Origin of the sequence: Corynebacterium glaucum (assembly GCF_030408855.1) — a bacterium.
Taxonomy (GTDB): domain Bacteria; phylum Actinomycetota; class Actinomycetes; order Mycobacteriales; family Mycobacteriaceae; genus Corynebacterium; species Corynebacterium glaucum.
In genome coordinates this window covers 284,093-508,777 of the sequence record NZ_CP047358.1, presented here as the reverse complement: position 1 = coordinate 508,777, position 224,685 = coordinate 284,093, and the positions used below count along the sequence as shown (strand labels likewise).

General features: G+C 62.6%; 228 protein-coding genes, 4 tRNA genes and 2 pseudogenes (2 of these 234 only partly in view). 65 read left to right on the top strand and 169 right to left on the bottom strand.

The genetic code is table 11. The features are described 5' to 3' along the window. Together CGLAUT_RS02530 and CGLAUT_RS02525 are read right to left on the bottom strand one after the other, a co-directional pair. Positions 1-687, bottom strand: the 5' portion of a protein-coding gene (locus CGLAUT_RS02530) for a polyphosphate polymerase domain-containing protein (protein WP_290186121.1). It extends 12 nt beyond the left edge of the window; 687 of the gene's 699 nt are visible here — the first part of the coding sequence; the start codon lies at positions 685-687; its stop codon lies beyond the left edge, outside the window. Further along, positions 688-1,260, bottom strand: coding sequence for a DUF4956 domain-containing protein (locus CGLAUT_RS02525; RefSeq protein ID WP_290186120.1), 573 nt, complete (start codon positions 1,258-1,260; stop codon positions 688-690). A 182-nt stretch (positions 1,261-1,442) separates the two neighbouring features. On the opposite strand from CGLAUT_RS02525, the gene CGLAUT_RS02520 reads away from it, so the two are divergent. From CGLAUT_RS02520 to CGLAUT_RS02500, 5 genes are read left to right on the top strand one after another with little or no spacing between them, the layout of a single operon-like run. After that, positions 1,443-2,405, top strand: coding sequence for a TRIC cation channel family protein (locus tag CGLAUT_RS02520; RefSeq protein WP_198304984.1), 963 nt, complete (start codon positions 1,443-1,445; stop codon positions 2,403-2,405). Continuing rightward, complete coding sequence (locus tag CGLAUT_RS02515) at positions 2,402-3,658, top strand: D-alanyl-D-alanine carboxypeptidase family protein (protein ID WP_425551719.1); 1,257 nt, start codon at positions 2,402-2,404, stop codon at positions 3,656-3,658. Before CGLAUT_RS02520 ends, CGLAUT_RS02515 begins: the two co-directional genes overlap by 4 nt. Before the next feature lie 22 nt (positions 3,659-3,680). Next, positions 3,681-4,631, top strand: a complete 951-nt coding sequence (locus CGLAUT_RS02510; RefSeq protein ID WP_290186118.1) for a DUF1963 domain-containing protein — start codon at positions 3,681-3,683, stop codon at positions 4,629-4,631. A 27-nt stretch (positions 4,632-4,658) separates the two neighbouring features. Then, positions 4,659-5,579, top strand: a complete 921-nt coding sequence (locus CGLAUT_RS02505; RefSeq protein ID WP_290186116.1) for a DUF1963 domain-containing protein — start codon at positions 4,659-4,661, stop codon at positions 5,577-5,579. A gap of 18 nt (positions 5,580-5,597) precedes the next feature. After that, entirely contained in the window at positions 5,598-6,566 is a 969-nt protein-coding gene (locus CGLAUT_RS02500; RefSeq protein WP_290186114.1) for a DUF1963 domain-containing protein, read from the top strand. A gap of 48 nt (positions 6,567-6,614) precedes the next feature. Here CGLAUT_RS02500 and CGLAUT_RS02495 read toward each other — a convergent pair whose 3' ends face one another. Further along, complete coding sequence (locus CGLAUT_RS02495; RefSeq protein ID WP_290186113.1) at positions 6,615-7,709, bottom strand: YhjD/YihY/BrkB family envelope integrity protein; 1,095 nt, start codon at positions 7,707-7,709, stop codon at positions 6,615-6,617. Between the two features lie 64 nt (positions 7,710-7,773). Then, on the bottom strand, positions 7,774-8,781 hold the full coding sequence (trpS, locus tag CGLAUT_RS02490) for a tryptophan--tRNA ligase (RefSeq protein WP_095660984.1): 1,008 nt from the start codon (positions 8,779-8,781) through the stop codon (positions 7,774-7,776). A gap of 824 nt (positions 8,782-9,605) precedes the next feature. On the opposite strand from trpS, the gene CGLAUT_RS02485 reads away from it, so the two are divergent. Genes CGLAUT_RS02485 through CGLAUT_RS02470 form a run of 4 tightly spaced genes read left to right on the top strand, consistent with a single transcriptional unit; the run spans position 9,606 to position 12,187 of the window. Beyond that, on the top strand, positions 9,606-9,959 hold the full coding sequence (locus tag CGLAUT_RS02485; protein WP_290186112.1) for a GntR family transcriptional regulator: 354 nt from the start codon (positions 9,606-9,608) through the stop codon (positions 9,957-9,959). Continuing rightward, complete coding sequence (locus CGLAUT_RS02480; protein WP_290186110.1) at positions 9,956-10,726, top strand: AAA family ATPase; 771 nt, start codon at positions 9,956-9,958, stop codon at positions 10,724-10,726. Before CGLAUT_RS02485 ends, CGLAUT_RS02480 begins: the two co-directional genes overlap by 4 nt. Next, complete coding sequence (locus CGLAUT_RS02475) at positions 10,723-11,469, top strand: hypothetical protein (RefSeq protein WP_290186108.1); 747 nt, start codon at positions 10,723-10,725, stop codon at positions 11,467-11,469. Before CGLAUT_RS02480 ends, CGLAUT_RS02475 begins: the two co-directional genes overlap by 4 nt. A 31-nt stretch (positions 11,470-11,500) precedes the next feature. After that, positions 11,501-12,187 carry a hypothetical protein gene (locus CGLAUT_RS02470; RefSeq protein ID WP_290186107.1) on the top strand — a complete coding sequence of 229 codons (687 nt, stop codon included), beginning with the start codon at positions 11,501-11,503 and terminating at the stop codon, positions 12,185-12,187. Between the two features lie 8 nt (positions 12,188-12,195). Here the strand turns inward: CGLAUT_RS02470 and bsaP are convergent, their stop codons facing one another. Next, entirely contained in the window at positions 12,196-12,399 is a 204-nt protein-coding gene (gene bsaP / locus CGLAUT_RS02465; RefSeq protein WP_095659326.1) for a biotin synthase auxiliary protein BsaP, read from the bottom strand. Then, a complete protein-coding gene (gene bioB / locus CGLAUT_RS02460) occupies positions 12,399-13,487 on the bottom strand; it encodes a biotin synthase BioB (protein WP_290186105.1) in 1,089 nt (362 codons plus the stop codon). Before bioB ends, bsaP begins: the two co-directional genes overlap by 1 nt. Before the next feature lie 220 nt (positions 13,488-13,707). On the opposite strand from bioB, the gene CGLAUT_RS02455 reads away from it, so the two are divergent. After that, a complete protein-coding gene (locus CGLAUT_RS02455) occupies positions 13,708-14,505 on the top strand; it encodes a CAP domain-containing protein (RefSeq protein ID WP_290186103.1) in 798 nt (265 codons plus the stop codon). A gap of 45 nt (positions 14,506-14,550) precedes the next feature. Here CGLAUT_RS02455 and CGLAUT_RS02450 read toward each other — a convergent pair whose 3' ends face one another. After that, positions 14,551-15,468, bottom strand: a complete 918-nt coding sequence (locus tag CGLAUT_RS02450) for an exodeoxyribonuclease III (RefSeq protein ID WP_290186101.1) — start codon at positions 15,466-15,468, stop codon at positions 14,551-14,553. Positions 15,469-15,546: 78 nt separating this feature from the next. On the opposite strand from CGLAUT_RS02450, the gene CGLAUT_RS02445 reads away from it, so the two are divergent. Further along, positions 15,547-17,733, top strand: a complete 2,187-nt coding sequence (locus tag CGLAUT_RS02445) for an NADP-dependent isocitrate dehydrogenase (RefSeq protein WP_290186100.1) — start codon at positions 15,547-15,549, stop codon at positions 17,731-17,733. Positions 17,734-17,899: 166 nt separating this feature from the next. Here CGLAUT_RS02445 and CGLAUT_RS02440 read toward each other — a convergent pair whose 3' ends face one another. Beyond that, positions 17,900-18,592, bottom strand: coding sequence for a TetR/AcrR family transcriptional regulator (locus CGLAUT_RS02440; protein WP_290186097.1), 693 nt, complete (start codon positions 18,590-18,592; stop codon positions 17,900-17,902). Positions 18,593-18,696: 104 nt separating this feature from the next. Between CGLAUT_RS02440 and CGLAUT_RS02435 the strand changes: the two genes are divergently transcribed. Both CGLAUT_RS02435 and metX read left to right on the top strand, forming a co-directional pair. Then, positions 18,697-19,617, top strand: coding sequence for an NAD-dependent epimerase/dehydratase family protein (locus tag CGLAUT_RS02435; RefSeq protein WP_290186095.1), 921 nt, complete (start codon positions 18,697-18,699; stop codon positions 19,615-19,617). Between the two features lie 55 nt (positions 19,618-19,672). Further along, positions 19,673-20,827 (top strand): homoserine O-acetyltransferase MetX, encoded by a 1,155-nt coding sequence (gene metX / locus CGLAUT_RS02430; protein WP_290186093.1) that lies wholly within the window; start codon positions 19,673-19,675, stop codon positions 20,825-20,827. Here the strand turns inward: metX and CGLAUT_RS02425 are convergent. The 6 genes from CGLAUT_RS02425 to CGLAUT_RS02400 form a co-directional block, all read right to left on the bottom strand. After that, positions 20,824-22,473 (bottom strand): ABC transporter permease, encoded by a 1,650-nt coding sequence (locus tag CGLAUT_RS02425; RefSeq protein ID WP_290186091.1) that lies wholly within the window; start codon positions 22,471-22,473, stop codon positions 20,824-20,826. The genes metX and CGLAUT_RS02425 overlap by 4 nt on opposite strands. A 21-nt stretch (positions 22,474-22,494) precedes the next feature. Beyond that, on the bottom strand, positions 22,495-23,568 hold the full coding sequence (locus tag CGLAUT_RS02420; RefSeq protein WP_290186090.1) for an ABC transporter substrate-binding protein: 1,074 nt from the start codon (positions 23,566-23,568) through the stop codon (positions 22,495-22,497). Positions 23,569-23,613: 45 nt separating this feature from the next. Next, positions 23,614-24,621, bottom strand: a complete 1,008-nt coding sequence (locus CGLAUT_RS02415; RefSeq protein WP_290186088.1) for an ABC transporter ATP-binding protein — start codon at positions 24,619-24,621, stop codon at positions 23,614-23,616. 102 nt (positions 24,622-24,723) lie between these two features. After that, the gene (locus tag CGLAUT_RS02410; protein WP_290186086.1) at positions 24,724-25,524 is read right to left on the bottom strand and encodes a DUF1266 domain-containing protein; all 801 of its coding nucleotides are present in this window, start codon (positions 25,522-25,524) and stop codon (positions 24,724-24,726) included. A gap of 54 nt (positions 25,525-25,578) precedes the next feature. Then, positions 25,579-25,980 carry a DUF3017 domain-containing protein gene (locus CGLAUT_RS02405; protein ID WP_343898702.1) on the bottom strand — a complete coding sequence of 134 codons (402 nt, stop codon included), beginning with the start codon at positions 25,978-25,980 and terminating at the stop codon, positions 25,579-25,581. 9 nt (positions 25,981-25,989) lie between these two features. Beyond that, positions 25,990-26,868 (bottom strand): bifunctional methylenetetrahydrofolate dehydrogenase/methenyltetrahydrofolate cyclohydrolase, encoded by an 879-nt coding sequence (locus CGLAUT_RS02400; RefSeq protein WP_290186084.1) that lies wholly within the window; start codon positions 26,866-26,868, stop codon positions 25,990-25,992. Positions 26,869-26,911: 43 nt separating this feature from the next. On the opposite strand from CGLAUT_RS02400, the gene CGLAUT_RS02395 reads away from it, so the two are divergent. Next, complete coding sequence (locus tag CGLAUT_RS02395; RefSeq protein ID WP_290186083.1) at positions 26,912-27,376, top strand: tRNA (cytidine(34)-2'-O)-methyltransferase; 465 nt, start codon at positions 26,912-26,914, stop codon at positions 27,374-27,376. Positions 27,377-27,394: 18 nt separating this feature from the next. On the opposite strand, the gene CGLAUT_RS02390 is transcribed toward CGLAUT_RS02395, so the two are convergent. Continuing rightward, complete coding sequence (locus tag CGLAUT_RS02390; protein ID WP_290186081.1) at positions 27,395-27,859, bottom strand: MarR family winged helix-turn-helix transcriptional regulator; 465 nt, start codon at positions 27,857-27,859, stop codon at positions 27,395-27,397. 151 nt (positions 27,860-28,010) lie between these two features. Between CGLAUT_RS02390 and CGLAUT_RS02385 the strand changes: the two genes are divergently transcribed. Then, positions 28,011-28,970 carry a quinone oxidoreductase family protein gene (locus tag CGLAUT_RS02385; RefSeq protein ID WP_290186080.1) on the top strand — a complete coding sequence of 320 codons (960 nt, stop codon included), beginning with the start codon at positions 28,011-28,013 and terminating at the stop codon, positions 28,968-28,970. Positions 28,971-28,974: 4 nt separating this feature from the next. Here the strand turns inward: CGLAUT_RS02385 and CGLAUT_RS02380 are convergent, their stop codons facing one another. The 3 genes from CGLAUT_RS02380 to CGLAUT_RS02370 form a co-directional block, all read right to left on the bottom strand. Then, positions 28,975-30,420, bottom strand: a complete 1,446-nt coding sequence (locus CGLAUT_RS02380; RefSeq protein WP_290186079.1) for a PH domain-containing protein — start codon at positions 30,418-30,420, stop codon at positions 28,975-28,977. Further along, on the bottom strand, positions 30,417-30,866 hold the full coding sequence (locus CGLAUT_RS02375) for a PH domain-containing protein (protein WP_425551721.1): 450 nt from the start codon (positions 30,864-30,866) through the stop codon (positions 30,417-30,419). The genes CGLAUT_RS02380 and CGLAUT_RS02375 overlap by 4 nt, the downstream gene beginning before the upstream one ends. Before the next feature lie 73 nt (positions 30,867-30,939). Then, entirely contained in the window at positions 30,940-34,158 is a 3,219-nt protein-coding gene (locus tag CGLAUT_RS02370; protein WP_290186075.1) for an error-prone DNA polymerase, read from the bottom strand. Positions 34,159-34,305: 147 nt separating this feature from the next. Between CGLAUT_RS02370 and CGLAUT_RS02365 the strand changes: the two genes are divergently transcribed. The 6 genes from CGLAUT_RS02365 to CGLAUT_RS02340 all read left to right on the top strand — a co-directional run bounded on the left by CGLAUT_RS02365 (position 34,306) and on the right by CGLAUT_RS02340 (position 39,916). Continuing rightward, complete coding sequence (locus tag CGLAUT_RS02365; RefSeq protein ID WP_290186074.1) at positions 34,306-35,202, top strand: MetQ/NlpA family ABC transporter substrate-binding protein; 897 nt, start codon at positions 34,306-34,308, stop codon at positions 35,200-35,202. 9 nt (positions 35,203-35,211) lie between these two features. Continuing rightward, positions 35,212-36,105: a MetQ/NlpA family ABC transporter substrate-binding protein gene (locus CGLAUT_RS02360; protein WP_095659310.1), complete on the top strand. Its 894-nt coding sequence runs from the start codon at positions 35,212-35,214 to the stop codon at positions 36,103-36,105. After that, entirely contained in the window at positions 36,106-37,137 is a 1,032-nt protein-coding gene (locus tag CGLAUT_RS02355) for a methionine ABC transporter ATP-binding protein (protein WP_095659309.1), read from the top strand. Further along, the gene (locus CGLAUT_RS02350) at positions 37,134-37,826 is read left to right on the top strand and encodes a methionine ABC transporter permease (protein ID WP_232507159.1); all 693 of its coding nucleotides are present in this window, start codon (positions 37,134-37,136) and stop codon (positions 37,824-37,826) included. The genes CGLAUT_RS02355 and CGLAUT_RS02350 overlap by 4 nt, the downstream gene beginning before the upstream one ends. 46 nt (positions 37,827-37,872) lie before the next feature. Beyond that, positions 37,873-38,691, top strand: coding sequence for an HAD family hydrolase (locus CGLAUT_RS02345; protein WP_157731238.1), 819 nt, complete (start codon positions 37,873-37,875; stop codon positions 38,689-38,691). A 133-nt stretch (positions 38,692-38,824) separates the two neighbouring features. Continuing rightward, positions 38,825-39,916 carry an HNH endonuclease signature motif containing protein gene (locus CGLAUT_RS02340; protein ID WP_290186072.1) on the top strand — a complete coding sequence of 364 codons (1,092 nt, stop codon included), beginning with the start codon at positions 38,825-38,827 and terminating at the stop codon, positions 39,914-39,916. Between the two features lie 83 nt (positions 39,917-39,999). On the opposite strand, the gene CGLAUT_RS02335 is transcribed toward CGLAUT_RS02340, so the two are convergent. Next, positions 40,000-40,914, bottom strand: coding sequence for a ferredoxin family protein (locus CGLAUT_RS02335; RefSeq protein WP_095659306.1), 915 nt, complete (start codon positions 40,912-40,914; stop codon positions 40,000-40,002). A gap of 128 nt (positions 40,915-41,042) precedes the next feature. On the opposite strand from CGLAUT_RS02335, the gene CGLAUT_RS02330 reads away from it, so the two are divergent. Continuing rightward, positions 41,043-41,705, top strand: coding sequence for an AMIN-like domain-containing (lipo)protein (locus tag CGLAUT_RS02330; RefSeq protein ID WP_095659305.1), 663 nt, complete (start codon positions 41,043-41,045; stop codon positions 41,703-41,705). 72 nt (positions 41,706-41,777) lie between these two features. On the opposite strand, the gene CGLAUT_RS02325 is transcribed toward CGLAUT_RS02330, so the two are convergent. Next, positions 41,778-43,454, bottom strand: coding sequence for a Y-family DNA polymerase (locus CGLAUT_RS02325; protein ID WP_290186070.1), 1,677 nt, complete (start codon positions 43,452-43,454; stop codon positions 41,778-41,780). A 4-nt stretch (positions 43,455-43,458) separates the two neighbouring features. Beyond that, entirely contained in the window at positions 43,459-44,205 is a 747-nt protein-coding gene (imuA', locus tag CGLAUT_RS02320) for a DnaE2-dependent mutagenesis accessory factor ImuA' (protein ID WP_290186069.1), read from the bottom strand. 61 nt (positions 44,206-44,266) lie between these two features. Here imuA' and CGLAUT_RS02315 point away from each other — a divergent pair, with 61 nt between their 5' ends. Next, complete coding sequence (locus tag CGLAUT_RS02315; RefSeq protein ID WP_232507157.1) at positions 44,267-44,692, top strand: hypothetical protein; 426 nt, start codon at positions 44,267-44,269, stop codon at positions 44,690-44,692. Positions 44,693-44,707: 15 nt separating this feature from the next. On the opposite strand, the gene CGLAUT_RS02310 is transcribed toward CGLAUT_RS02315, so the two are convergent. Both CGLAUT_RS02310 and CGLAUT_RS02305 read right to left on the bottom strand, forming a co-directional pair. Continuing rightward, a complete protein-coding gene (locus CGLAUT_RS02310; protein WP_095659301.1) occupies positions 44,708-45,361 on the bottom strand; it encodes a response regulator transcription factor in 654 nt (217 codons plus the stop codon). Continuing rightward, entirely contained in the window at positions 45,358-46,548 is a 1,191-nt protein-coding gene (locus CGLAUT_RS02305; RefSeq protein ID WP_095659300.1) for an ATP-binding protein, read from the bottom strand. The genes CGLAUT_RS02310 and CGLAUT_RS02305 overlap by 4 nt, the downstream gene beginning before the upstream one ends. Before the next feature lie 133 nt (positions 46,549-46,681). Between CGLAUT_RS02305 and CGLAUT_RS02300 the strand changes: the two genes are divergently transcribed. Next, on the top strand, positions 46,682-48,115 hold the full coding sequence (locus CGLAUT_RS02300; RefSeq protein ID WP_198304982.1) for a PspC domain-containing protein: 1,434 nt from the start codon (positions 46,682-46,684) through the stop codon (positions 48,113-48,115). Positions 48,116-48,215: 100 nt separating this feature from the next. Here the strand turns inward: CGLAUT_RS02300 and guaA are convergent, their stop codons facing one another. The 4 genes from guaA to guaB all read right to left on the bottom strand — a co-directional run bounded on the left by guaA (position 48,216) and on the right by guaB (position 53,914). Beyond that, positions 48,216-49,769, bottom strand: coding sequence for a glutamine-hydrolyzing GMP synthase (guaA, locus tag CGLAUT_RS02295; protein ID WP_290186067.1), 1,554 nt, complete (start codon positions 49,767-49,769; stop codon positions 48,216-48,218). Positions 49,770-49,824: 55 nt separating this feature from the next. Next, a complete protein-coding gene (locus tag CGLAUT_RS02290; protein ID WP_290186066.1) occupies positions 49,825-51,153 on the bottom strand; it encodes a PAS domain-containing protein in 1,329 nt (442 codons plus the stop codon). A gap of 63 nt (positions 51,154-51,216) precedes the next feature. After that, positions 51,217-52,380: a GuaB3 family IMP dehydrogenase-related protein gene (locus tag CGLAUT_RS02285; RefSeq protein ID WP_290186064.1), complete on the bottom strand. Its 1,164-nt coding sequence runs from the start codon at positions 52,378-52,380 to the stop codon at positions 51,217-51,219. Positions 52,381-52,384: 4 nt separating this feature from the next. Beyond that, the gene (gene guaB / locus CGLAUT_RS02280; RefSeq protein WP_290186063.1) at positions 52,385-53,914 is read right to left on the bottom strand and encodes an IMP dehydrogenase; all 1,530 of its coding nucleotides are present in this window, start codon (positions 53,912-53,914) and stop codon (positions 52,385-52,387) included. A 130-nt stretch (positions 53,915-54,044) separates the two neighbouring features. On the opposite strand from guaB, the gene CGLAUT_RS02275 reads away from it, so the two are divergent. Further along, complete coding sequence (locus CGLAUT_RS02275) at positions 54,045-54,401, top strand: DUF5319 domain-containing protein (RefSeq protein WP_095659294.1); 357 nt, start codon at positions 54,045-54,047, stop codon at positions 54,399-54,401. Here CGLAUT_RS02275 and CGLAUT_RS02270 read toward each other — a convergent pair. Both CGLAUT_RS02270 and CGLAUT_RS02265 read right to left on the bottom strand, forming a co-directional pair. Continuing rightward, positions 54,398-55,381, bottom strand: a complete 984-nt coding sequence (locus CGLAUT_RS02270; protein ID WP_290186061.1) for a hypothetical protein — start codon at positions 55,379-55,381, stop codon at positions 54,398-54,400. The two genes, CGLAUT_RS02275 and CGLAUT_RS02270, sit on opposite strands and share 4 nt — an antisense overlap. After that, entirely contained in the window at positions 55,378-55,953 is a 576-nt protein-coding gene (locus tag CGLAUT_RS02265) for a sigma-70 family RNA polymerase sigma factor (RefSeq protein WP_290186060.1), read from the bottom strand. The genes CGLAUT_RS02270 and CGLAUT_RS02265 overlap by 4 nt, the downstream gene beginning before the upstream one ends. Before the next feature lie 411 nt (positions 55,954-56,364). Here CGLAUT_RS02265 and CGLAUT_RS02260 point away from each other — a divergent pair, with 411 nt between their 5' ends. Next, positions 56,365-56,676, top strand: a complete 312-nt coding sequence (locus CGLAUT_RS02260) for a WhiB family transcriptional regulator (RefSeq protein WP_095659291.1) — start codon at positions 56,365-56,367, stop codon at positions 56,674-56,676. A 76-nt stretch (positions 56,677-56,752) separates the two neighbouring features. On the opposite strand, the gene groL is transcribed toward CGLAUT_RS02260, so the two are convergent. The 10 genes from groL to CGLAUT_RS02210 form a co-directional block, all read right to left on the bottom strand. Further along, a complete protein-coding gene (groL, locus tag CGLAUT_RS02255; RefSeq protein ID WP_290186058.1) occupies positions 56,753-58,363 on the bottom strand; it encodes a chaperonin GroEL in 1,611 nt (536 codons plus the stop codon). 34 nt (positions 58,364-58,397) lie between these two features. Further along, positions 58,398-58,697: a co-chaperone GroES gene (groES, locus tag CGLAUT_RS02250; RefSeq protein WP_095659289.1), complete on the bottom strand. Its 300-nt coding sequence runs from the start codon at positions 58,695-58,697 to the stop codon at positions 58,398-58,400. 164 nt (positions 58,698-58,861) lie between these two features. Beyond that, positions 58,862-59,311, bottom strand: a complete 450-nt coding sequence (locus CGLAUT_RS02245) for a hypothetical protein (protein ID WP_095659288.1) — start codon at positions 59,309-59,311, stop codon at positions 58,862-58,864. Positions 59,312-59,409: 98 nt separating this feature from the next. Further along, positions 59,410-60,453, bottom strand: coding sequence for a tRNA (adenosine(37)-N6)-threonylcarbamoyltransferase complex transferase subunit TsaD (gene tsaD, locus CGLAUT_RS02240; RefSeq protein ID WP_095659287.1), 1,044 nt, complete (start codon positions 60,451-60,453; stop codon positions 59,410-59,412). Next, positions 60,450-60,977, bottom strand: a complete 528-nt coding sequence (locus CGLAUT_RS02235) for a GNAT family N-acetyltransferase (protein WP_290186056.1) — start codon at positions 60,975-60,977, stop codon at positions 60,450-60,452. Before CGLAUT_RS02235 ends, tsaD begins: the two co-directional genes overlap by 4 nt. After that, entirely contained in the window at positions 60,967-61,653 is a 687-nt protein-coding gene (gene tsaB / locus CGLAUT_RS02230) for a tRNA (adenosine(37)-N6)-threonylcarbamoyltransferase complex dimerization subunit type 1 TsaB (protein WP_290186054.1), read from the bottom strand. Before tsaB ends, CGLAUT_RS02235 begins: the two co-directional genes overlap by 11 nt. 3 nt (positions 61,654-61,656) lie before the next feature. Continuing rightward, positions 61,657-62,157, bottom strand: coding sequence for a hypothetical protein (locus tag CGLAUT_RS02225; RefSeq protein ID WP_290186052.1), 501 nt, complete (start codon positions 62,155-62,157; stop codon positions 61,657-61,659). 10 nt (positions 62,158-62,167) lie between these two features. Beyond that, positions 62,168-62,710, bottom strand: coding sequence for a tRNA (adenosine(37)-N6)-threonylcarbamoyltransferase complex ATPase subunit type 1 TsaE (gene tsaE / locus CGLAUT_RS02220; protein WP_290186050.1), 543 nt, complete (start codon positions 62,708-62,710; stop codon positions 62,168-62,170). Continuing rightward, a complete protein-coding gene (alr, locus tag CGLAUT_RS02215; protein ID WP_290186048.1) occupies positions 62,707-63,804 on the bottom strand; it encodes an alanine racemase in 1,098 nt (365 codons plus the stop codon). The genes tsaE and alr overlap by 4 nt, the downstream gene beginning before the upstream one ends. 25 nt (positions 63,805-63,829) lie before the next feature. Further along, entirely contained in the window at positions 63,830-64,489 is a 660-nt protein-coding gene (locus CGLAUT_RS02210; protein ID WP_290186046.1) for a hypothetical protein, read from the bottom strand. 81 nt (positions 64,490-64,570) lie between these two features. Here CGLAUT_RS02210 and CGLAUT_RS02205 point away from each other — a divergent pair, with 81 nt between their 5' ends. Beyond that, positions 64,571-65,425 (top strand): poly(ethylene terephthalate) hydrolase family protein, encoded by an 855-nt coding sequence (locus CGLAUT_RS02205; RefSeq protein ID WP_290186045.1) that lies wholly within the window; start codon positions 64,571-64,573, stop codon positions 65,423-65,425. Between the two features lie 19 nt (positions 65,426-65,444). Here CGLAUT_RS02205 and CGLAUT_RS02200 read toward each other — a convergent pair whose 3' ends face one another. The 10 genes from CGLAUT_RS02200 to eccCb form a co-directional block, all read right to left on the bottom strand. After that, the gene (locus CGLAUT_RS02200) at positions 65,445-65,708 is read right to left on the bottom strand and encodes a hypothetical protein (protein ID WP_095659280.1); all 264 of its coding nucleotides are present in this window, start codon (positions 65,706-65,708) and stop codon (positions 65,445-65,447) included. Then, complete coding sequence (locus CGLAUT_RS02195; protein ID WP_290186044.1) at positions 65,708-67,450, bottom strand: hypothetical protein; 1,743 nt, start codon at positions 67,448-67,450, stop codon at positions 65,708-65,710. Before CGLAUT_RS02195 ends, CGLAUT_RS02200 begins: the two co-directional genes overlap by 1 nt. Further along, positions 67,447-67,761, bottom strand: coding sequence for a hypothetical protein (locus CGLAUT_RS02190; RefSeq protein ID WP_095659278.1), 315 nt, complete (start codon positions 67,759-67,761; stop codon positions 67,447-67,449). Before CGLAUT_RS02190 ends, CGLAUT_RS02195 begins: the two co-directional genes overlap by 4 nt. 130 nt (positions 67,762-67,891) lie before the next feature. Beyond that, positions 67,892-69,235, bottom strand: a complete 1,344-nt coding sequence (glmM, locus tag CGLAUT_RS02185; RefSeq protein WP_290186041.1) for a phosphoglucosamine mutase — start codon at positions 69,233-69,235, stop codon at positions 67,892-67,894. Between the two features lie 169 nt (positions 69,236-69,404). Then, the gene (rpsI, locus tag CGLAUT_RS02180; RefSeq protein WP_095659271.1) at positions 69,405-69,992 is read right to left on the bottom strand and encodes a 30S ribosomal protein S9; all 588 of its coding nucleotides are present in this window, start codon (positions 69,990-69,992) and stop codon (positions 69,405-69,407) included. Continuing rightward, positions 69,992-70,435 (bottom strand): 50S ribosomal protein L13, encoded by a 444-nt coding sequence (gene rplM, locus CGLAUT_RS02175; RefSeq protein WP_095659270.1) that lies wholly within the window; start codon positions 70,433-70,435, stop codon positions 69,992-69,994. The genes rpsI and rplM overlap by 1 nt, the downstream gene beginning before the upstream one ends. Before the next feature lie 322 nt (positions 70,436-70,757). Further along, positions 70,758-71,042 (bottom strand): WXG100 family type VII secretion target, encoded by a 285-nt coding sequence (locus CGLAUT_RS02170; RefSeq protein ID WP_332461818.1) that lies wholly within the window; start codon positions 71,040-71,042, stop codon positions 70,758-70,760. Between the two features lie 19 nt (positions 71,043-71,061). Next, positions 71,062-71,379: a WXG100 family type VII secretion target gene (locus tag CGLAUT_RS02165; RefSeq protein ID WP_095659268.1), complete on the bottom strand. Its 318-nt coding sequence runs from the start codon at positions 71,377-71,379 to the stop codon at positions 71,062-71,064. A 108-nt stretch (positions 71,380-71,487) separates the two neighbouring features. Continuing rightward, the gene (locus tag CGLAUT_RS02160; RefSeq protein WP_290186037.1) at positions 71,488-72,504 is read right to left on the bottom strand and encodes a type VII secretion-associated protein; all 1,017 of its coding nucleotides are present in this window, start codon (positions 72,502-72,504) and stop codon (positions 71,488-71,490) included. After that, complete coding sequence (gene eccCb / locus CGLAUT_RS02155) at positions 72,501-76,223, bottom strand: type VII secretion protein EccCb (protein ID WP_290186036.1); 3,723 nt, start codon at positions 76,221-76,223, stop codon at positions 72,501-72,503. Before eccCb ends, CGLAUT_RS02160 begins: the two co-directional genes overlap by 4 nt. 176 nt (positions 76,224-76,399) lie before the next feature. On the opposite strand from eccCb, the gene CGLAUT_RS02150 reads away from it, so the two are divergent. The 3 genes from CGLAUT_RS02150 (at position 76,400) to CGLAUT_RS02140 (ending at position 80,161) form a co-directional block, all read left to right on the top strand. Beyond that, positions 76,400-77,521: an Hsp70 family protein gene (locus CGLAUT_RS02150; RefSeq protein WP_290186034.1), complete on the top strand. Its 1,122-nt coding sequence runs from the start codon at positions 76,400-76,402 to the stop codon at positions 77,519-77,521. 94 nt (positions 77,522-77,615) lie between these two features. Beyond that, on the top strand, positions 77,616-78,935 hold the full coding sequence (gene eccD, locus CGLAUT_RS02145) for a type VII secretion integral membrane protein EccD (protein ID WP_290186032.1): 1,320 nt from the start codon (positions 77,616-77,618) through the stop codon (positions 78,933-78,935). A 2-nt stretch (positions 78,936-78,937) separates the two neighbouring features. Beyond that, positions 78,938-80,161 (top strand): S8 family serine peptidase, encoded by a 1,224-nt coding sequence (locus tag CGLAUT_RS02140; protein WP_290186030.1) that lies wholly within the window; start codon positions 78,938-78,940, stop codon positions 80,159-80,161. On the opposite strand, the gene eccB is transcribed toward CGLAUT_RS02140, so the two are convergent. From eccB to CGLAUT_RS02040, 20 genes and pseudogenes are all read right to left on the bottom strand, one after another. Beyond that, positions 80,127-81,371 (bottom strand): type VII secretion protein EccB, encoded by a 1,245-nt coding sequence (eccB, locus tag CGLAUT_RS02135; protein ID WP_290186028.1) that lies wholly within the window; start codon positions 81,369-81,371, stop codon positions 80,127-80,129. The genes CGLAUT_RS02140 and eccB overlap by 35 nt on opposite strands. A gap of 118 nt (positions 81,372-81,489) precedes the next feature. After that, positions 81,490-83,739: a DUF6541 family protein gene (locus CGLAUT_RS02130; RefSeq protein ID WP_290186027.1), complete on the bottom strand. Its 2,250-nt coding sequence runs from the start codon at positions 83,737-83,739 to the stop codon at positions 81,490-81,492. Positions 83,740-83,798: 59 nt separating this feature from the next. Beyond that, positions 83,799-84,662 carry a tRNA pseudouridine(38-40) synthase TruA gene (truA, locus tag CGLAUT_RS02125; protein WP_290186025.1) on the bottom strand — a complete coding sequence of 288 codons (864 nt, stop codon included), beginning with the start codon at positions 84,660-84,662 and terminating at the stop codon, positions 83,799-83,801. 82 nt (positions 84,663-84,744) lie between these two features. Further along, positions 84,745-85,332 (bottom strand): 50S ribosomal protein L17, encoded by a 588-nt coding sequence (gene rplQ / locus CGLAUT_RS02120; protein ID WP_290186023.1) that lies wholly within the window; start codon positions 85,330-85,332, stop codon positions 84,745-84,747. A 61-nt stretch (positions 85,333-85,393) separates the two neighbouring features. Then, positions 85,394-86,407 (bottom strand): DNA-directed RNA polymerase subunit alpha, encoded by a 1,014-nt coding sequence (locus CGLAUT_RS02115; protein WP_290186021.1) that lies wholly within the window; start codon positions 86,405-86,407, stop codon positions 85,394-85,396. Between the two features lie 87 nt (positions 86,408-86,494). Continuing rightward, positions 86,495-87,100 carry a 30S ribosomal protein S4 gene (gene rpsD, locus CGLAUT_RS02110; protein ID WP_095659259.1) on the bottom strand — a complete coding sequence of 202 codons (606 nt, stop codon included), beginning with the start codon at positions 87,098-87,100 and terminating at the stop codon, positions 86,495-86,497. Positions 87,101-87,127: 27 nt separating this feature from the next. Beyond that, positions 87,128-87,529, bottom strand: a complete 402-nt coding sequence (rpsK, locus tag CGLAUT_RS02105; RefSeq protein WP_290186018.1) for a 30S ribosomal protein S11 — start codon at positions 87,527-87,529, stop codon at positions 87,128-87,130. Between the two features lie 3 nt (positions 87,530-87,532). Then, complete coding sequence (gene rpsM / locus CGLAUT_RS02100) at positions 87,533-87,901, bottom strand: 30S ribosomal protein S13 (RefSeq protein ID WP_095659257.1); 369 nt, start codon at positions 87,899-87,901, stop codon at positions 87,533-87,535. Between the two features lie 183 nt (positions 87,902-88,084). Further along, a complete protein-coding gene (gene infA / locus CGLAUT_RS02095; protein ID WP_018017508.1) occupies positions 88,085-88,303 on the bottom strand; it encodes a translation initiation factor IF-1 in 219 nt (72 codons plus the stop codon). A gap of 192 nt (positions 88,304-88,495) precedes the next feature. Further along, on the bottom strand, positions 88,496-89,323 hold the full coding sequence (locus CGLAUT_RS02090; RefSeq protein WP_290186016.1) for a L,D-transpeptidase: 828 nt from the start codon (positions 89,321-89,323) through the stop codon (positions 88,496-88,498). A 49-nt stretch (positions 89,324-89,372) separates the two neighbouring features. Next, positions 89,373-90,170: a type I methionyl aminopeptidase gene (gene map, locus CGLAUT_RS02085; RefSeq protein WP_290186015.1), complete on the bottom strand. Its 798-nt coding sequence runs from the start codon at positions 90,168-90,170 to the stop codon at positions 89,373-89,375. A gap of 85 nt (positions 90,171-90,255) precedes the next feature. Then, entirely contained in the window at positions 90,256-90,801 is a 546-nt protein-coding gene (locus CGLAUT_RS02080; RefSeq protein ID WP_290186013.1) for an adenylate kinase, read from the bottom strand. Then, positions 90,801-92,129, bottom strand: a complete 1,329-nt coding sequence (gene secY / locus CGLAUT_RS02075) for a preprotein translocase subunit SecY (RefSeq protein WP_290186011.1) — start codon at positions 92,127-92,129, stop codon at positions 90,801-90,803. The genes CGLAUT_RS02080 and secY overlap by 1 nt, the downstream gene beginning before the upstream one ends. 474 nt (positions 92,130-92,603) lie before the next feature. Further along, a pseudogene (gene rplO / locus CGLAUT_RS02070) lies at positions 92,604-93,044 on the bottom strand (50S ribosomal protein L15); the annotation flags it as partial. Between the two features lie 7 nt (positions 93,045-93,051). After that, on the bottom strand, positions 93,052-93,237 hold the full coding sequence (rpmD, locus tag CGLAUT_RS02065) for a 50S ribosomal protein L30 (protein WP_095659251.1): 186 nt from the start codon (positions 93,235-93,237) through the stop codon (positions 93,052-93,054). 5 nt (positions 93,238-93,242) lie between these two features. Then, positions 93,243-93,926, bottom strand: coding sequence for a 30S ribosomal protein S5 (gene rpsE, locus CGLAUT_RS02060; protein WP_290186009.1), 684 nt, complete (start codon positions 93,924-93,926; stop codon positions 93,243-93,245). A gap of 40 nt (positions 93,927-93,966) precedes the next feature. Further along, positions 93,967-94,380, bottom strand: coding sequence for a 50S ribosomal protein L18 (gene rplR / locus CGLAUT_RS02055; RefSeq protein WP_290186007.1), 414 nt, complete (start codon positions 94,378-94,380; stop codon positions 93,967-93,969). Positions 94,381-94,382: 2 nt separating this feature from the next. After that, on the bottom strand, positions 94,383-94,919 hold the full coding sequence (gene rplF / locus CGLAUT_RS02050) for a 50S ribosomal protein L6 (RefSeq protein WP_290186005.1): 537 nt from the start codon (positions 94,917-94,919) through the stop codon (positions 94,383-94,385). Positions 94,920-94,938: 19 nt separating this feature from the next. Next, complete coding sequence (gene rpsH / locus CGLAUT_RS02045; protein ID WP_290186003.1) at positions 94,939-95,337, bottom strand: 30S ribosomal protein S8; 399 nt, start codon at positions 95,335-95,337, stop codon at positions 94,939-94,941. 280 nt (positions 95,338-95,617) lie between these two features. Further along, positions 95,618-96,364, bottom strand: a complete 747-nt coding sequence (locus CGLAUT_RS02040) for a DUF2786 domain-containing protein (RefSeq protein WP_290186001.1) — start codon at positions 96,362-96,364, stop codon at positions 95,618-95,620. Positions 96,365-96,525: 161 nt separating this feature from the next. On the opposite strand from CGLAUT_RS02040, the gene CGLAUT_RS02035 reads away from it, so the two are divergent. After that, positions 96,526-97,383, top strand: a complete 858-nt coding sequence (locus tag CGLAUT_RS02035) for a formate dehydrogenase accessory sulfurtransferase FdhD (protein ID WP_290185999.1) — start codon at positions 96,526-96,528, stop codon at positions 97,381-97,383. Between the two features lie 184 nt (positions 97,384-97,567). On the opposite strand, the gene CGLAUT_RS02030 is transcribed toward CGLAUT_RS02035, so the two are convergent. Beyond that, positions 97,568-98,851 carry an esterase-like activity of phytase family protein gene (locus CGLAUT_RS02030; RefSeq protein WP_290185997.1) on the bottom strand — a complete coding sequence of 428 codons (1,284 nt, stop codon included), beginning with the start codon at positions 98,849-98,851 and terminating at the stop codon, positions 97,568-97,570. 217 nt (positions 98,852-99,068) lie between these two features. Here CGLAUT_RS02030 and CGLAUT_RS02025 point away from each other — a divergent pair, with 217 nt between their 5' ends. Continuing rightward, the gene (locus CGLAUT_RS02025; protein WP_290185995.1) at positions 99,069-99,251 is read left to right on the top strand and encodes a hypothetical protein; all 183 of its coding nucleotides are present in this window, start codon (positions 99,069-99,071) and stop codon (positions 99,249-99,251) included. A gap of 166 nt (positions 99,252-99,417) precedes the next feature. Here CGLAUT_RS02025 and CGLAUT_RS02020 read toward each other — a convergent pair whose 3' ends face one another. The 5 genes from CGLAUT_RS02020 to rplN all read right to left on the bottom strand — a co-directional run bounded on the left by CGLAUT_RS02020 (position 99,418) and on the right by rplN (position 102,636). Beyond that, positions 99,418-100,518 (bottom strand): MFS transporter, encoded by a 1,101-nt coding sequence (locus tag CGLAUT_RS02020; RefSeq protein ID WP_290185993.1) that lies wholly within the window; start codon positions 100,516-100,518, stop codon positions 99,418-99,420. Positions 100,519-100,550: 32 nt separating this feature from the next. After that, entirely contained in the window at positions 100,551-100,811 is a 261-nt protein-coding gene (locus CGLAUT_RS02015; protein ID WP_290185992.1) for an ArsR/SmtB family transcription factor, read from the bottom strand. 542 nt (positions 100,812-101,353) lie between these two features. Continuing rightward, positions 101,354-101,947, bottom strand: coding sequence for a 50S ribosomal protein L5 (gene rplE, locus CGLAUT_RS02010; RefSeq protein ID WP_290185990.1), 594 nt, complete (start codon positions 101,945-101,947; stop codon positions 101,354-101,356). A gap of 2 nt (positions 101,948-101,949) precedes the next feature. Beyond that, a complete protein-coding gene (rplX, locus tag CGLAUT_RS02005) occupies positions 101,950-102,264 on the bottom strand; it encodes a 50S ribosomal protein L24 (protein ID WP_095659237.1) in 315 nt (104 codons plus the stop codon). Positions 102,265-102,267: 3 nt separating this feature from the next. Then, positions 102,268-102,636 carry a 50S ribosomal protein L14 gene (rplN, locus tag CGLAUT_RS02000; RefSeq protein WP_095659236.1) on the bottom strand — a complete coding sequence of 123 codons (369 nt, stop codon included), beginning with the start codon at positions 102,634-102,636 and terminating at the stop codon, positions 102,268-102,270. A gap of 320 nt (positions 102,637-102,956) precedes the next feature. On the opposite strand from rplN, the gene CGLAUT_RS01995 reads away from it, so the two are divergent. From CGLAUT_RS01995 to thiD, 4 genes and pseudogenes are all read left to right on the top strand, one after another. Beyond that, complete coding sequence (locus CGLAUT_RS01995; RefSeq protein ID WP_290185986.1) at positions 102,957-103,748, top strand: formate/nitrite transporter family protein; 792 nt, start codon at positions 102,957-102,959, stop codon at positions 103,746-103,748. A 12-nt stretch (positions 103,749-103,760) separates the two neighbouring features. Then, positions 103,761-105,656 carry a GTPase gene (locus tag CGLAUT_RS01990; RefSeq protein WP_425551720.1) on the top strand — a complete coding sequence of 632 codons (1,896 nt, stop codon included), beginning with the start codon at positions 103,761-103,763 and terminating at the stop codon, positions 105,654-105,656. Then, positions 105,656-107,254: a GTPase gene (locus tag CGLAUT_RS01985; protein ID WP_290185982.1), complete on the top strand. Its 1,599-nt coding sequence runs from the start codon at positions 105,656-105,658 to the stop codon at positions 107,252-107,254. The genes CGLAUT_RS01990 and CGLAUT_RS01985 overlap by 1 nt, the downstream gene beginning before the upstream one ends. A gap of 56 nt (positions 107,255-107,310) precedes the next feature. Then, positions 107,311-108,138, top strand: a pseudogene (thiD, locus tag CGLAUT_RS01980) (bifunctional hydroxymethylpyrimidine kinase/phosphomethylpyrimidine kinase); the annotation flags it as partial. A 341-nt stretch (positions 108,139-108,479) separates the two neighbouring features. Here the strand turns inward: thiD and CGLAUT_RS01975 are convergent. Both CGLAUT_RS01975 and CGLAUT_RS01970 read right to left on the bottom strand, forming a co-directional pair. Beyond that, positions 108,480-110,498, bottom strand: coding sequence for a sucrose-specific PTS transporter subunit IIBC (locus CGLAUT_RS01975; RefSeq protein ID WP_290185981.1), 2,019 nt, complete (start codon positions 110,496-110,498; stop codon positions 108,480-108,482). Positions 110,499-110,554: 56 nt separating this feature from the next. Continuing rightward, complete coding sequence (locus CGLAUT_RS01970) at positions 110,555-111,826, bottom strand: glycoside hydrolase family 32 protein (RefSeq protein ID WP_290185979.1); 1,272 nt, start codon at positions 111,824-111,826, stop codon at positions 110,555-110,557. Positions 111,827-111,849: 23 nt separating this feature from the next. Between CGLAUT_RS01970 and CGLAUT_RS01965 the strand changes: the two genes are divergently transcribed. Continuing rightward, the gene (locus tag CGLAUT_RS01965) at positions 111,850-112,737 is read left to right on the top strand and encodes a carbohydrate kinase family protein (protein WP_290185978.1); all 888 of its coding nucleotides are present in this window, start codon (positions 111,850-111,852) and stop codon (positions 112,735-112,737) included. Here the strand turns inward: CGLAUT_RS01965 and glmS are convergent. The 17 genes from glmS to rpsJ form a co-directional block, all read right to left on the bottom strand. After that, positions 112,724-114,580, bottom strand: a complete 1,857-nt coding sequence (glmS, locus tag CGLAUT_RS01960) for a glutamine--fructose-6-phosphate transaminase (isomerizing) (RefSeq protein ID WP_290185977.1) — start codon at positions 114,578-114,580, stop codon at positions 112,724-112,726. The two genes, CGLAUT_RS01965 and glmS, sit on opposite strands and share 14 nt — an antisense overlap. A gap of 26 nt (positions 114,581-114,606) precedes the next feature. Next, positions 114,607-115,815: an ABC transporter permease gene (locus CGLAUT_RS01955; protein WP_290185975.1), complete on the bottom strand. Its 1,209-nt coding sequence runs from the start codon at positions 115,813-115,815 to the stop codon at positions 114,607-114,609. 50 nt (positions 115,816-115,865) lie between these two features. Beyond that, positions 115,866-117,470: an efflux RND transporter periplasmic adaptor subunit gene (locus CGLAUT_RS01950; protein ID WP_290185973.1), complete on the bottom strand. Its 1,605-nt coding sequence runs from the start codon at positions 117,468-117,470 to the stop codon at positions 115,866-115,868. A 166-nt stretch (positions 117,471-117,636) separates the two neighbouring features. Continuing rightward, on the bottom strand, positions 117,637-119,751 hold the full coding sequence (locus tag CGLAUT_RS01945; RefSeq protein ID WP_290185971.1) for a PhoX family protein: 2,115 nt from the start codon (positions 119,749-119,751) through the stop codon (positions 117,637-117,639). Positions 119,752-119,885: 134 nt separating this feature from the next. Further along, positions 119,886-120,227 (bottom strand): nitrite reductase small subunit NirD, encoded by a 342-nt coding sequence (nirD, locus tag CGLAUT_RS01940; protein ID WP_095659225.1) that lies wholly within the window; start codon positions 120,225-120,227, stop codon positions 119,886-119,888. A 42-nt stretch (positions 120,228-120,269) separates the two neighbouring features. Then, positions 120,270-122,801 carry a nitrite reductase large subunit NirB gene (gene nirB / locus CGLAUT_RS01935; RefSeq protein ID WP_290185969.1) on the bottom strand — a complete coding sequence of 844 codons (2,532 nt, stop codon included), beginning with the start codon at positions 122,799-122,801 and terminating at the stop codon, positions 120,270-120,272. A 122-nt stretch (positions 122,802-122,923) separates the two neighbouring features. Then, positions 122,924-123,253, bottom strand: coding sequence for a 30S ribosomal protein S17 (gene rpsQ, locus CGLAUT_RS01930; RefSeq protein ID WP_232507150.1), 330 nt, complete (start codon positions 123,251-123,253; stop codon positions 122,924-122,926). Then, positions 123,253-123,492, bottom strand: coding sequence for a 50S ribosomal protein L29 (rpmC, locus tag CGLAUT_RS01925; protein ID WP_095659224.1), 240 nt, complete (start codon positions 123,490-123,492; stop codon positions 123,253-123,255). Before rpmC ends, rpsQ begins: the two co-directional genes overlap by 1 nt. Then, positions 123,492-123,908 (bottom strand): 50S ribosomal protein L16, encoded by a 417-nt coding sequence (rplP, locus tag CGLAUT_RS01920; protein WP_095659223.1) that lies wholly within the window; start codon positions 123,906-123,908, stop codon positions 123,492-123,494. Before rplP ends, rpmC begins: the two co-directional genes overlap by 1 nt. Positions 123,909-123,910: 2 nt before the next feature. Further along, entirely contained in the window at positions 123,911-124,660 is a 750-nt protein-coding gene (gene rpsC, locus CGLAUT_RS01915) for a 30S ribosomal protein S3 (RefSeq protein ID WP_095659222.1), read from the bottom strand. Continuing rightward, the gene (rplV, locus tag CGLAUT_RS01910) at positions 124,660-125,019 is read right to left on the bottom strand and encodes a 50S ribosomal protein L22 (protein ID WP_095659221.1); all 360 of its coding nucleotides are present in this window, start codon (positions 125,017-125,019) and stop codon (positions 124,660-124,662) included. The genes rpsC and rplV overlap by 1 nt, the downstream gene beginning before the upstream one ends. Before the next feature lie 3 nt (positions 125,020-125,022). After that, positions 125,023-125,298: a 30S ribosomal protein S19 gene (gene rpsS, locus CGLAUT_RS01905; protein ID WP_042408274.1), complete on the bottom strand. Its 276-nt coding sequence runs from the start codon at positions 125,296-125,298 to the stop codon at positions 125,023-125,025. A gap of 16 nt (positions 125,299-125,314) precedes the next feature. Continuing rightward, positions 125,315-126,148, bottom strand: a complete 834-nt coding sequence (rplB, locus tag CGLAUT_RS01900) for a 50S ribosomal protein L2 (RefSeq protein ID WP_095659220.1) — start codon at positions 126,146-126,148, stop codon at positions 125,315-125,317. Positions 126,149-126,188: 40 nt separating this feature from the next. Then, positions 126,189-126,494 carry a 50S ribosomal protein L23 gene (rplW, locus tag CGLAUT_RS01895; protein ID WP_095659219.1) on the bottom strand — a complete coding sequence of 102 codons (306 nt, stop codon included), beginning with the start codon at positions 126,492-126,494 and terminating at the stop codon, positions 126,189-126,191. Further along, complete coding sequence (gene rplD / locus CGLAUT_RS01890) at positions 126,495-127,163, bottom strand: 50S ribosomal protein L4 (RefSeq protein WP_290185966.1); 669 nt, start codon at positions 127,161-127,163, stop codon at positions 126,495-126,497. Then, positions 127,160-127,816, bottom strand: coding sequence for a 50S ribosomal protein L3 (rplC, locus tag CGLAUT_RS01885; protein ID WP_095659217.1), 657 nt, complete (start codon positions 127,814-127,816; stop codon positions 127,160-127,162). The genes rplD and rplC overlap by 4 nt, the downstream gene beginning before the upstream one ends. A gap of 38 nt (positions 127,817-127,854) precedes the next feature. After that, positions 127,855-128,160, bottom strand: a complete 306-nt coding sequence (rpsJ, locus tag CGLAUT_RS01880; RefSeq protein WP_003848085.1) for a 30S ribosomal protein S10 — start codon at positions 128,158-128,160, stop codon at positions 127,855-127,857. 504 nt (positions 128,161-128,664) lie between these two features. Between rpsJ and CGLAUT_RS01875 the strand changes: the two genes are divergently transcribed. The 6 genes from CGLAUT_RS01875 to CGLAUT_RS01850 are packed head-to-tail and all read left to right on the top strand — an operon-like array spanning position 128,665 to position 132,119. Continuing rightward, positions 128,665-129,285, top strand: coding sequence for an Asp23/Gls24 family envelope stress response protein (locus CGLAUT_RS01875; RefSeq protein WP_095659216.1), 621 nt, complete (start codon positions 128,665-128,667; stop codon positions 129,283-129,285). A gap of 2 nt (positions 129,286-129,287) precedes the next feature. Next, on the top strand, positions 129,288-129,602 hold the full coding sequence (locus CGLAUT_RS01870; protein ID WP_290185963.1) for a hypothetical protein: 315 nt from the start codon (positions 129,288-129,290) through the stop codon (positions 129,600-129,602). 22 nt (positions 129,603-129,624) lie between these two features. Continuing rightward, on the top strand, positions 129,625-129,825 hold the full coding sequence (locus CGLAUT_RS01865) for a hypothetical protein (RefSeq protein ID WP_095659214.1): 201 nt from the start codon (positions 129,625-129,627) through the stop codon (positions 129,823-129,825). Continuing rightward, positions 129,825-130,874: an Asp23/Gls24 family envelope stress response protein gene (locus CGLAUT_RS01860; protein ID WP_290185961.1), complete on the top strand. Its 1,050-nt coding sequence runs from the start codon at positions 129,825-129,827 to the stop codon at positions 130,872-130,874. The genes CGLAUT_RS01865 and CGLAUT_RS01860 overlap by 1 nt, the downstream gene beginning before the upstream one ends. Continuing rightward, a complete protein-coding gene (locus CGLAUT_RS01855) occupies positions 130,858-131,556 on the top strand; it encodes an Asp23/Gls24 family envelope stress response protein (protein ID WP_290185959.1) in 699 nt (232 codons plus the stop codon). The genes CGLAUT_RS01860 and CGLAUT_RS01855 overlap by 17 nt, the downstream gene beginning before the upstream one ends. Then, entirely contained in the window at positions 131,553-132,119 is a 567-nt protein-coding gene (locus CGLAUT_RS01850) for a hypothetical protein (RefSeq protein WP_290185958.1), read from the top strand. Before CGLAUT_RS01855 ends, CGLAUT_RS01850 begins: the two co-directional genes overlap by 4 nt. A 35-nt stretch (positions 132,120-132,154) precedes the next feature. Here the strand turns inward: CGLAUT_RS01850 and CGLAUT_RS01845 are convergent, their stop codons facing one another. The 15 genes from CGLAUT_RS01845 to CGLAUT_RS01775 form a co-directional block, all read right to left on the bottom strand. Next, entirely contained in the window at positions 132,155-132,847 is a 693-nt protein-coding gene (locus tag CGLAUT_RS01845; RefSeq protein WP_290185957.1) for a hypothetical protein, read from the bottom strand. A gap of 97 nt (positions 132,848-132,944) precedes the next feature. After that, positions 132,945-134,135 (bottom strand): elongation factor Tu, encoded by a 1,191-nt coding sequence (tuf, locus tag CGLAUT_RS01840; RefSeq protein WP_290185955.1) that lies wholly within the window; start codon positions 134,133-134,135, stop codon positions 132,945-132,947. Positions 134,136-134,503: 368 nt separating this feature from the next. Further along, on the bottom strand, positions 134,504-136,624 hold the full coding sequence (gene fusA / locus CGLAUT_RS01835; RefSeq protein ID WP_290185953.1) for an elongation factor G: 2,121 nt from the start codon (positions 136,622-136,624) through the stop codon (positions 134,504-134,506). 233 nt (positions 136,625-136,857) lie between these two features. Further along, positions 136,858-137,325 carry a 30S ribosomal protein S7 gene (gene rpsG, locus CGLAUT_RS01830; protein ID WP_095659208.1) on the bottom strand — a complete coding sequence of 156 codons (468 nt, stop codon included), beginning with the start codon at positions 137,323-137,325 and terminating at the stop codon, positions 136,858-136,860. A 6-nt stretch (positions 137,326-137,331) separates the two neighbouring features. Beyond that, positions 137,332-137,703, bottom strand: coding sequence for a 30S ribosomal protein S12 (gene rpsL, locus CGLAUT_RS01825; RefSeq protein ID WP_290185951.1), 372 nt, complete (start codon positions 137,701-137,703; stop codon positions 137,332-137,334). A gap of 204 nt (positions 137,704-137,907) precedes the next feature. Then, positions 137,908-138,306, bottom strand: coding sequence for a DUF1877 family protein (locus tag CGLAUT_RS01820; RefSeq protein ID WP_095659206.1), 399 nt, complete (start codon positions 138,304-138,306; stop codon positions 137,908-137,910). 4 nt (positions 138,307-138,310) lie between these two features. Then, positions 138,311-138,847 carry a hypothetical protein gene (locus tag CGLAUT_RS01815; protein ID WP_157731234.1) on the bottom strand — a complete coding sequence of 179 codons (537 nt, stop codon included), beginning with the start codon at positions 138,845-138,847 and terminating at the stop codon, positions 138,311-138,313. Positions 138,848-138,860: 13 nt separating this feature from the next. Continuing rightward, the gene (locus CGLAUT_RS01810) at positions 138,861-139,463 is read right to left on the bottom strand and encodes a hypothetical protein (RefSeq protein ID WP_095659204.1); all 603 of its coding nucleotides are present in this window, start codon (positions 139,461-139,463) and stop codon (positions 138,861-138,863) included. 1 nt (position 139,464) lies between these two features. Continuing rightward, positions 139,465-140,064, bottom strand: a complete 600-nt coding sequence (locus CGLAUT_RS01805) for a hypothetical protein (protein ID WP_290185949.1) — start codon at positions 140,062-140,064, stop codon at positions 139,465-139,467. A gap of 2 nt (positions 140,065-140,066) precedes the next feature. Beyond that, positions 140,067-140,342 carry a hypothetical protein gene (locus CGLAUT_RS01800; protein WP_290185947.1) on the bottom strand — a complete coding sequence of 92 codons (276 nt, stop codon included), beginning with the start codon at positions 140,340-140,342 and terminating at the stop codon, positions 140,067-140,069. Positions 140,343-140,369: 27 nt separating this feature from the next. Further along, complete coding sequence (locus CGLAUT_RS01795) at positions 140,370-140,963, bottom strand: hypothetical protein (RefSeq protein ID WP_095659201.1); 594 nt, start codon at positions 140,961-140,963, stop codon at positions 140,370-140,372. Beyond that, a complete protein-coding gene (locus CGLAUT_RS01790; protein ID WP_290185945.1) occupies positions 140,960-141,331 on the bottom strand; it encodes a DUF1877 family protein in 372 nt (123 codons plus the stop codon). The genes CGLAUT_RS01795 and CGLAUT_RS01790 overlap by 4 nt, the downstream gene beginning before the upstream one ends. 227 nt (positions 141,332-141,558) lie before the next feature. Continuing rightward, a complete protein-coding gene (locus tag CGLAUT_RS01785) occupies positions 141,559-141,810 on the bottom strand; it encodes a hypothetical protein (protein ID WP_290185943.1) in 252 nt (83 codons plus the stop codon). Between the two features lie 39 nt (positions 141,811-141,849). Beyond that, complete coding sequence (locus CGLAUT_RS01780; protein WP_095659198.1) at positions 141,850-142,347, bottom strand: hypothetical protein; 498 nt, start codon at positions 142,345-142,347, stop codon at positions 141,850-141,852. Positions 142,348-142,480: 133 nt separating this feature from the next. Beyond that, complete coding sequence (locus tag CGLAUT_RS01775; protein ID WP_290185941.1) at positions 142,481-143,470, bottom strand: hypothetical protein; 990 nt, start codon at positions 143,468-143,470, stop codon at positions 142,481-142,483. Positions 143,471-143,670: 200 nt separating this feature from the next. Here CGLAUT_RS01775 and CGLAUT_RS01770 point away from each other — a divergent pair, with 200 nt between their 5' ends. Continuing rightward, a complete protein-coding gene (locus CGLAUT_RS01770) occupies positions 143,671-144,330 on the top strand; it encodes a DUF1707 SHOCT-like domain-containing protein (RefSeq protein WP_095659195.1) in 660 nt (219 codons plus the stop codon). Between the two features lie 39 nt (positions 144,331-144,369). Continuing rightward, entirely contained in the window at positions 144,370-145,707 is a 1,338-nt protein-coding gene (locus CGLAUT_RS01765) for a hypothetical protein (RefSeq protein ID WP_290185938.1), read from the top strand. Here CGLAUT_RS01765 and CGLAUT_RS01760 read toward each other — a convergent pair. The 8 genes from CGLAUT_RS01760 to rplJ all read right to left on the bottom strand — a co-directional run bounded on the left by CGLAUT_RS01760 (position 145,635) and on the right by rplJ (position 157,613). Next, positions 145,635-146,297, bottom strand: a complete 663-nt coding sequence (locus CGLAUT_RS01760) for a hypothetical protein (RefSeq protein WP_290185936.1) — start codon at positions 146,295-146,297, stop codon at positions 145,635-145,637. The genes CGLAUT_RS01765 and CGLAUT_RS01760 overlap by 73 nt on opposite strands. Beyond that, positions 146,294-146,809, bottom strand: coding sequence for a hypothetical protein (locus CGLAUT_RS01755; RefSeq protein WP_290185935.1), 516 nt, complete (start codon positions 146,807-146,809; stop codon positions 146,294-146,296). The genes CGLAUT_RS01760 and CGLAUT_RS01755 overlap by 4 nt, the downstream gene beginning before the upstream one ends. Continuing rightward, a complete protein-coding gene (locus tag CGLAUT_RS01750) occupies positions 146,806-147,462 on the bottom strand; it encodes a hypothetical protein (protein WP_290185934.1) in 657 nt (218 codons plus the stop codon). Before CGLAUT_RS01750 ends, CGLAUT_RS01755 begins: the two co-directional genes overlap by 4 nt. A 111-nt stretch (positions 147,463-147,573) precedes the next feature. Next, on the bottom strand, positions 147,574-151,578 hold the full coding sequence (locus CGLAUT_RS01745) for a DNA-directed RNA polymerase subunit beta' (protein WP_095659191.1): 4,005 nt from the start codon (positions 151,576-151,578) through the stop codon (positions 147,574-147,576). A gap of 94 nt (positions 151,579-151,672) precedes the next feature. Next, positions 151,673-155,182 (bottom strand): DNA-directed RNA polymerase subunit beta, encoded by a 3,510-nt coding sequence (gene rpoB, locus CGLAUT_RS01740; protein ID WP_290185931.1) that lies wholly within the window; start codon positions 155,180-155,182, stop codon positions 151,673-151,675. Between the two features lie 390 nt (positions 155,183-155,572). Further along, the gene (gene pgfA, locus CGLAUT_RS01735; protein ID WP_290185930.1) at positions 155,573-156,502 is read right to left on the bottom strand and encodes a cell envelope lipid trafficking protein PgfA; all 930 of its coding nucleotides are present in this window, start codon (positions 156,500-156,502) and stop codon (positions 155,573-155,575) included. A 120-nt stretch (positions 156,503-156,622) separates the two neighbouring features. Then, positions 156,623-157,018, bottom strand: a complete 396-nt coding sequence (rplL, locus tag CGLAUT_RS01730) for a 50S ribosomal protein L7/L12 (RefSeq protein ID WP_290185929.1) — start codon at positions 157,016-157,018, stop codon at positions 156,623-156,625. A gap of 70 nt (positions 157,019-157,088) precedes the next feature. Continuing rightward, positions 157,089-157,613 (bottom strand): 50S ribosomal protein L10, encoded by a 525-nt coding sequence (gene rplJ / locus CGLAUT_RS01725; RefSeq protein WP_290185928.1) that lies wholly within the window; start codon positions 157,611-157,613, stop codon positions 157,089-157,091. Positions 157,614-158,009: 396 nt separating this feature from the next. On the opposite strand from rplJ, the gene CGLAUT_RS01720 reads away from it, so the two are divergent. Continuing rightward, positions 158,010-158,873: a glycosyltransferase family 2 protein gene (locus CGLAUT_RS01720; protein WP_290185927.1), complete on the top strand. Its 864-nt coding sequence runs from the start codon at positions 158,010-158,012 to the stop codon at positions 158,871-158,873. A gap of 9 nt (positions 158,874-158,882) precedes the next feature. Here CGLAUT_RS01720 and CGLAUT_RS01715 read toward each other — a convergent pair whose 3' ends face one another. The 4 genes from CGLAUT_RS01715 to rplK (CGLAUT_RS01700) all read right to left on the bottom strand — a co-directional run bounded on the left by CGLAUT_RS01715 (position 158,883) and on the right by rplK (CGLAUT_RS01700) (position 162,923). After that, on the bottom strand, positions 158,883-160,061 hold the full coding sequence (locus tag CGLAUT_RS01715; protein ID WP_290185926.1) for a choice-of-anchor M domain-containing protein: 1,179 nt from the start codon (positions 160,059-160,061) through the stop codon (positions 158,883-158,885). A gap of 122 nt (positions 160,062-160,183) precedes the next feature. Continuing rightward, a complete protein-coding gene (locus CGLAUT_RS01710; RefSeq protein ID WP_290185925.1) occupies positions 160,184-161,611 on the bottom strand; it encodes a phytoene desaturase family protein in 1,428 nt (475 codons plus the stop codon). A 73-nt stretch (positions 161,612-161,684) separates the two neighbouring features. Next, the gene (gene rplA / locus CGLAUT_RS01705) at positions 161,685-162,395 is read right to left on the bottom strand and encodes a 50S ribosomal protein L1 (RefSeq protein ID WP_290185924.1); all 711 of its coding nucleotides are present in this window, start codon (positions 162,393-162,395) and stop codon (positions 161,685-161,687) included. Between the two features lie 99 nt (positions 162,396-162,494). Further along, positions 162,495-162,923: a 50S ribosomal protein L11 gene (rplK, locus tag CGLAUT_RS01700; protein ID WP_095659183.1), complete on the bottom strand. Its 429-nt coding sequence runs from the start codon at positions 162,921-162,923 to the stop codon at positions 162,495-162,497. A gap of 110 nt (positions 162,924-163,033) precedes the next feature. On the opposite strand from rplK (CGLAUT_RS01700), the gene CGLAUT_RS01695 reads away from it, so the two are divergent. From CGLAUT_RS01695 to CGLAUT_RS01680, 4 genes are read left to right on the top strand one after another with little or no spacing between them, the layout of a single operon-like run. After that, entirely contained in the window at positions 163,034-163,180 is a 147-nt protein-coding gene (locus CGLAUT_RS01695) for a hypothetical protein (RefSeq protein WP_157731230.1), read from the top strand. A gap of 46 nt (positions 163,181-163,226) precedes the next feature. Next, a complete protein-coding gene (locus tag CGLAUT_RS01690) occupies positions 163,227-164,150 on the top strand; it encodes a metal ABC transporter substrate-binding protein (RefSeq protein ID WP_290185919.1) in 924 nt (307 codons plus the stop codon). Next, the gene (locus CGLAUT_RS01685) at positions 164,147-164,872 is read left to right on the top strand and encodes a metal ABC transporter ATP-binding protein (RefSeq protein ID WP_290185917.1); all 726 of its coding nucleotides are present in this window, start codon (positions 164,147-164,149) and stop codon (positions 164,870-164,872) included. Before CGLAUT_RS01690 ends, CGLAUT_RS01685 begins: the two co-directional genes overlap by 4 nt. Continuing rightward, positions 164,869-165,744 (top strand): metal ABC transporter permease, encoded by an 876-nt coding sequence (locus CGLAUT_RS01680; protein WP_290185915.1) that lies wholly within the window; start codon positions 164,869-164,871, stop codon positions 165,742-165,744. Before CGLAUT_RS01685 ends, CGLAUT_RS01680 begins: the two co-directional genes overlap by 4 nt. On the opposite strand, the gene CGLAUT_RS01675 is transcribed toward CGLAUT_RS01680, so the two are convergent. The 14 genes from CGLAUT_RS01675 to CGLAUT_RS01610 form a co-directional block, all read right to left on the bottom strand. After that, on the bottom strand, positions 165,693-166,370 hold the full coding sequence (locus tag CGLAUT_RS01675; RefSeq protein WP_290185913.1) for a metal-dependent transcriptional regulator: 678 nt from the start codon (positions 166,368-166,370) through the stop codon (positions 165,693-165,695). The genes CGLAUT_RS01680 and CGLAUT_RS01675 overlap by 52 nt on opposite strands. Positions 166,371-166,402: 32 nt before the next feature. Further along, positions 166,403-167,623, bottom strand: coding sequence for a glycosyltransferase family 4 protein (locus tag CGLAUT_RS01670; RefSeq protein WP_290185911.1), 1,221 nt, complete (start codon positions 167,621-167,623; stop codon positions 166,403-166,405). Positions 167,624-167,761: 138 nt separating this feature from the next. Further along, positions 167,762-168,469: a 50S ribosomal protein L1 gene (gene rplA / locus CGLAUT_RS01665; RefSeq protein ID WP_290185909.1), complete on the bottom strand. Its 708-nt coding sequence runs from the start codon at positions 168,467-168,469 to the stop codon at positions 167,762-167,764. Between the two features lie 60 nt (positions 168,470-168,529). Continuing rightward, positions 168,530-168,958: a 50S ribosomal protein L11 gene (gene rplK / locus CGLAUT_RS01660; RefSeq protein WP_290185907.1), complete on the bottom strand. Its 429-nt coding sequence runs from the start codon at positions 168,956-168,958 to the stop codon at positions 168,530-168,532. Between the two features lie 203 nt (positions 168,959-169,161). Continuing rightward, the gene (nusG, locus tag CGLAUT_RS01655; protein WP_290186972.1) at positions 169,162-169,992 is read right to left on the bottom strand and encodes a transcription termination/antitermination protein NusG; all 831 of its coding nucleotides are present in this window, start codon (positions 169,990-169,992) and stop codon (positions 169,162-169,164) included. Between the two features lie 186 nt (positions 169,993-170,178). Further along, complete coding sequence (locus CGLAUT_RS01650; RefSeq protein WP_290185905.1) at positions 170,179-170,340, bottom strand: hypothetical protein; 162 nt, start codon at positions 170,338-170,340, stop codon at positions 170,179-170,181. Between the two features lie 127 nt (positions 170,341-170,467). Continuing rightward, positions 170,468-170,791 carry a preprotein translocase subunit SecE gene (gene secE / locus CGLAUT_RS01645; protein ID WP_290185903.1) on the bottom strand — a complete coding sequence of 108 codons (324 nt, stop codon included), beginning with the start codon at positions 170,789-170,791 and terminating at the stop codon, positions 170,468-170,470. 24 nt (positions 170,792-170,815) lie between these two features. Further along, positions 170,816-170,891, bottom strand: a tRNA-Trp gene (locus tag CGLAUT_RS01640). An 88-nt stretch (positions 170,892-170,979) separates the two neighbouring features. Continuing rightward, positions 170,980-171,051: transfer RNA gene (locus CGLAUT_RS01635), tRNA-Met, on the bottom strand. A 25-nt stretch (positions 171,052-171,076) separates the two neighbouring features. Further along, positions 171,077-171,149 (bottom strand) — tRNA-Thr (locus tag CGLAUT_RS01630). A 154-nt stretch (positions 171,150-171,303) separates the two neighbouring features. Next, positions 171,304-171,798, bottom strand: coding sequence for a VOC family protein (locus CGLAUT_RS01625; RefSeq protein WP_290185901.1), 495 nt, complete (start codon positions 171,796-171,798; stop codon positions 171,304-171,306). An 11-nt stretch (positions 171,799-171,809) separates the two neighbouring features. Then, positions 171,810-172,004 (bottom strand): hypothetical protein, encoded by a 195-nt coding sequence (locus tag CGLAUT_RS01620; protein ID WP_290185899.1) that lies wholly within the window; start codon positions 172,002-172,004, stop codon positions 171,810-171,812. Between the two features lie 87 nt (positions 172,005-172,091). Beyond that, positions 172,092-172,173 (bottom strand) — tRNA-Tyr (locus CGLAUT_RS01615). A gap of 83 nt (positions 172,174-172,256) precedes the next feature. Continuing rightward, positions 172,257-173,273 (bottom strand): polyprenyl synthetase family protein, encoded by a 1,017-nt coding sequence (locus CGLAUT_RS01610; RefSeq protein ID WP_290185897.1) that lies wholly within the window; start codon positions 173,271-173,273, stop codon positions 172,257-172,259. Positions 173,274-173,403: 130 nt separating this feature from the next. Between CGLAUT_RS01610 and CGLAUT_RS01605 the strand changes: the two genes are divergently transcribed. Then, positions 173,404-174,666, top strand: coding sequence for a geranylgeranyl reductase family protein (locus tag CGLAUT_RS01605; protein ID WP_290185895.1), 1,263 nt, complete (start codon positions 173,404-173,406; stop codon positions 174,664-174,666). A gap of 22 nt (positions 174,667-174,688) precedes the next feature. Here CGLAUT_RS01605 and CGLAUT_RS01600 read toward each other — a convergent pair whose 3' ends face one another. The 8 genes from CGLAUT_RS01600 to CGLAUT_RS01565 all read right to left on the bottom strand — a co-directional run bounded on the left by CGLAUT_RS01600 (position 174,689) and on the right by CGLAUT_RS01565 (position 181,873). After that, positions 174,689-175,381, bottom strand: coding sequence for a demethylmenaquinone methyltransferase (locus CGLAUT_RS01600; RefSeq protein WP_290185893.1), 693 nt, complete (start codon positions 175,379-175,381; stop codon positions 174,689-174,691). A 24-nt stretch (positions 175,382-175,405) separates the two neighbouring features. After that, positions 175,406-175,663 carry a hypothetical protein gene (locus CGLAUT_RS01595; protein ID WP_290185891.1) on the bottom strand — a complete coding sequence of 86 codons (258 nt, stop codon included), beginning with the start codon at positions 175,661-175,663 and terminating at the stop codon, positions 175,406-175,408. Between the two features lie 63 nt (positions 175,664-175,726). Next, positions 175,727-177,691 carry a ferrous iron transport protein B gene (gene feoB / locus CGLAUT_RS01590; protein WP_290185888.1) on the bottom strand — a complete coding sequence of 655 codons (1,965 nt, stop codon included), beginning with the start codon at positions 177,689-177,691 and terminating at the stop codon, positions 175,727-175,729. Beyond that, positions 177,688-177,936, bottom strand: coding sequence for a FeoA family protein (locus tag CGLAUT_RS01585; protein WP_290185886.1), 249 nt, complete (start codon positions 177,934-177,936; stop codon positions 177,688-177,690). The genes feoB and CGLAUT_RS01585 overlap by 4 nt, the downstream gene beginning before the upstream one ends. Positions 177,937-178,043: 107 nt before the next feature. Next, complete coding sequence (locus tag CGLAUT_RS01580) at positions 178,044-179,246, bottom strand: glycosyltransferase family 4 protein (protein ID WP_290185884.1); 1,203 nt, start codon at positions 179,244-179,246, stop codon at positions 178,044-178,046. 52 nt (positions 179,247-179,298) lie between these two features. After that, positions 179,299-179,706 carry a DUF3592 domain-containing protein gene (locus tag CGLAUT_RS01575; protein ID WP_290185882.1) on the bottom strand — a complete coding sequence of 136 codons (408 nt, stop codon included), beginning with the start codon at positions 179,704-179,706 and terminating at the stop codon, positions 179,299-179,301. Next, entirely contained in the window at positions 179,706-181,334 is a 1,629-nt protein-coding gene (gene menD / locus CGLAUT_RS01570) for a 2-succinyl-5-enolpyruvyl-6-hydroxy-3-cyclohexene-1-carboxylic-acid synthase (RefSeq protein ID WP_290185880.1), read from the bottom strand. The genes CGLAUT_RS01575 and menD overlap by 1 nt, the downstream gene beginning before the upstream one ends. An 11-nt stretch (positions 181,335-181,345) precedes the next feature. Beyond that, positions 181,346-181,873, bottom strand: a complete 528-nt coding sequence (locus CGLAUT_RS01565) for a hypothetical protein (RefSeq protein ID WP_290185878.1) — start codon at positions 181,871-181,873, stop codon at positions 181,346-181,348. 190 nt (positions 181,874-182,063) lie between these two features. Here CGLAUT_RS01565 and CGLAUT_RS01560 point away from each other — a divergent pair, with 190 nt between their 5' ends. The 6 genes from CGLAUT_RS01560 to CGLAUT_RS01535 are packed head-to-tail and all read left to right on the top strand — an operon-like array spanning position 182,064 to position 187,590. Then, positions 182,064-182,687, top strand: coding sequence for an HAD-IA family hydrolase (locus tag CGLAUT_RS01560; RefSeq protein WP_290185876.1), 624 nt, complete (start codon positions 182,064-182,066; stop codon positions 182,685-182,687). Between the two features lie 17 nt (positions 182,688-182,704). Beyond that, entirely contained in the window at positions 182,705-183,784 is a 1,080-nt protein-coding gene (locus CGLAUT_RS01555; protein WP_290185874.1) for an ABC transporter ATP-binding protein, read from the top strand. Next, a complete protein-coding gene (locus CGLAUT_RS01550) occupies positions 183,784-184,749 on the top strand; it encodes a carbohydrate ABC transporter permease (protein WP_290185872.1) in 966 nt (321 codons plus the stop codon). The genes CGLAUT_RS01555 and CGLAUT_RS01550 overlap by 1 nt, the downstream gene beginning before the upstream one ends. 5 nt (positions 184,750-184,754) lie before the next feature. Then, a complete protein-coding gene (locus CGLAUT_RS01545; RefSeq protein WP_095659166.1) occupies positions 184,755-185,585 on the top strand; it encodes a carbohydrate ABC transporter permease in 831 nt (276 codons plus the stop codon). Then, positions 185,586-186,896, top strand: a complete 1,311-nt coding sequence (locus CGLAUT_RS01540) for an ABC transporter substrate-binding protein (protein ID WP_290185870.1) — start codon at positions 185,586-185,588, stop codon at positions 186,894-186,896. A 4-nt stretch (positions 186,897-186,900) separates the two neighbouring features. Continuing rightward, positions 186,901-187,590: a DUF1868 domain-containing protein gene (locus CGLAUT_RS01535; protein WP_290185868.1), complete on the top strand. Its 690-nt coding sequence runs from the start codon at positions 186,901-186,903 to the stop codon at positions 187,588-187,590. A 53-nt stretch (positions 187,591-187,643) separates the two neighbouring features. On the opposite strand, the gene CGLAUT_RS01530 is transcribed toward CGLAUT_RS01535, so the two are convergent. The 3 genes from CGLAUT_RS01530 to CGLAUT_RS01520 form a co-directional block, all read right to left on the bottom strand. Then, positions 187,644-188,654: a LacI family DNA-binding transcriptional regulator gene (locus CGLAUT_RS01530; RefSeq protein WP_095659163.1), complete on the bottom strand. Its 1,011-nt coding sequence runs from the start codon at positions 188,652-188,654 to the stop codon at positions 187,644-187,646. Between the two features lie 79 nt (positions 188,655-188,733). Further along, positions 188,734-190,314 (bottom strand): SLC13 family permease, encoded by a 1,581-nt coding sequence (locus CGLAUT_RS01525; protein WP_290185865.1) that lies wholly within the window; start codon positions 190,312-190,314, stop codon positions 188,734-188,736. 119 nt (positions 190,315-190,433) lie between these two features. Then, positions 190,434-191,435, bottom strand: a complete 1,002-nt coding sequence (locus tag CGLAUT_RS01520) for an o-succinylbenzoate synthase (RefSeq protein ID WP_290185863.1) — start codon at positions 191,433-191,435, stop codon at positions 190,434-190,436. 24 nt (positions 191,436-191,459) lie between these two features. On the opposite strand from CGLAUT_RS01520, the gene CGLAUT_RS01515 reads away from it, so the two are divergent. Both CGLAUT_RS01515 and CGLAUT_RS01510 read left to right on the top strand, forming a co-directional pair. Next, positions 191,460-191,891, top strand: coding sequence for a YidH family protein (locus tag CGLAUT_RS01515; protein WP_290185861.1), 432 nt, complete (start codon positions 191,460-191,462; stop codon positions 191,889-191,891). Between the two features lie 10 nt (positions 191,892-191,901). Next, a complete protein-coding gene (locus CGLAUT_RS01510) occupies positions 191,902-192,213 on the top strand; it encodes a DUF202 domain-containing protein (RefSeq protein ID WP_290185860.1) in 312 nt (103 codons plus the stop codon). On the opposite strand, the gene CGLAUT_RS01505 is transcribed toward CGLAUT_RS01510, so the two are convergent. Continuing rightward, positions 192,210-192,401, bottom strand: a complete 192-nt coding sequence (locus CGLAUT_RS01505; RefSeq protein WP_290185858.1) for a hypothetical protein — start codon at positions 192,399-192,401, stop codon at positions 192,210-192,212. The two genes, CGLAUT_RS01510 and CGLAUT_RS01505, sit on opposite strands and share 4 nt — an antisense overlap. Between CGLAUT_RS01505 and CGLAUT_RS01500 the strand changes: the two genes are divergently transcribed. Next, positions 192,400-193,365: a 1,4-dihydroxy-2-naphthoyl-CoA synthase gene (locus CGLAUT_RS01500; protein WP_290185856.1), complete on the top strand. Its 966-nt coding sequence runs from the start codon at positions 192,400-192,402 to the stop codon at positions 193,363-193,365. The two genes, CGLAUT_RS01505 and CGLAUT_RS01500, sit on opposite strands and share 2 nt — an antisense overlap. A gap of 10 nt (positions 193,366-193,375) precedes the next feature. On the opposite strand, the gene CGLAUT_RS01495 is transcribed toward CGLAUT_RS01500, so the two are convergent. The 7 genes from CGLAUT_RS01495 to CGLAUT_RS01465 all read right to left on the bottom strand — a co-directional run bounded on the left by CGLAUT_RS01495 (position 193,376) and on the right by CGLAUT_RS01465 (position 200,733). Continuing rightward, positions 193,376-194,281: a hypothetical protein gene (locus tag CGLAUT_RS01495; RefSeq protein ID WP_290185854.1), complete on the bottom strand. Its 906-nt coding sequence runs from the start codon at positions 194,279-194,281 to the stop codon at positions 193,376-193,378. A 100-nt stretch (positions 194,282-194,381) separates the two neighbouring features. Continuing rightward, on the bottom strand, positions 194,382-195,533 hold the full coding sequence (locus CGLAUT_RS01490) for an ATP-binding protein (RefSeq protein ID WP_290185852.1): 1,152 nt from the start codon (positions 195,531-195,533) through the stop codon (positions 194,382-194,384). Positions 195,534-195,586: 53 nt separating this feature from the next. Then, positions 195,587-197,032: an ABC-2 family transporter permease gene (locus CGLAUT_RS01485; RefSeq protein ID WP_290185851.1), complete on the bottom strand. Its 1,446-nt coding sequence runs from the start codon at positions 197,030-197,032 to the stop codon at positions 195,587-195,589. After that, complete coding sequence (locus CGLAUT_RS01480; RefSeq protein WP_290185849.1) at positions 197,029-197,781, bottom strand: ABC transporter ATP-binding protein; 753 nt, start codon at positions 197,779-197,781, stop codon at positions 197,029-197,031. Before CGLAUT_RS01480 ends, CGLAUT_RS01485 begins: the two co-directional genes overlap by 4 nt. Positions 197,782-197,846: 65 nt before the next feature. Then, positions 197,847-198,497 carry a response regulator transcription factor gene (locus CGLAUT_RS01475; protein WP_290185847.1) on the bottom strand — a complete coding sequence of 217 codons (651 nt, stop codon included), beginning with the start codon at positions 198,495-198,497 and terminating at the stop codon, positions 197,847-197,849. A gap of 1 nt (position 198,498) precedes the next feature. Beyond that, entirely contained in the window at positions 198,499-199,629 is a 1,131-nt protein-coding gene (locus CGLAUT_RS01470) for a sensor histidine kinase (RefSeq protein WP_290185845.1), read from the bottom strand. A 6-nt stretch (positions 199,630-199,635) separates the two neighbouring features. Further along, positions 199,636-200,733: an ATP-binding protein gene (locus CGLAUT_RS01465; protein WP_157731227.1), complete on the bottom strand. Its 1,098-nt coding sequence runs from the start codon at positions 200,731-200,733 to the stop codon at positions 199,636-199,638. A 77-nt stretch (positions 200,734-200,810) separates the two neighbouring features. On the opposite strand from CGLAUT_RS01465, the gene menE reads away from it, so the two are divergent. Next, positions 200,811-201,962 (top strand): o-succinylbenzoate--CoA ligase, encoded by a 1,152-nt coding sequence (gene menE, locus CGLAUT_RS01460; RefSeq protein WP_290185841.1) that lies wholly within the window; start codon positions 200,811-200,813, stop codon positions 201,960-201,962. 28 nt (positions 201,963-201,990) lie between these two features. Here menE and CGLAUT_RS01455 read toward each other — a convergent pair whose 3' ends face one another. Further along, a complete protein-coding gene (locus tag CGLAUT_RS01455; RefSeq protein ID WP_290185839.1) occupies positions 201,991-203,211 on the bottom strand; it encodes an ATP-binding protein in 1,221 nt (406 codons plus the stop codon). A gap of 153 nt (positions 203,212-203,364) precedes the next feature. On the opposite strand from CGLAUT_RS01455, the gene CGLAUT_RS01450 reads away from it, so the two are divergent. Continuing rightward, positions 203,365-203,526 carry a hypothetical protein gene (locus CGLAUT_RS01450; RefSeq protein WP_290185837.1) on the top strand — a complete coding sequence of 54 codons (162 nt, stop codon included), beginning with the start codon at positions 203,365-203,367 and terminating at the stop codon, positions 203,524-203,526. Positions 203,527-203,572: 46 nt separating this feature from the next. Next, on the top strand, positions 203,573-204,667 hold the full coding sequence (locus tag CGLAUT_RS01445) for a 1,4-dihydroxy-2-naphthoate polyprenyltransferase (RefSeq protein ID WP_290185835.1): 1,095 nt from the start codon (positions 203,573-203,575) through the stop codon (positions 204,665-204,667). A gap of 36 nt (positions 204,668-204,703) precedes the next feature. On the opposite strand, the gene CGLAUT_RS01440 is transcribed toward CGLAUT_RS01445, so the two are convergent. From CGLAUT_RS01440 to CGLAUT_RS01410, 7 genes are all read right to left on the bottom strand, one after another. Continuing rightward, a complete protein-coding gene (locus tag CGLAUT_RS01440; protein ID WP_290185833.1) occupies positions 204,704-207,352 on the bottom strand; it encodes a beta-ketoacyl synthase N-terminal-like domain-containing protein in 2,649 nt (882 codons plus the stop codon). Beyond that, the gene (locus CGLAUT_RS01435; protein WP_353959449.1) at positions 207,349-207,873 is read right to left on the bottom strand and encodes a 4'-phosphopantetheinyl transferase superfamily protein; all 525 of its coding nucleotides are present in this window, start codon (positions 207,871-207,873) and stop codon (positions 207,349-207,351) included. The genes CGLAUT_RS01440 and CGLAUT_RS01435 overlap by 4 nt, the downstream gene beginning before the upstream one ends. A 262-nt stretch (positions 207,874-208,135) precedes the next feature. After that, positions 208,136-210,412, bottom strand: coding sequence for an SDR family NAD(P)-dependent oxidoreductase (locus tag CGLAUT_RS01430; RefSeq protein WP_290185832.1), 2,277 nt, complete (start codon positions 210,410-210,412; stop codon positions 208,136-208,138). A gap of 82 nt (positions 210,413-210,494) precedes the next feature. Continuing rightward, entirely contained in the window at positions 210,495-211,844 is a 1,350-nt protein-coding gene (locus CGLAUT_RS01425; protein WP_290184376.1) for an IS256 family transposase, read from the bottom strand. A 16-nt stretch (positions 211,845-211,860) separates the two neighbouring features. Further along, positions 211,861-214,167 (bottom strand): acyltransferase domain-containing protein, encoded by a 2,307-nt coding sequence (locus CGLAUT_RS01420; RefSeq protein WP_290185830.1) that lies wholly within the window; start codon positions 214,165-214,167, stop codon positions 211,861-211,863. A 49-nt stretch (positions 214,168-214,216) separates the two neighbouring features. Next, the gene (locus tag CGLAUT_RS01415) at positions 214,217-215,470 is read right to left on the bottom strand and encodes an aminotransferase class I/II-fold pyridoxal phosphate-dependent enzyme (RefSeq protein ID WP_290185829.1); all 1,254 of its coding nucleotides are present in this window, start codon (positions 215,468-215,470) and stop codon (positions 214,217-214,219) included. Next, positions 215,422-217,515 (bottom strand): MMPL family transporter, encoded by a 2,094-nt coding sequence (locus CGLAUT_RS01410; RefSeq protein WP_290185827.1) that lies wholly within the window; start codon positions 217,513-217,515, stop codon positions 215,422-215,424. The genes CGLAUT_RS01415 and CGLAUT_RS01410 overlap by 49 nt, the downstream gene beginning before the upstream one ends. Before the next feature lie 208 nt (positions 217,516-217,723). Between CGLAUT_RS01410 and CGLAUT_RS01405 the strand changes: the two genes are divergently transcribed. Continuing rightward, complete coding sequence (locus CGLAUT_RS01405) at positions 217,724-218,638, top strand: AEC family transporter (RefSeq protein ID WP_290185824.1); 915 nt, start codon at positions 217,724-217,726, stop codon at positions 218,636-218,638. Between the two features lie 26 nt (positions 218,639-218,664). On the opposite strand, the gene CGLAUT_RS01400 is transcribed toward CGLAUT_RS01405, so the two are convergent. Next, complete coding sequence (locus CGLAUT_RS01400) at positions 218,665-218,991, bottom strand: DUF4229 domain-containing protein (protein ID WP_290185822.1); 327 nt, start codon at positions 218,989-218,991, stop codon at positions 218,665-218,667. Positions 218,992-219,031: 40 nt separating this feature from the next. Here CGLAUT_RS01400 and CGLAUT_RS01395 point away from each other — a divergent pair, with 40 nt between their 5' ends. Continuing rightward, the gene (locus CGLAUT_RS01395) at positions 219,032-219,292 is read left to right on the top strand and encodes a hypothetical protein (RefSeq protein WP_095659148.1); all 261 of its coding nucleotides are present in this window, start codon (positions 219,032-219,034) and stop codon (positions 219,290-219,292) included. Between the two features lie 3 nt (positions 219,293-219,295). On the opposite strand, the gene CGLAUT_RS01390 is transcribed toward CGLAUT_RS01395, so the two are convergent. The 6 genes in view from CGLAUT_RS01390 to CGLAUT_RS01365 are tightly spaced (at most 40 nt apart) and all read right to left on the bottom strand, a layout consistent with a single transcriptional unit that may run on beyond the window. Continuing rightward, a complete protein-coding gene (locus tag CGLAUT_RS01390; RefSeq protein ID WP_290185820.1) occupies positions 219,296-219,568 on the bottom strand; it encodes a helix-turn-helix domain-containing protein in 273 nt (90 codons plus the stop codon). Further along, a complete protein-coding gene (galE, locus tag CGLAUT_RS01385; RefSeq protein WP_290185818.1) occupies positions 219,565-220,590 on the bottom strand; it encodes a UDP-glucose 4-epimerase GalE in 1,026 nt (341 codons plus the stop codon). Before galE ends, CGLAUT_RS01390 begins: the two co-directional genes overlap by 4 nt. A gap of 13 nt (positions 220,591-220,603) precedes the next feature. Next, on the bottom strand, positions 220,604-221,668 hold the full coding sequence (gene ccsB / locus CGLAUT_RS01380; RefSeq protein ID WP_290185817.1) for a c-type cytochrome biogenesis protein CcsB: 1,065 nt from the start codon (positions 221,666-221,668) through the stop codon (positions 220,604-220,606). 40 nt (positions 221,669-221,708) lie between these two features. After that, complete coding sequence (locus CGLAUT_RS01375; RefSeq protein WP_290185815.1) at positions 221,709-223,376, bottom strand: cytochrome c biogenesis protein ResB; 1,668 nt, start codon at positions 223,374-223,376, stop codon at positions 221,709-221,711. Continuing rightward, positions 223,377-224,156 carry a cytochrome c biogenesis CcdA family protein gene (locus CGLAUT_RS01370; RefSeq protein WP_198304966.1) on the bottom strand — a complete coding sequence of 260 codons (780 nt, stop codon included), beginning with the start codon at positions 224,154-224,156 and terminating at the stop codon, positions 223,377-223,379. After that, positions 224,156-224,685: the 3' portion of a TlpA family protein disulfide reductase gene (locus CGLAUT_RS01365; RefSeq protein WP_290185814.1), read on the bottom strand. Its footprint extends 61 nt past the window's final position; 530 of the gene's 591 nt are visible here — the last part of the coding sequence; its start codon lies beyond the right edge, outside the window — the gene reads right to left on this strand; the stop codon is at positions 224,156-224,158. Before CGLAUT_RS01365 ends, CGLAUT_RS01370 begins: the two co-directional genes overlap by 1 nt.

The window sequence follows — 224,685 nt, the reverse complement described above, 5'->3', positions numbered from 1 at the left end:
GGGGGTCCTTTCGAAGTAATCGGTGAGTGTGCGGTGCCAGTTGTTGGCCGGGAGTTGCGGGTGCAGCGCCGCCATGCCGCAGCCAAATTTGGAGACGCGGCGGGGACGGTGGCCGTGGGCGAAGAGAAGCTGGTCGATGGAGGACGGCGTGCGGCCCGATTTCGTTTCGATGATGACGAGATCGAGGTCTGCGATGCGCCGGCCCGCGGATTCCCAGACCAAGTCGCGGTCCACGGTCGCGCGGCCGGGATCCGGCGGCGACAACGTGGTGCGCCGGTAAGTGTTTCGCATAACCGGGGCGAGATCGAGGGGACCGAGGGTGTCGGTGACGAAGTTCCACGCGCCGGGCCCGTCATAAGGGACGCGGTTTTTCACAGTCACTCCTCGCGGGCCTTTGGTTTTCACCTCGAGGAATTGCGCGCCGGTGTCCACGTACGTCCGGACGCGCACCTTGAAGCGGCCGCGGCACTTTCGGGCGGCGCCGTAGTAGCTCTGGAGATCGGCGGTGTCGAAGTAGGTGGTGTCGTAGCGCTGAGAGGTGGTCCCGGCGACGGTGAGGACTCGGGTGGCGTTTGGCAACGCGTCGAAAAGCTGCTGTGCCTCGGACTCGTGCAGGAGATACTTGCGGTCGACCCGCGTCATCATGGCGTCGGTACGAGTGAGTTCGTCGAGCGTGATCGTTTCCATCTAGACACCCACCGGAAGGTTGATGGGAGCCTCGCGGCGCAGCTGCGCGGCAACGAGGGTGGTGTCGTTGACGGTGTCGAGGCGGAGCACCTCGAGCCCCAGGACTGTCGCGCCGGTGAGCTCCTCCACGCGCGCTTGGAGCTCGTCCCGATCAGCGAGCGCGCGGTCGACGACAATCTCTTCCTGGTGGGTGGCCTTGGACATCCCGTCCGCTGCGGCGAGTACGCCGACGATGAGTGCGCTTGCGGCGGCAGCGGTGAGGGGCGAGTTTGAGATGCCGCAGATCAGGCCGATGGCGAGCACGGCGAAGTAGTACGCGACCTCGCGCTGCGAAATCTCGGAGGAACGCAGCCGAATGATGGACAGCACGCCGAACAGCCCCATGCCCAAGCCCGCTCCGACATCCGTGGTGGCGAGCACAGCTGAGACAGCGAGAACGCCGACGTTGACCCCGAGGAACGCGACAACCAGGTCGCTGCGGCGGTGGCGCGGGTAATAGACGGCGAAAACAAGGAACGCGACCGCCGCAAGATCGATGGCGGCGGTGGTGAAGGTAGTGAAGGTGTTGAACATGGAACTAAGTGTGCAACCAAACTATGTAGGTACCCACGTATATCGCTGCTGGGCCCTAAGGAGCTTTGCGCCACTTTCCTGAAAACTGTCTGTACGCTTCCTGTGGCCAGTTGGACGAATGTCCACAAAAGCAGATCGCCCCCAATGCGCGGGGGCGGGCGCCGCTCTTACAATGAGCACCTATGCCTGTGGAGCAAGTCGATCCCCTCATCACCACCATCTACCGGTGGTTTGATGTCTCGGGCGTGTTGATGATGAGCATCATTGGCGGCACCATCGCACGCCAGCGCGGCTACGACATCGTCGGGTTCTTCTTCATCGCCATGTTCTCCGCGCTCGGCGGCGGCATGCTGCGCGACGTGCTGATCAACCAAGGCACCGTCGCCGCAATGAGCGAGCCCGAGTACCTCATCCTTGCCCTAACTGGCACCCTCATCGCACGGTTCACGTACTTCAAAGGCCGCACGTGGGAGTTTGTGCAGTCGCACGGCGACGGCCTCATCGCCGCGCTCTGGGCCGCGACCGGCACGATGAAGGCGATTGTCTTTGACCTGCCGATGCTTCCGTCGATCCTCATGGGCGTGCTCACCGCAACCGGCGGCGGCATGATCCGCGACGTGGTCATGGCCCGCGAACCATCCGTGTTCGGCAACAACCAACCAGCAGTGGTGCCCGCGGTCGCCTGCGCGGGCGTGCTGCTCGCCGCAAACGCCACAGGGTTCACGGCTTGGGGCATGGTGCTGGGCCCAATTGTCAGCTACGCGCTCTTCCTCGTCGGCTATTACGGCAACTGGAAATTAGGCACGAACAGCGACTACGCGCCTGTGAACAAGACCGCGGCCCAAGTCGTTCGCGCGGCGAAGAAGGCGGAGCAGAGTTCCCGCGCGGTGGCGCGCGGTTTGGAGCCGCGCTCGCTGCGTGCCTGGCGCCACCGCCAAATGGAGAAGGCCTTGCAGCGCCGTATTGAGGCGGACGTGAAGAAGGGCAAGCGCCGCTCCAGCGCCATGAAAGAGGCGGAGCAGGTGCGGCGGGATATGCGTGCGGAAGAGGCGTCGTCAAGCGAAATGCTCGACCTTGTGCTGCGCGACGAGCAACTGACCGACGAGCTGATCGAGCGCCTCTACCAAGAAAGGAGGAAAGGGTGATTACCTCCTTCCTGCTTGCCCAGAGCATTTCGCTTACCGACGCCCCCGTGACCCCTCCCCCACCAACCACCGGGTACTACGACAACGGCGAGTGGATCCCACCGAGCCGCAACCGGGCACCCGACACCGACAACTGCGCGCACTCGCTCGTCCCACCCGAGCCGGTGAGCACCTCCGAGCGGCTTCTCGACGGCTCGACCCCGACGCCCCTGCCGGCGGTATACGGCGGGCCGTGCGGCGTGATCTCGCCGAACGGGTACCGGGTAGACCCGGAAGTTGTGGCCTCGTCGTGGTTGGTGGCGGACATTGATTCCGGCGAAGTAGTGGCGATGAAGGACCCGCACGGGCGCTACCGGCCGGCGTCGATTATCAAGGTGCTGCTGGCGCTGGTGGTGATCGACGAGCTGGACCTGGATGCGCCGGTTACGGTGAGCGAGGAGTCGGCGAACCAGGAGGGTTCCGCCGCCGGCATCGGCCCGGACGGCGAATACACGGTGCGCGACCTGCTGTACGGGCTAATTTTGTCCTCTGGCAATGACGCGGCGCACGCGTTGGCGCAGGCGCTCGGCGGCGACGAGGTGACGCTGCGCAAGGTGAACGCGCTGGCGAGTGAATTGGGGATGGCCGACACCCGCGCGGCGTCCTACTCCGGGTTGGATGCGCCGGGCATGTCGACCTCTGCGTGGGACATGGGGTTGGCGTACCGGGCGGCGTTTGCGAATCCGGTGTTCGCGCAGATCGCGGACACGGAGTCGTACGAGTTCCCGGGCTACGGCGAACTGCCGCCGTTCGACATGTGGAACGACAACAAGCTGTACTTGAACGACCCGGAAGGCATCGGCGGCAAGACCGGCTACACCGACGATGCGAACCACACGTTCGTGGGTGCGGTGAACCACGGTGGGCGGCGGTTGGTTGCGGTGGTGCTGGACACTACCGCGTGGGACGCACGCGCCTGGGAGCAGGCGCAGATGTTGCTGCACGCGGCGTATCCGATCGCGCCGGGGTCGGGCGTGGCGCAACTTGTGCCAGTCTCTGCTACAGCCGCGTCCGCGCCCGTGCCGCCCGCAGGGCTGACACCCGACCCGGCGAGTGCGGCGCAGTTCACGGGTGCACCGAACGCGTCTACGGGTGCAACGCGCTCCCCTTGGGGGCTCATCGCGATACTTACGGGCGTGCTTGCGCTTGTGGGCGTTATTCTCCGGCTCAGCGGGCACATTGGGCCCAGCACGGGTGGCCGCCACAGCCGGTAGCTGCATCGCTACAGTGGGCCGCATGTTTGAAAGCCGCGAACGGGCGCTTACACTCGCCGAGGAAATCCTGCCCGAGTCCATCCGCACGGATGTGCTGCGCCTGCTCACCCCCGCGATCGGACTGAAGCCGGCCCAGGAATGGGGCAAAACCACGTTGGGCCGCACCCGCATAGGCGGCACCCCCGATGGGCCCGAAGGGTTTGAGTGGCCGGGCACCAAACCCACCGCCGACGACCTCGCGCTCCTTCCCGACTGGGTGGAGGGTGAGCAGCTCGAATCCATCTCCAACGAGCACTCCCTGACGTTCATCGGGCAAATCGACTTGGAGGAAGCACACGCCCTCGGCGATACAGCTGGCGACCTCCCCGACACGGGCCGGCTGCTGTTCTTCTGGGATTTCGAAGTCGGGGTGCTTCTGAGCATTCCGGAAGCCACCCGGGTCATCTGGGACACCACCCCGAAAGACCAGATCACCACCGCTCCACTTGCCGACGATCTGCGCGCCGCCCACGAAGCATTCCAACGGGATTTCCAGGAACGGTTCTCAATGCAGTACGAGTCCAGCTCGTACTTCACGCCGGGCCGCGACGCGACGTTGTACGACAGCGTGATGCTGCCGCGATCTCACGCGAACCTCTTCGAGGTGAAGGACGCGATCGCCCGCATCGAAGAAAGCGAGCAGTTCGGTGAGTTCTACGAATTCTCCGACCACGACGATGAATTTGGAGACCCGTACTGGCACAAGTACCAGGTGCTTGGCCTCCCCCACTCGATCCAGACCGAGCCTCGCAAATATCTCAACGAGTTCGGCACGTTTGTCGGTAACCCCGCAGCTTGGCGCCTACTGTTCCAGGTGCCCTTCGGTGACTGGCAAAAAGAACACGGTGAAGGCGAAATCTACTTCCTCATCAGAGCTGACGCCCTCGCTCGCCGCGATTTCAGCGACGTACGAACCGTCTACCAACAGACCTAGCCACCCCGGGGCGGGTAGCGTGGGCGCATGTTTGAAAATCGCCGCCAAGCAATGGACCTGATCGCAGAACTTCTCCCCAGCGATATCCAAGATGAAATAGCTGGCCTGCTCACTCCGGCTATCGGCCTTATTCCTGCAAAGGAATGGGACACGGTCACATTCGGTCGCACCCGCATCGGTGGTACCCCCGATGCGCCCGAAGGGTTTGCGTGGCCGCAAATTGAGCCTTCGCTTGACGACGTCGCGCGCCTACCCGACTACTTACCCGAAGAATATCGCGCCGTTGCTGGCACCCGCCGTTCGTTGGTGTTCATCGGTCAGATCGACCTTGCACAGGCACACGAGCTCGGCGACGTCGCAAGTCCATTGCCGGAAACGGGACGGCTGTGGTTCTTCTGGGATGGCGGAGTCGGCCAATATTCCGCAGACGCTCTATACACCCGAGTTATTTGGGACACGACTCCGGTTGACGAGCTCGCTACCGCACCCTTAGCTGAGGATCTGCGCACCCAACACGAGGCTGACCAGTGGTATTGGGAGGAGCGGTATTCCACGTGGCACCACGCGACCAACTATTTCGCCCCGGGCCGTGATGTGGAGCTTTACGCCGGTGTGATGTTGCCGCCGCGTTACGCGGGGGTCGTCGAGGTGAGCGAAGTGTTCGAATCCCTTGAGCAGCGTGGCCTTGAAGAAGACTTTGAGGTGTTTTACGAAGCCAGCCTTGATGTCGGCGAATGGCAAGGCTATCAGCTGCTCGGTTTACCGGATCCTATCCAGGGTGACCCCCGCGACGATGTCGAACCCGCTGATTGGGGCCTGCTTTTCCAAGTTCCAATGAACGATTGGCAGCTCGGCGATGGTGGCGACGGTGCCGTTTACTTTCTCATCCAGTCTGAGGCGCTTGCCCGCCGGGACTTCAGCAACGTGCGCGCGGTGTATCAGGCGTGATTCGCGTAGCGTGGGCGCATGTTTGAATCACGCGAACAGGCCATCGAGCTAGCCCACGAGATGCTCCCCGAAGAGATCATCCCCCAGGTTGTTGACCTGTTCGTCCCATGCATCGGTCTCGAACCGACGGGTGAGGTGGGTGCCAACACGTTGGGCGGCACGCGCATCGGCGGTAACCCGGACGTGCCCGAGGGGTTCGAATGGCCGCAGCTTCAGTTTGAAGAATCCGACATCGGGGGTCGGCCCATCCCGGACCTTGATGTCGAAAACGCCTTGCGCAGCCCGTCGGTGCCATTCATCGCCCAGGTCAATCTCGCCGAGGCGCACGCGCTCGGCGCGGTCTCGGCTGACCTTCCGGCTGAGGGTCGTCTGCTGTTCTTCTGGGATTACCGCATCGCGCCGTGGCTGCCGGTTCGGAGTGCAGCACGCGTTATCCACGACACGACTCCTGTGGATCAGCTGCAAGAAGCAACGCTTCCCGACGACCTGCGCCGCGAGCACGAAGCTGAGCTGCAGGAGTACCTCAAGAACTTCGGAGAACCGGGTGACCTCAGCGCGTTCTTTGTGCCGGCTGTGGGAGCAAGGCTATACGAAGGCATCACACTGCCTCCTTCGATACACCAACCGGAGCTCGATCCCCCAGAGTTGAAAAACGGTTTCGCAAAGTTCAGAGAAGCGGGGTTCGCGGACGAAGTCAGTGACTATCTCTGGGAGGGCAATCCTCCGCTGGCGGATCCAGAGTGGAGAAAATATCAGTTACTTGGCGTGCCGAATCCGGTGCAAAGCGGCCCGCGCTACGAACTGAAAGAATTCGCCGACCTGTCGGAGGTAGAGGCCGATCCGACCAAATGGCGCCTCCTCTTCCAGTTCGCGTTTGAGGATTGGAACTACCGCATCGGCGACTGGGAGACGTACTTCCTGATTCGAAACGAAGCCTTAGCGCGCGGCGACTTCAGCGATGTGCGCACCGTGACACAGAACACCTAGCTCCCGCGGTGCCCACAACGCCCACAACGCCCGCAGCGCGCTTCGCGACTAGTTGCGCGTCAGCAGCGAGAGCACGCCGACGCCGATGGCGCCAAGCGCCGCGCCGACCCCCACGGCAGTGCCGGTGTTGTTCTGGCTCGACGGGTTCGTCGCGCCAGCGCGCACGTTAATCACCGCCGGCTCCGGCAGTTCTGCCGGCTGCGCGGCGAGGGACTCCTTCGTGGTGGCGGTCCAGGCCGCGACGTAGAGCACGACGCGCCACACCAGGTAGAGCACAACCATCAGGGCAATGATTGGGCCGAAGATCGCGCCCGCCGGGTTGTTCGTCGCAGAGCCAACGATGAGGGTGGCGAACTGCTTAATCAGCTCGAATGCCACCGCGCCCACGAGCGCGCCCTGCAGGCCAGACTTCCTCGGCACCTTCGTGCGGGGCATGAAGATCATCAGCCACACCATGACGATGTAGTTCGCTAGGATGCCAGCTGCCAGACCGGCCAGCCACACCAGGAAGCGCGAGCCGGGGAAGTCGCCGAGACCAAAGTGCTCCATCGCCTGCGTGGTCAGACCAGAGGTACCGACTGCGGTCACACCGAACGCCAGAATGAATAGCACGATCAGCACGATCAGGCCAACCAGATCCCACAGTTTCTTCACCACGAAGTTGCCGCCGCCCTCGTTGGCATCCAGGCCCCACATTGCTGAGATGCCGACGCGCAGGTTGTTCATCCACCCCAGGCCAGACCACAGCGTGGTCAGTAAACCGACACCTGCAACCGCGCCGCGCTGCTCAATCGCGGACTCGATGAGACCGTTGAGCATCTCCCCCAAGTCGCCGTCAACGCTAGCGGAGATCTGATCCTGGATCTCGGTCATCAGATCCGGGCGGCTGTTCAGGAAGAAGCCCAGCCCGGCAAACAGCAGCATGAGCAGCGGGAAGAGTGAGAGCACCGAGAAGTAGGTAATACCGGCCGACAGCTGATTTCCGCCCTCGGACGCGAAGCGATCCTGCATCCGCATCACATGGCCAACGGCGGGCGCCTTCTTCTCAAGCTCGTCTGCGCCCCCCTGCTTTTGCTGCTTGGTGGCGCGCTCAATGCCCCGATCGTCGGTGTACGCGTTGCGCGGTGATGTTGAAGTTGCCATCGACGGTCTCACTTCCTCTACTCGTCCATTTCCAGGACAACATCGTAGAGGAAGTTCCCGCTCTTTAGCGTCTGGGAGGGAGGAATCCGACGTTGGCGTAGACGTCGGCAAGCAATGGCTCTGCAACCTCGCGCGCGCGCTGCGCACCGCGGGCAAGGATCGACTCGAGCTCACCGCGGTCGGCCATGAGCTCGTCGTAACGTGCACGCAGCGGCGTCGTGAACGCCTCGAGCGCATCGGCCGTGTCCACCTTCAGCGCGCCGTAGCCCTGGCCGGAGTACCCCGCTACCAGCTCATCGACGGTTTTGCCCGTAAGCGCCGACTGAATCACGAGCAAGTTGGACACCCCTGGCTTGTTCTCCTTGTCGTAAGTAATCTCGCCGCCCGCATCAGTTACGGCGGAGCGAATGCGTTTCGACGACACCTTTGGCTCGTCCAGGAGATTGATCAGCCCCTTCGGATTGGTGCCGGATTTACTCATTTTCGCGGTGGGCTCCTGCAGGTCGTAGATCTTCGCAGCGCCTTCCGGAATGAAACCGTCGGGCACCACGAACGTCTGGCCGTACTTCGCGTTGAAGCGCTCCGCGAGGTTGCGGGTCAGCTCGAGGTGCTGACGCTGATCTTCACCCACCGGCACGAGCTGCGGGGAGTACAGCAGGATATCCGCGGCCATGAGCATCGGATAGGTGAACAGGCCAACCGAAGTGCGGTCTTGGCCCTGCTTGGCGGACTTGTCTTTGAACTGCGTCATGCGGCTCGCCTCGCCGAAGCCGGTGAGGCACTGCAGCACCCAGGTCAGCTCCGCGTGCGCCGGCACGTGCGACTGAACAAACAGTGTGGATTTTTCCGGGTCAATGCCGAGCGCGATGAGTTGCGCACACCCAGCAATGGTGCGTTGGCGTAGCTCTTCCGGGTCCTGTTCGACGGTGATCGCATGCAGGTCCGGGATGAAGTAAAACGCGTCGTAGCCGTCTTGCAGGTCGATCCACTGCTTGAGCGCACCGAGATAGTTCCCCAAGTGGTACGAGTCTGCGGTGGGCTGGATGCCTGAGAGGACGCGCTGCTTTGTCATGCGCATCAGTCTATCGATGGACGCCAGGCGCAACTTCACTAGGATTTCCGTTGATTAGTTGCGGACAGTTTTTGGAGTCGTAGATATGGGAAAGCCAGGCCAAACCGGGTGGAAGTCTCATCTTCCTTGGCTTATTACGGGCGTATCAGCGGCTACGTCAACGGTTTTCGCAACCCTTTTAGCTTTTGCCACTCCCGACGGGGTCAGGTTGACTCTCGATTTTCTTGGAAAGCTTCTCGGCCCAATTGGAGCGGCGCTGATCGCATGGGCAGGCGTAGACCACACAGTACGCAACACAAAGCGGTTAGATCAGTCGAAGGAGTGGTACACGAACCTGAGATGGGCCGCAGAGTTGTGCAGTTCAAGTGAAGAACGATCAGTGGAGATTGGAGTGGCGGCTTTGGATGCGTTGGATGACTTACCATTCCTGTCTGAGGAGCAGAACGCACTGATAGACAAATTGTTGCACAAAGCCACGTTGGATCACGATGACATAAATGGCGTTCCTTGAAATGGCGATTCGATCTAGGATGTTCAGCACAGAAGGAAGGGAGGAACAATGTCCACGCCAACACATTCAACTCGGGTGGATCACCAAAATATCGGTAAACGCCCGTCGCGAGGACAAATCGCCGCCGCGAAGCTGATAGTCAAGCGCGATCAAGAAGGAAAAGGTCGCGTAGTAATTACCCCAAGGATCCGTGAGCTCGCTGCCCACGAGCTCCCGTAGTTTCTTCGCTAAATATCCAGGTCTTCGTCGCCATCCGCGCGAAGGCCTGGTTTTTTCTTGACAATACGGCTCCTGTGCCTCTATGGTTACCCACATGAGTGGTAAACCCATATACCAAGAGATCGCGGACGAGCTCCGCGACATGATCTCCTCCGGTGCGCTCGCACCCGGAGACCGCGTCCCGTCCACCAACGAGCTCTCGGCTTACCACTCCGTTAACCCGACCACCTCAGCGAAAGCTCTCACCGAACTGTTCAACGAAGGCCTCGTCGAGAAACGTCGCGGGCTCGGCATGTTCGTTCTCGAGACCGCGCGCGAGCAGCTGCTCAGCTCCCGGCGCGCGGCGTTCCAGGAACAGTTCGTCCGACCCTTCGTCCACGAGGCCGACCAGCTCGGTCTCACCACCGCGGAACTGACCGCCATGATCGAAAAGGAGCGCACCCGGTGAATCAACCCAGCCCCCAGCGACCTCCCCACCCCGGCTTCTACGCGCTCGTCGGCCCAAACGCCGCCGGCAAGACCCATTTGCTTCGCTCGCTCATGGGCCCCGGCGCTGCGTTCGTGCCCGCCGGTGCCGATGCGAAGTTCGCCGGCGATACGGTCGCCAGCCACCTGCGCGCCGCCAACGCCGCAAAGCCGCTCACACCCATCGACTTTCCTGATGCCCGCATCAAGGATCTCTCCGTCGGCCAGCGCCGCCTCCTCACCATCACGGTCGCGCTCGCCGCCCAAGAACCACTATTGCTTCTCGACGAACCCTTCGACGGCATCGACACCACCACCCGCAAACAGGTGCGCCAGCAACTCATCGACTACGTCGCCGAAGACCCGGAGCGCACCATCATCATGGCTTCGCACCGCCCCGAGGACTTCATCGGCCTCGCCACCCACGTCATCCAGGTCTTTGACCGCGAGACTCACTCCTATGGGCTTTCGCTTGACGACGTCCGCTTGTCCTTCCCCACCATTACCGGACCCACCAATGAAGTCGGGGAGCTGGCCGCCCAGTACCCGGTCGTCGAAACAGCGACGCTTGGCCCCACTACCCGCGCGACGTTTGGCGCACCGATTCCGGAATCCGCCACTGCCCTGCCGGTGGGGTACCCCGACGACGCAGAACTCATCGCCTTGCTATCTCAATCCCCGGCGGACCTGCAACCCGATACGCAACCTGATACGCAGCCCGAAATGCCGCTCGGAAAGGAATTGCAATGAAACTTTTTCTCAGTACATTCTCGCGCGCCACGATTGCCACTGCGTACATCGGCGCACTCCTCGCCCTTCCGTTCGGTCGTTTCGCCCTTCCGTTCAGTCGTTTCTTTTTCGGCGACGGCTCCATCTGGACGGTTTTGGGAGGGGTCGTACTCGCAGCCTTGTTCGCTGCAGCTGCGAGTGATTGGCCCGCTTTGAATCAGCTCGGCACCAGCTTCAACCGCTGGATGAATTCCGGAGCTGTCACAGCGCTAGCGGCTTCGGTGGTGCCGGCCCTGGTCACCACCGCTTCATCAGTGGTCAATCAATATCGCTCCCCGTATTACAAGGCCTATGACCTGTTTCTGATTACCAACCGCGAAACGGTTCATCATGTGGATGCCGTTGGTGATGAATATCTTGTCGATTTCGCAGGCCAGGACGCACGCACTATCGCACTCACGTTTCTCGCAACCTTCCTGTTCTTCGTACTGGCTTGCATGACCGGCATTGCGCTCGGTCTCGCCGCGGCAGCACATCGCGTTTGGGTGCCAATTGTGGGAGCGGTCATTGCCTCGGTCGGCCACGCCGCCGCTTACAAGCTGGTTGCCGATGCAACCTATCTCCGTCTGGAAGATGGAGTACGGCTCCCCGATCCCCAAAGCACCGCGGCGACACCGGCAGCAGTCGCAACGCTGGTTTCCGGACTCATCATCGCGGGCTTCGTATGGTTCGTGTTCGCCCGCACGCAGCGCTTCGTCAAGTAGGCAACTCGACAACCCAAGGAGACCAAGAGCGATGAAACTTTTCCTGAATCCATTCGCACGAACCTCGTACCTCGCAGTGTTCGTCTTATTGCTCATTGCAATGCCCTTCGGTCGGTACTACACGGGAGACGGAGAGCTGTGGACTATCTGCGGCGGGATCGCACTCCTGGCTCTGTTCGCCTTCGGCGCTTCCAAATGGGCAGCACTCAATCAGTTGGGAACGAGTTTCAGCCACTGGGTGAAGTCGGCGTTGACAGTCGCACTGGCCGTCACGGGCATTCTCGCTGCCGCCACTTCTGCCTCGTCGATTGCGAACCAGTACCGCAACCCCCACTACCGGGCGTACGACATTTTTCTTGTCACCAATAATCAACCCGACGAGATCTTAGAAGTGCCACGTGCGGGTCAAGACGCCTCCACCATGCTTGCGACGTTGGCGGTGACGTTCGCCTTCCTGTTCCTGGCCGCGATTGTCGGAATCGCAGTCGGGGTGTCGGAGGATGCCGCTAACAGGTGGGTGCCGTTGATCGTCGGTATCGCGGTCGCTGGCCTGCTCCTCGGCTTCGCCTACGCGCAAGCATATTGGGGCTATGCAGAAACAGAAGGAATGGCGACCCCGTCGTCAAGCGTCGTTTGGATCATGCTCGGCAGCGGCGCACTCGTGATCGCTTGTACCGCGATAGCCGCGATTGCCCGCACCCCGCGCTTTGTGAAGTAGCGAGTACGTTAGCGCTCGAGCCACTCCGAGCGCAGGATCCCGTGGCGGGAGCAGGTAGCTTCCCACGCCACGGGGTTCATTTTCACCACCATGCGGCGCCCGCACAGCGGGCAGATGCGCGGTGCGTCGTAGGGACGGGCCGGGTCGAGCGGGAGCTGGATCTCGCCGCTCAGCACCGCATCAGCGAGCTCCGTTGAATCGGGAACGCGCATTAGAGGGACTTCAACGTGTCGTACAGCGCACCGTGGCCGGAGTTCTGCTTCTGGCCGACCGGGGTGATGGAAAGGTTGAGGTTGGAATCCATGACGCGGTCGACGGCGTCGCGGTCTTTCTCCATCGGACGGCCGAACGTCGTCAAGTAATTGCCCCCGATGATGGCGTTCGCGCCGCCGAGCAGGCCGGCCTCCGTACCGTCGTCGCCAAGCGCAAGCTCCGTTCCACCCGCAAAACGCAACTGGGTTGAGGGCATGGCTAGGCGGAACGCTGCGACCGCGCGCAACGCCTCACCCTGCGGGACCAGCGGGCGGTCGGCGAACGGTGTACCCGGGCGCGGATCGAGGAAGTTCATCGGAACCTCGTGCGGCTCGATCTCTGCGAGCTGGGCCGCGAACTCCGCGCGCTGCTCGATCGTCTCACCAAGGCCGATGATGCCGCCACAGCAGGTCTCCATACCCTCGGCCAGGACGTGCTCGAGGGTGTCCTTTCGCTCCTGCCAGGTGTGGGTGGTGACCACGTTGGGGAAGAACGACTTCGCCGTTTCGAAGTTGTGGTTGTAGCGCATGACACCCATCTGGGCGAGCCTGTGGGCCTGTTCGCGGGTGAGGATGCCGAGCGACGCGGAGATGGAGATGTCAACCTCGTCGTTGATGGCGGTGATCGCCTCAGCAACTTGGTCAAGCAGAGCGTCCGTCGGGCTCTTTACTGCGGCGACGATGCAGAACTCGCTTGCGCCCATCTTTTCCGACTGCTTCGCAGCCTCGACCAATTCAGCAATGTCGAGGGTGACGGCGCGTACGGGCGACTCGAAAAGACCGGATTGAGAGCAGAAGCTGCAGTCCTCCGGGCATCCGCCGGTCTTCAACGAGATAATGCCTTCCAGCGACACGTCCACACCGCAGTGCTTGATGCGCACCTGGTGGGCGAGGTCGAGCAGTTCCTGGAGACGGTCGTCCTCGATTTGCAGGATCTGCAGGATCTCTTCCTGATTGAGGCCTTCGCCGCGCTCAAGGCACTTCTCACGGGCAATGTCGAGAATGTCGGTGCTGGTGCCAGATTCGGTGTGGGCAGTAGTAGCAGTCATGGTGATCAACTCCGTTCTTTCGCGGCTGCGTGCGCGATTGCAATGGAGTGTAGCCGAGTCATTGAACAACGTTCAGCGTTATTCCGAAGTATTGGAGTTGCATAATAACTTCCTGTGTTACATTTCAGTAACGAAGCTGTTTGCGCTAAGGTCTCTCGTCGGACGTAAGCCATTAGCGGACCTGCATTAAACGTGAGTGACCTTGATTGAGAGGGCGAACATGCCACCCATCCCGCTTTCCAAACTCGTCTCCGGACTTGCAACGCTTCTCGCGATCTTGGCTTCCCTGACGACTGGGCACGGCACACACGTCCCCCCGGCCGAACCAGCCAAACCGGAAGGTGCAGTCGCGCACGAGACAGCTGCGCCCCCGTCTCTCGATCCATCGGCACCGGCACCGGCGCCGGGTCTGCCGCTTCCGAACAACGCAGCACCGAACGCGCAAGATGCAGCACCGGCGCCTGCTGCACCGCCGGCGGACGCCGCCCCGAATTTGCCTCTAGTTGACGCTGGGGCTCCTGTTCCACCGGCCGCGCCTGCTCCCGCACCCGCTTCAGCAGCTGCACCGATTCCCGGTGCACCTGCCGCCGCCGCTCCTGCCGCGGCTCCCGCGCCGGCGGCACCGGCGGCGCCGGCAACGGTCAAGGAGCCGACCATTCAGGAAGCGATCATCGACGCGACGAACCGTTTCCGCGCTGAAAACGGCCTCCCGCCACTCAAGCCGTTGCCCGAGCTCAACAAGGTCGCGCAGGATTGGTCCGATATCCAAATGAACCAAGACCGCATGTACCACAATCCCGACTTCGGTCAGCAGTACCCGAAGGGGTGGCGACGCGCCTTGGAGAACGTGCTGCAGAACTGGAACACCGCAGACGCGGAAGCCCTCGTCGCGCAGTGGGCAAACTCACCCGGGCACCGAGCGAACATGCTCAACCCGGACATCACCCACATCGGCGTCGGTGTCGCCGACACCGCCAAAGGAAAGCGCTACGCGACGCAAAACTTCGCCGCGTACTAGTTGCGTCGCCGCCGCGCGCGCATCAGCCTTTAGCAGCGTGGCTATTTAGCGGTACTCCACCAGAAGAGGCGCGTGGTCGGACCACCGCTCTTCCACCGTTGGCACTTTGTCCACCCACGCACGTTCAGCGCGCTCGAGCATGTTCGCTGTGGCGGCCTGGACATCGATGCGCCAGCCCGCGTTGTTGTTGAACGCCTGCCCGCGGAAAGTCCACCACGTGTAACCCGCGTCAGTCGGGTTCAAACGACGCGCGACATCAAACCACTGCGGGTCGTCGCAGGCGACGCGCGCTGGGTTTCGGGAGGCGTAATCCACCGCGCCAGCCCAGCCGGCGACAGACTTTGCGTCGATGTCTTGCGCTTCCTCATCCGGGAAGCACCCGAATACCGCATCCATAAACGCGCGCTCATGCGGCAAGAACCCGGACTTCTTCTGGTTGGTCTTCCAGTTCTTCAGGTCCTCGCGGCGGTGGCAGATGTTCCAGTCGCCGCCGATCACCATGTCCGGATGCTCATCGGCCCACTTCGCAAGCAGTGGCTCGAAGGCGTCCAAGAACCGATACTTTTCATCCTGTTTGGCGGTACCGGCAGAGCCTGAAGGAAGGTAGAGGGAGGCGACAACGGTGCCGTCGTCAAGCGATGCGCTGATGAAGCGACCTGCATCCTCGAAGCCTGCGATGCCCACCGCAATGTTGGAAAGTGGGGTGCGCGAGAGGATGCCGACGCCCGCGCGGCCCTTTGCTCCCGGCGCTTCAGCAGGCGCGACCGCCAAGTGCCAGCCCTGCTCCAATGCCGGTGCCAGCGCGGCGCGTGCCTCGGCTTCGGTGGCGCGGACCTCCTGCATGAGTACAACATCAGCGAGGGTGTCGATGAGCCAGGCGAGCATGCCTGGGTTGACCTCACTTCGCACCTTGGTGGCGGCGCGGATGCCGTTGACGTTGACGGATGCGATGGTGAGGCTCATGGATTCCGACCCTACCGGGCAACAGGAAACTGTAAGCTGTGGGGCTGAACACAAAGCAACCGTATTTAGAGGAGCACTATGTCTAAGATCATCTGGACCCGCACCGACGAAGCGCCGCTGCTCGCGACCTACTCGCTCAAGCCGATCGTGGAGGCATTCGCATCCCAGGCTGGCATCGACGTGGAAACCGCTGACATCTCACTGGCCGGCCGCATCCTGGCGCAGTTCCCGGATCGCCTGACCGATGAACAGCGGATGGACGATGCGCTCGCGCAGCTCGGTGAGCTGGCGAAGACGCCGGAGGCGAACATTATCAAGCTGCCGAACATCTCCGCGTCCCTGGTCCAGCTGAAGAACGCGATTAAGGAGCTGCAGGCCGCCGGCTTCGACATCCCGGAGTACGAGGATGCGCAGGAGAAATACGACGCGGTGAAGGGCTCCGCCGTGAACCCGGTGCTGCGCGAAGGCAACTCGGACCGCCGCGCGCCGGAGGCCGTGAAGAACTTCACCAAGAAGCACCCGCACTCCATGGGCGAGTGGTCGTCTGACTCGAAGACCAACGTGGCCACCATGGACGCAGGCGACTTCCGCCACAACGAGAAGTCCGTGATCATGCCGTCCGACGACACGCTGCAGATCAAGCTGGTCAAGGCCGACGGTTCCGAGGAAGTGCTCAAGGACGGCCTGCAGGTCATCGAGGGCGAGGTTGTCGACGGCACCTACATGTCCGCCAAGGCGCTGGATGCGTTCCTGCTCGACGCCGTGCAGCGCGCGAAGGACGAGGGCGTGCTCTTCTCCGCCCACCTGAAGGCCACCATGATGAAGGTCTCCGACCCGATCATCTTCGGCCACGTCGTGCGCGCGTACTTCAAGCCAGTCTTTGACAAGTACGGCGAGGAGCTGCTGGCGGCAGGCCTCGACGGCGAGAACGGCCTCGGCGCAATCTTGGACGGCCTTGGTTCGCTGGACAACGGCGAGGAGATCAAGGCTGCATTCGAGCAGCAGCTTCACGACGGCCCGGCGCTGGCGATGGTGAATTCGCACAAGGGCATCACGAACCTGCACGTGCCGTCCGACGTGATCATTGACGCGTCGATGCCGGCAATGATCCGCACCTCCGGCCACATGTGGAACGCGGACGACCAGGAGCAGGACACCCTGGCCACCATCCCGGATTCCTCCTACGCCGGTGTGTACCAGGTAGTGATCGACGACTGCCGCGCGAACGGCGCCTACGACCCGACCACCATGGGCACCGTGCCGAACGTTGGTCTAATGGCGAAGAAGGCCGAGGAGTACGGCTCCCACGACAAGACCTTCAAGATTCCGGCCGACGGCAAGGTGCAGGTCGTGAACTCCGCCGGCGACGTACTGATCGAGCACGACGTTGAGAAGGGCGACATCTGGCGTGCGTGCCAGACCAAGGACGCCCCGATCCAGGACTGGGTCAAGCTGGCCGTGGACCGCGCCCGCCTGTCCGGCATGAAGGCGATCTTCTGGCTAGATCCGGAGCGCGCGCACGACCGCAACATGATCACGCTCGTGGAGAAGTACCTGGGCGACCACGACACTGAGGGCTTAGACATCGAGATCATGTCCCCGGTCGAGGCCACCAAGGCATCCGTCGAGCGCATCCGCCGCGGCGAGGACACCATCTCCGTGACCGGCAACGTGCTGCGTGACTACAACACCGACCTCTTCCCCATCCTCGAGCTGGGTACCTCCGCGAAGATGCTCTCCGTGGTCCCGCTGATGGCTGGCGGCGGCTTGTTCGAGACCGGCGCTGGCGGTTCCGCACCGAAGCACGTGCAGCAGGTGCAGGAGGAAAACCACCTGCGCTGGGACTCGCTCGGCGAGTATCTTGCGCTGGCCGAGTCCTTCCGCCACGAGAAGAACTCGAACGGCAACGAGCGCGCTGGTGTCCTGGGCGACACCCTGGACCGTGCGACCGAGACCCTGCTCAACGAGGGCAAGTCCCCGTCGCGCAAGGTCGGCGAGATCGACGACCGCGGCTCCCACTTCTGGCTCTCCCTCTACTGGGCTGAGGAGCTGGCGAAGCAGACCGAGGACGCCGAGCTGGCAGAGAAGTTCGCGCCGGTGGCAGAGCAACTGCGCGCTAACGCCGAGCAGATCGACAAGGAGCTCATTGACGCGCAGGGCGGCGCGGCTAACCTCGGCGGCTACTACTGGCCGGACGAGGACAAGACCAACGCTGTGATGCGTCCGTCCGCGACCTTCAACCAGCTTATCGACGGCCTGAAGTAACGCTTCACCGCCAAGACAGCGGTCGGACCGGGACAACGTTTCCCGGCCCGACCGCTTTTCTGTGTATCTGCGTGCGCCCAGCGGACCTCGATCGAGGTTTCGCTGCGGTCGACGGCACCCCCTCGTAGACGATCTCCGCCTCGCCCGCTACTCGCCGCCTAGCTAGTTACTTGCCGAACAGCGCGCGCATCGAACGGTCGACTGAGCGCAGGAAGAACTCCTCCGGGTCGCGCAGCGTGGCCTCGCCAAAGTGCCCAAACACCTCGGCAGAAATCAAGCCGATGAGTTTCGCCCACAGCTCAAGGCCCAACTCCACCACATCCAGCTCCAACCCTGGAGTCTCATCCTGTCCGATCGCGTAGAGGTCCTCCATAAACACTTCGCTGCGCGCCCCCGCCACCGAGCTCGGCCGCGCATCCTGAAGGAGCTCACCGAGGAGCGCGATCACTCGAGTGCCGGCCGCACCAGTCGCTTCCGCCGGTGCATGAAAATTGGCTACAGGGCTGCCGTAGATTAGGGCCCACCTCTGCGGGTACGCCAGCGCCCACCGTCGCATCGCCGCCGCCAAAACCCGGCAACAATCAGCCGCCGCCGTATCCGCCGCTTGCGCGCCCAGTTCCGACTCCACCGCCTCCGCTAGCTGCGTGTACGACGCGGCAATGAGCGTGGTCAGCAGCCCTTCCCGGTCTGGAATGTAGCGATACAAAGCCGACGGGCTAATCCCAAGGTCGCGCGCAACTGCTCGCAGGTTCACAGCCTCCACTCCCCCCTCGTCAAGGTGGGCAAAGGCAAGTTGCTCGATCCGCTCCTCGGTTCGCAGCCGCGCCAGGGCTCGCGGGCCCAGCTTATCGACGGTCATACCGCCACCCTATCAAACGCGAACCCTGTTCTTGTTTCCTCCATCACCTTGGCTTACACTCCCAACGAGAACATCATTCACTTTTGAGAGCAGGAGTCTCGGACATGAGTTCAACATTGGTTATCGGTTTTGGAGCGGTTGGGCGAGCGGTCACGAAACGTCTCATTGCGCAAACATCGAGTGCGCAGAAAGCAGGCGTCACCGTGATGGCCCGATCGGACCGTCAGGTACCCGCAGGAGCGGACCTCTTCATCGGCGACGCCTCGTCCTCGACCGACCTACACCGGGCCCTCGATGCCAGCGGCGCAGACCGCATCATCTGCTGTACCCACGCCGCGTACACGGAAGCCGCCTGGCGTTCCCAGCTCATCCCGCTGGAACGGGCGGTACTCAACGCAGCAGCAGAAGTGAGCGCGGAAGTGGGCGCGCACGTCACCTTTCCCGAGTCTGTCTACGCTTTCGGCCCAGGCGTGCACACGGTGACGGCGGAGAGCCGGGTGGGCGCGACCGTCGGCAAGCCTGGCGTGCGTGCTGAACTGCTTGCCGCACGAGACGCTGCTGCCGCGCCTACCGCTTCGGTAGTCGCTTCCGACCTGTACGGGCCGGGATGCGGCGAATCGATGGTGGCCCACGCGCTGATCATTGACCGGGTGCGTGCCGGAAAGCGACCCCTCGCGCTGATCGACGCCGATGTGCCGCACGCTTTCACTTATATCGACGACTACGCCCGCGCGCTGGTGGACGCTTCCGCGGGGCGCGCAACCGGGATCGTCCTCACCCCCACCGCCGAACCGATTACGCAGCGCGACTTTGCAACGCTCGCGGCGGAGGCGTTCAACGCCGAACATCACCGCCCACTGACGCTGCGACCGTGGATGCTGCGCGTAGCCGGCATCGCCGACGAGAATGTTGGCGGGCTGCGCGAAATGACGTGGCTGTGGGACAGCCCGCGGGCGCTCGAATCCGACCTCGATTGGGCACCGACCCCTTATCGCGACGGTCTCGCGAGCCTAGCTAGAAGCTGAATAAAAACTAGACCGCTTAGTCCGCCTCACGGTGGGGCGGTCTACAGTTGGTCGCATGTCTGACACCAGCACGGCCGCGCCCCAGCTCCCGATAGAAGGAGAATTGTGCACCGTCGCCATCGGGAACTTCAGAACCGAGGCAGGCGCGAACATTGCTGAGACTGCCATCGCGTTCCAGCGCTGGGGCGATTTCAAGGGCGACCCCCACGGACAGAACAACGTCTTGCTTCTCGAGCACGCCCTGACCGGCGACGCGAACGCCGCCAACTGGTGGGACGCAGTCATCGGCCCAGGCAAAGCGCTGGACACCGACATGTGGTGCGTGATGTGCACCAACGCGCTCGGTTCCTGTTACGGCTCGACCGGCCCCGCGAGCACCCACCCCGACGGCAACGCGTGGGGCTCACGCTTCCCCGCCATCTCGATCCGCGACCAAGTGAACGCGGAGGCGGCCCTGCTCGAGACGATCGGAATCACACGGGTGCACGCGGTGCTCGGCGGTTCCATGGGTGGTGCGCGCACGCTGGAGTGGACGCTGCTGCACCCGGAGCGGGTCGGTTTCGCGCTGGTGCTTGCCGTTTCCGCGCGGGCGAGCGCCTGGCAGATCGGCATCCAGTCCGCCCAGATCAGCTCGATCACCCGCGACCCGGACTGGCACGGCGGCGATTACCACGGCACCGGACGCTCCCCCGATGCCGGTCTCGCCGCCGCACGCCGCATCGCGCATCTGACGTACCGCGGCGAGTTAGAGATCGACGAGCGCTTCGGCACCTCCGCCCAGTCCGGCGAGAACCCGCTCGGCCCGTTCCGCGCCGACGATCAGCGGTTCGCGGTCCAGAGCTACCTCGAGCACCAGGGAAAAAAGCTCACAGAGCGTTTCGACGCCTCGTGTTACGTCGCCCTGACCGAAGCACTGAACCGCCACGACGTCGGCCGCGATCGCGGCGGGTTGAACAAGGCGCTGCATTCCATCACGGTGCCGACCATGGTCGTCGGCGTTGACACCGACATTCTTTACCCCTACCACCAGCAAGAACACCTGTCGCGAAACCTCGGCAACCTGCTCGCAATGTCGAAGCTGTCCTCCCCCGTCGGCCACGACGCGTTCCTGGTGGAGGCGCGCCAAATGGACCGCATCCTGCGGCAGTTCATCACGCTGACGGAGCACTACGCCGCCGAGCAGGCCGATAGTCCGCGCAACGACTGCTAGCGCCGCGCACGCCCCTGCCACCAACGGATCAGCACCAGCACCGCCGTGGAAGTGCCCACGCCAATCAGGGTCATCGCCATCGCCTCAGCGCGGTGCCCCTGATCAAATTGGTTCATGATCCACGGCGCAAGCAGATTAATGCTGGTCGGGCGGATCAGCGAGGACATCACCAGCTCGCGGATGCCCACGAAGAACGCGAGCAGCCAGCCAGCAAAAATGCCCGGCGCGAGCATCGGCAGCGTCACCCGCCAAAACGCCTGTCCCCTGGTCGCGCCAGAAATCGCCGCCGCCTCGTGCAAGGTTGGCGACATGGACGCGGCGGAGGTCTTGATGTTTTGCACCGCCATCGGCATGAACAGCACGGTGAACGCCATCACAAGGATGAGCTGGCTACCGTACGGGGTCCACGGCAGGCTCGGGGAGTTCCACAGCAGGATAAAGCCGATCGCAAGCACGATGCCGGGCACAGTGTCGGGAGCCACAGCAAGGAAGTCGGAAATTCGGGCAGAGAATGCTTGTCGACGCATCGTCAGCAGCGTCACCGCCAAAGCCAACACCACCGATGTGGTGGCGCCAATTGCGCCAAGGGCGATGGAACGCGTGAGCGCTTCCTGCCCCGATGGCATCGATAGGACGATGCCGAAGTAATCGAAAGTGAGGTTGTTCAGAGTCGGCGGCTTGGAGCGCAGGATCGTCATCGATGCCAAGATGATGGAGATGTACGGGATCAGCACCGTCAGCACGAACACGATGGCCGTGTAGAGCCAGGCAAGTGCCATGCCTCCCTGTGAGATGTTCAGCGAGACCGGGCGCGAGACACGCCCACCACTCGCTAAGCCACCACGGCCTGCCCACTGCTGCATCGCCCACGCCATCACGCCCAAGAAAAAGAGCACGCTTGACGACGCCGCCGCTTTACTGAAGTTCAGCGGGTCGATGGTCACATCCTGGTAGATGGACGAAACCAGGACCGGGTAACCGATCGCGTTGCCCAGCGTCACCGGTGTACCGAACTCGCCGGCTGCCTTGATGAACACAATCAGTGCACCCAGCGAGAAAGGCCCGAGCACCATCGGCAAGATAACGCGGGAAAACTGCTGCCAGCGGCTCGCGCCGGCGACCTGGGCCATTTCAAGCTGCGACGCTGGGATGGAGGCCAGACTGTTCCGCAGGATCAGGTACAGGAATGGAAACAGCTCGGCGGCCATCACAAATCCCATGCCCCAGACGGAGTTGATGGCAGAGCGCACGGTGTCGCCAAGCATTGGCCCGAGAAGCATGTCCGCAACGCCGCGCACTCGCGTGAAGTCCATCCAAGCCATGGCGGCAGCGAACGGCGGTGTCATGAACGGGATCATGATCACGATCTCGACCCAGCCGGCGCGACGCATCGGCGTCCACGCGCGGAAGAACACGAGTGGAGCGGCAAACAACGTGGAGAAGAATACGACGAGGACGGAGAGCCAGACGGTGTTGAGAATGACTCGCACCATCTGCGGCTGCCACAGCGTATCCAGGGCAGGATCATCACCCCGGTATCCCGTCACCGCGGTCACCAGCACTGACGCTAGCGGCGCGGCGACCAGGATAAGCAGGATCAGCAGCACCGGGTAAATGCCCGCGTTGACTCCCCGTTTCGTCCTCATAGTTACAGCGATCGCTTGCGGTTACAGGTAGCGCTCCGCGAAGACCTCACGGATGTTCTTCGACTCGGAGGAGATGGCCTTCCAATCGTCGGAGATCTGCTTGATGTCGGACAGAGCCGGGCCGTTCTTCGGCTCAACGTTCTTGTTCGCCGGGATCATGTTCTTCGACGCGGAAATCTCCTGAGCCTCCTCAGAGAACATGAAGTCGACGAATGCCTTCGCCGCCTCCATGTTGTCGGTGGTCTTCATAATCATCACCGGGCGCGGGGTGACGGTGGTGCCGGAGGACGGGATCACGATCTCCAGCGGCTCACCCTTGTCGCGCGCGGAGTAGGCGGAGTAGTCGACGCCGCCGAAGACAATGCCCTTGGAACCGGAGGTGACCATGTCGAGCGCCGGGCCATTTGCGCCCTGGACGATCATGCCGTTGTCGAAGAGCTTGTCAAACAGCTCCCAAGTCTTGTCTTCGCCCCACTCAGCGACCATGGCGGCAAGCAGGTCAGCGGCGGTACCGGACTCGCGAGGATCCGGCATGATCACCAGGTCCTTGTACTTTTCGTCGGCGAGCTCCTCCCAGTCGGACGGGACATCGGAGACCACGTCGGTGTTGGCAACGATAGCCAGCGCGGAGCCGTCGCGGCCGTGGAAGGTTTCATCATCAGCGTTCCACTTCGGGTTCGCGTCTGCGATGTTCTCCGGAGCGTACGCCTCGAGCGCATCGCTTTCACCCTGCTTCGCCGCTGCGTTCCAGGACGCGAGGTAGACCACGTCGGCCTGCGGGTTCGCCTCCTCAGCGGTGATCTTCGCGGTGATCTCGCCGGTGGTGCCAGCGAAAACATTGACGGTCACGCCGGTGCGCTCCTGGAACGCCTCGACGAGCGCGTCGGTCAAGCCCTGCGGGTTAGCGGAGTAGTAGTCAATGGAACCGGACAACCCTTCCGGGGCCTCCCACTTGCCGGCAGTCTCGCCGGACGTGGCGGCAGTGGTGGCGTCGTTCGCACCGGTGGTGGCGGTGTCGTTGGATTCGACGGAGCCGCAGGCAGCCATCGAGAATGCAGCGGTGAGGCCAACGATGGCCGCGGCAAACTTTTTCATGTCGGGAAATCTCCTTGTAGGGAAACAATGGGGTGAGATAGGGGGTTAAGAACGCGCGTTGACGGTCAACAGGACTCGATCTCCGCGGTTGAGGCGGTGCCGGGTGTACGCCAGCCACGGTTCCGGAGCGCCGTCCACATTGCAGCGGATGTCGTAGCGCCCGCCTGTGTACTGACTTTCCAAAACCTCGCCGACGACGGAGTTCGCCGGGAGCGTGTCCGGTCGCTTTCCATCAATCGGTGCCACTTCGACGTTCTCCGGCCGGTTCGAGGGCAGCGTCTCGTGTGTATTCGTAACACCGACGAACCCGGCCACAAAATCGTCTGCTGGGTGATCGTAAAGCTCCACCGGATCATCGAATTGACGCACGTCGCCGGCATTCATCACGGCTACCCGATCAGACATGGCGAGCGCCTCGGCCTGGTCGTGCGTCACATAAATCACGGTGAGGTTGAGCTCGTAGGCGAGACGCGTGAGCTCGCTGCGAATCTGAGTGCGCAAGGCGGCATCGAGCGCGGACAACGGCTCGTCCATAAGCAAAAGCTCCGGATCCGAGACGAGCGCACGGGCGATTGCGACGCGCTGCTGCTGCCCTCCCGAAAGCTCGTTGGGGCGCTGCTCTGCCTTTTGCGAAATGCCGACCATCTCCATCGCGCGGGCGACACGCTCCTCGCGCTCGGACTTACTGACCTTCTGCGAGCCGGTGGTCAGCGGAAACTCGACGTTCTTTGCCACCGTCATATGCGGCCAGAGCGCCAGATCCTGGAACACCATCGAAAGGTTGCGACGGTTGACCGGCACGTTCGTGTTGGGCCCGAACACCTCCTTGCCAGCGAACTCAATGACGCCCGCGTCGGGCGTTTCAAGGCCTGCGATACAGCGCAGCATGGTTGATTTGCCGCAGCCGGAGGGGCCGAGAATGGAGACGAATTCGCCCTTCCCGATGGTCAGGGAGGTTTCGTGGAGACCAGTGCCGTCGGGGAATTCCCGACGCACGTTGTGCAACGCGACCTGGGGCGCGCCCAGGCTGGTTGCGGATACAGCTGAAGTCACCCGGGCGAAGCTACGCTACCCGGGTTAATAGATAGTCGGGAATGGGTGAACTTCTGGTGAATTGATTGAACAATTCGACGCGATTGCAAATCCTTAAGTGCCTTAAGAGTGGGCACTTGGGTGCAGCGGGAAGCGCGCCCACGGCATCTCCTGCGACTCGAGACAGAAGATCGCCTTGTCGCGGAACTCGATGGAGCTCTCGTCGATGGTTTCCGACCACTTGGCACGACCGTAGAGGAAGCCTTCGGCATGCTCGCGCCAGTTCGCGCAGTGCTCGCGGGTGACTGCGAGGCAATTCGGCAGCAGCTGGCCAAGATCTTGGTCGTTGATCAAACCGCTGCGGTACGCCAGGCGCAATACCCAGGCCGCACGAGTGGTATCCCAGCCGACGAGGTTGCGCGGAAGTTGCGACGGCAACGCCTCGACAGACCTCGGATCGAGCAAGATATGTGCCCAGGCGTCGAACTCTCCCACCAGCTCCTCGATCCCCGCTTCAGTGCTGATCTGTGCCGCGGTTTCGCGCAGCTGCTGGTACGCGGCGGGACGCTGCTCAACAGGGGCGGCGACGAGCTGTTCCAGGCCGGGGCGAAAGAGGTCGTAGACCGGATCGCCGGCGTTCTCAAGCAATGCCCGAACGACCTCAATCGCAGACTCGCGCGAGGTGACGCCGTAGGCCTGCTCGAGGAAGTTCAACCACTTCGAGCGGCTGGACATGAACCCGAAGATCCGCTTCGGTTTCGACTGCTCGCCAGGGCCGTCGACCGGGTGCTCGGTACCGAGCGAGTAGATTGCGTCGACGCTGCAGGCGACGGCGAACTCGGGAGAGGTGTTCTCGCTGCGCATCTGCACCCACTGCCGTGACAGGACTTCGGAATCAGTAAAAGCTTGTTCGTAGGTTTGCACCCGGACGATACTAATCTAAGAGCTAAGTAAGGCCCCAATGAGAGGGAGCTAAACTTACGAGCCGAGCGAGTCGACAGACCATGCCAGCCACATCATCACCGCGCCGACACCGGTGCAAAATATCGCGTCGAAACGCCTCGAACGCACCGCGATCAGCCCGATGAGCTTCGAATCGCACGTCATTCGCAACACCGCGACCCACACCATCACCGCTCCGAGGGTAAACGTCGCGCGGCGCCAGTGTTCCGTCGCCGCGAACACACCAGACGCGACGAACCCCACCGCGAACAGCGCCACCATCACCCACTGCACCCACACCGGCAACACTGAAGGGCGGTTGCCAATGTCGTGCGGGTTGTCCAGGTTCAGCCCCGACGGCGCGGCGTCTGCAGACGCGGGTGGCTCACGTGAAGCGTCCGCAGACGCGGGAGCGGGTGGCTCGGACACGGCAGGCATGAAATCCGCCTACTTCGCCTGCGCGGCCTGCGCCGCCTGCGCCGCCTGGCGCTCAGCACTTTCCACAATGTTGCGCACCAAGAACGTGCGCGTCATCGGGCCGACACCGCCCGGGTTCGGGGACACCCAGCCAGCCTTCTCCCAAACATCGGGGTGCAGGTCGCCGACGGTTTTGCCGTCAACGCGGGACACGCCGACGTCGACAAGCGCTGCCCCCTCTTTGATCATGTCCGCCGTAATCATGTGCGGCTTGCCGGCCGCCGCAATCACGGCATCGGCGCGACGCGTCTCAGCCGCAAGATCCTTGGTGCCGGTGTGGCACAGCACAGTGGTCGCGTTCACATCCCGCGTAGTCAGCATCAGCGAGATCGGCCGACCCACCGTCACGCCGCGGCCCACCACACACACGATCGCGCCGTTCAAATCCACCCCGAAGCGCTCCAGCAGCTTAATCGTGCCATTCGGCGTGCACGGCAGCGGCGCCGGCTCGTTCAGCACCAGCTTGCCCAGGTTGACCGGGTGCAGCCCGTCAGCGTCCTTCGCCGGGTCGATCAGCTCCAGAATGCGGTTCTCGTTGAGGTGCTTCGGCAACGGCAGCTGCACGATGTAGCCGGTCACGCTTTCGTCCCGATTCAGCTCGTCGATAAGCGATTCAAGCTCTTCCTGAGTGGTGTCAGCCGGCAACTCCTTCTGAATTGAAGCGATGCCGAGCTCTTCGCAATCCTTGTGCTTCATGCGTACGTAGTTCTGGCTCGCGGGATCCTCGCCGACCAGCACCGTGGCCAGGCCTGGAGTGATCCCCTGCTCCTTGAGCGCCGCCACGCGCGATTTCAGGTCCGCGAAAATCTCCTCGCGGTAGAGCTTTCCGTCCAGTTTGATCGCAGTCACGCGGCTATTTTACCCATGGAGCGGAGTCCTTAAACTTAGCCGCATGCTGCACATAATCTTCGACAACCCCGTCATTCCCGGCAACACCGGCAACGCGATCCGGCTCGCCGCGAACACGGGCGCGCGGCTGCACCTCGTCGAGCCCCTCGGCTTCAACTTCGACGACAAACACCTGCGCCGTGCGGGGCTGGACTACCACGACCTCGCGGAAGTCACCATTCACCCGGATTTGAGCAGTTGCTTATCGACGCTTCGTACCAGCCGCGTTTTCGCCTTCACCACGCAAGCCACGCGCTACTACCACGAGGTGGCGTACCAAGACGGCGACGCGTTGCTCTTCGGCACCGAGCCGACCGGCCTTCCGCACGAGCATGCGCACCACCCGCGCGTGACCGACCGGCTGCGCATCCCGATGGTGCCCGGGCGGCGCTCGATGAACTTGACGAACTCCGCGTCGGTGGCGGTGTTTGAGGCGTGGCGCCAGCTCGGTTTCATAGGCGGGGTGTAGCCGGACAATCCGACATGATCATCGCTGCTCAATATTGGCCAGATGTTCCTGCGCTCTTTCCAAGTAGGCAGTGAACTGCTCAAACTCAGACGGCGAGAACGCCTCTTTCAAATCCTGCTCAATTTTGGCAACCACCTGATCGGCTTTCCGGACCAGCTCCTCCCCCTCTTTCGTCAACGTGTTGAGCAACACTCGAGCATGAAGATCAGTGTGACTTCGCTCGATAAGCCCTTTTCGTTCCAGGTTTTTGAGAATCGTCGCCATGGTCTGGGTTGAGACCAGGACCGTCCGAGAGAGCTGTGCGGCCGTCTGTTCCGGTTCCAGCTTCAGCATCATGAGGGTCACATACTGCGGGAGCGTCAGATCTAAGGGACGCAGAGCACGACTTTTCACGCGCTCGATCTGAGACTCAACCCTCTTCACACCATTGCCGAGCCGGCCGGCCATCTCTGCGTGAATCGGGTTGTGGCTTGGAGCTGACATGTGCGTTGTCCCATCGGTTAGTTAACGTCCGAACCCGATTCTAACCAGGGCCGATGCCCCGCTTACGCCCAGTCCTCATGAATACACGTACTCTGTCACTTATACTAACTCTGTCATTAATCACAGGGCGTTGTACCGAAGGAGTGATGAAATGTTCGCGTACCAGATCGTGGACCACACCGGCCGTAATGGCTTACAAAAAACCGAGTTGCCAGACCCCGTTCCAGGTCCCGGTGAAGTCGCAATCGACGTGGAGATCGCGGGGTTGGGCCTCATTGATGCGCTTTGGGCATCAGGAACCATGCCATCCAATGTGGGCTTTGTTCCAGGTCTCGAAGTTGCTGGAAAAGTGCGCGCCATTGGTGATGAGGTCACTGGACTAGCACCCGGAGACGAGGTGGCCGCGATACTTCCGGGCGCGGGCGGACTGGCGCAGATCGCAAAGACACAGGCGGATTACGTTGCAAAGCTACCTACCGGTATGGATCTGGAGCTGGCATCAGTAGTTCCAGTGAACACAGTGACTGCCCACCTCGCACTCACCACGGTCGCGCAGTGCACCTCGGGCGAGTCCGTACTAGTGCATGCAGGAATGGGCGGCCTCGGAACCCAGTTCGGCCAGATCGCAAGACTTCTCGGAGCTAGCCGGGTAGACGCGGTTGTGGGGAACGAGGACAAGCGAAAGATGGCGAAAGAGCTCGGTTACGACAACGTGTATCTCCGTTCAGATCTCGGTTCAGTTCCGGAGAATGCGTATGACATTGTCGTAGACCCCGTTGGCGGCGAGGCTGCGAGAACCGCTTTCAGCTCGCTCCGCAGCGGCGGGCGGCACGTGCGAGTTGGAAACGCATCCCAGCAAGAAGATGTACCAGTCAGCTCGGTGGCTCACTGGCTGGAGAACAAGTCCACGGTCGGGTTCAACGTGGGGCTTTGGATCTCTGCTCACCCCGACCAAGGTGCCAAGTCGCTTGCGTGGTCGTTACATAACGTGTCCAACCAGAGTATCCGTGTGGACCTCACAGAAGTAGGGCCCATCGAACAGGTAACGGAGATGTTGGCCGCGCTGCAATCCGGTCGTACGGTGGGCAAGCTCGCGGTGAGGCTGTCATGATCTTCTACCCTCGTAGATGAGGCGATTCCGAGGGGTGCATCGGCGGCAAGCGGCGGGCGCGCAGCGCTTCAAGCAGCGCACGCGCGTCAGCGTCGTCGAGGTCGCGGGCGGTCATTTTCACCAGCCCGGGCACGAGGTCGAAGCGCACGCTCGCAAGGCCGAGTCTGCGCTCGAGCGGGCCCTGTTCGTACGAAAGCTCCTGGATGTGCGGCGCTTTCACCATTTGGTAGCGGCGGGTGAGCCTCCCGAATGAGGTCAGGGCGACTCCGTCGCGCACGGTCGCGGTTTGGCTCTTCCAGTCCAGCGGCGAGACCCAGCGCGCGCGCCGCGGTGAGGCGTAGTCGGCGCGGCTCAGGTCGGTCAACGCGTCAGCGCTCAACGGCCCGACGGCCCCCACGACGGCGACGGCTTCCTCGTAGGTACCCACCGGCAGGAGCTTCGCGGTCCCGGTCGCCGCGCTCGCCTCCGCGCCGAAGCCGGCCGAGGTGATCGACACCGTCCACCACCCGAAAGGTCGCCACAACAGCGGTTGCTTGAGTTGTACCGCATGGATTCGTTCATGGGGCACCGCTTGTCGACGCCTATTGGCCAACCCATACCTCAACTTGAACACCTCCCCGTCGAAGGACGCATTGAAGCGCCACGATTGATCGATGGTGCGCCAGATGAGCGGCACGAAACCGACGAGGATCGGCACGATGGCCGCGAGGGTCAAGTCGGTGAGCAGCGGCACCAACGACGCCGCCACGGTGGCAATCGTGGAGAACTGAAACACCGTCGCAACCATCGAGCGCCCGATCGGGATCGGCGGGACGAGGTAGTTCTTGCGCGGTGCACCTGCGGAGGCTGACACACGCGCTTCCGACCCTTCTGACGCCAGCCCGTCCAACGCGAGCTCCTCGGCCGCCTCTTCGGCCATCGGCGCGTTCGGGCCTTTCGTCGCAATGCGCGCGAGGATCTCACCGCGCAACTCCTCCGCTTCTTCACGCGGGAGGTAGGCGATATTAACCGCCGCGTTCACCCCGCCGGCGACCTCGATGCGCACAGCCGCAAGACCGAACAGACGAGGCGCGAGCGGCTCCACGATGTCGACGGCCTGGATCCGGTCGTAGCGCGCGGTTCGGACCTGGTTGTGAAGCACGCCGCGTTTATGCTCGATCTCTTCTGCACCGACGCGAAACCCGGTCTTCGACCACCACAGCTGCGACACCCCTACGACGACTACGAGCGCTACAACGACCGCGGCGATCGGCCACAGCAGCTGACGGGCGCTGTAGTTCTCATCACCCAGCCACCTCCACAGGGGCGCAGCGAAGTTGAAGACCAGAATCGCCAACAGCGCCAGCAACGTAGTCCACACCTGCAACACGGGGCTGAGCCGGTGGACGCGGCGGTACTGAGCAGTTTGCGCAGGCTGGTCAGGTTGCGCAGGCTCGGCAGGTGGGGTCACAGACCGCTCATCCTCTCCCGCGCCTTCGCGGCCAGGCGATCACGCAGCGCGTCGGCCTCAGCGGCGGGCAGCCCCGGCAGCGTGGAGTTCGACGTCGTCGATGCGGTGTGCACCTCCAGCTGCTTCAACCCCAGTGCACGCGCGATCGGCCCAGACTCCACGTCCACGAACTGGATGCGCCCATACGGAATCACGGTCATGGTGTGCCACATCTTGCCTTCGCTCAAAACCAACTCGTTCTCCGTCTCCAGATAACCCAGGTTTCGCACGCGCAGCGGGACAAGCACCATGTTCCATGCAAACACGACGGCCAAGATCACAAACGGGATCAGCAGCCACCGACCCCACCGCAGGTACGCCCACCACAGCGCGCCAAGCAGGATCGCAGCCCAGATCACGTTGCCCACCAGCCGCGGCACCATCAGCTTCGGCGAGACCCGGTGCATCGACTCCACCGATGTCGGCAGCGGCTCCGGGACGTGCGCTGACAAAGGGCCGTCGATAAGCATGTGCCCCAACCTAGCGAAAGTCGCGCGAGCCGCGAGACAGCCACTCCCCCATCTCCAGCGGCTCGAGCCGGTCCGCGACCAGGCTCGCCGCGCCCGACGCGTTCTGGATGATGCCGCGGACGATTAACGCCTTGGCGGTGCGCGCGAGCACCTTCTGCCGGCTCCACAGGCCGACGGGGATGACCACGTTGATCAGGCCCGTCTCGTCCTCCATGCCGATGAACATCACGCCACCGGCGGTTCTCGGTGCTTGGCGGTGCGTGATCACGCCGGCGCAGCGGATGCGGGTGCCGTCCTCTATATCTAGGAGCCGGTTCGCGGGCACGATGCCGACACGCTCGAACGCGCCGCGCAGCATCTCCACAGGCATCAGGCCGGGGGTCACACCGGTGGCGGCGACGTCGGCAGCCATGAGTTCGAAGGCGTTCATGCCGGGCAAGCTCGGCGCGCTGATGGCGGAAAGTCCAGGCAGCATCCCTTCGCGTTCGGTCGCAGCAATGCCCGCTTGCCACATCGCTTGTCGACGGTCCACGTCAAAGCAGTCCAGCGCCCCGGCGCGCGCCAGCGCCTCCACATGCTCGACGCTCAAATCGGCGCGGCGGGCCAGGTCCGGGATGCCGGTGAACGGCTGCGCTTCCTCGATCCGGTCTGCGGCCGCCTCGCCGAGCCCTTTGACCAGGTTGAGACCGACGCGCATCGTGCCGCCGTGCTCGTCGCCGTCGAGGCAGCGCGCCTCGCGGCCAGACTCGTTAACGCACACCGGCAGCACGGTCACGCCGTGGCGCCGCGCGTCCTGGATCAGCGACTGCGGCGAGTAGAACCCCATCGGCTGCGCGCGCAAGAGCCCCACGCAGAACTGCGCCGGGTAGTAGCGCTTGAACCACGCGGAGAAGTACACCAGCGAGGCGAACGACTGCGAGTGCGACTCCGGAAACCCGTAGGCGGCGAACGCGACGATCTTCTGCCACAGCCGCTCCGCCACGTCCTCGCCGATGCGGTTGGTCTCCCAGCAGCCGTCGAAGAACCGTTGGCGCAGCGCCGCCATCTTCGCTGGCGAACGCTTCGACCCCATCGCGCGGCGCACCGCGTCCGCCTCCCGGCCCGAGAACCCGGCCGCGTCCACGCAGATCTGCATGAGCTGTTCCTGGAACAGCGGCACGCCGAGCGTCTTGCCCAACGAGCGCTCGAGCACCGGGTGGTCGTACTCCACGGCATCCACGCCATCGCGCCGGCGCAGGTAAGGGTGCACCGACCCACCCTGGATCGGGCCCGGGCGGATCAGCGCCACCTCCACCACCAGGTCAAAAAAGCACCGCGGTTTCAGCCTCGGCAAGGTGCCCATCTGCGCACGCGACTCAACCTGGAACACGCCGACGGAATCGGCACGGCAGAGCATGGAATAAACGCCCTCGTCCTCAAGCGAAAGCTCCCAGAGGCGAACCGTGCGGCCGGTGGTGTCGCGCACGAGATCGATCATGTGGTGCAGCGCTTCGAGCATGCCGAGGCCGAGCAGGTCGAACTTGACCAAGCCCGCGGAGGCGCAGTCGTCTTTATCCCACTGCACGACGCTGCGGCCTTCCATGCGCGCCCATTCGACGGGGACGACGTCGGCGATCGGGCGGTCGCAGATCACCATGCCGCCGGAGTGAATGCCCAGGTGCCGGGGTTGGCCCCGGAGTTCGTCAGCAAGCTGGGCGACAAGCGCGGGCGGCTCGGCGACCTCCTTCGACCACGAATCCGCCGCCCCCTGCGCGTAGCCGAGCGCGCGCGCCGCATCACGGATCGCGCCCTTGCGCCGATACGTGATCACATTGGCCACCTGCGCCGCGTTGTCGCGCCCGTAGCGGGAGTAGACGTACTGAATCACTTCTTCGCGCCTGCCCGATTCAATGTCAATGTCAATGTCCGGCGGCCCGTCGCGGTCCGGCGACAGGAAACGCTCGAACAACAGCCCCGCCGAGATCGGCTCCACCGCGGTAATCCCGAGCGCGAAGCACACCGCCGAGTTCGCCGCACTGCCGCGACCCTGGCACAAAATGTCCTGCTCGCGGCAGAAATCCACGAGGTCGTGCACGATCAGGAAGTAGCCGGGAAAATTCAGCTCCTCGATCACCTCAAGCTCGTAGTCAATCTGGGCCATTGCTTGTCGACGCACCGTTTCAGGCCGCGACGCATACCTCACCTGGGCACTCGTCATGGTGAGCACCCGGAGGTAGCTCATCTCGTCGTGGCCTTCCGGCGTGGGGTAGGTCGGCAACTCCGGGGCGACGAGGTTGAGCGTGAACGCGCATTCGCGGGCGAGCTCGACGCTGTAGGCGAGCTTCTCCTCGCACCCGGGCAGCATCGTGCGCAGTTGGTCGCCCGAGCGCAGCCAGTTCGCGCCCATCGGGTGAAGGTTAGCGTGGGCGTCGCCGAGCGCTTCGCGTCTTGCGAGGGCGCGTTTCGCCGCGGCGAGGCGGGCCTGGTTCCGGGTCGCGGCGGCGGGGGCGGCGGTGACAATCGCCGGAATCTGGACGAAGCGGTCTAATGCCGCGTGCCGGTCGACGTCCTCGGGCAGCATCGCGACCTCATATTCGCGAACAATATTCAATTCACCGAAGCAGTCGATCAGGTGCTCGAATTCGTCCACCCACTGCCACCCGGCGAGCACCACACACGTGTCCCCGAGGCGCTCCGCGATCAGCTCCAGCGGCGGGTAGGCGACGGCGTCTTTCTCACGCGTTGCCATGTGCGCGTCGGCCATCAAGTGTGAGAGCCGCTTGTAGCCCTCCGGACCGCGTGCGAGGACGGGCAAAATGCGTTGCTGCGGGCCGTCGTCAAGCGAAAGCTCTGCCCCGAACACTGTGGCGAGCCCTGCGGCCCCGGCTGCTTCGGCGAACTTGACCGCGCCGTAGAAACCGTCGCGGTCGGTGAGTGCGAGTGCGGTCATGCCCAGCTCAGCGGCGCGCGCGACCATGGCTTCTGGCTCGCTCGCGCCACCGAGGAAGCTATACGACGACACGGCGTGCAGCTCGGCGAACGGCGTGGCGCTGCTCCGTGCGGGAGCACTGGCGGGGCTGGCGGGGTGCTGCGGCGACGCGCTTGATCCGGCACCCGCATCCCCCGGTGCGTAGACCAGCCCGGCGGGGGTACCGGTGTGCTCGACGGGCACGGGCGCAGGCCCCGGGCGGCCGGAGAGAATCCGCTCCAACCGGGACCACGACAGCGGCTCGCCCCCGTTGAATCTCATGCGCGAAACGCTAGCACTGTTCGAAAGTGTGTGCCAAAGAATTGGGGCGTGCGGGCAGATTCTATGCCGTCGCGAATAGACTAAGCGGTTCACTGAGTGATAGATTCAGCAACCGTCAGATTTCCCTACGATGAAGGAGACGCACCCATGCGCGCTTCCCGTTTCACCGCCGCCCTCGCGGCCGTCACCATCGCCGCAACCGGCCTGACCGCCTGCTCCAACGAGTCCGGCTCCGACACCAACGCCAACGGCGCAGACGGTGAAAACGTCACCGTGCGCATCGGCACCACCGACGCCGACCAGCAGGCCTGGTCCGTCTTCTCCGACCTCGCAGCGGAAGAGGGCATCACCCTCGACATCGTGCAGTTCTCCGACTACCCGCCGGTCAACGAGGCACTCGCACAGGGCGAGCTGGACCTGAACAAGTTCCAGCACATCCTGTACCTGGCGAAGTACAACGCCAGCTCCGGCAACGACCTCAAGGTCGTCGGCTCCACCGAGATCTACCCGCTGGCGCTGTTCTGGAAGGACCACGACTCCCTCGACGGCATCGACGGCGAAGAGGTCGCGATCCCGAACGACGACTCCAACCAGGGCCGCGCCATCAACGTGCTGGTCCAGGCCGGCCTGGTCACCCTGAAGGACGGCGCCGACGAGCTCGCCCCGGCCCCGGCCGACATTGACACCGATGCTTCCAAGGTCTCCGTCGTACCGGTGGACGCTTCCCAGACGCCGTCCGCGTACAAGGAGGGCCGCCCGGCCATCATCAACAACTCCTGGCTGGACCGTGCCGGCATCGAGCCGACCGAGGCGATCTTCCAGGACGACCCGGGTTCCGCACAGGGCGAGCCGTACATCAATGTCTTCGCGTCCCGCGCGGAGGACATTGACAACCCGACCTACGTCCGCCTCGCTGAGCTGTGGCACGACCCGAAGGTCACCGAGGCTGTCCAGCAGGACTCCCGCGGCACCGCTGTGAAGGTTGAGCGCCCGGCCAACGAGCTCAACGACATCCTCGAGCGCCTCGAGCAGAACGAGAAGTAGGAGTCCAACGTGCGTTCCAACCGCTTTCTCGCCGTCGGCGCGGCCCTGGCTATCGCCGCGGCTGGCCTGACTGGCTGCTCAAGCGACTCCTCCGATACGTCTTCGGCACCCGCCGACGGCGAGAAGGTCACCGTCAAGATCGGCACCACCGACGCCGACCAGCTGGCGTGGACCGCGTTCGCCGACAAGGCGAAGGAGGAGGGCATCGAGCTCGACATCGTGAAGTTCTCGGAGTACCCGCCGGTCAACCCGGCACTGGATGAGAACCAGATCGAGATCTCGAAGTTCCAGACGATCAACTACCAGGCCCAGTACAACGCAACCGCGGACAAGGACCTGCGCATCGTCGGCTCCGGCGAGATCAACCTGCTCGGCCTCTACTGGAAGGACCACACCTCCCTCGACGGCATCGAGGGCGAAGAGGTCGCCATCCCCAACGACCCGTCCAACCAGGGCCGCTCGATCAACGTGCTGGTCCAGGCCGGCCTAGTCACGCTCAACGCGGACGCGCCGAAGCTCACCCCGACCCCCGCGGACATCGACGCAGCGCAGTCGAAGGTCTCGGTCGTCCCGGTGGATGCCGCACAGACCACGTCCGCCTACAACGAGGGCCGCCCGGCGGTTATCAACAACAACTTCCTCGGCCGCGCGGGCATCGACCCGAAGACCTCGGTCGCGGCGGATGACCCGAACTCGGAGCTCGCGGAGCCGTACATCAACGTCTTCAGCGTGCGCGCCGACGACGTCGACAACGCCACCTACGAGAAGATCGTGGAGATCTGGCAGTCCGACGAGGTCACCAAGGCCCTCGAAGAAGACTCGAACGGCACCGCGGTGCAGGTCAAGCGCAGCAAGGAGGATCTGAACAAGATCCTGGACAACCTGACGGAGGAGTACAGGTAAATGGCTTCCACCGGCACCCGGATCGAATTCCGGGACGTGAGCAAGGTATTTCGCACGGGCGGCCACGAGGTCGTCGCGGTCGACGGTGTCACACTGACCGTCGAGCCGGGCGAAATCCTCGGTGTCATCGGATATTCGGGTGCCGGCAAGTCCACGCTTGTCCGCCTCATTAACGGTCTCGACCAGGCGACTTCAGGGCAATTGCTTATCGACGGCACCGACGTCGTCGGCATGCGCGAGCGCGATCTCCGCGGCCTCCGCCGCAACATCGGCATGATCTTCCAGCAGTTCAACCTGCTGACGTCGCGCACCGCTGCCGGCAACATCGAATACCCGCTGCAACTCGCCGGGATGAAAAAGGACGAGCGCGGGCCGCGCGTTGCGGAGCTGCTCGACTTCGTCGGCCTCTCCGACCGCGGCGACAACTACCCGGAGCAGCTTTCCGGTGGCCAGAAGCAGCGGGTGGGCATCGCCCGTGCGCTCGCCACCAATCCATCGCTTTTGCTTGCTGACGAAGCCACGTCCGCCCTCGACCCCGAGACCACCGAGGAAGTGCTGGCACTTTTGCGCCGCGTGAACGAGGAGCTCGGCATCACCATCGTGGTGATCACCCACGAGATGGATGTGATCCGTTCCATCGCGCACAAGGTTGCGGTGATGGAGGCAGGACGCGTCGTCGAATATGGCTCTGTATACGACGTGTTCTCGAACCCGCAGACGCACGTCGCACAGCGCTTTGTGTCGACGAGTCTGCGCAACACGCCGAACGAGATCGAGGCGCGCGAGCTGCTCAACGCTGCGCCGGGTCGCCTCTTCACCGTTGATTTGAAGGAAGACTCTGGGTTCTTCGGAGCGGCAGAGGCGGCGCGTCGACGCGGCGTGACCGTGCAGCCCGTGCATGCGGGCATCACGACGCTGCAGGAGCAGTCCTTCGGCAAAATGACCGTGCGGCTCAATGGCGACGACGCGGCAATCACCGAGTTCCTGACCACGCTGCAGCAAACGACCGACATTCAGGAGATCGTCCGATGACCAGCACCATCAATGAGTTCATTCTCGCTGAAGCGAACTGGGACCGGCTTCGTCCCACGTTCATCGAGGCGATTGGCGACACCATGTGGATGGTGGCCATCACCATGGTCGTCGGCGGATTCTTCGGCCTGATCCTGGGCGTTTTCCTCTACACCACGCGCCCCGGCGGCATCCTGCAAAACAGCGCCGTCTACTGGATTATCAACATCGCGGTGAACTTCTTCCGCCCGATCCCGTTCATCATCATGATCGCGATGCTGTATCCGATTACGTTGTCGGTGGTGGGCACCACCATCGGACGCGGAGCGGCGACGTTTGTCATGTGCTTCTCCGCGACGTTCACCGTGGCGCGCATCGTGGAGCAGAACCTCGTTGCCATTGATCCAGGCGTGATCGAGGCGGCGCGCTCCATGGGCGCGGGCCCATGGAGAATCATCCGATCAGTGATCCTGCCTGAGGCACTCGGCCCGCTGATTCTCGGCTACACGTTCATCTTCATCGCAGTGATCGACATGTCCGCCATGGCCGGCTACATCGGCGGCGGCGGTCTCGGTGACTTCGCGATTGTCTACGGCTACCGCCAATTCGAACCGGCCGTGACCTGGGCTGCAGTGATTGTCATCGTGGTCATCGTGCAGCTCGCCCAATTCCTGGGCAACTGGCTGTCGAAGCGGATCATGCGCCGCTAATCGCGCTTCTCCCCCACCCCGTGCCGCCGTCGCTAGTCTGGGGTGGGTGAAGATCGCAGCATTGGACTTCGACGGCACTCTTTACCACCGGCGCGAGGACGGCTCGCACAGCTTCAACCAGGCCGACCTCGAGGCGATTCGCGCGTGGCGAGACGCCGGGCACATGGCACTCATCGCCACCGGCCGCTCCCGGTCTGCCCTCGCTTTCGCCATGCCAGACACCGCCGCGCCAGACACCGCCACGAATGCCACGCAACCACCCCTCACCGTTGACTATCGCGTGCTCTCTAACGGCGGTTCTGCCGCGAGCGGCGACGGAGCGGAGCTCATCTACGCCTACCCAATTGATACCGCGATCCTTGAGGCCGCGATCGACAGGTTCGCAGATGTGGAGGGGGTCGCGGTCTTCGGGACCACAATCGGCCCCGTCGACGGCGTGTTCACCAACACCACCGACGCCAGCGACGAGTTCACCGCTCACTTCAAGGAAATGACCAAGGCGGACATCGACGAGCACACGTTCGCCGTCGTTCCAATCTGGGTACCCGACGACGACGCCCTCCGGGCGGAGGTAGTCACTTGGGCGGAGCAGTTCGGCAACGTCACGGTCGCGCAGAACCAGGACTATGTCGACATCATGGCTGCGGGCCGAAACAAAGGCACAGGCATCGCCGAGCTGCTCGCGCATATCGGCATAGACCGCAGCGATGTCGAGCTCTACACGTTCGGTGATTCGTGGAATGACCTCGAGATGCACCGCATCGCAGATCGCTCCCACGCGTTTCCCCATTCGCCAGACGAGGTGCAGGCGGCCGTCGACGAGGTCGTCGAAACGGTGGCTGAAATCCTTTCAGACTACGCATAGTCACGCGGTGTCCGCACCCACTTCGCACGCCAAAAGCCCAATCTGTGGACAACTTTTTCTTCCCCTCCAGACTTATCCACAGTTTCATTACCTGCACTTTTGCTTATCGCCGACATGATCTAGCGTGCGGTGCATGACACCCTTTCAGACCATGATCCGCGGCATGACCGTGGACACGTTGGATGGCTTCGACCGCGACGCGGCGATCGAAGCTGGCTTTGCGCCGACGAAAGCCCGTGCATGGGAAAAGCTGCACCGCACGTACTTCGGCCCCACCAAATTCACCAAGTTGCAGCGCATCGCCCGCGAGAAGGCTCGCGCCGGAAAGTTCTCGCTCGATCAGCTGGCGATGATTGAGGAACACCTCAAAAACATCGAGTCACCAAAGCGCCGCATGGTGGTGCGCCTATCGCTTCTCGACGCCCGCTTGACTTACGCCGCCCTCCAACGTCTCGCGTCGAAGCTCATTCCGAAGAAATCGCAGCCTCCGAAAAGGCAGATGACCTTTTCGAAGTCCCGCAACGGCACCCGCACGGTCAGCATCACTGCCGACGAACGCGACGCCGCAGATTTGGAGCACGCCGTCAGCCAGGACCTCGATCCCTCTCAGCCAGCTGCACCGCAAATGTTGGAAAATTTCCTCGCGCTAATGCGAGGCAACGGTGAGCATGCAGGTGCTGGAGTTCCTTACGCAGATCCGCGTCCGATCGTGGTGGTACCTGTTGAAGAGCACTGCAAGATTCTGGGCGGTCATGGCGACGACACATTACTTGGGCTTACCGACGGCACCACGATGACCGGCGCGGAGTACCTGCAGACACGGGCTGGACAATACGGCCTCGGTCTTGAGGTGGGACTGTTTCACCCACAGGAAGGTGCCGTGAACCTGTACCGGGAGGAACGGTTCGCAAACCAGAAACAGCGGGATCTTGCCAGGTTGACAACGCCGGTATGTCCGGTGCCGGATTGTCGCCACGGGGCGGACAGCTGCCAGATCCACCACATCACAGCATGGAAGCACGGCGGGGAGACAAACCTTGCGAACCTCGCTCCCCTATGCCGCTACCACAACGGAGTCAACGACGATGACCCGAAGCGAAAGAAGCGCGGCCGGATCGAGAACGTCGGCGGCATCCCAACGTGGGTATCGCCTCGCGGTTTCCATGTACCCAACTCGCATCACCCCTTTGGTGCGATGCAGCTGTTGTTCAGCGATCGCCTCTGACAACCAGTTCAGGTAACCAGTGCAGGTAACCAGTAGTGTTGAGCGTCACGGTCAACGCTTGTGTTGTGTCGCTACCGCAATCGCTACTGATCGGTTGGCGTGATCGCTTCGACATACCAGGCGGCGCCCGTCTTCGGCGCGTCACCACAGGACGAGACAACTCCCTCGATCGCGCGCTGCTTCAGCTGCACTTGGTACACAGTGCCGGCATTGAGGTCTTCCACTTGAACGCGCGCAGCAGTCTCTGACTCCTCCGCGTTTAGCACCCGCAACTGGTCAATGCGCACCTCGACTCCATCGGTCACAAGCTGCTTCGCAACTGCGATCTCTGCTGCCTGCGCCGGCGCGGACAGCGTGCCGCGCCCGCGATTGCCGGGCACGAAGTACCGCCCGTCCATCGCGCTATCGATTAGCGCGTTCGCCGCATCAACGTTCATCCGCCCGTAGCTAAACGCCCACGGCATCAGCAGCGTCGTCGCCGCGAACCGGTGTCCCTTGATGTGCGAGGTTTCCCACACCACGTCGTTTCCCACGTGGGCCGGGTAGCGCTGCGCGAGCTCGCGCACCAACGGTCGGCCTTTCACCGCGCAGCAACGGTCGCGCTTCGCGTGGGTGCACACCAACAGCATGGGCTTAGTACGTACCGACGCGTCGTTTCGCCCCGGCCCCGAAAGATCCAAATCCAGCAGCGCCTCAGGCCCGTCGATGTGCTTGACTTCGATGATGCCCTCGTCCGCGAAGACGAGATAGCAATGATGGGTGTCAATCTCTCGGCCTTCCCGCGTCGGGTGGCGGATCAGCAGCAAAGTGGCGTCGAAAAGCGACATGCGTTCGTTGAGCCGCGCGGAAAGCTCGGGGCTGAACGTCCCACCGTCGAGAATGTCCTTGCTCCACGCTCCGGGCCACTCGAAGAGCACGTAGCGCGACCCAGTTTTCGCGGTTCCGGGCAGCGGTTCAGTTTGCACGTCCGAGCAGAGAGTTTGAGCAAGGTGAGTCATACCTAACACTGTAACCAAGTCAGGGAAATGGCAGCGTAGAGCGGGGAATATCTAACGTTTCGGTAACCATTTCGCATTTTGCCGTTTTCGGTTTTGATGCGGCCCTGCCAGTGGATACGGTGAGCTGCGTGTCATTTTTTCTCACGCCGCTCTCAGGAGCGGCACGCCGTGCTGTAGCGGCGGGCCTCCTTGTCTCCGCGCTCGCCGCAACCGCGTGCGGCGGCGACGCGAGCGACGGTAGCGGCAATGGGTACGGCAGTGCGCACAAGGTGGGTGCGCAGCGAAATTCCTCCGGGGTGGGCGATCCACAACTCGCAGCAATCACGAGTTCGCAGACCACCGTGCTGCAGCCACTTGGCACTGCCGATTCTTCGCCGAAGACGCAGCGCCCCTCTGAGCCTGCGCTACTCGCGGTCTCAAGCGTGCGGGTGGGTAACCATGAAGGCTTCGACCGGGTGGTTATCGACCTTGTCGGCTCGGGTGATCCAGGGTGGTTCGTCGATTACACCCTGACACCGATGCATTCCACCACCGGTCGTGCTTTGCCGCTCAGTGGAAGCGCGTTTCTGAACATCAATATCGACGGAACGGTGTACCCGGGAGAGCTTGGCATTGACGACGAAGTCACCGTCGAGATGGCAGGACCAACCAGCAATGTCGTGGACGTGGTGAACGGGGGAACATATGAAGGACGCAGCCAAATTGTCGTGGGCTTGCGCTCCGAAGCCCCGTATTCGGTGGAGGTACTAGAGGATCCGAAGCGGATGGTCATCGACATCGTGCAGAGCTAGTCGCGCCTAGGCCTACGCGCTCGCTCACGTTTACACGCGGATGAATACACGCGCGCGCCCTGATGCACTGCCCTAATACACTGCTTCGACACGCCAGCGCCGTCGCGTCCACACGAGCAACCACGCAGTGGGTTCTCCGTCCTCGCCACCGAGGCAGCCAACCACCTGCAATCGCGCGACCTTGCTGAGGTTGGTGTCTGAGCCCCACCACCCCTCGTCTACTGGCCATGGGCCAGCCCACCCTGTCACGAGGTAGCGCTTCTCGCCCCAAGCAAGTGCGTACGGATCCGATGACAGGAGGGCCTCGGCGGTGACGGTGATGGGGTTTGCGGAGGCGTCGATAAGCGTGATGCTCGAGGCTGGGTGATCGATGCCACCCCCGAGCCGTGCGGGCAACGGCCCCGGGATCGCGCCCGGCCAAGCAAGCGCTTGTACCTTGGTTTCTGGCCGAGCTTTTACGGGTGCAGACGCGGACGCGCGTGTATGTGGCCGCGTTGAAGCAGTTGAAGCAGTTGAAGCAGTTGATGCACGGGCACGTGCGGGTGTGAGCGCACTGGCGGTTGACGGCGGGGCTTCGCCGAAGGCGACGAGCCGGACGCGTTCTGCGACCCCGCGGCCGCCGACGAGCCGGGGCTGCACCACAGCGTCGATGCCGAGCTGGGACTGCACACGCTCAATCACGCGGCGCGCGCCGTCGGTGGACGCGCCCTGCGACCACAGCTCCCCCACAGCGACAGGTTCAGCGAGCTCGAGCGGTTCAAGCACCAGCGAGGTGATCGCCCCTGCTCCGCCCGAGGTGAGCCAGCCGTCAAGCTGCCACCGCACACGGTCCGCCGTGCCGGATTCAGTCAGCGCCTCGCGGGTGCGCCAGACACGTTCAACCCGCTCACCGCCGTCGAGTTCGGCGGTGATCTTCAGGCGCAGGCAGTTGCGGCCGGTGGCTTTCAACCGCTCATGCAGGCTCGCGGCGAGCGCGCGGGCGGCAAACGCAGCGGCGTCAACGCGCTCGATAGGGTCCTCCGGTGTGATCGCCACCGCGAGATCAGCGGTGGGAAGTTCCGGTGCGACGCGGCGATCAGGCGCGGCCGAGGCAATGCGGTGGATATGCATGCCATGCGCGCCGAAACGGGTGGTCATGGCCGAAGGCGGGATGGCGGCGATATCGCCGAGAGTGGCGACACCGAGTTGGCCGAGGACGTTCACTGTCTCCGCGTCGGCACCGAGTGCGGTCTCGGCAGTCAACGCGGTCAGCGGGTGCGTGGCAAGGAACGCCGCGGATTGGCCGGGAGCAACGACGCGGGACGTACGCGCGGCGAGCGCAGCCGTAGCGATCTCGTCGGCTGCGCCGGCGAAGGCGTCGATGCCGCGTCTGGCGGAGGCGTCGACAAGCATTTCAAGCGCTGTGTCCTCACTGCCGTGGAACCTTGCTGCGGCGGCGAGATCGACAATGACCAGGCCTGGGCGCAAGACCTCGACGGAGGCGGCGACATCGTCGAAGCTAGTAGCAAGCGAGGCGAACATCCGCCCATCGCGGTCAGCGTTGTCGTCGACGACGGTCAGCTCGGGCGCGATCGCCTGCGCATTGCGGAGTTTCATGCCGCGACGGATGCCAAGCTGACGGGCGGCGTGTGAACACACTTTCACGCGGTGCTGGCTGCCGATGACAATTGGGGCCGCGACGGCGTCGCCGAGCTCAAGCTTCGCTGCTTGCACCGGCCAATCCGGAAACCACACAGCTGCGACGCGCATGGGCCTACGTCACCACCGTCAACTTCGGGCGTTGCGGGACGGTACCGAGGGTGATGGTGGCGCTGGCGGGGCGCATACCTTTGCGCTCTGCGCGCACCGCCAGCGCGATGCCGTTGATGCGGCCGGTACCGCGGCCGATGCCGTAGAAGTCGGTGATACGCGCCTCAAGCGTCATGGCGGGCGACGGCACAGTGGCGTTGACGGCGACCAGTGCCGCGTTGCCTTTGCGCAGACGCGCCAGCAGCGGCCGCGCGCGCACCGGGGTCAGCGCCAGCGGGACACGGGTGCGCCACACGACGAGATCCAGGCCTTCGGCGAGCACGCCGGCCACTGCAATGTCCTCGATCCCCGGCTCAGGCACGGCAATGACGCGCTCGAGGTTGTCCGCGTTGGCCGTACCGATGCCGGCGTACGACAGCGCCGGCCAACCGACCACGCCAACGTACCCGCCTGCGATGGCGACCTGTTCGATCAGCTCCACCACTAACGCCGCAGTGTCGCTGACGTGGGTGACCGCCCGGCGCGGCAACCCCCCACCTGGCAAGAGCTGCGCAAGTGGCCCGCCGACGGCGAGTACGTCGGCATCCTCGACGACAGGTTGGGGCACCTCGCCGCCGAGCGCGGCCATCTTGGCACGCAGCTCGGCGATCTGCCCAGCCCGCTGCCCAGCGGTTTGCTCGACGTGACTGAACGAGGCAGGCGCGGCTACCGCCGTGCTGCCCGCAGCCGTTCGAATAGGTGTTCCACTCACGTTCGCAATTATGCCCCCGCACACCGACGCGAACAAGCGCCAATGTAGAACACGTTTTCTAGTGGTAGGCTCACTGACCATGTACTACGCCGACATCCGCAACCGGATCACGCCGATCCCCACGCCGCCGGTCGTGCGCGCGGTCGGCTCGCTCGGGGTCGCGGGATCGGCCGCAGCGTTGGTCTCGCAGGCACCGATCGGCATCAAAGTCGCGGTGGCGCTCGTTTGCGTGGCGGCCACGCTCGGAGTCACGCTCGCGCACCCCTACCGCAAGCAGATGGCGGCGTTTGCGGAGCGGGAAAACGTGTCGAAGGTGCCGTCGATAAGCATGCTCCTGCCGGTGATGCTGTGGTGGCTGGCGCTGATGCTGGCGCCGCTCGCCCAGTGGCCGACGTGGGGCGCGGTGCTAACGCTAATCGGCGGGTTCGGCGTGGCCTGGGTGCTCTACCCGCACGTCGACGGCACGCGGCGGCTCGCGTACGCCTAGCCTGGCCCAGTCAACTCAGTCCAGATCGCGATCCGCGGCCCAGCGCGTGAGCTGGTGACGATTCGACGTCTGCGTCTTGCGCAAGATATTCGACGCGTGCGTCTCCACCGTCTTCACCGAAATGAACAGCTGTGAGCCGATCTCCTTGTAGGTGTAACCACGGGCGAGCAGGCGCAACACCTCGAGCTCACGGCGGGTCAGCGCGTCGACGACCGGATCGTCCACCTTCACCGGCTCACCCTCCGGGTCCTCAACCACCCCACCGGACGCGAACGCGTCGAGCACAAAGCCAGCCAGACGCGGCGAAAAGTACGCGTCACCGCCATCAACCCGCCCGATCGCCTCCGCGAGCTCGGCACCATTGATGTTCTTGGTCACGTACCCGCGCGCGCCGGCGCGGATCAGCGCGATAACGTCCTCCGCCGCATCCGACACGCTCAACGCAAGATACTGCGGCCCCGGCGCCTGGCGAATCACCGCCAACCCGCCGCCGTCGGGCATGTGCACGTCCAGCAGCACCACGTCCGGGTCCGCCGCCACGATCCCCGCCGCCGCCTCAGCAACCGTGCCCGCCTCGCCGACAATCTCGACGCCCTCTGCGGCGCTCAGCTCCGCGCGCACGCCGGCGCGGAACACGGAATGGTCGTCGACGAGGAACACGCGAGTCATGCGCTCAAGGCTAGCGCGAGCTCCACCTCCGTGCCCTCGCCGGGTGCAGACGTGATTCGCGCGCGGCCGCCGGCTCGGTCCATCCGCCCGATGATGGAATCGCGCACGCCGTGGCGGTCCGCCGGCACGCCGCCCAGCGAAAAACCCGCACCGCGATCGCGCACGAACACCGCGAGTTCCCCCGCCAGATGCTCGGCGTAGACGTCGATGCGCTCCACCCCGGCATGCTTCGCCGCGTTGACCATCGCCTCGCGCGCCGCAAGCACCACCGGCTCGGTTGCCGCGTCGAACGCCACGTCATCACCCACGGTCACCGGCTGAATCACCACACCGAACAGGTCTTCGACCTCTCCGGCGGCTTTGTGCAGAGCGGCGAAGACGGTAGCGGTGGTGCGTTTCGCGGTTTGCTCGGAGGCGTCGAAAAGCCATGCCCTGAGCTCTCGCTCCTGGCCGCGCGCGAGCCTGGCAACCTCATCCGGATCGTGCGCCTGCTTCTGAATCAGCGCGAGCGTCTGCAACACCGAATCGTGCAGCCGCGACGCGATCTCCGCGCGCTGGTCCGCCACCGCCTTCGCCTCGCGCTCCTGCACCAGCGAGCTGGCCAGCTTCGCAATCAGCGGCACGACCAGAACCGCCACCCCGAAAACTGTGACCAGCACGGAGATCACCACGCCGCCCACTCCGGCGGACTCCCCACGGACCGCGATCGCCAGCACTCCGCCCATCACCAGCACCACTCCGAGTCCAAGCGCGGCGAAGTTCGCCACCGAACCCGTCGCCCGGTCGTACGCCTGCAGCGCGATCACCGCACCGACAATCAACACGCCGAGCATGAACACGATGGTCCCGCCTGCCCCAGACGACACCTGCAGCGCGACCAGGGCCCCGAAAAAGCCCACGGCCACCAGCGCATAATTCAGGGCATTTTGCTTATCGACGCCCTCGTGATCCCGCTTTTCCTCCAGCGGCGTCGTCATCCACAACGCCACGTACACGAGCGGACCAAAGCCACCAGCAAAACTCGCGACCACGAAGAAAATGCGCACCCACAGCACGTCCACCCCGAGGTGCCCCGCGAGACCGGACGCAACACCTGCGACCACGCGCAGCGGGCGATTGCGACGCAGACGGGGGAACGGGCGCTGCCGCTCAGCGGCATACGGCACAGGTGGAGCGGATGTAGACATAACTTTCATGTTCCCACGGTGCGCGGCGCCTAGGGTATCGGGAACAACCCTGAACTTTTTTGCGATGCATGCGCGGCAGATTTCAGGGGCGATCCTGATACCCCTCGCCTGCGCGGCGGGCGACAATTTGGGCATGGAAACCACACATGACGCGAATGGCTCCACCGGCTCCACCGGCTCCGCTGGATCCGCTGGATTCGCTGGATCCGCAGTCGAGAGCGCTTCGTCCGCCGTCCGGCGCACGTTCTCCGACATGTGGGCAAACCGCCCGCCCCGCATCCCAGAGAAGCAGGGGGGCAAGGCAGTGCTTGCCGGTGTCTGCGAAGGCATTGGGGTGCGCTACCAGATCGACCCGGTAGTGGTTCGTGTCGCGTTTGTCGCGCTGAGTTTCGTCTTTGGCGGTGGCCTGCTGCTGTACTTTCTGTGCTGGATCAACATGCCGCGCTTCGGCATGACGCTCACGCCGTGGGAGGCCGTGATTACGCCGAAAGACCAGCTCGACGAGGTAGGCAAGAAGGAGAAGGAAACCGGGTGGGCGCTTGCGATTGTCCTATTCTTCTTCATCCTGACCGCCGGCGGAGTCGGCGAATACGGTCTCGCCGGCACGTTTACCACCTTGACCTTGGGTTTGCTGGGGTGGTGGGGCCTACACTCGCGGCTGCCGCAAGCGCCGTACGGTGTCCTAGCGCAATCCCAAATTACGGCCGCTCGCCCAGGCGCAGCCACGGTCGCGGATGTGACAACCGGCGCGGGTCCCGCTCCCGACCAGATGACAGCCATCTTGCCACCCGCTGCAGGCGGTTCGACCATTTGGCGACCGGGATCCGGCGCAATCAGTGGGTCGGCCCCGCCCGTAACCAGCTCCAACAACAGGCCGTCCAGTACCCGGCCTCCAAACGCCTTCCCCATGGAAGAAACAGCTGAACTGTCGCACACATCTGCCAGTTCCCCAAATGTGGACACGTCGCACCTCAGCCCACCCGAGGGATACCCGCACCCTGCAGCCGGGCGCACCACTCCCCCAGCCTGGGACCCGCTAGGCACCGTTCCGGAGCTGTGGCACCTGCCGGATCTCGAACCGCAACAACAGTCCGGCAAACAGAAGAAGACTAAAATGCGGGAGCGCAAGCGTCGAAACCGACCGTTCCGATTCTGGATTCCGGTATCGATCGCCCTGGCGCTGTTCACTGCGACGCTGATCGCAGTGGGTGACAGCGTTCGCTACTACAACTTCGATGAAGACGCCCAAGGTGTCGGCGACATCGAAGTTAAGGTCGATGAACTGGAAATGCTGCCCCCGATCCGGCGCATTGTTGGCGAAACAACCCTCGACCTAACGAGTATGGAGCCGCTCGACACGGAGAGCGTGCTTGAGGTCGGGAACTATGTGGGCACGATGAACATCGTGCTCCCCGACAATGTTCCGGTGTACGTCAAATGCGACGTAGGCATCGGCACGACAGATTGCCCGAATCCGATTGAGCGGATCAACGAAGACGCCGAGGGCGAAGCACTCGTCATCGATGCCCGCCAGTTCATCGGCTCCGTCGTGGTGCGCGAGGAATAAACGGGCCGAAGAGACGGGCCGGAGAGGCGGAGGCGCATCGGGCGAGGTCAGGCCGGACGAGGTCAGGCCGGACGAGGTCAGGCCGGGCGAGGTTGCCCGGTTACTCCCATTCGATAGTCCCCGGCGGCTTCGACGTCACGTCGAGCACCACGCGGTTCACGTCCGCCACCTCGTTGGTGATGCGGGTCGAAATCGTCTCCAGCACCTCGTACGGCACGCGAACCCAGTCCGCGGTCATCGCGTCTTCAGACGCCACCGGCCGCAGCACGACCGGGTGACCGTAGGTGCGGCCGTCGCCCTGGACGCCGACGGAGCGGACGTCGGCAAGCAGCACCACCGGGCACTGCCAAATCTGCTCGTCCAATCCGGCGCGGGTGAGCTCCTCGCGCGCGATGGCGTCGGCGGCGCGCAACGTCTCCAGGCGCTCCTCGGTGACCTCGCCGATGATGCGGATGCCCAGCCCCGGACCCGGGAACGGCTGGCGGTTCACTATCACCTCGGGAAGCCCCAGCTCACGGCCAACGGCACGCACCTCGTCCTTGAACAGCAACCGCAGCGGCTCGACCAGCTTGAACTCCACATCATCCGGCAGCCCGCCGACGTTGTGGTGGCTCTTGATGTTCGCCGTGCCGGTGCCGCCCCCGGATTCCACCACGTCCGGGTACAGCGTGCCCTGCACAAGGTAGTCGACGGACTGCCCCGCGTCACCGGATTCCGCGAGGATCCCAGCAACTGCGCGCTCGAAGGAGCGGATGAACTCCGCGCCGATCGCCTTGCGCTTCGCCTCCGGCTCGGTCACGCCGGCAAGCTTGGACAAGAACGCCTCGCGCTCATCCACCGTGACCAACTTCGCGCCCGTCGCGGCCACAAAGTCGGTCTCCACCTGCTCGCGCTCGCCTTGGCGCAGCAGCCCGTGGTCAACAAACACGCACGTCAACCGGTCCCCGATCGCGCGCTGCACCAGCGCCGCCGCCACCGCGGAATCCACGCCGCCGGACAAACCGCAGATCGCATGGCCGTCGCCGACCTGCTCGCGCACGTCACCGATCAGCTGCTCCGCGATATTCGACGCAGTCCAGTTCTGCTCCAGCCCCGCGATCTCGGTCAGGAACCGCGTCAGCACCTGCTGTCCGTGTGGCGAGTGCATCACCTCGGGGTGGTACTGCACGCCGGCAAAGCGCCGCGACGCGTCCTCAAACGCCGCCACCGGCGCTCCGGGCGTCGACGCGGTCACGGCGAAGCCCTCCGGCGCGGCAGTCACGGAGTCGCCGTGCGACATCCACACCGGGTGGGTCTCGGGGAGGCCGGCGTGGAGCACACCTCCGTCGACAAGCAACTGTGTCCTGCCGTACTCTCGCGCACCGGTCTTTTCAACCGTGCCGCCAAGCGCGCGCGTCATGGCCTGGAAGCCGTAGCAAATCCCGAAGATCGGCAGGCCGAGATCGAAAATTGCCGGGTCAAGCTGCGGCGCACCATCCTCGTACACGCTCGACGGCCCGCCGGAAAGCACCAGCGCCGCCGGATCCTTCGCTTTGAGCTCGTCCGCCGTAATCGTCGACGGCACAACCTCCGAGTAGACGTTCGCTTCACGCACACGCCGCGCGATGAGCTGCGCGTATTGGGCACCGAAATCCAGGACAAGTACAGGTTTCACGGCTACAGATAGTAGCCGATAGCTTATCGACGCCTCCCGCGTCGGGGCCAGCGCGTTAAGCGACAGCAGCGTTGAGCCGCGTCAGCGCCGCGTGCACACCCTCGGCAGAAGGAGCTTTCGCAAGCTTATCGACGGCCCGCTGCAGCTGCTCCACCGACGCCTCGGCAGCCCGCACCGCCTCATCGATTTTCGCGGCCAAAGGCGCGACCTGGGTGCTCATGTCGGAGGCTGCGGTGGCTTCGTTCCAGCTATCCAACATGTCGAGCGGCAGCTTGGTCAGCTCCGCGATGGAGTTCACCTTCATCTCCACGCGTCCGTGCAGCGAAGAGTGCGCGAAAACTGCGTCGTTCATGCTGCGGACGTCGGTCTCGAGGGCGTCGACAAGCAAGCGCATCGATGCGGCGTTGGTTCCGGCGGCATCACCGTCGGCGGCAGTGGTGACGGTTTCGGCAGCGAACTCCGCGGTCTGCGCCGTGTGCAGGCGCGCGAGCGCGATCGCCATACGTGCGTTCGAGGTCTTCACGTAGAGCTCGTCCGCAGTTGCCGCGAGCTGCTGTGCGTTCTGGTCAAGCACGCCGCGCATCGTCGACCAGACCTGCAGCGGCGCAAGCAGCAGCGTGCGAGTGGTCTCGTCGGCGTCGATCTTCTCCATCTCCGCGCGCACGGTATCGGTCACTGCGCTTTCCTCGATGAGGGTGGCGTTAGCCGTGCGCAGACCCTCGACCGCGTCGTTGATGGCGGTGAGCGCGGCCATGAACTCGTCGAGCTCGCGGTAGAGCGCGACCGCGGCTTCGTACGTTTCTCCCTCGCCGTCCGGCAAGCGGAAACCAGCTTCCTCGAGAGCGATCACTTCGGCGGGCAGCGCGTCGCGGATGAATGCGTCGTAGTCCGGGATGAGCTCGGCGAGCTTGCCCACGCCGCGCTCCGCGCGCTCGCGGCGGCTAAGGGCCTGGGCCTCATCGGTGTGCTCGACCTCGTTCGCCTCCTGGTACACGTCGCCCGCAGCGTTGAAGAGCGGCGTCATTGGGCGGGTACGCACGGAGAGGAAGCTGCCGTCCGCGAGCGGAGTGACAGTGGCGAACACGTCGTAGGCGGAACCGTTCTTGGCCTGGTTGCGCACGTACGCCGCGAACGGGCGACCCGCCTTGATGGTGTCCCACATCAGCTTGAACGCACCCGCAGGCATCTCCTGGTTCCGGATCAGGTTGTGAGGCTGACCAATCAGCTCATCCGCCGAGTACTGGGCGTAGTGCATGAATACGTCATTGACGTGGGTGATCACACCCTTGGCATCGGTGACGGAAAAGAAGATGTCGTTGACACCGACTTCGTGGGAAGGTGCATCGTCCAGCGCGCCGCGCATAACTGTGACTCGATTCGACATGAGGGCGATCGTAATAAACGCCCAACCAGTCTGCGCGACCTGTCCACAAAAACTAGCCCAAAACTAGAGCGTCGGGCGCACGGTGAGCGGCACCTTGTGGAAGTCCTTCACCGCGGTGTAGCCGCACTTTGCCATCACGCGGCGCAGACCGCCGATCAGGTTGAGCGAGCCGTTCGGGTCGGTCGACGGCCCGTGCATGACCACCTCAAGCGGTTGCCTCGGCCCGTGCGCCGCGTCTTGTACTCTGCCACGCGGGTTGCGCGGGTGCGCCGCCTGGGCTTCCCAATAGAGCCCGCCCGCCGCGGCTTCAGTCGCGTACGAGAACGCCCGGCCAGCCATCACGGCATCGGCACCGCACGCCAGCGCCACTGCGATGCCGTTTGCGTTGTTGATGTCCGCGTCTGCGATGAGGTGCACGTATCGCCCCTCGGTCTCATCCAGGTAGTCGCGGCGCGCGGCAGCCACGTCGGCGATCGCAGTCGCCAACGGCACACGCACCGCCTGCGAGTGGTGGGTGTCGCCGGATCCGACAATGATGCCAGCCACACCGGAGCGCATGAGGTGCGTCGCGGTGGAGTAATCGAATACGCCACCAGCCACCACAGGCACGTCAAGCGAGCCGACGAACTCCTTTAAATTGAGCGGTTCGCCACCCTGCTGCACGTGCTCGGCGGAAATCAAGGTGCCCTGGATGAACAGGATCTCCGCGCCGGCGGCGATGACCACCGGGGCGAGCTCGCGCGCGTTCTGCGGGCTCACCCGCACCGCCACGGTCACCCCCGAATCACGCACCTGCGCAATGCGCTCTGCCAGCAGATCCCGGTCGAGTTCAGCTGAATGCAGCCGCTGCAGCGTCGCGGTTGCCTGGTGCATCGTGTTCAGCATCTCGTCCAGCTCACGCGGGTCGAACGCTTGCCGCAACGACGAATTCGCGTTTACGACCTCGCGCACCGCCTCCTCGAACGACGCGTGGCGGCCCCACAACCCCTCCGCGTCGATGACACCAACCCCGCCTTGCTTGCCCATCTCGATGACAAACTCCGGGCTCGCCAACGCATCCGTCGGGTGGGAAAGAATCGGCGACTCAAGGCTGTACGCATCGAAATGCCACGCCAGGTCCACGTCCTTGGATGAGCGGGTGCGGCGAGCCGGGACCAACGCGACGTCGCCAAGCGAATAAGCCCTGCGAGCCTCGCGACCGATGCCAATCTCTACGTAATCTCGCATCGTGCTACCCCCGGTAGTTTGGGGCCTCGACGGTCTGCGTGATGTCGTGCGGGTGGCTCTCACGCAGGCCGGCAGCGGTGATCTGGACGAACTGCTTCGTCTGCAGCTCCTCCACCGACGCCGAGCCGGTGTAGCCCATCGCCGCGCGCAGACCACCGACAATCTGGTGGGTGATCGCGTCGATTTCGCCGCGGTACGGCACACGGCCTTCGATGCCCTCCGGCACGAGCTTGTCCTCGCTGGCCACATCAGCCTGGAAGTAGCGGTCCTTGGAAAACGAGCGCTTCTCGCCCGTCAGCCCGCGGCCCTGCATCGCGCCCATGGAACCCATGCCACGGTAGCGCTTGTACTGCTTGCCGCCCACCACGACGATTTCGCCCGGGGCCTCAGCGGTGCCGGCCAGCATGGAGCCGAGCATCACCGAAGACGCGCCGGCGGCCAGCGCCTTCGCCACGTCGCCGGAGTGCTGCATGCCGCCGTCGGCGATGATCTGCACGCCAGCCTTGCGCGCCGGCACCGCCGCCTCAAGGATCGCGGTGATCTGCGGCGCGCCCACGCCCGCCACCACGCGCGTGGTGCAGATCGAGCCCGGGCCGATACCCACCTTGATCGCGTCCGCGCCAGCGTCGATCATCGCCTGCGCCGCGGAGCGCGTCGCCAGGTTGCCGCCGATGACGTCCACGCGGTCGCCGAAGTCCTGCTTCACCCGAGAGACCATCTCCAGCACGCGGTTGTTGTGCGCGTGGGCGGAGTCCACCACCAGCGCGTTGACACCTGCCTCAACGAGCAGGCCGGCACGGTCGTAGGAGTCGTCGCCAGTACCAACGCCCGCAGCGACCATGAGCCGACCCGCCTCGTCCTTCGATGCGTTCGGATACTGCTCCGACTTCACAAAGTCCTTCACGGTGATCAAACCGGCCAGCGTCCCGTCGTCGGCAATAATCGGCAGCTTTTCCACCTTGTTGGCCGATAGCAGCGCAAGCGCCTCCTGCTTGTCCACGCCTTCCTGCGCCACCACCAGCGGCATCGGCGTCATCACCTCGGCCACCTTGCGCTCGTAGTCCGGCTCGAAGCGCATGTCGCGGTTGGTGATAATGCCCACCAACCGCCCCGCATCGTCTACCACGGGCAGGCCGGAGATACGGAAGCGAGCGCACAGCGCGTCCACGTCGCGGATGGTCATCTCCGGCGTCGCGGTCACCGGGTTGGTCACCATGCCGGACTCGGAGCGCTTCACAATGTCGACCTGCTCGGCCTGCTCCTGGGCGCTCAGGTTGCGGTGCAGCACGCCGATTCCGCCCTGGCGTGCCATCGCGATTGCCATCCGCGACTCGGTCACGGTATCCATCGCCGCGGATGCCACCGGGATGCCGAGGCGAATATTCCGCGTGAACTGCGTCGAGGTCGATACCTCGGACGGTACGATGTGAGACTCCGCCGGCAGGAGAAGCACGTCGTCGAAAGTCAGGCCCCGCAGCAGCACCTTGTCCGGATCATCCCCGCCTGTGAGTACGCGCTCAATTTCTTCTGACATGAGCTCCTCAAGTCTCCTCTCCCGTTTTTGGCTTTGGCCAATGATATTACGCGGGGCTTTTGCTTGACGACGGGGCGTCTTTGGCAACCCACGCACTCCCACTAGGCTATGCCTTGTGAATTACGACGACATGATGCCGCTGGACCCGTTCGCGAACGATCCGAACGATCCGGCGTCGTTCATCGAAGACGATGAACAGCCGGTGCCGTTGTCACCCCAGGAACGCGCGGAAGTCACGCAGGACTTGGATTACGTGCGCGATTGCATGCGTCGGTTGCGCCCGCGCGGGATTCTCGGGATCTACTTCCAGTGCGAGGACTGCGAAGAGCTGCACTTCTACGACTGGGAGATCATGGAGCAGAATATGCTCGCTTCCTTGCGCGGCGAGCTGCCGCCGGTGCATGAGCCGAGCGCAGATCCAAACGTCGACGCGTACGTGCCGTGGGAGTACGCGATGGGCTACCTCGACGGCCTCGACGCGCGCTAGTTGCCCGCGTCGGTCGCGCCCGGCGCGCCGTTTCCGCCGTCGGTTTCGCCCGAATCAACTGGTGACTGCACTGTCGGCGCGCTTGCCTGGCTGGTTGCGATCGGCGACGAGGGCTGCTGCGGCGCAACTGGCTGCTGCTGCACTGGCGGTGCCGGCGCGACAGGCGGGTTCACTTGCTGATTGCCCTGATTGCCCTGGTTGCCCTGGTTACCCTGGTTGCCTTGCGCCGGCGCTGGGGCCGCCGGCGCAGTGGTGGTCGGGTGTGTTGCGGTTGGCTGTTGCGTCGGTTCTTGTGACTGCCCTTGCTCCGGGGTCTCCGGTGCGGAGGTCACGGTGACCGTAACGGTGGTGGTCTTCGGCGCCGGCTCGGCGGTGGTGGTGGATGCGCCCTCGCGTCCCTCCGAGTTTTCGCGGGATGCCTGGGCCGGTGCCTTCATGGTTTCCACCAGTTCGCGTGCCTGGCGCAGCAACTCGTTCGCGTGGTCCTCGTCGCCTTCTTGTTTCGCCACTTCGAGCTGCTGCAGCGTGCTGGCCAGCTCAACTGCGGCGGCGCGCTCACCGAAGACGGTGCTCGCCGGCCCCCACAACGCAGAATCTGGGGTGGCGTTGTACAGCGCCGCACCCGTTCCAGCCAGCACCGCAGACGCGGCGGCAGCGCCCACAAGGCCTGCGGCCCACGGGCTCATACCGTGCTTCCGCGTCTTCTTTCTTCCGGGACGCAGACCGCGCTGCTCGCGGCGCTGACGCGCGGCATCCAACGACGCCGGCTGGATCGAGTCGCCCGCACGACCCGGCGTGAACACGTGATCGGCGGCAATCGGACGATCAATTTCGGTCTTCAGTTCCAGGAGCAGTGCGGCAAGCGGGTCGCTACTGTTCGAGGGGTTCTCGCCGCGCGCAAGCGCGTCAAGGAATGCATCGGTCGCGGCGACGGGCGCTGACTGGGCGTCCTCGCTGTGGTGCTCTTCGCGACGTGTCATGAGTCTCTATCCTGTTCTTCAAGCGCTTTGCGCAACTTTGTAATCGCGCGGTGTTGTGCAACCCTCACTGCCCCGGGCGTTGAGCCCACAGCCTCGGCTGTTTCTTCCGCGGAGAGGCCCACGAACACTCGTAGAACGATGATGTCGCGCGCCTTGTCACCCAGTAGATCGAGCAACGCTCGGATTTCATTACTTCCATCGACTTCTAAGGCGAAATCTTCTGGCGTACCTCCGGCTGCCACCGAGTCCGGGACGTCTTCGGTGGGCGTGAGCTTGTCGCGAAACAACGCGCGGTGCGCGTCAGCAACCTTGTTAAACGCGATGCCGTACACGAATGCCATGAACGGTCGGCCCAGGTCCTCGTACTTGTGAATCGAGGTGGCAACTGCAAGGCAAATTTCCTGCGCGACATCCTCGGCCGTCGGCATCCGCCCTCCACCAATGCGCGCCCGCGTGTAACGGACGACCTGGGGGTAGATGATGCGCAGCACGTCGCGCAGCGCTCGCTGGTCTCCGCCTGCAGCAAGCGGGACAAGCTCCTTCAGCTCGTCGTCATTGCCCTGTTCAGCCACGGTTTTCCTTCCGCCCCCCAGTCACCTCAACGCAATTCAACACAGTTCAACGCAGTTCACGCACCTCAACGCATTGGTCATACTACGCTGAGGCCAATTCCGCACAAGCGGAACCCACGTCTGAATCGTGAAATGGTGGCACAACGCGACTAGTTCCGCTGGCCATGTTTTCTTTCATAGAAGTTCACCTCCACGTAACCTTTAGCAAAAACCCAGGTTAGAGCCACTTTATCAACAGGATTACGAAATGATAAAGATTCGCGTTACCGAGAGGTCACCCGCAGTTCACCATTGCACGCAAGACTGCTTATTCGGCACCGGCCACAGCTTGAAAAACGCGACGTCGAGGCATCCATGAGACACCGCACGGATACATCCACGTCGAGGCATACCGAAGGAGCACCACTGAAAATGTCCCTGCCGCACCTGCTTCCTGGACCGAACGCTGACTTTTGGGATTGGCAGCTGCACGGCTCTTGCCGCGGCGAAGCGTCCGAGGTGTTCTACCACCCAGACGGTGAGCGTGGCCGCGCGCGTACGCAGCGCGAGAACCGTGCGAAGGCGATCTGCTACCAGTGCCCGGTGCTCACCCAGTGCCGCGAGCACGCGCTGCGGGTCGCCGAGCCCTACGGCATCTGGGGCGGCATGAGCGAGTCCGAGCGCCACGCCATCCTCCGCGGCGCTCGCGGCGGCCTCAAGGTTGCTGCAGCCTCCGCCAAGTAAGAGCTTTTCGCTTATCGACGAAGGCCCCGCCCCAGGATCCTGGGGCGGGGCCTTGCGCGTCGGTATTGCAGCGAAATTAGTGGGCGTGGCCGTGATCGGGCTCGTCTTCTTCCGCAGGCTTGGTCACCACGGAAGCCTCCGTGGTCAGCACCATACGCGCCACCGACGCAGCGTTGACCACTGCGGAGTCGGTGACCTTCACCGGGTCAATGATGCCCTGCTCGATGAGGTTGCCGTACTCAAGCGTCGCCGCGTTGAATCCTTCACCGTTGCCCATCTCAGCAACCTTCGACACCACAACGGAGCCGTCGAGACCAGCGTTTTCCGCAATCCAGAACGCCGGCCTGGTCAGCGCACGCGACACAGCCAGCACACCGGTCTTCTGCTCGCCTTCGAAACCTTCCGCGAACTCCTCGAGCTCGCGCGCAATCTGCACAAGCGCAGAACCGCCGCCGGCGATGATGCCCTCCTCCACCGCAGCGCGTGCGGCGTTGATGGCATCCTCGACGCGCAGCTTACGCTCGTTCATCTCGGTCTCGGTCGCAGCGCCGACCTTGATCACCGCGACGCCGCCGGACAGCTTCGCCAGGCGCTCCTCGGTCTTTTCGCGGTCCCAGGTCGAATCGGTAGTCGCGATGTCGCGACGCAGCTGCTCGCGGCGGTCCTCGACTGCCTCGGCGGTACCCGCGCCGTCGACAATGACCGTGTCATCCTTGGTCACGGTGACGCGGCGCGCGGAGCCGAGATGATCCAGGGTTGCGTCCTTCAGGTTGATACCAACCTCAGGGTCGATGACGGTGGCCGCGGTGACCACTGCCAGATCGTCCATGAACGCGACGCGACGCTCGCCGAAGTACGGCGCCTTCACCGCGACAACCTTCAAGGTCTTGCGCAGCGTGTTCACCACGAGAGTCTGCAGCGGCTCGCCTTCGACGTCCTCGGCGATGATAAGCAGCTGCAGGTTAGCCTGCGCGATCTGCTCAAGCAGCGGCAGAAAATCCGGCAACGAGGAGATCTTGCCGCGCACCAGCAGCACGCGGGCGTCGTCAAGCACTGCCTGCCCGGCGTCCGGATCCGTCATGAAGTATGGGCTTAAGAACCCCTTGTCGAAGGAGATGCCCTCGGTGAGGTCGACAAACGAGTCGATGGAGGTGGACTCCTCGACGGTGACCACACCGTCCTTGCCCACCTTGTCCATTGCGCCTGCGACCATATCGCCGATCTCGGTGTCGCGCGAGGACACGGTGGCCACGTTCGCGATCTCGCTGGATGCGGAGACCTCGGTGGCGCGCGCCTTGAGCTCTGCCACGGTCTTCTCGGCCGCGGCCGCGATGCCCTTGTTCAGCTCGATCGGGTTCGCACCAGCGGCAACGTTGCGCAGCCCCTCGGCAACCAGTGCCTGGGCGAGCAGCGTCGCGGTTGTGGTGCCGTCGCCGGCGATGTCGTTGGTCTTGACAGCCACGGACTTCACCAGCTGCGCGCCGAGGTTCTCAAACGGATCCTCGAGGTCGATGTCGCGGGCGATGGTCACGCCGTCGTTGGTCACGGTTGGCCCGCCCCATGCCTTGGAGAGGACGACGTTGCGGCCACGGGGGCCGAGGGTGACCTTGACCGCGTCGGCAAGGGTGTCCACGCCGCGCTGGATGCCCTCGCGGGCCTCCTGGTCAAATGCAATGAGTTTTGCCATGGGTGGCTTGCTCCCCTTGTACTACTTCTCGGTACTACTTCTCGATGACTGCCAGCAGATCGCGAGCAGACAGCAGAAGGTACTCCTCGCCGTTGTACTTCAGCTCGGTGCCGCCGTACTTCGCGAAGATGACAGTGTCGCCTTCCTTGACGTCCATCGGGATGCGCTCGCCGTCCTCGTCGTGGCGGCCCGGGCCGACAGCGATAACCACGGCCTCCTGCGGCTTCTCCGCAGCGGAGTCCGGGATGACCAGGCCGGAAGCAGTGGTGGTTTCAGCTTCGGCGATCTGCACGAGCACCTTGTCGTCGAGCGGGCGGATGTTGACGTTAGCCATGATCGGTATCTGACCTTTCGTGTCTTCTATGAGCGTTGGAATGTGTTGCGGTATCCCATGTCGCGCAGCCGTCGTCGCGGGTGAACAACTGTGCTCGAGACAACCCGTTTAGCACTCTACCTACGCGAGTGCTAACCGACAACAACGCGTGCTACTGCGCCAAACTACTCCTGCGGCGTGCCCATATTCAGCACCGCGTTCTCCCAGAGGCGGAATTCCTCCTCGTTGTCCTCGCGGTGGTTGCGCACTGCGCGGATGGCCTGCTTGACCTGCTCCACAATTTCGTCGTCGATGCTGTGGCCATCTCGACCCAGGAAGATCACCGGGCCGGAAATCGCGCTACCCGGGTCTTGGAGGAAGTTCGGGTTTTCAGTCGCAGCGGTGTTGCGTGCCATCGACGCAACCGGGTTCGGTTGCGCGCGGTTCTCGCGCGCCTGCGGGCTAAACAGCGCCTCGAAGATGTCGTCTTGGCCGACGAACGCAACGCGCACGTTCTCCCGGACGACAGGGCCAAGAAACTGGTTGGCATGGTCGAGGTCGAAGATCAGGCGGCGGTAGGTCAGATCCGGGTTCACCATGAACCCGAAGCGTTCGCGATCGTTGCGAGCGTCCATTCTGTGAGGTCCTTTCATGTCGCGTCAAGCGCTTCATCGCTTATCCAAGCAATTGACAACACTAGTGCGAAACGCCTGAACACGCCGGGTGAAGGCAGCTACACCAACGGCACTTCGATCTCGAGCGAAGTGTCGGTCCCCACTCCGAGTCCAGACGGCTGCGCCCCCTCGTGAATCAGCTGGGCGCCCAGCGCCGCGACCATCACCCCGTTATCCGTGCACAGACCGAACCGCGGCACTCGCAGCTCGATCCCCTTCGCCGCGCACCGCTCGCCCGCCAGCTCCCGGAGCCGTGCATTCGCCGCCACACCACCGCCGAGCAACAAGGTGCGCGCGCCCGTGTCTTCGCAGGCCATCACGGCTTTCATCGTGAGCACATCGCACACCGCTTCTTGGAACGACGCGCACGTGTCCTCAATCGAGATCACCCGCCCCTCGCGCTCAGCGGCCTCAACGTGGCGCGCCACCGCTGTCTTCAACCCAGAGAAAGAAAAATCGTAGCGGTGCTCGCCGCGCAGGTCTTCGGCCCGGGTCAGGGCTCGCGGAAAAGCAATCGAAGCCTCACCAGAAGCAGCAAGCTTATCGACGATCGGGCCGCCCGGATATCCCAGGCCTAATAGCCGCGACACTTTGTCGTAGGCTTCACCGGCGGCATCGTCGAGCGTGGACCCCAACTCGCGCATGGGTTTACCCACCGCGTCAACCTCCAACAGCTGCGTGTGCCCGCCGGAGACCAAGAGAGCGATGGAGTGCGGGAGTTCCGCCTCCCCGTCGAGGTTGGCCACCGCAACGTGGCCGCCAAGGTGGTTCACGCCGTAAAACGGCACACCCCACGCGGCCGCGTACGCCTTCGCCGCCGAGGCACCGACAAGCAGCGCGCCGGCAAGACCCGGCCCCACCGTCGCGGCAACAGCATCCGGTTTTTCAATTCCGGCGTCCTTGAGCGCAGCCTCCATGACCTGCGGCATCGCCTCAAGGTGTGCACGCGACGCGATCTCCGGAACCACGCCGCCGAAGCGCGCGTGCTGCTCCATGGAGGAGGCGACCACGTCGGCGAGAATCTCCATCTGCCCGTCATCGTGCAGTTGCACGATGCCGACCCCGGTCTCGTCGCACGAGGATTCAATGCCGAGCACAATCATGTGTTGCTCCTTTCCACGCCCTGCTCCGATTTGCGGGGCCGCATCATGGAGTAGGCGTCCGCACCGGAGGGCTGATAGTACTGCTTTCGCGTGGCCAGCACGTAAAAACCGTAGCTTTTGTACAGCGCGATTGCAGGTGCGTTGTCTGTGCGCACTTCGAGAAACATCGGCCCGTCGAGTAGGTCGGCGGTGTGGACAAGCTGGTCCATGAGTGCACGGCCGATGCCGCGGCCCTGGTAGGCGCGGTCGACACCTATCGTGTGCACCTCGAACTCCGGATCATCGCGCGGGCCGAGCATGGCGAGCCCGGCGAAGCCGATCAGCAGCTCCCCGCCGTCGCTGTCGCCGTCGCCGTTGCCGTTACCGTTGCCGCCGTCGTTGAAGGCGCCGACGTAGAAAGTGTACGGCTGGGCGATCTCCGCGAGGTAGACGTCGCGCGACCAAGGGTGGTCTCCCGCGAACAATTCCGCTTCGATTTCTGCGGCGCGCGTGGCGTCGTGAAGCGAAAGCTCCCTAAATTTCATGGACGTCCGGAAGGGCCGGGGACTTCGGTTTCGGCGCTGGCTCCACAGCGTCAGGGCGGCGCAGGTAGTGCGGCACCAGCGGCGCGGACGCCGAGTTGAGGTCGGCAGCGCGAACCAACCCCTCCGGGCGCGGGGCGACGTAGGTGACTTCGCGCGCGCACACGGTGAGCTGGTCCGCGAGGTGTTCGGGCACGCTGAGCACGTCGACTTCGTCGACCGGAATCGCGCTCGGGGCGCAGACCTCGGGACCCGCGACGCGCTCGCCGTTGACGTAATGGGCCCAGTACACCTCCCGGCGGCGAGCGTCGGTGGCGATGAGCGTGGAGGGGGCGTCGATAAGCGTGCTGCTCGCATCGTGGGTGACCACCCCGTGGACCGGGATGCCAAGCGCCTGACCGAACGCCGAGGCTGAGGCCATGCCCACGCGCAACCCCGTGAACGGGCCGGGGCCGCACCCGACGACGATAGCGTCGAGGTCGCCGTGGGTCCTGCCAGCCTCAGCGAGGACCGCGTCGACGGTGGGCACGAGACGTTCGTTGTGCGCGCGCGTGGTCTCTACGGACTCGGCGAGGACGGTAGCGGTGCCGGTGTCGGTGTCGGTGTCGGTGCCGGTACCAGTCTCGACGAGACCGACGACAAGCTGCGCGGTGGCCGTGTCAATCGCGAGGACGAGCATGGTCTACTGGAAGGCGACGTGCCACTTGTCGTCGCCGTAGGAAGCCAGGATCGGGGAGTTCAGCGGCAGCGTCGCGTTCAGCGGCTGCAGGCAGACATCGACATCGTTCAGGGCCACCTGGTCGAGCATCAGGTCGGTGCCCTCCTCGTACGGGATCAACACCACGTAGCCGTAGGCGCCGTCGAGGTCAACGCCGTCAAGCTCCAGCTGCTCGAGCTTGAGATCCTTGATTTCCTGCGGCTCGTTCGGGCACAGCGTGGTGAAGCCGCCGTAGGTGTTGGCGTCGTAGATCACCGACGGGTCGAGGATCTGCCCAGACACTGCGCCGCCGGTCTGCGGCGTGTTCGCGAGGGTGGTGGACAGGGAGTTTGTCGGTGCAACTACCGGGCCTTGCGCCTGCACCGGGCGTTCCTTCGGGATGAAGATGAGACCAGCAAGCAACACCAGCCACAGCACGATGGCGAGAATGACCCAATTGCGCTGGGAATTCGAAAGCTTCAGCATGGGTGCCAGCCTACAACCCGTCACCGGTGGAGCTGTGGGTGGTGTCGGCGGTTCGCCAGGTAATCACGCGGGCTTCCGCGTCGGGCTCGGTGTCGGGCTCGGTGTCGGGCGAAGTGTCAAGCAGCGCGTCACGGTCGAATTGGACGAGGAGGTAGCGCTCCGCGATTTGCTCAATTAGACCGCCGCCCCACTCGGCGACGACCACTGCTGAGTCAAGATCCGTGTCGAGGTCGAGGGCATCGAGTTCGCCGAGGGCGTCACCAGACGAACCCTCTCCAAGCAGGCGGTAGGCGTCGATGTGAATGAGGTTCGGGCCGCCGCAGGTGGAGCGGTGTTCTCGTGCGATGACAAACGTGGGGCTTGTGACCCGGCCCTTCACTTCAAGCCCTTCCGCGACGCCTTGAGTGAAGGTGGTTTTTCCCGCGCCCAATGGGCCATCGAGAATGACTACGTCTCCTGCTTCAAGCGTTGCGCCCAGCTCGCGGCCGAGCTCGCGGGTGTCGGCCGCGGTGGTGCAGATGCGGCTACCGCTGTGTGGGAACTGGGGTTTCACGGTCGCTCCTGTTCGGGTTCGAGGTACTCGCGGCGGGTGCGGCCCTTCGGCGCGCAGATGATTTCGTAGTTGATGGTGCCGACGGCATCGGCGAACTCGGCGGCGGACATTCCCCCTTCACCGAAGAGGACAGCCTCGTAGCCGGCGCGCACGCTGTGCTCGTTCTCGCCCAACCACACGATAATTTGATCCATGCACACCCGCCCCACCACTGGGTAGCGGTGCCCGCCGATGGTCACCTGCATCGCGCCTTGCCACGAGCGGGCGATGCCGTCGGCGTAACCGGCGGGTACCAGGGCCGTGTATCCATCGCTCGGCGCGCGCCAGGTGAGTCCGTAACTTACCGGTTCTCCCGCGGCGAGCGGTTTCACCGCGAGGATGGTCGCTGCCCACGTCATCGCCGGGCGCAACCCGCGGTCCTCCCCCGGGATCGGTTCCATGCCGTACAGACTCACACCGGGGCGGACCTGCTCGAACACGAGGTCGGGCCGAGTCCACGTCGCCGGGGAATTCGCAAGGTGGTTGCACACAGGGTTTAACCCGGCGGCGCGGGCGCGCGCGATGGCGTCGCGGAAGCGCGCTGCCTGTAAAGAGGTGTAGTCGCCGTCCAGGTTGTCGGCGTCCGCAAGGTGGCTCATCAGGCCAGCGACACGCACGTGCCCATCGCGTTCCGCGGCGGCAGCTTGGGCGAAGACGTCATCCCACTCTGACTCGGTGAATCCGGCGCGGTGCATACCAGTGTCCACTTTGAGGTACGCCGTGGCATTGAACGGGGCGTCGATAAGCGAAGCTAAGTGCTCTTTTGTGGCGACGGCGAGCTCGATGCCCTCCGGGATTGCTTCCTGCGGTGACCACAACCATGCGATGACCGGTTTGCTGGTGAGTGCCTGGACCGCGCGGGCCTCGGCGAGGGTGGCGACGCCGAACGCATCGGCGCCGTTAGCCTCCATGACTGGCACGCACCGCCCGATGCCGTGGTTGTATGCATCGGCTTTGACCACGCAAACGAGCCGCGCCGCGCCGGCCTGCTTCTTCAGAAGGGCGGTGTTGTGGGCGATGGCGCTGAGATCGATGCGTGCAACGAGCGGGCTCATACGCGTTAAGTGTGCCATGCGCGCGCTAGAGCAGGTGCACCACACCGAGCACGATGAGCAGGAAGGACACCGCCCACGTGGCCGCGAGCGACACGGCCTGCGGGTTTGCGCGGGCCCAGTCGAACGCGCGACCCGCTGCGGACTCGGGCTTGGCGCGTACCCATGCGACCAGCAGCGCAGTGAGAGTGGGCAAGGACAGCGCGACGGTGGCGTAAAGCGGAATGGTGGCGTAGCGCGTCGCCGGATCGACACCCGCGGCTGAAAGCAGCATTAACCCGCCGTAGAACGGCGCGGAGGTCGCAGATTGCACGAGGCCGAGGATGAACCCGGTGAGCACAGTGAGCGGGTTCGGGCTGCGCAGCGGTGCGAGAATACGGTTGACCAGCGCAGAGTTATCACCGCCGCGCAGCGCGAGCAGCCCCGTGAGAACGCCGGTGGCGATGAGGACGATGCCAAAGATCGGGCCGTTGACAATGCGCTGGACCGCTTCGCCGAGGCTGTCAAAGATCAGCAGCATGATGAGCGCCAAGCCGGCGACGCCGAGCCAGTCGCCCGCGATGAGCAGACCGGTGATCTTGCCAAAGCGGCCGCCGGCACGCGGCGCGAGAATGCCGACGGCCACGATCACCGCAATGAGCAGCAGGTTGATCGAGTCGATGAACGCGAGCGAGAGGGCGCCTAGCACCCCAGTCACACTAGACCATGGCCTCGCCGAAACCGTTTCACATCACCAGCCTGGGAGAAAGATTCAAGTAGAGTGGTGCGCGTGTCTGCGAAATTGAAACAACTTTCTGAGCTGTCCAAGCGTGGCCCCCACCGGGTGATGGAGGGCGACCTCGGCTACACCGGTCTGCCGGGCAAGGTGTACGCACCGGCTGAGGGTCGAGATCTTCCTGGTGTGGCATTTGGCCACGACTGGCGTCGTGAAATTGGTGCGTACGAGGAGACCCTGCGCCACCTGGCCAGCTGGGGATTTGTTGTTGCCGCCCCGAACACGGAGACGGGTCTCACCCCGGACCACCGGGGCTTCGCCGCAGACCTCGAGACATCGATGCAAATTCTCGCCGGTGTACGCATCGGTAACGGCAACATCACCGTCTCCCCGAAGAAGTTGGGTGTGGCCGGCCACGGCATGGGCGGCGGCGCTGCGGTACTCGCGGCGGTGGACAACCCGAAGGCCAAGGCCGTCGCCGCGCTCTACCCGGCGAATGTCGCACCTTCTGCAGTCGAGGCCGCGCGCCACATCGTGCTTCCGGCGATGGTGGTCGGCCCGGGCGAAGACTCTGATTCCTTGTTCAACCCCGGCAACCCGGCGAAGCTGGCCTACAACTGGGCCGGCGAGGTGGTCTACCGCGCAGTGAAGAAGGGCGAGCAGAAAGGCTTCTCCGAAGACGGACTCGGCTGGCGCCTGACGGGTCTGGGTTCCTCGGACAAGAAGAACCAGGCCACGACCCGCGCGCTGCTCACCGGCTACCTGCTGCACCAGCTTGCGGAGGAGAAAAAGTACGCCGCATTCTCCGACCCCGAGGCAGCGGGCAAGAACGTGCAGTCGCTGGTCGGCGACAATCTGGCGAAAGCCGCTGGCCTCGCCCGCAACAACACCGCGTTCTCGCTTTTCTAAGCGGTTCGCTCTCAGGGCTTTACTTATCGACGGAGGCGCCCGGCCCCTCACGACGCAGCACCGAACGGACTTGCCCGTTTGATTTCACACGCTTGCGGGGAATGGAGTAGTCCCCGCGGGCGATTGGCTGGGGCTCGCGGCGCGGATAGAGTTCCCGCGCAGCAGCCTGCTGTTGAGCGGTAAATTCCATCTTCCGCTGCGCATCTTTGAGCACGGCCTCGAAATCTTGCATCCGCTTGGCGGTGCGCCGCTGGTACATCTCGGCGAACTCGATGAAGTCCATTACCAGTCACCTGTCTTTTTCACAGCCCACGGGGCTTGCTCGGGCGGGGTCGGGTTGTCGGTCGAAGGGTTGGTATCGGGGATTGCGGGTTGCTCCGCGGCCGGTGCCGAAGAATCAGGCGCGGCCTGAGCAACGGTTGGCGGGTCAACTGGCAACTGCTTCTTTGGCGGAGGCGCCGGCTCCTCCACCTGGGCAAGCTCGGGCGGCGGAGGGATTACGCCGTTGTCTGGCGTGGGCTCCGGTGCGGGAGCCGGAGCCGGTTCCTCGGGTGCAGCCACGGGTTCCGCTACCGGCGGGGGCGCAGGAACCGTTGCGGGCGCAGGTTCCGGCGGGTGCGCAGGTTCCGGAGCGTGCGCACCGCAGTCAACGCCGGGACACTCAACGGCCTCCTGCAGGGCAGTGCTGAAGCACTCCAAACCGCCGAGGACGGCCGCCGCGCCCATCTCCGCGAAGGTGCCGAGCATCCGGTTGACCTGATCGTGCTCCGGAGCTGGAGGTGTGAACGCGGCGGCGGTCTCGCACGGAATGTCGTTCAGCGAGACGTTCACCGTGCCATCGATGTCAAAATCGAACTCGACGGTCACCCGCTCAGATGCTTGGGCACTGGGCTGAACCGGAGCGTCCACCACCGCAGTGGAAGCCGGCAGCGTCGGCTGGGCAGCCGGGGTCACCGGGTTCACCGGGGTTGCCGGTGCTTCTTGCAGTGTCGGAGGTTGGAAGCTCTGCTGAGGCGTGGTGGAAGGTTGCGGAACCGGAGAACAGTCTGCCGGCACGCACCGGCACAGTCGGCTGAATGGTTCAGTCTGCGCCGGTGGCGCGGTCTGCGGAAGGGGTTGAGCCGGTACAACCTGCGCAGGAGTGGTGGCCACAGAGGCCGGTGCCGGGGCCGGAGTTGCAGCCGGTGCCGGACTCGGGGCGTCGGCAACCGTCGCCGCGGCGGGCTTTGTCTCGGGCGCTGTCACACCCGGCTGTTCCGGCGCCGACGATGAAACCGGTGAAGCCGGTGGAGCCGGTGGAGCCGGGGCTGGCGCTGGCTGCGCAGCCGGGGCGGTCCCTGCCGGCGGATCGCATTGCGCTGACTTCGCGGGTTCAGGCGTGCGGTAGTCCGCGGGCTCGGCAGGGCGGGCTTCCGCCACTTGGCCGATTTGGGTGGTCAGTCTGGTCAGGCATTCCTCGATGGTGCGGTTGCCGTCGCGAACCATTTGCAGGGCGCAACCAAGTCCGGTCAGAAGCAGCTCAACCGAATCAGGGATGAGCGCCTGCATCCTCGTCATGGTGGCTGCTTGCACCATCTTGCGAGGCACCGCAAGGACGAGTGAAACGCCGCTGTCAGTGGTGTTTTGCACGGTCTCTACCGCGCAGCAGCAGTCGCGGATGTCGCGGCCAAGTTGGTCGACACTGCGGAAAAACTCGCACTGGCGCTCCTCATCGCTGCGCTCCTTCGCCAACACGCCTACCGCCTCAGCCCAGCCCTCGCTAGCGCCGGGAACCAAGGTGCTCGCGGCGGTAGCAGCGCTTGCAGGCCCAAGCCCACAGCCTTTCGTGCCAAGGGTGTGTGAGGCAGCGACGAGTGCGTCCAAATCCCTGCCAGCCGAGCGGCCAAGTTGCGCCAGCACCTCATCGACGCGCGTACGAACGCGCGATCGCACCTCAGCGGAAACCCCCGGAGCAGCATCCACCGCAGCGATGCACTTCTGCAGTTCTTTTGTCGCGGCCGAACCGTCGCCATGCATGGTGCTCATCGCCCCGTCACCCCGCGAAGTTCGTCGGAAGCTGTGGTGTCGCGTTCCTCGATGTCGTCGATAAGCGAAAGAATGCTCCCCCAGCTTTGCTCCCTGGCGAGCAAGAATTGGTGTGTGGTGCGGCGCAACGATTCGAGCGACTCGATGACCTCCCGGCCGTGCGATGCAAACCCTTCCCCGAAATCAGCGGTGCTCAGCGGAACCTGGTTGCGCTGCAAGTTGCTGCGGCCCTCCTCGTGCGCCGAGATTGCGGCGGTGAAGTGCGCGCGCATCGCGGATATGTCGAGGTCGGGCCCAACAATTGGATCCATGTCCTACCCCCAAGAACGTGCGGATCGCACAGCTAGCGCGACCCGAATCTGAATGAGTCTTACCCCTATTCAGACTCCCCCCAACGCCCGCCGGTTCCCCCGACGGGCGAGTTTTCTCCCGCTGGAGAACTTACACCGCGGCAACCACGGCCGCGAGCTGGCCGGCGACCTTGCGGGCCTGCTCCTCGTCCGCAGCTTCCACCATGACGCGGAAGAGCTCCTCCGTGCCGGAGGGGCGCAGCAGCACGCGGCCGGAATCCCCCAGCTCAGCCTCAGCGATCTGAATCGCTTCCTGCACCTTCGGGGAGTCCATGATCTTGGCCTTGTCCGACACCGGCACGTTGATCAGCACCTGCGGAAGGACCTGCATGACGCTGGCGAGTTCTTCCAGGCTCTTGCCGGTCTCGGCCATGCGCGCCATGAGCAGCAGGCCGGTGAGCGTGCCGTCACCGGTGGTGGCGTACGCCGGCACGACGAGGTGGCCGGACTGCTCGCCGCCCAGCGAGTATTCGCCGCGGCCGAGCTCCTCGAGGACGTAGCGGTCTCCCACTGCCGTCTCTTTCAGCTCGATGCCGTGCTCGCGCATCGCGATCTTCAGACCCAGGTTGCTCATCACCGTGGCCACCAGGGTGTTGTCCTGCAGCGAGTTGCGCTCCTGCATGCCGGTCGCCAGGATCGCCATGATCTGGTCACCGTCGACCACGTTGCCCTTCGCATCTACTGCAAGGCAGCGGTCAGCATCGCCGTCGTGCGCGAGTCCAATGTCCGCGCCGTGTTCAACCACTGCGGCCTGAATCTGCTCGATGTGCGTGGAGCCAGAGCCGTCGTTGATGTTGTAGGCGTCCGGGGTGTTGAAGATCGCGGTGACGTCAGCACCAGCCGCCGCGTACGCCTTCGGGGCGACCTCGAAGGCGGCGCCGTTCGCACAGTCCACAACCACCTTGATGCCCGCGAGGTCAGTCTGCACGGCTTCTTTGAGGTGCGCGAGGTAGCGCTCGCGCGCGTCGGGAGCCTCCTCAATCACGCGCCCGATGCCGGTACCCGTCGGGCCAGTCTCGGAGAGCTCCACCATCGCCGCTTCGATCTCATCCTCAACGTCATCCGGAAGCTTCTTGCCGCCTGCGGAGAAGAACTTGATGCCGTTATCCGGCATCGGGTTGTGCGATGCCGAGATCATGACCCCGATGTCCGCGCCGTAATCGTCGGTCAGAAACGCCAAGCCCGGCGTAGGGATGACGCCGACGCGCAGCACGTCGACGCCTTTCGATGCCATGCCGGCTGCCATCGCGGCGGCCAGCATCTCACCGGACACGCGCGGGTCGCGGCCGATCAGGGCCGTCGGCCGCCGCGAGCCGGAACTGCGCTCACGCGTGAGCACAGTCGCAGCTGCAGCACCGAGCTTCATAGCTAGCGGGGCGGTGAGTCTCTCGTTGGCTAGGCCGCGGACACCGTCGGTTCCAAAAAGTCGCGTCATGCGAACGATTATGCACCACGAAAGCTATGCCTTCTCGTTGGTGGTACCTTCCTCGTGGTCACCCGTCCGCGGCACCCTAAAGAGCTTTTCGCTTAACGACGAAAAAACCGCCGCCCCGACAAAGAAACGTCGGAGGCGGCGGCCTTCTGCGGTTGCGCGCCAGTGCGAATTAACGCTTGGAGTACTGCGGTGCGCGACGGGCCTTGTGCAGACCAGCCTTCTTGCGCTCCACGGCACGAGCGTCACGGGTGAGCAAGCCAGCCTTCTTCAGGGTCGGGCGCTCAGCCGGGTTGTAGATGTTCAGCGCACGGGCAATTGCCAGGCGCAGTGCACCGGACTGGCCGGTCGGGCCGCCACCGGAGATGTTGGCCTTGATGTCGAACTGGCCCTCACGCTCGAGCAGGGTCAGCGGCTGCAGGATGTCCTGCTGGTGCAGCTTGTTCGGGAAGTAGTCCTCGAACTCGCGGCCGTTGACGGTGATCTTGCCCTCGCCCTCGGTCACGGTGACACGAGCGATGGCGCGCTTACGGCGCCCAACGGTCTGGATCGGCCCCTCGTGCAGCTGCACCGGCTCAGCGAACTCACCCTCGGTCTCGTCGACCTCCGGAGCAATTGCATCGCCGATGGTGTAGTTGAACTCCTCGGTCGCAGCGGTAGCGGCGTCGAGGTCAAGGTCCTCAGCGGCAAAGTTGTCCGCTGCGTCCACGGCGCTTGCGGCGTTCACAGCGTCGTCTGCGTAGTTGTTCGGCTCGGTCATTACTGTGCCACCTGCTTAAACTCGTAGGTCTCCGGGTTGTGCTCGGCGTACGGGTGCTCGTCGCCAACGAAAACGTGCAGCTTCTTGATGGACTGACGGGAAAGCTTGTTGTGCGGCATCATGCCCTTGATAGCTTCCTCGATCACGCGATCCGGGCGCTCGTCGAGTGCACGACCCAGGGTCATGGACTTCAGACCACCCGGGTAGCCGGAGTGGCGGTAGCGCATTTCGCGATCACGCTTGTTGGACGAGATGTGGATCTTGTCGGCGTTGATCACGATCACGTGATCGCCGGTGTCAACGTTCGGTGCGAACTGCGGCTTGTGCTTGCCACGCAGCAGGTCAGCTACGGTGGAAGCAAGCTTGCCCAGCACCACGTCGGTTGCGTCGATGACGTACCACTTACGGGTAATGTCACCGCTCTTCGGGTGGTAAGTAGACATGCATGACTCCTTCAAAGTCTGTCTAGAAGGCTGCCGGCCAAAGCAGGTGTGCCCGCTAAACCCGCCGGCGGCCGGTGGAGACCCGGCGGGAGGCGCGCCAAATTGGCACGACACACAGGTGTTTCACCTTACGCCACCACCGCTGCCCCATCCAAACCGCGCCTTTGGCACAAAAACGCACCCGCGCGCCTGCAACATGCAAGCGGCGCGCGGGTGCGCTTCCCCCGGTGATCCCCCGAGCCCCCCTGTCCCCCAGTTCCCCCGTAAGTCTCCGGCCGGTTCCCCCAAACCGGCCGAGCCCCCGCGGCGCTGAGGCTATAAATTAGCCCCAGCTGTTGGCGGCAGCGGTGTTCACCGCCATCATTTGATTGTTGCCTTCCTCAACGGTGTCGGCGATCTGGTTGAGGATCGCGTTCAGGTCGCTGGCGGCGTTGTCCCACTTCGCCTGGTGTGCGCGGTAGCTCGCCGCTGCCTCGCCTTCCCAGGAGTCGGTCATCGGCTTGATAGAGCTTTTCAGGTCATCGAGCTGGCCGTTGATGCGCGCCACGGAACCGCGGATGTCGGAGGCGGTGCCGGAGATCTGCGCGAAGTCGTACTTGATCTGCATGATATCTGTCCTTTTCGTATTAGAGCGCCAGGCCGGAGCCGGCGGAGATGCGGTCGAGGCCCTCGGTGGTGGTCACGTCGGTGTGCTCGTAGTGCTTGGCGTTGTCGCGGATGTTCACGGCGATGGAGGTCAGAGCCTCGGTAAGGCGGCGCTGCGCATCGTCGTAACGCACCATCAGCTCGTCAAAGCTGCGTTGCGCACGACCTTCCCAGGACCCGCGCACGGACTGCGCGACATCCTGGATCCGGTCGATCTCTTGGTTGACTTCAGCGTTGACCGCGTCGACGTGCCCCGCAGTGGCACGCATGACCTCGGCTTCAGTTGCGAATTGGCTCATGGTTGCTTCCCCCTCGAAGGTGTCAGGTAGAACAGCCGGATTGCGTTGAACTGTTCATGTATTGGACTGCCAAAAGTGCGGTTCGGTTCCCCCGGATGCAAAACTTTTTCATCCGCTCATGGCGCCCACCTCTTCCTCCGGTTCGAAGGGATCGGACGGTTCGAACACAGCGGATTCAAACGCCATCCGGCAAGTGGCTTGCTGCACTGTCGTCGGTGCGCTGCGCGTGTGGCACGCGACGAACACCTGATAGTTGTCGTGCGGCCAGGTCTTCCACAGCACTTCAGATCCGTCGGCGGGCAGCTCCCGGTACGTCAGCGAGTGCCCGTCGGTATCCACAAGCTCGGTCTCGGGGTCGGCTTCCACATCGCGAAGCAGCTGCTCCGCCATCGTTTCGGCAGGCAGGTTGTACAGCTCGTCGACACTAATCAACAGCCGGAAGTCCGGGTCGGGGCCGGTTGCCCGCCACATCCCGTCGACATCTTCCAGCTCGAAGCCCGCAGGCAGTTCCACCCGCACCCCGTCTCGCTCCAGCACCACAGTGTCCGCAGCTTGTTCGCTTGTCGACGCCTCCGTCACCGCCGCAGCGGACCCCGGCGCGTCCTCGCTATCGGTGGGAGTCATGCCAGCGTCGTTCTGATCAGCAGCGTTGTGTTCACCAACGGGCGCCGAGCGGCCGACCAGGTTTGCCGCGGTCATCCCAATCACCACCGCGCATACGACCGCCACCGCGGCAGCCACCGCGAGCACCACCCATTCCGGTCGGCGACCGCTCTCCGCATCTACCCCGCGGACGAGGACATCAAGATCACCGGAGTCGTAGAGGCCGAAGGCATTTGTATCGGCGTCGTCGGGCAGCGCTTCCGTAGTCAACCTGATCTCGTACCCCGCCAGCGCCGCCTCAAGCTCCGCTAGCCGAGCCGGAGAAGCGGCAACGTGCACGTGCGCGCCCGCAGGTTCCGGGCCGAAGACATTGCGCACATAATTGGCGATCTCGCGCGCGGAAGGCGCATCCATCCGGTGCAAGTTCGCGACCCCAGTGAACACCGTTGAAGTCTCAGTGACAGTGATGCGCAGCGCGGCCTCGCTCGCCTGTGTCGCTGGATACGCATGCGTCTGCGTCATAGTTGCTCCCCCTCACTAAACGGCGCAACGAGCTGCACCGTCCCGATTGCGCCGCCGCCCTGTACTAACGTTGCTCGCCCTGGCGCAAGTGGGCCGGGTCGCACGTCAAAGAGCGCGCCTTCGTCGCGGTTGCCGTCCATGATCATCACGTCCGGGTGCAGGTCCTTGAGCCCACCGAGGAACCCACCGAACAACGCGCGCGAAACCCCGCCGAACTTGCGGGCACAGACCACATGAAGACCGATGTCGCGCGCGTGCGGCAGCAGTTCAACCACGTCGCGCAGCACCGCATCGCCGACCAGGTCCAGGTCGTCGATCACCAGGTAGAGCTCGGGGCCTTCCCACCAGGAGCGGTCCGCGAGCTGCTGCGGCGAAACGTCAGCGTCAGGCAACCTCGAGTTCAGGGTCACAGTCAGCGCACGCACCGCGTCGCTGATCGTGCTTGCCGACGCCCCGTACGCCGCCACCATGTCTTCCGGCGCCCGCCCCAGATGGGCGCGCCGAGGGTCGAGGATGACCATGCGCGCGTGTTCTCGAGGCATCGCCGCGATTGCGGTGATCGCACTGGCAATGAACGTCGACTTACCCGCGCCTGTTGAGCCAATAGCGAGGGCATGCCCAGAGACGCAGTAGAGCGGCTCAAGACGTGGTCCGCCGACGCCGATTGGGATGCTTGGTGCGGCGGTAGCGAAGCCGTCGATAAGCGTGCGCACATGCACATGGGTAGGCAGCACCTTGAGCTGTGGGACCCGGGGTTGTTCGGCGGTGACGCGCGCGATGTGGGCGAGGTCTTCGAGGCTGGTGCGGGCGATCAGCATGACTTTGGCCTCGGGTGTGAGGCCGATTCCGGGGCGCTGTGGGAGGGCGAGCTGCGCTTTGCGGTCGATGAGTGAATCCATCGGCTCGGTGAGCGCGAGCTCGATACGGGTGCCAATCAAGTCACGCACCGCGACGCGAACCGCACTCCACCGCTGCGTGGTCAGCACCAAATGCACGCCCGCAGCAGGGCCTTCGGAGGCGATGCGGGTCAACGCATCGCGCAGGTCCTCGAGCTTGGAGTCGGTGGCCAGCAGCGCGTGCCAGCCGTCGATAAGCAAAAGCGTGTGGCGCTGCGGGGTGTGCTGGGAGACGGCGACGTCGTCGACGACCCCGAGGACCTCGTCGACGATGCGGCGGACGCGCTCCTCGTCGGTGCGGGTTGCCACGCCTGCGACGTGCGGGAGAACTTCGAGCTCGGTAAGCGAGCCACTCCCGGCGTCGATGGCGTAGACCGCGATTTGGTCGGTGGTGTGTGTGAGGGCAAGCGATGCGACGAGCGTTCGCAGCGCTTCTGATTTGCCGGTTTGCGGTGCACCAGCGATCGCGAGGTGGCCGCCGGCGGACGTGAGGTCCACGATGAGGGTGTCTTGGCGCTGCAAGTACGGCTCGTCGACGAGGCCAACCGGTACGTGCAAGAAACCTAGGTCGGGCTCACCGCGGCGGATCGCGTGCAGCGCGAGCGTGTCCGGCAGCGGCTCGAGCCAGACCTTGTGCGCGTGCATGCCTGCGTGCGCCGCCAGCGCTTTCGTCCGGGCCACGACTGCATCGAGCACAGTTGTCGACGGGTCCGTCTGAATGGTTTCTGCCGGGGCGGCGGCAAGCTGTTCCGCGAGTAAGGCGTGCTCGTCGTCCCAGCTCACGAACTCGCGCACGGGAAGGTGAACCGCGTCATGCTGCGCGGTGACCTTGCGGGTGAGCGGCCCGGAGACGTACGCCGCGCGGAAACGGATCAGCTCGGGCGACGCCGCTTTGAGATAGCCGGATCCAGGCTCGCCGGGCAGCTCGTAGGCATCGGGCACGCCGAGCACTTGGCGGGATTCGGCGGCGGAAAAGGTTTTCAAACCGATGCGGTAGGACAGGTGCGAATCCAGCCCACGCAGTTTGCCTTCCTCGAGGCGCTGGGAGGCGAGCAGTAAGTGCACTCCAAGCGAGCGTCCGAGTCGGCCGATAGCCACGAACAAATCGGCGAAGTGCGGGTGCTGGGAGAGCAGTTCGGAGAATTCGTCGACAATGACCATGAGTGCCGGCAGCGGGTCGAGGGGCGCACCGTCGGGATCGGTGGCGCCGCCCATGCGCGCGGCGGTGTAGTCGGTGATGTTGGCGAAGTTGCCGCGTTTGCGCAGCAGCTCCTGACGGCGGTGCATTTCGCCGGACAGCGCGTCGTACATGCGCTCCACCAGCACAGCCTCGTCTTCGAGGTTGGTGATCACGGCTGAGGTGTGCGGCAGCGCCTCACAGCCGAGGAAGGTTGCACCGCCTTTGAAATCCACGAGCACCAAATTGAGCTCATCCGGCGAGTGGGTGGCGGCCAGCGCCACCACCAACGTGCGCAGAAGCTCGGACTTGCCGGAACCCGTCGCGCCGATGCACAGCCCGTGCGGGCCTGCGCCTCCGTGCGCAGCCTCTTTGAAGTCCAGATAGACGGCCTGGCCGGTGGGCGTGGCACCGATTGGCACCGTCAGGCGCGATTTGGTGCCTTCGCGCCCGGGCCACATGGCGGTGACGTCGGCCGCGGTAATCATCGCAGGGTCCGTTTCCTCTGAAAGCCGGTCAAGACCGAGGAGCGCTAAAGCATCACCGCTACCGTCTTCACCCGCGTCTTCCGGACGCCGGTAGAACGCAAGGTGTCTGGCCACGAACTCTGCTTCAGATTCCGGGAAGGCATCGGGCGCGCCAAGATGTTCGACGCCGCTGCCGGTGTGTGCGGTGATGGTTTCGTCGCAGACCAAGTGAAGTGCGAAGTCGTCGACGTAGTACTCCGGGTCCGGGTGGATCGTGATTACGCAATCACTGTCCTCGACGGCGATGGCGGTGGCGATTGTGGATGACGGCTGCAACGAGGCGTCGATAAGCGAAAGACGAAACTGTGCCCGCTCGGGCGAGCGAGCGTGCGGCAACCACTTGGCCCAGCCGAAGCCCGCGCGATGCTCATCAATGCCGACGAGCTCCGGGCCGTGGAAGAACGCAAGCTGACAGATGATGGACCGGGCAAGTTCCGCTGCGCGTGGACCTGCGAGAGTCACGGCCGGAAAGGCAGCAAGCTGCACGACAATCGGCATTCCGTGAACCGCATTGACCGCTGCGACGGTGCGGCGCAGGCTCACCGCGCAAACCGGATCGAGATCCTCGGGCGAACCTGGATCGTCCACCTCGACCGGCGTGTGCAGCGCCGTTGCCCCGGTGCCGATGCGCACCTGGAGTGCCTGCGGGTCGTGCGCGCCGCGTTCCCACACGCGTTCGGTGGGCACCGCCGCGGCAAGCTCGCCCGGCGCGGGATGCAGGTAGGCGAAGTGCGCGCGCTGCTTTTCCGCGTTCTTCCGGGCGCGGACAGCAAGCGCGTCGAGGTGGCGCAGGTAGACCCGGCGCGTCTCATCGATGTCGCCCTGGCGCTCCTGGGGTGTGAACAAACCGACCATGCCGATGACCATCATGAGCGGAAAGACCAGCATCATTGGGCTCATACCCCGGCCAGATAGCGCCATCAGCGCCATCACCGCGCCGATGGCCACGAGCATGACCACGGGGATGAGCACGCGGATGATCGGCACCGGCTGATCCTTTTGCGCGGCGGGCACCGGTTCAGCGTGGAGGCTGCCTGCCGGTAGCGGTGGCGCGAGCTCCGCGGGCGCGGGATGGGTCGCAACCGGCGCGATCACCGGATTGTGGTCAAGACCAAGCATGGGTGATGAATCCCCCTGTTGATGTCCGATGCAGATGCCGGCTCCCCCGAACCAGTCCCCCTCTCTGCGGACGTTGCTTCGAAGTGTAAGCGATGGCGGAACTTCTGGCGCTTCAAGCCCATTGAACTGGGGAGACCACAGCAGACATCGCGCACCGCACTTGAAAGGTTTGCCCAATGGCCAACGAATGGACCTTGTCGATCGACCTCGGCACCGCCACGACCACCGCAGCACATGCGTACGCGGGGCGCGGCGGGGCCGAGACGCTGTGGCTGAGCAACGACGGCCCGGGGATGCCGTCCAGTGTGTTCTGGGACTACCCGGGCAGATTCCTTGCCGGGCACGAGGCTGTGGCCAGGCAGGTCGCGCACCCGGTGGGGTTCATCCCGTCCGCGAAGGAAATGCTGTCCGCCAAGAGCCACTACGTCCTGGGCCAAGCACTGCCCCCGCACTGGCCAGCAGCCATAGTGATGCAGTCCGTGGTGCAGCGGGCGATCGCGGTGCACAACGACACCCCGCCGAGCGGTGTGGTGATCACCCACCCGTACGAGTGGGACGAGGACTCCGACCCCATGCAGCAGATCACTCACGCTGCTGCGACACTGGGGCTACCCCACGCCGCGGTGAGGTTCATGCCGGAGCCCATCGCCGCCGCCCGCCACTTCGCATCCCATCACCGGGCGCGGCCCGGCGAGCGGATCATCGTGTGCGACTGCGGCGCGGGCAATACCCGAGCGGCAGTGCTTGAAGCGCAGCCTGGCGGAGAATTTGCTGTTGTCTTAGCGGATTCTTCCCGGTACGCAAGCGGTAAGGCAACGGATACGGCAGTGTCTTCTGTGGCGCACAAGCATCTCGAGGAGAGATACCCCCACCTATTCAACGCGCTGGACAACACGCGCAACATGGAAGAGCGCTACGAGTTCCTCCGCCGGATGAAACGCGCAATGCACGCCCTTTCCCACTCGCCGGTGGTAACCGTTCCAGTGACGGTCGGTGGCCACACCGTCGAGTTGGACATTCTGCGCTCCGAGGTCGAGCCGCAATTGCGCTACGTCACCGATGACCTCCGACGCTTACTGGAGCGGGTGCACAAAAAGGCGAACCTGCAGAACTTGAACAATGCGGCGACGATCTACCCGGTCGGTGGGGTGTCCCAGATTCCGCAATTGGTGAACGTGCTGCGCGAATTCGGCAACGTCGCCCCACTCGACTACCCGGAAACCGCAGTCGCACGCGGGGCGCTGAGTGAGCCAGCCGCACCCGGGCTTTTCGATTTCCTGTGGACGCGCAAACGCTGATCGGCCATACTTGACGCACACACTGCGCGGCAATTGGGGGTCCGCGCGAGTTTGACCTGTGTTTGACCCGAGTTTGACCCTGGGGGGATCTACTGTGGTTGCCACTTCGGCCCACCACCTCGTGCGCGTCACGGTGCGCGTGAGCGTGGCGAACCTGCACCGCGACATCGACGTCACGCTTCCGACAGCATCGACACTCGCGGAGATCTTGCCCGAGCTCGTGCGGCTCATCGACGTGCCGGACATCCACCGTCCGTGGCAGGCCTCGACACTCGGCGGAGCACCCCTCGACATGCACAACCCGCTTCACAAGCTCAAGCTTTACGACGGCTCGGTGCTCACGCTCCACCCCATCGAACCGCCCGCGCCACCCGTTGTACGCGACGCCGCGGAATCCTTGGGTGCCGCAGCGCAGCAGGCACGCGACATTCAGGGCCTCGACGTGGCGGCAGGGGTTGCTGGCGCTGCGGGGTTCGCACTGCTGGCTCACCGGCTTGTTCCCACGCCGGGAACACTGTGCCTCGGCGCCTTAGTCTTGCTCGTCGTCGGCGTAGTGGCCCGTTCGCGCGGCATGTTCTGGCCCGTTCCAGCTCTTGGGGCAATCGCGGCCGCGATGTGGGTGGCGGGTCCACGGGCGGAGTGGCTCAGCGCGAGCGATCCCGCCATCGGGGTTCTCACCGGTGCACTCGCGGCCGCGGTGCTGGTTGCGGTCGGCGGTGTCCTGCGTCTGGCCGGACCCACAATGAGCGCGTTTTATCTCACCGCTGCCGTGTTGCTCGGCGTTGGAGCTGGCGGCGCTTGGCTGCCTGCGGCGAACGCGCCTGCTGCGGTGATCGTGCTCGGGGCCGTCCTTACCGTCATGGCGACTCCTGGTGTTGCGAGCCGCGCCGCAGGTTTGCAGATCCCGCGAATTCCAACTGCCGGAGAGGAATTCGAGGCTTCCGACGGCTACCAGGCAGACGTGGATGCGCGCAGTGCTGTTGCCGTAGCGATCACGCAGGCAATGTCCTGCGCCGTCGCCGTGTGCGCTATCCCTGCGCTTGCTGTCCTTGCGGCGGCGGGAGGCGGCTGGGTGGTTGCGACGGCGTTGAGCGCCGCCGGTGCGCTCGGGCTTTACGCTTCGCGGCACCACTTCCCCGGGGCGCGGGTGCCGTTAATGCTCACCGCGCTAGCCGGGGCCGCAGCAAGCGTTTACGTGGTGGCGAGGATGCCGGAGCCGCACGCCGTATTAGTCGCACTCGCCATCGTGGTGGTCTTGGTTGCCAGCATCGCACCCCTGTGGGCGCCGCGCGTACCGCAATTCGAGCCCACCACGGTGGTGTGGTTCGAACGCGCTGAAGCAGCCGCCATCATCGCGGTGATTCCTCTGGCGGTGCACCTCACCGGGTTGTTCACCTTGATCCGGGGGCTGTAAGTATGGGCCGTCCACCTCGTCGCATTCGAGCCGCACGCTTTTGGGCATCAACGGGTGTCGCTGCATTCGCCGCGCTATCGCTCGCGCCCGCCGCGGAAGCGCAAGACTACGCCTGCAAAGAACCCGCCCACATTGGTACAGACGCATTGCCGGCGGGTGATCCCGCCCTTGACCAGGCACATCGCTTTGCGACGGGCGCAAGCGTGCGGGTCGCAGTGATCGACACCGGCGTGGCCTCGCACCCAGAACTCGGCAACGTGATCGCGGGGCGCGACTTTGTCGACCCCGCAGCACCCGATCCGCAGTTTGACTGCGACAGCCACGGCACTGTGGTCGCCGGCATCATCGCGGGGCGCAGTCGCGGCGTGGCTCCCGGCGCGGAGGTGGTGTCGATCCGGCAGACCTCGGCCCACTACCGCGAACGCACTGTGACTGCCCCTGGGACTGACCCTTGGACTGACCCCGGCGAAGACACGGAGGCGGCGGACAGCGGCGGCACATTGCAGACCTTGGCAGACGCGATCCATAACGCCCTCGACGAGAACGCCAAGGTGATCAACATTTCTGTGGTCTCGTGTTTGCCGCCCGAAGTCGCAAAACGGGTGGACACACGCGTGGTTGATGCGGCACTCGCCAGGGCCGAGGCCGAGGGTGCAGTGGTGGTTGCTGCGGCCGGAAACGCCAGCGATGAATGCCAAGACGGGTACACGGTGGTACCCGCGCACTCACCGACGGTGATTGCGGTGGGTGCCCGCGCTGACGACTATTCCTTGGCAAGCTATTCCGTTTCTGCACCGGATCGCAGCGTGTCCGCGCCGGGCCAGGTGGAAGCGGCGCTGGCCTCCGACGGATCCGGGTGGGCCGCAGGCACCCACGGCACAAAAGGAACCGTAACGCCCTACACCGGCACCAGCTTCGCAGCACCGATGGTTTCGGGAGCTGTCGCGCTGCTGCGAGAGCGCCACCCGCATTTGAACCCCGCTGAGATCCGCGAACTCATCTACGCCGCAGCCGAGCCCGGCGACGGCGCGGTCGATCCGTACGGGGTGATCACCCACCTGCCTGCTGACAGTGCCGAAGAGGCGGCGCCGCTATTGATCACGCCTACGGCCGAGGAATCCTCGGACGTCGCGGGCAGGGGCTGGGTGCTTGCGGCTGCAGCGCTCGCACTGCTCACCGCGGCCGCGGTTGCTAATACGTGGCGACGAGCGCTGCCTCACGCGTAAGCGCATCACCCTCCGGCAGCAGCGCCAAAATGGGCCACGCCACCTCGTCGATCCGTTCCACGCCGATCATCTCCAGCGTCTCGCGTTGCGGCACCGAATGGCGCAGCCCGTTGCCCGCAATCACGTGAAAGCCGTGGCCGGAATCGGCGCCGACAGACCCGTTGGCAAGACCTGCGAAATGCGTGGCTACTGCGGATCCGGACAGCTCGATCGCACCCGCCAGAGCTTCATCCGGAGCGAGGACCGCGCCGCCGCCGTCTGGGCTCACGCAGATCGCACGCGATTCCGGGTCAACCCAGGTTGGTGAAACCTCCGGCAACTGCAGCTCCACCGGCGGGTCTGCATCCGGGTAGGTGGCGATGTCGGCTCTGGTGGTATCGATGCGTTGGGCCGAGGCGTCGATAAGCAATTGCTCCTGCAATGAAGTGATCTCCTGGACCCCTCCGGATGCGGTGCGCAACCAGGAGCCTGCCTCGGTGCGCAGCACGGCGGGCGTTGGTGAGGGGAAGGCGAACGGTGGGAGTTCGCGGATGCCGACGAGGACCTTGGCAGGCGGCTCCCAGCGCGGAGTGGATGCGTCGATGCCGAGGCCACGACGCAGGATGCGACCTTCCGGAGTGGTTGGTGGCGGAAGCTCGGTGCGGCCGGTGGCGGTCACGACCCATTCCCGGCTATCGGCGGTGGCCAGCACGGCTTCGTCGGAGGCGAGCGGCGGTGGGGCATCGCCCGCGCGAACCACGATCGCATCGCCGCTGGTGCAGGCGGACCAGGAGTCGTGGGAGTTGGCATCGGCTGCGAACATCGACGGGGCGGTCACGATGCCGACTGGCACGCCTCTGGCGAGGGCCGTGAGATACTCGTCGCCGGCACGCGCCGGCTCCGCAGGGCCGCCGGCGATGAGGCGCGCGGAGGTGAGGTTAGTGACCGGGTGTGCGGCATCCTCGACGCGCACGTAAAGCGTGCCGTCCGCTGCGCGGAGAATCGGGGCGTCGCCGGGGTCGGGGTTGGGCCGCATCCACGCGAAGAGCCCCATCACGCCGGAGATCATGCAGACGGCGACCAGACCGAAGATCATGGCGCGTCGGCGCGAACCCAGCGGGTCGTGGATCATGCGCACGTCGCCGAAGATCAGCCCGTGCTCGACGCGTCGGCGCATGAAGCGGTGGCCTGAAACCTGCGTTTTTGTGGTTGGCAAAAAACGTTTCGCCATGGCGTGCAATTTCCCCCGTGTGCTTGCGCCGGCTCCCCCGAACCAGCTTCGGGTTCACCTTAGCGCTTGAGGGATGGGCGCGCTGGGTTGCGCAAGACCGAGCTTCGACGAGACCGGGCTAGTTCAGCACGCCCATGGTGTTCCAGGTGGCGGTGCCGCTGCCCGCGGAGTCGTTTTCGGCGGGGCCGGTGGGGCCGGTGGGGCCGGTGGGGCCGGTGGGGTCTGGCGGAGCCGGCAAACCGGAGGGCGAGAGCTCGGCCAACTCTTCGGAGCCGTGCTCGAGTGCGTCGCGGCGCATGTCTTTGAGTTCCATGTCGGTGAACTGGCTGTTCACCGCGAAGATGACCACGTCACCCTTGCGGTAGACGGGTGTCACACCCTTGGATACCCAGAACCCGCGGATTATCTCGAACCGTGGCAATTGGTACCACCAGAACAACCCAGGGCTGGAGATGAAGAACTTCACGTTCAGCTCTTCAATTGCCTTATCTGCGATGGTTTCTGCTGTCGGGTCGCCGCGCAGGCCCTCGCCGATGAAGTCGGGCTGCCAGTACAGGATGTCGAAGTCAGAACCGCGCCCGCCAGTGGGCCACTGGAAGTGACGCGCCAGCGTCGGCACACCCTCGATGGCGTAAATCCAGGAGTGCCCGTCCGAAGGCACGCCCATGGTGTAGCCATCGAACGCCGCCGGCTGGGACGCGAGCCAGTTGAACGCCGCGAGGTCGTCGTTGCTCACCATGCGTTCGCTGTTGCGCGCGGAGGTGAACGCGTTCTTCGCCCCATCAAACGTCGTCTCACGCACGGCAGGTACAGCGAAGGCTGCAACAGCAACCGCAGCCGCCGCGGATGCCGCGGTTGTCGCACGAGCCCAGGCGGGGCTGTCACGCCGAGCAGCGATAGGTGCCAGGGTGATCAGCCGGATCATTGCCGCGACGGCGATCGCAGCTCCGGCAACCACGCACATCGCCACCGGCAAGATGAGGCGGTGTGCTGTGTTGTAGTGCAGGTTGCCAATCGACGCCAGCGCGTCGCCGTACCAGGTGTCGAACGGGTCGATGGCGTTCACTGTGGCGGTCAGGCTAATCAGGTAGAACAGCGCTGGCCAGATCTGGCCGCGCCAGAACAGTGCCACGAGCGCGCCGAAGCCGGCGAGCCAGAGCGCGATCGTCGCGTCGAAGTCCGGGAAGAACTCGAGGATGTGGCGGGTCTCCATTGAGAAGGCGGTTTCCCAGCCGTCGGTGTTCGACGCGTCCTCAAACGCCTGCCATCCGGATACTTCCTCGGCCTGCTCCGAACCAGCCAGTGCAATCGGCAGGAACGTCAGCGCACCACCAACTGCCGGCAGCGCCATCCAGACCGTATCCATGACACGACTGCGCTCCGGGCGCACCAGGGTGGAGGTGAGCCAGAACAGTACCACCGCGATCACAATCACGGTCACTGCCGACGGGTGCGCAGTCAGCACTCCGACAAACCCGAGCGCCGCAGACAGCGCACTTGCACGCGCCCCAGGCACGGAAATGAACTGCCAGATGACGATGCCCGTCATAGACATGGCGAACAGGTACGGCCACATGCCTACGTAGTCGCCGATCCACGCCACCTGCGGTGCGGCGTAGATCGCAATCGCGGCTAGGCCGGCACCGATCTGCGCCGTTACCCCGCGCGAGCGCAGGAACGCGAACACCAGGCACGCCATCGTGATCGGCAGCGCAAGCCCGCTAAGCACGATTTGTCCAATGTTCAGTGCTGGCACCGGGTCAAGCCCCGCCGCCTCGCCGAAGAGCGCAATGCCCGCGTGGAACGCCGCCGGGTAGAGCAGATCCGCGTGCGTCTCCACATTCTGCAGCTCGCCCATGCGCGTCGATGACGCGATCCCTGTGTCCATGATGAAGCGCACCGTGTTCGCGTGCCACTGCACGTCCCACCCTTGGAAGATGTTGTTCACCCCGTGCGGCAGCCGCACCAGCCACGCGAGCCGATCCGAGATGAGCATGAATGCCCCTACCGCGATTCCCGCGCCGGGCAGGATCCAGTACGGATCAAGCAAGCTGCGTTCGCGCCACTTGCCGGGAAATAGCGCCCTGCGCCACGTCACGGTCTTCCATCTGCGCGCCTTGCGCACGAACGCGGCGCGCCACACTGCTGCCACCAACACCGCGATGACCACGGAGACGCCGTACGTCCACAGATTGAACGGCGCTGTCGTGAGCCCCCAGCCCCAAGCGCCTAACCCGATCACGCCGAAGGTGACCGGCAGCGCCACAGCGGCAGCCGCTGGTGCCCGCATGCCCGCAACCCAGTTGATGATCCAACCTGGAAGCAGGAAAAATGCAACGGCGAACCACGCGGCGGCAGTCGTCGTCATTGTGCCTCCAAGCTCCGGGATGTATCAGAGGAAACTTACCGCATGCATTCTATTGCGCGTTAGAGGCTACGCCGGTCACGGGTCACCTTCACCCGCGCAGCCAGGTCTTCCTCCCGGGGGTATTCCACGCCCGTCAGCGTCAGCCCTTTCGCTGGGGCGAGCGGCACCTCTGGATCACGCGAGTCTTTCGCCAGCAATCCAACCGCCCACTCCAGGTCGCGGCGCCCCTCCCCCACTGTCAGGCACGCAGCCACCAGCGCGCGCACCATGTTCCAACAAAACGCGTCCGCGGTGATGTGTGCTTCCAGCAAACCGGGCTCGTGCGCGCTCGACGCGTCGAACCATTGAAAGCCCAGCACCTCCCGAATGGTGGTCGCGTGCTCGCGGGGCTTGCAGAACGCAGCGAAGTCGTTCAGCCCCACCAAAGCCCCTGCTGCTTCCTGCGCCCGCCCAAGGTCCACGGGTTTGCCCCACACTGCGGTGTCGCGCGCCCGCGTGGGCAGCGCGCCCGCTGGGTCGGTGGTCACCCGGTATGTGTAGCTGCGGGTAAGCGCCGCAAACCGGGCGTCGAAAAGCTTTGGCACCTCCTGTACCCCAAACACCCGCACGTCTTCAGGGAGCAATTTTGCTAATCGACGGACCATTTTTCCCGCATCCCCATCCAACGAACGCTGCTGCAGGCTGGCGCGGGGAATGTCGGTGTGGGCGACCTGCGCGGCGGCGTGCACGCCTGCATCAGTGCGTCCAGCGACGGTGAGCGCCACGGGCACCCGAAGCACGAGAGACATGGCGTCTTCGATCGTGGCTTGTACGGTGCGGGTGCCGTCGGTTTGGCGGGCCCAGCCATGGAAGTCGGTGCCGTCGTAGGCGATGTCGAGGCGCAGGCGCATCATCTCGGGCGCGGAATTGAGTGCGGGTTCCATCGTGTTGGCAGCGTAGCAGCACGAAAAACCGGCGACCGGAGATGAATCCGGTGCCGGTTATTTCAGCCGGGCGAGTCAGAACTTACTTCTGCTGCTCCTGCTCCGGGGTCTCCGGCTTTGCGGCGTCAGCCTCAACGGCTGATTCGTTGGCAGCTTCAGCAGCCTCAACCTCGGCGGCCTGCTCGGCCTCGACAGTTTCGGTCTCAGCCGGGTCCACGGTCTCCGTGGTGTCCTCAGCTTCAGCGGCCTGCTCCTCCTGCGCCTTGCGGGATGCGGCGGCGCGGGCGGTGCGGGTTGCCTCGCTGGACACGGTCTCCTCGGTGACCAGGGAGATGTTGACCATTGCGGCGTTGTCGCCGGTGCGGTTGCCAACCTTGATGGAGCGGGTGTAGCCGCCCTCGCGGTTTGCAAACACCGGTGCAAGGTCGTTGAACAGGTGCGCAACGATGTTCTTGTTCGGCAGCTCAGCGGCCACGGCGCGGCGGTCAGCCAGCGTGCCCTTCTTCGCCTTGGTGATCAGCTTCTCGGCGTACGGGCGAAGCATCTTCGCCTTTGCCTCAGTGGTGGTTATTGCGCCGTGCTCGAACAGGGACTGCGCCAGGTTGGACAGGATGTGCTCCTGGTGCTTGGCGGACCCTCCGAGTCGGGCACCCTTCTTAGGGGTAGGCATGGTTGTAACTCCTCGTGTGCGGTTTGTGAGTGTCTCTTGCGTCTACTCTGTGTTCGGCGCCTTATTCGGCGTCGTCCGCGCTGGTGTCGATGTAGTCACCAGTCTCGGCGTCGTAGCCTTCGAGCTGGGTCGGATCGAAATCTTCCGGGGTGTCCTTCAAGGTCAGGCCCAGGTTAGCGAGCTTGATCTTGACCTCGTTGATGGACTTCTGACCGAAGTTACGAATGTCCAAAAGGTCGGACTCGGTGTGCTCCGCCAGCTCGCCGACGGTGGCAATGTTCTGGCGCTTCAAGCAGTTGTAGGAGCGCACGGAGAAGTTCAGGTCCTCGATGGGCATGTTGTAGGCAGCAATGTACTCCGTCTCCTGCGGGGACGGGCCGATCTCAATGCCTTCAGCCATGGTGTTCAGCTCGCGAGCCAGGCCGAACAGCTCCACCAGAGTGGAACCAGCGGAAGCCAGGGCGTCGCGCGCAGTCATCGAGTTCTTGGTCTCAACATCGATGATGAGCTTGTCAAAGTCGGTGCGCTGCTCAACACGGGTCGCCTCAACCTTGTAGGCGACACGGGTAACCGGGGAGTAAATCTGGTCAACCGGGATGCGGCCAACCTCTCCACCGGAGTTCGGCATAGCCGGGACATAGCCGCGGCCGCGCTCCACAACAAGCTCCATCTCGAGACGCGCCTGCTCGTTCAGGGAGGCGATGTGCAGATCCGGGTTGTGGATCTCCACGCCAGCCGGCGGCTCGATTGCCGCAGCGGTGACATCGCCAGGGCCCTCGACGGACAGGTACATAACCACCGGCTCGTCAGAGTCGGAGGACAGCACCAGGTCCTTCACGTTGAGGACGATCTCAGAGACGTTCTCCTTGATGCCGTTGATCGTGGTGAACTCGTGCAGCACACCCTCGATCTTGATCGAGGTCACTGCTGCGCCCGGGATGGACGACAGCAGCGTGCGGCGCAGCGAGTTACCCAGGGTGTAGCCGAAACCAGGCTCCAGCGGTTCGATGACGAACTTCGAGCGGTTGGTATCGATGTACTCCTCGGTCAGTTGGGGACGCTGAGAGATGAGCATGGACTTCTCCTTTTTCGGCACCCGCTATTTGATGCCGGTAGGTGATGGAAGATTACGCGGTTGAAGTAAACGTCGAAAAGCGAAAGCTTACTTCGAGTAGAGCTCGACGATGAGCTGCTCTTGCAGCGGAACGTCGATCTGAGCGCGCTCGGGCAGCTGGTGCACGAGGATGCGCAGGGTCTCCGGAACGACCTGCAGCCAGGCCGGAACGACAGCGTCAAGCAGGTTGTCCTGGGCCTCTTCGAACCAGAGCATGTTGCGGGACTTGTCGCGGACATCGATGATGTCGTACTGGGTGACTTGGAAGGACGGGACGTCGACCTGCTTGCCGTTGACCGTGAAGTGGCCGTGGGACACAAGCTGGCGAGCCTGACGACGGGTGTTGGCCAGACCAGCGCGGTAAACAACGTTGTCCAGGCGGGACTCCAGCAGCACCAGCAGGTTGTCGCCGGTCTTGCCCGGGAGGCGGTTGGCCTCCTCGTAGTAGCGGCGGAACTGCTTCTCCATCACGCCGTAGGTGAAGCGAGCCTTCTGCTTCTCCTGCAGCTGGAGCAGGTACTCGGATTCCTTGATGCGAGCGCGGCCAGCCTGCCCCGGAGGGTAGGGACGGCGCTCAAAGGACATGTCGCCGCCGACAAGGTCGACGCGGAGGCGACGGGACTTACGGGTAGCAGGGCCGGTGTAACGAGCCATGATGTAGTACCTCTTTTCCTTTCTGCCTTAAACGCGACGACGCTTCGGCGGACGGCAGCCGTTGAACGGCTGCGGGGTCACGTCCGAGATCGAGGACACCTCCAGGCCAGCGGCCTGGAGCGAACGGATTGCGGTCTCGCGGCCGGAGCCCGGACCCTTGACAAACACGTCAACCTTCTTCATGCCATGCTCCATTGCCTTGCGCGCAGCGTTCTCAGCTGCCATCTGCGCGGCGAACGGAGTGGACTTGCGGGATCCCTTGAAGCCGACGTGGCCGGAGGATGCCCAGGAGATCACAGCACCGGACGGGTCCGTGATGGACACGATGGTGTTGTTGAAGGTGGACTTGATGTATGCGTGGCCGGCGGCCACATTCTTCTTGACGACGCGACGTCCGCGACGCGCGCCCTGACGAGTCTTCGGTGGCATGTGTTACTTCTTCTTTCCTGCGATGGTCTTCTTCGGGCCCTTGCGGGTACGCGCGTTGGTCTTCGTGCGCTGGCCGCGGACCGGCAGGCCGCGGCGGTGGCGCAGACCCTGGTAAGAGCCAATTTCGATCTTGCGGCGGATGTCAGCCTGTACCTCGCGGCGCAGGTCACCCTCGACCGTGTAGTTGTTCTCAATCGCGTCGCGCAGCTGGGAAAGCTGCTCGTCCGACAGATTGTCGGTGCGCAGGTCAGGAGAAATGCCCGTCATCTCGAGCAGTTCCTTGGATCGGGTCGGGCCGATGCCGTAGATGTATGTGAGTGCAATCTCCATGCGCTTGTTGCGTGGGAGATCCACACCAGCAAGACGTGCCATAAGGGTCACGTTCCTTTCGGGTTGTTACGGTGGTTTTCTCCCCACCCGTCCGCGCCTTCCAACACTTTGTCCGGGCCGTGCCGGAGGATGGGCTGGGGTTTCACGCGGCTCCGGCCACCGTGGCCGGAGGTGAAAAGACACATCCACCTAGGGATGCGCCGTGGGTAAGGAGGCGAAAGTGTGTTACTTGTAGCGGTAGGTAATACGCCCGCGGTCCAGGTCGTACGGGGAAAGTTCCACGATGACGCGGTCCTCCGGGAGGATGCGGATGTAGTGCTGGCGCATCTTGCCACTGATGTGGGCGAGAACCTCGTGCCCGTTGTCCAACTCGACTCGGAACATCGCGTTCTTCAAGGGCTCGACGATGCGGCCCTCAACCTCGATTGCGCCTTCTTTTGCCATACACTCCACTTCCTACAGCACATGCACGTTCGCGCAGGTACTTGACGTATTTTCCGAATTGCTACGCGGCGCAGGCTTGGTCGGCGTGCACCGCCTACCCTGCACCAAACCACGATAATAGCCACCCACCTGCGAAAAGACAAACCCGCCCCGGTCGCGTTTGCAACTCGGAGCGGGTGGATTGACGGCGGTTTAGTACACGTAAACCTTGTCGCCGATCTGCAGATCGTTGAAGTACTTCTGCGCGTCTGCGCGATTCATACGGATGCAGCCGTGAGAGAGGATGTTCGGATCACCCTGGTGGAAGGCGATGCCATTGTTGGTGAAGTACACCGCGTACGGCATCGGAGCGTCGTTGAACTCCCAGGAGATCTCGTCGATCACCTTGCGGTTGACGTAAAACGTGCCGCGCGGGGTCTCGTGGCCAGGGCGGCCCGGGCCGATGAATACGGATCCGTAGTACACCTCGCCGTTACGCTGCAGCCAGGAGCGGCGGCCGTCGAGGTCGATGCAGGCCTTCGCATCCTTCGGGCAAGAACCGTAGTCGAACGCCGGCGCGGGTGCCGGGGCCGGAGCAGGTGCAGGTGCGGGAGCCGGGGCCGGTGCGGGTGCCGGGGCCGGCGCGGGGGTGCGTTCCGCGATCAGACCCGGGAAGAACGTCTCCACCGTCTGGTCGATGGCGGCCTTCGCTTGGGCGGGCAGCTCCGGGTTCAGGGCGCCAAGGGCATCCGCCTGCTGGCGCAGCGAGGTGCGCAGGTTCCACGCGGCGTCGCGTACGGCGACATCCGAGCTCGAGCTCAACGAAGCGTACTGCGCGTTTACCTGGCTTAGAAAAGCGTCAAGCCCGGTGCTGGAGGTGCTGGAGGAGAACTGCTGAAGCGGTGATGCCGGCTGCGCGGCGGCGACAGCAGGGTTCACGATGAGGGAGGCAACAACGCCTGCGCTGGCGGCAACGGAGAGCACGCGCCGCTTAACCTTGGACGGCACAGACAGCGCTGCGTGGCGGGAAGAGTATGACATGCGCAGCAGTATAGCCTGCGCACTACGTCTTACGCGCGCGAACTGCGGTTTAAGCCGCATCCCGCGGTGTGAGAATGCGCGGGCCGTTCGCAGTTGCGGCAACGGTATGTTCCCAGTGCGCCGCGGGGGACCCATCAAGTGTGACAACTGTCCAGTCATCTTCAAGCACCCGCGAGTCGGTCTCGCCGCCCAGGATCAACATCGGCTCGATCGCCAGCACGGAGCCCTCTTGGATGAGGGGGCCACGACCAGGCCGACCCTCATTCGCCAGGTACGGATCCTCGTGCATGGTGCGGCCGATACCGTGCCCGCCGTAGCCGTCGAGAATGCCGAGCTCCACCCCGAAGCGTTCCTCCGCCGCATACGTCGCCAGCTCCAGCGCGTGCGACACATCCGTCAACCTATTGCCCGGCACCATCGCCTTCAGCCCCTCCATCAGCACCCATTCAGTCGCAGCATTGAGCTTATCGACGGCACCTTCCAACTGCCCTACCCCAAAGGACCAGGCGGAATCCCCGACCCACCCATTGAACGTGGCGCCGCAGTCGATGGAGACCAAGTCCCCTTCCGCGAGTACGACGTCCCTGCTTGGGATACCGTGCACCACGACCTCGTTCACGCTGGCGCAGATCGAGCCGGGGAATCCGTTGTATCCCAAAAACGTCGGTATCGCACCGTGATCGCGGGTCACGGTTTCGGCGACGGTATCCAGATCAAGCGTGGTCACACCCGGCTTCGCAGCGGCACGAACCTCCTGCAGGGCGACGCCGACGATGCGCCCGGCAGCCTCCATCGCGTCGAGCTCTTCCGGAGTTTTTGCGGCGATCTTGCGTTTACGGAAAGCCATGGTGGGGAATGCGTCCTTCAAAGGGTCGTCGATAAGCGAAAATGAGAAAGGCCGGTGCAAGCACCGGCCGGGGACGAGGCGAGCTTTACTTGCCCAGCGCCTGCATTGCGCGCGCGTTGATCTCGTCTACGTCGCCAACTGCGTCGATGGAGATGATCGCGTCGCCGTAGTGGTCGATCAGCGGGGCTGTCTCATCGCGGTAGACGGCGAGTCGGGTGCGGATGGTCTCCTCGTTGTCGTCTGCGCGACCGCGGGCCAGCATGCGCTCGACCACGACATCCTCATCAACGACGAAGTTCAGTACGCCGTCCAAGGAGTGACCGTGCTTGTTCAGCAGGTCGGAGAGGATCTCTGCTTGCTCCACCGTGCGCGGGAAGCCGTCGAGCAGGAAGCCGTCTTTCGCGTCGTCCTCATCGAGGCGTGCCTCCACCATGCGGGCGGTGACGTCGGTGGGCACAAGCTTGCCGGCATCGATGTAGCTCTTCGCCTCGAGGCCGAGCGGGGTGCCCTCGCCGATGTTGGCGCGGAAAAGGTCACCGGTGGAGATGTGCGGGACGCCGAGCTTTTCGGAGAGGATGGCCGCCTGGGTGCCCTTTCCAGCACCGGGAGGGCCAAGGAGAACGAGACGCATTATCGCAGAAGTCCTTCGTAGTTGGATTGGAGAAGTTGTGATTCGATCTGCTTGACGGTGGTCAGCGCAACCGAAACCATAATCAGGATGGCGGTGCCGCCGAACGCGCTCATGCCCATCTGGCCGGAGCCGGTCACGCCCGCGTCCATCGCCAGGTTCGGCAGCACCGCGATCAGCGCGAGGTAGATCGCGCCGACAAACAGCAGACGGTTCATCACGAACGCGAGATACTCAGCGGTTGCACGGCCGGGGCGGATACCCGGAATAAAGCCGCCGTATTTCTTCATGTTCTCCGCCTGATCCACCGGGTCGTACTGGATGGAGACGTAGAAGTAGGAGAAGAAAATGATCAGCACGACGTAGGTCAAGATGTACTGCCACGAGCCCGGGTTCTGCAGCCAAGCCATGATGTTGTTCATCCACCAGTTGTCCGGCGGAGTCGGCTTGTTCATGGTGGCAATCTGGGTGATCAGCACCGGCACATACATTAGGGAGGACGCGAAAATGACCGGGATCACGCCTGCCTGGTTGACCTTGAGCGGCAGGTAGGTCGAGGAGCCACCGTACTGACGACGGCCCACCATGCGCTTGGCGTACTGCACCGGGATGCGACGCTGTCCCTGCTCGATGAAGATGATGCCTACAACCAGGATGACAAGTGCCAACACCACTAGTGTGAAGGTCAGCACACCGGAGTTCGCGAGGATGAACGCGCCTTCCGACGGGATTTGGGTAGCGATACCGGCGACGATGAGCAGCGACATACCGTTGCCCACGCCCTTTTCCGTGATGATCTCGCCGAGCCACATGATCAAGATCGCGCCCGAGGTCATGACCACGATCATCATGATCAGGGTCCAGACGTTGCGGTCTTCCACCAGCACAGGCATGCCTTGGCCAAGGAGTTGCTCACGGTCAGCCAGTGCGACGATGCCGGCGGATTGGAGCAGTGCGAGGGCGACGGTGAGGTAACGCGTGTATTGCGTCATCTTCGTCTGGCCGGACTGGCCTTCCTTCTTCAGCTCCTCAAACTTCGGGATCACCACGGTGAGCAGCTGGACGATAATCGACGCCGTAATGTACGGCATGATGCCGATGGCGAAGATCGACAGCTGCAGCAGCGCACCACCGGAGAACAGACCGATGATGGAGAACATCGTGGCTTGCTCGCCTTGGGAGATGTCCTGCAGACGCTGGTTGATCAATGCGTAGTCGACGCCCGGCGTCGGAATCTGAGAACCAACGCGGTACAGGATCATCAGCGCAACGGTGATGAGGATCTTCTTGCGAAGATCAGGGTCCTTGAACGCCTGAGCAATAGCGGACACAAAGCCTCCTGGCTCCCACCGCAGTGGCGCGACGAGAGATAGCGGACAGTTTTCATTGCCGTCAGCCGGCGCGTGCGCTGCGAAAAGGCAGGCGAAAGCTCACCGGCTGTCTATGACCCCATTACCCTAGCAGCAGGGTGCGCGAAAACGGTATTTGCGGTGGCTGTGGCGAGCGTTAGACGCTAGCTTTTTGGGCCTGGCTGGTGCCAAAGCAAATGACCCCCGCCCGGAACGCATGTCCGGAAACGGGGGTCGGAGGTTACGACGCTCAAGCGCCGAACCCGTGTTTTCGAGGGCTTAAGCCTTGGTGGTGTCCTCAGGATCAGCCTCGACGACGGTGGAGCCGCCCTGCAGCGGGTCGGAATCCAGCACGCCGCGTGCACCTTCGGTCGCCTCAGCGGCCGGGGTTGCCTCGCCTGCAGCGGAAGCGGACGGGCCATCGGTGTTCTTCGGAGCGCGCGAGGAGAAATCCTCAGCGCTCGCGGAGCCACCGGCAGCCTCGATCTTCTCGACCGCGGACTTGGAGAATTTGGTGGCGGTGACGTCGAGCTTGACGTTGATGTCGCCGTTGCCGAGCACCTTCACCGGCTCCTTCGCGCGGACCAGGCCCGCTGCGACGATGTCGGCGATGGTGATGGAACCACCGTTCGGGAACGCCTTTGCCAGGTCGGAAACGTTGACCACCTGGTACTCGACGCGGTTCGGGTTCTTGAAGCCCTTCAGCTTCGGCAGACGCATGTGCAGCGGCATCTGGCCACCCTCGAAAGCAGCAGAGACCTGCTTACGAGCCTTGGTGCCCTTGGTACCGCGGCCTGCGGTCTTACCCTTGGAGGCCTCACCGCGACCAACGCGGGTCTTGGCCTTGTTTGCGCCCTGAGCCGGACGCAGGTCATGGAGCTTGATGATGTCAGCCATGTGCTATCTACTCCCCTGCAACTTCTTCGACGGTGACCAGGTGGCGCACCTTCAGGATCTGGCCGCGGGTAGCAGCGTTGTCCTGCTTGATCACAGACTGACCGATCTTGCGCAGACCCAGAGCCTCCAGGTTCTTGCGGGTGACCGGCTTCTCGCCCACCTTGCCGTGGTGCAACGTAATCTTCAGTGCCATGGTGGTTACGCCTCCTGCCCTGCGCGCGCGCGCAGCATACGAGCCGGTGCGACATCCTCGATGGCCTTGCCGCGCTTTGCAGCAACCTCTTCGGGGCGCACAAGCTGCTTCAGGCCGTCCACGGTTGCCTGCACAACGTTCAGCGCGTTGTCGGAACCCAGGGACTTTGCCAGGATGTCCTGGACACCAGCGCACTCGAGCACCGGGCGGACAGCACCGCCGGCGATCACACCGGTACCGGGAGCAGCCGGTCGCATCATCACGATGCCAGCGGCTGCTTCGCCCTGAACCGGGTGAGGGATGGTGCCGCCGATCATCGGGACGCGGAAGAAGTTCTTGCGAGCTTCCTCTGCACCCTTCTGGATAGCAGCCGGGACTTCCTTTGCCTTGCCGTAGCCGACACCGACCATGCCCTCACCGTCGCCAACGACGACAAGTGCGGTGAAGGACATGTTGCGGCCGCCCTTGACGGTCTTGGCAACGCGGTTGATGGTGATGACGCGCTCGATGTACTTATCGCGCTCGTCGTCGCGACCGCCGCGGCGGTCATCGCGGTCACGGCGGCCGCGGCCACCGCGCTCCCCGCGGTCGTTGCGCGCGCCGCGGTCGCCGCCGCGGTTGTTGCGCTCGTCGTTGTTGTTCTGGTCTTCGGCGGTGCGTCCGCCGTCACGCCGTTCACGCTCGGCCATTACGCGATCCTTCCGTTGATGGTGAAAATTGCGGTGCTCATTAGAACTTCAGACCACCTTCACGTGCTGCCTCAGCCAGGGCCGCAACGCGACCGTGGTACTTGTAGCCGCCGCGGTCAAAGACGATGGCGTCAATGCCAGCCTCCTTGGCGCGCTGTGCCACAAGTTCACCGACCTTGGCTGCCTTGTCCTTCTTGTCACCGGCCATATCGCGGATCTCCGGCTCCATGGAGGAGGCGGAAACCAGGGTGTGGCCTGCGAGGTCGTCGATGACCTGGACATGGATGTGACGGGACGAGCGGTGCACGACGAGACGCGGGGTCTCCGGGGTGCCGCGCAGATCCTTGCGAATGCGGTAGTGACGGCGCTGACGCGCCTCGCGGCGGCGGGACGAGATGTCCTTGCCAACCGGAGTGCGCTTGGTGGACGCAGTGTTTTCTGCAGTGTTGCTCATGATTACTTACCCGTCTTTCCGACCTTGCGACGGATCTGCTCACCCTCGTAGCGGATGCCCTTACCCTTGTACGGGTCATCCTTGCGAAGGCGACGGATGTTCGCCGCAATCTGGCCAACCTGCTGCTTGTCAATGCCCTCGATCGAGAACTTGGTGTTGCCGTCAACGGCGAACGTGACGCCTTCCGGCGCCTCGATCAGGATCGGGTGAGAGTAGCCGAGCGAGAACTCGAGGTTCTTGCCCTTCTGCTGGACACGGTAACCAACACCGAAGATTTCCATGTTGATCTTGTAGCCCTCGGTCACGCCAACAACGAGGTTGTTGACCAGCGAGCGGGACAGACCGTGCAGCGCGCGGTTAGTGCGGTGGTCGTCCGGACGGGACACCACGATTTCGTTTTCCTCGACGGATGCGGTGATCGGTGCCGGCAGCTCGAGGCTCAGGGTGCCCTTCGGGCCCTTCACCTCAACGTTTTGGCCGTTGATCTTGGTCTCAACGCCATTCGGAATGGCGATGGGTGCATTACCTACACGCGACATAAGTCTTTCAACCTCCCCTTTACCAGACGTAAGCGAGGACTTCCCCGCCTACGCCTTTCTCGTGTGCCTGACGGTCGGTCAACAGACCCTGGGACGTGGAGATGATGGCCACGCCCAGGCCGCCGAGCACCTGAGGCAGGTCGGTGGACTTCGCGTAAACGCGCAGGCCCGGCTTGGACACGCGGCGCAGACCAGCGATGGAAGCCTCGCGGGTCGGACCGTACTTGAGGTCGAGGGTGAGCTTCTTGCCCACCTTGTCGTCCTCAACCTTGTAGTCGTCGATGTAGCCTTCCTGCTTCAAGATCTCAGCGATGTTCGCCTTGAGCTTGGAGGAAGGCATGGACACCTGGTCGTGCTGCGCAGTGGTTGCATTGCGCACGCGAGACAGCATGTCCGCGATCGGATCAGTCATGGTCATAAGTGACCGTTTCCCTTTCTCGTTGCGGTTCCCATGACCCACCTGGGCGTTTTCCGTGTGATCTGTCGGGGGCTACTTCACGCTCCCCACGCTCAGTAACGTGGGGCGCTCGCCGCCTCCCTGACACGCGGTCCGCATGTACGGCGGGGGGCCTACAACAAAGTTGGAGGTATATTGCTTTACGGCTTGCGCACGCCGGATCACCGGCGCACAAGTCCGACGGGCTACGCTACCGGTTTCCTGGGCAAAGAAGCAAATTGCTTATCGACGCCCCCTGCGCTCACAGCGGCAGCGCCGGACGTACATTGACCCGCGTTTGACCGAGGTCTGTCAAATCACCGGCATCCCTGCCCCGAAAGTACGCATCTGCATCCAGCGATCGGTGGTGCTGCCTGCTGCTCAGATACAGACCCGCCTCGTGCACAAACGCGTCGCGGGCAAGATCGGCGGCCAAAGAGTCGTCGATTAGCGCAAGCGCATACCCGTGATCCCCCTGAGCGATGGTTTCTTCTGCCGCCGAGAGCCGGTGCTCGATGGTTGCTGCGAACCCTGTCATGAAGGACCTGCGGATGACCACCGTGGAATCCGCCCAGCTGTCGGCGCGGAGGCGTCTTGCACCGGTAATCATGACGGGCGCCAGCAGTGAGTAGAGCATTTCAACGCGCTCCATGTGGCGACGCAAGCCGAAGACGGTCGCCTCCTCTACGCGCGTGGAGTTGCGCACGCCTTGGAAGAAGCCGGTGCAGTGCAGCGCGCGGGCGATTGCGAACAGCAGCCGGGATTGCATGTCGGTGTACGCCCCAGTGAAGCGGTAGGTCTTGTGGATCACCTCATCCCCGTCATCTGGCGCGGCGAGATCGCGCTGATCGAATCCGTAGGCGGCCATAAGGTCGAACGCTTTGGCGTAGAACGAGTCGCCCTCGGGCGTGCCCTGCCGATCGGCGGCCTGATTGAGCAGCTTCTGAACCTTTTCTTTAACTTTGTCGATGTCACGCATGTAACGTCCCCCCATTTTCGTTTGTTTCATTTCGTTGTGCCTCAAGTTATATCCCACCGCTCCGACACCGCCAAGGGCCGTGCCGCGGGCCTGTGAGATTCGCGCTTTCGTCCCTGTGGATGGTTCGACGTAACCGCAAGTAGTGTGGGCCGCATGGCTGAAACTGCAATCAAGTTCAACTTGGACTTCGCATGAGCCGAGGCAACCGCCGCTTTGCCGTCACGACGGTCAGCGTCAACGCGGGTCCGGAGGGCAATTGGCGCATCACCGCCGATACGCGTGCTGGCACCGCGCCGGCCGAGGAGCCCCTCGAACTGCGCGCCGCAGGCGAGACACTGGTTACCACGATGCGCACACCCGGCCATGACATCGAGCTTGCGCACGGGTGGCTGTTCACTCAGGGGCTCATCCGCAACCGCGAGGACGTGGTCACCGCCCGCTACTGCGCAGGCGCTGCGGGCACCGGCGAGAACACCTACAACTTGTTGGACATCGCTCTGGCGGATTCGAACCGGGCCGACCTCTCCCCCGGACTCGCTTCCGCCCCTGCGAAACCCGCGACCGGCCTGTGCGGCGTGCCGGTTTCCCAGTACGTGGCGGAGACGGTTATCGGGCTGCCCGGCCCCATCGCGCCCATGGCACTCGACCCCCAGGTGGTCACGGCACTGCCGGGCATGCTTCACGACGCTCGCGCCCAGAAGCGCAGCGGGCTCGATATCGCCGGCGTATTTCGCGCTGACGGCACCCCGGTCGTGGTGCGCGAAGATGTCGACGGGCACCATGCGGCGGACAAGGTCGTCGGCAATCTCCTGCTCGCAGATGCCCTGCCTGCGAACGAGCTAATCCTGGCCACCAACGCCCGCGCCTCCTACGAGCTCGTGCGCAAGGCAGCGGTGGCCGGGTTTGCAGCCGTCGTCACCACCGCGGAGGTGTCCTCGCTCGCGGTTGAGCTGGCTCGCGAAGCAGGCATCGCGCTCGTCGGCCTGGTCAGCGAGAATTCCTTGAGCATCTACGCAGGCGAGTACGCAGCAGATCAAGTACGCAACTAGTCGGTGCCCGCAGTCTCCGTCTCGGATGACGAAGAAGCTGGCTCCTCCCCAGCCCGCAAACACCAACTTCATCGCACCAACTTCACGGCACCAAGTTGGTGCACAACTCGACGATTTGGCGAAAGTTGGGCTTTAAGAGTTGGGGTTGAAGATTTCAAGCCTCGGCGCCGGCACTCCCCAATAGCTACGGGAGCAACAGCGTGTGGAACAGCGTCGTCTGAGTATCGTTGAAGTTATCATCCGAAACGACGATCATGGTGCGACGACCATCCTCCCGAACCGGTCCCCATGCCAACCCCTCGACGTTATCCGGGTGCGGCGGGTGCGCTGCGAAGTCGAAGATCTTCTGCTTGCCCACAGTTGCTTCGGTTCCGTCGAGCGCCTCTTTGCCAAGCACGTTCTCGGCACCTGTCAGGTCTAACTTGTAAACCTCTGCGCGGTTCTCACCGTTCTCGCCGAGCTCCTCGAAGAAGCCACGTTCCAGCATGTAGAGCTCTCCGTTCGCGCCAGCAATTACTGACGTCACGCCGCGCCCGCCATCCACTCGAACCGCGTATTCCTTCGAGGGTTGACCTGTTTTCAAATCGAAGAATGTCACGCGCGAGAGCGAACTGTGTTCAGGCGAATTTGCCTGGCCGTCTTGGGCAAGCGCATTCTCATTGATCGTCACCGCGGTCTTCCCGCCTGGCATCAGGGCCATCGCTTCGGGGCCGTTGTTGTGGTAGATGCCTCGCGTGGTCTTCCCGTCCGGGGCGTGGTATTCCGGCATGTCGATCCGGCGCACCTCTTTGCCATCAGGTTTTGATTCGATGAGCTGCGGTGGCACGACCTGCCCCTCGCGTGCATCGCCCTCAGTGGTCCACAGGAGGTTCCCGTTCGGAAGGAGCCGGATCTCTTCCGCATCGGTAAACTCGGCGTACTCTGCGCCGGTAGCGTTGGTCAACGTCACCATGCCGTCTTCCTCGAATTGCTTGAGGTCCCGCGTCTGGAAGTAATACGCACGGATCGGCCCGTGCTCATTCTTGTCGTCCGAGATCGCGATGTAGCGGCCGTTGCCGACATATTCGATGCCGCTAAGTCCACCGATCGCCTTTTCCGTGCTCACTGCGCCGAAGTCGAATCGATTGACGTATTCAGCCGTCTGAACTGCCGGATCAGCGTCAGACGGCTTCGGGCTCGCCGACCCTAAATTCGACGAGCCCGGTAGCGACGAACTCCCGAACCCGTTGGTCAATGCGCTGAGAATAGTTATCCCTATGCCGCCCAAAGCAGCTGCGATACCGACTGCCGCTGCAAGTGCGGCAGGTGCCTGCATTTTCACGCCACCGATCACCACCTGCTGGTTCAAAGGGTCAGGCGCTGGATCCGCAACGGCCGGCGCAGCATTGACTGCGAGCGAAAGGGCGATTGTCGCAGCGACAGCGCTGCGCCTTGAACGGCGCACGGGTTGACGGAAAGAACGGTTCATCTGGACTCCTCGAAGGCTCGGACTGGAGCTGACCCGGCAGCCGGTCCGCCAGGTTCCTCAGCAAATCCTTAGCCTATTCTCGAAGCAGCGCACCCGCAGCGCAGCGCGGCCACACAACTACCGAGAGCACTGTCGGTCGCCTGCCAAACCCCCTACAACGGCGAAACCCCCGCAACCTCGGCGCAAAACCGAGGGCGGGGGTGCCGTCGTCAACGGAGTGGCGCAGGAGTGCGCGGCCTTCCTCATCAACGAGTACCCGCTCACCGACAACGACCCGGCGATCACCTCGCGTGCGCGCGGCACCTTCGACGCCCACTTCGGCAGCGACGCCACGGGTCTTGGTCCGATCCCCGCCTCGGAGGACTTCTCCATCATCCCGGACGCGCTCGTCGTGCCGTAAACCTACTGGGTCTGGAGCGGCTTTGAGGACTGGGAAGATGCCCCGGGCAACCACTCCCCAAGCTTCGCACCCGACCTGCAGCTGACGCTCGACCGCGCAGCTGAGGCCATGATCGTGGCCGCAGCGGCGTGGCTGGTGGACGGCGCAAGGTAGAGGGAGATTTGCCTCAAACGTTGGAATTCATGCGCTGGCGAACGAGCTGGCAGAACAACGCGATCGCAGCCACGGCCGCTGCTGATCCACACAGTACGGTCGGCGTCGCATGTGCAGCGACCAACAGCGATCCGGCGGTCGCGCCCAGCGCCGAACCTAGATAGTTGGCCGAAGCATTCGCGGCCACAGCCGTTGCGCCATCAGCTGGATTCGCTTGAAGTAGCACTTGCTGCTGGGGCGCGAGGGAGGCCCAACCGCACCACCCCCAGACAAACAGACTGGCCACCACTAACACTGGAACCTGGCCTTGGGTCATACCGAGCAACGCACAGGTAAGGCCCCCAAGGATCACAGCACTTAGCCGCAGCGGGTCATATTTGTCCGCGAGCCGCCCAATCCCCAGCGCTCCGGCCGCTCCACCAAGTCCCCATACCCAAATCGCTATGTTTTGATGCGACGCTAGGCTTCCCTCGGATAGCACGACTGTGAGGTAGGTATAAAGCCCCAGCGAAGCGACACCGGTCAACAGCGTCACAGTGACCGTGAGGAGATTCTCAGGTCGTGTAATAGACCGCAGCCGGTCGGCGGGACCAGACGCTGGGATAGCTGGCAGATCCCCTCCCCGCAGTGCAACACCTGCGAGTGCTGCTCCTCCGATGACCACGATCAGCAGAATCGCGGCGCGCCAATCCCAACGTTGCGCTAACACCAGACCGATCGGCACACCGAATACGGTGCCGACCGCTAAGCCAGCAAGGACTAACGCCAATGCCCGCCCTCGGTGTTCTTGCCCCACGAGTTCCGCGGCGACCGCCGATGACAGCGGCGAATACACGCCGGCTGCTGCGCCGGCCACTACGCGAGACCCCAGAAAGGCCCAGACAGTTGGCGACAACGCCGTGGCCAAGTTGGCTACCGTAAACACCAGCAAGGCGATGATCAGGCTGCGCCGCGACCGCTGCCCCGCCTTCCCCGCCAGCAACGGCCCCACGACAGCATACGAGCCTGTAAACGCCGCAACCCCCAGCCCAACCGTAGCTTCCGGCGTTCCAAGGGCAGCTGCAATGGCGGGCAGAAGTCCCGCTACGACGTATGCGTCCAGGCCAAGCGCCACGCTCCCCAGCACGAAAGGCCATAGCCGACGCATCATCCCTGTTCAACCTCGGTAGCCGCATTGGCGATCACTGCCGCAAGCACGCCGGGAAATAGACGATCTAGGTCGTCCCGCCGCAATCGGATCAAGCACGCGCGCCCGTCTCCCCGGGTCCACGTCACCCCTGCTTCTCGCAACATGCGCGTGTGGTACGTGAGCGTCGACCTGGGCAAATCGTCCGCCAACTCAAGGCTGTCATGGTCCAACCCGTCGGCGAGCCGGCGAATCATCTCCAGTCGCGTGGGGTCACTCAAAGCACCAAGCACCCTGGTCAGGGTGATTTCGTCGGTAGTTGGATGATGGTATTCGCGTGGTGTCATCGAGCCTCCAAAGATTGTGCAACTTTCCTTGCACGATAACCGTACAGGAAAAGTTGCACAATCGCGATGGAAGACAGATCACCGATCAAGAGTCCCCGTTCAGCGTGGATAGAACGGCAGCGTCGGCCGTGAACGCGCTCTTTAAACACGGAGAACCCGTACACCTGCCCGACGGAGAGGTGGATAGCTAGTGCTGCCGGGACAATGAGCCAGCGGTTGAATTCCTAAGGCGCGATAATCGCACCCCGGAAGAAGAATGACATGGACGCTTCCTGCCGTCTCCCCTGCATAAACTTCGCAGCGCATCATATCTCCCAGGTTGGCGGAAACAGAAAGCTCCCATTCAGAGCCGAGCTCACCCCGACCGGATCTTGAGGTCTGCTTTTCGCCCCTCATTCCCACCAAGACGCAAGAATGCCCCCAGCTCAATGAGAACCGGGGGCGGGGGTGCCGTCGTCAAGCGAAATGCTTGGGCCTTAGGCCTGCTGCATCTTGCCGTCCTTGTCAGCGAACGGGAAGCCGAGGTGGCGCAGGAGCGCACGGCCTTCCTCATCGTTGGTGGCGGTGGTGACAACGGTGATGTCCATGCCGCGCACGCGATCGATCTTGTCAATGTCGATCTCGTAGAACATGGTCTGCTCGGACAGGCCGAAGGTGTAGTTGCCAGCACCGTCGAACTGCTTGTCGCTCAGGCCACGGAAGTCGCGGATACGCGGCAGCGCCACGGTCAACAGGCGGTCCAGGAACTCCCACATACGGTCGCCGCGCAGGGTGACCTTCGCGCCGATCGGCATACCTTCGCGCAGCTTGAAGTTCGCGATGGACTTCCTTGCGCGACGCAGCTGCGGCTTCTGGCCGGTGATGGCGGTGAGATCCTCAAGCGCGCCGTTGATCACCTTGGAATCACGAGCAGCGTCGCCGACACCCATGTTGACCACGATCTTGGTCAGGCCCGGGATCTGCATGACGTTGTCGTAGCTGAACTCATCATTCAGCTTGGTGCGAATCTCGTCCTGGTAGCGGGTCTTCAGACGCGGGGTGTACTGGGTCTGGTTCACAGTCTCAGTCATGTCTAGATGTCCTTCCCGTTCGACTTGGCCACGCGGACCTTCTTGCCGTCTTCGTCGAAGCGGTAGCCAACGCGGGTCGGCTTGCCGTCGGAGTCCAGGATCATCACGTTGGAGACGTGGATCGGTGCCTCCTGGGTAACAATGCCGCCGGACTCTGCGCCGCGCTCGTTGTACGAGTTTGCAACGTGCTTCTTCACGCGGTTCACGCCCTCGACCAGGACCTTCTCACGCTTCGGGTACGCCTCGATGACCTTGCCCTGTGCGCCCTTGTCCTTGCCGGCGATGACCTGAACCATGTCGCCCTTCTTGATCTTCATGGGTTAGATCACCTCCGGTGCGAGAGAAACAATCTTCATGAACTTCTTGTCGCGCAGCTCACGAGCCACCGGGCCGAAGATGCGGGTACCGCGCGGTTCGGTGTCGTTCTTAATCAGAACTGCGGCGTTCTCGTCGAACGAGATGTAGGAACCGTCCGGACGGCGGGTCTCCTTGCGTGCGCGCACGACGACGGCGCGCACAACCTCGCCCTCCTTGACGTTGCCGCCCGGGGCGGCTTCCTTCACGGTGGCGACAATCGTGTCGCCGATGCCGGCGAAGCGTCGAACAGAGCCACCGAGGACACGGATGCACAGAATCTCGCGTGCACCAGTGTTATCGGCGACCTTCAGACGCGATTCTTGCTGAATCACTTCTTGGTCTCCTGACCTGGGTCAATGTGCGCCAGATTTCCGTCCTGTACGCACGTGGTCACTTGCTTGTTGGAGCCTTTCGCTTATCGACGAACCGCCGTAGCCAAGTGGCAACGTGGTCGAAGGGTCTCGGCCGCTTCGCTCGGAAACGCGCGTTGCAGCCGACCAGCTCAAGACAACTGGTGTATTAAAGCACGTCTTCGTGCGTTTTCCCAAATTCGCGCCGCCGCCCGAAGCCCGCTTTCATTTTATCCTATGGGGAAGGTCACAAATACCGGAACACTCAGCGCACGCCACAAGTTAGTACTACCTTAACTTTTATGAATTTTTTCGAGACAGCCTCCAGGGCTATCAACAACAAGCTCGATCTTTTCAGCCAGGAACCCGCGCGTTTCGCTGTTCGTGCGATCATGGCCGGTGTCTACCTCGGCATCATGACGGCGTTCGCCGCCAACACCGCGACTATGGTTGAATCGGCTGCCCCTGGCATGGGTAGATACGCCTTCGCGTCGATTTTCGCTTCCACGCTCTACATCATTGTGGTTCTCCAGGGAGAACTCGCCACCGGCGACATGATGTTCATGACGTTCGGGGCCATTCACCGGAAAAACACCATTTCCAAGGGCTTCGCAATCGTGTGCTTTGTCACCTTGTTCAACTTCATCGGCGGGGTGATAGTCACCTACCTGATCTCCATCACCACCATCGGTGAAGCAGTTACTACGGACAGTTTCATTTACCAGTTGATAGTGGCAAAGCTTGAAAAGCCGAGCGGCAAGCTCTTCGTGGAAGCCATCCTGGCCAACATCGTGGTCAACATCGCATTCATGCTCTCCGCCCAAGCGGGCAAGGACTTCACGGCAAAGCTCCTAGGCATCATCCTCATCATTCCGGCCTTCGCAGCGATGAGCTACGAGCACTCGATTGCCAACTTCGTTCTGACATCGCTGACCGGCTTCGAGTTCGGGCCGAGCGCTATCCCCGGCTACACGTGGGAGAACATCGCCCGCCACTGGAGCATCGTCTGGGTAGGCAACCTCATCGGCGGCGGCCTCATCATGGGCGGCATATACGGCTGGCTGAACCTGACCAAGACGAACTACAAAGACTAGTCATCTGCCAGAATGGGTCGGGTGAGCACACCAACGCCCGATGCGGCACACCAGGATCTGACGGACCCCACAGTTTCCGTCCGCCGTTTGCGCGACACCCTCGCCGCCACCTCCCTACCCGACGAGACCCAGGCGGACGGGAAGGCCCTAGTCAACCAATTCGATGACTACATCCTCCCCCGCCTGGCCAACCTCGATGCGCCGCTGCTCGCGGTGATCGGCGGTTCCACCGGCTCCGGTAAGTCGACGCTGGTCAACGCTCTGTTGCGCGAGCGCGTCTCCAACCCCGGCGTCATCCGCCCCACCACCCGCCAGCCGGTGCTGGTGGCCAATCCGCAGGACGCGGACTGGTTCAACTCGCCGGAGGTGCTCCCCGGGCTCGCCCGGTCCCACGGCGCCGGCGATGAGCAATCGACCACGCTGCGCATCGTCGAAACACAAAACATCCCCGCCGGCCTCTCGCTGCTCGACGCCCCGGACTTCGATTCAATCGACGACCGCAACCGCGCACTCGCTTCCCAGCTCCTCGCGGCCGCCGACCTGTGGATCTTCGTCACCACACCCGCACGTTACGCCGACCAGATGGTCTGGAACTTCCTCCATGACGCGGCTGGCCGCGGCATTGAGGTCGTGGTGGTACTGAACCGCGTCGACGACGTCGCGGCCCAAACCGTCCCATCCGACCTGCGCCGCATGATGGATGAGGCAGGGCTCGGTCGGGCCACCGTCTTCACCGTCCCCCTTGTCCCCGGCCTCGGCCAGGAACTTCAAGCTACTGACGACGGATTCTTGGGCACCGAACTCGTCGCCCCTCTGCGCGCCTACCTGGGCAACCTGGCGGAAGATACCGCAGCCCGGCGCGCGGTGGCCGGCAAGACCGTCGCCGGCGCACTCGACGGGGCGCTCACCCGCGTCGAGCAGCTCGCATCCCGACGCGAGCGCCAAGAGAACTTCGCTCACCAGCTCGATGAGTCGATCTTCGAAATGTACAAGACTGCTCACCGGCACATCATCGATGCCACCTCCGACGGCAAGATGCTGCGCACCGAGGTGCTCGACCGCTGGCAGGATGTCGTGGGCACCTCTGATGTGATCCGCGGGTTTGAACGCTGGTTCTCACAGACTGTAGACCGGGTAGGCAGTTTCTTCACCGGTGAGCCTGCGCCTTTGCGCGAGGTAGAGACGGAGCTGGAATCCGGCCTGCACGCCGTGATTGTGGACGCCGCCGATACCGCCGCCTCTCGTGCGTGGTCCCATGTTGGCTCGGTCGCGCCGGAGCTGCGCGAACATGCCGACCCCGCACTGGCCCGCGCGAGCCGCGATATCGATGCAAAGGCCGCGGAGCTCATCCGCGAGTGGCAGGGCGCGATCCTCGACCGCATCCAGAACACCGCCGGCGAGAAGCGCCAACGTGCCCGCGTGATGTCGCTTGGCCTCAACGTCGCCACCGTCGCGCTGATGCTCATGGTCTTCTCCACCACCGCCGGTATTACCGGTGGCGAGGTCGCCATCGCCGGCGGCTCTGCGGTGCTCGGCCAGAAGTTGCTGGAAACGGTCTTCGGTGAAGAAACTGTGCGCCAGATGGCCGTGGATGCCCGCGGGGACCTCAACCAGCGCCTCGACGGTCTGCTCCGCCAAGAGCGCGAGCGCTACTACCAGTTCACCGACCCCCTGCTCGAGGGCGCCTCGGCCGCCTCAATCCGTGAAGCCGCACACGACGCCCGCGTCGCCGTAGACACCCGCTTCCCCGGCACCATCACGCCGCCCGCCCCGCTGGCACCGGCGGACAGCGCCCCCGCGCTCGACGATGACGTCCAAGACAGCTTCGACCACGGCACTCTGCGTGGCCTGTTCGACCAGCTCCGCGGCACCTTCGGCCAGCGATCCGGCCAGACGGGAGACAATTAATGGCGCTGTTCAAACGCAAACCCGCCCTCGGCGAGCGCCTCACCGCGCTCGACGATGCCGCAGACATCGCGCGCCCCTACCTTCCGCAGACCCAGCTTGAGCGCATTGAGAAGGTCGCCCGCGCCGGCGCGGAGCGTCGCGCCCTCTCCGCCGAGCACACCGTCGTCGGTTTCTTCGGTGCCACCGGTTCAGGCAAAACCTCGCTGTTCAACGCCGTCGTCGGCGAGGACCTGGGCAAAGCCGCCGCACGCCGCCCAACCACTTCTTCTCCCCTGGCCGCGATCTGGCAGCCGGAAGGCTCCGAGGAGCTTCTGGACTGGCTCGGCGTCGAGGACCGCCGCACCCGCGAGGGCGAGTTCGCCCCCGGCGCTGGCCCGCTGATCCTGCTTGACCTGCCGGATTTCGATTCCGTCGAGCTGTCCAACCGCGAGATCGCCACCCGCCTCGCCGGCCAGGTCGATGTCCTGGTTTGGGTCTCCGATCCGGAGAAGTACGCCGACTCCGTCATCCACGACCAGTTCATCCGCCCCCACGCCAACCACTCCGCCGTCACGCTCGCCGTGCTCAACAAGGCCGACTTGCTCCACGTCAACGACGTGCCCAAGGTTTCAGGAAACTTCGAGCACTTGCTTATCGACGACGGCCTGCGCAACGTCCAAGTCATCCCCACCTCAACTCGCTCCGGGGCGGGCATCGACAACTTGGTCAAGGCAATCGCGAAAGTGGCCAAGGCGCACAATGCGCAAAGTGCGCGTATTGAGGCGGATATCCAGGCTGTGACGGGTGACTTTGCTCGGTTGGGCGTGGTCGGGGCCGTCGATAAGCAAGCGAAGCGCACGATGGATCAAACCTTGTCCCAGGCTGCGGGAGCGGAGCGAATCGCTGATTCGACGGCTGCTGCGTACCGCAAACGCCTGCACGAGCGCACCGGCTGGCTGGCCACGAGTTGGATTACGCGTTTTCGTCCTGACCCTCTGAAGCGGCTGGGGCTGCGCGAGGAGGCGGACGAGGTCGGCGTGCACCGCACGTCGCTGCCTGAACTGGACGCAGCGTCGAAGGCCGTGGCGAACCGGGGTGTCCGCGAGTACGCGACGGTAGCTGCTGATGGGTTGCCGCACGCGTGGTCGTCGGCGATCGCCGATCAGGCGGAGGAGATTTCAACCCGGGTGCCTGCCGAGCTTGACCGCGCGGTGGCGCGCACGCAGCTGCCGGCCGAGCCGTCGAAAGGCTGGACCCTGCTCACCGTGGTGCAGTGGCTGGCCCTGGTGGCCGCGCTGATTGGTGTGCTGTGGTACCTGCTGGTGGCGTTCGTGCCGGGGGTTCTCACTCCACTGCTGGGCACCGATTTGGTGCCGCAGGTGGAAGGCTGGCCGATTCCGACGCTGCTGATACTCGCCGGCCTCTTAGGCGGCATCGTGATTGGCCTGATCACCGCCGTATTCGGCGGGGTCATCGGCTCCGGGGTGAAACGGCGCACTCGGCAAGCCGTGCAAAAAGAAGTTGCGGCGGCGACGCAAACGACCGTGGTTGAGCCACTTGACGCGATCCGGGACGATTACAACCGGTTCGCGCAGCGCATCGCCGCCGCAGCTGGGTAGCTGGGAACCCGAGAAAACGACAGCGCCAACCCGCATTCCGGTAGCGTGGCACCGTGATGACTAACTCGCGCGTTCCCAACATCTTGTCCATCGCCGGCACCGACCCGACCGGCGGCGCCGGCATTCAGGCCGACCTGAAGTCCATTGCCGCGGCGGGCGGCTACGGCATGTGCGTGGTCACCTCGTTGGTGGCGCAAAACACGCAGGGTGTTCGCGAGATCCACACCCCGCCGCAGGAATTTCTCCGCGCCCAGCTCGCGGCAGTGTTCGATGATGTCGATGTCGATGCCGTGAAGATCGGCATGCTCGGCGACGCCGAAACCACCCGCACTGTCTCGGAGTTCCTGAGCGCCAATTCAGTACCGGTCATCGTGGTGGACCCGGTGATGGTCGCAACCTCCGGCGATCGGCTCCTCACCGAAGACGCGGAAGAAGCCCTGCGCCAGTTTGTGCGGGACCACGCGAGCGTCGTTACGCCCAACATCCCCGAGCTTGCCGTGCTTACCGGCTCCTCCCCCGCGACCACCTTCGACGAGGCGCTGGAGCAGGGCCGCGCGTACGCTGCCGATGCCAACGTCGCCGTGCTGGTCAAGGGCGGCCACCTCGAGCAGGGCGATGCCTCGAATGCACTCGTGCAGCCCGACGGCACCACGCACACAGCGACTGTGCCGCGCGTGGACACCAAGAACACCCACGGCACAGGGTGCTCGCTTTCCTCGGCGTTCGCCACACGCATCGTGCTTGACGACGACCCCGCCGACGCCCTCACCTGGACCTCCGACTGGCTCCACGAAGCAATCTCCGCGGCCGATGAGCTCAACGTAGGCAAGGGCAACGGGCCGGTGCACCATTTCCACCGCCTCTACCGCCTCGCCGGTGAGGCACCAAGCAACTAGATCGCCAAACATCAGCGGGCAACGGAAAAGTTTTGTCTTTTCTTGGGGAACCTTGACGCCAGCTTCCGCATTCCACGTGTGACTGCGGAGGCCGACACCGGCAACTGACAGTTCGATCCATTCCCCAATCTGAAAGGTGATTCCCATGATCTACGGCTCCAGCCTCGCTAGCTTCATCAACTCGATCGCGTACGCGTTCTCCGTCGCACAGCGCTGGCTCCGCTGAGGCAACACCGGCGAAAGCCGGTGAGCCTTTGAAGCGGCCAAACACGAAATCCCGCAGCACGTCGCTGCGGGATTTCTTACTGTCCAGGCTTAATTGCCCAAGATTAGGGCTCGACGACGGTCGAACCTGCGGCCGGTTCGCCCGTCGCGACCGGTTCCTCCGTCTTCGGTTCAACGCTGAAGAGTTCTTCGCCCGTGGTGATCTCAGCAGGCAGAAGCAGCGACGGTGCGATCTGGCCGACTTTCTTCGTGTTCGAGACAACAACCGGAGTGGTCACCTCGTACCCAGCAGCCTCGATCGCTCCGATATCAAACGTCGCCAGCAAAGTACCGGCTTCCACCTCGTCGCCCTTGTCCACATGCGCAGTGAAATGCTTCCCCTTGAGGTTCACGGTGTCGAAGCCAATATGCATCAGCACGTCCACATTCTTTCCGTCGGAACCTTTGCCTCGGATTGCGTACGCATGGCCGGAGGGGAAGGTCACCGCAACCTTGCCGTCAATCGGAGAGCGAAGTTCGCCTATCGACGGATGGATGGCCACGCCCTCCCCCAACTTGGACTGTGCGAACATCGGGTCCGACACGTCCGAAAGCGACATTGCTTTACCCGTGAGCGGCGAGGCCACACGCAGTGCGTTCTCAGAAGCTTCGTGCAGCGTCGCCGCAGCTGCCTCATCGGCGCGAACGTCATCGGGCGAATCCGGATCGATCGTGCCCTGGCGGGCGATGAGGTATCGACCGTAGGCGTATGCGGCGGCGAAGGCGATCACGAAGGTCACCACGCACAGAACCAAGAAGGTTGGAACGTCGGTGCTGCGAATCGATACCACGCCGATGAAACCAGCGGCACCCAAGGCCACGGCTTTAACGTCGAACAGCGCGATCAGCATGCCGCCGATGCCCGCGGCACCCATCCCGATGAAGAACGGCCACCGGAGGCGAAGGTTGACACCGAAGATTGCAGGTTCAGTGATGCCGAAGAGTGCCGGAGTACCAGCTGAGGTTGCCAAGCCCTTGAGCTTTTCGTTCTTGGTCAACGCGGCAACAGCGAGCGCGACCGCGCCTTGAGCAATGTTGGCCATCGAGGCGGTAGCGAAGATGAAGGATCCGCCTTGGTTGAACAGCTCCAGCTCGATTGGCGGGAAGGATTGGTGCAGGCCGGTGATCACGATCGGCGAGTACACCAGGCCGAAGATGAATCCGCCGATTGGACCACCAGTCTCGTAGAGGGTGGACAGCCCGGTAATGAGGAGGTCACTGAGCCAGCGCATTGCGGGGCCAACGGCAATGAACGTGATGAAACCGGTGATGAGCAGCGTTGCCAGTGGTGTGACCAGGAAGTCGACGGTGCCTTTGAGGCGGCGGTGGAACCACTTCTCAATAGTGGCCAGGATCCACGCAACCGCGAGCACCGGGAGCACAGCTCCCTGGTATCCAGCTTGCGCAACGGGAAGCCCGAACAGGTCCCAGTACGGCAGCTCCCCATTCGCGGCGGCGACACCGACGTCGTAGCCGTTCACCAGTGCGGGATGCACCATCGCCATGCCGATGCCGGCGCCGAGATACTCGTTGCCACCGAAACGCTTTGTCGCCGAGTAACCGACGAGCACAGGCAGGAACGCGAACGGCGCAGATGCGAGCACGTTGATGATCTCGGAGAGCCCCTGGATTTGCGGGAACATCTGCACGAGCGAGTTCTCGCCGAACAACCCTTCTGCAGTGAGCACGTTGTTCAGCGCCATAAGTAGGCCGACGCCGACAAGGATCGGGATCAGCGGCACGAAGATGTCGGCGAGGACCTTGATTGCGCGGGTGAACCAGTTGCCCTGGTTCGTCGCGACACCTTTGAGTTCCTCGGTGGATACCGCGATGTTCTTCGCGGTCATCTTGTCCATTTCATCGAAGACCAAGTCAACGTCACCCGGTCCGACGATGATCTGGTACATTCCGCCGGTTTCAAAGGTGCCCTTGAGATCCGGATCGTTGTCCAGCGCGGCGGTATCAACGATGCCCGAATCTTTGAGCACCATGCGCAGTCGCGTCGCACAGTGCGCCGCGCCCACGATGTTTTCCTCACCCCCCACGGCGGTGATGACTCGCTTCGCTACATCACGGTGTTCCATGGAACCAGTCAAACATTTGCAGGCACAATTTTTCGCAGTTTATGCCCGTTTGTTGGCTAGTTCACTCGCAGCTCTTTCCATTCATGCCCGTTTTGTGGGAACACTGCCGAGGAGAACGCCACTTCCCCACCCCCTGCAGTCAGTTCCACCGCGGCCCCGTCCGCAGTGAACACCAACTCACCTGCGTCGCAGTGTGCCCACCGCATCAACCCGTTGACGGCAAGCGACAGGGTGTGCGACCCATGAGCTGAAGGCTGCCATTGCAGCCTCGCCCCGACGTTCCCGCCAGTGTCAATCAAGTCCGCTGACCATGGCTCCGCGCCAAGCTCATGGCGCGCCACAACCATCCCGGTTGGATTCTGGGGAAGCGTGAGGGAGGTGTGCAGTGAGCCGTCGATAAGCGAAAGCTCCCGCGGAAGAGTGAGCTGGTGAACCCAGCCTTCCGACTCCAGCGAGGGGGTCTCGTCGCGCCCCGGCAGACCCATCCAGCCGAGCATGAGTGCACCCTGGCCAAACGGCACGAGTTGCGGCGCGTAGAACTCATGGCCGTAGTCGAGCGGGGTGAAATCCGTGAGCACTTCAAAACGCAGGCCCTGCAGGCGCCCGACGATGTAGCCGCACTGATCCGAATCGGGAAACTGCGGGCAGAACACGAGCACGTCGAAGTCTTCGCCGCGGGTGAGATCCCGCATGCGAAGCAAGTTGGGGCACTCCCACATGTACGCCGAAGCCACGTTGTAATTGAGCCCGATCATCTCGATCTCGCCGGCGAGCTCCCAGTTGTCGAGGTCGGGCGAAGTGTAAAGCACCGCCGCGCCAGTCTCCTGCTCCCGCTGGGCGCCGATCACCATCCGCCAGGTACCGGTATCGGGGTCGAAGGACACGTGCGGATCGCGAAAATGCGCGGTGTAGCCCTCCGGAGAGCCGTCGATCAACGGGTTGTTGGGCCGGCGACGGTAAACCCCGCCCATCGGCCCCTGCAGGTCTTCCACGTCCACGATGTTCTGGCTGGTGAAGCGCACCCCGTCACGCTTGACGTTGCCCGTGTAGAACAGGCGCATGCGGCCATCGTGCACCACCGCCGACCCGGAATAGCAGCCGTTTTCGTCGTACGGCATGCCCGGGTAGAGCGCGTCGGGGAAGTGGCGCCAAGTGCCATCCCCCAGTGTCGTCACCGCGTGCCCCCATCCCGTCCGCTTGGGTGCGTGCGGAAACACAGGGTCATGCTGATAAAACACATGCAGCTCATCGCCGATCAGTGTCATGCCGTTCGGATCGTTCAAACGACCCTGCGGCGCAGAAAGGTGGAACTTCGGCCTATAAGACATGCGCCATAGTTTACGGTGAAGGTGTGATTACTGTGTATGGCGAAGCGCTGGTCGATCTCGTGCCGGAGAACACCGAGCCCCTGGCGAAGCTGCAGCCAGCACTCGGCGGCGGGCCGTTCAATGTCGCACGAGCGCTGGGGCGACTCGGCTCGGAGGTCGCGTTCCAGTCCCGGCTCTCCAGCGACGCATTCGGAAGGTTGCTCGAGCAATCGCTTATCGACGCCCACGTGGACGTTTCCAAATGCCAAACCGGAGTCGAACCGACCACCCTGGCCGTCGCGGCACTGCGTGAAGACGGCTCCGCCGAATACACCTTCTATGTCGACGGAACAGCCGATCGGCTGGCACAGCCCACGCCGGTAGCTGAAGGTTTCGCAGTCTTTGGCACGCTGTCGCTCGCGTTAGAGCCGGGGGCGCAGCGATACGCGGAAGCCGCCGAAGCTTCCGCCCGTTTGGGCGCTGTTGTGGGTTTGGACCCGAATATTCGCCCGGCGTTCGCATCGCAGAAGCACCGCCTATTCCTGCGCGGCATGCTGGAATCCGTGACCGTGCTGAAGCTGTCGGACGAAGAAGTGGGCTTTCTCGGAGACACCTCACACGTGCCAATTGTGGTGACCACTCTCGGATCCAACGGCCTCCAAGTCCGCGCCCCATTTGGCACGCTCCGTGTCGAGGCGCCGCGCGTCACCGTCGCCGATACCATCGGTGCCGGCGACACCATCATGGCGGCCCTTGTCCACCAGTTCGACATCCGCGAACTCGATCGGGACGCGCTTCTGGCGCTCGATGAATCCGAATGGGACGAGATCCTGCGGTTTGCCGCCACCGCTGCCGCGATCACAGTTTCACGTACCGGTGCCGATACCCCGACCCACCAAGAAGTGCTGGCTGCAGCCACTACTCCACAGTGACGGACTTCGCCAGGTTACGGGGTTGGTCCACGTTCAAACCGCGGGCCTCGGCCACCGAGCAGGCAAACAGCTGCAGCGGGACCGTCGACAAGATCGGCTGCATGAGCCCAGCCGACTCCGGAATCCGGATGACGTGGTTGGCAAACTCCACGACGTCTTCATCGCCCTCCTCCGCAATGACAATGGTCACTGCCCCGCGAGCGCGAACCTCTTGGATGTTGGAAACGACTTTGGCGTGCAGGTTGTGACGCGAGCCCTTGGACGGCACGATCACAAACACCGGTTGGCCCTCCTCCACTAGTGCGATCGGACCGTGCTTGAGTTCGCCCGCCGCGAAGCCCTCGGAGTGTAGGTACGCTACCTCTTTCAGCTTGAGGGCGCCTTCGAGAGCGACGGGGAAGCCAACGTGGCGGCCGAGGAACAGCACCGATTTCGAATTCGCTAGGTCCTGCCCCAGCTGCTTGATTTCATCCGCGTTATCCAGCAATGTTTGCAGCTTGTCGGGCATTTCCTGCAGCTCCGCAATGATGCCGCGGATCTCATCCGCGAACTTGTTGCCCCGCACCTGCGCCAGATACAGCGCGAGCAAGTACGCGGCGACAATCTGGGAAATGAACGCCTTCGTCGACGCCACTGCAATTTCCGGGCCGGCGTAGGTGTACAGCACCGCATCCGCCTCGCGCGGGATCGAAGCGCCGACGGTATTGCAGATCGCGATCACCTTCGCACCCTGTTCGCGCGCGTGACGCACTGCCATGAGCGTGTCCATCGTCTCGCCGGACTGGCTCACTGCCACAACGAGGGTCTGCTGGTCCACAATCGGGTCGCGGTAGCGGAACTCGTGGGCCAGCTCGACCTCCGTCGGAATGCGGCACCAGTGCTCGATGGCGTAACGCGCCACCTGTCCCGCATATGCGGCGGTACCGCAGGCGACGATGATGATCTTGTTCACGCTGCGCAGAAGCGCCTCATTAATCCGAAGCTCATCGAGCGTCAGCGCACCTTCTTCGTTGAAACGTCCGTAGAGGGTGTCGCGCACAGCAGATGGCTGGTCGAAGATTTCCTTTTCCATGAAGGAGTTGAAACCGCCCTTTTCCGCCGCGGTCACATCCCACTCCACACGGAACGGCTTGCCTTCGGCGGCTTCCCCGTCGAACGTGGTCACCTCGTACCCGTCGGCAGTGAGGGTAACAATTTGACCGTTGTCCAGCTCTACCGCGTCGCGCGTGAATTCGATGAAGCCGGACACGTCAGAGCTGAGGAAGTTCTCCCCTTCACCTGCTCCGATGACCAACGGGGAGTTCCACCGCGCCGCCACAATCCTGTCTGGGTGATCGGCGTGGATGGCCAGCAGGGTGAAAGCACCTTCCAGGCGCTGCGCGGTCAGTTGCATCGCGCGGGTCAAGTCGCCGTCAGCTTCGGTGTTGTACACCTCCAGCAGCAAGGTACCGGCAACCTCGGTGTCGGTCTCGGAAACGAAGTTGTACCCCTTCGCCTCAAGCTCTGCGCGCAGCGTCGAAAAGTTTTCGATGATGCCGTTGTGCACCACCGCGAGCTTGTCGCCGCCAACGACATGTGGGTGGGCGTTTACGTCGCTTGGGCCACCGTGCGTTGCCCAGCGCGTGTGTCCAATGCCGAGTGCGGATTTGTCGAGTGGAGCGGCCTCAATCGCCGCCTCGAGATCTGCAACTTTGCCCGCTTTCTTGCGGTATTCAATCGCGCCGTCCTGCGCCACAGCCACACCAGCGGAGTCGTATCCGCGGTACTCCAGCCTGCGCAGGCCCTCGATGATCACATTCTTGGCGTCGCGCTCATTGCCGACGTATCCAACGATTCCACACATGGGCGGAATTGTACTGCCGTTCGCCGCTATTCGTGACGCAGCGCTTCGATCGGATGCAGGCGGGCGGCGCGGTTCGCGGGGTAGATGCCGAAGAATAGACCGATCGCCAGTGAAAACAGCAGCGCAATCACAATGGAGTCCACCGGCGGCAGCACCATCTTGCCCATTGCATTTGTACTCGCGAGCCCGATCGCACCTCCAAGCACGACGCCCATAATTCCGCCGACGAGGCAGATCATCATGGCCTCAGTGACAAACTGCGCGCGGATCGCACGCCGTGTCGCGCCAAGAGCTTTCCGGATGCCAATTTCCTTGGTGCGTTCAGTAACGGATACCAGCATGATGTTCATGACGCCGATGCCACCGACCAGCAGCGAGATGCCTCCGATTGCGGACACGATCAGGCTCGTCGTGGCCATTTGCTGGTTGACCTGGTCAATCTCCGCCTTCGTGTTCAGCACCTTCGCGGTGTAATCCGGATCATCGGCGTAAGCACGCTGCGCCCACGCTTCGACGTCCGCTGCGAGTTGGTCAGTGGTGGTCGGCGGTGCCGCGCGCACTTGAATATCCCGGAACCCCTGCAAGGGGGTCGCGCTCATCCGCGGTTGCATGGTGTGCGGCACATAGACCTGCGCGTCGTCTTGCTCTTGAACGAACATCGACGCATCAGGGTCCTTGCCGTACGTGCCCACAATCTGCAGCGGGACGTAGCGGCCCTCCACTTCCACATCAATGTCGGCACCGATCGCTGCTGCAGGATCGCCGTTGAAGTACTTGTCGACGAGCTGCGGGGAAGCCACTGCCACGCTCCGCTCACTTGAGACGTCGTCCGCACTGAGCAAACGACCGCCCGTCATGTGCAGCCGCTGCAGTTCCAGAAAGTCCGCGTTGACGAAGTCGATGCGGGCCCGGCCTTCGGTTAGCCCACGGGTGATGCGTCCGTTCGCGCTCCCGCCCTGCACCGCCACACCTTGCGCGCGATCGCTCACCAGCGCAGCCAGCTCATCGATCATCTCCGGGGTGATCAGTGCTGAATCTGGCACGTCCTCAAACGAGTACATGTTCTCCGCGCCGTCGACAGTTTCACGGGCCTGGACCTGAACGTTGACGTCGTTAAGCCCGAAGCTCTCGAGATCTTGCTCGAGCATGACCTGCATGGACTTGCCCAGCGACATGATGGCAATCACTGCGGCAATACCGATGATCACGCCGAGCAGTGTGAGGACCGAACGCATTCTGTTCGCCCGCAGGCTGGTCGCCGCGAGTCTGACAGCTTCGCGCGGGTTCATCGCGGAGCGTCCAACGCGACTCGCTCCCCCACACGATCGCGATACTCACCCGGGGACCGCAGCACGCGCGTTCCCTCGGAGACGCCGAGGACTTCAGCTTCCAGATCGGTGACGATGCCGAGTTGCACCTCGGACTCCTGGATTTCAAACTCCTGCTTTCCCCCCTCAACTTCGCGGAGGGTGAGGATGGAGTACTTGCCGTTATCGTCAATCACCGCTTCGCGAGGCACCGTGAGAGTGTCTTTTGACGTGCCAGTGGTGATCTGCACCTTCGCGGATCCACCGATACGCAGACCCTCGGTATCGCCGACGACCTCGATGGAAACTGGGAACTCCGGGCGCGCCGGCGCTGTGTTCGGTCCTTCAGTGGCGGACGAGGCTTTCGCTGCTACCGGCGAAACCTCGGTGACCCGTCCGCGGAACTGCTTCGTTCCCGTGCTTGGGGTGGTGAACGTGACCTCGTCGCCTGCCGACACCCGGCCGGAGTCGACCTCGTTGACATTGGCGTTGAGCACGAGCTTCTTCGGGTCGGCGACAGTGAGCAGGTGGCCTGAGGCTGCCTTGCCCCGCTCGGCGATGACTTCTGTGACCACCCCGTTCACCGGCGCTCGCACCTCCCCCGACTGGATGTCGATGTTGAGCTTGCTCTCTGCGATAGCTGCCGCCTGCTGCGAAGCATCGCGGACACGGCGTGCTTGGTCGACTCCGGAGGCGCTGGTGTCCAGCTGCTGCTGGGCGGCAAAACGCGCTACCTCTACCCCAAGGTCGGCCTCTGACCTGGCATTAAAAGCTTGAGCGACGGCGCGCTGTTTCGCCGCTAGATCTGCATCGACCGCGAAAAGCGCGTGTTCAAATCCCTGCTGGGCGGTCTCCAGGTCACGTTCCGCGCTTACGTATTTGTCGTCGGATTCAAGGATTCCGAGCACCGGGCTGATTTGATCCGGCTGCTCAGCCAGGGCTGCGAGGTGGGTGGCAAGGTTGGCGCGCACAGACTCCATTGCAACAGCGTCTAGGTTACGACGGGCCGCTTCCACGGCTTGCCCCTGCTCGAGAAGTGCCGGGTCGTGACCACCCTGGACCTCAGCTACGCGTTGGTCGAACACAGCCTGCGCCTCGTCGTACTGAGCCTGCGCCTCACGTTGTGCGGACTGTGCCTGCACGATGTTCCCGTTGAGGCCACTGTTGAGCGCATCTTGCTGTTGCTGCAGCTGCTGCTGGGCCCGCTCGATCTCGTTCTGCGCGGACGCATCTGAGGTGAGCCGATCCGCACGCTGCGCCTCCAGATCCCGCTGCAGCTGGGAGGTGTCGAGCCGTGCAACAACCTGGCCCTCTTGCACCGGTTGACCGACATGCACGTCGATTTCGGTCACGGCTCCGGTCAGCGTGGTCGTGAGGGCGACGACTTCCTTGGAGTCGACGCTCGCGCTCACCGCTACCCGAGACGCGAGATCCTTCGGCTGGAGCTCCACCACATCAGCCTCTGGAACCGCACCCGCGCCTTGAGAACAGCCAGCGAGTAGACCCGCCGCAGCGACGGTGATAACAGCGGATTGAAATGCACGCCAGCGGCTGCGCGCACGGCGTCGATTACGGGAATTCACAGGTTTAGCCTAACAGTTTCAGAGCGCTAACTACCTAGGGTTTCACCCTGATTTCTGCCTTAGGGGAATCCCATGAGAAAACCCGCAACCACCGGTTTTAGGTGGATGCGGGTTAGCTCAACTTACGCGGTGAGCCGCGTGTTCAGCGCGACTCAGGATGGCAGGGTTACGCGACACCGATCTTGCCGCCGTCGGTGCGGAACACCTGCACAACAGCAGGACGCGGGAGAGAGTCGCCACCGTCAGGCCAGTGGGAGCCCGGCTCCTCGAAGGTTGCGTCGTCCATCTCACCTGGGTGCTGGACGTTGACCATCACCAGGTTGTCCTTGATGATCGGGCCACAGGTCTCAGCACCGTTTGCGACGGTGAGGAAGCACAGGGTCTGGCCGCGGTTCTCGCCCTCAAGGCCGACAGCGTAGAGACCGTCGTTGATGTCCAGAGCATAGAGGCTGTCGGTGGAAATCCACAGGTTGCCGTGCTCGTCGAACGCAAGGTTGTCCGGGCAGGTGATCGGCGAAACCTGATCCTTCGGGAAGCCAGCGAAGTAGGTCGAGGCGGCCTCCGGGTCACCACAGACCAGCAGGAGGTCCCAGGTGAAATCGGTGCCTGCGTAGGACTCCTCTTCGATCTCGATGACGTAGCCGTCTTTGTTCTCGCGGATCGGCGCGTACTCCATGACATCTTCCTTGGACTTCTTCTCGTTCTCGCCGGTTGCGCCACGGTATTTGTTGTTGGTCAGCGCTGCGTAGACCTTGCCGTTAACCGGGTTAACTTCGAAGTCCTCCGGGCGGTCCATCTTGGTTGCGCCAACTTCGTCCGCAGCCTGGCGGGTGAAGATAGCTGCTTCCTCGGCAGTGAAGCCGTCGACGTGGGACTCGGAGCCGTCCTTAGTAACGGTGTAGAGCGGGATCCACTTGCCCTTGCCGTCGAATGCCTCGTCCTTCGGCAGGTCGCCGTCGCCGGTGATCTCATCCTTCGGCGAGTTGCCCTCAAACTGTGCGACGTACAGGGTGCCGTAGTCCAGGATGGTCATGTTGTGGGCCTTGTCGCCCTCAACCACCTTCTCGGAGGAGACGAACTTGTACATGTACTCGAAGCGCTGGTCATCGCCGGAGTAGCAAACGACGGTGCCATCCTTGTCAATGGCAATGTTGCCGGCCTCATGCTTGAAACGACCGGTGGAGGTGTGCTTGATCGGGGTCGAGTTCGGATCGAACGGGTCAATCTCGACGAGGTAGCCGAAGCGGTTGATCTCGTTCGGCTCCTTGGCCAGGTCGAAGCGGTCGTGGTAGCGCTCCCACTTACGCTCGGACTCGCCTTCTACAACGCCCATGCGCTTCAGGTCCGCTGCAGCGCGCTCGTCGGTGACAGCCTCGCCGTTAGCCCAGTACATGTCAATGTTCTCTTCGCCGGAGAGGAAGGTTCCCCACGGGGTCACACCGCCGGAGCAGTTGTTGAAGGTGCCGTTGACCTTGGTACCGGTCGGGTCTGCAGAGGTCTGGAGCAGTTCGTGGCCGGCCGCGACACCGGTCAGCACCATCGGGGTCTCACCGGTGATGCGGCGGTTCAGCGGACCGAACTCGCGGGTGAGCTCACCAGTCTCCGGGTTCTGGGACACCTCGAGGATGGTGTGGCCGTGGGACACAATGCCGATGTTGACCTCTTCCTCGGTCGGGTCATCAGCGTTGTAGTTCGGGAGCATTTGCGGTTCGGTGGAGTACTCGTGGGAGCAGACGTAGACTTTGCGCCCCTCATCGTCCGGGTGGTCGAACAGGCCAGCAAAGTCGTTGTTGAAGCCGAACTGGCGTGCAGCCGCAGCAGCGGTTTGGTTGTTCGGGTCGAACTCCGGAGCGTCCTCGTAAACCGGGTCGCCCCAGGCGATCAGGACGCTGGACTCGTAGCCCTCCGGCACGGTGATCTGGTCATTCTTGTTCGGAGCAACCGGCTCGAACTGCATGCCCTTGACCGGCTCGATCTTCTTCGACTCGCCAGCGGAGGCACTAGTCTCAGTCACCTGGTTCGTCGAGGTTGCGGTCTCTCCAACCGTGCTGGCCGCCTCAGAGTCGCTGTCAGAACCACATGCGGCTAGCGCTGCGCCACCACCGATGGTGACAGCACCTGCACCCATCACCTTGAGCGCGCCACGACGGGACATGATGTCGCCGAAGTACGCGTTATCGGAGTGGTTCGGTGCCTCGCCTGCACATGCGTTACCGCACTTGTAGGTGCAGGTCAGGCTCGAGCGGTTGGACTGGAACAAGTTCTTGCCCAAGATAGACATGGAAGTTCTCCCCGGTGGTTGGTAGCAAAGATCGCCTTGCGGCACAAAGCGCTTCAGACGTTATTTCCGCCGCCTCACCAAATGGAGAAATTCAAATGAACATCTGCTGAACCTTCCACTCCCGGATTGAGCGCTTACGCTTCGACGATGACGTGGGAGTCGTCCCCGGAACCGTCGATACGCACTGCATAGGTGCGAAGCGCAACGGAATCGCCCTGCAGCGACTCCCCCGAATCTAGAAAGAACTTCTGTTTCAGAAGTGGCGAGGCGATAGTGGGCCGTCCCTCAGACTCTCCGACAATGCCGCGGGAAATCACTGCGACGCCGGTGTACGGGTCAATGTTGTCAACTGCAAACAGCTGCTCGCCGTCTTCCGTTTCCACCCGGAAGATTGCCACCTGGCGCTCATCGGGCAGCAGGGCAGCCGCTCCGACGCCCTCGGTGAGGTCTGCAAGCTTGCACACGGAAATAGACATCTGGATTCTCCTTCAACTCCTGTGCTTAAGTTCTGCACGTAACTACTGTGCGCCCACAACCGGCATCATCAGCGGCACCTTTCGGCCACCTTGCGGGTGCTCTTCAAACTGCACCGTGGGATCCGGGGTATTGGGGGCGTTAATGAAGCTGACGAAGCGCTTGAGCTTCTCCGGGTCATTTAGCACGTCCTGCCACTCGTCGGAGTAATTGGCCACGTGGTGTTCCATAAACTCCTCGAGATCGCGAGCAATGCCCAGCGAGTCATCCACCACAACATCCCTCACGTGGTCCAGCCCTCCTTCAACCTCCGCCAACCAAGCGGCGGTGCGCTGCAGCCGGTCTGCGGTGCGGATGTAGAAAGACAGGTAACGGTCGATGTAGCGGATCAGCGTGTCATCGTCTAGATCCTTGGCCAGCAGCTGCGCTTGGCGCGGCGTCGCACCTGCGTTACCGCCTACGTAGAGGTTCCACCCGGTTTCAGTCGCAATAACGCCGACGTCCTTGCCACGCGATTCCGCGCACTCGCGTGCGCAGCCAGACACACCCATCTTGAGCTTGTGCGGGCTACGCAGACCGCGGTAGCGCAGTTCAAGTCTGACCGCCATGGCCACAGAGTCTTGTTGCCCGTAGCGGCACCAGTCCGTGCCCACGCAGGATTTCACCGCACGCAGGGACTTTCCGTAGGCCTGGCCCGATTCCATGCCCACGCTGATCAGCCTGCGCCAGATTTCCGGCAAGTCCTCGGTACGGGCACCGAACATCGCGATGCGCTGCGCGCCGGTGACCTTGAGGTAAAGACCGAAATCATCCGCAATGCGGCCCATCTCGATGAGTTGTTCTGGCGTCACATTGCCGGCTGGCTGGCGCGGAATAACGGAGTAGGTGCCGTTCTTCTGCATGTTGCCCAACATGCGGTCGTTGGTGTCTTGCAGGCCCGCGCGGCGCCCTTCAAGCACGTGCTGCTCTGTGTGCATTGACGCAACGATGTTGGAGAACGTCGGCTTGCATACCTCGCAGCCGCGGCCCTGGCCAAAGCGTGCGATGAACTCATCAAACTCGGTGATGCCTGTGGATTGGGCGATTTCGAACAGCTCTGCACGCGATTGCGGGAAATGCACGCATACGGCCTTGGATTGTTCAATGCCTTCCGCGTCCAGAATTCCTTTCAACAGTGACACGCACGATCCACACGACGTACCCGCGCGGGTTGCCCCCATGACGGTTTCCACCGAGTGGCAGCCCTGACCAATTGCGTCACGGATCTGTCCCTTGGTCACGTTGTTGCAGGAGCAAATCTGCATCGAATCCGGTAAGTCGCCAGCCCCGATGGCCGTAGTACCCGCGCCCGTCTCCGGCGCGATCAAGCTGACCGGATCTCCCGGCAACTCACTGCCAACCATCGGACGCAGCAGCGAGTAGCTCGACGCCTCGCCGACCAGAATGCCGCCTAGGAGACGCTTACCCTCCGCATCCAGAATCAGCTTCTTGTACACACCAGACACCGGATCCTGAATGTGCAGTTCCTTGCGCCCCTCGATGGTAGAGAAGGCGTCTCCGAACGACGCCACGTCCACACCCATCAGCTTCAGCTTGGTGGACATGTCCGGGTCTTCAAAATCTGCAATCGGCTCCCCCGCCAGCCGCGCGGCGGTAATTTCCGCCATCGTGTAGCCGGGAGCAACCAGACCGTAGGTCTTACCGTCCACGGCCGCGCACTCACCGATTGCGGAAATGTGCTCGATGGAGGTGCGGCACTGCCGGTCTGTGAGGAACCCGCCGCGCGAACCCAGTTCCAAGCCCGCGTCCGGGCCGAGGGAATCTCGCGGCCGGATACCGGCAGAGAAAATCACCAGGTCAGTTTCCAGTTCCCCGCCGTCGCCCATATCAAGGACAACAGAGCCTTCCTTGCTTGTCGACGCCACGATCGACCTAGTCACCGCCCCCACATGAATCTCCACGCCCATCTGTCTGATTGCGTGCGAGAGCATCTCACCACCCGCATCATCAACCTGCAGCGGCATGAGACGCGGAGCCATTTCCACAACATGCGTCTTTGCGCCCATCGCCTGAGTAGCTCCGGCGGCTTCAAGTCCGAGCAGACCGCCGCCGACAACCGTGGCGGTAACCTCTCCGTGCTTGTTTTCCACATTCTCAATGGCGGCGCGAATGCCGTCCATGTCATCCAGGGTGCGGTAGAGGTGCACCTGCGGCAGATCGTTACCGGGCAGACGCGGCACGAACGGACGTGATCCGGTTGCCATCACAAGCTCGCCATACGCGTACACAGTGCCGTCTTCCAGCACCAACTCTTGAGATTCGGGCTTGATCGACACCGCGCGCCCAGGCACGACAGTTACGTTTGCTGGCAACGGCTCGAGGTAGAGTTCCTCGCGCTTCCAGTTGCCCACGTAGCTAGACAAGTGCACGCGGTCGTAGGCGTAGTCCTCGGTTTCGCGGTTGATGATGGTGATGGACGTATCAGGGCGTCGCTGCGCAAGCTCCTGTGCAAAGCGGTGGCCGACCATGCCGAAGCCGACCACGACAACGTCACTACGAAGATTTTCTTTCGTCATACTTATGACAATAAATGGTTTCGGCAAGGTACGCGGCTGAATGCAAAAAGAAGAACACCCGCCCAGCCGCGAGGGGTTGGACGGGTATTGGGGTCGACGCAACGTCGACAAGCAAGAAGCTCTTAACGGGCCTTCTCGATGATCTCGACGAGACGGAAGTGCTTGTCCTTGGACAGCGGGCGAGTCTCCTCGATACGGACGAGATCGCCAACACCTGCGGTGTTGTCCTCGTCATGTGCCTTCACGCGCTTGGTGGTGCGCACGATCTTGCCGTAGAGGGCGTGGGACTTGCGGTCCTCGACCTCGACGACGATGGTCTTGTCCATCTTGTCGGACACGACGTAACCTCGGCGGCGCTTCTGCAGACCCTTCTCCTTCGGCTGGGCCGGAGTGTTCTTCGGACCCTTACCGGTGGTGGTCGCGGTCTCAGTGTTCACTTTTGCCTCAGTCATTATGCCTCAGCTCCTTCGGACTCGGGCACGACAGACAGGCCGAGCTCGCGCTCGCGCAGCACGGTGTAGATACGTGCGATGTCGCGCTTGACCGTGCCGATGCGACGGTTGTTGGTCAGCTGACCGGTGGCGAGCTGGAAGCGCAGGTTGAACAGCTCTTCCTTCGCCTCAGTCAGGCGGTCGCGCAGCTCGTCATCGGTGAGCACGCGGAATTCAGATGCGGGGGTACCGGCAGCCATTAGAACAGGTCCTCCTTCTTGATCACGCGGGTCTTGCACGGAAGCTTCGCGCCTGCGCGGCGGAGTGCCTCCAAAGCGGTCTCCTCGTTCGGGTAGGACATTTCAAACAGGATGCGGCCAGGCTTGACGTTGGCCACCCACTTCTCCACCGGGCCCTTACCGGAACCCATACGCACGCCAAGCGGCTTCTGGGTCAGCGGACGATCCGGGAAGATGTTGATCCAGACCTTGCCACCACGCTTGACGTGGCGGTTGATCGCAATACGAGCGGACTCGATCTGACGGTTGGTGATGTAGGCCGGCTCGAGAGCCTGCAGGCCGTAGTCACCGAAGTTGACGGTGTTGCCGCCCTTGGACACGCCGGAACGGCCCGGGCGGTGCTGGCGGCGGTACTTCACGCGCTTAGGAATAAGCATGATTAGCCCTCCTGATTCTGCTCTGCACGCTGGCGGCGCTGGCCACCGCGGCGCGGGCGGCGATCGCGGTCGCCGCGGCCACGACGGTCGTTGCTCGGTGCGTTGAGCTCAGACTCGCGGACGCCGCCAACAACATCGCCCTTGTAGATCCACACCTTGACGCCGATGACGCCAAAGGTGGTGTGTGCTTCAGCCGTGCCGTAGTCAATCTCCGCGCGGAGGGTGTGCAGCGGCACACGGCCTTCGTGGTAGCGCTCGACACGGGACATTTCAGCGCCACCCAGGCGGCCAGAGCACATAACCTTGATGCCCTTGACCTGCGGGTTGCGCATCGCGGACTGGATAGCCTTGCGCATCGCGCGGCGGAACGCCACACGGTTGACAAGCTGTTCCGCAATCGACTGGGCGACCAGGGTCGCGTTCGCGTCGACGTTCTTGACCTCGAGGATGTTCAGCGCAACCATCTTGCCGGTGAGCTTCTCCAGCTCGCGGCGGATGCGGTCAGCCTCGGCGCCGCGGCGGCCAATCACGATGCCCGGGCGGGCAGTGTGAATGTCCACGCGGACGCGGTCGCGGGTGCGCTCGATGACAACGTCGGCAATGCCGGCGCGCTCCAGACCCGTGGAGAGGAACTCCCGGATCTTGATGTCCTCGGCGACGTAGTCGGCGTAGTTCTTGTCGGCGTACCAGTGGGACTTCCAGTCAGCCGTAATACCCAGGCGCAGGCCGTGGGGGTGGATTTTCTGACCCATTACTTCGCCCCTTCCTTGGACTCGACAACAACAGTGATGTGGGAGGTGCGCTTCCGGATCTGGAAAGCGCGGCCCTGTGCGCGCGGCTGGTAGCGACGCATGGTCGGGCCCTCGTTGGCGTAGCACTCGGAGATGACCAGCGTGCGCGGATCCAGGCCGAAGTTGTTCTCAGCGTTGGCCGCTGCGGACGCGACGACCTTGGCAACCGGGGTTGCGGCGGCCTGCGGCGCGTACTTCAGGATCGCGAGAGCCTCGGACACGGACTTGCCGCGGACGAGGTCCAGCACACGGCGGGCCTTCATCGGCGAAGTGCGGACGAACTTGGCCGTCGCGGATGCAGTGGTGATCGTGTCAGCCATTGCTTATCGACGTCCCTTCTCTTGCTTGACGTGCCCCTTGAAAGTCTTGGTCGGGGCGAACTCACCGAGCTTGTGGCCAACCATGGACTCGTCGACGAACACCGGCACGTGCTTACGGCCGTCGTGAACGGCGAAGGTGTGGCCGATGAAGTCCGGGAGAATGGTCGAACGGCGAGACCAGGTCTTGATGACCTGCTTGGTGCCGGCCTCGTTCTGAGCGTCCACCTTGTTGAGGAGGTGCTCATCGACGAACGGGCCCTTCTTCAGGCTGCGTGGCATGTTGACTTACCTCCTCTTAGCGCTTCTTCGAGCGGCGGCGCCGCACGATCATGTTGTTGGAATAACGGTTCGGGTTGCGGGTGCGGCCTTCCTTCTGGCCCCACGGCGAAACCGGGTGGCGACCACCAGAGGTCTTACCCTCACCACCACCGTGCGGGTGGTCGACCGGGTTCATAACCACACCACGCACGGTCGGGCGCCAGCCCTTCCAGCGCATACGGCCGGCCTTACCCCAGCGGATGTTGATCTGGTCGGCGTTGCCGACCTCACCCACGGTGGCGCGGCAGCGAATGTCCACGCGGCGGATTTCAGAGGACGGCATACGCAGCACTGCGTAGTTGCCTTCCTTACCCAGCAGCTGGATAGAAGCGCCAGCGGAGCGGGCGAGCTTGGCGCCTGCGCCCGGCTTGAGCTCAACTGCGTGGATGGTGGTACCGGTCGGGATGTTGCGGAGCGGCAGGTTGTTGCCCACCTTGATGTCGGCGTTCGGGCCGGACTCAACGATGGTGCCCTGCTTGATGCCCTTCGGCGCGATGATGTAGCGCTTCTCGCCGTCGGTGTAGTGCAGCAGCGCAATGTTTGCGGTGCGGTTCGGGTCGTACTCGATGTGAGCGACCTTGGCCTGCACGCCGTCTTTGTCCGAGCGGCGGAAGTCGATCACGCGGTAGCGACGCTTGTGGCCGCCGCCGCGGTGACGGGTGGTGATGTGACCGTGAGTGTTACGGCCACCCTTCTTCGGCAACGGGCGCAGCAGAGACTTCTCCGGGGTAGAACGAGTGATCTCCTCGAACTCGGAAACGGAGCTGTTGCGGCGACCCGGGGTTGTCGGCTTGTACTTACGAATAGCCATAGTGTGTCCTTTTCTATCGTCACTTCAAAGACGCCGGCCGCTAGACCGTTGCGCCGCCGAAGATGTCGATGGAGTCGCTGCCCTCGCGGAGAGTGACGTAGGCGCGCTTGGTGTCTTTACGCTTGCCGTAACCGGTGCGGGAGCGCTTGCGCTTGCCCTCACGGTTGGCGGTGTTCACCGAAGCGACGTCGACGCCGAAGATCTCTTCCACGGCAATCTTGATCTGGGTCTTGTTGGCAGACGGGTTCACGAAGAACGTGTAGGTGTTCTGCTCCATCAGCGCGTAGGTCTTCTCGGAGAGGACCGGGGCGATGATGATGTCACGGGGGTTAGCGATCTTAGCCATTTACTTCTCCTCCTCCGCAGCAGCAGCAACTGCGTTGTTGCTAGCGCGGTTGATGAAGGTGTTCAGTGCCTCGACCGAGAAGATCACGTCATCCGCGTTGAGCACGTCGTAGGTGTTCAGCTGAGCCGGCTCAAGGATGACAACGCCCGGCAGGTTCCGTGCGGAAAGACGAGAGTTGTTGTCCTCACGGCCGATCACCAGGAGAACGGACTTACGGTCGGTCAGGCGCTCGATGAACGCACGTGCAGACTTGGTGGACGGGGTCTGGCCCGGCACCAGGTCCTCGACGAGGTGGATGCGCTGGTTACGAGCGCGGTCCGTCAGTGCACCTGCGAGAGCTGCCTTGATCATCTTCTTCGGGGTCCGCTGCGCGTAGGAACGCGGCTTCGGACCGTGGACAATGCCACCGCCGGTGAAATGCGGCGCACGGATCGAGCCCTGGCGGGCGCGGTCGGTGCCCTTCTGGCGGAACGGCTTCTTACCACCGCCGCGGACTTCGCCGCGGGTTTTGGTGGAGTGGGTGCCCTGACGTGCAGCTGCCAGCTGTGCGGTGACAACCTGGTGCATCAGGGGGATGGATGCTTCGCGGTCAAAAAGTTCTGCCGGAAGCTCAACGGAACCGTTGGTCTTGCCGTCGGCGGTGTGGACGTCGAGCGTCAGGTTCGTCATGCGTGAGCACCGCCCTTCACTGCGGTCTTGACGGTAACAACGCTGCCCTTGGCGCCAGGGATGGCGCCCTTGATCAGGATCAGGTTGTTGTCGCCGTCGATGCGTTGGATCTTCAAGTTCTGGGTAGTAACTCGGTTACCGCCCATGCGGCCAGCCATGCGCTTGCCCTTGAACACGCGGCCCGGCGTTGCGGCCTGGCCGATGGAGCCCACGCGACGGTGGGAGGCCTGGTTACCGTGTGCGGCACCCTGGCCGGCAAAGCCGTGGCGCTTCATGCCACCTGCGTAGCCCTTACCCTTGGTGGTGCCAACAACGTCGACGAAAGTGTCGCCGTCGAAGATGGTGGCGTTGAACTCCTGGCCGACCTCGTACTCGGAGGTGTCGTCCATACGGATCTCCGCGACGTAGCGACGCGGGTTCACGCCAGCCTTCTTGTAGTGGCCAGCCTGCGGCTTCTTGGTCTTACGGGGATCAATGTCGCCGTAAGCGATCTGGATGGCGGAGTAGCCATCGGTCTCTGGGGTACGAATCTGGGTGACCACGCACGGCCCAGCCTCGACGACGGTCACCGGAATGACGCGGTTGTCCTCGTCGAAGATTTGGGTCATGCCGATCTTCTTGCCCAGAATGCCCTTGATCTGGTTATCAGACATGTATCAGTTCTCCACTAACAGTTGGGAATCTCTGGTGCTTACTGGATGTTCACATCAACGCTGGCCGGGAGGTCGATACGCATGAGCGCGTCGACGGTCTTCGGCGTCGGATCGAGAATATCGATGAGGCGCTTGTGAGTGCGCATCTCGAAGTGCTCGCGAGAATCCTTGTACTTGTGCGGAGAACGGATAACGGCGTACACGTTCTTTTCAGTGGGCAACGGCACCGGTCCAACGACGCGGGCACCCGTGCGGGTGACCGTTTCAACGATCTTCTTCGCAGATGCGTCGATCGCTTCGTGGTCGTAGGCCTTGAGCCTGATGCGGATCTTCTGTCCCGCCACGCTTACCTCTTCCTCGCATCCCCACGTTCGAACTCCCGCAAAACGGGCGCGAAGCGGTGGGGTTGTAGCTTCTAGTTTCTCTATAACGTTGTCCGGGCTGGGCCCTTGGCTCAACGCCAGTGTCGTTTTGACTGCCACGACACGTAAAACGAAAGGTGAATGCGGGCGCTGCAAACAAACGCGCGCGGGCATGTCAGTGCTTTCGCATGTCAGGCTCGGAAGGGTGCGTGACCCTTGCGTACTGCCGCTGTTTATTTGCCATGGCCCTTCACCGGTCCCTCGCGAAAGGGCCCTCGTTTACGAAGGTGTCATGGTCACCCCGCCATCGCCTACGTTCAAGCAGGCCATGTCAAGGCAACCCGGATAGTTAAACACAGTGGTCGCGCGAAAGCAAGTTGCTTGTCGACGGCCCATTGGAAACCGCATCCCGGAGCTAGCCGCGCAATTTTGGGTACTATTTGTTAGGTACGCAACCCACAACGAATCCATACGGAGAGGATTGTCATGGCTGACAACAACGTGCGTCAAAACACCCCGGCTACCCCGAACACCGTGAACGAGCAGAGCAAGTCCAACCCGGCCTCGAGCAGCCAGGCCAACAACCCGGCAAACAACCCGGTCAACAATCCGGCTGACTCAGCCTCCACCTCCTCCGCAGTCGAGCCGGAGCAGATCCGCCCGCGCAACGAGAACCTGGAGACCGACCACGGCACCACCGTTATCGATGACAACGTTGTGGGCAAGATCGCCGGCATTGCGGCTCGCGAGGTCTCCGGTGTGAACAACCTCGGCGGTGGCGCAGCCCGTATGTGGGGCGCAGTCCGCGACACTTTCACCTCCTCCACCAACGTCCAGCAGGGCGTGAACGTCGCAGTGCAGGAAGGTCACGTCTCCGTCGCGGTCGCCATCATCGCTGAGTACGGCGTGGCAATCCACGAGCTGGCGAACGCTATCCGCGAGAACGTCACCGTCGCTATCACTCGTATGACCGGCCTGATTGTGGACCGCGTCGATGTCACCGTCCACGACGTTCACCTGCCTGAGCAGGAACAGAACCAGGTCGAGCAGTACGACGAGCCGGCTAACTACCAGGCTTCGAACACCAACCCGCAGCTGGCACAGTAGTCATGGCGCAGACCTCCGTAACCCGCGAACAGGGGGAGGCAGCCCGCGAAGCGGCGGTTGCCGTCCCCGGCGTGGCGGGACTTCACGGCGGTCGAGTCGGCGAGGTCGCGCTATTGCTGCCGGGCGAGCGAATCGAAGGTTTGCGTCCCGCCCACCGCGGTGAGGTGACTGGACTCGAGATCCATATCGTCTTCGATTTGACCTCCCGCCGGGAGATCCTGGCGGTCGCCGACGAGGTTCGTGACGCCGTTGTCTCGGCAACCGCCCTGCCTTTTGTCGATGTGGTGGTAGCAGATGCTCGCGCCGCCGACGATTAACCCCCCGAAACTTGGTGCAAACATGAATCTCTTTGCAAACAAAGCCGTCACCGGTGTGATCATCGGTATTGTTGTCGCTTTCTTTGTCACCTTCGGCGGTGCGACCGGGCTGCTATGGCTGCTCCTCTTCACCGCCATCGGCGGCGTTGTCGGCGCGCAGCTCGACGGCCGCTTGGACCTCGCCCGCATCGTGAGTCCTATCTCCGGTAGGGGCAGAGGCTAATGGACACGTCGTTCTACCACATCAGCGAGAAGGCGGTAGAGCGCGTGGCTAACGCTGCGGTGCTCACGGTGCCCGGCGTGCGCGCACTCGATGCCAAGCTGGCCGGGCTCGCCGGCCGAAGCTTTCCGCGTGTCGACGTCCACTTGGATCGCGCCCTCGGCATCGCTGCGATTGAAACCGAGATCGCAACCACGTATCCGGCACCCGTTGCAGCTATCACCGATGCAGTGCGAGCAACGATCATCGCTCACGTGCGTACGCTTTGCGGCCTTGATGTTTCGAAAGTCAAGGTCACCGTTGCCAACGTTGAAGCTGATGCAGACGGGGGCCGCGTGACTTGGGATGAGGTCACGCACCATTACGCTGCCGTACAACCGACACCAATCCGCATTTCGTCGTCGGAGGTCACGTCACCTGTGACCAAGGAGCGCGTGCCGCTCACGCCGATTGAAGCACGTTCGCTGCTCGAGGATCTGCGTGATGTCACGGTGCCTGCGCCTCCAGAGGTGGAGCACGTGGAGGTACCTGAGGCACCGTCGGTGCAGACCAACGGCTTCGTGGCAGACCCGCAACCGCTGGCGGAGATTTCAGTGCCGGCTCCAGGCCCCGTCCGTGTGCCGATGACACCGGAACCACGCCCGCTGCGGGTGGTCGCCATTCCACCGCAGCGCGATGTGATGCCGATCAGCGTTCGGCCCACCCCCGTGCGCTCCCCGCGCACGCCTGCGCCCGTAGACATCGCTCCTGTGTTCGCAGAGCCGATCACCATAACACCGGTGTACGCGGCACCCGCGCATCCTCTAAAGCCCGTGGATATCCACAGTGCGATGCGGCTTGAGCCGGTCTCGCTGCCGGCCCGCGCCCCGTTGAAAGAGATCTTGGTCGAACGCCAGCCCCTTATCCCGGTGGCTGTTCCACCGGCACAGCGACTGCGTCCAGTCGCCCCACCGCGGCCGACGCCGGTCCACCACCCAACAGCGCCGGCTCCGGCGCCGCTGAAGCAAATCACGATTGAACCGGTGGAGAAGTATTATGACCGCACCAGCTAACTCGCAAACGTACCCGGTGCCGGACGATGAATTCTTTCCGGCTGACATGGCGCGACAAGCTGGGCCACACCCTGGCACCGAGCCGAGGTCGAACCCTGCGGCTCGGTGGTTGGCCATCATCATCTCGATCCTGCTGCTGTCCCTGGCGGGAGTGATTGCCCGGGAACTGTGGTACCGCTACCAGGGTGAGACCTATGATTCGTGGCTCGAGCCGGTTTTTGAGCTCATCGGTTCTGCACCGGTGAATGGGTGGGCGGTCACAATCGGTATTTTCATCTCGCTTCTGGGCCTGTGGTTGCTTGTCACTTCATTCCTTCCCCGCGGGCGCACGCATATCCGCGTTAACTCACCGGCATCAATCTGGGTTCGCCCCGTCGATGTCGCCCGGAAAGCCAGCCACACAACCCGCTCCGAGGTCGGCGGAGCAAACATTCGTTCTCGGGCCGATCGCAAGCGTCTCAACGTGCAGGTTGAAGACGACGGCACAGGCACTGTTGAGCAGCGCGTTGCCGCAACGCTCAGCAACGAGTTCAGCGGTCTCGAAACACCTCCGGCAGTCAGCGTGAAAGTGCTCCCACAAACCCAAAGCACCAACCCGAGTGCTAAGACCGGAGCCGATCCTTACGCCCCGCCGCAACCCATCGATGCCCCCTACCCCGGGCCTCAGGAGATTCAGCGATGACGAAAACGCTTGCATTCTTTGACCGCCTCATCGTGTTTGTTCTCGGGCTGGCTCTGCTGCTGGCAGGTCTCCTTCCAGCAGCACTCTACTGGGATATTCCCTACGTCAGTGACTTTCTCGGGCGGCTTGACCGTTCTGCATTGACAAGGTTCTCCGCAGCGTCTTGGTACAACACGGTGCTGATCACTACCGCCATCATCGCGTTCATCCTGGGTCTTTGGATACTTCTGGCAAACATCCGCAGCAGGGCGTTCTCGAACCGTGCGATCGCACCGGCAGACCCCGCACACGGCGACACCGTGATCAACGTGCAGCGTCTCAGCGAAGCCGCGTGCGACGCCCTTGTCAAGCGCAATGACGCCATTACCAAAGCGGAATCCAGGGTTGCGATGGAGGGCCAGCGCCCGACTGTCTCGTTCACCGTGACCGCAGATCCGGCTTACAGCTTCAACGAAGTCATCACGATCCTGGAGAATGCGGACGAAGACTTCCGGATGGCGAACGACACCATGGACATCGACACAGTGTGGAAGTTCCAGCTCGACCGAATCGCGGTCTCGTAGCGCTCACCTCTCGTAGCGCTCACCTCTCGTAGCGCTCACACTTCGAGCAAAACGATCTCGCTGACCGGCCCCAGCACGGTAGGTTTTCCCCCATCGGCTGGGGCCAGTCGCATGTCTGAACCCGGTTCGAGTGTCTCCACCCTGCCCCATGTGTAGGTTTCAACCTCAGTCTCGCGGCCGTGCGTTGCCCATACCCGCAGGCGCTGCCCGAGCACCGCTCGCTCCCCTGAAGCGAACGTGACGAGCCAGCGGGCGGCGCCCACCCCGGTGCGTTTCAGACCGGCTAGCGACGGCGCGCTTCTCGGATCAAAGACGGTGGCAAGGTCGATGACGCCGAAGCGGTGCTCTATCCCCTCTTCATCGGTGATAACAAGGGGTCGCCCCGGGCCTGCCGGTCGAAAGTTGGTGTAGGTCCATACACTCGGCATTCGCTGCGCGTCCTCCCCGCTACGCACCACGACTTTGGACCCCGTCATTGTCACGCTGAACCGAGGAGATGAGGTGGTGAAAACAACCGGGGCGTTCAACGGGCCGTCGATTAGCGATGGATGCTCTGTCTGGATACGCGAGAGCAAGTGGAGCAACTCTTCTTCTGAGCTCGCCCACGACAGGCCGCGATTGTGCAACATACCCAGAAACGCTGGAAGCGCGAGGTCCGGTTGACCCTCCCAGGTCTCCTGCAGGGCAGCGATCAGCTTCGGGATGCGTGTGGGGTCGCTTTGGTGCACGGCGAGCAACTTTACCCGGCTGGGAATGCGAAAAAGCCGCGCCCCAGGACTGGGACACGGCTTTCAACACGTGTGCTGGATTAGACCAGCGCCGAAATTACTCGACGATCTTGGTCACGCGGCCAGCGCCGACGGTGCGGGAACCCTCGCGGATAGCGAAGCGCAGGCCCTCGTCCATAGCGACCGGCTGAATCAGCTCGACGGACATCTCGACGTTGTCGCCCGGCATGACCATCTCGGTGCCCTCCGGCAGCTTCACAACACCGGTCACGTCGGTGGTGCGGAAGTAGAACTGCGGACGGTAGTTGTCGAAGAACGGGGTGTGGCGACCGCCCTCGTCCTTGGACAGAACGTAGACGGAACCCTCGAACTTGGTGTGCGGGGTGTAAGCGCCCGGCTTGATGACGACCTGGCCACGCTCAACGTCCTCACGCTTCAGACCACGCAGCAGCAGAGCAGCGTTGTCGCCGGCCTCAGCGGTATCGAGAAGCTTGTTGAACATCTCGATGGAGGTAACGGTGGTCTTCTGCGACTTCTCCTTGATACCGATGATCTCGACCTCGTCGTTGAGGTTGAGGATACCGCGCTCCACACGACCGGTAACCACGGTACCGCGGCCGGAAATGGTGAAGATGTCCTCGATCGGCATCAGGAAGTCGCGGTCGGTCTCGCGGACCGGGTCCGGGATGGAGTCGTCGCAAGCCTGCATGAGGTCAACGATGGACTGAACCCACTTCTCGTCACCCTCGAGAGCCTTCAGAGCGGAGATGTGGACGATCGGAGCGTCCTCATCGTACTCCTGCTCAGCCAGCAGCTCGCGGACCTCCATCTCGACGAGCTCGATGATCTCCTCGTCGTCAACCATGTCGCACTTGTTCAGTGCAACGAGGATGTACGGAACGCCAACCTGGCGAGCGAGCAGCACGTGCTCGCGGGTCTGCGGCATCGGGCCGTCGGTAGCAGCAACCACGAGGATTGCGCCGTCCATCTGAGCAGCACCGGTAATCATGTTCTTGATGTAGTCGGCGTGGCCCGGGGCGTCGACGTGTGCGTAGTGGCGCTTCGGGGTGTTGTACTCAACGTGGGAAATGTTGATGGTAATACCGCGCTCGCGCTCCTCCGGAGCCTTATCGATGGCAGCGTAGTCGAAAGCCTGGTTCTCCTCCGGGTACTGGTTAGCCAGAACCGTGGTGATGGCAGCCGTGGTGGTGGTCTTGCCGTGGTCGACGTGACCGATGGTGCCGATGTTGACGTGCGGCTTCGTACGCTCGAACTTTGCCTTTGCCACTTGTTGTCCTCCTGGACTTCATGGTGGCTACGACCTTCGCAGCCACGCGATTTACATTTGCCTTGCCTCATGGCCCGCATGCGCGAGACATGCAGCAATGACCATTTCGCAATGTGCCAGTTACATGATCCTAGATACCTGATGACCGTTTTTCAAACCGGCCGACCCAGACAAAACCCGGATCCACCTAGTGAGTAACGGCCAGCTCAGGCCCCTCTTGCGCTGTGTTGCGCTTCCACTTATGAAGGGGTCTCAGCAAGCCGCTACCCGCAAGGCGCGCCCCCGGTTTCTCGAACTAAGTTCGGGGCCAGCCCGCTGCGCTGACGTAAGCCGCAGCGAGCCGGCACGGAGGCGTAGGTTAGACGCACCTAGTTGCCGTTGCGCTCGTCGATGATCTCCTGGGCGACGTTGGACGGAACCTCACCGTAGGAGTCGAACACCATGGTGTAGTTCGCGCGGCCCTGGGTACGGGAACGCAGGTCGCCGACGTAGCCGAACATCTGGGACAGCGGCACGACGGCCTTGACAACCTTCGCACCGGAGCGGTCGTCCATGGAGTGGACCTGGCCACGGCGAGAGTTGAGGTCGCCGATGACATCACCCATGTACTCCTCCGGGGTCACAACCTCAACGGCCATGAGCGGCTCGAGCAGGACCGGCTTCGCCTTGGCAACAGCTTCCTTGAGCACCTGGGAACCAGCCATCTTGAACGCCATTTCAGAGGAGTCAACCTCGTGGTAGGCGCCATCTTCAAGGGTGGCCTTGATGTTCACCAGCGGGTAGCCAGCCAGGTAGCCGTACTGCATCGCATCCTGAATACCGGCGTCGACCGACGGGATGTACTCCTTGGGCACGCGACCACCGGTGACGGCGTTCTCGAACGCGTAGGTTGCGCTCTCGCCCTCTTCCAGGGTCTCCGGGTCCGGGTTGTACGGCTCGATGGTGACGATGACCTTCGCGAACTGGCCGGAACCACCAGTCTGCTTCTTGTGGGTGTAGTCGAGGGACTCCACCTTCTTGCGGATGGTCTCGCGGTAGGCAACCTGCGGGGAACCGATGTTCGCCTCGACCTTGAACTCGCGCTTCATGCGGTCGACCAGCACGTCGAGGTGGAGCTCGCCCATGCCGCCGATGACGGTCTGGCCGGTCTCCTCGTCGAGCTTGACCGTGAAGGTCGGGTCTTCTTCCGCGAGCTTCTGAATCGCGGTACCCAGCTTCTCCTGGTCAGCCTTGGTCTTCGGCTCGATGGCCACCTGGATAACCGGGTCCGGGAAGTCCATGGACTCAAGGATGATCGGCGCGTCAGCGGCACACAGGGTGTCACCGGTGGTGGTTGCTTTCAGGCCGATGAACGCGTAGATGTTGCCGGCCAGAGCCTCGTCGACCGGGTTCTCCTTGTTCGCGTGCATCTGGAAGAGCTTGCCCACGCGCTCCTTGGTTTCCTTGGTGGAGTTGAGCATCTGCTCGCCCGGCTCGGTGCGACCGGAGTACACACGCACGTAGGTGAGCTTGCCGAAGAACGGGTGCACAGCAATCTTGAACGCCAGTGCGGAGAACGGCTCGTCGACGGACGGCTTACGGGTCAGGTCGTCTTCACCGTTTACGGAGGTGCCGTGCACCTCACCGATGTCCAGCGGGGTCGGCAAGTAATCAACAATGGCGTCCAGGACCGGCTCGATGCCCTTGTTGCGGTACGCGGTGCCGCAGAAAACCGGGTAAACCTCGGAGTTGACCGTCATCTTGCGGATGGCAGCCTTGATCTCCTCGGTGCTCAGCTCCTCGCCACCGAAGTACTTCTCCATGAGTGCTTCGTCGGACTCAGCAACGGTCTCGAGCAGCTTCTCGCGGTACTCCTCAGCCTTGTCCTGCAGGTCTGCCGGGATCTCCTGGATCTGCGGCGGGGTGCCCGTCTCAACCTTGCCCGGCCACAGGTACGCCTTCATCTCAACCAGGTCGACGACGCCGTCGAAGTCGTCCTCAGCGCCGATCGGGATCTGCATAACCAACGGCTTCGCGCCGAGGCGGTCAACGATGGTGCCAACGGTGTAGAAGAAGTCCGCACCGAGCTTGTCCATCTTGTTCACGAAGCAGATACGCGGCACGTCGTACTTAGCGGCCTGGCGCCACACCTGCTCGGACTGCGGCTCCACACCCTCCTTGCCATCGAACACTGCAACAGCGCCGTCGAGCACGCGCAGGGAACGCTCCACCTCAACGGTGAAGTCAACGTGGCCCGGGGTGTCGATGATGTTGATCTGGTTGCCGTTCCAGAAGCAGGTCACAGCGGCGGAGGTAATGGTGATGCCGCGCTCCTTCTCCTGCTCCATCCAGTCGGTGGTCGCGCCACCGTCGTGGGTCTCGCCAACCTTGCGGTTAATACCCGTGTAGAACAGGATGCGCTCGGTGGTGGTGGTCTTACCAGCATCGATGTGGGCCATGATGCCGATGTTGCGAACCTTATTCAGATCCTTAAGCACTTCTTGTGCCACGTTTGTTACCCCAACTTGTAGGTTGTCGACGCTTGCGGCCCCAGGTTAATCCCGGCAGTCAGCGTCTATGGCGGATATTGTCCTTGGTCGATTATTCCACTACTCGCCCAAAGAAGCAGTGTAAGGCCCCTATAGGTGCCAGCACAACGACCCGGCGACGGTAAACGCCCGCGCGGTGCGTGGGCGGCTTGTCGGCCGGGTCGTGATTCGCTGCATAGGACGAGAGGTAGTTACTACCAGCGGTAGTGGGCGAAGGCGCGGTTAGCCTCAGCCATCTTGTGGGTGTCCTCGCGGCGCTTCACGGATGCGCCGAGACCGTTGGATGCATCCAGGATCTCGTTGGCAAGACGCTCGGTCATCGAGTTCTCGCGACGCTGACGGGTGAAAGTGACCATCCAGCGCAGTGCAAGGGTGTTGGAACGGGCCGGCTCAACCTTGACCGGCACCTGGTAGGTAGCACCACCGACACGGCGGGAGCGAACCTCGAGATCCGGGCGGATGTTGCCCAGTGCCTTCTCGAGGGTGCCAACCGGATCGGTACCGGTCTTCTCGCGGCAGATCTCCATCGCGTCGTACACGATGCGCTCTGCGGTGGACTTCTTGCCGTCCTGCAGGATCTTGTTCACCAGCTGGGTCACCAGCTCGGAGTTGTACACCGGATCCTTAACAACGGGACGCTTCGGAGCTTGTTGCTTACGCATTGTTCTTTACTGTCCCTTCTTCGCGCCGTAACGGGAGCGAGCCTGCTTGCGGTCCTTAACGCCCTGGGTATCCAGCGCGCCGCGGATGATCTTGTAGCGCACACCCGGCAGGTCCCTCACACGGCCGCCGCGCACGAGCACCATGGAGTGCTCCTGCAGGTTGTGGCCCTCGCCCGGAATGTAGGCGGAAACCTCGATGCCGGAGGTCAGGCGCACACGGGCAACCTTGCGCAGTGCAGAGTTCGGCTTCTTCGGAGTGGTGGTGTACACGCGGGTGCACACGCCACGGCGCTGCGGGGAGCCCTTCAGGGCGGCCGTAGCTACCTTCGATTTCTTATCGTGGCGGCCCTTGCGGACCAGCTGTTGAATAGTAGGCATTCACGCTCTTTTCTGTGTCTCGCAACCGGAGCTTGACGTGGCCGTACATGCAAAAATGGGGGCTCTTTCCTTCCGGGGCCCTACCGTGTGCATGAACACCCACGCCAACCGTGGTTGCATGGAGTTCGTTGGACATCGCACCGCGCGAGAATGCGGGCGAGATCTCGCTAAAAGTACTACACCGCGCACGTCGCAAGCAAATTGCTATCCCCACACGGTGATGATCGCGTCGCCGCGGTCGCGGGCGTCGTTGTAAATATCGGTGAGGTCGTAGATTGCGAGAGAATCTTCGATTTCATCGTGGTTGATGTTGTTAAGAATGGCGGCCAGGCGGGCAGCATCTTCGGGCGAGTTGGCAAAGATCTCGTCATAACCCGGGTCTTCCAGGGTGAGGGTGCCGTAGATGATGGCATGTGCGGTATCCGCATCCAGAATTTTCGCGAGTAGTTCCTCGGTGACAAAGTGCATTTTGTCAATGTCTTCAACCGGCAAGTTCTCTTCCTCGAGCGCTTCTGTGGTGATCTCAAACCGCGATTCCCCGTCTGTGGCGAGGAAGTCAGGGTAATCGGCAGCGGGCATCGAGATATAGAACGGGATATCCATAACGTTATTTGTAGTCGGTAACGCCCAGTGCGCGGAGGAACTCTCGGTGGTGGGCACCGCGGGGGTCTCCTAGCGCAGGGTCAACTCGCGGAAGCAGCTTTTCGACGATGCGTTGCTTCTCCTCGTCTGTAGCTTTCGCCTTCACTGCCTCAGCAAGGTCAGCGTCAAGGGAAAAAGTTCCAGCAATGTCTGGCCGAATCTTGACCACGACCTGGTGTTCAACAGACTTCGCTGCGGCGGCGAGCTCCAAACTTGTGTCGTCCACGCTGCGGTGTTGAGTGCCGGATTGCTCCTCGAATCTCGTATCGCCCAGGGCGCGAAGAAACTCGCGGTGGTGGCGCCCGCGGTGGTCATCTAACGCCGGATCAGCCAGGGGAACCAGCATCTCAACAATGCGTTGCTTTTCCTCGTCCGTTGCCTGCGTTTTCACTGCTTCAGCAAGATCGGCGCCGACCGCAAAGGTTCCAGCAATATCTGGCCGGATCTTTGCGACGATCTCGTATTCCACAGATTTCGCAGCTGCATTGTCTTTTTCTCTCACGTCACGGCCTCCTCTATGTACCCATTCGGTCGAGCGCTCTATCCACAGGTTTGTTCGCGCCCCGGAAGCGAGATTCCTTCAACCACTGAAGCTCCGGTGCTTGACGGTAAAATTTCTTTCTCACACCCTGCCGGATGTTTGCGAACTGGAAGCGTTCCAGGTTGGGGGATTCCATGCGAAGAAATCGGACGACCTGGTCAATGTTCTTAGGCGACATCGCGTCATCTACTAGGTTGTAATCGAAGTTGATAGTCATGTACGCCTCTGGGAAATCCTTGAGCAGCTCGATCTCGTCGACCGGGTATGAGAGATCCAGATCATCGGCCAGTTGACGCCTAGCGAGATAGGAGAAGACCCGCCGCGCCCGAGGATCGGCAAAGCTGCGCTCGGCAAACGGCCGCAAGGTTTCGACGAACCAAGCAAGCTGCGCTTCGGTGGGATCGGTCAAGAACGAGTCGAGATACGATATCGCCGTAGAGCGATACCCGATCATTGAAAACGTAGGTCGTACTCCACAGCTCACCTCGTACAGGATTGAATTCGCTGCCGCGTCCTGCTCCCCTGTGGCGTCCAACCCGCGCTCCGATAACAACAGCGCTTTATCGAAGTCTGTCATGTCACATTCCCATTCGGTCGAGTGCGCTATCTATGGCCCTGTTTAAACCACGGAAGCGAGATTCTTTTAACCATTGCAGCTCCGGCGCCTGGCGGAAGAATTTCTTCTTCACACCCTGCCGGATAATTCCCAATTGGAAGTTTTCAATGCTGGAGGATTCGATGCGGAAGAACCGATCGACCTGGTCAATGTTCTTAGGCGACATCGCATTCAGTACGAGAAAAGCATCGTGGCTGAGATTCCGAAAGGCAGCAGGATAGTCTTTGAGCAGTTCGATCTCGTCCACTGGATAGGAAATATCCAGATCGTCAACGAGGCGACTTTCCGCGAGGTGCCCGAAGATAAGCCGCGCCCGGGGATCAGCGAAGCTGCGCTCAGCGAATGGCCGCAAGGTTTCGACGAACCGGGCATCTTCTTCCGGGATGACACCAATAAACGTTTCGAAATAGGCAACGGAGGAGGTCTCAAATCCGTGTGCCGCAAACCACGGACGTACCGCACATCCCACTTCAAACAGGATCGAGTCTACTGCTGCGTTGTATTCCCTCATTCTCTCCATCGAACGCATCGCCAACAGCGCAGCCCCATCTACGTTTGTCACCACTATCTCCCTCCGAAGTCGGTCACGCCAAGTTTGCGGAGGAATTCACGGTGGTGGTCGATCCGCACATCCTCAGCGGAGCGGTTAACACGGGGCAAAAGCTTGTCGACGATCTGCTGCTTCTCATCCTCTGTCGCTTGCGCATTGACAGCCGCGGCCAGATCATTGTGCACCGAGAAATCACCGGCTATGTCCGGGCGGATGCACGCGACGATTTCGTGCTCAATGGATTTTGCTGCCGCGTCAAATTTGAGGCGAATTGTCCGAGGGTTTGCCACTTTGTTGTCCTTGAGTGTTGTCGCTGCCTATGTGCCCATTCGGTCGAGGGCTTTGTCCATTCGGGGATGCTCCCCTCTAAAGTGAGAATTTTTGATCCACTGAAGCTCGGGTGCCTGACGGAAGAATTTCTTGCCGACCATGTCTACAAGAATCAACAACTGAGCGTCGCGCACATGCTCACCGTCGAGGCGCAAGACACGATCGATGTGTTGAATATTGTCAGGTGACGCAACTTTTGACATTAGGTCTGCATCGTCATTGAGCGCCCTCCGTGCCCCGGGAACGTTCTGCAGCAATTCCATGTCGTCTGCAATATGGGACGCGACATCAAGGTCTGTGATCCCGATCGCGATGAGATACCACGTGATGTAGCGTGCGCGCGGGTCGGCAAAGGATCGCTCCGCGTACGGCCGGAGAAGTGCGTCCACTGCGGCGACCTCCTCCTCTGATGCTTCAGCTTTGAAAATGGCCGTGTAGGAGACGTTGAAAGCTAACTCACCGACAAGATCGGGACGAACTTTCCGGATAGCCTCGTACAGAAGCGAACTCGCTGCCGCGCCGTTTTCTCCAGTGGAATCGATCTGGCGCCGCTCGAGCGGGTCAATGTTTCGAGCAGTCATAGGGTGGTGATGATTGCATCTCCTCGGCTGTGGGCATCGGTGTAGATGTCCGTGAGCTCGAAGATCGACAGCGAATCTTCAATCTGGTCATGGTCGATGTTGTTAAGGATTTCCGCCAGGCGTGCGACGTCTTCGGGTGAGTTGTGATACATCTCGTCGTCAAGCATGTGTGTTCCGTAGACGATGGCGTGCGCAGTATCGGCGTCGAGGATTTCAACGAGGAGTTCGTGGGTGCCGATATACCTTTTGTCAATGTCGTCCGATGGGTAATCCCGCTCGTCCAACGTATCTATCCGCGTTTCTTCATCGCTGGCGATGAACTGGGGATAGTCGGCAGCAGGCATAGAGATGTAAACTGGGATGATCATGGAGCCAAAAGTACCTTTCTTCAGATCGGCGTAATTCAAGGCGTGCTTGTAGGGTCGAGTGGCACTGGTGCCCCGCCAACGCTCTCCACGATTGCTTCCCCCTAATTGATCGATTCGCAGTCAGCGACGCGGACGCGTAAGAAACGACCCACAGCACCCCTTCACCGATGGTAATGCGGGCAATGGGCCCGGAAGGCGTTTTCCGCCCGCGATCTTTTGGGGTGTGGTTACACGAAGTCGGTGACGCCAAGTACGCGGAGGAACTCTCGGTGGTGGTCTGCCCGCCCGTCGTCTAATGCTGGGTCGGCGCGGGGACGCAACGCCTCAATAATGCGATTCTTTTCATCGTCTGTCGCATGGGCGTTGACCGCGTTGGCGAGGTCGGCTCCGATAGAGAAGGTGCCAGCAATATCTGGACGGATGCATGCAACGATCTCATGCTCGATAGATTTGGCTGCGGCGGCGAATTGCAATGTCACTCTAGTTGAAGACTTCACTGCGCGAGTGTCCATTTGCTGTCATGAGCCCATTCGGTCCAGGATCTTATCTGTTCTTTTGTCAAGTCCGCGGAATCGAGATTCCTTTAGCCACCGCAGCTCAGGTGCTTGGCGGAAGAACTTTTTGCGCGTGCCTTCCTCTATTGTCGGTACTTGGAAGTCGACCAGGCGCGGAGATTCAATCCGCAGAAATCGTTCCACCTGTTCTAGATTTTTCGAAGACATACCGTGAATAACAAGCGTGGTGTCGTAGGAGATCACTCCGCGAGCCAGCGGTATGTCCTTCAGAAGCTCGATCTCGTCGACGGGGAAGGAGAGGTCAAGGTCATCAACTAGGCCGCTTTCACTTAGATACATGAAAATGCGGCGTGCCCGGGGATCGGCAAAACTGCGTTCGGCGTATGGGCGCAAAATCTCGATGAGTTGGGCTCGTTCTTCTTTCGTGGCCCCGATTTTGAACCCGCTTAAGTAATTCAAAGTGGAGCGTCCCACCGGGGTATACCAGACAGCTTGCTTCATACACCAGGGCCTTGGCCGCTGCTATCTGCTCGCCCGTGCCGTCCAATTGTCGCTCGGCGAGAAGGATGGATTCGTAATCATCCGGCATGATAGAAGTCCTCACATTCTTGGAAATCCCGGAGCTCAGGTGTTTTTAGTCGAGGTAGATGCCGGCTGCTTCGATGTCGTCGACGAGGGCCTGCATATCCTCGGCTGTGGTGGGCAGGCTGTTGAGTTTTTCGCGGACGGTGCGGACGTGGTCGGGTTGGCCGGTGATGCCGATGCCGTCGCCTTCGGGGTCAAGTTCGAGCTCCGGGTCGACCTGGTTGGTGGTCTGCCAGTACTTCAGAACGCCTTCGAGGAAGTAGCCGTGGGCGTAGTACTGCGTCGCCGCGACTGCTTTATCGATGTCGCTGTCGACGAGGACTTGGGCGTACATGGTGTGCTTTCCGGCATCGTCGCCGGCAGATTCATCAAGGGAGACGACGGTTGTTTTCATACCGGAGTCGGTGGTGTGCTCATCGCGGTCGGAGTCGATGTCGGTGTCTGGAGGGCTGAGTTTGGTCGGGATGTCGAGCCCGAGGTGGAAACAGCGGTACTGCTCCAACCACAAGTCAAGGTAGCCTAGCGGGAAATATGCCCAGGGAACGAGTTGGTAGTTGCGTTCTTCGGGTTCTGCTTCGCGGACGGCGCTACCACCCACCCACATCTCAATAGGCCAGTCGGTGGTGTCCACTTCTGCGACATCGAGCGGGTAGTCCAGTTCTCGGGCTACGAACCCGGGCACGCCGGGGCGGTAGTCGCCTGAAACGATGGCGGTTTCCTCACGTGTGAAACCGGGCCAGTCGTCGGAGAGCTTTCCGTCGCGGATAAACGGCCCGCCTTTTTGGAATGCGATGCTCAACAGTGGGAACGGGGGCACGATCCACCGGCTGGTTTCAGTGTGAGTTGCGGGGTCAAGACCGAGTACTCGGAAGTTGTCGTCCGTGGCTGGCACTGCGACAAGAGGTGGGCCAATTTGTTGAAACTTTGTGTAGTAGATGTGGGCTTCGATGTCACCGTTGTGGGTGGGCATACGCAGCCTCGTGTTATCAGTTGGCCGGATCGCCTTCATCGACGGATCGAACTGCATGAAATACGGCATGGATTAGTCTTTCCCCCTCGTTTACTTGTGACGAGCCTTGTCCGGGCGAGGCGTGTCGATGAGATCGAAATAGCTCAGCGAGTCTGCGAGTGGCGAGATTCTCGCGAGCGGTGTGGCAACGATGGTGCCGCGAATCCTGGACCAAAATGCCGCATTTTCCCAGACGGCAGCAAAGTGCCGCTACCCGTAAGATCTGCCTTATGAGCGACGCGAACCTCCCCCGTAAACGCGCAGGCAACGCCGATCGCCAACACGTTGCCGCAATCCTCCATGACGCATTTTCGGATGGTCAACTTTCCCTCAACGAGTTTGACGAGCGCACGCGCGAAGCGTGGGCGGCGGTGTACTCCGATGAGCTTGCTACGTTGACCGCAGACCTCTCCCCTGTGGCCCCCGTGTCCCCTGTGTCCCCCGTCGCGCACTCAGCGTCCGTCGCGGTAACGCGGCCGCGATCAGATGCCCTGTCTTACGTCACCGGGGAATCAGGTGGTTCGGGTACGTCGATTTCAATGATGGGCGGGATCGACCGGCGTGGAGACTGGCACGTTGCGCCGACGCACACCTCGCTGACGCTCATGGGCGCCAATCTCCTCGACTTGCGTCACGCGCGGCTTTCCTCAGCGGAAACCGTGATCAACGCCTTCGCGTGCATGGGTGGCATCGAGATCATCGTCCCTGAGGATGTCCGGGTCGTCGACGGCGGCATTGGCATTATGGGTGGGTTTGGAATCAGAAATGATCGCTCTTGCACTGTGAGGATGGATCAGCTTCCAGCCGACGCACCGGTGATCCGCGTGCGCGGCATGGCGTTAATGGGCGGGGTAGAAATTCGGCGCGCTGCGCGCAACGCGGAGCTATAAGCACGCGCGCGCCGTTCTCACCTCATTTACACTGGTCACATGAGCACTCGCGTTTATGCGGCATCGCGCACGCTGCGAGACATAGCTACCGAATCAGCGATTATCCCCTTCCGGGCAGCGGGTCTTCTCATCAGGCATCTACCGCAGCTTGTCACTCTGGTTTGCCTGGGGCTCGCCGGGCGCCAAGCAGTGATTTGGCTGGCCACGTGGGTGTCCGATTACAGCAGTTTCGCAGCGAGCTTGATCATGTCTCTCGCACCCCTGAGCGTCATGCTGTCGCTGGTCTTTTGTCTCTGGGTACTGCGCCCGTCGCTGCCTTTCCTTTCCGCAACTTTCCCCGAGCTCAGTGAGACGTCGGCACGCACGCGTTTGCTTTCAGCAGGGGGCATGTTGATTTCATTCCTCACCGTCTACGCCACGCACGGCATGCTCAATGAAGACCTCGATGCTTTTCGACGAGCAGCGACCTTCGACGAGTACCAAAACCATTACTTCGACGCGGATTTCTACCGCGCGTTTGTGCACAGCACTGGCGCACTCATAGCACTCATCGTTGGCACGATTGTGCTGCGGAAAATCATCGGTTACTTCACCCTCACGGAACGTGGCCTCGGCTTTACCTACCTTTCGGCCTACCTGGAAGTGCTGTGGATGACCACTGTCTCGGTGTTTCTCACCAACCGCTTGGCTGCTGTGCAGGATTGGGCACTCACTAGGCAAAGTCTGGCGCCGATCTACCGGAAGTTTCTTGAGATCAAAACGAGCATCGGGGATTCGTTCGGCCCCTTGGGGGACGCGTGGGCATGGTTGGCGGCAAAGCTGCCCGCGCTCAACCAACTCGTCACCGTCCCAATCGCATGGCTGACACTGGGCGCAGTGGTCTTCGGCACTTCCCTAGTGGCAAAAGAGGTGAAGGACAAAGCAGCAGAAGCTGCAGAAGCTGCGGACGAGCCATCTGACTCACGGGTGCGCACACGTCTCAAGAGTGCCGCGGAACACGAGGCCAAGTACGCTGTCGACGAGGCGGTAAAGCCGGTCGCCGGCCCCCTCAAGACCACGTGGAAAGGGCTGAAGACCCTCTCACGGGCAGGGCTAATCCCGATGACCATCTTCTGCCTGGTGTTCATGCTGTCAACAGTTGTGGAGCTCGGTGTTGTCGAACTTGGTCGGGCCATGCTTGGTCCGCAGGATCCGCAGCTTGGGTACCCGCTAGGCGCCTACATCCTCATCGTTGCTCGCGCAGCCTATCTGCTGGTAGTGGTTTGTTTGATCGCCTCAGCGCTCGACTTCTTCTTGCGCCACTCCTACTCCCCTGCTGCACCGTCCGAGGATTCATCGATGAACTCTGCCGGCTCGGGAAGCACGATCGTCACGTAATGCGGTTTGAGCCATAAAAAGTGCAACTCTGTCGGTCGCACTCCATTGGGCATTGCAATCGGGGCGAGCTTCCTCCACTGCTCCGGCCTCGGTTCTTCCGTGGTCACCTCGCCGGTGTCCCAGTCTTGCTTCGGCCCGCCTGCTCTGGGTGGTGTGCAGCTTTCTCGGGCTTGCAGGTTTTCATCCACGTCGCTTGAGAAGACGAAATCGCTTCGGGGATAATCTTTGCCGTCGGAACCCGTGAACCACATCCCGCACCGCGAAAGTAGTGAATCGGAGGGCGCGTTCCACTCCATGAGGACCAACCAGGTGGTGAACCCGTCGGGTGGATAGATGCCGATCTGCTCGTTGTGCACCATCTCTTGGAAGCCGAGGATCTTGATTTCAGCCTCGTGCGCAAGGTCAGTTGTGGCCTGGGTATCCTGAAGGCCCCACTCCCCAACCGGCAAGCTGAAGTGCCCGCCCTCTGCCGCAACCACATGTTCTTTGGTAAGTGCCCAAGGCCGGTACAGGCTGAAATAAGGTTGCGACGACGCCGCCAGCATCAGGCCCGCAGCAAGAGGCGCTGTCGCCCACCAAATTTTTCTCACAGCTCGAACCTTTCCCTCACGATATCGTGGGTTGCTACCGGGTTCTGGAGCGGAACGACGATTCGCGGTGCCATCGAAGTGTCCTCCGGGCTGAAGTACACCTCGGCGCCGGGAAGCTTTTCCAGCGGCATCTCAAATGCCAGCGTGCATTCAACTTTCAGGCCCGGGTACACCGAAGGGCAGGCCGTGACAGGCAGCTCGTCGTAAATGGTTCCGTCTGTAGTAACTAGTCGAGCATCCGGTGAGCCCAACGAATCGGGGATGAAGTGGTAGTCGATGACCACCCACGAAGCGTAGGTACTCACCCCGCCTAGAGTCTCGCCGGTGGTGACGCGGACATTGCTGATTTCGCCGAGCAGCGGTGCGCTTTCGTCGTAATTGAACGTCTCGTACGCCAGGTCCTCGGGTGTAGGCAGCTGATCCCGAAGGATCACGCCGAAACTCAGCAACGCAAGCGAGACGACGATCGGCCAGATCCTGCGAGTTACCGTGGTATTAGGATTCGGACTCACTTCAACTTCACCTCCGCGGTGGTCTCCCCGTCGAGCCACCGCTTCGTGCCGTCGAGAATGGAAGTCCGATATTCGCGCGACCGGATATAGAGGATGTCAGCCTCTAACGCCTGGCCGTTGGCTGTGCCATCGTACGGGTCGCTGAAAATCATTGCCAGATCCATGGGCACTGCAGGGTTGAGCGAAAATTGATCACCGAACATGTCTTCCGGCACTTCCCCGATCTCCTTCAGGCGATGGAAAGCCTCATCGAAATCCGGCTGCTGATCCTCGGGAAGGCCAGAATTCTTCAGTGCAAACCCGAGCATGAAGTCGGTTGGGGAAAGTGGACGTGACGCGGTGTTTGTCACCTGCATTTCTACGACCCGGGCACCATCCTTTTCGTAGGCCCGGCGGATTGTGATTTCAAACGGCTCGACTTCGAGCTCCACGGGCGGTTCGAGTGGGTTTTCACCAAGGGGCGCCGAGACGGTGACAAATCCCTCCGGTTCCGCGGCTTCGAACCCGCCCGCGAGGCCGGTGATACCCACCAGGGCGAGCAACGCGACGATTGTTGCGTTCGTGCGGGTGGCTAAATCGCCGGCGACTGACACCACGAAATCGCTCACTGGCCGCCGGTTCTGCGCAGCATGCTTGGAGGGTTTTGTGCCCACAATTCATATTCAAGCAGATTTATACGTGCCCGAATAGGCAAAATCGTATGCAAAAAGCCCGGCCCCACAATGAATTGGGGCCGGGCTACAACGCGACGCGCCTACTGTGCGCTACATCTGCTCAAAGCCGTACTCGTCGAGGCGGACGGAGGCGCCGGTGAACTCGCCGTAACCCTCGTCGCCGTAGATCGAATCGCCGAAGCTCGGGATCGAGTATGCCGCGGAGCGAGCCGCCTCGGTCGGCTTGACCTGGATGTTTCGGTAGCGGGAGATACCCGTACCAGCCGGGATCAGCTTACCGATGATCACGTTCTCCTTCAGGCCGATGAGCTTGTCGGAGCGCTTGTTGATCGCGGCATCGGTAAGCACGCGGGTGGTCTCCTGGAACGAGGCCGCGGACAGCCAGGACTCGGTGGCAAGCGAGGCCTTGGTGATACCCATGATCTCGGAGCGCATCTCGGCAGGCTCGCCGCCGTCGGCCACCGCTGCGGCATTGACCTGGCGTGCCTCGGCGAGGTCGACCAGGGTACCCGGCAGGAACTCGGTAGAACCGGAGTCGATGACGGTACCGCGACGCAGCATCTGGCGGATGATGATCTCGATGTGCTTGTCGTGGATGGACACACCCTGGGTGCGGTACACAGCCTGCACCTCGTTGATCAGGTGCTTTTCCACACCGCGGCGGCCGAGAACCTCGAGCACGTCGTGCGGGTCAGCGGCACCGCGCATGAGGCGCTCACCCACCTCAACACGGTCGCCTTCGCGTAGCGAACGCTCGATCATGGCATCCGGGTTGGACTCCATCGGGCGGCGCACCTGAGCAAGGCCCTGGCGCTTCGACAGCTTCTCGTAGACCACGTCGTCGGAGTCGTCGTCCGGGTGGATGGTAAGCGTCCAGAAGTTGCCTTCGTCCTCGAGCGAGATGGTGCCAGCCACCGACGCGATCGGGGCGCGGTTCTTCGGCACGCGGGCCTCGAACAGCTCCTGAACACGCGGCAGACCACCGGTAATGTCGCCGCCGACACCACCCTGGTGGAAGGTACGCATGGTCAGCTGCGTACCCGGCTCGCCAATCGACTGGGCGGCGACGATGCCCACGGCCTCGCCGATGTCCACCAGCTGGCCGGAAGCCATGGACTTGCCGTAGCACTTCGCGCAAACACCGGTCGGGGTCTGGCAGGTCAACACCGAGCGGACCTTGACCTCAGTGACACCGGCTGCAACGAGGGCGTCGATACGCTCCTCGGAGAGCTCCGTGTCAGCCGCCAGCACCACGTTGCCCTCAGCATCCTTTGCGTCGGCTGCGAGCACGCGGCCGGAGACGGAAGTCTCGACGAGGTCGTGGCGCACGAAGCGGCCGTCGGCACCTGCAGCCGTTGCCACCGGAACCTTGACACCCTGGTGGGTGCCACAGTCCTCTTCGCGGACGATGACGTCCTGCGCCACGTCCACCAGACGACGGGTGAGGTATCCAGAGTCTGCGGTACGCAGCGCGGTATCGGCCAGGCCCTTACGGGAACCGTGGGAGTTGTTGAAGTACTCCATCACGGTCAAGCCCTCGCGGAAGGAGGTCTTGATCGGGCGGGTGATGTACTCACCACGCGAGTTCACGACCATGCCCTTCATGCCCGCCAGGGTCCAGATCTGGCGCATGTTACCGGCCGCACCGGACTTCACGATCATTGGAATCGGGTTGTCGTCCGGGTAGAGATCCTCCACGGCCTGACCCACCTTGTTGGTGGCGTCCTGCCACAGCTCGACCAGACGGTCGTAGCGGTTCTCCTCGGTCAGCGCACCCTTTTCCCAGAACTTGCGCTCGATCTCTTCAGCCTCGCGCTCGTACTCCTCGAGCACCTCTTCCTTGTTCGGAAGCACGAGCACGTCGGACATGGAGATGGTGATGCCGGAACGGGTCGCCCAGTAGAAACCGGCGTCCTTCATCTTGTCCAGCACCTGAGCCACGGTGATCATCGGGTACTTCTCCACCATGGACTGGATGATGTCGCCGAGCAGCACCTTGCCGGAGCCGCCGCCCTTACGCACCATCGCGCCTTCCTGGTACGGGAAGTTGAACGGCAGCAGCTCGTTGAACATGATGCGACCCAGGGTGGTCTCCATCATCCACGGCTGACCCTTCTCCCAACCGTCGGCGAACTGCTCAGCCTCGATCTCCGGCGTCGGACGCAGGTGGTCGATGCGCACCTTGATCGGTGCCTGCAGGCCAAGCACACCGCGGTCGTAAGCCATGATGGCCTCACGGTACGACGAGTACACGCCACGTGCCGGGCCGTTCTCGTCAGCCGGAGCGTAGCCGCCTTCACCACCGATCTCGCCCTCAGACTTCAGCATGGTCAGGAAGTACAGGCCAGTCACCATATCCAGGCGCGGCATTGCCAGCGGCTTGCCGGACGCCGGGGACAGGATGTTGTTGGAAGACAGCATGAGGATGCGGGCCTCAGCCTGCGCCTCGGCGGACAGCGGCAGGTGAACAGCCATCTGGTCACCGTCGAAGTCGGCGTTGAACGCCTCACATGCCAGCGGGTGCAGCTGGATAGCCTTACCCTCGACCAGCTTCGGCTCGAAGGCCTGAATACCCAGGCGGTGCAGCGTCGGTGCGCGGTTGAGCAGCACCGGGTGCTCTGCAATCGCCTCTTCAAGCACGTCCCACACCTCAGGGTGCTGACGCTCCACCTTGCGCTTCGCGCTCTTGATGTTCTGCGCGTAGTCGTGATCCACCAGGCGTTTCATCACGAACGGCTTGAACAGCTCGAGAGCCATCAGCTTCGGCAGACCGCACTCGTGCAGCTTGAGCTGCGGACCAACGATAATCACGGAACGACCGGAGTAGTCCACGCGCTTACCCAGCAGGTTCTGGCGGAAGCGGCCCTGCTTACCCTTGAGCAGGTCGGACAGGGACTTCAGCGGACGGTTGCCCGGGCCGGTGACTGGGCGTCCGCGGCGGCCGTTGTCAAACAGCGCGTCGACGGATTCCTGCAGCATGCGCTTCTCGTTGTTCACGATGATCTCGGGCGCGCCGAGGTCGATCATGCGCTTGAGGCGGTTGTTGCGGTTGATCACGCGGCGGTACAGGTCGTTCAGGTCCGAGGTGGCGAAGCGGCCACCGTCGAGCTGCACCATCGGGCGCAGCTCCGGCGGGATCACCGGGATCGCGTCCAGGATCATGCCGGCCGGGTCGTTGCCGGAGCGCTGGAACGCAGCGACAACCTTCAGGCGCTTCAGAGCGCGGACCTTCTTCTGGCCCTTGCCCTCGGCGATGATGCCGCGCAGCTCCTCAGCCTCAGCATCGAGGTCGAAGTTGCGGATCAGGGTCTGGATTGCCTCAGCGCCCATGCCGCCGGTGAAGTAGTCCTCGTAGCGGTCGACCAGTTCCTCGTAGAGGTTCTCGTCGATGATCATCTGCTTCGGGGCGAGCTTGGTAAAGGTGGTCCAGATCTCGTCCAGACGCTCCACTTCGCGCTCGCCAGCCTCGCGGATGTGCTGCATCTCCTTGTCGGCAGCGTTCTGCACCTTCTTGCGGGCAGCCGCAGTCGCGCCGGCGGACTCCAGCTCAGCGAGGTCTTCCTCGAGCTTCTGCGCACGGTCGGCGATCTCGGCGTTGGCGTCCGCCTCGACTTCCTTCTTCTCCACGATCATTTCGGCCTCGAGGGTCGACAGATCGTTGTGGCGCGCTTCGTCATCCACGGAGGTGATGATGTTCGCGGCGAAGTAGATGATGCGCTCGAGATCCTTCGGCGCCAGGTCAAGCAGGTAGCCCAGGCGGCTCGGCACACCCTTGAAGTACCAGATGTGGGTCACCGGAGCGGCAAGCTCGATGTGGCCCATGCGCTCACGACGCACCTTGGACTTGGTCACCTCAACGCCACAGCGCTCGCAGATGATGCCCTTGTAGCGCACGCGCTTGTACTTGCCGCAGGCGCACTCCCAGTCGCGGGTCGGGCCGAAGATGCGCTCGCAGAACAGGCCGTCCTTCTCGGGCTTCAGGGTGCGGTAGTTAATGGTCTCCGGCTTTTTCACTTCGCCGTGGGACCAACGACGAATGTCGTCGGCGGTGGCCAGGCCAATGCGAAGCTCGTCGAAGAGGTTTACGTCAAACACGTAAAGGTTCCTTTTCAGTAGTTTTTGTTCAAGTTCGTTGTAAAGGAACCGTCGATAAGCACTTTGTGCTTGTCGACGACCCTTTGCCTAGCGCTTATGCAGTGTCCGCCGCCGAGCCCTCATCGCGCGAGAGGTTGATGCCCAGGGAAGAACCTGCCTGATCAAATTCATCGTCGTCGCCGTCGAGCTCCATCGGGGTGCCGTCGGTGGAGAGGACCTCCACGTTCAGGCAGAGCGACTGCAGCTCCTTGAGCAACACCTTGAAGGACTCCGGAATGCCCGGATCCGGGATGTTGTCGCCCTTGACGATGGCCTCGTAGACCTTCACGCGGCCCACCACGTCATCCGACTTGATGGTCAGCAGCTCCTGCAGGGTGTAGGCAGCGCCGTATGCCTGCATCGCCCACACCTCCATCTCACCGAAGCGCTGGCCACCGAACTGGGCCTTACCGCCCAGCGGCTGCTGGGTAATCATGGAGTACGGGCCGGTGGAACGTGCGTGGATCTTCTCATCCACCAAGTGGTGCAGCTTGAGCATGTACATGTAGCCGATGGAGATCGGGTACTTGTACGGCTCGCCAGAGCGGCCGTCGAAGAGCACGGTTTTGCCGTTGCCATCCACCATGACGTCGCCGTCGCGGTTCGGCTTCGTGTTCGCCAGCAGGCCGGCGATCTCGTCGTTGGTCGCGCCGTCGAACACCGGGGTTGCGGTCAGCGACTCAGCCGGCACGTCGTAGAGGTGCTCCGGCAAGGTCTCCAAAAGCTTCGCGTTCTTCGGGTCGTCCGGGTTCACGGTCCAGCCGGCCTTGGCCAGCCAGCCGAGGTGAACCTCGAGGACCTGGCCGATGTTCATACGACGCGGCACACCGTGCGTGTTCAAGATGATGTCCACCGGGGTGCCGTCCGCCATGAACGGCATGTCCTCCTGCGGCAGGATCTTGCCGACGACACCCTTGTTGCCGTGGCGGCCGGCCATCTTGTCGCCGTCCTGGATCTTGCGCTTCTGGGCGACGTAGACACGGATCATCTCGTTGACGCCCGGGCTCAGATCGTCGTCGTCTTCGCGGCTGAAGCGACGCACTGCAATGACCTTGCCGGTCTCACCGTGGGGCACCTTCAGGGAGGTGTCGCGCACCTCGCGGGCCTTCTCGCCGAAGATGGCGCGCAGCAGGCGCTCCTCCGGGGTCAGCTCGGTCTCACCCTTCGGGGTGACCTTGCCCACCAGGATGTCGCCGTCGCGCACGTCCGCACCGATGCGGATGATGCCGCGCTCGTCGAGGTCCTTGAGCACGTCCTCGGACACGTTCGGGATCTCACGGGTGATCTCCTCGGCACCGAGCTTGGTGTCGCGGGCATCGATCTCGTGCTCCTCGATGTGCACGGAGGTGAGGATGTCCTCCTCCACCACGCGCTGGTTGAGGATGATCGCGTCCTCGTAGTTGTGGCCTTCCCACGGCATAAATGCAACGAGCAGGTTGCGGCCGAGAGCCATCTCGCCGTTCTTGGTGCCCGGGCCGTCCGCGATGACCTGGCCGGCCTCGACGCGGTCGCCCTGGTTCACAATCGGGGTCTGGTTGTAGCAGGTGCCCTGGTTGGTGCGCTCGAAGGTGCGCAGCATGTAGGTCTCGCGCGTGCCCTCGTCGCCCATGACGGTGATGTAGTCACCGGTGACGGTCTCAACCACGCCGGAGAGCGCGGAGATGACGGTGTCGCCTGCGTCGTAGGCAGCGCGCTGCTCCATACCGGTAGCAACGTAGGCAGCCTCAGAACGCAGCAGCGGCACAGCCTGCTTCTGCATGTTCGCACCCATCAGAGCACGGTTAGCGTCGTCGTGCTCGAGGAACGGAATCATTGCCGTTGCCACGGACACCATCTGGCGCGGGGAAATGTCGAGGTAGTTGACGCCCTGCGGACCGACAACGCCGATGTCGCCGTCCTTCAGGCGCACCTCAATGCGGTCGCCCTCCAGGTTGCCGTCCTTGTCCATCGGGGTCGCCGCCTGCGCGATGGCGTAGCGGTCTTCCTCGTCGGCGGTGAGGTAGTCAATCTGGTCGGTGAGCTTACCGTTTTCTACCTTCTGGTACGGCGTCTCAATGAAACCGAACGGGTTCACACGCGCGTAGGACGCGAGCGCGCCGATCAGGCCAATGTTCGGGCCTTCCGGAGTCTCAATCGGGCACATGCGGCCGTAGTGGGACGGGTGCACGTCGCGCACCTCGATGCCGGCGCGCTCACGGCTCAGACCACCCGGGCCCAGTGCAGAGAGACGACGTTTGTGGGTCAGGCCGGACAGGGAGTTGTTCTGGTCCATGAACTGCGACAGCTGCGAGGTACCGAAGAACTCGCGGATCGCCGCAGACACCGGACGCACGTTGATCAGGGACGTCGGGGTGATGGACTCCGCATCCTGCGTGGTCATGCGCTCGCGCACCACGCGCTCCATGCGGGACAGGCCAACGCGAACCTGGTTCTGAATCAGCTCACCGACGGTGCGCAGACGACGGTTACCGAAGTGGTCGATGTCGTCGGTGTTGATCGGTATCATCTCGCCGTTCGGCGCCTTCATCTCGGCCTCGCCGGCGTGCAGGCGCACCAGGTACTCTAGCGTGGTGGCGATGTCTTCCTCGGTGAGGATCATCAGACCCTCGTGGTCGCCGCCCAGGCCGAGCTTGCGGTTGACCTTGTAGCGGCCAACTCGTGCCAGGTCGTAACGCTTCGGCTTGAAGAAGGCGTTCTCCAGCAGGGACTGCGCAAGGTCGCGCGTCGGCTGCTCGCCCGGACGCTGCTTGCGGTAGATCTCCAGCAGCGCCTCATCGGTGTTGGCCACACCGTCAGACTCGAGGGTGGTCATCATGATCTCGGAGAAGCCGAAGCGCTCCGTGATCTGCTCAGCGGTCCAGCCCAGGGCCTTCAGCAGCACGGTCACCGGCTGACGACGCTTGCGGTCAATACGCACGCCGACGGTGTCGCGCTTGTCCACGTCAAACTCCAGCCATGCACCGCGCGACGGAATGACCTTGACCGAGTGCAATGGGCGCTCGGTGGACTTGTCGATGGTCTCGTCGAAGTAGACGCCCGGGGAACGCACCAGCTGCGAGACGACGACACGCTCGGTGCCGTTGACGATGAAGGTGCCCTTGTCCGTCATCAGCGGGAAATCGCCGATAAAGACAGTCTGGGACTTGATCTCCTGAGTGTCGTTGTTAATGAACTCCGCGGTGACGTACAGCGGTGCGGAGTAGTTGATGTCCTTGTCCTTCGCCTCCTCAATGGAGTACTTCACGTCTTCAAAACGCGGCTCGGACAGGGTCAGGCTCATGTTGCCCGAATAGTCCTGGATCGGGGAGATCTCCTCGAGGATGTCCTCAAGACCCGACGTCACGCGGGCGGCGTCCCCGCGCAGTTCCTGCTCGCGCTCGCGCCACTCCGGCGTGCCGACGAGCCACGCGAAGGATTCAAGCTGCACATCGAGAAGCCCCGGAACGGTGACGGGCTCAGCAATTTTGGCGAACGAGTAGCGCTCTGGCGCGCCGGGGATTTCAGCCACTGACCGACTTTGGTTCATGGTCTGGTTTGAGACTGCCAAGTTGGGTCCTTCCAGCACCTAAGGCGGGACACCCTACGCAATCCGTTCTGGCATACAGACTGGCGGTGTTTCCGCTGGTTAGATTAGCAATTGATCTGCTTTCGAAGACCCGCCCCCAGAGACAACAAAGTCACCTTGTCAAACCGGCATCTTCGACGCCGCTTGTACAAGGTTTCACGCGCACACTGGAGACGGCTTCCAGCACAAAGGTCGACTCTATACCACAACCGAAAGTTTGTAAAGGGCACGACGACCGTCCCCCGTGTCGTGTCCTCCCCCGCATCGTGAGCCACCTTCATGCCGTCCGAGGGGTCCTCACGATGCAGGAGGGAGCCTACCAGCACACCGCCCGCAAATTGCAACAACGACACCGAAAATGTTTGCGGGAAGATCCCTCAATTAGGCTGTCTAGCTGCGTCGTCGCGCTCCGGCGACGGTACCGATAAGGCCAGCGATTGCGAGCAACACACCGAGACCAATAGCTATCCAGGTGATGGTTTTCGACCGCGCCGCCGAAGTGACGTTGCCCAGATCTTGCACCAGGGCTTCGACCTGGGCGGGATCCATGGTGCCGTCGTAAAGCACGATGTTCTGGATGCCCTTGCCTGACGCATCGCCGTAATACTGATCGACCTTTTCCTCGATGCCAACGACGAGACCGCTGACCTGATCGACCAGCAGCTCACGCTCGGCGGAGTGGAAGAGGAAGGTGCGAATCTGCTCGCCGTCTGGCCCCTCTTCAATTCCGGTGTTGAGGGGGTCGGCGTAGCGCTGAGCGATGTTGGTGGGCGCGATGTGCTGGCGGAAGCGGTAGATGGTACGACCAGCGATCTCCTCTTCGGCGATGAACTCCGCCGGGGCGGTGCCGCGCAGCGTGGTGTCGAAAACGTCGTAGGTTTCTTTGCGCACATCGGCGGGGAACTTCAGCCACACCCCCTCGATGTCCACCTCGGTGGCAGGCATCCCCATGATGAGTTGCACCTGGGCCGGGTTGCTAGCTTGACCAGTGACTCGGTCCATTTCAAACGCCCATGTGGAGGCGGTGACCAGGTTGTCGAAATCACTCCCCTCCTCGCCGGCGCGAACGCTGTCTCCGACGCGCACGCTAGCCACATCCGCATCGGAGGGGTCGCGGATCTCTAGGTGGAGCTGACGCGTCACGGGAGCGGACTTACCGTCTCGCATGCCATCCGGATCCTCGATGGTCCACGTGACGTCGCCGAGATCCAGCGGGAGGCGGCCGTCGCCGAGCAGAAAACGGGGCGCAACCAGGCCTCCGACGATCAGCGCGACGCCGAGACCGACAAGCAGCGCTGACCAAATGCGGGACTGTTGCATGTACGGCACCCTACCGCAAGACGACTCAGCGACGGTTTTCACCCGCTTTCCCGGAAGAACGCGAAACCCCCGCCGCCGCGTTGAAATGCGGGGGCGGGGGTGTCGTCGAGAAGCAAATGCTTACTTGAGGGTGACCTTTGCGCCAGCCTCTTCCAGCTTGGTCTTCGCAGCCTCTGCGTCGTCCTTGTTTGCGCCCTCGAGGATGGCCTTCGGTGCGCCCTCGACCATCTCCTTGGCGTCCTTCAGGCCGAGGCCCGGAACGAGCTCGCGGACAGCCTTAATAACGCCGATCTTCTTGTCGCCAGCGTCCTCGAGAACGACGTCGAACTCGTCCTTCTCCTCAGCCGGAGCAGCGTCGCCGCCAGCAGCGCCCGGAGCGCCTGCAGCTGCAACTGCGACCGGAGCAGCAGCAGTCACGTCGAAGACCTCCTCGAATTCCTTCAGGAACTCGGAGAGCTCGATGAGGGTCATTTCCTTGAACTGCTCAATGAGCTCGTCCTTGGTGAGCTTAGCCATGGTGGCTTCCTTTCTTTGGCCCTACAGCGGGCCGGTATTTGGGGTGTGTAGTTGTACCTGGTCGAAACCGTTACGCGGCTTCGTCCTGCTTGTCCTGCAGCGCGGCAACGAGTCGTGCCGTCTTGGATGCCGGAGCCTGGAACAGGCCGGCAGCCTTCGCCAGAGAGCCCTGGAATGCGCCTGCGATCTTGGCCAGGGTGGTCTCGCGGTTGTCCATCTCTGCGACAGCAGCCACCTGAGCCGCGTCGAGAGCGTTACCGTCCATGTAGCCGCCCTTGACAATGAACAGCTCATTGTCCTTGGCGAACTTCTTCATGGCCTTCGCGGCGTCCACGGTCGCGTCGCCCTTAATAAAGGCGACGGCGGTCGGGCCGACGAGGAGGTCATCGAGACCCTCGATCCCCTGCTCATTTGCAGCGATCTTCACAAGGGTGTTCTTGGCGACGTGCAGTTCAACGTCAAATCCGAGCTCACCGCGCAGCTCTTGCAGCTGGCTCACGGTCAGGCCGCGGTACTCGGTGAGGAACACAGCGGACGAGCCTTCGAACTTCTCCTTGAGCTCTGCAAGCTCAGCAACGTTCTTCGGGTTTGCCATGACACACGCCTCCTTCCAATAACTTCATGTTCTTGTATCCGCCCGGAGCTTCAAATCGCTTTGCGACGAAAAAAGCCCCGTGCAGAAGCACGAGGCACCCATGAAAGGTTGGCCACGTTTCTCCTGCGTGGGTCGATCCCGCGAGCGGGATACCTTCGGCTTCTACGAAAGAAGCGACCGACGGTCTTCGGTGAAACTTGAGCTCAGGCTACGGCTAGCGCAACCCGTTCAAACTTCAGGGCAAGAGATTAGTCGGCCAGGGCTGCATCTCCAAATCGATCAACATGTCGTGGACAGTGGACGAAGAGCCAGTTGCGGTGATATCAACTTATGGAACATAATGACCAGGCCACAGAGACCATTAATTGTAAGCCAAGAGTGAGGAGTTGGTAAGATATGCGTAACATTTCCGTGGTGATCTGCGCTTGGAAGCGCAGCACCATTCTGGTGTACCAGCTGCGTGCAGTGCTCGAGCAGCTCAAGCCGGGCGACGAGATCGTGCTGATGGACGACGGTTCCGGCGACGGCACCGTGCAGGAAGCCGTGGCACAGGTGAACAACGATGAGCGCATCAACCTCATCGTGAACCCGACCAACGTGGGTGTGACCGCTTCCCGCAACATCGGCGTGAAGAACGCTAAGCACGACTTCCTCGCGTTTTGCGACAACGACGACATCGTCGCCCCGGACTGGCTCGACCGAGTTCGCGAGCACCTTGAGGAACACCCGTTCATCGGCTGCAACCTGGACATCGTCGCCGTGAACGATCCGGGCAGCATGTCTTCGGTGCCGGCATCCCCCACCGCGAACGGCCTGCCGGTTTGGGATGGCGGATTCCACTACGTCATCGGCGCCGGCTTCGGTCTGCGCCGCGAGGTATGGGAAGCCGTGGGCGGCTTCGACGAGAAGCTGGGTTCCCACGACGACGTGGACTTCAGCATCCGCGCCACCATCGCCGGCTACGAGCCGTACTTCGCCGAAGACGCCATTGTGTACTACCGTCTTCGCTCCACCCTCAAGGACATTTACAAGCAAAACCGCGGCTACGGCGCTTCCGCCATGAAGCTCAAGAGCAAGCTCATGGAGGAAAGCCCCGAGTTCCGCGAGGCGCTCGAGCGCGAGGGCGAGACCGAGTGGCAGTTCTCCGGACCGATTACCCCGGAGCGCATCGCGCGTGCGCTGGGTAGCCGGGCGGGCCGCCGTCAGGTCCGCCGCGAGCAGGCCCAGGCCCAGGCAAAAGCCCAGGGCCAGGAAAATTAAGCCGCCAGCTTAGAGCTTCGGCAGCGCAATCCCCTTCAGCGCGCCGGACTGCAGGAACGTCAGACCCGCGCCAAGGATTGCCAGCACGAGAGCCAGACCGGTCAGCGCCGGTCGGGACTCTGCACTCACCGAAAGATCGGCCGAGCCTGCACCGTTTTCCTCAGACGAAGACTCTGCGCTCAAGCCGTCGCGCGCTTCTGGACGCGCGCTGAGCTCGCCGCGGTCCTCCGGGCGTGCGCTGAGCTGGCCGCGGTTCTCCTGCGTCGCGCTCAGCTCCTCGCCGCGCACTGCTGCGCTCAACTGCGGAGCAGAGCTCTCCCCTGAAGCGGTCTCCGGCTTCGCTGCCTCAGGAGTGGCGTCCTTTGCTGTGGCATCCTTTGCTACGGCGTCCTTCGCTGCCACATCTGCAGCGCCCTGCGCCACCGCGTCTGCCGCCGGCGGCACCGCGCCCTTCTCAACCGGGTCAACTGCCGTTGACGCAGGCACGCTCACACCGGCCAGAGACTGCATGCGCTCCAGCGAGAGCGGCTCATCCATGATCGGACGCGGATGCGCCTTCTCCCCCACCTGCCAGGTGTAGGTCGCCTGGTTCGATTCCTTACCGTTGGAAAGCGCCGTCGCCTTCATGGTGTAAGTGCCCGGCTCGGTGAACAGCCAGTGGGTGTGCAGGTGCGCCGGGGTCTCCTGGTGGATGGCGCTGCCCGGGGTGAGCTGGAAGTCGCCGTCCTCCGCTGCAGCCTTGAAACCACCCTTGCCGTCGGTGCTGAACATGTAGACCTCACCCGGGCCGGTGACCTCGTCAATGCGGATTTTCACGTCGGTGAACCCGTCCCAACGCGCCATAAGGGTGGTCCAGCCTGGGCGCAGCATGCCCTGGTGGTAGCCCTGCGGCAGGACGTAACCGCTCTTGCCAACCTGTGGAAGCTGCTTCGTGGCGTCGGTGTACGCATCCTTGTGCACAACCAAGGTGACGTCTTCTGCGGGACGCTCGACGTTCGGTGCGGTGATGTCTTCTTTGATATCAAGCTTCAACTGCCCGTTCTTGGCGGTCACGTTGAAGGCGTTGAGGTGGCCACTCTCCAGCACGATCTGCTCCGCATGCGCCACCGGACTTCCGGCGAATGCGAGCGATCCGGCGAGGGCGACTGCGATAACGGAGGGGCGGACGAAGGTGGTCTGCAAAGACACGATTTTCCCTTTCCACGGGGCTCTGGCAACGCGGCACAGCATACAACAGATTCAGCACGACTTTATAACAAATTAAGCTTCGTCTCACGATCGTGCAGGTTGTACGCTAACTCGGCCCGGCATCACCCGCGTCCCCCGAAGTCACGCAGCGCCGCCTCCGCCGCCCACCACCCCGGCATCCCGTGCACTCCTGCCCCCGGCACCGTTGATGCGGATGCCAAGTATAGCCCCCGCCGCAACCGGTGCGGCTGCCGCAAGAGCGTCTGCGCCCCGCGCATCGCACCACCCGCAATGTCTCCCCCAACAAGGTTCGGGTTCCATGCCTCGAGCTCGGCCGGGCTCGTTTCAATCCGTCGCCGCACCACTGCACGAAAACCGGGAGCGAACCGCTCGATCTGCGCTTCAATGCGCTCGGCCACCTCACCCGGAAAACGCTCGCGGTACCCGTGCGGCACGTGCGCGTACGTCCACAGCACCAGCCCCCGGAACGCATCAGCCGCAAACTGCTGGCACACCATCACAAACGGTCGCTGCGGCAACCGTCCACGCGCCACCTCATCCTCAGCCCGCACAATCTCCTCAACCGCTCCGCCCACATGCACCGTCGCCGCCTGCCCAACCCGCGGGTCCGTCCACGGCACCGGCGCATCCAGCACAAAATCCACCTTGTGCACGCCCGCACCGTAGCGCCACCGCCGCATCGCACGCGCCCGTCGCGCCGGCAACTCCACGCCGTCCAGCCGCAGCACCTGCGCGGGAGTCAGGTTCAAAATCACAGCATCAGCGCGCGGCAGCTCCGTCACTTCCTCACCCGTGCGCACAGTGCCGCCATGCTTATCGACGACCCGTCCCAACGCCGCGACCACCTCACCCGAACCACCTTTGGCAACGGGCCATCCGCGCGTCATCCCAAGGGCGCCGAAGAGCAAGCCGAAGGCGCCAGTGAACGCGTTCGCCGGTGACGTGATGGCGTGCGTGGCGCTGCCGGCGAACAACGCTTTCGCGCGCTCGGTCTGGAACACACGGTTGGCCAACGAGGTCGCCGGCAACACACCGCGGGCGCCAAACTGCGCCATGAGCAACGGGTGGGCGGGCCAACGCGTCACCGGCGCAAGGACGTTCTCAAGGTGGGCGTCCATGTGTTCTGTCACCGGTTGGTGCAAATGCACCCACGCTTCAGCATCCGGCCCGAGACCCGCCGCGGTTTCATCCAGCGTTCCGGCGAGCAGCGCGGCCTCTCCCCCGGACTCCTCGGTGTCGAGCGGGTGCGCCATTTCATACGGCGCCCGCAGCCATTCCAGTCCGTAGCGCTCCAGCTCGAGCGCCCGGAATGCGGGGCTCGCCACGCCGAACGGGTGACACGCCGCGCCCCTGTCGATGCGGATGTTAGTTGGGGCGGAGGTGGCGTCGTCAAGCAAAAGTGTGGAAGCTGCACCACCGATCACCTGGGCCTGTTCGATGACTTCGACTTTCCAGCCGCTGACCGCGAGCTGGGCGGCGGCGGTGAGTCCGTTCGGCCCGGCTCCTACGACGACGGCGCGGGGTGACATGGGGCAAAGCATAAAGCCCCGGCCCTCGGAGTGGATACCGAGGATCGGGGCTGTGCTTAAAAGCGTGAAGCGGTTACGCCTTGGTGGCGTAGTTCTTCTGCACGTTCGGGTCGACCGGAACGCCCGGGCCCTGGGTTGCGGACACGGTGATCTTCTTCAGGTAGATGCCCTTGGCGGATGCCGGCTTGAGACGCAGCACTTCGTCGAGCAGTGCGCCGTAGTTCTCAGCGAGCTGCTCTGGGGTGAAGGATGCCTTGCCGATCAGCGCGTGCAGGTTCGAAGCCTTGTCCACGCGGAAGGCGATCTTGCCGCCCTTGGACTCCTCGACAGCCTTTGCCACGTCCGGGGTGACGGTGCCGGTCTTCGGGTTCGGCATCAGACCACGCGGGCCGAGCACGCGGGCGACGCGACCGACCTTAGCCATCTGATCCGGGGTCGCAATTGCCACGTCGAAGTCGATCTGGCCTGCGTTGATCTGCTCGATCAGCTCGTCGGTGCCAACGATGTCGGCGCCAGCCTCCTGCGCCTTGGTAGCGTTCTCGCCCTCAGCGAAGACGGCGACACGCACGGTCTTACCGGTGCCGTGCGGCAGGTTCACAGTGCCGCGGACCAGCTGGTCAGCCTTGCGCGGGTCAACGGACAGGCGCATAGCAACGTCGATGGTGGCGTCGTACTTCTTCGAGGAGGTCTCCTGAGCCAGAGTGACGGCCTCGAGCGGGTGGTAGAGGTTCTCGCGGTCAACCTTCGCGAGCTGCTCCTTGTAGTGCTTGGACTTGTTAGCCATGTTCAGTTCCTTTCATGCCGCACTCGCCACAGCGAAGGGGGAGGCGCGACGCGGAATGTGGTCTGGGGGCCTGGCCGGCCCTGCCACGGGTGAATAGTTTTACTTGATCACGTCAATGCCCATGGAGCGCGCGGTGCCGGCGATGATAGCGGCGCCTGCCTCGATGTCACGGGCGTTGAGGTCGTTCTTCTTGGTCTCCGCGATCTCCTTGCACTGATCCCAGGTCACGGAACCGACCTTCTGGGTGTGCGGGACGCCGGAGCCCTTCTGCAGGCCAGCAGCCTTCAGCAACAGGGATGCAGCCGGCGGGGACTTCAGCACGAAGTCGAACGAGCGGTCTTCGTAGACCGTGATCTCCACCGGGATGATGTTGCCGCGCATGGACTCGGTTGCAGCGTTGTAGGCCTTGGTGAACTCAACGATGTTCACGCCGTGGGCACCAAGTGCCGGACCAACCGGCGGTGCCGGGTTTGCCATACCAGCCTCGATCTGCAGTTTGATCAGGCCGGTGACCTTCTTCTTTGCCATGTGAAAACCTCCTAGGTACGTCGAAGGGGTTCTTCTCCAGGTCTGCCTTGGCCATGGTGCGCAAGTCCACTTCGTCCCCCGCAAACGGGGGTCGTACGACAAGACAACACTTGAAAGTTCTGCCAGACGAACTTTATTATTCGCCGGTATGGGACCTGATGCGGCTGCTCGCCGTCTACCTGCGCGACGAATCCCCGCAAAAGCTCGACCGATTCATTGCCACGTCCCACCGCGTCGGCCCGCCGCCGCTTCTCTAACCGCACGGAAAGTGCCCAGAAAGAACACAGAAAGAAAAGGACCAACATGTTGAAATCCAAGGTGCTCGCGCTCGCCGCCACGGCTGCGCTTGCTGCCGGCCTGGCAGGCTGTTCGCAGGACAGCGCAGACGCCGCCGGCGACAAAGACACCCCCGTGGTGCTCACCACGTTCACGGTGATCCAGGACATCGCCTCGAACGTCGCCGGCGACCACCTGCGGGTGGAGTCCATCACCAAACCCGGCGCGGAAATCCACGGCTACGAGCCCACCCCGGGCGACATCTCGCGCGCCTCCGACGCCGACCTGATCCTGGACAACGGCATGAATCTGGAAAGCTGGTTCTCCCAGTTCGTCTCCGACCTGGACGTGCCGCACGCCACGGTCAGCGACGGTGTGGAGCCGATCGATATTGCCGAGGACGCCTACGCCGGCAAGCCCAACCCGCACGCCTGGATGAGCCCGGTGAACGTGCAGACCTACGTGGACAACATCGTCGAGGAGTTCAGCAAGCTTTCGCCGCAGCACGCCGAGGATTTCAAGGCCAACGGCGAGAAGTACAAAAACGAGCTGCAGGACGTGCAAAACGAGCTCGAGACCAAACTCGCCGCAGTCCCCGACAACCAGCGCGCGCTGGTGACCTGCGAGGGCGCGTTTTCCTACCTGGCGCGCGACGCGAAGCTCAAGGAGCGCTACATCTGGCCGGTCAACGCGGAGCAGGAAGCCACCCCGCAGCAGATCGCGGGCGCGATCGAATTTGTCAAGGCCAACAAGGTCCCGGCGGTGTTCTGCGAGTCCACGGTGTCTAACGCACCGATGATGCAGGTCACAGAGGCCACCGGCGCGGAGTTCGGCGGCACGCTGTACGTCGATTCGCTGTCCGAGGAGGGCGGCCCGGTGCCGACATATCTGGACCTTATCCGCCACGACACGAAGGTGATCATCGAAGGCTTGACTGGGAGCAAGCAGTGACCCCGGCAATCGCGGTGGAGGATGTCTCGGTGCGCTACGGCGACGTGGCGGCGCTCGACGGCGCGACTGTCACCGTCGAGCCGGGCCGCATCTGCGGCCTGATCGGCATGAACGGCGCTGGAAAATCCACGCTGCTCAAAGCAGTGATGGGGCTGGTGCATCCTGACCGGGGCACCGTCCGCATCAACGGGATGGATCCGCAGCGCGCGAGAAAGTCGCAGGTGTTGGGCTACGTTCCCCAGAGCGAAGAGGTGGACTGGCAGTTTCCCGTCACTGTGCGCGATGTGGTCATGATGGGCCGTTACGGCCGGATGGGCCTGACCCGCCGCCCGCGCGAGGAGGACGTCGAAGCGGTGAACCGCGCGCTGGCGCGCACCCACCTGGAGGATTTCGCCAGCCGCCAAATCGGCCAGCTGTCCGGCGGGCAGAAAAAACGCGCATTCATCGCGCGCGGCATCGCCCAGGGCGCCAGCATCATGCTTCTCGACGAGCCGTTCGCCGGGGTAGACACCAACTCCGAAGCCACCATCACAGCGCTGCTGCACGAGCTCGCCGCCGAAGGCACCACGGTTGTCGTGGTGACCCACGACCTGGTTGCGCTGCCGAAGCTCGCGCCCGAGACGGTGCTGTTAAACCGGCGCGTGCTCATGCACGCCCCGACCGAGGTGGTGCTGGAGCCAGACAACCTCGTGCAGGGCTTCGGGATGGGGGTGCCGGCATGATCTCGCTGTTGACCGAGCCGTTCGGCTACGAGTTCATGGTGCGCGCCTTGGCAACGTCGCTGGTGGCGTCCATTGTGTGCGCGCTTTTGTCCTGCTGGCTGGTGCTGGTGGGCTGGTCGCTCATGGGCGACGCAGTGAGCCACGCGGTGTTGCCCGGCGTGGTGCTGGCCTACATCGTGGGCGTGCCGTTCGCCGTCGGGGCGGTACTGTTCGGCTTTTTGGCGGTGGGCTTGATCGGCGTGGTACGAGATACCTCCAGGGTGAAGGAGGACGCCGCGATCGGCATCGTGTTCACCACCATGTTCGCCCTGGGTTTGGTGCTGATTTCGGTGACCCCGTCGCATACGGATTTGAATCACATCATCTTTGGCAACCTGCTCGGCGTGTCCCGCGGGGATGTGCTGCAGATCGCGCTGCTGGGTGCGGTGGTGCTCACGGTGGTTCTACTGAAGCGGCGCGACTTCACCTTGTACGCGTTTGACCCGGTGCACGCGCACGCGATCGGGCTGAACCCGAGGCTGCTCGGCGCCACCCTGCTGGCGCTGCTGGCGCTGACGTCGGTGGTGGCGCTGCAGGCCGTCGGCGTGATCCTGGTGGTGGCGATGCTGATCATCCCGGGCGCGACCGCGTACCTGATCTCCAACAGATTCGATGTGATGCTGCTTATCGCGCCAGCGATATCCGCGGCGTGCGCGGTTGTGGGGCTGTACTGCTCCTACTACTTGGACACTGCCTCTGGCGGCATGATCGTGCTCACCCAGGGCGCGGTGTTCACCGCGGTGTGGCTTCTCAGCCCGCACGGCGTTCGAGGCGGGCGCGGCTACTCGTCGACGCGCACGAAGACGGAGTCGGTCGCGGCCTCGCCGAGCTGAACCGCCGCAGTCGCGCCAGCCAGCCGGACTTCCACCGCGCCGGAATAAGGCGCGCCCACCGCCACCTCGAGCTGCGCGCCGACGATGAGCCCATGGCTGTCAAGGAACTTCAGCAGCTTCGGGTCGTCGTCCGCGATGCGCTCGATCGTCGCAGTGTGCCCGGGTTGCACAGCGGTCAGCGGCACCGCCGCCGGGGTGTCGACGCGGCCGCTGGCTGAGGGGATGGGGTCGCCGTGGGGGTCGCGGCTGGGGTAGTCCAAAAACGCGTCGATGCGATCGACCATGAAGTCACTCACCGAGTGTTCGAGGTTTTCAGCCTCGTCGTGCACCTGGTCCCAGGTGTAACCCAACGCCTCCACCAAAAACGTTTCAATCAAGCGATGGCGGCGGATCATCGCCACCGCGTACGTGCGGCCAGTGTCAGTCAGCTCGACGGCGCCGTAAGGCTTGTGCTCCACTAGGCCCTGCTCGCCAAGTTTGCGCACCCCGTCGGAGACGGTGGATTTCCGCAGTCCGAGGTGCTTGGCCACAGACGACGTTGTCACCGGCGTATCTGACCATTCCGAAATCGCCCAGATGCCTTTGAGGTAGTTCTGGGTGCTGGTGGACAGGTCGCTGACAGACATGCTCGCCACTCTACTTGGCGGCGCGCATGCGCCTACGCGGTGCGAGACCGCAGTACCGAGCGCGGCTGCGAAATGCGCGCCGGCACCCAGTGCGGCACCGCTACTTCCCGGCCCATGAGCTGGATGACGTTGCGCTGGTAGCTGCGCAGCACCTCTTCGTAGTAGCCCAACAGCTGGCCCCCCAGTGCTGCCCAGGTTTTATCGGCTACGGACTCGCGTGCGGTGAGTTGGAGTTGGGGGTGGCGGGCGGCGTCGAGAAGCCAGGCGGCCGCATCGGGTAGCTCGTCTTCGAAGGTGTCCACCTCGAGCAGTAGGCCATTTTCGCCGTGTTCGATGAGGTCGATGGGGCCGCCGGCCTTCGGGCCGATGGTGGGCACGCCGGAGGCTTGCGCTTCTTGGATGGCCTGGCAGAATGTTTCGAACTCGCCGGTGTGCACGAACAGGTCCAGCGAGGCGTAGGCGCGGGCGAGTTCCTCGCCGGACAGGGCGCCGGTGAACACGGCGTCCGGCATGAGCGACTCAAGCGCATCGCGCTCCGGACCACCGCCAACAATCACGAGCTGGATCGACAGGTCCCCGTGCAGCGCGGCGAGTCGGTGCACTGACTTTTCCGCGGCGAGGCGGCCGACGAATCCGACGACCTTCTTCTCCCCTGTCGGATCCCAGGCGCGCCGCAGCACGTCGGAGCGCTTCGTGGGATTGAACAGCTCCGTGTCCACGCCGCGGCCCCAGTGCCGGACGTTTTTGATGCCGTGGGATTCCAGCTCGCGGATGTACACCGAGGAGGGTGCGAGCGTCATCTCGCACATGTTGTGCACCGTGCGCGTCCAGTCCCAGGCGATGTTGGCAATCATGGCGGCGTGGTACTTCGTGGCAAACCCAGCCACATCGGTCTGGTACAGCCCCACCGCCGGCACGCCCAGTTGGCGCGCCGCGAAGGCACCGGCGCCGCCGAGGACGAACGGGCTGGCCAGGTGGATGATGTCCGGGTTGAATTCCGCAAGCGCCGCCGCGACGGTGGTGGTGGGCACGCCGATCGGCAGCGGATCAATCAGCGGCACCATCACCGTTGGCACGCGCACGATGGGAAAACCGAGGTAGTCCGGAATTTCGTCCTGGAAGTCGCGGGCGCCGGGGGCGATGACCATGGCTTCGTGCCCCTCCCGCTTCAAATGCTCCAGCACGCGGAGCACCGAGTTTGTGACCCCGTTGACGTTTGGCAAAAACGACTCAGCAACGATTCCCACACGCATAATAGCCGGGCGGCGGCGGTGAGCCCGTTCGGCCCGGCTCCTACGACGACGGCGCGCGGTGACATGGGGCAAAGCATAAAGCCCCGGCCCTCGGAGTGGATACCGAGGATCGGGGCTGTGCTTGAAGCCGTGAAGCGTTTACGCCTTGGTGGCGTAGTTCTTCTGCACGTTCGGATCGACCGGAACGCCCGGGCCCTGGGTTGCGGACACGGTGATCTTCTTCAGGTAGATGCCCTTGGCGGATGCCGGCTTGAGGCGCAGCACCTCATCCAGGAGCGCGCCGTAGTTCTCAGCGAGCTGCTCCGGGGTAAACGATGCCTTGCCGATCAGCGCGTGCAGGTTCGAAGCCTTGTCCACACGGAAGGCGATCTTGCCGCCCTTGGACTCCTCGACAGCCTTAGCCACATCCGGGGTGACGGTGCCGGTCTTCGGGTTCGGCATCAGACCACGCGGGCCGAGCACGCGAGCAACGCGGCCGACCTTGGCCATCTGATCCGGGGTTGCAATTGCCACGTCGAAATCGATCTGGCCCCCGTTGATCTGCTCGATCAGCTCGTCGGTGCCAACGATGTCAGCGCCAGCTTCCTTGGCTGCGGTTGCCTTCTCGCCCTCAGCGAAGACGGCGACGCGCACGGACTTACCGGTGCCGTGCGGCAGGTTCACGGTGCCACGCACCAGCTGGTCAGCCTTGCGCGGGTCAACGGACAGGCGCATAGCGACGTCGATGGTGGCATCGTACTTCTTCGAGGAGGTCTCCTGAGCCAGAGTGACGGCCTCGAGCGGGTGGTAGAGGTTCTCGCGGTCAATCTTCGCGAGCTGCTCCTTGTAGTGCTTGGACTGTGCCATATTGAGTTCCTTCCGGAAATTGTGGTGCGGGCCTGGCCGGCCCTGCCACAGGGTGGTGTTCTACTTCTCGACGTCGATGCCCATGGAGCGGGCGGTGCCAGCGATAATCGCGGCGCCAGCCTCGATGTCGCGAGCGTTGAGGTCGTTCTTCTTGGTCTCCGCGATCTCCTTGCACTGATCCCAGGTCACGGAACCGACCTTCTGGGTGTGCGGGACGCCGGAACCCTTTTGCAGGCCAGCGGCCTTCAGCAGCAGGGACGCAGCCGGCGGGGACTTCAGCACGAAGTCGAACGAGCGGTCTTCGTAGACGGTGATCTCCACCGGCACGATGTTGCCGCGCATGGACTCGGTTGCAGCGTTGTATGCCTTGGTGAACTCAACGATGTTCACGCCGTGGGCACCAAGCGCCGGACCAACCGGCGGTGCCGGGTTTGCCATACCAGCCTCGATCTGCAGTTTGATCAGGCCGGTGACCTTCTTCTTAGCCATCGATTTACCTCAATTCCTTGGTACGGCGCACGCAGCCACGATGAATGCCGCGCGCACCTCCGGATGCCGGGGTTCGCGATCGCGTAGCCCAGCCACCGGGGAGAACGATTGAAAAAACGTCGCGCTACCAGGTACGGCAGACGCGACGTTTCAGTGTAGCGGGCGCAAATGCCCGAAAGCAAAATGCTGCTAGCAGCTAGATGCTAGATGCTGCGCTCGATCTGATCGGCGGTGAGCTCCACCGGGGTCTCGCGGCCGAAGATAGACACGAGTGCCTGAATCTTGCCGGTCTCCGGGTCAATCGCGTTGATCGTCGCAGACACCGACGCCAGCGCGCCGGAAAGGATGGTGACGGCCTCGCCGACTTCGTAGTCGTGCGCCACTGCCACCTTGGTCTCTTCCTCGGGCATTGCGATGACGGTCTCGCCGTCCTCGTTCGCTTTGGCAGCCTCGCCCGCGACAGGCTCAGCCTTTGGCATGAGGAACTTAGCGACGTCGCGGTGCTTCACCGGAGTGGCGTTGCCCTCATTGCCCACGAAGCTGGTCACGCCCGGGGTCTCGCGGACTACGGACCATGCGGCGTCGTTCATGTCCATGCGCACAAGCACGTATCCGGGCAGCAGCTTACGCTTGACCAGCTTCTTCTTGCCGTCCTTGTTCTCTAGGACCTGCTCGATGGGCACGACGACGTCGTAGATGGAGTCCTCCACCTCGAGCGTTTGAATACGCATGTCGAGGTTGGTCTTCACCTTGTTCTCGTAGCCAGAGTAGGACTGGATGATGTACCACTCACCAGGCAGCTTCTTGAGCTCCCTGGTGTACTCGCGAAGGCGGCGGCGGTACTCGCTGTCGGTGTCTTCCGCCTCGCCGCCGAGTGCTGCCTCAGCCGCAGCGAGGTCGCCTTCTTGGATGGGTTCTTCGACGATGTCGCCGTCGGCCTCCGCCGTCGCTTCAGCTTCAGCGTCGACTTCTGCCTGGGATTCCCCCAGCAGCGGCTCGGTCTCCGGAATCACCGGAGCGCCCTCGTCGATCATCTCCTGGTTGTCCTCAACCTCTTCGGCGAACTCACCTGCAGACTCCACGTCTGCGGACTCGCCCACCTCTGTGGCTTCGCCGCCAGTCCCGTCGCTGACGGTACCGTCTTCAGCGATCATCTGCTCTTCTGCTTTCAGCTCCGGATCGTTGCGGAGTTCTTGTTCACGTTCCATACTCCACTCCTCTTAGTTGGAGGAGTCACCTTCCTTACCGTGCTGGTCGCTTTCGCGGGCCTCAGGGTCGGTCTTCGGGGACACCGGGGCACCCTCGCCGATCATTTCCTGCTCGTTGTTCTCGACGGTGTTCTTCGCGTCCTTATCCGCTTCAACCATGGTGAACTCCTTCATCCGTGACACCTTGCGACGTTTGCTACTTTGCGACACAGCGTACCTACGTTCCGAAAGGCACGGGCCAAAAAGTATCCCGCCCTCCTCGTGTCTTCGAGGCGGCGGGAATGTACGACGAAAGTATAGCTTACGGGATGAGAACCCATCCAATTAGCTTCGCCGCGAGGACATCGGTGCCCCACATCAGCACAGTGACCAAGATGAGGAACGCGAACACGATCAGTGTGTAATTGACCATCTGACGGCCAGTGGGCCAGATGACCTTCTTCATCTCGGCTGCGACTTCGCTAGGAAACTGCCCAGCGCCACCGCCGTAGCTCTCGTCAGCCTTCGCCTCTTGCTTTGCGGGAGCGCGCTTTTCTTCGTAGGTGGAAGAAGAAACCGGAGAAGTGCCGCGCAGCTGACGCTTACCGGTCGGCTGCGCCGGGGTCTGACCGTTCGGATTAGTCAAAGAAACTCCTCCAACTTGATGGATTGGCAGGGGCGACAGGACTCGAACCTGCAACCTACGGTTTTGGAGACCGTTGCGCTACCAATTGCGCCACGCCCCTAGAGCATCGCGCTGAATGTGCAATGCACCTAGACCCTATCACGAGCCTCGGCGCGAATTTTTCACACACCGCACCCGATCGAGGTACGTAGCGATGGAGAGAATTGAACTCTCGACACAGCGATTATGAGTCGCTTGCTCTACCACTGAGCTACACCGCCATGTGCTTGCGTATGCAAACAACAGAGCCCCCTATCAGAATCGAACTGATGACCTTTTCCTTACCATGGAAACGCTCTGCCGACTGAGCTAAGGGGGCACAGCCTCTTTGTTGTGAGTCCAGCAAGATCTATTCCTGCGCAACCCGCTCCGTTGAAGCCTTGTAGAGATTAACCCGTTGCACTTTCAGAACACAAATCGCCAGCGGAGAGCGCATTTTTGCACCAATTCTTCTCGACGATCTCCCCTGGCGGTCAGAAGTCGGCAATGACGAGCTTCTTCATCTCCATCATGTGGGCAAACGCGTTAGGGTGCCGCAGAAGCTCTGCGTGGTTGACAGGAACAATCTGCCACGACATTCCAAACTTGTCCTTGAGCCATCCGCAGTTCTCTGCGTCAGAGTCTGCGCTCAGGGAATCCCAGAAGAAGTCGATCTCTTTCTGAACTTCGCAATTGACCAGCAGCGAGATACCGCGGAGACCGTGGTCTTGCCCGGAACCATTGTCCATGACCACGAACCACTGGTCCCCAACGCGAAACTCGCCGAAGGCTAACGCTCCGGCCTCCGCCTTGCCGGTACGCTCCGGATACCTGGAGATGCCGCCAACTTCAGCCTCCTGCCCGCTGCTGGAGTTGAACAGCTTCACGTAGAACTCCGCCGCCTCTTCCGCGCGATCTTGGGCGGGACCATCAAACATCACCGCCGGCATGATGAAAGGACGCGGGGCTGCCCCAGAGTCGCTAAGCATCAATTGCCAGTTCACGCCGAACTTGTCTTGAACCCATCGATAGTGAGGTTGGTGGTTACCGGCTCGCCAGTTTCCGGGTAGCGGGTTGCAACTTCGGAACTGACAGCAAAACCGGCCGCACCGAAGGCCGCTTCATAAAACGCAGCGACGGCTTCGGCGCTGCGATTGCACCAAATATTGGGAACGATTTTCTGCCCGTTGCCCATGAGCTCGAAAATACCGTTCGCCAGTCCCGCATGCTGCGCTAACGCACAAAGCCCCGCACCTGGTGGGGTACGGGGCTTTCGAAAGAGTGCCAGGTAGAAGATTCGAACTTCTGAAGGCAATGCCGGCGGATTTACAGTCCGCTCCCTTTGGCCGCTCGGGCAACCTGGCGCGCACTCAAAGTGCGTTGCTTACTCTACATCACCACTAGCGCCAGGTTGCAAATTCCCTGGACACCAAAGCAAACGAAGCGCTTAGCCCACGCGGTCGACGGTGACTTCCGCCAGTCGCTGGAGAGCTTCGTTGGCCGGGCCGTCGGGAAGCGAAGCAAGCTCCTGCTCCACCACGGCGAGGTACTCGCGAACCTTCTCCAGGGCGCGCTCGCGCCCACGGGTTTGGCTGATCAGCTCGAGGGCCCGTGCGACGTCGGCGTCGTTGGTCAGCGGACCGGTGAGCAAACCTCGTAGCTCCTCGCCCGCCGGGGTGTCCTCCTCCAGTGCGTAAAGGACTGGCAGGGTGAACACGCCCTCGCGCAGGTCGGTGCCCGGGGTCTTTCCCGACTGGGAGGCATCGGAGAAGATGTCGATGATATCGTCGACGATCTGAAACACTACGCCCACGGCGGCACCGAGGCGCTCGCAGCTCCTCCGCACATCTTCCGGGGCACCGGATAGCTTCGCCCCCAGATACGCGGCACACGCAATGAGCACACCGGTCTTTTCCTCGACCACCTTGATGTAGTGCTCGACCGGATCCGTCCCGCGCGCACCTTCAGTCTCGCGCATTTGCCCGGTAACCAGCGTCTGAAACGTATCCGCGAAGTACGCAACAGTTTCGGTGTCAATCTCACTCATCAACCGCGAGGTGTGCGCCAGCAGAATATCGCCGGCCAGAATAGCCACGGAGTTGCCCCAGCGCTGGTTCGCCGACTCCACGCCGCGGCGCTTCTCCGCCTCATCCATCACGTCGTCGTGATACAAGGTGGCTAAGTGCACCATCTCGGTGAGCACCGCACCCTTGACCACGTTCTCTGCCTCCGGATCCGGCCCGAACTCGCTGCACAGCAGCGCCATGAGCGGGCGGAACCGCTTGCCGCCGGCAAAGGCGAGGTGGTTGACCTTCTCCGCGATGAACGGCTCACCGTGGTTCAGCCGCTCGCCCAGCAGGTCTTCCACCGCGCTCATTCCGCGGGCCACACGCATCGACAGCGCCTCGTCGCCGAGGTCGATGGTGAACCCGCCTCGTGGCGACGGTTGGATGCCGTGGGTCATCGGTCACTGTCCTTGCAAGTTATGGGCGGTTGTCAGCTGCAAAATGGCGTCAGAAACGGCGCGCACATGTCTCCAAATACCGTAGCCGAATACCTCCCCCGCGCACGACAGTAGGCCCCCGGCTGGCACAATGACCGGGGTGAGCACATTCGCGTTCGATTGCGTCGTTGTCGGCGCCGGCCCCTCCGGGTCCACGGCAGCCATCGCAGCACAGCGGGCAGGTTTGCACACTTTGCTTATCGACGCCTCTGCCAAACGCCGAGACAAAACCTGCGGCGACGGACTCACCCCCCGCGCGGTGCACACGCTTCGGCAGCTCGGACTCGACCACGTTTTGCCTGCGTATCGCAACCGCGGGCTGAAGTTGCACGGCTTTGGCGGCGATGTCACCGCCCCCTGGCCCGAGGGCGTCTACGGCACCGAGGGTTCGGCCAGCCCGCGCAAGATTTTCGACGACGCTCTGGTCACCGAGGCAGCCAAGGCCGGCGCCACCGTGTGGCAGGAGTGTCCTGCGACCGGAGCGGAGTTCGAAGGCGGGCGCATCAGCCACGTCCTTACCGCCCGCGGGCCGGTGAGCGCGAAATGGGTGATTGTCGCCGACGGCGTGCGCTCCCCCTTTGGCAAACAGCTGGGGCGCATCTGGCACAAGAGCGAGGTCTACGGCATCGCGGCCCGCTCGTACTGCGCGACCGATTCCGTCGAGACCGCGAACGAGCCGTGGATGCACTCTCACGTCGAGCTGCGCGATGACAGCGGCGAGGTGCAACCCGGCTACGGCTGGATCTTCCCGCTGGGCGAGCTCGACGGCACCGGTTATGTGAACCTCGGTTGCGGGGCGCTGTCCACCGACACCCGCCCGGCGAGAGTGAACACGAAGAAGCTGCTCAGCTTCTACGCCGCGCAACAACGCGACACCTGGGGGCTGGGTCCCGAGGAAGCTGTCACCTCGGCGCTGCTGCCCATGGGCGGGGCGGTATCCAACGTGGCGGGTGCGAACTGGGCGCTGATCGGCGACGCCGCTGCCTGCGTGAACCCGCTCAACGGCGAAGGCATTGACTACGGCATGGAAACCGCCGTGATGGCCATCGCCCTCATCACCCGCGCCGGCAAGAACCCCGACCTCACGCTGGCTTGGCCTCTCGCGCTGCGGGAGGCCTACGGCGAAGCGTTTGCGTTAGCCCGCACGGCCGCGCGCCTGTTGACCTACCCCCAGTTCCTGCCCGCCGTCGCGCCGCTGGCCATGCGCGGAATCGGCGGCGAGTACCTGATGCCCGCAGCAGCACGGCTCATGGGCAACATGATCAGCGACGCGGACCGCGACCTCGTGGCGCGCGCGTGGCGCACCGCGGGCAAGCTCGCCCCGAAAGACGCGCCGTTGTGGAATGCTGCCTAGTTATACGGCTTAGCCCAGTGGCCTAGCCCAGCCGCTTCGTCGCGCTGTGCAGCGCAACAATCCCGCCGGTGAGGTCCTGCCAGCCAGCGCCTTCCCATCCGCTGCGGTTGATCGCTGCGGCAAGCGCCTCCTGGTCCGGCCATGCGCGGATGGACTCGGCTAAGTACTCGTACGCCTCCGGGTTGGAGGAGAACACTTTGGCCACGCGCGGCAGCGCAAGCGGCAAGTACTCCTTATATAGGGTGCGAAAACCCGGGATGATCGGCGTGGAGAACTCGTTGACCGTCAACCGCCCGCCCGGCTTGGTCACGCGCGCCATCTCGCGCAGGCCTGCCTCGAAGTCGTGGATGTTGCGCAGCCCGTAGGAAATAGTGACTGCATCGAACACCTCGCTAGCAAACGGCAAGTGCATCGCGTCTCCGGCAACTTTCGGCACCTCCCGGTTGCGCCCAGCGGCGAGCATGCCCTGGGAAAAGTCGCACGCCACCACCCACGCGCCCGACTTTTGCAGCTCAACGGTGGACACCGCCGTACCCGCGGCGAGGTCCAACACCCGTTCCCCCGGTTTCAGATCAAGGCGCTTGCGGGTCTTGGTGCGCCACCTTCTATCCAAGCCGAAGGACAGCACCGTGTTGGTGATGTCGTAGCGCTCCCCCACGTCGTCGAACATCCCGGCAACGTCGAAGGGCTGCTTGTCCAGGTTCGCCTTGGCCATGGTTGGCAAGTCTACGCGGGCGGCCTACTCCGGCCTGCGCGTGGTCAGCACGAGTGCGACAGGGCCTCCCCCGCCCGCGCCCGTTGCGCAGCCGCCGTTCGCTTTAGCCGCCACGCAAGAACTGCACCCGCCGCCGGCGCAGCTGCCGCCGAGCGCTTCTAGGCTCAGCCGTCCGGTGCGCTGAAGATGGTGGATGATTGCGTCCACCGTGGAATCGCTCAAGCCCGTGGTTCGCCGAATCTCGGCGCGGCTGCGGGCACCGTCGCGGATCGCTTGGGTCACCGCTTCCACGGGACGTTTCGGGGTTTGGGGCTTAGTTGCTTGTCGACGAAACATTGCTTCCGCCTACATGAATATCCGAAGCATTTGGAACGTGACCACCGCGAGCAACCAGGCAAGCGCGAGTTGTCCCACCACGCCGATGAGCGTCCACTTCAGGCCGATCTCGCGGCGCTGTGCGGCGAGTGTGGCCACGCACGGCGTGTAGCCCATGAGGAAGATCATGTACGCCCACACCGCGGCGATGCCGTGGCCGCCGGAGGCCTGGTCGAAATCCTCGCGTACTGCGGTCGCTAGATCCGCCGAGTCTTCTTCCACAGCGTAGGTCTGCGCCCAAGTGGAGATCAACGCCTCCTTGGCCAGGAAGCCAGTGATCAGCGGACCGGTCAGCGACCACGAACCGAACCCGGCGGGTTCAAAGACCGGCGCAATGGTTTCGGAGACCACGCCGTAGACCGAGTCCTGCGGCGCGAGCTCCTCGTCACCCCAGCTGTGCCCTGCGACCGCTGGGGTGGAAAGCAGAAACCAGATGGCGATGACGGTTGCCACGATAATGCCGCCTGCGGTGCGCAGGAATCCCTTGAGGCGTGCCCAGGTGACCGTCGCAGTCAGACGCGCGGTGGGCAGCTGGTACACGGGCAGATCGATCACCAACGGGTCCGCCCCCATGGTGCGCCACAGCAGCGTCTTCAGCAGCAGGCCGGCGAACACCACCAGCAGGATCGAAACCACGTACATGGCGAACACCACGAGTCCCGCGTGCTCAGGGAAGAACGTGTGACCCAGCATCACGTACACGGTAAGCCGCGCCGAGCAAGAGGTGAACGGCACGAGCAGCGCAGTCATCCGGCGTTGCAGCGGCGTGCTGAGCACCCGGGTCGCGGAGATCGCCGGGACATTGCAGCCAAACCCAACGATGAGCGGGATGAACGCTTTGCCCGGCAACCCGATCGCGCGCATCAGCCGATCGGCCACAACGGCCGCGCGCGCCATGTACCCGGAATCTTCCAGGACTGCGAGGCACAGGAACATCAGCGCCATCAGAGGGACGAACGTGAGGACCATGCCGACACCGCCGATCAGGCCGTCGATAAGCAAGCCCTTAATGAAGGGGAAGTCGAGCCCGACGGCGGCGAGTGCTGCTTCCGCCCACTGTGAGAGCGGGCCGGTGAAGAAGTCTTCGAGGAGGGTTTGCAGTGGGGCGGCGAGTGTGATGGTGATTTGAAAGACCAGGAACATCACGGCGAGGAAGATGAGCGGTCCGAGGACGGGGTGGAGGACGAAGCGGTCGATGGTTTCGGTGGTGGAAGCCCGCTGCTCGTCGCGCACGGTCGCTGAGGCGACGGCGTGGTCGATCCACTCGAAGCGGGCATCGGCGGCGGCAAGATCGGCGTCCGAGTTCGTGGATTGCACTTCCACGGGGCGGACCGTTTCGATCGGCGCGTGGAGCTGCGCATGCACAGCTTCGGCGAGGGCGGTGACATCGCGGCGGCGCGGATCGACGGCGACGACCGGGATGCCCAAGGCACGGGAGAGACGATCCGGGTCCACCTCGAGGCCCTGGCGCTGCGCCACATCAGCCTTGGTCAGGGCGATGACCATTTGGTACGGGTGCTCGGCGAGCTGTGCGGCGAGGTAGAGGCCGCGCGCGATATTCGAGGTGTCGACCGCGACCAGCACCAGGTCGGGGCGTTGGGAGTCGGGGCTGTCGAACAACAGCTCGCGGGTGAGCGCCTCATCGGGGCTGACCGGGTCGAGCGAGTAAGCGCCGGGGAAGTCGATGACATTGAGGCGATCACTACCCACCCCGGGCGTGTGCCACACCCCGCGCGAGACTTCGACGGTGGTGCCCGGCCAGTTGCCCATTTTCACGCCGGCGCCGGTCAGCGCGTTGAAGAGGGTCGACTTACCTGCGTTCGGGGAGCCGACCAGGGCGATCGTGGGCGCGCCGGTGGCGACCTCCGCCGCAGAGGCGTCGCAGTGGGAGCAGGCTGCGGTGGGATCCGGCGTACTAACTTTCGGAGTGCTCATTTGCTTTCACCCGGGGCCGCGTCGACCAAGATGTGCTTGAGCGCGAAGGTGTCCAGCGCGTAGTGGGTGCCGCGGACTTTGACGACTCGGCCGCCGCCGGCGGTCTTCTGCATGACGGTGACTTCGGCACCGCTGCGCAGGCCGAGTTCGCGGAGTCGGCGGTTCAGCGTCCCATCGACCGTGGCGGAGTTGATCACCGCGCGTTTCCCCACGGGGATGTCCATTAGTGTTGCCGTGCCACCCATGCGTGCAGGCTCCTTTAAGTAAGGCTTGCTTTACAAAAGCGAACCTACTCTTATTCGAAGCGGTTAGGAAAGGTCTGGAACGGTTTTTTCGGCGTGGGTGATACAGTTCACGCCCCGCGGCGCAGGCGGCGCGGTCCCCGCGCCCACGCGGGCAGGTTGACATCGCGACCGAAGATTCGGATCACGTTGCGGTTGTAGCCCTTGACAACCTCTTCGTAGTAGCCCATCAACTGCTCGCCGAGCGCCTGCCAGGTCTTGTCTGCAACCGACTCGCGGGCGGTGGCCTTCAAGTTGTCCAGGCGCGCATCGTCGAGGACCCAGCTCGCCGCATCCGGCAGCTCAGCCTCGAAGGTGTCCACGTCGAGCAGCAGGCCGTTGACCCCGTGGTCGATCAGGTCGATCGGGCCGCCGGCGCGCGGACCAATGGTGGGTACACCGGAGGCCTGCGCTTCCTGGATCGCCTGGCAGAAGGTCTCGAACTCGCCGGTGTGTATGAACAGGTCCAGCGACGCGTACGCGCGCGCCAGGGACTCGCCGCTCAGTGCGCCGGTGAACACTGCACCGGGCAGCGCCTCTTCAAGCGCCTGGCGCTCCGGACCATCGCCGACAACAACCAGTTGGATGTCTTGGTTCGCCACCAGCGGGGCGAGACGGTGCACGCTCTTCTCCGCAGCCAAACGCCCCACAAAACCAACAATCTTCTTGGACCCCGTCGGATCCCACTGGCGTCGCAGCACCTCGGAGCGTCGCGTCGGGTGGAACAGTTCCGCGTCCACGCCGCGGCCCCAGTGGTTGACGTTCTTGATACCGCGCGACTCCAGCTCGCTGATCGTCGCCGAAGACGGCGCGAGCGTCATCTGGCACATGTTGTGGATCGTGCGGGTCCAGTCCCAGGCGATGTTAGCCACCATCGCCGCGTGGTATTTCGTGGCAAATCCAGCGACGTCGGTCTGATACAGCCCCACAGCAGGGATGTCGAGCTGGCGAGCAGCGAACGCACCTGCACCACCCAGCACGAACGGGCTGGCCAGGTGGATCACGTCCGGCTTGAAATCCGCCAGCGCGGCAGCAACCGTGGTGGTGGGCACGCCGATCGGCAGCGAGTCAATCAGGGGAATCATCACCGTGGGCACGCGAACGATCTCAAACCCGAGGTAGTCCGGCACCTCTTCCTGAAAGTCACGGGCACCCGGCGCAACCACGATGGCTTCGTGGCCTTCGCGCTTGAGATGCTCGAGCACCCGGAGCACGGAGTTGGTCACTCCGTTGATGTTCGGCAAAAAGGATTCGGCCACGATTCCCACACGCATGCGTAGCATTCTTTCATCGCTGGACAAACGCTTGCCCAATCGGACGTAAAATTCACATGAATTTTGCGCGGGAGACCGCGAACCAGCCAGCCGCGGCAATCAACGTCGCCACCACAGTCACCGACCCGGCGGGCAGCAGCGAAAGGTACCACCCGCGGCCTTCGACTTTCACCAGGTCAGGGTCAGACTTGGCATACGTCACCCAGACTCGCTGCCCCTCCCCCAGGCCCGATGGGTACAACAATCCAGCGCGTGGCGCGTGGAGCTTGCCATCCTCGCCCTCGTACTCCACGGCGGTACGGTGCTGATCCACTTTGAGCACGGTGGCAATCCCGCGACCGGGGTCGGCGTGAATGTGCGCATCGTTAATCACGGGCCCGAGCACCATCGCAACAGCTCCGAGGAGGGCCGCGGTGTACAGCGCCAGCACGAGCTGCTGTAGGCGGCGACGCACCTGCATTACTTCGCCAGCCTTTGCGCAAGCGCGCGGCGAGTCGCGCGGGTTGTCGCTGCCTCCACTACGGCAATCGGGGCGGGCTCCGCTTCCAGTTCAATCAGGGCTTCGCTGAGCTCAGCCAGGGTTTCAACCTTGAGGTAGTGCGCACCATGGGCAGTCGCAAGCTTTTCGACGTCCACCCCGTGCGGGGTCCCGAAAGCCCGCTCAAATTCCTTTCGCACTGGCTCGGCACCGACTTCCAGTGCTTCGAAGATGCCGCCACCGTCATCGTTGGCCACCACAATGGTGAGATTTCCTGGGCGCGGCTCGTCGGGGCCGATGAGCAGCCCATTGATGTCGTGCAAGAAGGTGAGATCCCCCATGAGCGCAACGGTGCGCGGCGCCCGGATCTCATCCGCCCGCAGCGCCTGGGTGGCAAGGGCGATACCCACCGCCTGGGAAACGGTGCCGTCGATGCCTGCAGCGCCGCGCGCGGCGTAGGTGTCAACCCCGTCGAACGGCATACCAACGAGGCTGGCGTCGCGCACCGGGTTGGAGGAGCCGAGCACGAGCGTGTCGCCGACGGCGAGCGTGTCACAGACGGCCGCGGCGACGTGGAGGCCGGTGAACCCGAACTCGTCGTCCTCAAGCGCAGCGCGCACGGTTTCCGCCCCCACGTCACCGGCTGCCTCGCAGATCTTCAACCACGTATCGCTCGGCTGCCCGGTGGCGTTGACGCGCGAGCCACGCCGATCCGGTTTGCCGGTGAAGACATCGGTACGTGAGATGCCGATGACCTCAATGTCTGGATCCGTCAGCAGGGCCATCACGTCGCGGTGCAGTGTGGGATGCCCCACCACAATCACCTGCTGCGGCTTGGTCGAGGCAGCGAAGTCCCCGCCGTCGTGGGAAATGGCGACCTCGTTCTGAGCGAAGAACCGCGCGGCCAACGGATGCACCTGGTGGAACGGGGTCGGCGCGGTCGGCTCCGCAATGGTGGGCACATGTTCGAGTCCCGGCACATCCCACGCCTCATCGCCGGCGATCACCAGCGTGTCACGGCTGAGATCTACGTCGACGGCGCCGTGGTCCACCCAGGCGGGTTTCGTGTCCAGGCGGCCGGGGCCGACGCGGCGAGGAGCGCCGTGGGCCTCGGGAAGCGCATCCGGCACCAGCGGGATGTCCAGGGCAACGTTGATGTGCACCTGGTCGTCAACGAACGAGATCGCCGCTGCGTCGTCAAGCGTGGTGACCTGCTGCGTGGCAGCGTAGCGGCCGAAGATCCCCTGCTGCCAGATTGTTTGCGAGGCACCCGTGCCAATGAGCCGCTCGGGGCGGTCCGCACTCACGACCGCGAGCGGGGTGTGAGACATGTGTGCCTCGATCAGCGCGGGATACGCGTTGGCCACGGCTGTCCCGGACGTCATCACCACAGCCACGTGACGCCGCTGGACCCGGGCGAGTCCGAGGGCTGTGAACGCGGCCGACCGTTCGTCGATACGCATGTGCACGCGCAGATCCGTGCGAGCCAGCAACTCGTAAGCCAACGGTGAGTTGCGCGAACCTGGGCTCATCACCACATCCGTGACGTTGCGGGCGAGCGAGTCAACGACACTGTGTGCAAGGCTGTGTGCAAGCGCGTGCGAATCCATGCCTTGTGAGCCTACTGCTGCGGGAAGAGGGACTCCGCCTCCCCCACCAGCTCGTCGAGTGCGTCGCGCACATCTGACGGGAGTTCGAGATCCGGAGCTGGCGCGGGAGTTTGCGGCGGCTGCGTCACAGTCGGCTCACCCGGGGCTGGGGCCGGGGCCTGCGTCGTCTCGTCGCGGCCGAAGAGCGACGGGCGGCGGGTGGTGGTCTCAGTCGTGGTGACCACCTCGGTCGCGGTCTGCGTCACCGTGACCGGCGGCTTGTCCGCCTCCGCAGCGGCACCGCGCCAAAGGAAGAACAGCACCGTTGCCGCGGCCACGGCGATCGCGAACAGCACACCAAAGATGATGGCCGGAACGTTGTCGCGCTTTTCGGGCTCGAAGTCGGCAGGCTCCGGCGCATAGTACGGCTCGTCATAGTGGGGCTCGCTATAAGACGGCTCTTGGGGCTGCTGTTCCGGAATGTACTGCTTGGGGCGCTGCCTGCGCTGCGGCTCAGGTGCGTTGCTCTGAGAACCAAACTGGCGCGTCTCGTTATCCATGGGGAAAGGATAAACCGCCACCGTAGATTCTCCCCATCTTAGTTGCAGAGAAAACTTCTGAATATGCCCATGTACTGCATGAAATCGTTCCCACATGTTCAACTAGATTTTAACTCAATCTCACCCCAGAGAAACCTGGGTGCGGTTTGGTGAGAACGTTCCCACTGAACGGCAACGAAAGGGAGACGTCGTGTCACCAGTCGTCATTTTCGACATTGGCGGAGTTCTCGTACCGGAAGGCACCCGAATGGAGCAGCTATTGGATCACTTGGCTGCCCTCAAGGGCGAGTTCGACCGTGAGGTATTCACGGACAGCTACTGGGCGATCCGGGACGAGTACGACCTCGGCGCGGCTGACGAACAGTTTTGGCCCCCAGTCTTTCAGCGTGCAGGAATCGAATCCGATCCAGCTCTGGTTGCCTCTGCGGCAGCCAAGGACGCTGAGCTGGCTTCGACCATTGCCAGGGAACCCCACCAACTGTTACTTGAGATTGCGGATGCCGGCGTGCCACTCGGAATCTTGAGCAATGCTCCGCACCGGATGGCGCAAAGCGTTCGGGAAAGCGACTGGGCATCGGTCTTCGCCCACCTCGTCTTCTCGTCCGAACACGGCCTCATGAAGCCCGACAGGGCTATCTATGACCTTGCAGCGAGCCATCTTTCGGATGTGGAACCCTCCACCATCCACTTCTTTGATGACCGAGAGAGAAACATTGTCGGAGCGCATGCCGCAGGCTGGCACGGGCACCTGTGGCGCTCGGTAGATCAAGCGCGCTTTGAATTGCAATCCCTCGGCATCCTTACCAAACGATAACTCGTAGGGGATCACACATGGCAGCTATTACTTTCGATAAAGCTACCCTCCACTACCCCGGTAACCCCCGCCCGACCATCAACAATATGGATCTAGCTATCCGCGACGGGGAGTTCGTAGCCGTCGTCGGACCATCTGGATCTGGCAAATCAACAACTCTGCGCATGGTGGCCGGTTTGGAGAAACTAACCGGAGGCGAGATCTACATCGGCGACACCCCCGCATCAACGCTCGCGCCATCCAAGCGTGACGTCGCGATGGTGTTCCAGTCCTACGCCCTGTACCCGCACATGACTGTGGCGGAGAACATGGCTTTCGCACTCAAGATGCAAAACGTGTCGAAGGATGAGCAGCAGAAGCGAGTCGCTGAGGCGTCCCGCTTGCTCGACCTCGACCAGTATCTTGAGCGCCTTCCCAAAGCACTGTCCGGTGGCCAGCGGCAGCGTGTGGCTATGGGCCGTGCAATCGTTCGCGACCCCCAGGTGTTCTTGATGGACGAGCCGCTGTCCAACCTGGACGCCAAACTTCGTGTGTCCACCCGCGCGGAGATCAGCCAGCTGCAGCGCCGCCTGAACACGACGATGCTGTACGTGACGCACGACCAGACCGAGGCCATGACCATGGCCGATCGCATCGCCGTGCTCGAAGGCGGCGACATGCAGCAGGTTGGTTCGCCCGAGGAGCTGTACCTCACGCCAGCGAATACGTTCGTCGCCACGTTCATCGGCACCCCGTCGATGAACATGATGACGGGCACGATCGAGGGCAGCGAGATCACAATTGGACACATCCGACTCCCCCTCCCGCCCCTTGCACAGCAGCCGACGTCCAATCGCGTTGTGCTTGGCATCCGCCCAGAGAATCTTGAGGTGGTGAGCGATGGTCAAGGCGATACCCGCGCCGCGGCGGAGTACGTCGAGAACTTCGGTTCCGACAAGTACGTACACGCTTCAATCGACGGTCTGAATGATCTCGGGGACTTCATTATCCGCGTGCCGAACACGTTGCGGATCGCCGCAGGAGACGCATTCGACCTGCGTTTCGATCGCGACTTCCTTCACTTGTTCGACGCTGAAACCACAGCGAGGATCAACTGATGAGTATGCAGCTGAAAGGGGCTCCCGGCCCCGAGGTCCCTCCCGTTGACGCACTCGAAACAGCGCGGGAGAACACGGCAGGCCCGAAAGCCCCACGCCAGCGAGGAGAACTGTGGGCCTGGTTGTGCCTTCTTCCGGCGACCATTCTGTTCCTTGTTTTCGACTTCTGGCCGTTCTTCCGCGCGCTCTACCTCTCTTTCACGTCGACCGACCTATTCGGCCGACCAGCTGGCTTCACCGGGTTCGACAATTACCTCAACATGTTTTCGGACCCAACATTCCTGTCGACGTTCTCCCGCACCCTGCTGTTCACCGTGGCATCGGTGATTCTCAAGCTGGCTATCGGCCTAGCAATCGCACTGCCGCTGTCGTACCGCATGAAAGGCACCGTGTGGATGAGGCCGGTGGTGTTGATCCCGATGGCGGTCTCCACGGCAGTTGGAACCTTGGTGTTCCGCCAAATGTTCGCACCTGTTGTCGGCCTGTTCGACCAAGTCTTCATGTCCATGGGCTTCGACCAGGTTGGTTGGCTGACAAGTCCTCGAATGGCGATGATCTCGGTGCTTATCACAGATGTATGGATCGGCATTTCGTTCGTCACTTTGCTCATGCTCGTCGCCATCGACGGCATTCCTGGGGAGATGGTGGAGGCAGCAAACCTTGATGGAGCAACCGGCTCTAAGTACGTCCGTCACATCATTCTGCCGAGCATCGCGCCAATGCTGCTGGTTCTTTCTGTCACGCAGGCGATGGCGGCGATGAAGGAGTTCACCATTTTCCAAGTTCTTACTGGCGGCGGACCGGGAAATTCGACCCGAACTCTGGTGCTCGACATCTACGACTTGGCCTTCGGCGGCGGCACAGCGGACTTCGCTGCCGCGTCCGCGCGTGGCATGGTCCTGTTCGTCATCATCCTCGTCCTCACGCTGATCCAGTTCAGGCTCTCGAACCGAAACAACAGGTAAGCCCCATGAACAACAACCTTCGTTCCCCCTTTACAACTGTGGTGATGTGGATCTGGTTGCTCCTGGTCTGCTTCTCCATTGCGTTGCCGATCGTGTTTGCGCTAGTTGGCTCGTTCCGATCGTCCGGTGACATCCAAGGCGGTGTCCAGTCCTTATTCTTCGGCGACACCATCTTCAGCAACTACCCGCGTGCCTGGGAGCAGTCTTCGATTGGCCGTCAGCTGATCAACTCCGTCATCGTGACCGTGTGCCAGACGGCAGGACAGTTCATCACTTCGGTGCTCGCTGCATATGCACTTGTCTTCGGCCGCTTGCCCGGCGCGTCGAAAGTCCTCATCTTTTTCCTGCTCCCGATGATGATCCCCGGTGAGGTTGCCGTCATTGGTAACTACCTCACGGTTCGCGGCATGGGCTTTTACGATACCGTCGTCGGCATCTTCCTGCCGTACCTCGCGTCCAGTTTCACGTTGTTCCTCTTTTATCAGGCATTCCTGGGCTTCCCCAAGGAAATCCGCGAAGCCACGATTCTGGAAGGCGTAGGACCGTTCAAATTCCTCTGGTCCTTCCTACTCCCCCTCAACCGCTCGGTCTGCATGACCGCCATTGTCACGGGCGCCATCGCCGCGTGGAACGGATACATGTGGCCACTGTTGATCACCCAATCTGCATCAGTTCGCACCATCCAACCAGGCATCAAGGCGCTTGCCGACGAAGCTGCTATCGACACTGGTCTCGTCCTCGCTGGCCTCATGATCGCCGTCATCCCAACCGTCCTGCTCGTCGTATTCGGTCAGAAGTACCTGACCCGCGGCCTCACCGAAGGAGCTGTCAAGTAAATGTCCAAGAAGTTTTTCGCTCTTGCAACCGCAACCATCCTCACTGCGTCTTCCCTGACCGCTTGCGGCGGCAGTGAAGGTGACACCGCCACCACCGCCGACGGTGCCGTCGTCGTCGATTTCTGGCACTCCGCGTCGGGCGCAGCTGCGACCACCCTCGAAGAAATCGTCAGTGACTTCAATGCGGAGCACCAAGGAGAAATCGAAGTCCAGGCCTCCTACCAGGGGGGCTACGAGGATGCGATTGCCAAGTTCATTGCCTCAGTGCAAACCGGTGACCTACCGGCGCTCCTCCAGGCTTCGGACGTTCAGACTGCGTACCTGCGCGACAGCGGTGTTGCAGAACCGGCCCAGGACTTCGGAGAGGACTACGACTGGGACAATCTGGTTGACGTTGTGGCGAATTACTACACCTTCGAAGACAAGGTCTATTCCATGCCGTTCATGGTGTCTCAGCCGGCGATCTACGTGAACGACACCGCTCTTGCAGAGGCAGGTTTGAGCCACGCTGACCTCGAGACCGTAGAAGGCCTCCTCGACGCGGCGGAAAAGGTTCATGAGACGACTGGACGCCCAGGTCTCACCTTCCACCAGAGCGGCTGGTACATGGAGCAGTTCCAGTCCATGACCGACCAGTTCCTTTGCACTCCGGAGAACGGCGTCGATGAGGCAGCGACCGAGTTCAATCTCACCTCGGACGAGACCGTCAAGTTGTGGGAGCGAATCGGGGACCTTTACTCAGCAGGTGTCATTCACAATCCGGGTAACGACGGCTCCGCTGCGACCGGTGCGTTCCTGTCAGAGCAAGCCGCAATCCAGCTCAACTCCTCCGGAAACTACGGCAACATCACCGAGGCGAACCCCAGCTTCGACTGGTCCATCATCGCCCTGCCCCGTGACACTGACGAAGCCGGCGCGGTCCCGGGCGGCAACTCGCTGTGGGCAATCAAGGAGGGACACTCCAAAGAAACCCAAGAAGCGGTGTGGGAGTTCATGAAGTATGTCGGTTCTGACGAGGTGCAGCAGAAAATCTTCGAGGAGACCGGTTACCTGCCCACCACCAACGGTGCCAATGACGCGCTCGCAGGTCTAACTGAGCAGCAGCAGGCCCTGGTTGATCAGCTGCAAAACACCCCAAGCAACAAGATCACCGCTGGATGCAAGACCGGTGCGTTAAACGCTGCCCGTCAGTCGTACCAAGCTGCGATGTCCTCGTTTGCGAACGGCTCGAACCCGGCTACCGCACTTGAGGAAGCTCAGCAAGGTGCATCCAACGAGATTGAGTCCTACAACAAGCGTGCAGGCAACTAGGGCAATGGCGAAGTTTCCGTTGGATAGCAACCCGCAGACCTTCGAAAAGTTCACTGCCGAAGGTGTGGCGAAGCGCCACCGTGGATCCACCTTCGTTGCGCATGTTGTCCCAGACAGCCCCACCTACGAGGTGGAGAAGCGTATTCAAGACGATGTCCGCTCTCGAGGCCTGGCGGAGCATTTCGGCCTCCTCCCCCCGTCGAGCTATCACATGACTGTGTTTCCCGGCCTGAAGGACAGGGCCATCCAAGGCGAATCAGGTAAGTGGCCCGGTTGGCTGAGTGGTGTGATGGATCTGCCCACCGCAGTAAGCATGATGCGCCAGCGACTCACCGAAGCTGACATCGCGCCCGTGCCTGATCTGCGGATGCGGCCCACCCATGTTTACGACTTGGGGGTCTCACTCACGGTTGGCTTGGAGCCGGTTGATGATCAGATGGCGAACGAGCTGCACCTGTTCCGATCGACGCTTCGCGACGTGTTGGAGATTTCAGATCCAGGTTTCGACACCTATCTGTTTCACTCGAGCCTCGGCTACCGCCTGAGCGCGCCCGAACTCACCTCCGACCTGAACGCGGAGTTGGCGGAACTTTACACAGAGTGGGTGCGGGAGATCGAGGTCTTTGACCTCGAGCGACCTGCATTCAACATTTTCAATGACATGCTGGCATTCCCGGAGGTTCTCCCCCTCTAGGCAAGATCACACTTGAGTGTGGCCTCGCGCATTCCGCGCGGCCACATTCGTTTCTAGGGTCGGCCGGCTGTCGTTCCGATGATGAGTTCGCCGCGGTACCGCTCGTTGATAACAGCTGCAGGTTCGGGGCCTTCCACAAGTTCAACAATCCTGCGAGCTGCACCGCGTCCAACCAGTTCTACTGGCTTTCTTACAGTTGTTAAGCCGAGAAGGTCGACACCGTCCATGACACCGTCCGAGCCGGTCATTGAGATGTCTTCTGGGACCCTGATGCCTAATCGTTTTGCGGCTTGGAGCAGCTGAACAAGCCTCCGGTCGAACACAGCCATGATCGCGGTGTATCCATCATCCAGTGTTTTCAGAAGCCACTGTTCAAGCTCTCGTTCGCTCATCAGGCTGGTGTAGGTCGCGTCGAACTCGATCCCCAACGCCGCTGCACGTCGTTTCTGCGCCTGAACGCGTGTCCAGGTACCCATAGTTCGGTTCATTCGAGCGTCTTGCATCATAATCTTCCGGTGGCCCAGCTTCGCGAGGTGATCAACCAGAGTTTCCCCGTGATAATCCTCGTCGTAACCGACAGAGTGGAGCGTGCCGCTCGGCTCAGGTCGACCCACGACAAGAAGGGGCACGCGCGCCGCGTACTTCTGATGCAGATCGTTCTCGACGCCCCCAACTGACACCAGCATTCCCTTGATAGGCATGCGAACGAGGTTTTCCATCGCGGATTCCTGCTCGCTGCGCGTCGAGCTCACAATTGTTTCTTGAAGTACGTGGTACCCGAGCGCGTTGAGCTCTTCGTGAAGATAACGGTTCAATTGTCCGAAGATCGGGATATCGACGGAACTGACGAACAGCCCGATTGTTGGAGCCGGCTCAGCGCGCATGAGCTGAGCAGAAAGAGCCGGAACGTAGCCCAGTTCCTCGATAGCCTGCCGCACTTTGGCGCGTGTGTCTTCTGCGACTCGTGCGTCATTTTGCATCACCCGCGACACGGTTGACTTCGACACCCCTGCGACGCTGGCTACGTCGAGGATCGTGGGTCTGCGCGGCTCGCGGGTTGGCACGACACGAATCTTAAGCTTTCGCGAGCCTAAGCGTCAGATTGACCCACTTTCATCCGTAGGACGCCGCAAGTTTGTGGGCTTAGAGCACCAGTCCGAAGACTGGGACGGCGATGAAGTAGGTCGCCAGGGAGATCAGCACGATGCCGATGAGGTTCAGCCAGATACCGCCCTTGATCATGTCGCCCATCTTTACGTAGCCGGAGGAGTAGGCGATCGCATTCGGCGGGGTCGCCACCGGGAGCATGAATGCACAGGTAGCGGCGAGCGCAACCGGGATGCACAGCAGCATCACGTTCATCTCGGTGGAGCCGGTCAGGCCAATGCCCACCGCAACACCGCCCATGATGGGCAGGAAGGTTGCCGCCGTTGCAGTGTTGGAGGTCAGCTCCGTCAGGAAGATGATCAGCGCGGAGATTGCCACGATGAGCAGGAACATCGGCAGTGTCGCCAGGCTCTTCGCGGCCTCACCGATCCACAAAGACAGACCGGTGGAGGTGAACATCGCGGACAGGGACAGGCCGCCGCCGAAGAGGAGCAGCACGTCCCACGGCATTTCGTTCGCGGTCTCCCAGTCCAGCAGCCGCTTGCCATCCTTTGCCGCGGGGATGGTGAACATCAACAGGCCGGCGATGATGCCCACGATCGCATCGTCGTACGGGAACGACCAGCCGTAGCGCTCAATGCCAAGCGGGATGAAAATCCAGGACAGGGCCGCGAGCACGAAAATGATGCCCACCATGATCTGCGGGTAGGTCCACGGGCCGAGCTTGCGGATCTCCTCGTCGATGAGTTCCTTACCACCCGGGATTTCGTCGATCTCCGGCTTGAAGACGGTCACCAGTAGCCACCACGCGATGAAGAGGAAGATGATGGCGACCGGCATGCCCACCATCATCCAGCGGCCGAAGCCGATGGTGATGTCGTGTGCTTCCTCCATGTAGCCCTTCAACAGCGCGTTCGGCGGGGTACCAATCAGCGTGCCCAGCGAGCCAATGGACGCGGCGTAGGCGATCGCCAACATGAGCCCGGTAGCGAACTTCGCTTGGTTCTTCATGCCGCCGACGGTGTCTGCAGTGAGCATCAGCACGGAGGTACCAATCGGCAACATCACCACGGCGGTCGCGGTATTGGACACCCACATGGACATGAATCCGGTCGCCAGCATGAAGCCCAGGATGAGACGGCGCGGCGAGGTGCCGACGATTTTCACCACATAGAGCGCCAGGCGGCGGTGCAGGTTCCAGCGCTGCAGGCCAAGTGCCAAGAGGAAGCCGCCCATGAACAAGAAGATGGTCGCGGACGCGTACGGCGCACCGACATCTTTGAACTTGGCTACTCCCATAATCGGGAAGATGGCGATTGGCAGCAGCGCGGTCGCGGCGAGCGGGATCGCCTCGGTCATCCACCACACGCCCATCAGCACGGTGGTAGCGGCGACGACGCGCATCGCCTGCGAGGTGTATTCGACATCTTCCTTGGCCCCCGGTGAAGCAGCCACGGTGTCACCCGCGCCTGAAGGGAAGATGAAGTAGATGAGGATGGCGAGAGCGATACCCGCAAGCAGGCCGATGAGTTGACGGCGCCACTCTCCCGGTTCGGGACTGGGGGCAAGATCGCCGTCCGACAGTGCGGACGAATCGTGCACTACAGGAGTAGACATCGCGGCTTCCTTCTTTCACGATATTCATGGACGGCTGTACGCCGATGTCCGCCAAACTCTAAGCCCGCGAATCCCCGCCTATAGCAAAAACGCAGAATTTGCTTCCGAACTGATACCGACTACGCCCCTAAATGGGGGTAACACGCGCGAACCCGTTCAAACCACCAGTCGCGCCGCTCGGCCGAAGCCCGAAGTGCGTGCAGACGGTCGGCGTCGGGGGTTGTCCGAGTCAGAGTAAAGGAGCCGTCGATAAGCGAGCGCTCCGGCGCGACATCCTCAAGAAACAGCCGCTGGGTGGCAAGGCCCGCGGCGCGCGACCCGGTGAGCTTTGCCGCGACCAGCCCCGCATCAATCCCCACGGCAGTGTCCAGCGCGCTCGCTACGGTGAGCTCAAGGCCCAGCTCGGCCGCCAGCTTCAGCACATTTCGTACCCCACCAAGGGGCGCTTGCTTAACGACGCCTATTTGCGCCGCACTATGCTTCACCACCTGATATGGGTCTTCGGCGCGGCGAATGGACTCGTCGGCGGCGACCGGGGTGCCCACCCGAGCGCGCACTTCGGCGAGTTCCTGGACGGTGGCGCAGGGTTGCTCCAGGTACTCCAGGGATCCGTCCGCGGTGAGGGCGGCTTCGGCGGCGACGGCTTCTTCCACGCTCCAGCCGCCGTTCGCGTCGACGCGGATGCGTGCCTCGGGCTGCAGTTGGCGGAGGGTGTTGACGCGAGCGATGTCGTCGTCAAGCGATTGGCCCTTTTCTGCGACCTTGACTTTGAAGGTGTGCACTCCGGGGAACCGTGCGAGGACCGCCTCGACTTTTTTCGGGGCGACGGCGGGGACGGTGCCGTTGACCTCGACGGTGCCGTGCGCTTCGGGCAGCCCCTCGAAAGCGGCCTCGATGCCGGCACGCAGCCACATCGCTGCTTCGGGTGCGGCGTACTCCACGAACGGGGAGAATTCGCCCCAGCCGGCGGGGCCGTCGATGAGCAGCGCCTCGCGCGTGGTGATGCCGCGGAACTTCACTGCCATTGGCAACGCGACGACGTGGGCGCGTTCGAGGATCTTCTCGACTGTGGGCAGTGGGTGCGGGGTATGCAGCGGGTTCAGCGTGGGCGGCGTGGGCATGCAGGCCAGCGTAGCGTTGGGGCCATGAGCACCGAACTTGGCAGCGAGCGGGGTTGCGACGCGCGCGCAGACGAGCGCGCAGACAAGCGCGCAGACGAGCGCACTGCGTTTGCGCGCCGCCTCTTCCCCGACGGCGAGGAGCCCGATCCGCGCTTCACGCTGGCGAACGAGCGCACGTTCCTTGCGTGGACGCGCACGGCGCTCGCGTTTCTGGCGGGCGGGATCGCGCTGGCTGCGTTTGAGATCCAGGGCATGCACCCTCGGCACCAAACTGCGGTGGCGGTGCTGGTCATTCTTGGTGGGGTGGCGATCTCCGCGGGCGCGGCGGTGCGTTGGGTGCACGTCGAGCGCGCCATGCGCACCGGCAAACCGCTGCCGGTGCCGGCGATCATTCCGGTGCTGTCGCTGTTGGTGTTCGTGGCGCTTGCGGTCACGATCGTCCTGATCGCGGTGTAGGTGATTTTGGGTGCACGCTGATCCGGGGCTGCAGCCCGAGCGCACATCGATGGCTTGGACGCGCACAGCCGTGGCGATGCTGGTGGTGTCGCTGATCCTTCTGCGCTGGGCGCACGTGTTCGGGCCGTGGGTGATGGCGTTGGTCGTGCTGACGCTGGTCGCCGCGGTGTACGTGGTGCTGTCGAACCGCGCGGCGTATACGCGCGAGGTGGCCGGGATCGAGCACGAGCGCGTGGAGCCAGCAATCGGGCGGATTGTCGCTATGACAGCGACAGTGTTCTTGCTTGGGGTGGGGTCGTTGGTGCTGGTGGTGCTGCGCTAGCCTTCGCGCGCGTACCCCTCGCGCGCGTACCCCTCGCGCGCGCCGCTGAATCCCATCTGCTGCTCTACGTTGTAGACGAAAACGATTTCGGCGCCACACCAGTCACACCCCACCTGGGCTTTTAGCCCGGCGCCTTGCTTGAGGTCTACAACCTTGAGGTCTACAACGCCACTACCATCGGTCTGCATGAGCGAGCAGCAGCAATACTCCACCGCGCAGCCCTTCGACGCCTCCCAGTGGCGCAGCGTCGAGGGCTTCGACTTCACGGACATCACCTACCACCGCCACGTAGGCGAGACCCGCGCCGACGGCATCGTCCGCATCGCGTTTGACCGCCCCGAGGTGCGCAACGCATTTCGCCCCCACACCGTCGACGAGCTCTACCAGGCGCTTGACCACGCGCGGCGCGACCCGTCGATAGGCACTGTCCTGCTCACCGGCAACGGCCCGAGCCCGAAGGACGGCGGGTGGGCGTTCTGCTCAGGCGGCGACCAGCGCATTCGCGGCCGCTCCGGCTACCAATACGCCACCGCGCACGACGCCGACGTCGAAGCCGCCACCGCCGAGCACGTCGACGAAGCCCGCGTGAAAGCCGAGGGCGGGCGCCTGCACATCCTCGAAGTGCAACGCCTGATCCGCACCATGCCGAAAGTGGTCATCGCCGTGGTCAACGGCTGGGCAGCCGGGGGCGGGCACTCCCTGCACGTGGTGTGCGACATGACCATCGCCTCGCGTCAGGAAGCCCGCTTCAAACAGACGGATGCCGACGTCGGCTCTTTCGACGCCGGCTACGGCTCCGCCTACTTGGCCAAGATGGTCGGTCAGAAGTTCGCGCGCGAAATCTTCTTCCTCGGCCGCACCTACACCGCCGAAGACATGCAGCACATGGGCGCGGTGAATATCGTCGCGGACCACGGCGAACTCGAGGCGGAAGCCATCCAGGCCGCCCGCGAGATCAACACCAAGTCCCCCACCGCCCAGCGCATGCTCAAGTTTGCTTTCAATTTGCTTGACGACGGCCTCGTAGGCCAGCAAGTCTTCGCCGGCGAAGCCACCCGCCTGGCATACATGACGGACGAAGCAGTCGAGGGCCGCGACTCCTTCCTGGAGAAGCGGCCCCCGAACTGGGATCAGTTCCCGTACTACTACTAACTGGAACTGGCTAGCTGGAGCTGAGCGTCACCGGGAGCTTGGCACCCGGAATCAGGGACTCGATGAGCGATCCGAGCGCCTTGAACCAGGTCTCGAACATCGCGAGCACCGGGTGCTTCGGCGGTGCAGGCTGAGTGGCTTCCGGCTCGGGCACGACGAAGTCAGCCGGGAAGTAGAGCTCGCCCAACCCCTTGTGGCACTCGCTGGGCGCGGTGGTGAGCAGGTCGGCGTAGCCTCGCTCAAGCTCGTTGATCGCGCGCCCGTAGTAGGTGTTGTTGAAGTGGAAGACAAACGCGGTGCGCTGCGGCTCATCGATCGGCAGTCCGCGCGCCACGGTTTCACCGGTGTTGCCCACTACCACGCCGTCGCGCTTGCTGTGGCGCAGGTAGCCGCGGTCGATGCCGATGACGTACTGAGCCGAAAGCGGCATCTGCTTCAGGTAGGCTTGGTCCTGGATTTGCGTGCCCTGCTTGCTGTCGAGGTAGTTGTCCGCCGTCGTCGGATGCATACCCACTGAGACGAGCTTCGTTTTTGCTGCTTCGCGTGCACGGTCCTTGCCTGCGAGTGTCTCCGGCGTGGACTTGCTGCCGCTGGCCTGGCCGAGCGCGAGTGTGCGGTCGTCGTTGAGGAACTGGCGCACGTTCGGGTCGTCGACGTACGCGTCACCGTGCGCCTTCGCACCCGGGTATGCGGCCTCCAGCGCCTCAGCACGGGCAACCTCGTGCCCTGCCAACGTGAGCGTCTTGGCCGCCGCCTCAGCTTTCTGCGCACCAACGCGCTCCGGCTCGGTGAGGGTGATGCGACATTGCAGGCCGCCGTTTTGATCGGTTTCGGGAGTGAGGGTTGCAGCGGATGCGGGCGTGACAAGGGCAAGAGTGGCGGCGACAGCGACCGCGGTGGCGATCAGCTTCTTCATCGGGGGACTCCTAAGGCTGCGATAGGTCAAAACTGTGGAATCACCCCTAGTATCGTCACAATCGCCCCAGCTGTTTCGCCGCGCTGCGACCTAGATCGGTTCAGTGCTCCTCGGACGGGTCACCTTCTCGTCGCACGAACTCCGCAAAACCGGGCGCGGTGAACTCGACATAGCCGTGAGCCGGGGCGTCGATAAGCCCTTTGTCCATGAGCGAGCGGCGCACCATCGAAATCGACTGAGTGGTGCGCCCCATGCGCTCTGCGATCTCGCCGCGCCGCGCGGGCGATCCCCCGTCGGCGGCCATCGCGCTCATGAATTCCTGCTCTAACGGGGTGGCCTTCATCCAGCGGGAGCGGAAGAAGATGCGCTGCACCTCGCGGAACTGGCTGTTCGCTTCCGATACGTGCGAGCCGCCGATCACCTCGCCGGCATCGGGGTAGCCGGCGGCTTTCCACGCTTCGTCGCCAATCACCTGCAAGAAGTAGGGATACCCCGCTGCAAGTGCCAACGCCTTGTCCAGCGCCTCCGGCGTCCAGTGCACGCCGCGCGCCAGCGCCGGCTCCTCCAACGCCGCCCGCGAGGACTCCGGGTCGAGGTTTTCCAGCTGCCGGTACCGAAAGCGCTCGGCGAAACTCACCGCGTCCGTGATCACGTCCTGACTGTGGGTCAGGCCGGCACAGAAAGTCATCAATGGCAGGCCCGGGGCCTCCGATTGCAGGTGCTGCCACGCGTAGGCCAAAGCGCGCAGGCCATCGGCATCGGCGGCCTGGATTTCGTCGACAAGCAAAACAAGCCCCGGCGAACCTGCACCTTCCGCTGCCTCCTGGAGTGCTTGCTGAACGACGCGCCCGAGGCTGCTCATCTCGGCCGTCGGCTCGTCCGCATTGCTGGTGACCTTGACTCCAGCGACGGTGACGGAGAGGTTGCGCAGGATGCTGGCGAGCTGCTCGCGCGCAGCGTCGTGCCACTCGCGCGAGAGCGTGTCCAGCGCCTCCACGAGCGCGCCGAGGAACGGGCCGTCGCCGGCGGTGATCCAGCACGAGGCGAACCCGAGGCTGCGCGCGTCGTTTTCGATTGTGCGCAGCAGGCTTGTCTTCCCCACCCCGCGCGAGCCGACGAAGATTTCCAGCCGGCCTTTGAGCTCGGGAAACTCCTTCATGAAGGCGAGGTCGCGGCGGGCATCGCGAAGCAGTGCCTCGCGCCCGTAGACCACGGGTGCGACACTGCCTGGGGTGTAGGGACTGCGCTGCATGCCACCCTTTATAGCAGTTTATATTTGCCCAATGTATAAAAAGGGCTGTTCGCTTATCGACGGAGAGGCGCGATCCCCTTTAGCGCCCTCCCCGCTCCCGCCCACGCCGCGACGAACAATGCCACCGCGGCGGTGAGTGCGATGGCGAAGCGGACGGTGGTGTCGGCGACCTCCGGCCACGCCGGCACCGCGAGGATCCACAGCGGCGTGGAGGCGAGGACATCGCCGCCGATGGTCAGAGAGAAGACCGTCCACACGATCGTGGCCGCGAGTGCCCAGGCCACGCCGAAGCGCGCGGTAATGATCAGTGCGAGCAGCGCAAGCGCACCCGTGGTCAGCACGGCGAGCAGGAACCGGCGCGCCTCGCCGCCCAGAGTTGCCCCGCCGGTGATCGCCGCGATTGCCACGACAAACGCCACCACCGCGAGCACCCAAGTGCGCAGCGCGGTCAACGTCTTCGGGTGCTCGATCTGCATCAAAGCCCAGGCGGGGCGCAGACGGGGCCAGATGAGCGTGGGCAGCACCCCGGCACCGACCGGCAAGAGCACGTAGGTAGCCAAGGCGTGGCGCACCTCCGCCGGGTAGCGGATGGCAAACACCATGACCAGCACGGTGAGCGCGAGCGCGGCAACGAGAGCGGGTGTGAGCGCGGCGCGATGGATACCGCGCAGCGCAGCTCCGAATCTCACATGGGTTGGACGCGCGACTGCGGGGCGAGTTGCTTTAGGGGCGTTCACCTGGTGCGTTTCCGGTTTGCGGCGCGGGCGCACCGTGCGTGGTTCCATAAGCACTGCGCAGGCAAACCCTGCCGCGGCGAGCAGCAGACAGAGGCCCAGCGCTGGTAGCGGCGACTCCCCGTACATGGGCGAGCCCGGCTCAAGCGGCAACAGGTTGAACTGTTTTCCCATCGCCGGCAGCACCAGCCGCAGCGGCCACGCGGCCGGGTTGAACCACCACCAGTCGCGGTCGACGAAGAAGCCCAGCCCCAGGTTGCATGCTGCGGCGATGCCGATGGTCGGTAGCACCCCGATGCGGCGGCTCGCACCTGCCGCGAGCCCCGCCGCGCCGAGCGCCCCACCCCAGGCGAAGAGGCCGGCGAGCGCGACCTGGGACGAACCCTCGTAGCCAAGCAGCACCGCCGCCAACCACGTCACGCCGAAGGCGAGCAGGTAAAACACTGCAAGCGCCACCCAGACCATGAGCAGGCGCACGGCGCGCGTCGCCCGCGCAGACACCGGCCGCCACGCGGTGCCGCCGGAGCGGGCCGTGCGCTCCCGCGTTTCCGCCGAGCCTGCGAACAACGCGGCGAGCGGCGCTGCCATGCCGGTAATCAACAGCCCGTGCCAGTTCATCAGGTCGCTCGCCGTCTCCACTTGGAAGCCCATCCCGAAGACGGTGAACACGCACCCAAGCAGAAGTCCCGCGAACGCCAACCACCACAGCGTCGATCCGCGCGCCCTGATCCACTCGGCTCGCACATATTGCTTAGTGCCCGTCACCGCGCCTCACCACCCTGCACAGCCTGCCCGCCCTGCACAGCTTGCCCAGCCTGCCCCGAAGTGAGCCGGAAGAAAGACTCCTCCAAGTTCGGCCCCAGCGCGGCAAGCTCCCCGGCAAAACGCACGCAGCCGCCGGCGATCACGGTGGCGTCGTCGGCAAGGTGCAGTACCTCACCGAGCTGGTGCGAGCTCACCAGCACGGTGCGCCCGGCGCGCGCGTACTCGCGCAAATAGGTGCGCAGGTGTGCGATGCCCTCCGGATCGAGACCGTTTTGCGGCTCGTCCAGCACCAGCACGTCGGGCTCACCAATCAGTGCCTGCGCGAGCGCGAGCCGGCCTTTCATGCCGGTGGAAAACGTCGACGCCTTCTTCTTCCCCGCGCCGCCAAGCCCCACGAGGTCCAGCACGCGATCGGCCTCCGAATCCGGCAAGCCCAACAGCGTCGTATGCACCCGGAGGTTATTGCGTGCACTCAGGTGCCCGTAAAACGCAGGGTCGTTGATCGACGCACCCACATGCCGCAGCCGCTCGCGCCGAAACGGCTCGCCCATCAGCGTCACGGTGCCCGCGTCGGGTTCCAGCAGTCCAAGCAGCACCGACATCAGCGTCGATTTGCCCGCTCCGTTCGGCCCGAGCAGCGCATGCACGCGCCCGGGAATGGTGGTCAGGGAAACATTGTGCAGTACCTGCTGCGCACCGAACGCGACGGAGACGCCCTCGCAGGCGAGTTGGGATGGTCGAAAGTCCATGCCCCTCATCCTCACGACCACCCGCCGCAAACAGATCCGCCCGCAGGACGAAACCGGCTCCTCCCCTAGGAGGAAATACCGGAGCGCTGCGCGATCAGCACCAGCGCAATCCGATCACGCGCCCCAAGCTTCGCCAGCAGGCTCGACACGTGCGTCTTCACGGTCGTCTCCGCGATGAACAGCGCCTGCGCAATCTCCGCGTTCGTCGCCCCCGCACCAATCTCCGCCAGCACCTCAAGCTCGCGCTCGGTAAGCAGCCCAAGGCCCTGCCGCTCGAAGTCAGAAAGGGCATTGTGCTTATCGACGCCCCCACGCACCCACTCCAAAACCTTCCCGGTCACCCCGCTGGCCAGCACGGATTCACCGCGCGCGACAGTGCGCACCGCGTCGGCGAGGACGTCTGGATCCGCATCCTTGAGCAAGAACCCGTGCACGCCCGCCTCAATGGAGGCCTGCACCAGGGCGTCGTCATCAAATGTGGTGAGCATGATGACTTTGGGCCCGAGCGGCATGATCGCCTTCGCTGCCGCAATACCGTCCATCACCGGCATGCGGATATCCAGCACAGCGACGTCGATGGTGAATTCGCGTACTCGTTCCACCGCTTCGGCACCGTTCTGGGCAGTGGCGACAACGTCAATGTCCGGCTGCGCCCCGAGGACTGTGGCGAGGGCTGAAAGCAGGAGCGGCTGGTCGTCGGCAAGCAAAATGCGCAACTTAAACCCCCAGGACTGCTCGGACGGTGAAGGTGTCGCCTTGTTGTACCACCTCGAGGGTGCCGCCGGTGCTCGCGGCCCGCTCGCGCAAGCCCTCGAGCCCGATGCCCGCTCCGGTCCGCGGGGCGATGGCCCCCTGGGAGGTGACCTCGACTTCGAGCGCCTCGTCGAGCGGGGTGAGCGTAACTCGCACGTGCGGATCGACCTGGTGGCGCGCGGCGTTAGTGACGGCCTCGGTGACGATGCGGTTGGCGGCCAAGCCGGTCACCGCGGGCACCTGGACGTGCTGAGGCGCGTGGTACTCCACCTGCACCCCTGCCTCGCGGAGCCGCTGCAGAATAGCTGGCAGTTCCGCGATGCCCGCGGTCGGTGCGAAGTCGGGGTTGTCCCCGCGCAAACCCCGCACCAGCATGCGGATGTCGCCGAGCGCTTCGGAGGCGACGGCGCGAATCTGCTCGAGCGATTCGCGCTCCTGATTCGCTGTAAGCCCCGCGTTGGCCTGCACCTTGATCAAGGTGAGCGTGTGGCCGAGGAGGTCGTGGATCTCGCGGGCGATCTCCAAGCGCTCCTCTTCGCGGGCGATGAGCAGGCGCTCCTCGCGCTCCTTCGCCTCGCGCTCCCGCGCTGCCTCTGCGGCAGCGTCCTCCGCCGCAAGGTTCGCGGCGAGCAGGTACGCCACCGCAACCACCGCCCAGTGCATGACCAGCATGAGTCCGGCGTCCCAGCCGTGGCGGTAGAACAGTACAAGGCGCTCGTCCCAGGTCCACATGAAGGGTGAGATCACCGACCAGGCGAGCGCCGCCACCGTCACCGCGACCACCGCAGGGCCGCGGCGGAAGCGACGGGCAACGAAGACTGCCAGCGGCACCGTAGCCACCCACACCGTGTAGCCGATGTTCACCGGTGCGAGCATCCACACCGCCGACCACGCGGCATTGCCGGCAACGAGCAGCACGGCGGTAAACAGGGGTTTCGTGCGCAACATCGCCAGCGCAGCAACAAAACCCCAGGCAAGCGCCGCCTGCGCCCAGCCGGATGCGTCGCCAGGTTTGGTGATGGCATCCACGGTGTACAACGCGGCGAGAACAGCGCCGAACGCAGCGAGGACGAGGTCACCGGATTTCAACTGCACGTCAATTTATAGAGAATCGGAGGATTCTTCGCGGATAAACTCCGCAAACCCAGGAGCCGTGAATTCGAGGTAGCCGTGACTGGTTGCGTCGATGAGCCCTTTATCTAGCAGCGACCGTCGTGCCATGCTGATGTCGTTGGTGCTGCGGCCCATCTCATCAGCAATGGCTCCGCGCCGTACTGGCCCTTCCCCGTGCGCTGCCATCGCTCGGAGGAACTGGGACTCTGCAGGAGTCGCTTTTTGCCACCTCGCGCGGAAGAAGGACTGCCGAGTGTCATCAAACCCACTGATCGCGCCTGCTACTTGCTTCGGCTCAATAAGCGTTCCGGGCCCTGGATGGCCCGCCGCTTGCCAGGTTTCGTCCCCCACAACCTGAATAAAGAACGGGTAGCCTCCGGCGAGGTCCAGCGCAGCCACCAACGCATCTTCGCTCCACGTAACCCCTTTTTGCGCTGCGGGTGAGCGCAGTGCCTGCTCCGCATCCTGACGGGACAGATTTTGCAGGTGCTGGTATTTGAACCGCTCCGCGAAACTCACTGCGTCAGTAATCACGTCCTGTGAGTGGCTCAAACCTGCGGTATACGCCGCCATCGGTAAATCTCTGTGCTCAGATTGCATCTGCTGCCATGCGTAGGCCAGCGCTTTAAGACCCTCCGGATCAGCACTTTGGATCTCATCAATCAGAATCACCAACCCGTGACTTCGAGATTGCGCTTCCTCACCCGCGGCAACCAAGACCCGTTGCAAGCGCCTTCCTTGGCTTGAAGCCGGTGCCCCTGCCGCTCCGGCTTCACCACCGAACGACACAGGCCCGAGTTGCACTTCTTTTAACGATTCGATCAAAGACAGCAACAGTGGCCCGTCTCCGGCAGTGACAAAGACCGTCTGAAAGCCCAACCGCCCCACCCGCTCAGCATCTGCTTGCGCAGCGCGAAGCAAACTCGTCTTGCCCACTCCACGTGGGCCCGCGAACACCCGGATCCGTCCGGCAAAGCGCGGCTCAACCGTCATGAATGCAAGGTCGCGTCGAATCCCCTCGAGGATCGGCTCACGCCCGTACACCTCTTCGGCCACCTCACCAGGCGTGTAGGGACTCATCTGCATGCGTCTTTTATACCTCTATATGATTCGCCGATTCATAAAGAACCATAAAGTCTCTCCCCTGCCTATTGTTGAATCCCGTGACCCACATCCTCGAGCTCGCCCCCGTCGACCCCGCCGACCCGTTGGCGCTCATGCCCATCCTCGAGGAAGCACTCACCGGCCGCCGCGCCATCCTGCCAGTGCCCACCGACGACCCGCAGCGCGCAAACCTCCTGCGCAACACGCTCGCCCCCGGCCATCCGATCAAGGACGACATTGCGCTGGTCGTGGCCACCTCCGGCTCCACCGGCACGCCGAAGGGCGCGATGCTGACCACCGCGAACCTCGTCGCCAGCGCCGACGCGACCCACCAGGCGCTCGGCGGAGAGGGCCAATGGCTGCTCGCCATGCCCGCGGCCTACATCGCCGGCATCCAGGTGCTGGTGCGCAGCATGGTCGCTGGCGTCGAGCCTGCCGCGCTCGACCTGTCACAGGGGTTCAGCATCGCGGAATTCTCTGCCCGCGCCCACGAACTCGCCGACACGGGTGAGCGCACCTACACCGCGCTCACCCCGATGCAGCTCGCAAAGACACTGTCGTCGTTGCAGGGCATCGATGCTTTACGACGCTTCACCGCCGTCCTCATCGGCGGCGCCGCCGCCAACCCCGCACTGTTGGACTCCGCCGCCAAACTGCGCATCAACGCCGTGACCACCTACGGCTCCTCCGAAACCTCTGGCGGCTGCGTCTACAACGGCACACCCATCCCCGGCGCACAGGTCAAAATTTCCGACGGCCGCGTCTTCCTCGGCGGTCCCATGGTCGCCCGCGGCTACCGCAACCCCAGCTCACCGGAGCTCGCCGAAGACCTCAAAGGTGGCTGGTTCCGCACCTCAGATGCAGGATCGCTTGTCGACGGCCAACTGCGCATCCACGGCCGCGTGGACAATGTCATCGACTCTGGTGGGTTCAAGCTGCATCCCGAGGTGCTTGAGGAGCTCATGCTGCGCATCCCGGGTGTAACCAGTGCTTGCGTCATCGGCGCACCGGACCCGCGCTTGGGTGAGCGCGTCTGCGCCGCGTACTCCGGCTCCGCGACGATCACCAACCTGCTCGATGCCTTCGACGATCTTGTCGACGCCGGTGAGATGCCGCGTTGGCAAGTGCCAAAAGAACTCAAAATCGTTCCGGTGCTCCCCCAGCTCGGCCCCGGCAAGGTCGATCGCGCCGCCGTGCGCGAGTTGTTCTGAATCTGGGTGGCCCGGATTTTCTACTGCGTTACCAAACCCCGTTTAGCTGCGCCTGCCGCGAAAGAAAATCGAAGGCGTTAATTTGATCGACGTTGCCCGTGGCCAATCGAACACGGTCTCCAGTGATGAGAATGCAATGGGAACCTGGAGGCAGTCCAACGAAAGATGAGAGCTCCCGGTCCAGCACCGTCGGGTCCATTGCCGTGAGGGCCACTTGGATGTAGAGCGTCACATCATCGCGACGAGCTAAAAAGTCGATTTCGCCGCCACGGCTAATGCCTGTGAACACCTCGTACCGCTGGCGTTGAAGCTCTAGAAAAACCTGATTCTCTAGGTCGTGACCGGAGTTGGAACCACGCCGCCCGGTTAACGCGTCACGAAGTCCCGCATCGACCCAGTAGTACTTGGGCGTGGATTTCAGCCATCCTCTGCCGCGTGTGTCGAACCGGTGGCAGGGATAGATTAGGTGCGCATCCGTCATCAGCTTGAGGTAACGATCAACGGTGTCGGTGCTCACCTTCACCCCGCTGGACGTGATGGTGTTGGCGATCTTGTTCGCCGATAGAGGCGAACCTGCGTTATCGAGAACGAATGCCGCTACACGGAGGAACACTGCGGTGTCGCGAACCTCACCGCGGAGAGCGATATCGCGGGTGAAGATGGAATCGAAAAGATCCCGGTTCATCTGCCTGGTGAGGTCTGGAGTGGTGGCGAGCACACTTCGGGCAAAGCCACCGGTATCCATCCATCGTTGATAAGAGACGTCGGTGGGCTCAAGCTCAGGTGTCTGTGTGAAGATCCGGAACTCCTCAAGTGAGAGAGGAAAGATCTCAATCGTGATGTATCGGCCGGCGAGGTAGGTCAGCCCCTCCCCCACGAACATCGATGCGTTGGATCCCGTTACGCAAATCTCCACCTGTTCGGTTGAGCGCAGCGAGTTGATCACCCTCGCCCACTGGTCCAACTCCTGCACCTCATCAACATGAAGGTGGGTTACCCCGTTCGCGATGGCCTCTACCGCGAACTCGTGGAATGCGTTCGCGTCACGGAGAGCATCGTTGGCCATGTCCTCGAAATTCACTACCAAGATGCGATCCGCGCTTACTCCCTGTGACTCAAGCTCCTCGCGGTACAACTGGAGCAACGTCGACTTGCCACTGCGGCGCACACCAGAGATGAGTCTGACTAGGTCATTGCCTTCGACGGCAAGCAACTCGCCGAGATATTGGGGACGGGGGAACAGGTTCACAATTTACGATCATAATCGTAAATCTCGCCGAAGCGCCCAAGTTTTACGAGTACAGTCGCAAATCCTCTTCCCTTCCGGTGTTCACCGGGCGTTCATTCGGTGACATCGGCGTTGCAAAGCACACGGGTGTAATTTCTGCGACAATCAGGGGGTGTGAGGACCGAGACGCTCCACAGGAAAACGCACACCACGAACCCGAAGTACGCGACGACCCTTACCACCAACCACAACCCGCACACGCTGCGTTCGAAGGCACATCACCAGCCAGATAAATTCCGCCACAAGCAGCGCCGCCCGTTCATCCGCTTCGTCTAACCCCAGTCTGTAGCCACATGCCGGTGTTGCGGGCATGATAGGTGGCATGACCACCGCGCAGCCCGGCTCCGATGTCCCTGAAAACGCGAACCGCACCGCCTCGCCGAATAACGAAACGCAGGATTCCCCCGAGAAGCCTCGCAACGCCGCGAGGTTCGAGGATTGGTGGGAGGCAGCGCGCCCACACACCTGGCCGAATGCGTTCGCCCCGGTGATCGCCGGTACCGGCGCTGCCGCATTTTGGAGCAGCGCCGACATCGGCCGCGCGCTCCTCGCGCTCGGTGTCGCATGGGCGCTCATTGTGGGCGTGAACTTTGCCAACGACTACTCCGACGGCATCCGCGGCACGGATGAGGACCGCACCGGCCCAACCCGCCTCACCGCCTCCGGTCTCGCACGACCGGAGGACGTGAAGCTTGCAGCGTTCGTCGCCTTCGGCCTCTCCGCCCTCCTGGGCATTGTGCTGTCGATCATGTCCTCCCCGTGGCTCATCCTCATCGGCGCGATCTGCATCGCCGCCGCCTGGTTCTACACCGGCGGTTCGCGCCCCTACGGTTACGCGGGATTCGGTGAAATAGCCGTCTTCATCTTCTTCGGGCTCGTGGCGGTCATGGGCACCGAGTTCGTGCAAACCGGGTTTGTCTCCGGCATCGGGTTCCTTGCAGCGATCGCGATCGGGGCGATCTCTGCCGCGGTGAACCTGGCGAACAATATCCGCGACATTGAAACCGACGCCGCCGCAGGCAAGAACACCCTTGCTGTGCGGCTCGGCTACGGCAGCTCGCGCCTGCTGTTCACCGCGCTCACCCTGGTGCCGTTTGTGGTGTCGCTGCTGCTGGGCACCATCAGCACCCCGGCGCTCCTCGGCTTGGCGGCACTGCCGTTCGCGGTCTCGGCGATCCTCACCGTCCAAAGCGGGGCGACCGGCAAGGAGCTCATCCCCGTACTGGGTATGAACGGCCGCGCCATGCTCGTTTGGGCGATCGTCACCGCGCTCGCGCTGTGGTGGGCCGGTGCCCAGATCGCGGCGATTCAAAGCCACATCTACGACGCCTCCCCCTCCGGCGGCATCGATGCCTCCAGGGAAGATGCTCAGTACCCCGACGTCGTCGGCCACATCGCTCGAGAGCGCTTCTTCTAGACGGCGATCCGCGCCCACACCTTCATACAGGTGCGGTCACCGCTGGGCAGTTGTCACCGTTTCTTCCAATATCGCAAGAACAGCTTTCCTCGTACGAAGCGCATCTTCTTCCGAACCTTCGTTCCAAATGAGTCGCAATTGTGGTTCAGCGCGGTGATCAGTCGTCCCCGTGCTCAGATCACGTACATTCTCGATCAGTTCCTTCAATGTGTTTCCTTCCACGCGAACTCGGTCTGCGGTATCACGCTGGTACCTGGTGTTTGCTTTGCTCCCAGCAGCTCGAAGGAGCTCACTCTTTGATGCAACGGCAATTGTGTAACCTGACCCCGACATGTACGAGACTGTCGTCCGTCGGAAAGGCCCCTCACCTGCACGCATCAGACGATCGAGTGTCCATAGCGCATCGTCTGCCGCCATTGCGGAGGCCCCAGGCCGGTCAAAAATCCCTTCCCCTGTCACATTGTCATTTGTTGGTGTCGCCTGGATGAAGCCATAGGGGGTGATTTCCTCTGGGACGTTATCCATCCTCGTGACAACGAACATTGCCCCCGCCTCTACTAATTCGCTGATCTCACTTGATTGCTCAGCCCATAAACGCTCGTACGTGGAGGAAGATGACGTATTCACAGCACCCACGAGGACAAAGTCGCATGCATGATCCATCAACAGACTCTCGGCGATCACCAAGCTTGCCCCAAATGATGCTTTGTCTTGATCAACGGAGCAGTTGAATCCCCGTGTATCGAGAACGTTGGATACTCGACCAGGACTGATGTTGTCCATGTAGCCCGGCAATGATGCTTCAGTAGTAGGACCTACACGTTCACGGACGTATTGGTCAATAATCTGGCTTAAGGCGCGTTTATCGGCCGCGGGAGCGTCGACTTGGTCCACGCACTCTTGCAGTTCAGCCAAACGCACACGAAGATTTCTCTCCAGTGCGGCTTCCAAACCCGCAGCCGCACCTAAAATTGCCGCAAATCGCTCCGGATCCTTCACCCGCCCGTCGTTGAGTAACTCTGCGTCTTCGAGTGCACGGGCCGCCAAGGTTAAAGTGAGCTGTTGCGATTTATCCATATGCTCGACGGTCACGGGAGGCAGCCGGAACTCTCGAAATGGGAACTGAAAGCGCAGCGATTTACCTGCGTCAAGCGAAATCGGCAACTCAACTGCATCCGCAGTCGGCTCCTGGCTGGGAGTGGCTGCTGCAAAACCAATAACCGCAAGTGGCTGTGCTGAAGATGGTGCCCCTGACCTGATGCCTCCCGTAATCGAGCTCGGATTTAAGTACTCTTCAAGAACAAGTGAGGTGTTGACGCCTCCAAAACCAAAAGCGTTGGTCAATGCACGGCGAGGCTGACCATCCGCTTTCCCCCAGGCCATTCCACTTTTACTTAAACGGAATTGGTTCTTAGTCTGACCAATCGTCTCTACGTACGGGAATGCGTTGTGAGCCGGAGTGTGCCACCTGCGCTCGATCTCCAACGATACTTTGATTAAGTTAGCCATTCCCGCTGCCGCAAACGTGTGACCGATAAGCGACTTTCCGGTCCCCAACACCAGAGGCGAGCCTTCTGCCCTATCTGAGAAGACGCTCTGAACCGACTCAAGCTCAGTTCTATCCCCTGTAGGCGTTCCAGTCGCGTGAAGTTCGACTTTGTCGATGTCAGCTGCATTTAGGTTGGCCTGGGCGAGCGCAGCACGCATGGCGTCTTGTTGCCCGCGCGTGTCCGGTGCATAAATTGATCGGCCCTTGCCGTCAGTGGCTGTGGCGACTCCGCGAATGACTCCGAGAATCTTGTCTCCATCTCGCTCGGCATCGCTGAGTCGCTTGAGGATAACTGTTCCCGCGCCCTCACCTGGGATCAGTCCATCTGCGGCGGCATTCAATGGCCTGCTTGAAGTTGGGGATAGTCCACCAATTTTGGCGAATGAGACGTTGCCCGCGACACCCATATTCCCCATAGAACCGATGACGATAGCAAGAGATGTCCGTCTTTGGCGAAGGGCTCTTGCTGCGAGATCGACGACAAGAAGGCCCGAAGCACATGCACCATCGACAAGCATTGCAGGTCCGCAGGTGCCGACAACCTCGGCAATCGTTGGCGCAATGCCGCTGGCGAGTGTTGCTTTCGGTCCAAAACTGGCGCCCTTGGTAAACCCATTGAGATTTTTTAGGAACTCGTCCTGCAGATTGGAATTCAGGCTCGAAAGCTCGGAGGCGTTTAACAGCGTTTGTGCCTCATCTTTTAGCGAGCGATCGGACAAAGCCTCATCCCCAAGCATGTTTCCGACAAAGACCGAAGCGCCCGCCATTTCTTCGGAAAGAGGTGCCATTCCCGCTTCACGCAGAGCCTGCAGAGTCGCGTTGATCGCCATCTTGGCGGTGCGATTAGCGGAGCTAACGATTTGGTTCTGCTGCGCGGTAAGCAAACTGCGCAACACAGGGTCGGGATCGACACAGTGGTCATCGAGGAATCCACCCTTGACGCAATAAGTCTTATCCTCTTCAGCTCGATCGTCGGAACCGTGAAGATCCGGACGCCAACGATGGTCAGGGGCAACAGTGATCCCCATTTTTCCGTCTAGCATATTGTTCCAGTAGCCATCCAGTGAATCACTGTTTGGAGGAAATGCGCATCCTCGCCCGATGATCGCGATCGGTTCGGCAGTCATCTCTTTCATTGGTTCAATTCCTTCCCGATTTCTAGCCCCTCTTGATCGACCGTAGTCACCACTGATACTGCTACGTCGTTGTAGATTGTTGTCTCTGATTCGAACCCCGCCGGCACACAATGCTTTGTTTCGAACTGACTCGGCGTCGCGATCCTGATTTGATGCCATCCATCGGCACTCGGATCTTTGCTTGCGGCGACGATTCTCAGTCGTCTACCGAGAACGGGCGCCCCCACCGCTTTCGACAAAGCTTCATATAGGGTCCACATGGCAGTGCCCCGCCAACAGTTGAGCGGCTCCCCGAACGTTTTGCCGAGTAATTCAAGCTCGGCGTCCTCAAAAACTGCCTTCACTGCGCGAAGCGCACCATAAGAGATGGGCTCGATGTCTAATCCGCATCGGCACTCTGAAACCAAACCTCCAGCAAAACCATCGCTATGGCTGACGGAAAGATAGACTCTATCTTTACTTTCAACGATGAAGCGTGGCCGGCCGCCCTGGGTATTTCCAAGTTCTTCGGCAACAATCACTCCCTTGGTGGCGACCTCAGACCAGCCCAGGCTAATAGCGCGACTGAGGCATAACCGTCCCGCAAGCCATTCGTTTCTGCGACGAGGATGCTGGATCCGAGCCAGGCCCGAGTAATCCACCGCCACAGGCAGCTGCTGTCTCGGAGACACCCCGTAGTCCGAGTTACCGTCAACCGCCTTGAGCAGCATCAGACCGGTACGGACCTGGAAGCCGCCTAGCATCTGAGGCTCACAGCTTAGACGCCCTGAGGTACCGGTCGATTTAATCCTGCAAGATACTTGCATTTCCATCGACGCTTCCAATCGGAGAGAGCTTCAGTTCGCGTATTTGAATAACCACCTCGCCCGACTCATCGACGATATCGAGCGTGAGCTTGAAGCCGTCGCCGACCGGCGAAACTTCGGCACGCGCCTCAAGCAATTCTCCAGGTTTCGGACGTCGCCAAAAAAGCGCGTCTCGAATGTCCGTGGGAACCACGATCAGTCCAGAGTTTTCATAAATGGACATGAGCGCGAGACGCCCTGCCGCATCTACGACGATTGGGGAAGCTCTAAGCTGCAAGTTCTTCTCGCCTGCAATAAGGTTATCCGCTGGAGGTACGTGGATCATGCCTACAGCATTCAATCCATCGACACGGGCTTCCCTTAACAGCCTGTAACTCGGACCGAAAGTGATCACCTGCGCAACGGTTTCGTAGAAAGTGTCAAGGTCGACGAATCGCGCTTGACCAAGATTTTCCACGCTGACCTGCGGCGCTGGCGAAACGGATTGTTCGGACGGGAAAAGTTCGGTAGTGGAGCGCAGTCTCTTGCGATCCAGCACACGACCGTGTGGGGAGGTGAACGCAGCGGAGAGGCTCGCGGTAGCTCCAGAAACGCTACCCGGCTTCACATCAATTTCAAGATCAACACTTTCTCCACCGCGCACTTTCAGAAAAGTCAAAAACTGCGCCCGCTTCACTTGAAATGGCTCGCCTTCGCGCAAAACACCAGCGAGTTCGGCGGCTTCCACGGCCGCCTCGAGATGCATCACACCAGGAAACGTAGCTCCTCCCTTAACGAGGTGATCGGTAAGGAAGTGGTCCGACTCAGGATTCAGCCTCCGGAAGTACGATTTCTCTTTGGATAGATTCTGGGAAAGCTCACCATCAACTAGAGGGAACCGCGGCCGTCGCTGCACTATGCCCGCCACTACTTCTTCCTCGCGGGCGTGCTGCTCATCATCAAGGAGCTCCAGCACTCCATGAGGTGAGTTTCTTCCTAGACGCCCGAAAAACATCACCTGTGTACGAGGCAATCCTCCGAGAACTTCACGAACGAAATGACGCTGTCCTTCTCCGGGGCTAATGTACTCTAATCCCCGCTCACCCTCTTGGATCTGACGAACGCTTGGATGGGTTGCCATTCCAGTAGCCGACCACGCCGTCCAGTCCATCGCAGTCCAGCGAAGTGACGGCTGCAGGATAGAAAGCTGGCTGCAAATCATCGACATCAGAGCCGATGCCGCGGTGTAATCCGTCTGTCCGTCCATCCCAAAGTGACCGGAAATCGAGGTAAAAGCGATTCCCTCCTCGAGACCATGACTCATGGCCGACGACACCAAGTGGTAAAAGCCATCAAGTTTCACTTGGAGCAGCTTCAGCCCGTAGTTGCGATCCTTTTTCGGCAACGTGCCAAGTGATCCGAGTCCCGCACCGTGCACTATTCTTTTGATGGACCCAAATTCCCCAGCTATCTCATTGACGCTTCTCTTCACGTCTTCCGCATTGGTGATGTCACAGGTGCGATAATGCACTCGGTCATTTAACCCTGAGCTCTCAATCCGACGCATTGTTTCTGCAAGTGCGCGATGATTTCCGATACGGTTGTAGAGACTCATGAGATCCGTTGGACGCATGTCAGGATAGCGCTGGTGGAGAGACGCAAGAATCTCTGGCTTGGCGGCTTCAAAATCATCCGCGCTCAGCTCGAGATACGGTTGGGCGATCTGATTATCCGTTGAGGAGGTACCTAGTAGCACGAGAGTTCCCGGCAAAGCCTCTGCTAAAGCTAATGCACACTCAAGTGTGATCCCGCGAGAGCCGCCACTGAAAATGGTCACTTGGTCGAACGCTCGAGTAGAAGTTGGGTCTTCTGCAGGTCGCTCAATTTCTTCTGGCACAACCTTGAGCACGTAGCGTTGCCCGTCCAGATATGCGATGTCCGCATCATGTGAACCCTCCACATGAGCGAGTTCTTGGGTTAGTCGTGAGCCGATTTGGTCTCTGTCTGCCCAAGGCATATCGATGAAACGGAATTTAATCCCTGGAAGCTCTTTGACCAAGCTTTTCAAAAAACCTACTGCTAAAGCTCCAATCACATCCTCGGCCGCGCGCGGTGCTGCGCCGAAAGCGTTGGCCGTGCGTGTCAAGGATGTGACGAAGCCGCTGTCACCTGCTTCTTGCAGTTCACCCCAGAACTCCTGGCAGAGGATAAACAGTAGATTAAAGGACTCATTCCACTTGGCCCGAAAAAGGTTGCTGTTCAGGGGATCGCTCACATTTACCGACGCAAAAGAGTGAGCCCAGACGACCCCCTGGATCTTTCGAGGGTGTCCGATTCTTTGTGTGCGGGGGCTTGGTTTACAAGTAGTCCGCGAATCGGTCGGGGTAAGCCACGGCTAGTTGGTTGATGGCTTGTTTCCACCCGGTGGCTTTCGCTCCTTCAATATAGCCGTTGCACTCAACGTCGCGCTTGGCTTTCTTCGCCCGCTGCGCAGCGCGCTTGTCCTCGATGTTGCAGATCATCAACCACAGCGTCTTCAACGCCGCGGTATCGTTCGGGAACTGGCCCCTGTTACGGGTAGCTTTACGCAGTTCAGCATTCAGCGACTCGATCGAATTGGTGGTGTAGAGCACCCGCCTGGCCGCAGGCGGGAACTGCAGAAACGGCACGAACCGCTCCCAAGCGTCGCGCCAGACTTTGACCGACTGGGGGTATTTTAGGCCCAGCTCACTGGCCTCGAAAGCATCCAGGCTGGCGCGTGCCGTCTCCTCATTGGGAGCGGTGTAGACCTCACGCAGCGCGCGAGAGACGCCTTTGCGGTCCTGATACGACACCCACCGGTTCGCCGCCCGAATCAGGTGCACGATGCAGGTCTGCACCATGGAATTCGGCCAGGTTGCCTCCACGGCTTCTGGCAGGCCTTGGAGCCCGTCGCAGCAGACAATGAACACGTCCTGGACCCCGCGGTTGGCCAGATCTGCGCACACCGATGCCCAAAATGCGGCGCCTTCATTGTCAGCGATCCACAATCCCAGGATGTGCTTGATGCCGTCCATGTCGACACCAACCGCCATGTAGCAAGCCTTGTTGACCACGCGGTGGCCGTCACGGATCTTCACGCGTAGCGCGTCGAGGAAGATCACTGGGTAAAACTCGTCGAGCTGGCGGTTTTGCCAGATCATGACCTCTTCTAAGACCGCATCGGTAATGGTGCTGATCGTATCCGGGCTCATATCCACCCCCAGGGTGGTGGCGAGATGGTGCTGGATATCTCGCACGGTCATCCCGCCGGCGTACAGCGAGATAATCATGTCGTCGAGCTCTGTGAGCCGACGGGAGCCTTTGGGCACCATCTGCGGGGTGAACGTGCCCGCGCGATCCCGTGGCATCGTGACCTCAACAGGGCCGTAGCCGGAATCGACGGTCTTGGTGTACGACCCGTTTCGGTGGTTGCCACCACCAGCATCTGTTACCTGGGCTTTCGCTTTGCGGTCGGAGTGTTCGTAGCCCAAATGGGCATCCATCTCCGCCTGCAGGCCGGCGTTGATCGACGCCTGCAAAAGCCCCTTGACCAGCTCGCTGGCGTCGTCGGTGGAGGTGGACAGCTCCCCGATGAGCTTTGCGAGCTCGGGGTTATCCATCAGCTTCTCGCTGATCTCGTTGACCCTGGACGGGTCGTGGCTTTTCTTCGGTGACACAGTAGTCATTATCGGTGAAACTCCTTCAGATCAGAGCCTCACACACAAACTTCCTGGCACCCTCGATCTTTCCGATCTCCCTGTGCAGCGCTTCTGCTCGCACTTCATCAAAATCGCTCACTTTTTGGACAAATTTTTTCTGCCCTAATCCGCCGACCGGCTCACTCTCAACGAACTGTAGGGTAATCACCTCTGCCCCGCCTGCTTCGAGTTGACTTGCCATGTCCGCAGTAATGCGCTCGTCATCGCTGCCCACAACGAGAATCCTCAAACCGCTGTAGAAGGGCACGGAAGATTCGCGTTGGGGCAGTTCTCTGGGCACTGCCCGGAGAATGTATCGGCCCGCATGGTCCTTCTCGGTGCCGAAATCAACCGGTTCCACACCTGGCTCCGCAGATGCCGCAGATGCCGCAGATGCCGCAGGAATCATCGTCACCGAATTCAACTGCCCCACAACATCACCAAACTGCAACGACGCCAACCGGCTCGCAAACTCACGTACCGTCGACACCCCAGCAAAATCACTATCCCCAGTCGCCACCCCAACAGACTCACTGACCGAAGCAACCACTTCAGCCTGCTTCACCGAATCAATCCCCAGATCAGCCTCCAAATCCAGATCAGGCTCAATCACCTCAACCGGATACCCCGTCGCCTCCGCAAACGACTCCACCAACCGACCAACCAACTCATCCGCACCAACCGGTTCCACACCTGGCTCCGCAGATGCCGCAGGAATCATCGTCACCGAATCCAACTGCCCCACAACATCACCAAACTGCAACGACGCCAACCGGCTCGCAAACTCACGTACCGTCGACACCCCAGCAAAATCACTATCCCCAGTCGCCACCCCAACAGACTCACTGACCGAAGCAACCACTTCAGCCTGCTTCACCGAATCAATCCCCAGATCAGCCTCCAAATCCAGATCAGGCTCAATCACCTCAACCGGATACCCCGTCGCCTCCGCAAACGACTCCACCAACCGACCAACCAACTCATCCGCACCAACCGGTTCCACACCTGGCTCCGCAGATGCCGCAAATTCATAAAATGGTGCCGTAGCGCTAAAGTCATTCTCTCCACCGAGTAAAGTCTTCAGGGCTGTCTGAACATTCCCAGCACCACTGGGAGTTAGTCCAAGAGTCGAGATGGAGTCGCTAATGTCTAGCGCAAATAACGGATAGCCGCTCGCTGCAGCCACAACGTTCAGAACATCGTCTTGGCTGTGTTCGCTAGTTTCGACTGAAGCTCCGACCGATTCGCAGCCGATACTGTCGATATACATGGCAATCTTGGCCTCGTTAGTCTTTGGATCATTCCTGGGGGAGTCAAAGGGAACGACCATTATCGATTCTTCATTTCGGTCAACCAACCCGGTAAGCAGAGAGTTTGGGCCTACCTCTACCGCTTCTGCCCCGCCAGCTTGACGAAAACTCCTGAGTGCAGTTGTAAAATCAAATGGCCGAACAAGCTGCGTTGCAAGCATCTCGGCCATTGGCTCTGTCCGAAAGTCCGTAACTTGGGCACCGGTAACGGAGGAGATGACGACAGTGCCTGAGGGCTCACGAAAATCCAGATTGAGTAGCGCTTCTTTCAGCGGGGCTACACAAGAATGAAGCAGAGGTGAGTGATAAGCATGCGAGATAGGCAACCGTTTGGTTTTCAATCCGCTGTTTTGCAACCTCACTTCTAGTTCGTCTAGTCCGGACAACGTTCCGGCGACGATTCGTTGACTTGGGCTGTTGCGAATGGCCTCCACCACGCGCTCATCTGACTGATCGTTGAGCGCTGCTTTTAGTATTCTTTCATCGTCTGAACCCGCGACTCGGACAGCAACCATTCCACCCCATTGCTCACGTGGCAGCGAAGAAACAACTTCGGCTCGGGAAGCTACGGCCTTGAAGCCCGCTTGCACCGAGAGCGCTCCCGCCGCAACCAATGCAGCGTATTCGCCCAAACTATGTCCTAGAACGACTGCGGGTTCTGGGACCAAAGGGGCAAGTTTTCGGCTCTGAACGATGCTGGCAGTGAATATGGCAAGTTGCATTGCCCAAGGTTCACTAAGCGCGGAACCGTCTGCTCCGCTTCGTCTGAAAATTACGTTCGAGAGCGCCTCATCAAAGGTTTCTTCGCACAGCTTGTCTACATCTTGGATGAGCTTCCGAACCTCAGGATCCGTATCCCAATACTGATAGATCACATCCAAGTATTGACTCCCATGCCCGGGAAAAAGCAGACCGATTGACTTACTCCCCCTGGGCCTGCCCAAAAAAGCTCCGATGTTGCGAAGCTGCCTTCTTGCCGCCAGAAGTTCATCCAAGTGCATTACAAACCCCTTAACTTCGTTTCGTGTGATCTGATGGTCAGCTGTGCCGCTATTGGTTATTGAATGCTGCTTCGATCCGCGCGACAGCTCGCTCGATCTGGTCTGATTCCAGCTGCGCAGTGCAAGTAATCCTCAGGAGTCCGCTGCCTCGGGGGACGGCGGGAAAAACTGAAGGCGACAAGAAAATTCCCTCGTCTTTTAGCCGAGTGGAGATGCCGATTGCTTTCTTTTCCTCACCCACTTGGATAGGAATGATGGGCGATGGCTTGTTTTGAATATCGAATCCGCTATCCAACAGCCGTTGACGGAAGAGCATCGTGTTACGCCAAAGCTTTCGACGGATTCGGGGTTCGTCTTGAATAATGGAAAGAGCCTCGGAAGCAGCCGCTACAAGTGAAGCAGCAGGAGCTGCACTCAGAATAAAGGCGCTGGCGGTATGCCGGATAAACTCGATAGCTTCCCGGCTTGCTACTGCAAACCCTCCATACGAACCGAGCGACTTGCTGAATGTTCCTACGATAATGTCCGGTTTGACATCGAAGGCCTCCACAGTGCCTCGGCCTGATTGGCCCATAACGCCAACACCGTGCGCGTCGTCAACTACGAGTAACGCACCATATTGCTTACACAGGTCGGCAATTTCCCGCAGGGGCGCAATATCTCCCGACATCGAGTAGACGCCTTCGACTACCACAAGCCTTCTCTCAAAACTCTGGCTTTTGTGCAAGATGTATTCGAGTTTCTCGAGATCATTATGAGCGAAAATCCTCACCGGAGATCCGCCGAGGGTGTAGCCAGCTCGGATGCTTTCGTGGTTTTCACCGTCAGTGATCACCACCGCATCCTTCGATCCCATAGCCCCTAAGACGCCCAAGTTCGCCATAAAACCGGATCCGAATAACACAGCGTCCTCATACCCCAGCCAGTCCGCGATCTTGCGTTCGAGCTCACAATGCAACGTGGTTGTTCCATTGTGAAGACGCGAACCGCAGGTCGAGACACCAAATCTGGAAAGAGCATCTGATGCTGCTGCGACAACCCGCGGGTGATCAGCCAGGCCAAGGTAATTATTTGACGTAAGCATGAGCACCTCGCGATTCCCCAACGAGGAAGTCGCGTTCTGACTTGAGTCGAATGCCATGCCGTACGGGTAACGACCATTGTCCTTACCCTGAATGATCGGTTCAGAGAGATTGTGGAAGAGCGATTCAAAAGTCGTAGTCATTTTTGTTTTCTTCCTCTTTTTGACCGGGGCTAGTTGTGGGAGAAAGTCGGGATCCTGACCGGTGACCACCAATTCCATGGCCCAAGCACTTTCATGGCAGCTGGAACCAAGAATGAACGCATTATGAACGCATCAATCCCGACTGCGCATGCCACTCCAAAACCGAGAATCTTTATCAGCACAATCTCCGATGTGACGAATGCTCCAATCGCGAGCATCATTAGCAACGCAGCACTGGTAATAATGCGGCCGGTTTCCGCGAAGCCTCTCACCACGGCTTCATCGTTGTCTCTGTTGTCTAGGTAGTGCTCGTGGATCCGAGCCAGCAGCAGCACTCCATAGTCGGTCGCGAGGGCAAAAGCGATAATTGCGACGAGGATCGGCTGCAACAGATCGAGGGTCCCGTGACTTGTGAAGTTCAAGATGCCCTCTAGGCTTCCCCATTGAAATGCCCATACGAGAACACCTAGGGTTGCGGAAGCATTCAAAGCATTGAGCACTAGCTGCTTGAGTGGCAAGATCATCGATCCCGTCAAGAAGAGAATGACAAAGAAGACGACCGCGAAAATTACCGCCAACACAATCGGTAAAGCTGCTCGAATTTCATCGACCTGATCAATGAACACCGCTGTCTGCCCACCGACGAACGTGGATAATCCTGGTTCACTCAACGTCTTAATTTCTCGAACCGCGTCAATGGACTCATCCGTATAAGGCAGTGCGTCGACCACTGAGACAATTACCCAGGTGTGGTCTGAGACATACGACGCCGGTTGCAGAATTTCGACATTTTCAACTTCCGCTATCCGGCTGGTCAGTTCGTCTACCGCCGCTTGATCTGTTTCTGCCGCGTCGACCGCCACGAAAGTTGTCGCCGTTCCACCCGTTGGAAAGTCCCGCTCAATCGCCTCTTCCACTTGGTAGGCAGAGGCTGTATCAGGCAGAGTGGTAACGTCCGTATCCGCGAATTTCACGTCTGCACTTGGCAATCCCATCAGCAGAAGAGCGCCAATGGCGATTGCAAGGGTCAACCAGGGATGCTTCATTTGGCCCTTGGCGAGTTTGGCCCAACTACTTTCTGGATCGTAGGTCGCTTCTTTACCTACGGTCTTTTTCAATTGTCGGGGCACACCCAGCTCCAGGTGTTTGCCAAGTACTAACAGCACCGCAGGAAGGAGAGTCACCGTGACAACAGCGGACAGGACGGCGACAATGAGGCCTCCCAATCCCATTGACTTGAAGTAGGTCTGCGGGAAGATCATCAACGCGCTCATTGCCATGGCCACTGTGGCGGCAGAGAACACAACGGTTCTTCCCGCAGACACCGAGGTTGCCCGCACAGCGGCCGCCCCATACCCATGGATAGTGGCTTCCTCGCGGTATCTCGAGATGTAGAGCAGACAGTAGTCAGTGGCCAGGCCAATCCCGAGACCGATAGTCAAATTCATTACGTAAACAGTTACGTCCGTGAACTCCACCGCAACCCTGAGCGCCAGTAAGGCGAGGCCGATTACAAGTCCTGCGATACCTACCATGGCCAACGCAGGAATCGGCCCACGGAAAATCCACATCGCAAGAAGCACCAGTACGGGAAACACAATGAGTTCAGCCCGAAGCAGATCCCTGCCGATTGTCTCGCCGATTGTGTGGCCAATGATGGCGGTGCCTCCGGCCTTCAACCAGTCCTTATCATCGACCTCTGTTATGACAGTGCCCGCGACCTCGTCAGGGTCATAACCCTCTTCAATCTTTCCAGTCACAAGCATCTGCGCTTGATCGACGGAAATTAACTGGGGTGCCTGCTCGCTAGGTATACCGACAGCAACAACACCGTCAGTTTGCTCGAGAATTTCTACGGCTTCATCGATGCGCTGCGCCGCCTCTTCAGATTCAAACCCTCCCGGAGTATCTACAAGCAGAACGATGGCATCCTCGACTGATTGACCCGTAGCGTCACGGATCTTCTCCTCAGCTAGGGTACTTTCCGCATTGGGGTTTGTGAGGTTCTGAGAAAACATCGGGATCGCGGACGGCCCCGCAATCCCAGCAAATATTCCTAGAACAGTGAATGCGAATATGAGCACCCAACCTCGCCTGCGGTGCTTCCTCTCTGCAGCCTCCACTGGACTATCTCCAGATGCTACGTCTGTATAGCGGCTGCTCTGTGATCCGTCCAAAGAAGTTCCCCCAACTGGACATCAGCTTGTAGATTGACAATCCGTCTACTAAGAGGTTACTAAGACGTAAGCCGCAGAAACTTACCTACAGAAAAACTTTTGATTACAAAACGATGAACACGATAACTTTCAACAATCAACTAAACTTCGGCTAGTGTTAGACGTCCTTACCGGGTTTTCGATCATCTTCGTCGTCATCGCGGCGGGGTTTTTTCTTGCCCAAAAGGGCGTGATCAAGCAGAGCAACCGGCTCATGCTCAACCAGATCGCGTTCTACGTCACCACCCCCTCGCTGATCTTCCACCGGGTGGCCACCTCGGACACGAGCGTGTTCTATTCGCCCGTGGTGCTGGTCATCGCGATCGCGTCCGTCGCCACGATGGTGCTGTACTGGGTGCTCAGCGCGACCCTGTTCCGCCGCAGCATCCCCGAAACTATGGCGGGCGCGGCGAGCTCGAGCTACTACAACTCCGTCAACATTGGCCTGCCCATCGCCATGTACGTGATCGGCGATCCCACCTACGTCGTCCCCGCCCTAGTCCTCCAGGTTGCGGTGCTCACCCCGATCATCATCACCGGGCTGAACTGGGGCGGCACCGAGAAAGGCTCGACAAGCAAGGCCATCATCGCGGGACTCACAGCACCGATGGTGCTTGCCGCAGTGATTGGCTTCATCATCTCTGCAGCCGAGTGGACGGTACCCGAGCCGGTCATGGCCCCGCTGGAAATCCTTGGCGGCGCGTCGATCCCGCTGATTCTCATGAGCTTCGGCGCCTCACTCAAGGGTGACAAGGTGCTGCAGAAGGACCCGAAGCCCACTATCACCGCATCCGCGCTCAAGCTCGCAGGTATGCCGGCGATCGCGTGGGCCATCGGCGCCGCACTCGGGCTCACGGACGCGGAGCTCTACGCCGCCGTCATCCTCGCCGCCCTGCCGACCGCGCAGAACGTGTACAACTACTCCGCCACGTACCGCGTCGGCCAGACCGTGGCGCGCGACACCGTCTTCATCACCACGTTCCTTTCGCTGCCCGCCATGCTCGTGATTGCCTACCTGTTCGGAGGCTAAGGCTGGGCGGAGGAGCCGTCGTCAAGCTAACGCTCCGAGAGCTCCCGCTCGATCCATTCCTTGCGAGCGGTGCGCTGGGCCCTCCATGTGGCGAGTGCTTCGGTGGCTTCGACGCGCTGGCGGGTGAAGATGAACATGGAAAGCGGAAACGCCACGATCAGCGCGAGCAGCGCGGACATGATCAGCGGCACCGGCGCACCGATGAGCATGGCGAGTGCCTGGATCAGCACGGTGAGACCGATGAACAGCAGCAGCCGGTACAGCCCGTAAATCGCCGCCGCCTTGTTCGCCCGCGCGCGGGCCTGCGGGTCGACGTCGGGTGCTGCTGCGGTTTGGGAAATCTGCTCGCTCACGGCTATTTACACTATTCGCTGACCAAGTATGTTGGTAGTCATGGGAAGGCTTCTACTCATCGTCTTGGTCGCCGTCGCCATCTACCTCATGTGGCGCGCCTTCGGCCCGGGTTCCAACGAGCGCTACGGCACCGCGTCGAAGCAGCCGCAGCGCCCGGCCATCAAGGGCCCGGACGATGATGAGGAGTTCCTCTGGAACATCGAGAAGAACCGCTTCAAAGAGCGCCGCGCACGCGAAGAGGCTGAGCGCAAGCGCCGGGAGGAAGAGGAGCGGCGCAAGCGCCGCGAAGAGGGGCTTTGAGCTTTACGACGCCCCGTTGTCCCCACTTCCTGCAAACCTGACCTCAAGCTCTAGCGCGTTCGCTACTGCCAGCACCTTCTCCCAGCGCACGCCCTCGCCGCCGTGCTCGATGGTGTGCAGGGTCGAGCGCGACACCCCTGCCGCGTCGGCGGTCTCTTGTTGAAGCAGCCCGAGTTCGCGGCGGCGTGTGGCTAACTGCTGGCCAAACGCGATGAGTTCTGGGTTATCGCTCGCCGCTTTACCCTGCTTGTTGCGGGGCTGGTTGCGGGGGCTCATTCTGCGGAGCGCTCTGCGGCCTTGAGGTGCTCTTCCTCTTCGAGCACGCCGGCGAGCTTCTGGGACCAGGCGAGAGAATCTCGCACACCGTCCGCAATCGAGCGCTCCGCTTCCCAGTCGAGCACCCGCTTCGCCTTGTCGGTGCGGGAGGCGCAGCCCACGACGTCGCCGTCGCGCGGCGGTGCGGTGCGTACCTCGAGCGGGGTGCCGGTGGCCTCGCCGAAAGCGTCGGCGAGTTCAAAGACGGTGGTGCCCTGGCCGGTGCCAAGGTTGATCACGTCGTAGGTGCCTGCCTCGGACTCAACGAGCAGCTTCAGCGCGGAGACGTGCGCGCGGGCAAGGTCCCAGACGTGGATGTAGTCGCGTAAGCCCGAGCCGTCGCGAGTCGGCCACTCGGTGCCGGTGACGGTGAAGGGCTCGCCAGCGGTGTGGGCCTCGATCATCTTGCCCATTGCGTGGGTGGGGTGCGGGTTCTGCAGACCCGTGCGCAGCTGCGGGTCCGCACCGATCGGGTTGAAGTAGCGCAGGCTGAGCGCGGTGAGCTTGCCGGTGGCGGCGGTGTCTTCGAGCACGCGCTCCACCATGCGCTTCGACGCCGCGTACGGGCTGAGCGGCTTCACGTCGCTGGACTCATCCACCATGTAGTCCGATTCCGGCTCATACATGGATGCGGTGGAGCTGAGGATGAATCGGTCGATGCCTGCTTTCTGCAGCGACTCGAGCAGGGTGACCGACTTGCCCACGTTGTTGTCGTAGTACGCCAGCGGGTGCTCGACGGATTCGGGAACAACGATCATCGCCGCGCAGTGGATCACCGCGTCGATGTCCGGGTGCTCCGCAGCCACGCGGGCAACAAGCTCAGTGTCTTCGATGTCGCCGTCGTAGTGGTCGAAGCGGTGGGCGAAGACGCGCAGGCCCGTCGAGTAGTCGTCAAGAATGACGGGCGTGATGCCGTTGTCCGCGCAGCAGGATGCAATAGTCGAGCCGATAAAGCCGGCCCCGCCGGTGATGAGAACCTTCATAATGCTGTCGATGCTAGTTCAAGCCAGCGTATGAGTGCAGCGACGCCGATACGAAATTCACATAGATCATGTTGAACACGGTCATCGAAAGCGCGAAGACGTTAATCCATGCCGCCTTCGAGTTCTTCCAGCCGGCGGTCGCACGCGCGTGCAGGTAGGCGGCGTACAGCACCCAGGTGATCATGGACACCGTCTCCTTGGCGTCCCAGTTCCACGGGCGGCCCCAGGCCACCTCTGCCCAGATCGCGCCGAAAACGATGCCAATGCCGTACAGCGGCAGGGTGATGATCGCGGTCTTGTAGGTGATCTGGTCCAGTGTCTTCGCGCTCGGCAGCGGTTTGGCGAGTGCGCCGAAGAAACCGCGCTCCTCGCCCTTCGGCTGCCACATGCGCAGCAGGTAGAGCAACGCGAAGATGCCGGACACCACGCCAATCGACGCGCCGATAGACACCGTGGACACGTGCACCGGCATCCAGTAGGACTGCAGCGCCGGCACCACGGGCGCGGCATGGATGTGGAACACCGTGGAGTTCAAGAACATGACCACGATCATGGGAGAGAGCAGCCACGGCCAGACGGAGTGCCAGCTCTTGCGCTGCACCACCACGGCTGCGACCACCATGATTACCGCGGTCATGAACAGGATGTATTCGTAGAGGTTGCCCAGCGGGAAGCGGTTCGCAGCCAGGCCGCGGGTGACAAAGGCGACGATGTGCAGCGTCACGCCGAACCACACCAGCGCCTGCGTCATACCGGCCCACTTGCGGGCACCGGCGACGCGCTTGTCGTACTCAGCGTCGAACTCGGCCGCGTCGGTGGCGTCGGTGTCGGTGGTGTCTACTGTCGATTCAGCGACCACCACGTCGTCGCTCCCGCCGCCGGCACCGACGGCAACGGCGGTCCTAGCCTCTGCGGACTGCTTCGCGGCATCGCGCGCCTGGCGCTCCCGGCGCATATCAATCACCCCGAGCAGGCGACCGTAGTAGATGCAGGACATCACCAGCGCGGCAAGGTAAATCACAAACGCCGTGCGGAACGTCAGGTCCGACAGGGCGGCCATTGAAGAATCCACGAGCATGGTGTTTACCCTACGTCACCAGGTGTAGTCCACCAAGTACTTACAGGTCAGGCTCGTCGAATTCGCCGTGCTCCTCCGCGTCGGCCACGCCGAAAATGGCCTCCACAATCTCGTCGAATTCGCCGCCCCAGCCCGCGCGGTCGGTGCGCGCCAGCCCGGCAATTTCGACGCGGACAGAAGAAGTCCCGTCGGACTCAGCGTCGCCCTGGCCGTCGACAAGCGGATGCACCCGCACCCACACGCGGCGGCGCTTAATGGTCAACGAGGCCGCGAGTGTGGCCAGCATGATCACGGTGGCCACCAGGGTCCACTGTTGGAACGGATCGCGGGAGATCTGGTAGTTGGCGAATTCTGCCGCGCCGTCAAAGCTCACTGACACCGGGCCGGCAGGATCGCCGACGTCGACAAGCACCTGCTGCCCTGGCTCGAGCTGGACGCGATCGACCTTTTCCAACCGGCCGTCCGCGATGAGCGACTGGTCGAGCACGAAGATGTTCTGCGGGCGGCCGGTGTCCAGGCCGGCGTCGCCGACGTAGACCTCGACCGCCATCGCCGGGTCCTCCATCGCCGGGAACGCCGACTCCAGCATGTCGCCGTTCGGGCCGGTCCAGCGCGCGGTCGGGGCGAACACACCTGCAATGGCAATCTGATTCTCGCGGCGCTCGGCGAGATCCGGGTACATGCCGGCCGGCGGGTCGAAGCGCATCACGCCAGAGGAGAGGAAGTTGACCACATCGGTGGGCCGGAACTGCACCATCTGGGTGCGCGATTCGCCGTTCGGCCAGGTGATGGTGACCTGCGGCGCGAACCCGTGGCCTTGCAGGTAGATGCGGTTGCCGTGGACCCGCAGCGGCTTGTTCACCTCGAGGGTGAAGTCCTGCCACTCACTGCGCGGCGCGCTCAAGTCGTCGGTGTAGGAAATGTCGGACCAGAACCCGTTCGCCTGTCCCGTGTTCAGGTACTTCGCGCGGAAGTTGTGCGACTCGAAGCAGAATGGCGTCAGCCCGGTGCCGTCGAAAAGCGAACCAGCTTTGAACACGTCGAAGTTGGACGGCGAGGTGTTGCAGAACTCGCGCGAGCGCTCCACCTCAATCGCGTGCGGCGATTCCGAGTTGGTGACCACGATGGCTTGACCTTCATAAAACACCATGCGACCTGCGGCGAACGCGAGCATCATACCGACCAGCCCGATGTGGAACAGCAGGTTCATCAGCTCGCGGGTGTAGCCGCGCTCAGCCGAAATCGAATACGCGCCCGCACGGTCCTCGGCCGGCTCGTAGCTCGCGGTTCGCCATCGGTTCAGCACCGTTCGCACATGCTTATCGACGCTTCGTTGGTCGCCGTCCACCACACCTTCCGCGTACAGCGGCATGCGCGAGAGGTATTTCGGCGCGCGGGTGGGCGGGGTTTTGTACGCGCGCCAGTGGTCGATCGAGCGCGGGATGATGCAGCCGACCAGCGAGACCATCAGCAAGGTGACAATCGCGATGAACCACGCCGAGGAGAACACGTCGAAGAACTGCAGCTTGTCGTAAATCGGCCCCATGGTGGGGTTCGCGGCCAAGTATTCGTCGACAAGCGTGGTGCTCACCTGGCGCTGCGGCAAGAGTGCGCCGGGGATGGCGGCGAGCGCGAGGAGGAAGAGCATGATGAGCGCGGTGCTCATGCTGGTCAGCCAGTGCCATGCCTTTTTGAGCCAGGTCAGCATCTAGATCACCGTGGTTCCGAAGCCAGTGGTGAGCTGGCGCGTCCAGCCGATGAAGTGGTTCCACGCGCCGGTAAGCAGCAGGAGGCCGACGATGATCATGGCGATACCGCCGATGATCTGGATGGCGCGCGAGTGGCGGCGCAGAAAGTCGATGCTGCGCACCGCTTTCACGCTGCCGAGCGCGATGAGCAGAAATGGCAGGCCGAGGCCGAGGCAGTAGGCGATGACGAGGACGACACCGCGCACCGCGGTGAAGCCCTCGGTGCCGACGGAGACGGAGATGATCGCGGCGAGCGTCGGGCCCAGGCACGGAGTCCAGCCGAGCGCGAATACGCCGCCGAGCAGCGGCGCGCCGAGGACGGTTGCCCAGCGTTTCGGCTGCATACGGGTGTCGTGCTGCAATGCCGGGACAGCGCCCATGAACACGATGCCCATGAGGATGGTGATCACACCGCCGACGCGCATCAGCGTGTCCGCGTTGAGGCGGATCATGCTGATCGCGCCAAAGACGGAGACGGTGGCCAGCAGGAACACGACGGTGAACCCGACGATGAACAGCAGCGCGGCGCCGGCGACGCGGCCTTGCCGGTTGGTCACGCGCGGGCCGTGCTCGTCGAAGGTCATTTCACCGCCGACGACGCCGGTGAGGTACGACATGTAGCCCGGCACCAGCGGGATCACGCACGGCGAGGCGAACGAGACTAAGCCCGCAAGCGCCGCCGCGAGCATGCCGAGCAACAGCGGGCCCTCGGTAGCGAGGTTGGAAAATGCTTCGCCCACTAGCTTTCCGCCTCCAGCTGGGAGGTGACTTCGAGCAGATCATCCGCGGTGATTTCGCGCAGGAAGACCGCGGCCGGGCGGTGCTGTTTGTCCAGCACCACGGTGGTGGGGATGACGGAGCTGGGTACGCCACCGAGGAAAGCCGCGGTTTTGAACGGCGGGTCATAGATCGACGGGTAGGTCACGCCGTTGTCCAGCAAAAAGTCGCGCGAGATCTCCGGGTTGTGGTCGCGCACGTTGATGCCCAGCACGGTGCCCTGGCCGGATGCCTGCAGCGCCTCCTGGACCTCCTGCAGGTCATCCACCTCGGCGCGGCACGGTGCGCACCACTGCCCCCAGGCGTTGAGCACCACGATCTGGCCGTCGAAGTCGCTCAAGGCGATCTCCTCGCCCGGCTCCATCAGCGATTCTCCGCTGAAATCCTCAAGCGGCTTGCGCTCCGCCTCGTCGTAGAAGATCTCTACTTGCCCGCCCGGCGAGTGGAACGCGAATGTGTCGCCGCCGTCGCTGCCGGTGTTCGCGCACCCCG

Bases quoted from the DNA above. Each gene is read 5' to 3' on its own strand.
- CGLAUT_RS01440 (WP_290185833.1), bottom strand. From the start codon at position 207,352: ATGAAAGAGATGACTGCCGAACCGATCGCGATCATCGGGCGAGGATGC.
- CGLAUT_RS01975 (WP_290185981.1), bottom strand. From the start codon at position 110,498: ATGGAACACCGTGATGTAGCGAAGCGAGTCATCACCGCCGTGGGGGGT.
- bsaP (WP_095659326.1), bottom strand. From the start codon at position 12,399: ATGCGCGTTCCCGATTCAACGGAGCTCGCTGATGCGGTGCTGAGCGGC.
- metX (WP_290186093.1), top strand. From the start codon at position 19,673: ATGTCTGACACCAGCACGGCCGCGCCCCAGCTCCCGATAGAAGGAGAA.
- CGLAUT_RS01780 (WP_095659198.1), bottom strand. From the start codon at position 142,347: ATGAAGCAAGCTGTCTGGTATACCCCGGTGGGACGCTCCACTTTGAAT.
- CGLAUT_RS01500 (WP_290185856.1), top strand. From the start codon at position 192,400: ATGAGCGAGCAGCAGCAATACTCCACCGCGCAGCCCTTCGACGCCTCC.
- rpsH (WP_290186003.1), bottom strand. From the start codon at position 95,337: ATGACCATGACTGATCCGATCGCGGACATGCTGTCTCGCGTGCGCAAT.
- CGLAUT_RS01985 (WP_290185982.1), top strand. From the start codon at position 105,656: ATGGCGCTGTTCAAACGCAAACCCGCCCTCGGCGAGCGCCTCACCGCG.
- CGLAUT_RS01490 (WP_290185852.1), bottom strand. From the start codon at position 195,533: ATGCAGCGCAGTCCCTACACCCCAGGCAGTGTCGCACCCGTGGTCTAC.
- CGLAUT_RS01680 (WP_290185915.1), top strand. From the start codon at position 164,869: ATGATCTCGCTGTTGACCGAGCCGTTCGGCTACGAGTTCATGGTGCGC.
- nusG (WP_290186972.1), bottom strand. From the start codon at position 169,992: ATGATCGACGAGGGCGCTCCGGTGATTCCGGAGACCGAGCCGCTGCTG.
- CGLAUT_RS02390 (WP_290186081.1), bottom strand. From the start codon at position 27,859: ATGTCAGCTCCAAGCCACAACCCGATTCACGCAGAGATGGCCGGCCGG.
- eccB (WP_290186028.1), bottom strand. From the start codon at position 81,371: ATGGCGAAACGTTTTTTGCCAACCACAAAAACGCAGGTTTCAGGCCAC.
- rplC (WP_095659217.1), bottom strand. From the start codon at position 127,816: ATGTCTGATAACCAGATCAAGGGCATTCTGGGCAAGAAGATCGGCATG.
- CGLAUT_RS01585 (WP_290185886.1), bottom strand. From the start codon at position 177,936: ATGGGTGGCACGGCAACACTAATGGACATCCCCGTGGGGAAACGCGCG.
- CGLAUT_RS01995 (WP_290185986.1), top strand. From the start codon at position 102,957: ATGAATTTTTTCGAGACAGCCTCCAGGGCTATCAACAACAAGCTCGAT.
- rpmD (WP_095659251.1), bottom strand. From the start codon at position 93,237: ATGGCACTGAAGATTACGTTGCACCACGGCAAGGTGGGCGAGAAGCCG.
- menD (WP_290185880.1), bottom strand. From the start codon at position 181,334: ATGGATTCGCACGCGCTTGCACACAGCCTTGCACACAGTGTCGTTGAC.
- CGLAUT_RS02450 (WP_290186101.1), bottom strand. From the start codon at position 15,468: ATGAGCCTCACCATCGCATCCGTCAACGTCAACGGCATCCGCGCCGCC.
- CGLAUT_RS01580 (WP_290185884.1), bottom strand. From the start codon at position 179,246: ATGCGTGTGGGAATCGTGGCCGAATCCTTTTTGCCGAACATCAACGGA.
- CGLAUT_RS02150 (WP_290186034.1), top strand. From the start codon at position 76,400: ATGGCCAACGAATGGACCTTGTCGATCGACCTCGGCACCGCCACGACC.
- CGLAUT_RS02405 (WP_343898702.1), bottom strand. From the start codon at position 25,980: ATGCCTGCCGTGTCCGAGCCACCCGCTCCCGCGTCTGCGGACGCTTCA.
- CGLAUT_RS01605 (WP_290185895.1), top strand. From the start codon at position 173,404: ATGACCGGGGTGAGCACATTCGCGTTCGATTGCGTCGTTGTCGGCGCC.
- CGLAUT_RS01865 (WP_095659214.1), top strand. From the start codon at position 129,625: ATGAATCTCTTTGCAAACAAAGCCGTCACCGGTGTGATCATCGGTATT.
- CGLAUT_RS01535 (WP_290185868.1), top strand. From the start codon at position 186,901: ATGGCGAAGTTTCCGTTGGATAGCAACCCGCAGACCTTCGAAAAGTTC.
- rplA (WP_290185924.1), bottom strand. From the start codon at position 162,395: ATGGCTAACAAGTCCAAGCACTACAAGGAGCAGCTCGCGAAGGTTGAC.
- truA (WP_290186025.1), bottom strand. From the start codon at position 84,662: ATGGAACCCGCACTCAATTCCGCGCCCGAGATGATGCGCCTGCGCCTC.
- CGLAUT_RS01850 (WP_290185958.1), top strand. From the start codon at position 131,553: ATGACGAAAACGCTTGCATTCTTTGACCGCCTCATCGTGTTTGTTCTC.
- CGLAUT_RS02030 (WP_290185997.1), bottom strand. From the start codon at position 98,851: ATGAACCGTTCTTTCCGTCAACCCGTGCGCCGTTCAAGGCGCAGCGCT.
- CGLAUT_RS01495 (WP_290185854.1), bottom strand. From the start codon at position 194,281: ATGAAGAAGCTGATCGCCACCGCGGTCGCTGTCGCCGCCACTCTTGCC.
- CGLAUT_RS01420 (WP_290185830.1), bottom strand. From the start codon at position 214,167: ATGCACTTGGATGAACTTCTGGCGGCAAGAAGGCAGCTTCGCAACATC.
- CGLAUT_RS01625 (WP_290185901.1), bottom strand. From the start codon at position 171,798: ATGCTTAGCGACTCTGGGGCAGCCCCGCGTCCTTTCATCATGCCGGCG.
- CGLAUT_RS02305 (WP_095659300.1), bottom strand. From the start codon at position 46,548: ATGTCTACATCCGCTCCACCTGTGCCGTATGCCGCTGAGCGGCAGCGC.
- rplP (WP_095659223.1), bottom strand. From the start codon at position 123,908: ATGCTTATTCCTAAGCGCGTGAAGTACCGCCGCCAGCACCGCCCGGGC.
- CGLAUT_RS01540 (WP_290185870.1), top strand. From the start codon at position 185,586: ATGTCCAAGAAGTTTTTCGCTCTTGCAACCGCAACCATCCTCACTGCG.
- CGLAUT_RS02510 (WP_290186118.1), top strand. From the start codon at position 3,681: ATGTTTGAAAGCCGCGAACGGGCGCTTACACTCGCCGAGGAAATCCTG.
- CGLAUT_RS01820 (WP_095659206.1), bottom strand. From the start codon at position 138,306: ATGGATATCCCGTTCTATATCTCGATGCCCGCTGCCGATTACCCTGAC.
- CGLAUT_RS02165 (WP_095659268.1), bottom strand. From the start codon at position 71,379: ATGAGCCAATTCGCAACTGAAGCCGAGGTCATGCGTGCCACTGCGGGG.
- guaB (WP_290186063.1), bottom strand. From the start codon at position 53,914: ATGTCAGAAGAAATTGAGCGCGTACTCACAGGCGGGGATGATCCGGAC.
- CGLAUT_RS02170 (WP_332461818.1), bottom strand. From the start codon at position 71,042: ATGCAGATCAAGTACGACTTCGCGCAGATCTCCGGCACCGCCTCCGAC.
- groL (WP_290186058.1), bottom strand. From the start codon at position 58,363: ATGGCAAAACTCATTGCATTTGACCAGGAGGCCCGCGAGGGCATCCAG.
- rpsG (WP_095659208.1), bottom strand. From the start codon at position 137,325: ATGCGTAAGCAACAAGCTCCGAAGCGTCCCGTTGTTAAGGATCCGGTG.
- CGLAUT_RS01525 (WP_290185865.1), bottom strand. From the start codon at position 190,314: ATGTCTACTCCTGTAGTGCACGATTCGTCCGCACTGTCGGACGGCGAT.
- rplL (WP_290185929.1), bottom strand. From the start codon at position 157,018: ATGGCTAAGCTCACCAAGGACGAGCTCATTGAGCAGTTCAAGGAAATG.
- CGLAUT_RS01395 (WP_095659148.1), top strand. From the start codon at position 219,032: ATGGGAAGGCTTCTACTCATCGTCTTGGTCGCCGTCGCCATCTACCTC.
- CGLAUT_RS02290 (WP_290186066.1), bottom strand. From the start codon at position 51,153: ATGTCGAATCGAGTCACAGTTATGCGCGGCGCGCTGGACGATGCACCT.
- CGLAUT_RS01945 (WP_290185971.1), bottom strand. From the start codon at position 119,751: ATGTCTATCTTGGGCAAGAACTTGTTCCAGTCCAACCGCTCGAGCCTG.
- CGLAUT_RS01675 (WP_290185913.1), bottom strand. From the start codon at position 166,370: ATGTCTGTCAGCGACCTGTCCACCAGCACCCAGAACTACCTCAAAGGC.
- CGLAUT_RS02235 (WP_290186056.1), bottom strand. From the start codon at position 60,977: ATGAAATTTAGGGAGCTTTCGCTTCACGACGCCACGCGCGCCGCAGAA.
- CGLAUT_RS01955 (WP_290185975.1), bottom strand. From the start codon at position 115,815: ATGCGTTCGGTCCTCACACTGCTCGGCGTGATCATCGGTATTGCCGCA.
- CGLAUT_RS01545 (WP_095659166.1), top strand. From the start codon at position 184,755: ATGAACAACAACCTTCGTTCCCCCTTTACAACTGTGGTGATGTGGATC.
- map (WP_290186015.1), bottom strand. From the start codon at position 90,170: ATGGCTTTCCGTAAACGCAAGATCGCCGCAAAAACTCCGGAAGAGCTC.
- CGLAUT_RS02520 (WP_198304984.1), top strand. From the start codon at position 1,443: ATGCCTGTGGAGCAAGTCGATCCCCTCATCACCACCATCTACCGGTGG.
- CGLAUT_RS02350 (WP_232507159.1), top strand. From the start codon at position 37,134: ATGACCAGCACCATCAATGAGTTCATTCTCGCTGAAGCGAACTGGGAC.
- eccCb (WP_290186036.1), bottom strand. From the start codon at position 76,223: ATGCTTGGTCTTGACCACAATCCGGTGATCGCGCCGGTTGCGACCCAT.
- CGLAUT_RS01710 (WP_290185925.1), bottom strand. From the start codon at position 161,611: ATGTCACCCCGCGCCGTCGTCGTAGGAGCCGGGCCGAACGGACTCACC.
- CGLAUT_RS02365 (WP_290186074.1), top strand. From the start codon at position 34,306: ATGCGCGCTTCCCGTTTCACCGCCGCCCTCGCGGCCGTCACCATCGCC.
- CGLAUT_RS02475 (WP_290186108.1), top strand. From the start codon at position 10,723: ATGAAACTTTTTCTCAGTACATTCTCGCGCGCCACGATTGCCACTGCG.
- CGLAUT_RS01990 (WP_425551720.1), top strand. From the start codon at position 103,761: ATGGGTCGGGTGAGCACACCAACGCCCGATGCGGCACACCAGGATCTG.
- CGLAUT_RS02195 (WP_290186044.1), bottom strand. From the start codon at position 67,450: ATGAGCACCATGCATGGCGACGGTTCGGCCGCGACAAAAGAACTGCAG.
- rplK (WP_290185907.1), bottom strand. From the start codon at position 168,958: ATGGCTAAGAAGAAGGTCACCGGCCTGATCAAACTGCAGATCGAGGCT.
- CGLAUT_RS01505 (WP_290185858.1), bottom strand. From the start codon at position 192,401: ATGCAGACCGATGGTAGTGGCGTTGTAGACCTCAAGGTTGTAGACCTC.
- CGLAUT_RS01855 (WP_290185959.1), top strand. From the start codon at position 130,858: ATGACCGCACCAGCTAACTCGCAAACGTACCCGGTGCCGGACGATGAA.
- CGLAUT_RS01555 (WP_290185874.1), top strand. From the start codon at position 182,705: ATGGCAGCTATTACTTTCGATAAAGCTACCCTCCACTACCCCGGTAAC.
- CGLAUT_RS02190 (WP_095659278.1), bottom strand. From the start codon at position 67,761: ATGGATCCAATTGTTGGGCCCGACCTCGACATATCCGCGATGCGCGCG.
- CGLAUT_RS01520 (WP_290185863.1), bottom strand. From the start codon at position 191,435: ATGCCCACGCCGCCCACGCTGAACCCGCTGCATACCCCGCACCCACTG.
- CGLAUT_RS02485 (WP_290186112.1), top strand. From the start codon at position 9,606: ATGAGTGGTAAACCCATATACCAAGAGATCGCGGACGAGCTCCGCGAC.
- CGLAUT_RS01795 (WP_095659201.1), bottom strand. From the start codon at position 140,963: ATGACTGCTCGAAACATTGACCCGCTCGAGCGGCGCCAGATCGATTCC.
- nirD (WP_095659225.1), bottom strand. From the start codon at position 120,227: ATGTCTATTTCCGTGTGCAAGCTTGCAGACCTCACCGAGGGCGTCGGA.
- rpsK (WP_290186018.1), bottom strand. From the start codon at position 87,529: ATGCCACCGAAGACTCGTCAGGGCGCGCGTCGCGGACGTCGCGTCGTC.
- CGLAUT_RS02335 (WP_095659306.1), bottom strand. From the start codon at position 40,914: ATGACTCACCTTGCTCAAACTCTCTGCTCGGACGTGCAAACTGAACCG.
- CGLAUT_RS02035 (WP_290185999.1), top strand. From the start codon at position 96,526: ATGAGCCGAGGCAACCGCCGCTTTGCCGTCACGACGGTCAGCGTCAAC.
- CGLAUT_RS02115 (WP_290186021.1), bottom strand. From the start codon at position 86,407: ATGCTCATCTCTCAGCGTCCCCAACTGACCGAGGAGTACATCGATACC.
- rpsM (WP_095659257.1), bottom strand. From the start codon at position 87,901: ATGGCACGTCTTGCTGGTGTGGATCTCCCACGCAACAAGCGCATGGAG.
- groES (WP_095659289.1), bottom strand. From the start codon at position 58,697: ATGGCTAACGTCAACATCCGCCCGCTCGACGACAAGGTGCTCGTGCAG.
- CGLAUT_RS01375 (WP_290185815.1), bottom strand. From the start codon at position 223,376: ATGCTGACCTGGCTCAAAAAGGCATGGCACTGGCTGACCAGCATGAGC.
- CGLAUT_RS01610 (WP_290185897.1), bottom strand. From the start codon at position 173,273: ATGACCCACGGCATCCAACCGTCGCCACGAGGCGGGTTCACCATCGAC.
- galE (WP_290185818.1), bottom strand. From the start codon at position 220,590: ATGAAGGTTCTCATCACCGGCGGGGCCGGCTTTATCGGCTCGACTATT.
- CGLAUT_RS01875 (WP_095659216.1), top strand. From the start codon at position 128,665: ATGGCTGACAACAACGTGCGTCAAAACACCCCGGCTACCCCGAACACC.
- rplW (WP_095659219.1), bottom strand. From the start codon at position 126,494: ATGGCTAAGATCGCTAACCCCCGTGACATCATCATCGCCCCGGTCCTC.
- CGLAUT_RS01565 (WP_290185878.1), bottom strand. From the start codon at position 181,873: ATGGATAACGAGACGCGCCAGTTTGGTTCTCAGAGCAACGCACCTGAG.
- CGLAUT_RS02385 (WP_290186080.1), top strand. From the start codon at position 28,011: ATGTTCGCGTACCAGATCGTGGACCACACCGGCCGTAATGGCTTACAA.
- rplB (WP_095659220.1), bottom strand. From the start codon at position 126,148: ATGGCTATTCGTAAGTACAAGCCGACAACCCCGGGTCGCCGCAACAGC.
- rpmC (WP_095659224.1), bottom strand. From the start codon at position 123,492: ATGGCTGCCGGTACCCCCGCATCTGAATTCCGCGTGCTCACCGATGAC.
- CGLAUT_RS02470 (WP_290186107.1), top strand. From the start codon at position 11,501: ATGAAACTTTTCCTGAATCCATTCGCACGAACCTCGTACCTCGCAGTG.
- bioB (WP_290186105.1), bottom strand. From the start codon at position 13,487: ATGACTGCTACTACTGCCCACACCGAATCTGGCACCAGCACCGACATT.
- CGLAUT_RS02040 (WP_290186001.1), bottom strand. From the start codon at position 96,364: ATGAAACAAACGAAAATGGGGGGACGTTACATGCGTGACATCGACAAA.
- CGLAUT_RS01445 (WP_290185835.1), top strand. From the start codon at position 203,573: ATGACCACCGCGCAGCCCGGCTCCGATGTCCCTGAAAACGCGAACCGC.
- CGLAUT_RS02435 (WP_290186095.1), top strand. From the start codon at position 18,697: ATGAGTTCAACATTGGTTATCGGTTTTGGAGCGGTTGGGCGAGCGGTC.
- CGLAUT_RS01600 (WP_290185893.1), bottom strand. From the start codon at position 175,381: ATGGCCAAGGCGAACCTGGACAAGCAGCCCTTCGACGTTGCCGGGATG.
- ccsB (WP_290185817.1), bottom strand. From the start codon at position 221,668: ATGCTCGTGGATTCTTCAATGGCCGCCCTGTCGGACCTGACGTTCCGC.
- CGLAUT_RS01425 (WP_290184376.1), bottom strand. From the start codon at position 211,844: ATGACTACTGTGTCACCGAAGAAAAGCCACGACCCGTCCAGGGTCAAC.
- CGLAUT_RS02420 (WP_290186090.1), bottom strand. From the start codon at position 23,568: ATGAAAAAGTTTGCCGCGGCCATCGTTGGCCTCACCGCTGCATTCTCG.
- CGLAUT_RS01720 (WP_290185927.1), top strand. From the start codon at position 158,010: ATGCGTAACATTTCCGTGGTGATCTGCGCTTGGAAGCGCAGCACCATT.
- CGLAUT_RS01415 (WP_290185829.1), bottom strand. From the start codon at position 215,470: ATGGAATTGGTGGTCACCGGTCAGGATCCCGACTTTCTCCCACAACTA.
- nirB (WP_290185969.1), bottom strand. From the start codon at position 122,801: ATGACGAAAGAAAATCTTCGTAGTGACGTTGTCGTGGTCGGCTTCGGC.
- alr (WP_290186048.1), bottom strand. From the start codon at position 63,804: ATGAGCCCGCTCGTTGCACGCATCGATCTCAGCGCCATCGCCCACAAC.
- tsaB (WP_290186054.1), bottom strand. From the start codon at position 61,653: ATGCTCGTCCTCGCGATTGACACGGCCACCGCGCAGCTTGTCGTCGGT.
- CGLAUT_RS01465 (WP_157731227.1), bottom strand. From the start codon at position 200,733: ATGCAGATGAGTCCCTACACGCCTGGTGAGGTGGCCGAAGAGGTGTAC.
- pgfA (WP_290185930.1), bottom strand. From the start codon at position 156,502: ATGCAACAGTCCCGCATTTGGTCAGCGCTGCTTGTCGGTCTCGGCGTC.
- CGLAUT_RS01390 (WP_290185820.1), bottom strand. From the start codon at position 219,568: ATGAGCCCCCGCAACCAGCCCCGCAACAAGCAGGGTAAAGCGGCGAGC.
- CGLAUT_RS01690 (WP_290185919.1), top strand. From the start codon at position 163,227: ATGTTGAAATCCAAGGTGCTCGCGCTCGCCGCCACGGCTGCGCTTGCT.
- CGLAUT_RS01480 (WP_290185849.1), bottom strand. From the start codon at position 197,781: ATGGACTTTCGACCATCCCAACTCGCCTGCGAGGGCGTCTCCGTCGCG.
- rpsS (WP_042408274.1), bottom strand. From the start codon at position 125,298: ATGCCACGCAGCCTGAAGAAGGGCCCGTTCGTCGATGAGCACCTCCTC.
- rplX (WP_095659237.1), bottom strand. From the start codon at position 102,264: ATGAAGATCAAGAAGGGCGACATGGTTCAGGTCATCGCCGGCAAGGAC.
- CGLAUT_RS02500 (WP_290186114.1), top strand. From the start codon at position 5,598: ATGTTTGAATCACGCGAACAGGCCATCGAGCTAGCCCACGAGATGCTC.
- CGLAUT_RS01550 (WP_290185872.1), top strand. From the start codon at position 183,784: ATGAGTATGCAGCTGAAAGGGGCTCCCGGCCCCGAGGTCCCTCCCGTT.
- CGLAUT_RS02160 (WP_290186037.1), bottom strand. From the start codon at position 72,504: ATGACGCAGACGCATGCGTATCCAGCGACACAGGCGAGCGAGGCCGCG.
- CGLAUT_RS02245 (WP_095659288.1), bottom strand. From the start codon at position 59,311: ATGGACGCTCGCAACGATCGCGAACGCTTCGGGTTCATGGTGAACCCG.
- CGLAUT_RS01620 (WP_290185899.1), bottom strand. From the start codon at position 172,004: ATGGGCAACGGGCAGAAAATCGTTCCCAATATTTGGTGCAATCGCAGC.
- CGLAUT_RS02395 (WP_290186083.1), top strand. From the start codon at position 26,912: ATGCTGCACATAATCTTCGACAACCCCGTCATTCCCGGCAACACCGGC.
- CGLAUT_RS02300 (WP_198304982.1), top strand. From the start codon at position 46,682: ATGGAAACCACACATGACGCGAATGGCTCCACCGGCTCCACCGGCTCC.
- CGLAUT_RS01790 (WP_290185945.1), bottom strand. From the start codon at position 141,331: ATGATCATCCCAGTTTACATCTCTATGCCTGCTGCCGACTATCCCCAG.
- CGLAUT_RS02275 (WP_095659294.1), top strand. From the start codon at position 54,045: ATGATGCCGCTGGACCCGTTCGCGAACGATCCGAACGATCCGGCGTCG.
- CGLAUT_RS01650 (WP_290185905.1), bottom strand. From the start codon at position 170,340: ATGAAGGAGTTCACCATGGTTGAAGCGGATAAGGACGCGAAGAACACC.
- rpsL (WP_290185951.1), bottom strand. From the start codon at position 137,703: ATGCCTACTATTCAACAGCTGGTCCGCAAGGGCCGCCACGATAAGAAA.
- rplV (WP_095659221.1), bottom strand. From the start codon at position 125,019: ATGGCTGACACGATCACCACTGCATCCGCGACGGCCAAGTTCGTCCGC.
- CGLAUT_RS02285 (WP_290186064.1), bottom strand. From the start codon at position 52,380: ATGCGAGATTACGTAGAGATTGGCATCGGTCGCGAGGCTCGCAGGGCT.
- CGLAUT_RS02375 (WP_425551721.1), bottom strand. From the start codon at position 30,866: ATGCACCGGGTCTCGCCGAAGCTGATGGTGCCGCGGCTGGTGGGCAAC.
- CGLAUT_RS02325 (WP_290186070.1), bottom strand. From the start codon at position 43,454: ATGCGCGTCGCAGCTGTGTGGTTTCCGGATTGGCCGGTGCAAGCAGCG.
- trpS (WP_095660984.1), bottom strand. From the start codon at position 8,781: ATGACAAAGCAGCGCGTCCTCTCAGGCATCCAGCCCACCGCAGACTCG.
- CGLAUT_RS02130 (WP_290186027.1), bottom strand. From the start codon at position 83,739: ATGACGACGACTGCCGCCGCGTGGTTCGCCGTTGCATTTTTCCTGCTT.
- rpsD (WP_095659259.1), bottom strand. From the start codon at position 87,100: ATGGCTCGTTACACCGGCCCTGCTACCCGTAAGTCCCGTCGCCTCCGC.
- CGLAUT_RS01765 (WP_290185938.1), top strand. From the start codon at position 144,370: ATGAGCACTCGCGTTTATGCGGCATCGCGCACGCTGCGAGACATAGCT.
- CGLAUT_RS01810 (WP_095659204.1), bottom strand. From the start codon at position 139,463: ATGACAGACTTCGATAAAGCGCTGTTGTTATCGGAGCGCGGGTTGGAC.
- CGLAUT_RS02370 (WP_290186075.1), bottom strand. From the start codon at position 34,158: ATGAGATTCAACGGGGGCGAGCCGCTGTCGTGGTCCCGGTTGGAGCGG.
- feoB (WP_290185888.1), bottom strand. From the start codon at position 177,691: ATGAGCACTCCGAAAGTTAGTACGCCGGATCCCACCGCAGCCTGCTCC.
- CGLAUT_RS02455 (WP_290186103.1), top strand. From the start codon at position 13,708: ATGCCACCCATCCCGCTTTCCAAACTCGTCTCCGGACTTGCAACGCTT.
- CGLAUT_RS01860 (WP_290185961.1), top strand. From the start codon at position 129,825: ATGGACACGTCGTTCTACCACATCAGCGAGAAGGCGGTAGAGCGCGTG.
- CGLAUT_RS02200 (WP_095659280.1), bottom strand. From the start codon at position 65,708: ATGGACTTCATCGAGTTCGCCGAGATGTACCAGCGGCGCACCGCCAAG.
- rplD (WP_290185966.1), bottom strand. From the start codon at position 127,163: ATGACGAACCTGACGCTCGACGTCCACACCGCCGACGGCAAGACCAAC.
- rplR (WP_290186007.1), bottom strand. From the start codon at position 94,380: ATGAGCAACACTGCAGAAAACACTGCGTCCACCAAGCGCACTCCGGTT.
- rplJ (WP_290185928.1), bottom strand. From the start codon at position 157,613: ATGGCAAACCCGAAGAACGTTGCTGAGCTTGCAGAGCTCAAGGAGAAG.
- rpsI (WP_095659271.1), bottom strand. From the start codon at position 69,992: ATGACCGAGCCGAACAACTACGCAGACGACGCTGTGAACGCCGCAAGC.
- rplA (WP_290185909.1), bottom strand. From the start codon at position 168,469: ATGGCACAGTCCAAGCACTACAAGGAGCAGCTCGCGAAGATTGACCGC.
- CGLAUT_RS02090 (WP_290186016.1), bottom strand. From the start codon at position 89,323: ATGTCATACTCTTCCCGCCACGCAGCGCTGTCTGTGCCGTCCAAGGTT.
- CGLAUT_RS01970 (WP_290185979.1), bottom strand. From the start codon at position 111,826: ATGTCTTATAGGCCGAAGTTCCACCTTTCTGCGCCGCAGGGTCGTTTG.
- CGLAUT_RS02445 (WP_290186100.1), top strand. From the start codon at position 15,547: ATGTCTAAGATCATCTGGACCCGCACCGACGAAGCGCCGCTGCTCGCG.
- CGLAUT_RS01870 (WP_290185963.1), top strand. From the start codon at position 129,288: ATGGCGCAGACCTCCGTAACCCGCGAACAGGGGGAGGCAGCCCGCGAA.
- rplE (WP_290185990.1), bottom strand. From the start codon at position 101,947: ATGACTGAGACTGTGAACCAGACCCAGTACACCCCGCGTCTGAAGACC.
- CGLAUT_RS02440 (WP_290186097.1), bottom strand. From the start codon at position 18,592: ATGACCGTCGATAAGCTGGGCCCGCGAGCCCTGGCGCGGCTGCGAACC.
- rplF (WP_290186005.1), bottom strand. From the start codon at position 94,919: ATGTCGCGTGTAGGTAATGCACCCATCGCCATTCCGAATGGCGTTGAG.
- rplK (WP_095659183.1), bottom strand. From the start codon at position 162,923: ATGGCAAAGAAGAAGGTCACCGGCCTGATCAAACTGCAGATCGAGGCT.
- CGLAUT_RS02260 (WP_095659291.1), top strand. From the start codon at position 56,365: ATGTCCCTGCCGCACCTGCTTCCTGGACCGAACGCTGACTTTTGGGAT.
- rplM (WP_095659270.1), bottom strand. From the start codon at position 70,435: ATGTCTACTTACCACCCGAAGAGCGGTGACATTACCCGTAAGTGGTAC.
- CGLAUT_RS02140 (WP_290186030.1), top strand. From the start codon at position 78,938: ATGGGCCGTCCACCTCGTCGCATTCGAGCCGCACGCTTTTGGGCATCA.
- CGLAUT_RS02340 (WP_290186072.1), top strand. From the start codon at position 38,825: ATGACACCCTTTCAGACCATGATCCGCGGCATGACCGTGGACACGTTG.
- CGLAUT_RS02505 (WP_290186116.1), top strand. From the start codon at position 4,659: ATGTTTGAAAATCGCCGCCAAGCAATGGACCTGATCGCAGAACTTCTC.
- CGLAUT_RS02525 (WP_290186120.1), bottom strand. From the start codon at position 1,260: ATGTTCAACACCTTCACTACCTTCACCACCGCCGCCATCGATCTTGCG.
- CGLAUT_RS02310 (WP_095659301.1), bottom strand. From the start codon at position 45,361: ATGACTCGCGTGTTCCTCGTCGACGACCATTCCGTGTTCCGCGCCGGC.
- rpsE (WP_290186009.1), bottom strand. From the start codon at position 93,926: ATGGCCGAGCGTGAACGGCGTGACGGCGGACGCACCGCCGAAGACCAG.
- CGLAUT_RS02080 (WP_290186013.1), bottom strand. From the start codon at position 90,801: ATGCGTCTCGTTCTCCTTGGCCCTCCCGGTGCTGGAAAGGGCACCCAG.
- tsaD (WP_095659287.1), bottom strand. From the start codon at position 60,453: ATGATTGTGCTCGGCATTGAATCCTCGTGCGACGAGACCGGGGTCGGC.
- rpsC (WP_095659222.1), bottom strand. From the start codon at position 124,660: ATGGGTCAGAAAATCCACCCCCACGGCCTGCGCCTGGGTATTACGGCT.
- CGLAUT_RS02270 (WP_290186061.1), bottom strand. From the start codon at position 55,381: ATGACACGTCGCGAAGAGCACCACAGCGAGGACGCCCAGTCAGCGCCC.
- CGLAUT_RS02355 (WP_095659309.1), top strand. From the start codon at position 36,106: ATGGCTTCCACCGGCACCCGGATCGAATTCCGGGACGTGAGCAAGGTA.
- CGLAUT_RS02225 (WP_290186052.1), bottom strand. From the start codon at position 62,157: ATGCTGAAGCTTTCGAATTCCCAGCGCAATTGGGTCATTCTCGCCATC.
- CGLAUT_RS02495 (WP_290186113.1), bottom strand. From the start codon at position 7,709: ATGGCAACTTCAACATCACCGCGCAACGCGTACACCGACGATCGGGGC.
- infA (WP_018017508.1), bottom strand. From the start codon at position 88,303: ATGGCAAAAGAAGGCGCAATCGAGGTTGAGGGCCGCATCGTCGAGCCC.
- rpsQ (WP_232507150.1), bottom strand. From the start codon at position 123,253: ATGACTGAGGCAAAAGTGAACACTGAGACCGCGACCACCACCGGTAAG.
- CGLAUT_RS01515 (WP_290185861.1), top strand. From the start codon at position 191,460: ATGAGCACCGAACTTGGCAGCGAGCGGGGTTGCGACGCGCGCGCAGAC.
- CGLAUT_RS02425 (WP_290186091.1), bottom strand. From the start codon at position 22,473: ATGAGGACGAAACGGGGAGTCAACGCGGGCATTTACCCGGTGCTGCTG.
- CGLAUT_RS01670 (WP_290185911.1), bottom strand. From the start codon at position 167,623: ATGCGTGTGGGAATCGTTGCTGAGTCGTTTTTGCCAAACGTCAACGGG.
- CGLAUT_RS01575 (WP_290185882.1), bottom strand. From the start codon at position 179,706: ATGCAGGTGCGTCGCCGCCTACAGCAGCTCGTGCTGGCGCTGTACACC.
- CGLAUT_RS01775 (WP_290185941.1), bottom strand. From the start codon at position 143,470: ATGCCGTATTTCATGCAGTTCGATCCGTCGATGAAGGCGATCCGGCCA.
- rplQ (WP_290186023.1), bottom strand. From the start codon at position 85,332: ATGCCTACCCCTAAGAAGGGTGCCCGACTCGGAGGGTCCGCCAAGCAC.
- glmM (WP_290186041.1), bottom strand. From the start codon at position 69,235: ATGACGCGACTTTTTGGAACCGACGGTGTCCGCGGCCTAGCCAACGAG.
- glmS (WP_290185977.1), bottom strand. From the start codon at position 114,580: ATGTGTGGAATCGTTGGATACGTCGGCAATGAGCGCGACGCCAAGAAT.
- CGLAUT_RS01770 (WP_095659195.1), top strand. From the start codon at position 143,671: ATGAGCGACGCGAACCTCCCCCGTAAACGCGCAGGCAACGCCGATCGC.